The sequence below is a fragment of the Pseudomonas oryzae genome (assembly GCF_900104805.1).
Lineage (GTDB): Bacteria > Pseudomonadota > Gammaproteobacteria > Pseudomonadales > Pseudomonadaceae > Geopseudomonas > Geopseudomonas oryzae.
Map to the genome: position 1 here is coordinate 276360 of NZ_LT629751.1, position 226486 is coordinate 502845.

Genomic DNA, 226486 nt, shown 5'->3' on the forward strand with positions numbered 1-226486 from the left:
GGCGCTGATCGGCCTGCTCAGCACGGCGCTTGCCGAGACCCAGGGTTGCGATCTGGGCAGTGCGCTGCACCAGTTCCGCCGCGAGTACCCCGAGTTCAAGGACGTGGCCGTGGTGGCGGTGAACACCCCGGACTTCTCCGGCAGCTTCGAGAGCGGCTTCGCCGCCACGGTCAAGGCGATGGTCGAGACCCTGGTGCCGGAGCGCCGCGACCAGGTCGGCCTGCGCCCACGCCAGGTCAACGTGCTGTGCTCGGCGAGCCTGACCCCGGGCGACCTGGAGTTCGTCGCCGAGAGCATCGAGAGCTTCGGCCTGCGTCCGCTGCTGATCCCCGACCTGTCCGGCTCGCTGGACGGCCACCTCGACGATGCCGCCTTCAACCCGCTGACCACCGGCGGGCTGACCGTCGCCGAGCTGGCCACTGCGGGGCAGAGCATCGCCACCCTGGTGGTCGGGCAGAGCCTGGCCGCCGCAGCCGACGCGCTGGCCGCGCGCAGCGGGGTGCCGGAGCGGCGCTTCGGCCTGCTGCTCGGCCTCGACGCGGTCGATGAATGGCTGCTGGCGCTGGCCGAGATCAGCGGCAACCCGGTGCCCGAGCGCTGGCAGAAGCAGCGCCGCCAGCTGCAGGACGCCATGCTCGACAGCCACTTCATGCTCGGCGACGCGCGCATGGCCATCGCCGCCGACCCCGACCTGCTGCTTGGCTTCGACCGCCTGCTGCGCGGCATGGGTGCGCGCACCGTGGCTGCGGTGGTGCCGGCGCGGGCGCCGGCGCTGGCCGCCTCGCCGCTGGCCTGCGTGCAGGTCGGCGACCTCGAGGACCTCGAGCAGGCCGCGCGCGCCGGCGACGCCCAGCTGATCCTCGGCAACAGCCACGCGCTGGCCAGCGCCGAACGCCTCGGCGTGCCGCTGCTGCGCATGGGCTTCCCGCAGTACGACCTGCTCGGCGGCTTCCAGCGCTGCTGGTCCGGCTACCGGGCCACCGCCCAGGCGCTGTTCGACCTCGCCAACCTGCTGGTCGGCCTCCACCGGGGCATCGCTCCGTACCACTCGATCTACGCGCAGAAACCCGCCGGCGAACAGCCGCAATGGAGGCACTGAGCCATGGCCAGCCCGACCAGACAACTGCAGGTTCTCGACGGCGACGACGACGGCACCCTGCTCAGGGTGGCGTTCGCTTCCTCCGACCGCGAGACGGTCGACCAGCACTTCGGTTCGTCGCGTTTCTTCGCCATCTACGGCGTCAACCCCGAGCACGCCCAGCTGCTCAAGGTGATCGAGTTCGGCGACCTCGAGCAGGACGGCAACGAGGACAAGCTGGTCGGCAAGCTGGAGCTGCTCGACGGCTGCATCGCCGTGTACTGCCGCGCCTGCGGCGCCTCGGCGGTGCGCCAGCTGCTGGCCATCGGCGTGCATCCGGTCAAGGTCGCCGAGGCGGCGCGCATCGACGAGCTGCTCGCCAGCCTGCAGGCCGAGCTGCGCGAAGGCCCGTCGGCCTGGCTGGCCAAGGCCATCCAGCGCACGCGCGGCGCCGACCGGCAGCGCTTCGCGGCGATGGCCGCCGAGGCCTGGGACGAGTAGCGCCCTTCATTTTCTAGCGAGGAATGCCACATGTTCGAAGTCGAGGAATCCCCCGCGGTGGTGCAGGACGGCGATGCCGCCCTCAACCACCCGATCGTCAGGCAGATGGTGGTGCAGCTGCGCGCCATGGACAGCTACGGCACCTACGACACCTGGAGCGACGCCCGCGTGCTCGATCCGCTGGTGCTGACCAAGGAGCGGCGCAAGGCCATCCCGGTGGTCGGCGACCCGGACGAGACCACCATCTCGCGGATCAAGGCCTACTACAACGCCATCGCCCAGCTGGTCGAGGCGCGGACCGGCCTGCTCGCCGTGCCGGTGATCAACCTGACCCACGAGGGCTTCGGCCGCGCGCTGATCCTGGTCGGCAAGCTGGTCGCCCTCGACAAGACCCTGCGCGACGTCCACCGCTTCGGCTTCGACTCGCTCGAGGCGCTGGCCGGCGAGGCGCAGAAGCAGGTCGACAAGGCCGCGGCGCTGATCGACGCGCACCGCGTGGTCGCCGAGCTCTAAGGCGGGAGGCGCCGATGAACGAAGACGAGATCAAGACCCTGAAGAAGGAGGTCAGCCAGAAGAAGCGCATCGCCACCGACTGGGCTGCGCAGATCCACGACCTGGTCGAGGATCGCCTGCTGACCGACTACCAGACGCTGCCCGAGCTGGCCCGCCAGACCCACCAGGCCTGCCTGGACTGGGCCGAGGCCAAGGCCCGCCTGGAGGCGAGTGGCGCCGAGTGATCCGCTCGGCGCCACTGGGTTCGCCCGCACCGTGGTGCGGGCGGGCAGGGGCCACCCGCCCTCTGCCGGCGACCCGGGGCCGTGCCCGGCCCGAACCTTGCGCCGCCCTGTCGCGGCATCCGACGCGCCCGCCCACGCGGCGGCGCGGCCCCGACCTGGTGTCGGGTAGCTGAACCCTGAGCAGAGCGGACCCCGAGCCGCCATTCGACAACCGTAGGCCTGCGCCAGCGCAGCGGCTGGCGCGCAGGAGATGAACCATGGCTGAGGCAGTGATTACCGGGCTGACCCGGGGTGGCACGGCGTGGACGCCGCAATTCGTGACCGCGCTCGACGCGCAGAAGTGCATCGGTTGCGGTCGTTGCTACAAGGTCTGTCCGCGCGACGTGTTCACCCTGGCCGACCGCGCCGATGTGGTCGGCGAGGACGACGACCAGTTCGACGACGATGACGAGATGAAGGTGATGGTCATCCAGGACGGCATGGACTGCATCGGCTGCCAGGCCTGCGCCGCCGTGTGCCCCAAGCAGTGCCACAGCCACGCCGCCGCCGCGGCCTGAGGAGAGCGGATCATGGCCAAGCCCGAATTCCACATCTTCGTCTGCGCGCAGCGCCGTGCGGACGGCCATCCGCGCGGCAGCTGCGGCGCCAAGGGCGCCGAGGCGCTGTACAACGCCTTCGCCCAGGTGCTGATCCGCCACAACCTGAGCAATCGCATCGCGCTGACCAGCACTACCTGCCTCGGGCCGTGCCAGGCCGGCGCCAACGTGCTGATCTATCCGGGCTCGATCATGTACAGCTGGGTGGAGCCGCACGAGGCGGCGCTCATCGTCGAGCAGCACCTGCTCGGCGGCGAGCCCTACGCCGACAAGCTGACCCCCGCGGAAATCTGGTAAGCGCCATGGCCGAGGTGCTGCTGTTCGCTCCCGAGCGCGCCTTCTTCTCCGCCGACACGCCGCAGAAGCTGCGCTACCTGCTCAACCACGCGCTGTGCGCGGCGACTCCGGACGGCGTCGAGGCGCTGCTCCTCGAGGCGCGCCGGCGCTGGCCGCAGGAGGCCGACGCGCACGTCGCGTTGTACAAGTTCTACTTCGTCAGCCGCCGCTACGCCGAGGCCGAGGCCGCGGTGTGGCTGGCCCTGCACGAGGCCGCGCAGGCGGCCGGCTTCGTCCGCAACTACCGGCGCCTGCATGCCGGCAGCGCCGACTGGTCGCGGCGCCAGGGCGCCGAGCGGCTGTACCTGTTCAGCCTCAAGGCGCTCGGAGTGATCCGCTTGCGCCGCGGCCGGGTGGCGCAGGCGCAGCGCGTGCTGGAGAAGCTGCTCGAGCTCGATCCGGTCGACGAGATCGGCGGCGGCGCCTTCCTGCACATCGCCCGCGCGTTCGCCGAGGAGGCCGCCTGATGGATAGCGTCCTCGCGCAGCGTCTGCAGGAAGTCGAGCCGCTGCTGGCGGAGATCTGGCAGACGCTGGCCGCCTGCCTGGTCGCCGCCGGCGTCGAGCGGCCACTGGCGGTGGCCGGTACGCCCGGCAGCCACGCGGAGCTGCGCGTGGATCCGTTCGACCACAGCCAGGCGCTGTACGCCGAGTGGCGCGCGCCAGGCGGCGCCCTGCAGGGCAGCGTGCTGGTCAACGGCGACGGCCAGGCCTTCGCCGAGTTCGACGTGCTGCTCGCGCATCCGCGGCGGCGCGCCTGGGTGATCGAGGCGGTCACCGCCTGGGGCCGCGCCGGGGCGCTGAAGAGCGAGCTGCGCCTGCTGCCGGCGCTCGGCGCATGAACGCGGTCTACGACTGGCTGCTGGCCAGCGCCGCGGCCAACGCCCCGGTCGAGCGCCTGTGCCTCGGCCTCAACTGGACGGTGGCGCAGGTGGCCGGCAGTTGCGGCTTCGCCTTCAGCCCCCGCCAGGTGCCGCGCACCCTGAGCTGGGCCGGCACCCTGGCCGGGCGTCCTGCCGGCGAGCTGCGCTCATGGCTGCTGTCGTGGCACGCAGCCGAGGCGGCGGTCGGCCTCGCCGTGCTCAACGCCGCGGTCAATGGCGACTCCGCCTGCCTGCGCGCGGCGCAGCCCTTGGGGGGCGCGGCACCGGGCCACCTGCGCGTGTTCGCCCATTTCCGTCCGCAGCTGGACGGGCAGCGGGTGGCGGTGATCGGCCACTATCCGGGCCTGGCGACGCTCTGGCAGGACCTGCCCTACCAGTGCCTGGAACGCCAGCAGCAGGACGGCGATCTGCCCGATGCCGCCGCCGAGTTCGTCCTGCCGCAGGCCGACTGGGTGTTCGTCACCGCCAGCAGCCTGGCCAACAAGACCCTGCCGCGCCTGCTCGAGCTGTCGCGCCAGGCGCGGGTGGTGCTGATGGGGCCGAGCCTGCCGTGGCTGGAGGGCTGGCGCGAGTTCGGCGTCGACTACCTGGCCGGCGTGCGCGTGCTGGATGCGCCGGCGGCGCACCAGGTGGCCGCCGAGGGCGGCGGCACCCGCCTGTTCGCCGGGCCGGTGGAATACGCCCTGCTGGCGCTCGATGCATGATCGACCAGCAGCACGGCTACGGCCTGCCCTGGCGCATGCTGGTCTGCCACAAGCATCCGGTCGGCGCGCGCCTGCACTTCCTGATTCCGACTGACGGCGGCGTGGTGCTGCCCCAGGCGCTGCCGCGTCTGGCGGTGCTCGCCGGCGCAGCGGCCGCGGCGCCGGTGCAGAGCCATCCGGCCAGCGCCCTGCGCCAGCTGCAGCAGCTGCTCGGCATCGCCCGCGCCCTCGAACTGGTCGACGAGTTCGCCCTGCGCCTGGAGGTCCCAGGGCTGATCCTGCCGGTCTACCTGGCGGCGTTGCCCGGCTTCGAGCTGTGCCCGCCGCCACCGGGCACCCGCTGGATCGAGCTGCCACAGAGCATCGGCATGCCCTGGCTGGATCGCGAACTGCTGCGCCGGGTCTACGAGGTGCTGCTCGGCTAGCTGCGGCTGCGCGGCGGTCGGGCTTGCCGCAGGCGCGAGCGGGCTCGCGATCCCGGGACGAGCCGATCGATCGCGAGCCCGCTCGCTCCTACAGGCGCTCAGGCGCGCAGCAGGGCCTTGACCAGCTTGGCGGACAGTTGCTCCTCGCTGAACTGCGGCTCGTTCGGCGGATACAGCGCATCTTCGATGATGGTGAAGCCGGCCTCCCTGGCCAGGCCGATCATCTCGCGGACTTTTTCACAGGCTTTCAGCTTCTCGCCGAGGCTCGGGTCGGTCTTGGCCAGTTCCGAGAAGGCTTGGATTTCCTTGATGGACATGCTGCTCTCTCTATCACGGTTAGCGAAAGGCAAGGCCGGCGGGCCAGGGCAGCGGTAGTCGCCCTGCGAGCTTCCTGGATGCCGCGGACGGCGCCCAGGGGAGGGGGGAGGCCGCGCAGTGGGTGGCGCGCAACCGACTGGCCATGCCCCGCCGGGCCTTGGTCGGTTGTCCCGCTGCAACCCGAATGCCAGTGGTAATTCTTTTTGAATCAGTGGCTTATGGATTGCAGCTTGTCGCATTGGCGCCAATCGCACAGGCCGCGTTGCGATGATCGCGACAGCGCGCGCCGTACAGCGTGGCGACATAGAACTCCTCGTCGTCGTCGGCTGCGTGGCTCGTCGATGCGGTAGTGGTGGGCGTAGTAGCAGGCGATCCGCCTGGCGTCGTAGCCGAAGCAGCGCTCGGCGGCCAGTTCGGCATCGCGGTGTAACTCGAAACGCACCGGCTCCAGGACCATTTCCTGCCATTCGTCCGGCAGTCGTTCGCGCCGCCGCCGACGCATCGGGCCCTGCCGGCGTCTGGCGCAGGCCGCGCGGGCCCGACGTTTTGTCGCAAACACCACAATGCCGACTGCAGCGGTCTGTTTCATGACAGCCGCCAGTGCTGCGTTCCTTATTCAACTTATTGATTTAAAAGGTTTTTATTGCGAATTGGCGGGTGGCATCTGCCTTGCACCTTCTCCTGCAACGGTTGGTCAAGCAACCACACAGCCGAGGAGACACGCCGATGATCATCATGACCGACAGCGCCAAGAGCGCCGTGAACCGCTTCATCAGCAGCACCGGCAAGCCGGTCGCCGGCCTGCGCATCCGCGTCGAGGGCGGTGGCTGCTCCGGCCTCAAGTACAGCCTCAAGCTGGAGGAGAGCGGCGCCGAGGGTGACCTGAGCGTCGACTGCGACGGCATCACCCTGCTGTTCGACGAGACCAGCGCGCCGCTGCTCGACGGCGTGACCATGGATTTCGTCGAGAGCATGGAAGGCAGCGGCTTCACCTTCGTCAATCCGAACGCCAGCAGCAGCTGCAGCTGTGGCAAGTCCTTCGCCTGCTAAGCCATTCGAAGTCGCCGGCGACGACCGGCGATCCAGGAATCACCGGAGATCAGCCGTCATGTGGGATTACTCGGAAAAGGTCAAAGAACACTTCTACAACCCGAAGAACGCCGGCGCGGTGGCCGAGGCCAACGCCGTCGGCGACGTCGGCTCGCTGAGCTGCGGCGACGCCCTGCGGCTGACCCTCAAGGTCGACCCGGCCACCGACGTCATCCTCGACGCCGGCTTCCAGACCTTCGGCTGCGGCTCGGCCATCGCCTCGAGCTCGGCGCTGACCGAGATGATCAAGGGCCTGACCGTCGATCAGGCGCTGCAGATCAGCAACCAGGACATCGCCGACTTCCTCGACGGCCTGCCGCCGGAAAAGATGCACTGCTCGGTGATGGGCCGCGAGGCGCTGCAGGCCGCGGTGGCCAACTACCGGGGCGAGGCGCTGGAAGACGACCACGAGGAAGGCGCGCTGGTCTGCAAGTGCTTCGCCATCGACGAGGTGATGGTGCGCGAGACCATCCGCGCCAACCACCTGTCCAGCGTCGAGGACGTCACCAACTACACCAAGGCCGGTGGCGGCTGCTCGGCCTGCCACGAAGGCATCGAGCGGGTGCTCACCGAGGAGCTGGCGGCGCGCGGCGAGGTGTTCGTCGCCGCGCCGACCAAGGCCAAGGGCAAGGCCAAATCCGGCCTGGTCAACCTCAACGCCCCGGTCCCCGCGCCGGCTGCGCCCGCTCCGGCCGAGGCCGCGCCGGCGCCGAAGATGACCAACCTGCAGCGCATCCGCCGCATCGAGATGGTGCTGGAGTCGATCCGTCCGACCCTGCAGCGCGATCACGGCGACGTCGAGCTGCTCGAGGTCGACGGCAGGAACGTCTACGTCAAGCTGACCGGCGCCTGCACCGGTTGCCAGATGGCCAGCATGACCCTGTCCGGCATCCAGCAGCGGCTGATCGAGGAGCTCGGCGAGTTCGTCAAGGTGATCCCGGTCAGCGCCGCCGGCGCCGCCCACGCCCAGCTGGAGGTGTGACATGGCCGACGTCTATCTCGACAACAACGCCACCACCCGCGTCGACGACGAGGTGGTGCAGGCCATGCTGCCGTTCTTCACCGAGCAGTTCGGCAACCCCTCGTCGCTGCACAGCTTCGGCAATCAGGTCGGCATGGCGCTGAAGAAGGCCCGGCAGAGCGTGCAGAAGCTGCTCGGCGCCGAGCACGACTCGGAAATCGTCTTCACCTCCTGCGGCACCGAGGCCGACTCCACGGCGATCCTCTCGGCGCTCAAGGCGCAGCCCGAGCGCAAGACCATCATCACCACGGTGGTCGAGCACCCGGCGATCCTCAGCCTGTGCGACTACCTGGCCAGCGAGGGCTACACCGTGCACAAGCTGGCGGTGGACAAGAAGGGCCGCCTGGACCTCGACCACTACGCCAGCCTGCTCTCCGACGACGTGGCCATCGTCTCGGTGATGTGGGCCAACAACGAGACCGGCACGCTGTTCCCGGTGCTGGAGATGGCGCAGATGGCCGACGACGCCGGCATCATGTTCCACACCGACGCCGTGCAGGCGGTCGGCAAGGTGCCGATGAACCTGCAGGACAGCGCCATCCACATGCTCTCGGTGTCCGGCCACAAGCTGCACGCGCCCAAGGGCATCGGCGTGCTCTACCTGCGCCGCGGCACCCGCTTCCGTCCGCTGCTGCGCGGCGGCCACCAGGAGCGCGGGCGGCGTGCCGGCACCGAGAACGCCGCCTCGATCGTCGGCCTGGGTGTCGCCGCCGAGCGCGCGCTGGCCTTCATGGAGCACGAGAACACCGAGGTCAAGCGCCTGCGCGACAAGCTGGAAGCCGGCGTCCTCGCCGCCGTGCCCTACGCCTTCGTCACCGGCGACCCGGACAACCGCCTGCCCAACACCGCCAACATCGCCTTCGAGTACATCGAGGGCGAGGCGATCCTGCTGCTGCTCAACAAGGTCGGCATCGCCGCCTCCAGCGGCTCGGCCTGCACCTCGGGCTCGCTCGAACCCTCCCACGTGATGCGCGCCATGGACATTCCCTACACCGCCGCCCACGGCACGGTGCGCTTCTCGCTGTCGCGCTACACGACGGAGGAGGAGGTCGACCGGGTGATCGCCGCGGTGCCGCCGATCGTCGCCCAGCTGCGCAAGCTGTCGCCGTACTGGAGCGGCAACGGCCCGGTCGAAGCCGACCAGGCCTTCGCCCCGGTCTACGCCTGAACCGGCGCGGCTCCCCGCGGGCCGCGCCATCCCCCTCTTGGTCGGAGTCAGCCATGGCCAGCGTGATCATCGACGACACCACCCTGCGCGACGGCGAGCAGAGCGCCGGCGTGGCCTTCACTCCCGAGGAGAAGATCGCCATCGCCCGCGCGCTGGCCGAGCTGGGCGTGCCCGAGCTGGAGATCGGCATTCCCAGCATGGGCGAGGAGGAGCGCGAGGTGATGCGCGCCATCGCCGGCCTCGGCTTGCCGGCGCGCCTGCTGGCCTGGTGCCGGCTGTGCGATCTGGATCTGGCCGCCGCGCGGCACAGCGGGGTGGGCATGGTCGACCTGTCGCTGCCGGTCTCCGACCTGATGCTCCTGCACAAGCTCGGCCGCGACCGTAGTTGGGCGCTGGCCGAGGTGGCGCGCCTGGTCGGCGATGCGCGCCAGGCGGGCCTCGAGGTATGCCTGGGCTGCGAGGACGCCTCGCGCGCCGACCTGGACTTCGTGGTGCGCGTCGCCGCTGTGGCCCAGGCCGCCGGCGCGCGGCGGGTGCGCTTCGCCGACACCGTGGGGATCATGGAGCCGTTCGGCATGCTCGAACGCTTCCGCTTCCTGCGCGAGCGGGTCGACCTGGAGCTGGAAGTGCATGCCCACGACGACTTCGGCCTGGCCACCGCCAACACCATCGCCGCGGTGCTGGGCGGCGCCACTCATCTCAACACCACGGTCAACGGCCTCGGCGAGCGTGCCGGCAACGCCGCGCTGGAGGAGTGCGTGGTGGCGCTCAAGCACCTCTACGCCATCGACACCGGCATCGACACCCGCGGCATCCCGGCGATCTCCGCGCTGGTCGAGCAGGCCTCCGGACGCCAGGTGGCCTGGCAGAAGAGCGTGGTCGGCGCCGGGGTATTCACCCACGAGGCGGGCATCCACGTCGACGGCCTGCTCAAACACCGGCGCACCTACGAGGGCCTCAATCCCGACGTGCTCGGCCGCAGCCACAGCCTGGTGCTCGGCAAGCACTCCGGGGCGCACATGGTGCGCACCCGCTACCGCGAGCTGGGCATCGAGCTGGACGACTGGCAGTGCCAGGCGCTGCTCGGCCGCATCCGCGCCTTCTCCACCCATACCAAGCGCAGCCCGCAGGCCGCCGAGCTGGAGGATTTCTACCGCCAGCTCGACACGGCGCCCGGCGCTCTGGCCGCAGGAGCCCTGGCATGAGCCTGTTCAGCGAGTGGCGCGACGACATCCGCTGCGTGTTCCAGCGCGATCCTGCCGCGCGCACCACCTTCGAGGTGCTCACCACCTACCCGGGCGTGCACGCGATCATGCTCTACCGGCTGAGCAACCGCCTGTGGCGCTCCGGCTGGCGCTATCCGGCGCGCCTGCTGGCGTTCGTCGCCCGCCTGCTCAGCAACGTCGACATCCATCCCGGTGCCACCATCGGGCCGCGCTTCTTCATCGACCACGGCGCCTGCGTGGTGATCGGCGAGACCGCCGAGATCGGCCAGGACGTGACCCTCTACCACGGCGTCACCCTCGGCGGCACCAGCTGGCGCAAGGGCAAGCGCCATCCGACCCTGGGCGACGGCGTGCTGGTCGGCGCCGGGGCGAAGATCCTCGGCCCGATCACGGTCGGCAACCAGGCGCGGGTCGGCGCCAACTCGGTGGTGGTGCAGGACGTGCCGGAGGGCTGCACGGTGGTCGGCATCCCCGGCAAGGTGGTCAAGCTGCGCGAGGCCGGCCAGCTCAACCCCTACGGCTTCGACCTCGACCACCACCTGATCCCCGACCCGGTCGGCAAGGCGATCGCCTGCCTGCTGGAGCGCATCGACGGCCTGGAGAAACGCCTGGAGCAGGGCGGCCTGGTTGCCGCCGGCAGCCAGCAGCAGTTCTACCAGGGCTGCTCGCCGGACAACGCGATCTGCGAGAGCGACTGCGCCGGCGGCGCCGTCGCCATCGGCCGGCGTCGCCCGGCCGCCAGCCGCAGCGAATAGCCGGGGGGCGTGCCATGGATCTGCAGGATTTCAATGGCGAGGGGCTGTACTTCGACGATCCGGCCGACCCGCAGGTGGGCGCCTGGCTGGCCGCCGCCGCCGAGCAGTACGCCGAAGGCAGCGCCGAGCCGGCGCTGCTCGCCGCCCAGGCGCTGGCACCGGACGACCTCAGCGTGCTGGTCGGCCTCTACCGCTTCTACTACTACCAGCACCGCTACGCCGACGCGCTGGCCATCGCCGAGCGGGTGATGGCGGTGGTCGGTCCGCGCCTCGCTCTGCCGGCGCACTGGCGGCAGATCGATCAGACCGCCCTGGCCGCCGCCGCCGAGTGCGGCATCGGTCTGCTGCGCTTCCATCTGCTGGCGCTCAAGGGCGCCGGCTACCTGAGCCTGCGCCTGGGCCGCTTCGAGCAGGGCAAGGCGATGCTCGCCAAGGTGGTCGAGCTGGACGAAGGCAACCGCCTGGGCGCCCGCCTGCTGCTGGACGTGCTGGCCGAGCACGACGCCGAAATCATTCCCTTCCCCCTTGCGGCCACCGCGGAGACACGAGCATGAGCGTTCAACCCTATTCGCCGGATTCCGACCTGAGCCTCGACGAGTCGCTCGAGGAGCTGGTGTCGGCCGAGGACTTCCTCGAGTTCTTCGCCATCCCCTTCGAGCAGAAGGTCGTCCACGTCAACCGCCTGCACATCATGCAGCGCTACCACGACTATCTGGGCAAGGCGGGCGACCTCGAGACGCTGGCCGACGAGGCGCGCGCCGCCGTCTACCGCCAGCTGCTGGGGCGCGCCTACCAGGACTTCGTCGACTCCGACGCGCAGACCGAGAAGGTGTTCAAGGTGTTCCGCATGCACGAGCCGCAGACCACCTTCGTCCCGCTCGACCAGTTGCTGGGCTGACCCCGAGGAGAGCCGCCATGAGCCTGCCGCAGTTCGAGTACGGCGACGAGGTGCGGGTGATCCGCAACGTGCGCAACGACGGCACCTATCCGGGCATGGACACCGGCACCCTTCTGATCCGCCGCGGTTCGGTGGGCTGCGTGTACGACGTCGGCACCTACCTGCAGGACCAGCTGATCTACCGGGTGCACTTCCTCGACTCGGGGCGCACCGTCGGCTGTCGCGAGGAGGAGCTGATCCTCGCCAGCGAGCCGTGGACGCCGAGCCTGTTCGAGTTCCGCGACAACGTCATGGCCCTGCGCACCTTCGCGGTGCGCGGCGAGGTGGTGGTGGAGCAGGGCCAGGTCGGCAGCGTGATGCGGGTGCTGCGCGATCTGCCCGAGGGCGTGCAGTACCACGTGCACTTCGGCGACGGCCGGGTGCTGCAGATCCCCGAGCAGAGTTTGTGCCTGGCCGAATCCCCCCTGGCCAAGGATGTGGAGGTGAGCGATGAGCAGTGAACTGCAAGGCATGTCCGGCGACCACCGCTACTACCTGCTCAAGGTCGCCCACGAGCACTACGGCTGCGCGCCGGGCGAGCTCAACGCCGAGCAGCTGCAGCGCGCCACCGGCATCGTCAGCCGGCAGCGGCGCATCGAGGAAGCGGTGCTGCGCAGCCAGGAGGCGACCGGGGTGGTCATCCCGCCGATTCAGGTCGAGGAGGCGCTGGCGCAGATCGGCAGCCGCTACGAGGATGGCGCGGCACTGCGCCAGGCGCTGGCCAGCCACGGCCTCAGCGACGACGAGCTGCGCGTGCTGCTGGCCCGCGAGCTGAAGGTCGAGGCGATCCTCGAGCGGGTCGCCGCCAGCCTGCCGCTGCTCAGCGACACCGACCTCAGCCTGTACTACTTCAACCATCCCGAGCAGTTCGAGCGCCCGGCCTGCCGCGAAGCGCGGCACATCCTGATCACCATCAACCCGGACTTTCCGGAGAACACCCGCGCGGCCGCCCTGGCGCGCATCGAGGTGATCGCCAGGCGCCTGCGCCAGCGGCCCGAGCGCTTCGCCGAGGAGGCGCTCAAGCACTCGGAGTGCCCCACCGCGCTCAATGGCGGCCTGCTCGGCCAGGTCAGCGCCGGCGCCCTGTACCCGGCGCTGGAGGACCGTCTGTTCGCTCTGGCGGCGGGTGAGCTGAGCGCGGTGGTGGAGTCACCGATGGGCTTTCACCTGATCCGCTGCGAGAGCATCACGCCGGCGCGGCGCCTTTCCCTCGAAGAGGCCCTGCCGCGCCTGCGCGACAGGCTCCAGGCCCGGCAGCGCAAGGCCCATCAGCGCCAGTGGCTGGAGCGTCTGCTGCAACCCTTCGCCCCCGTGGAGAACCCGTCCCATGGCTGACACCGACAAACCCTGCTGCTCCTTCTGCGGTGCGGAAAAGAGCCCGAGCGTCCCGCTCATCGCCGGCAACGACGGGCGCATCTGCGAGGCCTGCGTCAACCTCGCCCATCAGGTGGTGAGCAGCTGGGGCCAGCGGCGCAAGCTGCAGCAGCTGGCGCCGCAGCTGCGTACCCCGGCCGAATACAAGCGCCACCTCGACGAGTCGGTGATCGGTCAGGAGGCGGCCAAGGAGACCCTTGCGGTCGCCGTGTACAACCACTACCTGCGCCTGCTCAACTGCGACCGCGAACCGATCTGCCAGCTCGGCGAGCAGGTCGAGCTGGAGAAGTCCAACATCCTCATGGCCGGACCGTCCGGCACCGGCAAGACCCTGCTGGTGCGCACCCTGGCGCGCATCCTCGGCGTGCCCTTCGCCTCGGCCGACGCCACCACCCTGACCCAGGCCGGCTACGTTGGCGACGACGTGGACAGCATCATCGCCCGCCTGCTCGAGGCGGCCGGCGGCGACGTGCAGCAGGCGCAGTGGGGCATCGTCTACATCGACGAGGTGGACAAGCTGGCCAAGCGCAGCGGCGGCGGCACGGCGGTGCGCGACATCTCCGGCGAGGGCGTGCAGCAGGCGTTGCTGAAGATGGTCGAGGGCACCGAGGTGCGCATCGCCAAGAGCGGCCGACGCAGCGAGCACGCCGAGGAGCAGGTGGTCGACACCCGCAACATCCTCTTCATCGCCGGCGGCGCCTTCCCCGGCCTCGAGGAGCTGGTGCGCAGCCGCCTGCAGCCGCGCAGCGGCGGCATCGGCTTCCACGCCCAGCCGCCGCGCCAGGCGAAGGCGTCGATCAACGAGCTGCTCGCTGCGCTGCTGCCCGACGATCTGCACGAGTTCGGCCTGATCCCCGAGTTCATCGGCCGCTTCCCGATCATCACCTTCCTTCAGGAGCTCGATCACGCCACCCTGCTGCGCATCCTCAGCGAGCCGCGCAACGCCCTGGTCAAGCAGTACAAGCAGCTGTTCGCCTACCAGGGCGTGACCCTGGAGATCGGCGACGCGGCGCTCAGCCATATCGCCGACCAGGCGCTGACGCGCAGGACCGGCGCGCGCGGCCTGCGCGCGGTGCTCGAGGCGGCGCTGCAGCAGACCATGTTCGACATGCCGTCCAGGCCGCTGCTGCGCGCCTGCAGTCTGGAGCTGCGCGACGACGGTGATGGGGCGCGCCTGGTTGTGCTGGAAACCTGCGCCGAGGACGGCGCCACGGCTCGCCCGGGCACCTGCGTCACGTCGGCGTCCGCCAGCGCCGAGGCGCCGCGTATCTCGGTCGACCTGTGAGTGTCGCGAAGCCGACAGGTTCGCGCGCTCGTCGTTGCGGGCCTGTCGGCTTTCGCACAAGGGCTTCCGGGTTGGATAAAAAGTCTTTCTGAATCAAATGCTTGAGATTTCATGCGGGAGGCGGACGGGTGGCCCGTTTCCTGCTCGGAGACAAGGGCCAGCCTGGCCCGCGCCGAGGCCGGCAGCCACGTAAACGGATTCCCAGAACGCAGTTAGAGGTGAGTTATGGCCAGGATTGGACTGTTCTTCGGCACCAACACCGGCAAGACCCGCAAGGTCGCCAAGATGATCAAGAAACGCTTCGACGACGACACCATGGCCGATGCGCTCAACGTCAACCGCGCCTCGGCCGAGGACCTGGCCCAGTACCAGTTCCTCATCATCGGCACCCCGACCCTGGGCGACGGCGAGCTGCCGGGGCTGTCGGCCGACTGTGAGAACGAGAGCTGGGAAGAGTTCCTGCCCAAGCTGCAGGAGGTCGACCTCACCGGCAAGACCGTGGCCATCTTCGGTCTCGGCGACCAGGTCGGCTATCCCGACGAGTACCTCGATGCCATGGGCATCCTCTACGACTTCATCGTCGAGCGCGGCGCCACCGTGGTCGGCGCCTGGCCGACCGAGGGCTACGAGTTCGAGGCCTCCGCGGCCGTGCGCGACGGCAAGTTCGTCGGCCTGGCCCTCGATCTGGACAACCAGAGCGGCCTGACCGAGGAGCGTCTGAACGTCTGGCTGAAGCTGATCGCTGCGGACTTCGACCTGCCGCTGTAACCACGCGTTCCCGGTCGTGCGCCATGCAGGGCATGACCGGGACACCGCCGGGTGGCGCCGGAGTGCCGGCAGCAGTCGGTGCCAGGCGTCTGGCCGAGGTGTGTGGGGCGTGCCGGTGGGGGAGCGGAAACGAAAAGACCCGCACGAGGCGGGTCTTTTCGTTGATCCTGCGGATGACTATCGGCCGGATCGGGAATTTGGTCGGAGCGACTGGATTCGAACCAGCGACCTTCTCGTCCCGAACGAGACGCGCTACCAAGCTGCGCTACGCTCCGTTTTCGTGGGCCGCATTATACAGAAAAAATCAGGCTGCACAAGGGCTTAGCAGAAACAGAAAAGCCCGCGCTGGGCGGGCTTTTCGATTCGATCCACCGACCTGTGTCGGTATCTCGGGAATTTGGTCGGAGCGACTGGATTCGAACCAGCGACCTTCTCGTCCCGAACGAGACGCGCTACCAAGCTGCGCTACGCTCCGTTTTCGTGGGGCGCATTCTACAGAAAAAATGAGAGAGCACAAGGGGTTAGCTGAACAAATATGAAAGTTTCGGCTGCCACAACGGTGGTCGCCCGCAGGCAGGTGCGTCCCGCCCCGTTGGTGTATAAAGCCGATCAGCGATTTTCATCCCGAACCCGGTCGTGGAGCCTCCGATGAGCAAGCATGCCGATAGCGTTTTCGTTCCTCTGAACATTGCCGTTCTCACCGTCAGCGACACTCGCAGCCTGGATACCGACACCTCCGGCGGCCTGCTGGTCGAGCGCCTGCAGACGGCGGGGCACAACCTGGCGGCGCGCGTGCTGCTCAAGGACGACCTCTACCGCATCCGCGCCCAGGTGGCGCAGTGGATCGCCGAGGACGAGGTGCAGGTGGTGCTGATCACCGGCGGCACCGGCTTCACCGGTCGCGACAGCACCCCGGAGGCGGTGGCCTGCCTGCTCGACAAGCAGGTGGATGGCTTCGGCGAGCTGTTCCGGCAGATCTCCTTCGACGACATCGGCACCTCGACCATCCAGTCGCGCGCACTCGCCGGTCTGGCCAACGGCACCCTGGTGTGCTGCCTGCCGGGCTCGACCAACGCCTGCCGCACCGGCTGGGACGGCATCCTCGCCAGCCAGCTGGATGCTCGCCATCGGCCGTGCAACTTCGTCGCCCATCTCAAGCAGGCGCCGGCCTGCGAGTCGCGCGGATGAGCGCGCTGCTGCCGCTGGAGCAGGCGCTCGAGCGCCTGCTGGCCCAGGCCGCGGCCGAGCCGCTGGTCGCGAGCGAGATGCTAGCCGCCGCCAGCGCCTCCGGCCGGGTGCTCGCCGCACCGCTGGTCAGTGGCCTCGACCTGCCGCCCTGGCCGAACAGCGCCATGGACGGCTACGCCCTGCGCCTGGCCGACTGGCAGGGCGAGCCGCTGGCGGTCAGCCAGCAGATATTCGCCGGTCAGGCGCCGCAGTCGCTGGCGCCGGGAACCTGCGCGCGCATCTTCACCGGCGCGCCGCTGCCGCAAGGCGCCGACACCGTGGAAATGCAGGAAAACGTCGAGGTGCTGGCCGATGGCCGGGTACGGTTTCGCGAGGCGCTGCGCGTCGGGCAGAACGTGCGCCCGCAGGGCCAGGAGATCCGCGCCGGCGAGACCCTGCTGGAGGCCGGGACCCTGCTCGGGCCGGCCGAGCTGGGGCTGGTCGCCTCGATCGGGGTGGCCAACGTCGAGGTGCGCCGTCGGCCACTGGTGGCGCTGCTGTCCACCGGTGACGAACTGGTCGAGCCGGGCCGAACGCTGGGCGCCGGGCAGATCTACAACAGCAACCGCGCGCTGCTTGCCGCCGCTCTCCAGCGCCTCGGCTGCGCGGTGCAGGACGCCGGTATCCTGCCTGACGATCTCGAGCGCACCCGCGAGCGATTGGCGGCGCTGGGCGACGCCGACCTGATCCTCTCCACCGGTGGGGTGTCGGTGGGCGAGGCGGACTGTCTCGGCCGGGTATTGCGCGAGGAGGGCGAGCTGACCCTGTGGAAGCTGGCGCTCAAGCCCGGCAAGCCGCTGACCTGCGGTCGCTACCGCGGCACGCCGCTGATCGGCCTGCCCGGCAATCCGGCGGCGAGCCTGGTGACCTTCGCCCTGCTGGTGCGCCCCTACCTGCTGCGTCGCCTGGGCGTGACGCGCCTCGAGCCGCTGCGCTTCGCCGTGCCGGCCGGTTTCGCCTGGCCGAAGGCCGGTGGCCGTCGCGAGTTCCTGCGCGCGCGCCTGGAGCAGGGCAGGGCGGTGCTCTACCCCAACCAGAGTTCCGGGGTGCTGCGCAGCGCCGCCTGGGCCGACGGTCTGGTCGAGGTGCGCGAGGGCACGACGCTGGCCGAGGGGGAGGCGGTCAACTTCATTCCCCTGGCGGGGCTTATCTGAGTTCGCCATGACCCCGGGCATGCCCTTGTCATCCGGCTTCGACTAGAGTCAGAGGCTGTTGGCCGGGCAGACCGGCGCCACAGTAGCAAGGAGTGTTGCGATGACCATGATGAAAGCCGCCGTCTTCGTAGAACCCGGGCGTATCGAGCTGGTCGACAAGCCGATCCCGCCGGTGGGCCCCAACGACGCACTGGTGCGCATCACCACCACCACCATCTGCGGCACCGACGTGCACATCCTCAAGGGCGAGTATCCGGTGGCCAAGGGGCTGACCGTCGGCCACGAGCCGGTGGGCATCATCGAGAAGCTCGGCAGCAACGTGCAGGGCTACCAGGAAGGCCAGCGGGTGATCGCCGGGGCGATCTGCCCGAGCTTCACCTCCTACGCCTGCCAGGACGGCTACCCGGCCCAGGACGGCGGTTGCTCCTGCCACGGCTACAAGCCGATGGGCGGCTGGCGCTTCGGCAACACCATCGACGGCACCCAGGCCGAGTACGTGCTGGTGCCCGACGCCCAGGCCAACCTGGCGCCGGTGCCGGACGGCCTCACCGACGAGCAGGTGCTGATGTGCCCGGATATCATGTCCACCGGCTTCGCCGGCGCCGAGGCGGCCAACATCAAGATCGGCGACGTGGTCGCGGTGTTCGCCCAAGGGCCGATCGGCCTGTGCGCCACCGCCGGCGCCAAGCTGCGCGGGGCGAGCCTGATCATCGCCGTGGACGGGGTCAACGAGCGCCTGGAGATCGCCCGCAAGCTGGGCGCCGACGTGACCCTTAACTTCCGCGAGGTGGACGTGGTCGAGGAGATCCTCAAGCTGACCGGCGGTCGCGGTGTGGACGCCTCGATCGAGGCGCTCGGCCTGCAGTCGACCTTCGAAAACGCCCTGCGCGTGCTCAAGCCGGGCGGCACCCTGTCCAGCCTGGGCGTGTATTCCAGCGACCTGACCATCCCGCTGGGCGCCTTCCACGCCGGCCTCGGCGACAACAAGATCGTCACCTCGCTGTGCCCGGGCGGCAAGGAGCGCATGCGCCGCCTGCTCAACGTGGTGGCTTCCGGGCGGGTCGACCTCGGTGCGCTGGTCACCCACGAGTACAAGCTCGAGCAGATCGTCGACGCCTACGACCTGTTCTCCCATCAGCGCGACGGCGTGCTCAAGGTGGCGATCAAGCCGTTCTGAAGCCCTTTGTCCGGCGCGCGGAGCCCGGCATTGCCGGGCTTCGTCGTTTCCGGGGGATGGCTGGAGCGGCGGGCGCCGCGGCTGCTACCATTTGGCCTTTGCACAACCGCTCAGTTCGAGAGTCCCATGACCACCGTCCGTACCCGCATCGCGCCGTCGCCCACCGGCGATCCGCACGTTGGCACCGCCTACATCGCCCTGTTCAACCTGTGCTTCGCCCGTCAGCACGGCGGCCAGTTCATCCTGCGCATCGAGGACACCGACCAGCTGCGCTCCAGCCGCGAGTCGGAGCAGCAGATCTTCGACGCCCTGCGCTGGCTGGGCATCGAGTGGGACGAGGGTCCGGACGTCGGCGGCCCGCACGGCCCGTACCGGCAGAGCGAGCGCGGCCACATCTACAAGCAGTACGCCGACGAGCTGGTGGACAAGGGCCACGCCTTCCACTGCTTCTGCAGCGCCGAGCGCCTCGATGCGGTGCGCGCCGAGCAGATGGCCAACAAGGAAACCCCGCGCTACGACGGTCACTGCATGCACCTCTCCAGGGACGAAGTGCAGCAGCGCCTGGCCGCCGGCGAGCCCAACGTGATCCGCATGAAGGTGCCGACGGAAGGCGTCTGCGTGGTGCCGGACCTGCTACGCGGCGACGTGGAGATCCCCTGGGATCGCATGGACATGCAGGTGCTGATGAAGACCGACGGTCTGCCCACCTACTTCCTCGCCAACGTGGTCGACGACTACCTGATGGGCATCACCCACGTGCTGCGCGGCGAGGAGTGGCTGCCGTCGGCGCCCAAGCTGATCAAGCTGTACGAGTACTTCGGCTGGGAGCAGCCCAAGCTGGTGTACATGCCGCTCTTGCGCAATCCGGACAAGTCCAAGCTGTCCAAGCGCAAGAATCCGACCTCGATCACCTTCTACCAGCGCATGGGCTTTTTGCCCGAGGCGATGCTCAACTACCTCGGCCGCATGGGCTGGTCGATGCCCGACGAGCGCGAGAAATTCTCGCTGGCCGAGATGATCGAGCACTTCGACGTCAGCCGCGTGTCGCTGGGCGGGCCGATCTTCGACATCGAGAAGCTGTCCTGGCTGAACGGCCAGTGGCTGCGCGAGCTGTCGGTCGAGCAGTTCGCCGCCGAGGTGCAGAAGTGGGCGCTCAACCCCGAGTACCTGATGAAGATCGCCCCGCACGCGCAGAGCCGCGTCGAGACCTTCAGTCAGCTGGCGCCGCTGGCCGGCTTCTTCTTCATGGGCGGGGTCAATCCCGATGCGAAGCTGTTCGAGCACAAGAAGCTGTCGCCCGAGCAGGTGCGCCAGGCGCTGCAGCTGATCCTCTGGAAGCTGGAAGCGCTGCGCCAGTGGAACAAGGACAACATCACCGCGATCATCCAGAAGGTCGCCGAGCACCTCGGCTACAAGCTGCGCGACCTGATGCCGCTGATCTTCCCGGCCATCAGCGGCCAGGCCAGCTCGGTATCGGTGCTCGACGCCATGGAGATCCTCGGTCCCGACCTGTCCCGGTTCCGCCTGCGCCAGGCCGTCGAGCTGCTCGGCGGCGTGTCGAAGAAGGAAACCAAGGAGTGGGAGAAGCTGCTGGCGGAGATCGTCTGAGGCGGTTGCAGTGGCGGGGCGCCCGCCACTGCATTCCCTAAGTGATTGTTCTGCCAACGAAAAAAAAACGGAAAAAAATGGCGAAGGTGTTGACGAGCTCTCCAAGGGCCTTTAACATTCGCCCCGCTTCACGACGAGCCAGGCTCGCAGGCGAAGCAACCACGAAAGTGGGGCTATAGCTCAGCTGGGAGAGCGCTTGCATGGCATGCAAGAGGTCGACGGTTCGATCCCGTCTAGCTCCACCAAATTTCCAGCGACACGCCAGGCGGTAACGGCGGGTTGCACGAAGGATTGCGTCCCCTTCGTCTAGTGGCCTAGGACACCGCCCTTTCACGGCGGTAACAGGGGTTCGAGTCCCCTAGGGGACGCCACTATTCCAGCGCACTGCCAAGGTGGTGCAGCTCAAGCGGTACTTGGGGCTATAGCTCAGCTGGGAGAGCGCTTGCATGGCATGCAAGAGGTCGACGGTTCGATCCCGTCTAGCTCCACCAATTTCCAGCGGTCCGCCAGCGGATCGTACGAAGGTTTACGTCCCCTTCGTCTAGTGGCCTAGGACACCGCCCTTTCACGGCGGTAACAGGGGTTCGAGTCCCCTAGGGGACGCCACTATTCCAGCGCACTGCCAAGGTGGTGCAGCTCAAGCGGTACTTGGGGCTATAGCTCAGCTGGGAGAGCGCTTGCATGGCATGCAAGAGGTCGACGGTTCGATCCCGTCTAGCTCCACCAATTCCCAGCGGTCCGCCAGCGGATCGTACGAAGGTTTACGTCCCCTTCGTCTAGTGGCCTAGGACACCGCCCTTTCACGGCGGTAACAGGGGTTCGAGTCCCCTAGGGGACGCCAATTTTCCCGTTCTGGGATCAAGAGGGTCATTCCGAGTTTTGAAATGGCCCTTTTTGTTTTTCCGCGCCGCCCCCTTCCTCTCCGATTCGCCATGCGCCGCTCTGGCTCGCGCATCGCGATGCTGCGACTGTCATCACACTGTCAATTGATCTGGGTACGTTGCCCGCACTTTTCATGCGGGATAAGCTGGCCAGAGCCGCCAAGCTGGCAGCCATTCTAATAACGATTACTACCTCGGGACGGACAGACAACATGACTTTCATGCCGTGGAGCAGCGAACTCGAAGTCGGTATTGAGCAGATCGACGAGCAACACCGCTGGCTGGTCAACCAGACCAACCAGCTGTACGACAGCCTGGCCAGTGACGCGACGGGGGCCGCAGAGGTCGGTGCGGTGCTGGAGGGGCTGATGGACTACACGGTCAACCACTTCATCGTCGAGGAGGAACTCTTCCAGCGCCTCGGCTATCCGGAAAGCGCTGCCCACAAGGCCCAGCACGACCAGTTCATCGCCCAGGTCATGAGCCTGCTGCAGCGCCACGAGGCCGGCGAGGTCTCCGGCAACGAAACCCTCTCCCTGCTCGCCGACTGGCTGGCGCACCACATCCTCAAGGTCGACAAGGCCTACGTGTCCTTCTTCCATCAGCATGGCGTGCACTGAGCCGTCCGGCTCTTGCACGGCGCGACGAATGCCGCATCATGGCCCTCATCCTTCTGGTGGGGCCAGCCATGAGTCTTCCCGTTCTTCACCGGTATCCTGACCGTGACACCTGCGCCGCCGAGCTGGCGCAGGTACTGGTCTCCCGTCTGGCTGCCCGGCGGAGCGCCGGACTTGCTCGTTTGCTCCTGCCCGGCGGACAGACTCCGCAACTCCTGCTGCAGAACTTGGCGCGACTGGACCTGGACTGGACGCAGGTCGAGGTGTCGCCCAGCGACGAGCGCTGGGTGGCGGCGGACGACCCGGCCAGCAACCTGCTTTTGCTGCGTCGGGCGCTGCCGCAGGCGCTACTGATCGATCCGCGTCAGGGAGCGACGCCGCAGCTGGCGGCGCAGGGCTGGGGAAAATCGTTGCGCGCCAGGCTGCCGCTCACCGCGGTGCTGCTGGGGATGGGCGAGGATGGCCACTTCGCTTCGCTGTTTCCCGGCATGCCGGGGCTCGCGGCGGCCCTGGCGGCCGAGGCCGTGCCCACCGCACTGGTAGGCGAGGCGCCAGTGGAGCCGCGGCTGCGCCTGACGCCGAACCTCGCGCTGCTGCTGCGCAGCGACTGGCTGGGGCTGCTGGTGTTCGGCGAGGCCAAGCGGGCGCTGCTCGAGGCGGTGTTGGCGGATCGGCCGGCAACCCGCCATCTGCCCGTGCATGCGCTGCTGCAACAGGCCGGCAATCGCCTGCAGATACACTGGGCGCCCTGATCGGGACGCCAACTGTTGCGCTCGGTTATTCGCGCTCCTGATAGACTGGCGGCTTGATGGGGCGGCCGTCCGCCGCAGGGCGTCGGCTGGGCCGGCGTGGCGGTGCGGCCGGCGGTGGTTCGATCCCGGACTGGGGGGAGTGAAGATGGTTCTGACGATGGATGATGTGCTCAAGCAAGCACGCCCGGTCCTGCCGGTGCTGGTGATCGAGGATGCCGGCCTCGCGGTCGACCTGGCCCGCGCGCTGTACGCGGGTGGCATCGAGGTGCTGGAGGTGACCCTGCGCACGCCGCGCGCGCTGGAGGCGCTGGCGGCGATCCGCCGCGAGCTGCCGCAGCTGCTGGTCGGCGCGGGGACGCTGATCCATGCGCCGCAGTTCGCCGAGGCGCGCGACGCCGGCGCGCAGTTCGCGGTCAGCCCGGGCTGCACCGAGCGGCTGGCCAACGCCGCCGAGGACGCCGGCCTGCCGTACCTGCCGGGGGTGATGACGCCCTCGGAAGTACTGTTCGCCATCGAGCGGGGCTATCGCTCGCTCAAGCTGTTCCCGGCCAACGGCGACGCCAGCGTGAAGATGCTCAAGAGCTTCAAGGAACCGTTCAACGGTATCCGCTTCTGTCCGACCGGCGGCATCAACCCGGACAACCTGCTGACCTTCCTGCGCCTGCCCAACGTCGCCTGCGTCGGCGGCACCTGGGTGGCGCCGAGCAGCCTGGTGCGCGCCCGCGCCTGGGACCAGATCACCCAGCTGGCCCACGAGGCCTGCACCCTGGCCGCCAGCGTGGAACGCGGCGCGTGAGCTGGCTGCGGCCGGCGCCCTTCGTTCTCGACATCGAGGTCGGCGCCGAGCACATCGACGAGTTCGCCCACGTCAACAACGTGGTGTACGTCGGCTGGCTGGAGCAGTGCGCCTGGGCGCACTCGCGCTCTCTGGGGCTGTCGCTGGACGACTATCGCCGCCTGGACCGCGGCATGCTGGTGGTGCGTCACGAGATCGACTATCTGGCTGCTGCCCGCGAGGGCGAGCGCCTGCAGCTGGGCACCTGGGTCGTCGAGAGCGACGGCCGGCTGAGCATTGCCCGGCAGTTCCAGCTGCGCCGTCCGGCCGACGGCGCCACCCTGCTGCGTGCGCGCACCCGTTTCGTCTGCGCCGAGCTGTCCAGCGGCAAGCCGCGGCGCATGCCGGTGGAGTTCGTCGAACGCTACGGGCGGGCGCTGGCGGCCGACTGAGCGCCTTTCGCCGGCGGCGGCTCGCCGCCCGGACGGCATCCCTTTACAATCCGCGCCCCGTTCATTCCCGCGAGAATCCCGCCGTGCAGATTGCCCTGGCGCCCATGCAGGGCCTGGTCGATGACATCCTCCGCGAACTGCTCACCGAGATCGGTGGCGTCGACTGGTGCGTCAGCGAGTTCGTGCGCATCTGCGACCGCCTGCTGCCGCTGTCCAGCTTCCGCAAGCTGGCTCCCGAGCTGGACCACGGCTGGCGTACCGCCAGCGGCACGCCGATGCGCCTGCAGTTGCTCGGCTCCGACCCCGTGTGCCTGGCCGACAACGCCGCCTATGCCGCGAGCCTCGGCGCGCCGGCGATCGACCTCAACTTCGGCTGCCCGGCCAAGACGGTGAACAAGTCGCGTGGCGGCGCGGTGTTGCTCAGGGAGCCGGAGCTGCTGCATGCGATCCTCTGCGAAGTGCGCCGCAGCGTGCCGGCCACGGTGCCGGTGACCGCCAAGATGCGCCTGGGCTACGACAGCCCGGCGCCGGCGCTGGACTGCGCCCGCGCGCTGGTCGAGGGCGGCGCGGAGATGCTGGTGGTGCATGCACGCACCAAGGTCGAGGGCTACCGCCCCCCGGCGCACTGGGAATGGGTGGCGCGGGTGCAGGAGGTGGTCGACGTTCCCGTCTACGCCAACGGCGAGATCTGGACGGTGGAGGACTGGCGGCGCTGCCGCGAGGTGAGCGGCGCAGCGAACATCATGCTCGGCCGTGGCCTGGTCTCGCGCCCCGACCTGGCCCGGCAGATCGCCGCCGCCGCAGCCGGCCGCGCGCCGGAGCCGCTCACCTGGGAGGAGTTCCAGCCGCTGCTGCGGCGCTTCTGGCGCATCCTCCGCCAGCGGCTGATCCCGCGCTCGGCGCCGGGCCGCCTCAAGCAGTGGCTGGCGATGCTGGCGCGCAGCTATCCCGAGGCGCAGGCGCTGTTCGACACGATCCGCCGCGAGGAGGACTGCGCGCGGCTGGATGTGCTGCTCGGTCTGCACGCCGAGGCGCTGGCGCGGCCGGAAGCCATCCCTGCGTAGGGTGGGTTAGGCTGTAGGCCGTAACCCACCGACCGAGCCACAGGCTCGGCACTTTGCCCATGCGCGACCTTACGGTCGCGACTGTGGGTTACGCCGCTGCGCGGCTAACCCACCCTACGCAACCTGCGCCTCGACCCCGGCCCGATCCAGCAGCTGCATGAACGCCCGTGCCGCGTTGGACAGGGTGCGCTCGGTGTGCACGATGTAGCCGAGCTGGCGGGTCAGCTGGATATCCTCCAGCGGCAGGCGCGTGACCTGCTCGTCGAGCATGGTGCGCGGCAGCACGCTCCAGGCGATGCCGATCGACACCAGCATCTTGATGGTCTCCAGGTAGTTGGTGCTCATGCTCACGTTGGGCCGCAGGCCGGCCTGCTCGAACAGGCGCTGGACGATGTGGTGGGTGAAGGTGTTCTCGCCGGGGAACACCGCCGCATGGCGCGCCACCTCGGCCAGGCTCACCGCGCCGCCGTGGGCCAGCGGGTGCTCGGGGGCGGCGACGAAGTCCAGCGGGTCATCCCACACCGGCACCGCGCGCACCGGCGCGGCAGTGTGCGGGGCGAGGGTGATCACCGCCAGCTCGGTGCGCCCGTGCAGCACTTCTTCATAGGCCACCTCCGAGTCGAGGAAGCGGATGTCCAGCGCCACCTGCGGATGGGTGCGGGTAAAGGCGCGCAGCAGGGGCGGCAGGCGATGCAGGCCGATATGGTGGCTGGTGGCCAGGGTCAGCCGGCCGCCGACCGCGCCGCTGAGGTTGCTCAGTGCGCGGCGGGTGTCGTCCAGCACGCCGAGCACCTGGCGGGCGCGCGGCAGCAGGGCGCGACCGGCCTCGGTCAGGCTGACCTCGCGGCCGATGCGGTCGAACAGTCGCACGTCGAGCTGCTGCTCCAGTGCGGCGATGCGCTTGCTGACCGCCGGCTGGGTGAGGTGCAGGCGCTCGCCGGCGGCCGAGAAGCTGCCGGTCTCGGCGATGGCGATGAAGGTGTCGAGGCTGGCCAGGTCCATGTTCGGATTCCGTCAGGTTATCCAAAGCATGAAAAATATGAATTTGCTTCATCGGTGGCAAGTCCCTAGGATCGACCGCACAAGCCCTGTGGGCATAGGGTGGCAGGCAGGTCTCGACCGCACTGCACATCCGCATACGCGAAACCACCGATGAGGAATACCCCGTGGCCGGCAAGACGCTTTACGACAAGCTCTGGGACATGCACCTGGTCAAGCAGCGCGACGATGGTTCGGCGCTGATCTACATCGACCGTCAGATCCTCCACGAAGTGACCTCGCCGCAGGCCTTCGAGGGCCTGCGCCTGGCCGGCCGCAAGCCGTGGCGCGTCGACGCCAATATCGCCACTCCGGACCACAACGTGCCGACCACCAAGGCCGAGCGCCAGGGCGGCCTGGAGTCGATCCACGACGAGGTGTCGCGCCTGCAGGTGCAGACCCTCGACGAGAACTGCGACGACTTCGGCATCCTCGAATTCAAGATGAACGACGTGCGCCAGGGCATCGTCCACGTGGTCGGCCCGGAGCAGGGCGCCACCCTGCCGGGCATGACCGTGGTCTGCGGCGACTCGCACACCTCCACCCATGGCGCCTTCGGCGCGCTGGCCCACGGCATCGGCACCTCCGAGGTCGAGCACGTGCTGGCGACCCAGTGCCTGGTGGCCAAGAAGATGAAGAACATGCTGGTGAACGTGGAGGGCAAGCTGCCCGCCGGCGTCACCGCCAAGGACATCGTGCTGGCGATCATCGGCAAGATCGGCACCGCCGGCGGCAACGGCCATGCCCTGGAGTTCGCCGGCAGCGCGATCCGCGACCTGTCGATGGAAGGCCGCATGACCATCTGCAACATGGCCATCGAGGCCGGCGCCCGCGTCGGTCTGGTCGCCGTCGACGAGAAGACCATTGCCTACGTCGAAGGCCGCACCTTCGCGCCCAAGGGCGCCGACTGGGATGCCGCCGTGGCACAGTGGAAGGGCCTGGTCTCCGACCCCGACGCGCACTTCGACACAGTGGTCGAACTCAAGGCCGAGGAGATCAAGCCGCAGGTCAGCTGGGGCACCTCGCCGGAAATGGTGCTGCCGGTCGATGCGACCGTGCCGAATCCGGCCAACGAGGCCGATCCGGTCAAGCGCGACTCCATCGTCCGCGCGCTCAAGTACATGGGCCTGACCGCCGACCAGCCGATCACCACCATCCAGCTGGACCGCGTGTTCATCGGCTCCTGCACCAACTCGCGCATCGAGGACCTGCGCGCCGCCGCCGAGGTGGCCAAGGGCCGCAAGGTCGCGTCGACCGTCAAGCAGGCGCTGGTGGTGCCGGGCTCCGGCCTGGTCAAGGCGCAGGCCGAGGCCGAGGGGCTGGACAAGATCTTCATCGAGGCTGGTTTCGAGTGGCGCGAGCCGGGCTGCTCCATGTGCCTGGCGATGAACCCGGACCGTCTGGAGAGCGGCGAGCACTGCGCTTCCACCTCCAACCGCAACTTCGAGGGCCGTCAGGGCGCCGGTGGCCGTACCCACCTGGTCAGCCCGGCCATGGCCGCCGCCGCCGCGGTGACCGGTCACTTCGTCGATGTGCGCGAGCTGCTGAACTGAGGATTGCCTGAATGAAAGCCTTTACCCAACACACCGGCCTGGTCTGCCCGCTGGATCGCGCCAACGTCGACACCGACCAGATCATTCCCAAGCAGTTCCTCAAGTCGATCAAGCGCACCGGCTTCGGCCCCAACCTGTTCGACGAGTGGCGCTACCTGGATGTCGGCCAGCCGAACCAGGATTGCAGCAAGCGTCCGGTCAACCAGGAGTTCGTGCTGAACTTCCCGCGCTACCAGGGCGCCAGCGTGCTGCTGGCCCGCGAGAACTTCGGCTGCGGCTCCTCCCGCGAGCACGCCCCGTGGGCGCTCGAGGAGTACGGCTTCCGCACCATCATCGCGCCGAGCTACGCCGACATCTTCTTCAACAACAGCTTCAAGAACGGCCTGCTGCCGATCATCCTGCCGGAAGCGGAAGTGGACGAGCTGTTCAAGCAGTGCGAGGCCAGTGAGGGCTACCAGCTGACCGTCGACCTGGCGGCGCAGACTGTGACCCGTCCGGACGGCAAGGTGCTGTCCTTCGACATCGACCCGTTCCGCAAGCACTGCCTGCTCAACGGCCTGGACGACATCGGCCTGACCCTGCAGGACGCCGATGCCATCAAGGCCTTCGAAGAGAAGCACCAGCAGGCCAGCCCCTGGCTGTTCGGCGCGATCAAGTAAGCGAGAGCCCATGTAGGGTGGAAAACCGCGCAGCGTTTTCCACCATGGATTCCGGTGGATAAGGCCGTTGGTCGTTATCCACCCTACAAGAGATATGAGGAAGGCAATGAGCAAGCAGATTCTGGTTTTCCCGGGTGATGGTATCGGTCCGGAGATCGTCGCCGAAGCGGTCAAGGTGCTGGAAGTCGCCAACGACAAGTACGGCCTGGGCTTCGAGCTGAGCTACGACGAGCTGGGCGGCGCTGCCTACGAGAAGTACGGCAGCCCGCTGGCCGACGAGACCCTGGAGCGCGCCCGCAAGGCCGACGCCATCCTGCTCGGCGCCGTCGGCGGCCCGCAGTGGGACAACCTCGACCGTCCGCTGCGCCCGGAGATGGGCCTGCTGAAGATCCGCTCGCAGCTGGGCCTGTTCGGCAACCTGCGTCCGGCGCTGCTCTACCCGCAGCTGGCCGGCGCCTCGACCCTCAAGCCCGAGGTGGTCGCCGGCCTGGACATCCTCATCGTCCGCGAGCTGACCGGCGGCATCTACTTCGGCAGCCCGCGCGAGAGCCGGGTGCTGGAGAACGGCGAGCGCATGGCGTTCGACACCCTGCCGTACAGCGAGAGCGAGATCCGCCGCATCGCCAAGGTCGGCTTCGACATGGCCATGCTGCGCAACAAGAAGCTGTGCTCGGTGGACAAGGCCAACGTGCTGGAGTCCAGCCGCCTGTGGCGCGCCGTGGTCGAGGAAGTCGCCAAGGACTATCCGGAGGTCGAGCTGTCGCACATGTACGTCGACAACGCCGCCATGCAGCTGGTCCGTGCGCCCAAGCAGTTCGACGTGATCGTCACCGACAACATGTTCGGCGACATCCTCTCCGACGAGGCCTCGATGCTCACCGGCTCGATCGGCATGCTGCCGTCGGCCTCGCTGGACGCCAACAACAAGGGCATGTACGAGCCGTGCCATGGCTCGGCGCCGGACATCGCCGGCAAGGGCATCGCCAACCCGCTGGCCACCATCCTCTCGGTGTCGATGATGCTGCGCTACAGCTTCGCCCAGGTCGAGGCGGCCAACGCCATCGAGCAGGCGGTCAGCAACGTGCTGGACCAGGGCCTGCGCACCGGCGACATCTGGTCGGAAGGCTGCCAGAAGGTCGGTACCCGCGAGATGGGCGATGCGGTAGTCGCCGCGCTGCGGAATCTGTAAGCTGTCCGGGAGCCGCCCCGTCGCGGGCGGCCCCACTTTTTCGAGAAAGGTGTAGTTGCGATGAAGCGTGTAGGTCTTGTCGGTTGGCGCGGTATGGTGGGTTCCGTGCTCATGCAGCGGATGCTGGAAGAGCGCGATTTCGACCTGATCGAGCCGGTGTTCTTCACCACCTCCAACGTGGGTGGCCAGGGTCCGTCGATCGGCAAGGACATTGCCCCGCTGAAGGATGCCTACAGCATCGACGAGCTGAAGACCCTCGACGTGATCCTCACCTGCCAGGGTGGCGACTACACCAGCGAAGTGTTCCCCAAGCTGCGCGAAGCCGGCTGGCAGGGCTACTGGATCGACGCGGCCTCCAGCCTGCGCATGAACGATGACTCGGTGATCGTCCTCGATCCGGTCAACCGCAAGGTCATCGACCAGTCGCTGGACAACGGGGTGAAGAACTACATCGGCGGCAACTGCACCGTCAGCCTGATGCTGATGGCTCTCGGCGGCCTGTACGAGGCCGGTCTGGTCGAGTGGATGAGCGCCATGACCTACCAGGCCGCTTCCGGCGCCGGCGCGCAGAACATGCGCGAGCTGATCAAGCAGATGGGCGTCATCCACAGCGCGGTGGCCGACGATCTGGCCAACCCGGCCAGCGCCATCCTCGACATCGACCGCAAGGTCGCCGAAACCCAGCGCAGCACCGAGTTCCCGGTCGACCACTTCGGCGTGCCGCTGGCCGGCAGCCTGATCCCGTGGATCGACAAGGAGCTGCCCAACGGCCAGAGCCGCGAGGAGTGGAAGGGCCAGGCCGAGACCAACAAGATCCTCGGTCGCAACAAGAGCCCGATCCCGGTCGACGGTCTGTGCGTGCGCATCGGCGCCATGCGCTGCCACAGCCAGGCGCTGACCATCAAGCTGAACAAGGACGTGCCGCTGGCCGACATCGAGGGCCTGATCAGCCAGCACAACCCCTGGGTCAAGCTGGTGCCGAACCAGCGCGAGATCAGCATGCGCGAATTGAGCCCGACCGCCGTCACCGGCACCCTGAGCGTCCCGGTCGGCCGCCTGCGCAAGCTCAACATGGGCTCGCAGTACCTCGGCGCCTTCACCGTCGGCGACCAGCTGCTGTGGGGTGCGGCCGAGCCGCTGCGGCGCATGCTGCGTATCCTGCTCGAGCGCTGAGCGCCAGGCGCCTTGGCGCCGGTTGCCGACTGAAAAAGACCCGCTTCGGCGGGTCTTTTGCTTCAGGTCAATCATCCGGGCAGCCAGTCGTCCGTTGCTCGCCGCGGCGCCTACCCAGCCGCGGCTTCGCTCGCTAAAGTGCCACACCTTTTGTTTGAGGTCGTCCATGAGTCAATCCTTCGATATTGCCGTCGTCGGTGCCACCGGGCTGGTCGGCGAAGCGCTGCTGATGGCGCTCGACGAGCGCGAATTTCCCGTCGGCAAGCTGTTCGCCCTGGCTGCCGGCGATGTCGCCGGCCAGGTGGCGGCGTTCCGCGAGCGCAATCTGCGCGTCCAGGCGGTGGACGGCTTCGACTTCGCCGCTGTCGCGTTGGTGTTCATCCTCGAGCCGCTGGCGCCGGCCCAGCTGGCGCGCATCGAGGCGGCCGGCTGCGCGCTGGTCGATCTGAGCGGCGCACTGCCCGCCGAGCGGGCGCCCTGTGTCGTCGCCGAGGTCAATCCGCAGCAGGTCGGAACGGCCCGCTGGTTGCGTAGCCCGCTGCCTGCCGTGGTAGCGCTGGCCAGCGTGCTGGCCACGTTGCGCCAGGTGCTCAGGCTGAAGCGCGTGACCGTGACCGCCTGTCTGGCCGTCTCCGGTCGCGGTCGCGAGGGTATCGAAGAGCTGGCCCGGCAGACCGCCCAGTTGCTCAATGCGCGTCCGCTGGAACCACAGCTGTTCGACCGGCAGATCGCCTTCAACCTGCTGGCACGCAGCAGTGCCGAGCAGGCCGATGGCCACGCTCGCGACGAGCGCCGCCTGGCCGGCGAGCTGGGCGAGGTGCTGGGCGAGCCGATGCTGCCGGTGGCGGCTACCTGCGTGCAGGCGCCGGTGTTCTTCGGCGACAGTCTGGCGGTCAGCCTGCTGTGTGAAGAGCCGGTCGATCTGCCGGTGGTGCTGCACTGCCTGGATGATGCACCGGAGCTCGAAAGGGTGGAGCAGGGCGACTATCCGACCGCAGTCGGCGACGCTCTCGGTCAGGACCTGGTGTACGTCGGAAGGGTGCGTCCGGGGCTGCTCGACCCGTGCGAACTCAATTTGTGGATTGCATCAGATAACGTGCGAAAAGGTTCGGCGCTCAATGCCGTCCGACTGGGCGAGTTGTTGCTTAAACCCCCCCTGTAAAAGATACTTGGCCGAAATTTTGTAGGCCTTCTCCATCCTGGCTGGGCATTTCCCGGGGCGGCTGCTGTGCGGCTCGGGCTGCCGGCAACGCCACCGACTCGCTTGGCGAGACACGAAGAAACAAGGGATTACACGTATGGTTCGGGTACGCAAACTGGTGCTAGCAATCGCCGCCGCTTCGGCGCTGTCCTCCGGCATGGCGCACGCGCTGGGGTTGGGTGATATCTCGCTGAAGTCCTCCCTGAACCAGCCGCTGGAAGCCGAGATCGAGCTGCTCGAAGTGCGTGATCTGGGCAACGGCGAGGTGATCCCTGCGCTGGCTCCGGCCGAGGAGTTCAGCAAGGTTGGCGTCGACCGCCCGTTCTTCCTCACCGATCTGAAATTCACGCCGGTGCTCAAGCCCAACGGCAAGAGCGTGATCCGCGTGACTTCGAGCAAGCCGGTGCGCGAGCCCTACCTGAACTTCCTGGTCGAGGTGCTGTGGCCCAATGGCCGCCTGCTGCGCGAATACACCGTGCTGCTCGATCCGCCGCTGTACTCGCCGCAGACGGTGGCCGCCGCCGCGCCGCGCCTGCCGGTAGCCGCCCCGGCGGCACCGCGCGCCGCTGCTCCGGCGCCGGTCCGTACCGCGCAGGCTCCGGTGCCGACCAGTGCGGCGCCGGCCGCGGTCGCCGCACCGACGCCGCGCCGCATCGAGGGCAGCGAGTATCGTACCGATCGCGACGATACCCTGTGGGAAGTGGCCAGTCGCGTGCGTCCGAGCAATGCCGTATCGGTCCACCAGACTATGCTGGCGATTCAGGACCTCAATCCGAATGCCTTCCTGGACGGCAATATCAACCGTCTGAAGAGCGGCCAGGTTCTGCGCTTGCCGAGCGAGGAGCAGATTCGTACCCGCAGCCAGACCGATGCCCTCGCCCAGGTCGCAGCACAGAACAGCGCCTGGCGCGAAGGTCGTGCCGTGCAGCCGGTCGCCGCTGCCCGCCAGCTCGACGCCACCCGGCGCAGCGAAGCTGGCATTGCGCCGGCTCAGACGGCAGCCGAGGACAACCTGCGTCTGGTCTCCGCCTCCAGCGGCAAGGCCACCGCTGGCAGCGACAACGGCGCCGCGGGCGGCAGCAAGGCGCTGGCCGACAAGCTGGCCGTCAATCAGGAAAGCCTGGCGACGGCACAGCGCGAAAATCAGGAACTCAAGGAACGCCTCACTGATCTGCAGAGTCAGTTGGACAAGCTGCAGCGCCTGATCGAGCTGAAGAACGAACAGCTCGCCAAACTGCAGGGCGGGCTGGCCGCCGATTCCGCAGTCCCCGCCACTGCCGCGGTGCCGGCCGAAAGCCAGGCGACCGAGTCCGCGGCTGCTCCTGCTCCGAGCGCCGTGCCGGTCGAGAGCAAGGCGGCCGAGGCGGCACCTGCCGACACCTCGGTGGCGGTATCCACTCCGGCTGCGGCGGCAGCGAGTGAGCAGAATGCCCAGCCGGCGGCAGCCCCGGTAGTCGCGCCGGCTCCGGTCGTCGAAGCGCCCAAGCCGGCCGCGCCGAAGCCGGCGGTGGTCAAGCCGGTGCCGGCCCCGGTCTATGAGCCCAGTCTGGTCGACGAAGTGATGGCCAATCCGCTGCTGCTGGCTGCGGGTGGCGGTGCGCTGGCCCTGCTGGCAGGGCTGGGGCTGATGATCAACTCGCGTCGCAAGTCGCTCAAGGCTGCCGAAGCCGATGATTCCGCCCGGGAGGCTGAGTTATTTCAGGATCTCGACCCGCACGCTCAGTCTGACCTGTCGCCGGCAGGTGCTCCGTCGCCGGCAGCCGAAGCGCCTAAGGCCAGCCCGCTGAAGTCCGATCCGCTGGCCGAGGCCGAGATGTATGTCACCTACGGCCGTTTCAGCCATGCCGCGGAGCTGCTGCGCAATGCGCTGAACGAAGAGCCGCAGCGTGCGGACCTGCGTCTGAAGCTGATGGAGGTCTGTGCCGAGATGGGCGACCGCGATGGTTTCGCCCGCCAGGAGGCTGAACTGGGCGAGATCGGTGGTGCCCAGCCGCAGATCGACCAGTTGCGTGCACGCTACCCGCACATGATCGCAGTCGCTGCAGCGGTGGCTGCAGGTGCCGCCATGGGGGGCGCTATCGACGCCCTCGATCTGGATCAGGTGCAGGAAGAAGTTGCCCAGGCTGCCACCCCGAGCGACGAGTTCGCCTTCGACGATCTGTCGCTGGACAGCCTCGAGCGGGAGACTGCCGCCCCGGTCGAAGCGCGGCAGGAAGCTGCACAAGTCGCCGAGAATGATGGTTTCGATCTGAGCCTGGATGATCTGGAGGCCGAACTGGAGCGCGAGCTGGCCGCCAATCGTGATACCTCCGAGGCTCTGCCCCTCGATGAGCTGACCCTGGATGGTTTTGGCGACGATTTCGCCAGCCTCGAGGTCGATGCTCAGCCGCTGGCCGCAAGCAGCGCGGACGAGTTGGACTTCGATCTGGAGCTGGATGCGTTGGCCGGCACTGCTGGTCAGTCGGCGGCGGATGATTTCTCCTTCGATCTGGATGCGCCGCAGCTGGAGGCCGAAGTCACTCCGCTGGCCACTGCGCCGGCTGAGGACGATCTGCTCGCCGAGCTGGATCAGCTGAGTCTGGATGCCCCGGATGCGGCGCTGTCCGGACAGGACGACGATTTCTCCTTCGATCTGGCCGACGTGGGTCTTGCCGCCGAGCCCGTCTCTGTGGCTCAGGCCGAGGCCGAACTCGCTGCTCTGCCGGAGCTGGATGAGCTGGAGCAGGAGCTGCAGGCCATGGGCGATGCCAGCGCCGCCGAACTGGATCTGGATGCGGCCTTCGACGAGTTCCTCGCCCAGGCGGATCTGGCCGAGCCGCAGGCGGACGAGCCTGGTTCGTCCCCTGTGGTGCAGGCGACTGCGGCGGTGGTCGAACTGCCCTCGCTCGACGAACCGGATGTCGAGGCTGCGCCGGTGCTGACCGGCAACGAGGACTTCAACTTCCTCGCCGACACCGACGAGACTGCCACCAAGCTCGACCTGGCGCGTGCCTACATCGACATGGGTGACGCCGAAGGTGCTCGTGACATCCTTGACGAGGTGCTCAAGGAAGGCAATGCCACCCAGCAGCAGGAAGCTCGTGAGATGATGGGGCGTATCGCCTGAGCATGATTGTCAGTGAAGTAGTGCCAGCGGCAGCCGAGGTGGCTGCCGTTGGCGTTTCCAGAATTGCCCTCGGCGTCGAGTACAAGGGCGCCCGCTATCGTGGCTGGCAGCGCCAGGAGACCGGGGTGCCTTCGGTGCAGGAAGCGCTGGAAAGGGCGCTGTCGAAGGTGGCCGCCGAACCCGTTTCGGTGATCTGTGCCGGGCGCACTGATGCGGCAGTCCACGCCAGCGGTCAGGTGGTTCATTTCGATACCCGAGTCGAGCGGCCGCTCAAGGCCTGGGTCATGGGGACCAATGCCAATCTGCCCGGCGACATCAGCGTGACCTGGGCGCAGCCGATGCCGGCGCATTTCCATGCGCGCTTCTCCGCGGTGGCTCGCCGCTATCGCTACGTGATCTACAACGATCCGGTGCGCCCGGCGCACCAGGCCGAGGAGATCACCTGGAATCACCGCCCGCTGGATGTGGCGCGCATGCGCGAGGCGGCCGCGGCGCTGGTCGGTACCCACGACTTCACCTCGTTCCGTGCCGTGCAGTGCCAGGCCAAGTCGCCGATCAAGACCATCCATCACCTCAGGGTGATCGAGCACGGTCGCTTCATCGTTCTCGATGTGCGGGCCAACGCCTTCCTGCATCACATGGTGCGCAACATCGCCGGCGTGCTGATGAGCATCGGCGCGGGCGAGCGCGAGCCGCAGTGGGTAGCGGAGATCCTCGCGGCCCGCGACCGGCGCAGCGGCGGGGTGACGGCGCACCCCTACGGTCTGTATCTGGTGCAGGTCGAGTATCCCGACGAGTTCGCCTTGCCGGCGCGCTATCTGGGGCCGCATTTCCTTTCGGCACTCGAGGAGTGAGCGCCGGTAGCGCGCGCCAGGCGGCGGGCTGACGGCGTTCCGGGCTTTTGTTACCATCGCGGCTTTGCCTGCAGGAGGGTCGATCGTTGCCTGTCGTTCGCAGCAAGATCTGCGGGATTACCCGTGTCGAGGATGCCCTGGTGGCGGCCGCAGCCGGCGCCGATGCCATCGGTCTGGTGTTCTACGCGCGGAGCCCGCGGGCGGTCAGCGTGCAGCAGGCGCGGGCGATAGTCGCGGCCCTGCCGCCCTTCGTTACTACCGTGGGGTTGTTCGTCGACGCCGCGCCTGGCGAGATCAACGAAATTCTCGACGCAGTGCCGCTGGATCTGCTGCAGTTCCACGGCGACGAGAGCGCCGCCGAGTGCTCGGGCTACCACCGTCCCTACATCAAGGCCCTGCGCGTGCGCCGGGGGGAGGACATCCGCGCGCGCTGTGCGGACTATCCGCAGGCGGCGGGTATCCTGCTGGACACCTTCGTGCCGGGCGTACCCGGCGGTACCGGCGAGGCGTTCGACTGGAGTCTGGTCCCCGAGGATCCGGGCTGCCCGATCATCCTGGCCGGTGGCCTGACCCCGGACAACGTCGCGGCGGCAATCCGCCAGGTGCGTCCGTGGGCGGTGGATGTCAGTGGCGGGGTCGAGGCGGGCAAGGGCATCAAGGATGCGGAGAAGGTGCGCGCCTTCGTCGGAGCGGTGCGCGCCTGCATGTGACGGTCGCCGTGGCGACGCCGTCCATACCTGATAGCGCGGCAAGGCTCGCCTTGCCGACCTGAGGTTTACGCGTGTGGCGCTTGGCGGCCGCACGCATCATGGCCGCCGGCGAGCGAGGCGGCCCAACGTGAATCTGCTCGTGGAGTCGTGCGGCTTTCGCCGCCCGACGCCGCGGGCCTACGGAGAACACAGCATGAGCAACTGGTTGGTAGACAAACTGATTCCCTCGATCATGCGTTCCGAGGTGAAGAAAAGTACTGTTCCAGAAGGACTCTGGCACAAGTGCCCGTCCTGCGACGCGGTGCTCTACCGCCCCGAGCTGGAAAAGACCCTGGATGTCTGCCCCAAGTGCGACCACCACATGCGCATCAACGCGCGCACTCGCCTGAACTTCTTCCTCGACGCCGAGGGTCGCGAGGAAATCGCAGCCGAGCTGGAGCCGGTCGATCGTCTGAAGTTCCGTGACAGCAAGAAGTACAAGGACCGCCTCGCGGCGGCGCAGAAGGATACCGGCGAGAAGGATGCCCTGGTGGCCATGAGCGGCACCCTGCAGGGGCTGAAAGTGGTGGCCTGCGCCTTCGAGTTCTCCTTCATGGGCGGCTCCATGGGCTCCATCGTCGGCGAGCGTTTCGTGCGTGCCGCCAACGTCGCCCTGGAAAAGCGTTGCCCGCTGATCTGCTTCTCCGCCTCCGGTGGCGCGCGGATGCAGGAAGCGCTGATCTCGCTGATGCAGATGGCCAAGACCTCGGCGGTGATCGCCCGTCTGCGCGAAGAGGGCATTCCCTTCGTCTCCGTGCTGACTGACCCGGTCTACGGTGGCGTGTCGGCCAGTCTGGCCATGCTGGGTGACGTCAATGTCGCCGAGCCCAAGGCGCTGATCGGCTTCGCCGGTCCGCGCGTGATCGAGCAGACCGTGCGCGAAAAACTGCCGGAAGGCTTCCAGCGCAGCGAGTTCCTCCTCGACCACGGCGCCATCGACATGATCATCCATCGTGCCGAACTGCGTCCGCGCCTTGCCCGCCTGCTGGCCCAGCTGACCCACCAGCCGACTCCGGTCGCGGCCAGCGCATGAGTCGCAGCCTCGCCGACTGGCTGAGTTACCTCGAGCAGCTCCATCCCGTGTCTATCGACATGGGGCTGGAGCGGGCGCGCCTGGTGCTGCAGCGCCTGGGGCTGGGTCGCCCGGCGCCGCGGGTGATCACGGTCACCGGCACCAACGGCAAGGGCTCGACCTGTGCCTTCCTCGCCTGCCTGCTGCGTGCCAGCGGGCTGCGGGTCGGCGTGTACAGCTCGCCGCACCTGCTGCGCTACAACGAGCGGGTGCAGTTGCCGGAGGGAGAGGCCAGCGACGAGGCGCTGTGCGAGGCTTTCGCTGCCGTCGAGGCGGCACGTGGCGAAACGTCGCTGACCTACTTCGAGATGGGCACCCTGGCGGCCTTCTGGCTGTTCGAGCGTGCGGCGCTGGACGCCGTGGTGCTCGAGGTCGGGCTGGGTGGTCGGCTGGATGCGGTGAACCTGATCGACGCCGACCTGGCGGTGGTCACCAGCATCGGCATCGATCATGTCGAGTGGTTGGGCGACAGCCGCGACAGCGTGGCCGTGGAGAAGGCCGGCATCTTCCGCGCCGGCAAGCCGGTCGTCTGTGGCGACCTGGATCCGCCGCCGGTGCTCCTCGAGCGGGCGCGCCAGCTCGGCTGCCCGCTGCGCCTGCGCGGGCGCGACTTCGATCTGGGGGTCACAACGCAGGGCTGGTACTGGCGCGGGGTGGATGGCGCCGGTCAGCCGCTGGAGCTGGGCGATCTGCCCTTGCTCGACCTGCCGATGGAGAATGCCGCCCTCGCCCTGCAGGCCTTCGTACTGCTTGATCTGCCGCTCGAGGCGCCCCGGGTGGCCGCCGCCCTGCGCCAGACACGGGTGACCGGTCGACTGGATCGGCGCCAACTGGCATCACAGGGGGGGGGCACGCTCGAGCTGCTGCTGGATGTCGGGCACAACCCCCATGCGGCCTGCTACCTGGCCGGTCGCCTGGCCCAGCGTCCGCCCCGGGCGCGGCGGCTGGCGGTGTTCGGTCTGCTGGCCGACAAGGATCTGGCCGGGGTGGTCGAGCCGCTGCTGGGCCTGATCGATCATTGGGCGGTGGCGCCGCTGCCGACGCCGCGCAGTCGTGGCGCGGAAGAGCTGCAGGCCGCGCTGCAGGCGCGGGGCGCCAGCGTCAGCGTCTGGCCGTCGGTGGCGACGGCGCTCGAGGCGCAGGCCGCCCAGGCCGGCGAGGGTGACGAGATTCTGGTGTTCGGCTCCTTCTACAGCGTGGCGGATGCCCTGCAGTGGCTGGAACTGCAGGTCCAGGGACCGGATGACCAAGGATAAGGAGTATCCCGCGATGGCCCTGCTGGATCGAAGACTCAAGCAACGCATCGTCGGTGCCGCCGTGCTGCTGGCCCTAGTGGTGGTGTTCCTGCCGATGCTGTTCCAGCGTCAGGACGAGCAGCGCCCGGTGCAGGTCGAGGCGCCGCCGATGCCGGCCATCCCGCCGGTGATGCCATTGCCGGCAGAACCGGTCGTAGTGCCCGAGCCGCAGGTGGCAGCCATGCCGGCCGAGTCGGCCGACTCGGCAGTCGAGGACGCAGCTCCGACCGTGGCCGGTGCGCCGTCCGATCAGCCTGCAGTCCAGGCACTGCAGCAGTCGCAGCCGACACCAGTCCAGGCCGCCGAGCCGCAGGCGACGCCTGTGGGGGCCGGTCGTCTGGATGTCGAAGGCCTGCCGCTCAGCTGGACTGTGCAGCTGGCCAGCCTGTCCAGTCGCGCGCGCGCCGAGGAGCTGCAGGGCCGCCTGCGCAAGCAGGGATACAACGCCTACATCCGCTCGGTGGAGGGCATGAGCCGGGTCTTCGTCGGGCCGCTGATCGAGCGTGGCGAGGCGGAGCGGGTCAGTGCGCAGATCGCCCGCCAGTACAAGCTCAGCCCGATCGTGGTGCGCTTCCAGCCCGAGAGCCGCTGAGCGCGGCGGGCTGACTCGCCACCCGGCACTCTGCTAGAATTCGCGTTCTATTTTCCGCAATTTGCCAGTGAGCAGGATTGTGTCATTCAACTGGGTCGACTGGGCCATCATTGCGCTGATCGCGGTTTCCGGGTTGATCAGCCTGACGCGCGGCTTCGTCCGCGAGGCGCTGTCGCTGCTGATCTGGATCGTGGCCGGGGCCGTGGCCTGGCTGTACGGCGGCGCCCTGGCGGCGCACCTGACGCCCTACATCGAGCTGCCTTCGGCGCGGGTGATCGCGGCCTGTGCGATCCTGTTCGTGCTGACCCTGATGGTCGGTGCCCTGCTGACCCATCTGCTCGGCATGCTGGTGCAGGCCACCGGGCTCAGCGGCACCGACCGGTTGCTCGGCATGATCTTCGGCGTGGCCCGGGGCGCGCTGCTGGTGGTGATTGCGGTCGGACTGCTCAGCCTGGCACCGGTGCAGCAGGATCCCTGGTGGCAGCAGTCGGTGCTGCTGCCCGATTTTTTGATGATCGCCGACTGGTCGAAGAACCTGGTGCTCGGGTTCTTCCAGCAGTCGTCTGCAGCCGCCGGCCTGCCAGGTCGCGTCGGCTTTCCGCTCTAGCCTGACTTTTTAGGGGTTGTGTCGCATGTGTGGCATCGTTGGTATCGTCGGTAAGTCGAACGTCAATCAGGCGCTGTACGACGCGCTTACCGTCCTTCAACACCGCGGCCAGGATGCTGCCGGCATCGTGACCAGCCACGAGGGGCGGCTGTTCCTGCGCAAGGACAACGGCCTGGTGCGCGACGTGTTCCACACTCGGCACATGCAGCGCCTGGTCGGCAACATCGGTATCGGCCACGTGCGCTACCCGACGGCAGGCAGCTCCAGCTCGGCCGAGGCGCAGCCGTTCTACGTCAACTCGCCGTACGGCATCACCCTGGCGCACAACGGCAACCTGACCAACGTCGAGCAGCTGTCGCGCGAGATCTACGAATCCGACCTGCGCCATATCAACACCAACTCCGACTCGGAAGTGCTGCTCAACGTGTTCGCCCACGAGCTGGCGGTGCGCAACAAGCTGCAGCCGAGCGCGGACGACATCTTCGCCGCGGTCGCCGGCGTGCATCAGCGCTGCCGCGGCGGTTATGCGGTGGTGGCGATGATCACTGGTTACGGCATCGTCGGTTTCCGTGATCCGCATGGCATCCGCCCGATCGTGTTCGGCCAGCGTCACACCGACGAAGGCGTCGAGTACATGATCGCTTCGGAAAGTGTGGCACTCGACGTGCTCGGCTTCACCCTGATCCGCGACCTGGCGCCGGGCGAGGCGATCTACATCACCCCCGAAGGCCAGCTGCTGACTCGCCAGTGTGCGGAGAATCCGCAGCTCACCCCGTGCATCTTCGAGCACGTCTACCTGGCCCGCCCGGATTCGATCATGGACGGCGTTTCGGTGTACAAAGCGCGTCTGCGCATGGGCGAGAAGCTGGCCGAGAAGATCCAGCGCGAGCGTCCCGGCCACGACATCGACGTGATCATCCCGATCCCCGACACCAGCCGCACCTCCGCGCTGGAGCTGGCGAACAAGCTGGGCGTCAAGTTCCGCGAAGGCTTCGTCAAGAATCGCTACATCGGCCGCACATTCATCATGCCCGGCCAGGCGGCACGCAAGAAGTCGGTGCGCCAGAAGCTCAACGCCATCGATCTGGAGTTCCGCGGCAAGAACGTGATGCTGGTCGACGACTCCATCGTCCGCGGCACCACCTGCAAGCAGATCATCCAGATGGCCCGCGAGGCCGGCGCGAAGAAGGTGTACTTCTGCTCCGCCGCCCCGGCGGTACGCTATCCCAACGTCTACGGCATCGACATGCCGAGCGCTCACGAGCTGATCGCCCACGGCCGCAGCACCGAAGAGGTGGCCGAGCTGATCGGCGCCGACTGGCTGGTCTACCAGGACCTCGACGACCTGAAGGACGCGGTCGGTGGCGGCAAGATCAAGATCGCCCAGTTCGACAGCGCGGTGTTCGACGGCAACTACGTCACCGGCGACGTCAACGAGGCCTACCTGAATCGCATCGAGCAGGCGCGCAACGACCTGGCCAAGGCCAAGCAGGGTGCCGCCAGCGCGATCATCGATCTGCACAACAACTGAGACGCAGGGAGCGGTATCGGCTGGCCGATACCGCTCTCCGCACAACCGGCGGCAGAGCCGGCCCGTCTGAAAGCCCGTTCCTGCCGCGCCGAGGAGAAGGCTTAAATGACGCAAGAATGGCAGGCCGGGCGACTGGACAGCGATCTGCAAGGCGCCGGGTTCGATACCCTGGCGGTACGCGCCGGGCAGCAGCGGACCCCGGAAGGCGAGCACGGCGAAGCCCTGTTCATGACCTCCAGCTACGTGTTCCGCAGCGCCGCCGACGCCGCTGCGCGCTTCGCCGGCGAGCAGCCCGGCAACGTCTATTCCCGTTACACCAACCCCACCGTGCGCACCTTCGAGGAGCGTATCGCCGCTCTGGAAGGCGCCGAGCAGGCGGTCGCCGCCGCCTCCGGCATGGGCGCGATCCTCGCCATGGTGATGAGCCTGTGCAGCGCCGGCGACCACGTGCTGGTCTCGCGCAGCGTGTTCGGCTCGACCATCAGTCTGTTCGACAAGTACTTCAAGCGCTTCGGCATCGAGGTGGACTACCCGCCGCTGGCCGACCTCGACGCCTGGGCGGTGGCCTGCAAGTCCAACACCCGGCTGTTCATCGTCGAGTCGCCGTCCAACCCGCTGGCCGAACTGGTCGACATCGCCGCGCTGGCCGAGGTGGCGCACCGGCATGGCGCGCTGCTGGCGGTGGACAACTGCTTCTGCACTCCGGTCCTGCAGCAGCCGCTCAAGCTCGGTGCCGACATCGTCATCCATTCGGCGACCAAGTACATCGACGGTCAGGGCCGCTGCCTGGGCGGCGTGGTTGCCGGCAGCAGCAAGCTGATGCAGGAGGTGGTCGGTTTCCTGCGTACCGCCGGGCCCACCCTCAGCCCGTTCAATGCTTGGCTGTTCCTCAAGGGTCTGGAAACCCTCAAGGTGCGCATGCTCGCCCACTGCGCCAGTGCTCAGGCGCTGGCCGAGTGGCTGGAGCAGCAGCCGCAGGTGGCGCGGGTCTACTACGCCGGCCTGCCCAGCCACCCGCAGCACGAGCTGGCCAGGCACCAGCAGAGTGGTTTCGGCGCGGTGGTCAGCTTCGAGGTCAAGGGTGGCAAGGCGGCTGCCTGGCGGGTGATCGACAACACCCGGATGATCTCGATCACCACCAATCTGGGCGACACCAAGACCACCATCGCCCATCCGGCCAGCACTTCCCATGGCCGCCTGACGCCCGAGGCGCGTGCCGCGGCGGGGATCAGCGACAGCCTGATCCGCGTGGCGGTCGGTCTGGAGGAGCTCGAAGACATCAAGGCCGATCTGGCTCGCGGTCTGGCGGCGCTCTGATGGCGTTGCGGGCGGATGGCATGCGTCCGGTGGCACTGGTCACCGGTGCTGCGCGCGGTATCGGCATGGGCATCGCTGCCTGGCTGATCGCCGAAGGCTGGCAGGTGGTGCTCGCCGATCTCGACCGGCGGCGCGGGACGCGGGTCGCCCAGGCGCTGGGCGACCAGGCCTGGTTCGTGCAGCTCGATGTTGCCGACGAGGCGCAGGTGGCGCTGCGGGTCGCCGAGGTGCTCGGCCAGTTCGGTCGCCTCGATGCGTTGGTGAGCAACGCCGCCCTGGCCCAGCCGCACAATCCGCCGCTGGAGGGTTTCGATCTGGCGGACTGGAATCGCATGCTGGCAGTCAACCTGACCGGCGCGATGCTTCTGGCCAAGCATTGCGCGCCCTACCTGCGCGCCAGCGGCGGGGCGATCGTCAACATCGCCTCGACCCGCGCCCATCAGTCGGAGCCCGATAGCGAAGCCTATGCGGCGAGCAAGGGCGGACTGCTGGCGCTGACCCATGCGCTGGCGCTCAGCCTCGCTCCTGAGGTGCGCGTCAACGCCGTCAGCCCCGGCTGGATCGACGCCCGCGACCCGTCCGAGCAGCGCGCCAACCCGTTGCGCGCCGTCGATCATGCCCAGCACCCCGCCGGAAGGGTGGGGACGGTGGAGGACGTCGCCGCCCAGGTCGCCTGGTTGCTGTCGCCGCAGGCCGGCTTCATCACCGGCCAGGAGTTCATCGTCGATGGCGGCATGACCCGGCGCATGATCTATCAGCCGTGAGTACCTCGGACAAACGGGAAAATGAAAAAAATCCTTGTGGGCTGTTGACTTAGCGTCGCGACCTGCGTAAAGTTCGCCCCCGTCGCAAGGCGAATGGCTGATTAGCTCAGCTGGGAGAGCACCTGCATCACACGCAGGGGGTCGGCGGTTCGATCCCGTCATCAGCCACCAAATCTTGCGAAACTTGAAGTATTCGGACGCAAGTCCGGCCGACGCGCAGCGGTAGTTCAGTCGGTTAGAATACCGGCCTGTCACGCCGGGGGTCGCGGGTTCGAGTCCCGTCCGCTGCGCCATATTTTCCGGATCTGCCCTTGAGCAGATTCGAGATCGCGGAAGCCACACCGCTCTTCGATCAGACGTTTTACAAAGTTGTACCGGACGCAAGTCCAGCCGACACGCAGCGGTAGTTCAGTCGGTTAGAATACCGGCCTGTCACGCCGGGGGTCGCGGGTTCGAGTCCCGTCCGCTGCGCCATACAGAAAGCCCCTCGAGAGCGATCTCGAGGGGCTTTTTACTTTATGCAACATTCATTTTTTCGTCATGCGGGATCTTTAGGCTGATACTCGAAGTCAGAAGACATCGAGAACATCAGACAAGCAAGAGGATTCACCATGGACGACTATCAGGAAGAGTTACTGGACCTGCGCGCTGCCGAGCGCGACCTGCCGGAGCCGGCGGACGACGCCACCGAGCTGTAATGCCAATCCGCCAGCGGCGGATCCCGTTTTCCCGAACAGCCCAATGTGCACAGCCATTGGGCTGTTTCATTTGTGTCTTCGCTACCCTGTGCAAGACGCCGCCATCGTTTCGGAGCGTCGATCGGCAGGCGTTCCCGGGCTTCCGTTGAGGGCTACCAGGTCACACTTCGACGGCTGCTGCCGGCTGGTGGCGGCGAGCCTGCCGGGAGCCTGCCAACCTCTTCACATTGCCTGGCAGGGGTTTTCTCCTAGACTCTGGCCTGGAAAAACTCGGCGACAGGCAGGGTGAGTGCGCCGGAAATTGGGACACCCGATTCCGCTTGCAGGAAGCGGGGGATTGGGTGCCTGTGCGAGGGACGAGAATGAGCCTGCAGAAAAAACCACAGATGGTAGAAGCCGTGATGTTCTTCAACGAGCGCGGCATCTGCAAGGAAATGCTCTATCCAGAGTTCGAAGCGCTGCTGGATGGAGTGGTCGACCTGCCGGAGTTCGCCGATCAGCAGATGCGTGCGGCCTTCGTGGTGATCAATCCGCGTCTGCTGGTCAAGGCGGCCGTGTTCTTCTATCTCGACTTCGGCGACAAGGGCGAGGCCGATCGCGGCTGGAACATCCCCTTGCGCCACCTGTCCGAGCGCAGTGGCAGTGGCCCGGATCTGGGCGCCGGTCCGGTGCGGCTGGCCTGTCGCAGCCAGTGCCCGGTGTCCTGGCACCAGATGCATCTGTGGGACCCCAACCTGTCGCCGGCGCAGAACGATCTGCTGCTGATTCGCGATGCCGTCAAGCGCAACAATCTCGGGGTGCTGGTCGAGGAGGATGCGCCGCAGGTGCCGGACTTCGGCAAGCTGAAGGTGGCATCCGAGCACAAGTGGTACATGCAGCCTGACGACCTCGAGCTGATCCGTTCAGAGGAGGCGCGCAAGGTCGAGCAGAACGAGCAGGAGGAGCGTGCCAAGGCTGCCCAACTGCTCAAGCAGCAGCGTCTGCGCATCACCAGCCTGACCCAGCAGCACGAGGAGGAACTGGCTCGCCTGCGTCTGCAGGGTGAGCAGCGCGAGCAGGAGCTTCAGCAGCGTCTGCAACAGCTGGAGCAGGCGCTGGCCACGCAGACCCAGCGCAACGATTCGCTCAAGGCGCGACTGACCGCGCAGGCCGAAAGTTTCCAGACGGCGCGCGAGGAGTTGAACCTGCAGCTGCAGGCCGCGCACGACGGGCGCAGCGAACTCGAGGGCCTGCGCGTCCAGTTCGAGCAGGAGGCCAGGGCGCGCATCAACGCGGCCGTGCTCGAGTATCAGGAGCGCCTGAGCCGGCAGGATGCCCAACTGGCGAGTCAGGCCCAGCAGGAGGCGCAACTGCGCGCCGAGTTGGGGCGTCTGGCCGAGGAGCGCGATCGCTTGGCCTGCGAGGGCGGTGGGCAGATCCTCGAGCAACTGGCTGAGCAGGGCGTGGTGTTCGTCGCCTATCATCCGGGAGCCGGCCACCTGACCATTCCCCTGCAGGACATCGCCGCCTATCGGCAGAGCCCCATGGCCTATGTCGCCGCCAAGTGCTTCGTCACCGAGGCGCAGTACCGTCAGTGGCTGGAGCACTACCAGCAGCCGAGTTGTGTCGCCACGCTGTCCAGCGGCAATCGCTGCGGCATGCCGATCGACCGGGTCGAGTCACCCAGCCGCTTCATCCTCGGCGAGTCGGACTGCTGCAGCCGTCACCGCGCCAGTGTCCGCCAGCGCACCAGCGGTGCCTGACGCGCCGGCCTGGCTGCCGTCCGCAGCGCTGCAGTCGGTTTCCTGCCGCTGGCTGCAACGGGCCGGTGTCGAGCTGGCACTGCTGCGCCTCGATCGGATCGATCCGCTGATCAGCGGCAACAAGTGGTACAAGCTCGCCCCCCATATCGCCGAGGCAAGGCGCCTTGAGGCGCCCGGGCTGATCAGCCTGGGCGGTGCCCACTCCAATCATCTGCATGCGCTGGCCGCTGCTGGCGCACGTTTCGGTTTCGCCACCGCCGGGCTGCTGCGTGGCCACGAAGTGGATACGCCGACCGTCCGTGACCTGCGCGCCTTCGGCATGCATCTGCACTGGCTGGGCTATGGCGGTTACCGCGAGCGGCACCGGGCGGATTTCTGGATGCCCTGGCGCGAGCGTTACCCGGGCTGGCTGCCGGTGGCCGAGGGTGGCCTCGGCCAGGCGGCGGTGCATTCCTGCGCCAGCCTGGTGGGGATGATCGAGCGCGGGCTGGCCGGACTGGGCTGGCCCGATTACCACCAGCTGTGGGCCGCCGTTGGCAGCGGTACCACCCTGGCCGGTCTGGTGCTCGGCGAGGCCGGTCGCCATCCGGTGGTCGGCGCCCTGGCGGTGCCGGCGGATCATGGCGTGGCGGCGCAGCTGGCGCGCCTGCTCACCGACTGCGGGCTGGCGGCGGATACCGGCTACCGCCTGCTGGATGCCAGCCGCGGCGGCTTCGCCCGTCTGGATGGCGAGCTGGCGCGTCTGCTCCTCGACTTCGAGGACGAGACCGGCGTACCGCTCGAGCCGTTGTACACCGGCAAGCTGCTGCTGGCATTGCGCGAGACGCTGGAGCGGGGCGAGATCGCCCCAGGCAGCCGCATCGTCGCCGTGCACAGCGGCGGCCTGCAGGGGCGGCGGGCGCTGCAGGCGCGGCTGCTGCAGCTGTATCGCGCGGGCTGAACTCAGCGCCCCAGCAGCGTCTGCGGCCAGTGGTCGTCGACCAGGAACACCCGGGCCACCTCCTGCCAGTCGTCGCGCCCGTAGGCAGCCAACTGCACCAGCATGCGCGGAGCGGCATCAGCGGGCAGTTCGTCGAGCCAGCTGGCGAAGCTGGCACTGCTCCAGCAGTCGCCGGCCGGGCAGCTCGCCGGCGCCAGCCAGCTCATGCGTTGCAGCGGTTGCCAGCATCCGGGATGGCTGGCCTGCCAGGCGGGCCAGTCGCTGCGCCGCAGCCACAGGCCTCGCAGGTGATCGTCGTCGGTTCCGACGGGGGCGGTGCAGCCCTCCGGCCACGGATAGAACAGGTAGCCGCCCAGCCACAGGCTGGCGCTGGCGCTGCGCGTGCTCAGCCGCCGCAGCGGCTCGCGGGCCGCGGGCAGGCGGGTCAGGCGCAGCTGGTGCTGCAGCAGACGCTCCAGCTTGAGGTCGAGGCGGTCGAGGCGTCCCGGGCCGAGCCAGTTGGCCGCCTGCAGGCCGTCGTTCTGGCTGGGACCGAGGTAGAACTTCACCGCCAGCTCGATGTGCTGCAGTCCCTCGTCGTCCTCCACCAGCAGGTCCAGCTCGCCGAGGGTGTGGCCATGCTCGCGGATCGTCAGGTTGGCGGCCAGCAGGCGGACGTCCGGCGCCGCATTCAGGGCGAACTGCCAGAGCTGTTCGTAGTAGCGGCCCAGGCGGTTGCCGCGGAGCGCCGACAGCTGCTCGAGCAGCGTCTGTGGCCCGCGGTCCAGCTCGTGCAGCCAGCGTTCCAGGCGCTTCGGGCTGGCCGCCCAGGCACTGGCGCGCAGCGGATGGCGTGGCCGCTCGCCGTCCACGTGCGCCAGCAGCGGCGGGCTGAGCAGGGTCCAGGCCAGGTCGCGCACCGCGGGGTGGCGCAGGCGACGGGGCAGGTCGACAAGATCGGCGAACGGGCTCATGCCAGCGAGCATAGCCGCTGCCGGGCGCGAGTGTCGCGGTTTGCCGCTGGCGCGGCGCATCCCCCATAATCGGGGTCTTCCGCAGTCGCAGCCGGCAGGATCTCCATGGAGCAATTCCGCAACATCGGCATCATCGGGCGCATGGGCAGCTCGCATGTGCTGGATACCATTCGTCGCCTGAAACGCTACCTGACCGAGCGTCACCTGCACGTGATCCTCGAGGAGACCATCGCCGAGATGCTGCCCGGCCACGGCATGCAGACCTGCTCGCGCAAGCTGATGGGCGAGATCTGCGACCTGGTCATCGTGGTCGGCGGTGACGGCAGCCTGCTCGGCGCGGCGCGCGCCATGGCCCGTCACGGCACCCCGGTGCTGGGCATCAACCGCGGCAGCCTGGGCTTTCTCACCGACATCCGCCCCGACGAGCTGGAGGTCAAGGTCGGCGAGGTGCTGGCCGGCCGCTACCTGATGGAGAGCCGCTTCCTGCTCGAGGCGCTGGTGCGCCGCGGCGAGGAGGCGATCGGCCAGAGCGACGCGCTCAACGACGTGGTGCTACACCCCGGCAAGTCGACGCGGATGATCGAGTTCGAGCTGTTCATCGACGGCCAGTTCGTCTGCAGCCAGAAGGCCGACGGCCTGATCGTTTCCACTCCCACCGGCTCCACCGCCTACGCACTGTCGGCCGGCGGCCCGATCATGCATCCCAAGCTGGACGCCATCGTCATCGTGCCGATGTACCCGCACACCCTGTCCAGCCGGCCGATCGTGGTCGACGGCAACAGCGAGCTGAAGGTCGTGGTGGCCAGCGACATGCAGATCTACCCGCTGGTCTCCTGCGACGGCCAGAACCACTTCACCTGCGCCCCCGGCGATACCCTGACCATCCGCAAGAAGGCGCAGAAGCTGCAGCTGATCCACCCGCTGGGACACAACTACTACGAGGTCTGCCGGACCAAGCTGGGCTGGGGCAGTCGCCTCGGCGGGGGGCACGACTAGTGCTGCTCGATCCGGCACGCGGCTACGACCTGATCGGCGACGTGCACGGCTGCGCGCGGGCCCTCGAACGCTTATTGTCCGGCCTCGGCTACAGCCGCCGGGACGGCGTCTGGCGCCACCGCGAGCGCATGGCGCTGTTCCTCGGCGACATCGTCGACCGCGGCCCGCACATCCGCGAGGCGCTGCACCTGGTGCACGACATGGTCGAGGCCGGCGAGGCGCTGTGCCTGATGGGCAACCACGAGTGGTACGCCCTGGGCTGGACCACCCCGGCGCTGCCCGGCAGCGGCCAGGAGTTCGCCCGCGAGCACAACCCGCGCCACGAGCGGCTGATCCGCGAGACCCTCGACCAGTTCGAGGGCCATCCGGGCGACTGGCACGACTTCCTCGCCTGGTTCTACCGCCTGCCGATGTTCGTCGACGCCGGGCGCTTCCGCATGGTGCACGCTTGCTGGGACGCCGGCCTGATCGCCCGTCTGCGCCGCGACTACCCCGACGGGCGCATCGACCGCACCTTCGTCCAGCAGGCCGGCCAGGCCGACAGCTTCGCCGCGCACTGCTGCCAGCGCCTGCTGCGCGGCATCGACATGCCGTTGCCGGCGGGACTGACGCTGACCAGCCACGACGGCTTCGTGCGCAACGTGTTCCGCACCAAGTTCTGGGCAGAGGCGCCGCAGACCTACGGTGACCTGGTGTTCCAGCCCGACGCGTTGCCCGACGAGGTGGCCAACCTGCCGCTGAGCAACCGGCAGAAGGCCGAACTGCTGCACTACGGCGCCGACGAGCCGATGCTGTTCGTCGGCCACTACTGGTGCCGCGGCACGCCGGCGCCGCTGCGCCCCAACCTGGCCTGTCTCGACTACAGCGCGGTGCGTCGCGGCAAACTGGTGGCCTACCGTCTGGATCAGGAAACCCGCCTCGATCCGGCCAAGTTCTGCTGGGTCGAGGTCAAGCGCATGGAGGCCGACTCGTGAGCCCGATCGCCGCCTTGCGCCTGCCGCTCGACGAGGATCTCGGCGCTTTCGTCGGTCTGTTGCAGCGCCTCGGTGTGCCGCACCGGGTCAGCGAGGAGTCCGGCGAGCTGGTGCTCTGGGTGCCGGACGAGAGGCTGGCCGAGCAGGTCCGTCAGCTCTACGGCCAGTATCCGGGCGGCATCACCGCCAGCGAGTTGCCGCCGTCGCCGGCCCAGGCGGCCGGCCGCACCGGCGAGGTGCTGGCGCGCCTGCGCAGCCTGCCGGTCACCGTGCTGGTGTTGCTGGCGACCTTCGCCGTGGCGCTGGCCAGCTGGTTCGGCGACAACCTGCAACTGGTCAGTTGGCTGACCTTCACCGATTTCCGCATCGAGGGCGACTACGCCTGGTTCCTGCCGCTGGGCGACAGCCTGGCCGCCGGTCAGTGGTGGCGGCTGATCACTCCGGTGCTGGTGCACTTCGGCGTGCTGCACCTGGCGATGAACAGCCTGTGGTTCTGGGAACTGGGGCGGCGCATCGAATGGCGCCAGGGCAGCCTGATGCTGCTGGCGCTGACCCTGCTGTTCGGCCTGGTGTCCAATTTCGCCCAGTACCTGTTCGGCGGGCCGGCGATCTTCGGCGGCCTGTCCGGCGTGCTCTACGGCCTGCTCGGCCACTGCTGGCTGTTCCAGCGCCTGGCGCCCAACCCCTGGTACCGTCTGCCGTCGGGGGTGATCGGCATGATGCTGGTCTGGCTGCTGGTCTGCCTGAGCGGCCTGGTCGACGCGCTCGGCCTCGGCCAGATCGCCAATGCCGCCCACGTCGGCGGGCTGCTGGCCGGCTGCGTCACCGGCGTGCTGGGCGGGCTGCTGGCGCGCCGGCGAGGCTGAATGAAATATCCGTAGGGTGGACAACGGCGCAGCCTTGTCCGCCGGGGCGCGCCAAACGGTGGCAAAGACCTGCGGTCGTTTTCCACCCTACTGCTATCCGGCCCCGCTAGAATCACTTCTTTTTCCCTGGAGGCTACCCATGACGTCCTTCGCCGAAATGATCGAGAACATCACCCCCGAGATCTACCAGAGCCTCAAGCTCGCCGTGGAGATCGGCAAGTGGCCGGACGGCCGCAAGCTGACCCAGGAGCAGAAGGAGCTCAGCCTGCAGGCGATGATCGCCTGGGAGATCAAGAACCTGCCCGAGGAAGAGCGCACCGGCTACATGGGCCCGCAGGAGTGCAAGTCGAAGTCCTTCGAAGTGCCGAACATCCTGTTCAAGAGCTCGGACACCCTGCACTGATGATCGAGCTCGGACGCGGCGCGCTGACCAAGATGGCGGTGCGCCTGGACAACCCGGTGCAGTACGCCCTGCGCCTGGACGACGCCGAGGTGGCGGTCAATCCGCTGCTCGGCAAGACCCTGCGCCTGGAGTTCCTCGGTGCCATCCACTGCAGCCACTGCGGCCGACGTACCAGGAAGAGCTACGCCCAGGGCTACTGCTATCCGTGCATGACCCGGCTGGCGCAGTGCGACAGCTGCATCGTCAGCCCGGAGAAGTGCCACTACGACGCCGGTACCTGCCGCGAGCCGAGCTGGGGCGAGCAGTTCTGCATGACCGACCACGTGGTCTACCTGGCCAACTCCTCCGGGGTGAAGGTCGGCATCACCCGCGCCACCCAGCTGCCGACCCGCTGGCTCGACCAGGGCGCCAGCCAGGCGCTGCCGATCCTGCGCGTGGCGACCCGCCAGCAGTCCGGACTGGTCGAGGACCTGTTGCGCAGCCAGGTGGCGGACAAGACCAACTGGCGCGCGCTGCTCAAGGGCGACGCCGCGCCGGTCGACCTGCCGGCGGTGCGCGAACAGTTGTTCGATACTTGTCGCGAAGGCCTCGAGGCCCTGCAGCAGCGCTTCGGCCTGCAGGCCATCCAGCCGCTGGCCGACGCGGAGGTGGTGACGATCCGCTACCCGGTCGAGGCCTACCCGAGCAAGATCGCCACCTTCGACCTGGACAAGAACCCGCTGGTCGAGGGCACCCTGCTCGGCATCAAGGGCCAGTACCTGATCCTCGACAGCGGGGTGATCAACATCCGCAAGTACACCGCGTACCAGCTGGCGGCCAGCTGCCAGCCTTGAGCCAGAGGCCGTCAGCAGGCACTCTTGGCTTCATCTCCCGAAGGCGCCGGGGTTGCCCGGCGCTGTCACCTTCCGCCTGCGGCGCCACGCCGTCGCGGGCTGCCAAGCCGAGGTTCCCATGCGCAGCGAGCAACCGAAGACCATCCATCTCAAGGACTACCGGGTTCCCGACTACCTGATCGACGAGACCCATCTGACCTTCGAGCTGTTCGAGGACCATACCCTGGTCCATGCGCAACTGATCATGCGCCGCAACCCCGAGGCCGGCGCCGGCCTGCCGCCGCTGGTGCTCGACGGCCAGCAGCTCGAGCTGCTCTCCCTGGCCATGGACGACGTGCCGCTCGGCGGCGCCGACTACCTGCTCACCGACAGCCACCTGACCCTGCAGCCCAAGCGCGGCGAGTTCGTCATCGACAGCAGCGTGCGCATCCACCCCGAGCGCAACACCGCGCTGGAGGGCCTGTACAAGTCCAGCGGGATGTTCTGCACCCAGTGCGAGGCCGAGGGCTTCCGCAAGATCACCTTCTACCTCGACCGCCCGGACGTGATGAGCCGGTTCACCACCACGCTCAGCGCCGACAAGCAGGCCTATCCGATCCTACTGTCCAACGGCAACCCGATCGCCAGCGGCGAGGAAGAGGGCGGCCGCCACTGGGCCACCTGGCAGGACCCGTTCAAGAAGCCCGCCTACCTGTTCGCCCTGGTCGCCGGGGATCTGTGGTGCATCGAGGACAGCTTCCGCACCATGAGCGGCCGCGACGTCGCCCTGCGCATCTACGTCGAGCCGGAGAACATCGGCAAGCTGCAGCACGCCATGGACAGCCTGAAGAAGTCGATGCAGTGGGACGAGGAGGTCTACGGTCGCGAGTACGATCTGGACATCTTCATGATCGTCGCGGTCAACGACTTCAACATGGGCGCCATGGAGAACAAGGGCCTCAACATCTTCAACTCCAGCTGCGTGCTGGCCCACCCGGAAACCGCCACCGACGCCGCCCACCAGCGCGTCGAGGCGGTGGTCGCCCACGAGTACTTCCACAACTGGTCGGGCAACCGCGTCACCTGCCGCGACTGGTTCCAGCTGTCGCTGAAGGAAGGCTTCACCGTGTTCCGCGACGCCGAGTTCTCCGCCGACATGAACTCGCGCACGGTCAAGCGCATCGAGGACGTCGCCTTCCTGCGCACCCACCAGTTCGCCGAGGACGCCGGCCCCATGGCCCACCCGGTGCGCCCGGACGCCTACATGGAGATCTCCAACTTCTACACCCTGACCATCTACGAGAAGGGCGCGGAAGTGCTGCGCATGATCCACACCCTGCTCGGCGCCGAGAAGTTCCGCCAGGGTTCCGACCTGTACTTCGCCCGCCACGACGGCCAGGCGGTGACCTGCGACGACTTCGTCAAGGCCATGGAGGACGCCAGCGGCCAGGATCTGGCCCAGTTCAAGCGCTGGTACACCCAGTCCGGCACCCCGCGCCTCGCCGTGCAGGACTGCTACGACGCCCACGCCAAGACCTACACCCTGACCTTCCAGCAGAGCTGCCCGGCCACCCCCGGCCAGGAACACAAGCAGCCCTTCGTCATCCCGGTGGCCATGGGCCTGCTCGACGCCCACGGCCACGAGCTGCCGCTGCGCCTCTCCGGCGAGGCCGAAGCCGGCGGCACCTCGCGCGTGCTGGCGGTGACCGAGGCCGAGCAGAGCTTCACCTTCGTCGACGTGCCGACCCAGCCGCTGCCCTCGCTGCTGCGCGGGTTCTCCGCGCCGGTCAAGCTGAGCTTCCCCTACGGCCGCGACCAGCTGATGTTCCTCATGCAGCACGATTCCGACGGCTTCAACCGCTGGGAAGCCGGCCAGCAGCTCGCCGTGCAGGTGCTGCAGGAGCTGGTCGGCCAGCAGCAGCGCAGCGAGCCGATGCACCTCGACCGCCGCCTGATCGAGGCGCTGCGCCACGTGCTGGCCGACCAGACGCTGGATGCGGCGATGGTCGCCGAGATGCTCGCCCTGCCGGCCGAGGCCTATCTCGCCGAACTCAGCGAGGTGGCCGACATCGACGCCATCCACATCGCCCGCGAGTTCACTCGCCGGGAAATCTCCCGCGAGCTGTTCGACCTGCTGTGGGCGCGCTACCAGGCCTGCCGCGAGGCCTCGCGCAGCACCCCGTATGCCGCCGACGCCACGCAGATCGCCCGCCGCAGCCTGCAGAACATCATCCTGTCCTACCTGATGCTGGCGCAGAGCGAGGAGGTCCTCGACGCCTGCGAGGAGCAGTTCGAGCACGCCGACAACATGACCGAGCGCCTCGCCGCGCTGGCCGTGCTGGTCAACTCGCCGTTCGACGCCGAGAAGGCCGGGGCGCTGGCCAAGTTCGCCGAGCACTTCAAGGACGACGCCCTGGTCATGGACCAGTGGTTCAGCGTGCAGGCCGGCTGCCCGCTGCCGGGCGGTCTGGAACGCGTGCAGGAGCTGATGCGCCACCCGGCCTTCACCCTGAAGAACCCCAACAAGGTGCGCGCGCTGATCGGCGCCTTCGCCAACCAGAACCACGTCAACTTCCACCGCATCGACGGCGCCGGCTACCGCTTCCTCGCCGACCAGGTGATCGCCCTCAACGCCCTCAACCCGCAGATCGCCGCCCGCCAGCTGACCCCGCTGACCCGCTGGCGCAAGTACGACAACGCCCGTCAGGCGCTGATGCGCACCGAGCTGGAGCGCATCCTGGCCAGCGGCGAGCTGTCCAGCGACGTGTTCGAGGTGCTGAGCAAGAGCCTGGCGTAAGCCGGGCAGACCCGAGGCCGCGTCGGCACCTGTTGCCGGCGCGGCCTCGGCGTTTCTGTCGTCCGCTCGGCGGCGACGTCTCAGTCGGGAGTCTCCGCCTCGACCAGCGCGGCCAGCTGGAGCAGCGACTCCTGCCAGCCGAGGTAGCACTCTTCGGAGGGAATGGCGTCGGGGATGCCTTCCTGCACGATGCTCAGCTCGGTGCCGCAGGACGCCGCACGCAGCTCGACCGTGGTGTGCATGGCGCCGGGCAGGCTTGGGTCGTCGAACTGGTCCGAGTAGCGCAGGCGCTGATGGGGCACCAGCTCGAGGTAGTCGCCGCCGAAGGCGTGCTCCTTGCCGGTGGTGAAGTTGCTGAACGACATCCGGTAGCTGCCGCCGACCCTGGCGTCGAGATGGTGGACCTTGCCGGTGAAGCCGCTGGGTGGCAGCCACTTGGCCAGGGCGTCGGCATCGAGGAAGGCGCGGTAGATGCGTTCGGGTGTCGCCCGCAGGACGCGGTGCAGTCGAATGGTGGAGGGCATGCTGACTTCTCCTCTCGCTGTCGGTAGCCGGGATGGGGGCCGGCGGGCTCCCGGACAGTTGAGGATAGTTCGCGCCCCCGGCGGGTCCCGGGGGCAGCGACCGGCGGCAGTGCGCCGCCGGTCCGGTGCGGCCTTCAGCCGCGGTAGTAGCGCTGCGGCACGAACGGGGTCCTGACCACCTGCATGGCCACGCGCTTGCCGCGCACCATGGCCCAGACCGCGCTGCCCAGTTCGGCGTGGGCGCTGGCGACGTAGCCCATGGCCAGCGGCGCGCCCAGGCTGGGGCCGAAGCCGCCGCTGCTCACCTTGCCGATCACGGCGCCCTCGGCGTCGACGATCTCCGCGCCCTCGCGCACCGGCACGCGCTCCTGCGGCAGCAGGCCGACGCGCTTGCTGGCCACGCCGTCCCGCTGCTGGGCGAAGATCTGCGCCGCGCCGGGGAAGCCGCCTTCGCGCGCACCGCCCACGCGGCGGGCCTTGGAGATCGCCCACTGCAGGCTGGCCTCGACCGGCGTGGTGGCGGTGCTCATGTCGTGGCCGTACAGGCACAGGCCGGCTTCCAGGCGCAGCGAGTCGCGCGCGCCGAGGCCGATCGGCTGGACTTCCGCCTCGCCGAGCAGGGCGCGGGCCAGGGTTTCGGCATGCTCGACCGCCACGGAGATCTCGAAGCCGTCCTCGCCGGTGTAGCCGGAGCGGCTGACGTAGCAGTCGACGCCGAGCAGGGCCACGCTGGCGAACTGCATGAAGGTCATCTGCGCCACCTGCGGCGCCAGGCGGGCGAGCACGTCCACCGCCTTCGGCCCCTGCAGGGCGAGCAGGGCGCGCGACTCGAACAGCGACTCGACGGCGCAGTCGGCGCCGAGATGCCGCTGCAGGTGGGCGAGGTCCTGCTCCTTGCAGGCGGCGTTGACCACCAGGAACAGGCAGTCGGGGGCGAGGCGGGCGACCATCAGGTCGTCGAGGATGCCGCCGTCGTCGGCGGTGAACAGCGCGTAGCGCTGCAGGCCCACCGGCAGGTCGAGGATGTCCACCGGCACCAGGCGCTCCAGCGCCGCGGCGGCCTGCGTACCGCGCAGGATGATCTGGCCCATGTGCGAGACGTCGAACAGGCCGGCCTGCTCGCGGCAGTGCAGGTGTTCCTTGAGTACGCCGAGCGGGTACTGCACCGGCATCTCGTAGCCGGCGAAGGGCACCATCTTGGCGCCGAGCTCTAGGTGCAGGGCGTGCAGCGGGGTACGGGCGAGGCTTGCGGTGGTCACGTGACGCTCTCCAGTGGGGTGCGCGCGGGCGCACCGGGGGGGAATGCCCGGCGCGGCGCCGGGACTGTCGGGGGAAGGATAGTCACAGGCCGGCGCGGCGCTGTGAAGAGGGCACGACGCGGCCGGTGGCGGTCGCGTCGCACGGATCAGCACTCGACGATGTTCACCGCCAGTCCGCCGCGCGCGGTTTCCTTGTACTTGCTGTGCATGTCCGCGCCGGTCTGGCGCATGGTGCGGATCACCTGGTCCAGCGACACGAAGTGGCGGCCGTCGCCGTGCAGGGCCAGGCGCGCGGCGTTGATCGCCTTCACCGCGCCCATGGTGTTGCGCTCGATGCACGGCACCTGCACCAGCCCACCGACCGGGTCGCAGGTGAGGCCGAGGTTGTGCTCCATGCCGATCTCCGCGGCGTTCTCCACCTGTGGCGGGCTGCCGCCGAGCGCCTCGCACAGCGCGCCGGCGGCCATCGAGCAGGCCACGCCGACCTCGCCCTGGCAGCCCACCTCGGCGCCGGAGATCGAGGCGTTCTCCTTGTAGAGCATGCCGATGGCCGCGGCGGTGAGCAGGAAGCGCTCGACGCCCTCGCTGCTGGCGCCGGGCACGAAGCGCCAGTAGTAGTGCAGCACCGCCGGGACGATGCCCGCAGCGCCGTTGGTGGGCGCGGTGACCACCCGGCCGCCGGCGGCGTTCTCCTCGTTGACCGCCAGGGCATAGAGGTCGACCCAGTCCAGTGCGCCGAGCGGATCGTCGGTCTCGGCGCGCGCCTCCAGGTGATGCAGCAGCCCGGGGGCGCGGCGGCGGATGCCGAGCCCGCCGGGCAGCTCGCCCTCGTTGCTGCAGCCGGCGGTCACGCAGTCCTGCATCACCTGCCAGATGCGCGCGAGGCCGGCATGGGTGTCCGCCTCCGGGCGCCAGGCCAGTTCGTTGGCCGCCATCAGCGCGCTGATCGACAGGTCGTGCGCGGCGCACTGGGCGAGCAGCTCGGCGGCGCTGTGGAACGGATAGGGCAGCTCGGGGCCGGGGGTGGCGCCGGCATCCTCGCCCGCCGCCACCACGAAGCCGCCGCCCACCGAGTAGTACTCGCCGCTGTGCAGCTGCAGGCCGGCGGAGTCGAAGGCGCGCAGGATCAGGCCGTTGGGATGGCGCGGCAGGGTACGGCGCAGGAACAGCAGATGCTCGCGCGCGCAGAAGCGGATCGGCCGCTCGCCGAGCAGCAGCAACTGGTCGTGGCGGCGGATCGCCGCCAGACGCTCGGCGATCCGCGCGGTATCCACCTGGTCGGGCTGCTCGCCCTCGAGGCCGAGCAGCACCGCGCTGTCGCTGGCGTGGCCGCGCCCGGTGGCGCCCAGCGAGCCGTACAGCTCCACCTTCACCGTGGCGGTGGCCGCCAGCAGGCCGTTATCGCGCAGCTCGTTGGCGAAGCGTGCGGCGGCGCGCATCGGCCCCACGGTATGCGAGCTGGACGGACCGATGCCGATCTTGAACAGGTCGAAAACGCTGAGGGACATGGCGAGGCCTCCGTGTTGCCTGACACTCTACCCCTTCACGGGCGTCCGTGCCGGCATGGCTCGGCCGTCTGTCGGAGGAGTCGCGTCGCCGGCGCCCGGCTCAGTCGCACTTCACCTCTTCCTTGAACTCGTCGTACTTGACGTCCTGCTTGATCCGGCAGCGGCCGTCGCGGAACTCGTCCTTCCACTCGCCGTGCCACCAGGCGCCGCGGCCGCCCTTGCACTTGATCTCGCGCTTGAATTCGTCGTCTTCGGACTCGAGCTTGACCCGGCAGGGGCCGTCCCAGAACTCTTCCTTGCGCTCGTCGCCCCAGTCGCGCCACCAGCGGCGGTCGTGGTCGGCGAGCGCGGCGTTGGCGGTGCAGAGCAGGCAGAGGCCGAGCAGGGCGGGGAAAGGCTTGGTCATGGCGGGTTCCAGGAGTCTGCAGGACAGGGCCGACGAGCGGCCTGTCCATCAGACAGCGGCAACGGCGAAAGTGCTGCAGGCGTTCAGGCGCGCGCGGCGACCGCCTCGCGGCTGGCCAGGCCCTGCGCCTTCATCAGCTCGGTGATGATCGGCACCGGCCCCATCAGGTGCTCGCGCATCAGCCGGCAGGCGCGCTCCTGGTCACGGGCGAGGATCGCCTCGATCAGCGTGGCGTGTTCGCGGCGCTTGGCCTCCAGCGCCTGCTCGGAGAACACCGTGTGCTGCAGCCACAGGTGGCGGTAGCGCTCGGCCTGGTCGAACAGGTAGGCGCGCACCTGCAGCAGCTGTGCCGAGCCACAGCCGGCGACGATGGCCGTGTGGAACGCCTTGTGACGGGCATCCCAGAGACTGAGCTGCTCCTCGGCGTTGCGCACCTCGACCACCTTGGTCAGGGTGTGGGCGCGGGCAAGGATTTCCGCCTCCCAGGCGTCGTCGCCGCGCTCGATGGCCAGGCCGAGCAGCATGGCCTCGAGGTTGGCGCGGGCGTCGTAAATATCGAACAGCTCATCCAGTGACATCGGCGCCACCCGGTAGCCGCGCTGGCTGATCGCCACCACCAGGCGCTCGGCCACCAGTTGCGACAAGGCTTCGCGCAGCGGGCCGACGCCCAGCCCGTAGCGGGCCTTCAGGCCACTCATCAGCAGCTTCTCACCGGGGCTGAACACGCCGCGAATGATGTCGCGCTTGAGCAGCTGATGCCCGCGGATCGCCAGATTCTCTTGGGAAACAAGGGTTTCCATGCTCGCCATCCTTCCTCGTGATGCCCGGCCATCATACCCAAAGGCGGGCGGAGTGGGCCTTTCGTCCGCACGTGTTGGAAATTTTTGACATCAGTAAAAAATGTCGATATTTTTCGAATACGCCGACAGTAAACAAAAACATCTCACTCATCCGTCGACCTGTCCAGGAGCGCCACCATGAGCACCGTCGTCCAACTCAAGCCCGCCGCCCAGCCGATCGAACCCCAGGGCTTCACCCTGGCGCCGTCCGCCATCTCGCCGCGCCTGCTGCAGCTGACCTTCCCGCGCAGCATCGTCGAGGCTTACCTCGCCGCGACCGCCGAGTACCCGGTGCAGGCGCTGGAGTACAAGTCGTTCCTGCGCTTCCGCTGCGCGCGACTGCTCGACGAGCTGTGTGCCCACACCCTGCAGCCGCTGCTGATCGAAACCCTGGCCGACCGCGACACCGGTGCCCTGCTGATCACCCCCGAGGGGCTGGATTCGGTCGAGCAGGCCGAGGACATGGTCAAGTTCACCACCGCCGTGGCCCACCTGTTCGGCCGCTCCAACTACGACGCCATGAGCGGGCAGTACTACGCGCGCTTCGTGGTGAAGAACGAGGACAACTCCGACAGCTACCTGCGCCAGGCCCACCGCGTGATGGAACTGCACACCGACGGCACCTTCGTCGAGCAGGACACCGACTACGTGCTGATGCTGAAGATCGACGAGCAGAACATGGAAGGCGGCAACTCGCTGCTGCTGCACCTGGACGACTGGGAGGGCCTGGAGCACTTCTACAGCCACCCGCTGGCTCGCCGCGAGATGCGCTGGAGCGCGCCGCCGAGCAAGAACGTGACCAAGGACATCTACCACGCGGTGTTCGATACCGACGTCGCCGGTCGCCCGATCATCAGCTACATCGACCAGTTCGTGCAGCCGAAGAACTTCGAGGAAGGCAACTGGCTTGCCGATCTCGGTGACTCCATCGAGAACAGCCCGGCCAAGCTGTCGGTGCGTGTGCCGGTAGGCAGCTTCCTGCTGATCAACAATCACTGCTGGCTGCACGGCCGCGACCGCTTCATCGCCCATCCGGGCCTGCGCCGTGAGCTGATGCGCCAGCGCGGCTACTTCACCCACAAGAAGGTGCTGCGCCAGCCGCGTCAGTAACACCTTCGCGCCCGTTCATGCTCTGCTAGGCGCCTGCAGGGCATGAACGGGCCTTGAGCCATTCGCTGGGGCGGAAACCTGCGTGCGTCGCCCCGCGTGCCCCATAACCATCACTCGACAAGGGCAGACAAGGTGTACGACTTCATCATCATCGGCGGCGGCATCATCGGCATGTCCACCGCCATGCAACTGCTCCGCGCCTACCCGGACTGCCGTATGCTGCTGCTGGAGAAGGAATCCGCTCCGGCGCGCCATCAGACCGGCCACAACAGCGGTGTGATCCACGCCGGCGTCTACTACACCCCCGGCAGCCTCAAGGCGCGCTTCTGCCTGGCCGGCAACCGCGCGACCAAGGAGTTCTGCACCGAGAACGGCATCCGCTTCGACGAGTGCGGCAAGCTCCTGGTCGCCACCAACGAGCTGGAGATGCAGCGCATGAAGGCGCTGTGGGAGCGTACCGCCGCCAACGGCCTGGAGCGCGAATGGCTGAGCGCCGAGCAGCTGCGCGAGCGCGAGCCGAACATCACCGGCATCGGCGGCATCTTCGTGCCGTCCAGCGGCATCGTCAGCTACGCCGAGGTCGCCGCGGCCATGGCCCGCGAGTTCCAGATGCGTGGCGGCGAGATCCGCTACGGCACCGAGGTGGTCGGTCTCGAGGAGCGCCCCACCGAGATGGTGGTGAAGACCTCCGCCGGCGAGTTCAGCAGCCGCTTCATGGTTTCCTGCTCGGGGCTGATGGCCGACCGCGTGGTGCGCATGCTCGGCCTCGACCCGGGCTTCAGCATCTGCCCGTTCCGCGGCGAGTACTACCTGCTGCCGGCCGAGCACAACCGCATCGTCAACCACCTGATCTACCCGATCCCCGACCCGTCCATGCCGTTCCTCGGCGTGCACCTGACGCGGATGATCGACGGCACCGTCACCGTCGGCCCCAACGCGGTGCTGGCGCTCAAGCGCGAGGGCTACCGCAAGCGCGACATCTCGCTGTCCGACACCTTCGCCATGCTCACCGACCCGGGCATCCTCAAGGTGCTGAAGAACAACCTGCGCCCCGGCCTGGTGGAGATGCGCAACTCGCTGTTCAAGCGCGGCTACCTGCAGGAAGTGCGCAAGTACTGCCCGAGCATCGAACTCAAGGACCTCAAGCCCTACCCGGCGGGCGTGCGCGCCCAGGCGGTATCCCGCGAGGGCAAGCTGATCGAGGACTTCCTGTTCCGCAACACGCGGCGCAGCGTCAACGTGTGCAACGCGCCGTCGCCGGCGGCCACCTCGGCCATCCCGATCGGTGCCTACATCATCGAGCAGATCGACGCCCAGCTCGCCGACCTGCCCGGGTTCAACAGGCAGCGCCAGACCGCCTGAGCCCCGAATGCCTTGCCCAACCCCCATGGAGCGTGCGTCATGAGCCAATCGCTGCAAGAGAAGGACATCCACTACCAGCTGCACCCCTACACCAACGCCCGCCTGCACCAGGAGCAGGGCCCGCTGATCATCGAGCGCGGCGAAGGCGTGTTCGTCTACGACGAACAGGGCAAGGACTACATCGAAGGCATGTCGGGGCTGTGGAGCGCTGCCCTGGGCTTCAGCAACCAGCGCCTGATCCGCGCCGCGCAGCAGCAGCTCGAGACCCTGCCGTTCTACCACCTGTTCAGCCACAAGGCGCACCGGCCGAGCATCGAATTGGCCGAGAAGCTGATCCAGGTGGCGCCGGTGCCGATGAGCAAGGTGTTCTTCACCAACTCCGGCTCCGAGGCCAACGACACCGTGGTCAAGCTGGTGTGGTACCGCAACCACGCCCTCGGCAGGCCGGAGAAGAAGAAGTTCATCGCCCGCACCAACGCCTACCACGGCATCACCGTGGCCAGCGCCAGCCTCACCGGCCTGCCGGCCAACCACCGCGGCTTCGGCCTGCCGCTGCCGGGCTTCCTGCACGTCGGCTGCCCGCACCACTACCGCTACGCCCTGCCGGGCGAGAGCGAGGAACAGTTCGCCGACCGCCTGGCCGCCGAGCTGGAGCAGCGCATCCTCGCCGAGGGCCCGGAAACCATCGCCGCCTTCATCGGCGAGCCGCTGATGGGCGCCGGCGGCGTCATCGTGCCGCCGCACACCTACTGGACCAAGGTCCAGCAGGTCTGCCGCAAGTACGACATCCTGGTGATCGCCGACGAGGTGATCTGCGGCTTCGGTCGTACTGGCAACATGTTCGGCAGCCAGACCTTCGGCATCCGCCCGGACATCATGGTGGTGTCCAAGCAGCTGTCCTCGTCCTACCAGCCGATCGCCGCGGTGCTGATCAACGACGCGGTGTACCAGCCGATCGAGGCGCAGAGCGGCGAGCTCGGCACCCTCGGCCACGGCTTCACCGCCAGCGGCCACCCGGTGGCCACCGCGGTGGCGCTGGAGAACCTGAAGGTCATCGAGGAGGACAACCTGGTTGCCCACGCCGCCGCCATGGGCGAGCGCATGCACGCCGCGCTACGCCGCTTCTCCGACCACCCGCTGGTTGGCGAGGTACGCGGCAGCGGCCTGATCGCCGCGGTCGAGCTGGTCGGCGACAAGGACAGCAAGGCGCCGTATCAGAGCACCGGCACCCTCGGCCGCTACCTGGCCGGCCGCGCCCAGCAGCACGGCCTGATCACCCGCGCCATGGGCGACGCCATCGCCTTCTGCCCGCCGCTGATCATCGACGAGCAGGAAATGGGCCTGCTGCTCGAGCGCTTCGAACGCGCGCTGGAGGACACGGCGCAGTGGGCGAAGTGAGCTGAACGGGAGGGCCGGCGCAAGCCGGCCCTCTTGCATCTGCGGACGCAGCCGAGCGGCAGGCGTCGACTCAGGCGCCTGTCCGCACCATGGAGCGCTACCCGAAAAGGAGGTCCCCTTGAACATCCAGGTCGTGCCGATCACGGCAGACAACACCGCCAGCGCGGTCGACGCCTTGCGCGAACTCTGGCCGCACTACGCGCCGGAGGACATGCTGCGGGTGATCGACCAGCAGCTGCGGCCCAACGGCTACCAGCTGGTCGGCATCTTCGCCGACGACTCCCCCGTGGCCGCCGCCGTGCTCGGCTACCGCATCCAGCACTCGCTTTGGCTGGGCCAGTCGCTGTACATCGTCGACATCGCCACCCTGCCGAAGTGGCGCGGGCGCGGTTTCGGCGACCGCCTGATGGCGTGGGCCGAAACCGAGGCCGCCCGCCTGGGCTGCAGCGCCGTGCACCTGGACTCCGGCGTCGGCCGGGAGAGGGCGGCGGCGCATCGGCTGTACATGCGCCATCACTACCAGATTGGCTGCCATCACTTCGTCAAGAGGCTTGGGGGTTAGTCGGCGCGCGGGTATCCCGGATTGGTCAGCGACAGAGGTGGCAAGGTGCCGTACCAGACGCCGAGCACCCCCGGTCGCTACCTGGCCGGCCGCGCCATGGGTGACGCCATCACCCTCTGTCCGCCGCTGATCATCGACAAACAGGAGATGAGCCTACGGCTCGAACGCTTCGAGCTCGCTGGAGGATATGCTGTAGGAGGGGCGGTGAGATGGTTTTAGTGAAAATATATCTGCTCTTTTGTAGGTATTATTGGAGTAGCTCTCGCACGAACTTTCCAAAATTTGAAAAGTTGACTGATGCTATTGCTAGTGGGCTTAAAACAACAATTGTGGTGTAGATTGGATGTTCCTTCATGGCCTCCAGAATTACCACGGGATGGGCACCGTGTCTATCCCACCAGCTTGATGCGGTTTTAAGGGTCTTGTCGTGAGTGCGCTCGAAGAAGTTTGCGAATAGATCTAGCTTTCTTAGCGTAGACTGGTGCATTTTTATGTATTCGGCGTTTACAAATGCTGCTGCCTCATCAGCGCCAGGAAGGGCATCTTGATCGCTTGCATTGTTGAGTTCAGCCAAAGCCATAATTCGTCCCTTGCGTCCCCTGGAGTCCTTGTGTGGCGCATAGTTGCGTCCGTACAAGGTTACAAGTTCTCTCGCTAAGTCTACTTTTTTGTCGTCTTGAAGTTCAAATGGCTTTCCACCAAGTACCCGATATCTATGCTCAAGGGCGTAAAAGCCAAAGTTTTCGTCGCGCATGTTCCAATGCAGGAATCGACAGTCCTTATGTTTTTCAAGGAATGCGAAGTATCCTTTCAGCATGGATTTTTCGAACTTATCAAGGTCGCTTGATATTTTTTCTAGTTGCTTGTTTAGTTCGGCTTCCTTATGGATTGACCATGACTTGGTCTGTCCGGATTTTAGATTTCTGATGGCTATGGATGTTACGCGCTTGGATTCTCCTGTTGCGTTCTCGTAGAAAGATTCGCAGGAGTAGTGGATTACATAGACACGGCTCGATTCCTGATAAAGGTCTTCGATTAATGCTCTGCTTTTCTTTCGGTCCTTGACCTTGTCAAGCTCAGCTCCCACTTCCTTCCCCTTAGCCAGCGAATGCAAGTATGGCGCTGAGTTTGCCGCTAAAGCTCTCCAGTTTCCAGTGTGGTACAGCGCTCCGCTTTGGTCGGTAGATGAGACTATGCAGCCATCTGTTCAATTAAGCCGTCGCTTCATACAAAAACCATGGCCCTCCCTGGCCGCAGTTTCCAATCGACCGCCGCCCTCACTCCCCCCGCCTCTGCAACCCCCCACGCACCTCCCGTGCAGTACAGCCGTACTGCTGGCGGAAGGCGCGGGTGAACTGGGCCTGGTCGTTGAAGCCCCAGCGGAACGCCAGTTCGCCGATCGACAGGTGACAGTGCGGATCGCGCAGCTGGCGGTGTACCGCCTCCAGGCGCTGCAGGCGAACCCACTCGCCGAGGGTGTAGGGCGTGGCGGCGAACAGCTTGTGCAGGTAGCGCAGCGACAGGCCGCAGGCCTCGGCGATCTGCGCCGGGGCTAGTTCGGGGTTGGCCAGGTGGCGCTCGATGTACTGCTCGACGCGCTGCAGGTGCACGGCGGCGAGGGTCGAGGTCTCGCTGTTGAGCACCCGCTCGTCCTGGCGCAGGGCCATCAGCAGGGTGGCCAGCGCCTGTTCCAGCAGCAGGTGGCGGGCGCTCGCGTCGCACTCGTCGAAGCGCGCCGCGCACAGGCCGAGCTGTTCGACGAAGATCCGCCCCAGGCCGCGGCGGGCGTCGAAGCAGAAGCGGGTGTAGCGTTCCGCGCCGCGCAGCTGGCCGTGCAGGGCGCGCTCGGGCAGCTTGAACACCCAGAGGTCGTTGTCGGCGGCGTATTGGAAGCGGTAGGGCGCATCGCCGCGCTCGACGATGAAGCCGCCCGGCTGGCAGCGCAGGGCGCGGCCGTCCTGTTCGAAGTGCACCTCGGTCTGCCGCGGCACGGTGACCAGGTAGCAGGCTTCCGGGTCCTGGCTGACCTGGGCCTTGCTGCGCGAGTAGGCGAGCTGGCTGGAGCGCAGGCGGGAGAGGGTGAGCGGCGTGCTGGGCGTGTCCCAGACGTGCAGGCTGCCCTGGAAGGTGGCGCCGGGAGCGAACTCCAGGCTGAGGGGGAAGTAGGTGGTGCCGATAGCTTCTGCCCAGCGGAGCTGGCGTTCCTGTTGCGGCCAGTAACGGGTTGAGAGCTGTTGAGCCATGGCCGGTCCTCACGATTATCGTTGTTATGAGGACAGTGCGGCAGGGAAATCCCTGCCGCACTGTTATTTCGCCATCATTGGCCGGGGTGACCGGGTGGTCAAGTCCTTGGGGTCACCCGGTAGGTGGCTGACGGGGTGAGCGTCGCCTGCCAGCCCGGCGGGATGACGATGTTGGTGGTGCTTTCCTCGATCACGCACGGACCCTGCACGGTCTGGCCGGCCTGCAGCTGGTTGCCGTCGTACACCGGGGTGGCCTGCCAGTCGCCGTCGGCGCTGAACAGCATCTTGCGCAGGCTGGACGGGGCGGCCTCGCCGACCTCGGCCGGCTGCGGCAGTTCCGGCAGCGGCGGGCGGGGCAGGCGGCCGATCACCGAGCACTCCAGGTTGACCAGCTCCACCGGGCTGCCCGGCTCGCTGTAGGAGTACAGCGCCTGGTGGCGGCGGTGGAAGGCGTCGCACAGCGCGGCGAGGCCCTGGTCGTCGAGCTGGCTGCTGGCCAGTTCCACGCTGCACTCGTGGATCTGCCCGAGGTAGCGCATCTCCAGAGTGTAGTGGCACTCGATGGTGTCGGCGGCGAAGCCGTCCTCGCGCAGGTTGCCCAGGCCCTTGTCGCGCAGCTCGGCCAGCGCCTGGTTGAGGCGCACGAGGTCGACGTGGCCGGCGTCCAGGCGCATCGGCAGGCTGGTCAGCTGGTCGTAGCGCATGTCGGAGAGGATCTGGCCGAAGGCGCACAGGCCGGAGGCGACCTTGGGGATCAGCACGGTGTGGATGCCGATCTCCTCGGCCAGGCGCACCACGTGCATGCCGGCCGCGCCGCCGGCGCCGATCAGGGCGAAGTCGCGCGGGTCGTGGCCACGCTCGATGGACACCCGGCGGATGCCGTTGACCATGTTCAGGTTGACCAGGGTGGTGATGCCGTAGGCGGCGCGTTCGATGCTGATGCCCAGCGGGTCGGCGATCTTGCTGCGGATGGCGTCCAGCGCCGCCTGGCGGTTGAGGCGGATGCTGCCGCTGAGCAGGGCGCCGTCGGGCAGGTAGCCGAGCACCAGGTTGGCGTCGGTCACCGTGGGCTCGGTGCCGCCCTTGCCGTAGCACACCGGGCCGGGCTTGGCGCCGGCGCTGCGCGGGCCGACCTGGAGCATGCCGAACTCGTCGAGGTGGGCGATCGAGCCGCCGCCGGCGCCGAGGGTTTCCACCTGGATCATCGGCACGCCGATGCGCTGGCGCAGGAAGTCGACGTCCTTGCTGAAGTTGGTGCGCCCGGCGTTGGTCAGGGTGATGTCGAACGAGGTGCCGCCCATGTCGACGGTGATCACGTTGTCGATGTCGAACGGCTTGGCCACCGACAGGCCGGCCTGCGGCGCCGAGGCCGGGCCGGAGTTGATCGCGTTGACCGCGCGCTCGCGCATCATGCCGCCCGGCGCCAGGCCGCCGTTGGACTGGAAGTAGCGCACTGGCTGCTGGGCGCCGAGTTCCTCGAACAGCGCGTCGATGCGCTCGACGTAGCGCGCCATCACCGGGCTCAGGTAGGCGTTGACCACGGTGGTCGAGGTGCGGGTGTACTCGCGGATCTGCGGGAACACCTCGACGCCGGTGCAGACGAACACCCCGGGCAGGGCGGCGCGCACCATCTCGGCGGCGCGCCGCTCGTGGGCCGGGTTGCGCACCGACCAGACGAAGGAGATCGCCACCGCCTCGACGCCCTCGGCGCGGAAATACTCGATGGCCTCGCGTACCGCGTCCTCGTCCAGCGGGCTGTACTCGCGGCCGTCGCTGAGGATGCGCCCGCCGATCGGGCGGCGCAGGTGGCGCGGCACCAGCATGTGCGCCGGCGGGTAGTGGGCGTCGTAGCGGTGGCCTTCCTCCTTGTGGCCGAGGCGGATCTCCAGGCTGTCCTCGTGGCCCTCGGTGCACAGCAGGCCGACCTTGACCCCGGTGCGCTCGATCAGCGCGTTGAGCGCCACGGTGGTGCCGTTGATGCACAGGTCGCAGTCGGCAATGATCTCGGCCGGCGAGCGGCCGGTGGCGTCGGCGATCTGCGCGAGACCCGCGCGGATCGCCAGGGTGCCGTCCTGCGGGGTGGACGGCGCCTTGAACAGCTGCACGCCGCCGTCGCGGTCGGCGAGGATGAAGTCGGTGAAGGTGCCGCCGGCGTCGATGCCCAGACGATATTGGTTACGCATGTCGATGTTCCTCAGCAGTGCTCAGTGGGGGGCGCGGGCGGCGCGGGTGGCGGCTTCGTCGAGATGGCCGGCGGCGTCGACGATCACCCCGTACTCCAGGCGGGCGCCCTCGGCGGAGACCAGGCCGTTGCGCAGGTCGTCGAGGACCGCGGCGACCGGGCGGCGCAGCGGATCGCCGTAGCCACCGCCACCGGGGTTGACGTTGATCACCCGCTCGCCGGGGCGCACGGTCAGCACTGGGTTCTGGATGTAGTGGGTTTCCTCGCCGTCGGCGCGGCGGTGGATCAGGCGGCCGAGCTTGGGTTCGATCAGCGCGTTGCGTGCCCCGGCGGCGCCGGCGGTGGCCAGCTGGCGACCCTCGCCAAAGCCGACCACGGTCATCTCGTGCTCCAGCGGTTCGATCTCCAGGCGGGTGCCGGAGCCGCCGCGCAGCTCGCCGGCGCCGCCGCTGTCGCTCATCAGGCTGTAGCGGTGGATGACGATCGGGTAGGAGTACTCGAGCAGCTCGATGTCGCCGCTCATCAGCGCGCCGAAGCAGCACAGCGGGCCGCAGGCGTGCCAGCCGTCCATCACCTTGTTGGCGCCGGCGCCGGAGATGACCGAGGCGAGCACCATGGTCACGTACTCGTCGCCCTCGCGGCGCGGGTCGTGGCCGGCGATGTTGATGCCGCTGGCGTGGCCCCAGGAGGCGGTGACGCGCTCGGGCGCGGCCTGCTCCAGCGCCTGGCGCACGGCGTCGGCCAGGGTTTCCATCGGCGTGGTGGTGCAGTTGACGTGCGGCGCCGGTTCCTCGGCGTTGCACAGGGTGCCCTTGGGCCCGAGGTCGACGCTGACGCAGCGGTACAGGCCCTCGTTGTAGGGCGGCGGCACCTGGGCGAACATCATCAGGCCGAGGTAGACGCCGGATACCGAGTTGCCCTCGTAGGAGTTGATGAAGTAGGGCACCTGCGGCGGGCTTTCGATGCGCACGTGGGCCTCGTCACCGCGGATCTCGACGTGGGCGGTGATCTCAAGCTCGCCGAGGCCGTGGCCGGAGTCCTCGAGGATCGCGGTGCCGCTGTAGTGGCCGTCCGGCACGTCGCGCAGCAGGGCGCGCATGTGGCGGTCGGCCATGTTCTTCAGCTCGGCGATGCAGGCGCGCACCTGCTCGACGCCGTACTTCTCGACCAGCTCCAGCAGGTGGCGCTCGCCCACGCAGCAGGCGCCGTACTGGGCGTTGAGGTCGCCCTCCTGGTAGGGGCGGGCGCGCATGTTGGTGAGCAGCAGGTTGAACACGTCCTCGCGGCGGCGGCCCTTCTCCCACAGCTTGACCGGCGGGATGCGCAGGCCCTCGGCGTAGATCTCCTTGGCGTCCGGGTTGTAGCCGGCCGGCACCGGGCCGCCGATGTCGGTGAGGTGGCCCTTGCACACGGTCCAGAACACCAGCTCGCCCTTGAAGAACACCGGCTTGTACATGCAGCAGTCGAGGATGTGGCTGCCCTTGTAGGCCGGGTCGTTGTGATAGATCACATCGCCTTCGGCGATGTCGCCGTCGAAGAACTCGGCCACGCACTTCATCGCCGGGATCAGCGAGCCCAGATGGATCGGGATGTCCTGGCCCTGCAGGATCATTTCCGGGAAGTGGTCGAACAGGGCGTTGGAGTAGTCGTGGGCCAGGTTGAACACGCTGGACCGGCCGGTCTTCTCCAGGGTCAGGGTCATCTCGCGCTGGGCCGTTTCCAGCGCCCCGCGCACGACCGCGAGGGTGATCGGATCTACTGTACTCATGGTTCACCACACATCATGTTGTTGTCGGAGAGGGGCGTCTCGCAAGGCGCCGCCCTGACCTACAAGCTACGCGGCGCGCGGCGGGCGGGCTTGTCGCGGGGTGCACCCTTTGTTGCGTCTGCGTGCACTCGGGGATGGCGCGTTGGAGCCGGCTGGCTGGCGCCCCCCGGGCGGCACAGGGAGGATCGCCGGCAGGCTGGCTCCTCCGGGGGAGGTCGGCGCCCACTACCGTGGCGCGGACGAAAAAAAGGCCAGCGCGAGGCTGGCCTGAACAGGGGACTAGGGGTTGGCGCTGCGGTGGATCAGAAGTAGTAGCCGACGTTGCTGTACACCTGGTTCTCCCAGCGGTCGCTGCCGCCGGCGCCGAGGCTCTGGGTGTAGCTGCCGCCGCCGATGTACGGGTCGTGCTTGCCGTGCAGCCATTCCAGGGCGATCCACAGCGGGCCGAAGGTGAACGAGCTGCCGGCGATGAAGCGCTGCGAGTCCTCGAAGCCGCTGGCGTCCTTGGTGAAGTGGCTGTAGTTGGCGTACAGCTTGACCCCGGAGAACCAGCCGTACTGGCCGGGCAGGGTGTAGCTGAGGTCGGCGACGTACAGGTTGCCCTTGGCGGCGACGTTGAAGGTGCCGTCGAAGCTGCCGAAGGACACCAGGTGGTCGCTGCCGGGGTTCTCTGGGCTCATCGACTGGCGCGCGGCGAGGAACTGCACGCCCCACGGGCCGTTCTGGCCGAGGTAGTGCACGGCGAAGGCGCGGCGGTCGCCGTCCTTGCCGGTGTCCTGGTTCTCCAGGGTCGAGGTCAGCCCTGACACGCCCACTTCCGAGGCCCAGTCGCCGAGCTGCAGGTTGCGCGCCAGGCGGGCGACCACGATGTTCTCCTCGTGGTTGTCGCTGCCGTCGACCACGTAGGCGTCGGCGCTGGCCACGCTGGTGCCGTAGGTGCGGCCGCCGCGGCTGGTGCCCTTGCCCTGTTCGGCGGGCATGCCGAACCAGGCGGCCTGCAGGTCCCAGTCGTCGTTCTTCTGGGTGTACTTGATGCCGATGTCCTGGGTGTCCTCCAGGCCGATCACGTTGCCCAGCGATAAGAAGAAGGTGCTGCCGAAGTAGGGCTGCAGGCCGAACGGAATCGGCATCAGGCCGGCCTGCACCTGGCGTTCGGCGTCGAGCTTGTAGCCCAGCCAGGCGTACTCGGCGAAGGAGATGTCGCCGATCTTGTCGGTGTAGTCGAACGGGCGGTGCTTGCCGTAGAAGCGGTACTTGGCCGCGCCGATCCAGCTGTCCGAGGTATAGGTGGCGGTGAGGAAGGCGGTGTCGAAGCCGAACTCGGCGATGTCGCGGTCGGGGTCGTAGTCCAGGCGGCCGCGGATCGCGCCGCCGAGGTCGAGGTTGTCGGTGACCTGCACGGCGGCGGCCGGCAGGGCAAAGGCGGTCAGCAGCGGCGCGGCCAGCAGCGGGCACAGCAGCAGGGAAGTGCGGCGGGTGAGCGGGTGACGCATCGGGTGTCTCCGGGTGTTGTCGTTGTTTTGCGGGCACACCGGAAGCGCACCGCCGGGAGGCGGCGCGTTCCGTGATGGGGAAGATAGGCAGGCGGGCGCCTGCCCCAGGCTCAGAGGCTGTCGGTGCCGGCCGACCAGGCGCGGCGGCGGCCGCTGGCCAGCAGGCGGTAGCCGGCGAAGGCGACGACGAAGGTGGCTGGCGCCGAGAAGGTCGCCAGGCTGGCGTCGCCGGCCTTGAGCAGGACGATGCCGGTCGCGGCGGCGGCGAACCAGGCGAGCAGGCCGCGGGCGTCGATGGCCGGCAGGCTGGCGTCGTCGGCCACGGGCACGCCGCGGGCGGCGAAGATGTGCGCCAGGGCGATGGCCACCCAGGCGACGATGAAGATGCTCTGCCAGGCCAGCGCCTGGAGGATGTAGCTGAACACGTCGAAGCGCATCAGCAGGTAGACAGTGAGGCCGGTGAGCGCCGCCCACACCACGTAGGGCACGCGACCGAGGCCGAGGCTGGCGCCCAGCGCCTGCAGGTTGGTGGCGCCGAGGAAGAAGTTGCCGGTGTTGATGCGCGTCTGGGTGACCCACACGAACAGCAGGCCCCAGAGGCCCATCAACTGGACGATCGACAGCACCACCGACACCTCGCTGACACCGCCCTCGGTGGGGATGGTGGCGGCGAGGAAGATCCCGGCCAGGCCGTTGAGCAGGAAGGCCACCGCGTAGAACGGCATGCCGAAGTTGACGCGCGCGTGGTAGTCGCTGTCCTCGGCGCGGCCGAAGCGGGCGTAGTCCCAGGTGTACATCATCAGCACCCAGACGCCCATGAAGTAGGTGAAGCAGTTCCACCAGCCGTACGCGGGCGCGCCGCCTTCCGGCGCCAGCTCCAGCCAGGCGGAGGAATAGCCGTACTGGTCCACCGCCATCAGCAGCGCCGCGACCAGGCCGAGCAGGTACAGCGGCAGCAGCACGCCGTTGAGCTTGTCCAGCCAGCGCATGGCGTGGCCGAAGATCAGCAGCACGCTGTACACCACCACGATCAGGTAGGCCTGCCCGAGGCTCACCGCGCCGGCGTAGTGGTTGAGCGCCACGGCCATCACCGAGCCCTCGAAGGCGGCGTAGTAGATGGCGGTGGCGCTGAACAGCAGGGTCGCCAGCGCGGCGCCGGCGCGGCCGAACAGATGGCGCGAGAACTGCGCCACCGACAGTCCGCAGGCGATGGCGTAGCGGCTGATCACCGCGTTGATCGCCCCGTAGCAGACCACCGACAGCAGCAGGCCGATGATCGCGTTGCGCGTGCCGAAGCCCATCGCCAGGGCGGCGCCGACCACCAGGTAGAACATCGCGCTGCAGATGCCCCACCAGGCCATGGTCAGCGAGCCGCGGCTGAGACGTTGATCGAGGGGCACCGCGCTATCGGTACCCGAATGCTGGTTTGCAGGTTTTCCGGCCATGACAGATCTCTTGTTGTTGTTGGAAGAAGCGAGAGGTCATGACAGTAGAAAAATCGGCGCGTCCGGGCTTGCCGCTGCGGGCCCGGGCTTTTGTCGCTGGGTGTACTGGAATGGCGCGGCATTTGCCGCGCGGGGTATGGCAAGTAGGGGCAACTGTGCGAATGACTGGTGTGAGGCTACAGCAAGCGTCTTTATTGCTTGCTACTTGGCTTGACCCCACCCCGTCGGCCCAGCCCGAAGCCGACGCGGTACAGGTCGGGCATGTCGATCCGGCCATCCTTCTTGCGCTCGAGCAGACCGAGGCGCTGCAGGTCTTCACAAATGCCGTCCCAGCCGCGTTCGGCATGCTGTGGTGGGAGGCGATCATCCAGCGAGGCAGAGGCCGGCCCGGACGGGAAGGCATCTTGCCAGCGCTCCAGAATCAGCTCGTAGTTGCAGGGCACAGTGAGACCTTTCAGGCATCCGAGGAAGGTCCTGATCCACGGAAACTCTTCGGCAAGTTCTTCGACCCGATTGTCCGATGCCTCTCGAATTCCACGCTTGATGCTTTCGTGGTGGATTGGCAGCTCTTCGGCCGAATAGCGCTGAACCGAATCTTCTACCGCCTGGCGGATGGCGGCCAGGAACGAGCGTGGTGAGGTCTGACCACGGCCATCGGCCAGATGACTGACGGACCAGATATAGGGCACGCCTCGACGAGGATCACGTCCCATCCATGGGCCGGCCAGTTTCTCGAATAGGGTGCGTTGCAGCGGTGTTTCCCGGCGTGCTTCATCGGGCAGTTGCCAGATGCCTTCACGTTGGCTCGGCTGGCAGCCCGCGACAGTCTGGAAAAGGGTGCGCAGCTGTTCACCCGCGCTATCGGGTGCATTGATCAGGCGCTGCCAGAGCAGACCATGCAGGTCGTGACGCTCCCAGTTCAGGGTGGCCCGGCTGGCCAGCAGTTTGGAGGCGTCCGCGAAGTTGGTCACATTGCGCTCCATCTGGTCTTCCCGCAGGAAGACCTTGGCATGCAGATGCGAAAAGGACTTCAGCCAGAGGGCGGCTTCCAGCAGGCCGCGCACGATTTCGTCCATGCTGCGCCAGTCGTTACTGGTGCGGTCCAGTGCATCGAATACAAACAGGGCATGGCGGTTCTCACCAGCGAATTTCTGGTTGGCCTGCACCATCAGCCGGGAAACGTCTTCCGGGTTCTGTTTCAGCCATTCGACTCGCGCCGGCCACCGGGAGGCCGGTAGCGGGTGGTCGAGCCGCTCGGCAAGCCAGTGCAGGATGACGGTGCGCCAGATGTCATAGGGTGCATGACCGGCCGTCCGTAGCTGGAAAAAGCTGTCGCGGTTCGGATGTCGGTCGATGTTCTCATTGAGCGAAAAGCCGATGCAAACCTCGGCCCGGTCCAGCTGGCGCACGCTGCTGCCGATCAGACTGCGCAGCCCGCTATCACCCAGCACTGCAGTCCAGAAGGACTTGCCGACTCCCCGCCCCCCGACCACCAGTGTCGACTCCAGATTGAGCGCCTTGATGTGTGCCGGAGGAATGTACAGGTTGCTGGCTGCCGGGGTTTCCCCGTAGTTGCTGGTTTCCAGCTGAGCTTCCAGCATTGCCTCTCGAAGGGCTTGGGCCTGGGTCATGCGTCTGTCCGGGTCTTTTGCTGAACGAATGCGGAAATGTACTGGATGAGTTCGGCAAAGACATGGTCGACCTGCCGCTGATCCAGACTGCCCATCCGCTCATGGAGTGATTGCAGGGCAAAAAAACCCCGATTCCAGCTGATCGGCAGGGGATAGTGCTGGCCGGTGATGTCGTCGACATCGAATGTCCAGCAATTCTCGCCTATCTCCCCTGCGGGGATTTCATCGTAGAGCGCTTCGAGAAACAGCTCGTGGCTGCGTTCGCGCAGGCCATCGAAGTACTCGGTGCGACGTTCGTCATCCGGCAGCATGGCGCCGACCACCTTCAGGCGCTCACGAATGGTCGGAGCGACATCGTACTGCTGCCAGTGCTCGAACAGGATGCGATAGCCTGTCCAGGTCTGCTCGCCGTCGATGGCAAACAGCAATACCAGGCCGGCTCCCAGATCGGTCACGCAGCTGGAGGCCACTTCGTCGATGCCTGCGCGCGAGTCGAGCAGGATCACGTCGGGACGATGGCTTTGCTCCAGCTCGGCAATCAGGCGAGACAGGCGTGTCGACCAGCCTTCGCGGTTGCCATCGGCGAACACCTTGGGCATCCATACCCGTCCGAGCTTGTTGATGTATTCCCCGGGATGGCTGCCGTGTGCGGGCACGACCCGAATTTCGCCATCATGGCTCAATGGGCTGATGCTGACCATTTCTCCCAAGATTGCCGCGCCATTATCGACCAGATCCTCGACCAGCCAGTCGGTGATGCCGAAGGCCGGTCGGTAGTCCTCCGGCAGCAGGGCCGAGGACAGGCCCGGCGATTCCAGGTCCAGGTCAAGCACCAGTACCCGCTTGCCGGCTTGCGCTAGTGACCAGGCTGTCGCCGCCAGTGCGGTCGAGCGGCCTACTCCTCCCTTGATGGAAAAGAACACGATGCGGGGAGCACCTGTGGACTTGGCGGATATGCGTGCCCAGTCGCCTTCGGTAGCCAGCCGGTCGACAACCCACACCTGCGGGAAATCGCGCAGGGAGAAGCTCGGGGCGTCGCTTCTGGCCTGCTGCAGATCATCTTCGAACAGGATTGCGCGCTCCACCGGCCAGGCATGTGGCCCGAGCCGTTCAGCCAGTTGCGCGCAGATGTCCTTCAGTGCCTGTATGGCTTGTGGATCGCTGCGGACCGTCTCCAGAGCGATCAACCGTACCCGGCCATTGAGATCACGGTTGATCAGCAATTCTCCGATGGTGTGCAGGTTGGGTGCGCTCTGCTGTAGAACAGCATGAATGGTGGTCAGAATCTGGTCGAAAGTGCTCATAGCAGCCCCTCACGTCTGGCCTTGCGAATCAGGTTGCAGACAAGCTCGGCGCCGGTCCGGTGATCGGTCACACGTGGCGTACTGAAACCCGCCTGGCTGGAATAGCGCTGCGAGGCATGCCAGTTGGAAAAGGGGTTGTCAGATGGCAGGGCATAGCCCGTGCCTTGGCGATGCCCTGTCCGATAGTCTTCATAGCGCATCCAGAGCTTATCGACATGCTGCTGATCCTTTCTGTCAGAAGGGAGACTCTTCTGAAAGTCATATTTCATGCCAAACGCGAGCATCAGTCTCTTCAGGCCACACTCGGCGCTCATACCATATAGATGATCGGCATTCGCCAGTCGCTGATTGGTCAGCAGCAGTTCGGCATCCTGCCAGTGACGTTCATGGGCATCGAGAAAGTCGACCTGCATGAAGGCTCCTTGATGGGGGCGGTACGCTCGGTGCAGCCGATTATGGCATGCGAGCCCTCAAGCGCTCAGCGCGGATACAGCGGCGGCAGCGAGCCCGGCTTGGGCGGGCGGGCGCTGTCGCTCTGCGGCGGGGGCGGCAGGCTGCCGATCGCCTGCCACAGCGCCTCGCCCTGCCAGGAGTGGCCGCTGGCGCTGTACAGCGCGCCGTTGAGTCCGTCGAGGGCGTCGGACAGCGGCACGTAACGGGCGGCCATGTCGGCCAGGGTTTCCGGCTGCTGGCGCGCCCAGGCGTCGAGCGCCTGGCGGGTGGCCTGCGGGTCGTTGCCCTGGCAGGCGCGCCGCAGGTCGTCCTGCAGGGTACGCGGGCTGGGGCCGCTGGCGGCGGCGCGGATCACCGCCGGCAGGCGCCGCGCGCGCCACCACAGGCCGAAGCCGAGCAGGCTGGTCAGGCTCAGCAGGGCGGTGGCCAGTTGCCAGGGCCACAGCAGCACCTCGCCCTCGTTCAGGTCGGCCGGCAGCACCGGCGCGGTCTCGACGATCAGGCTCGGGTTGTCCTCCACCTCCAGGCTGTGCGCCGGCAGGCGGCTGCGCACCAGGCGGTCCTCGACGGTGTTCCACCACACCACCTCCAGCGCCGGTAGCTCGATACGCCCGGCGGCGGTGGGTACCAGGGCGACGCTTTCCTCGCGGCTGCCGATCAGCCCCTGGGCGCCCTGCCGGTTGTGCAGGCGCGGCTGCTCGGGGTAGCTGCGCAGCCACTGTTCCTGTTCCGGCGCCTTCAGCACCGGCAGCTGCGCGCTGGCCAGGCCTTCGGCGCGCAGCAGGATGCTGCGGGTCAGCGAGTCGCCGACGCGCAGCGTGCCCTGCGCGGGGCTCCAGTGTTCGCTGAGGGTCAGCACCCGCGCCGGCAGCCAGGGGGCTTCGGCCGGGTAGTCGGCCGGCTTGGGCTTGACCCGCAGGATCAGCTCCGGCGACTGCACCTGCAGCGGCTTGCCGCTGCGCGGACCGAACGGCTGGGCGCCGCCGTCGCCGGTGTCGAGCGCGGTGGCGTCGAAGCGCAGGGCGGGAATGCGCAGCTCGCCGCTGTGCTGGGGGAACAGTGCGTAGCGGGTCTCGATCACGCCGTGGCGCACGCCGTCGAGCATCACCTCGTGGGTGCGCGGCGCGCCCAGCGCCTCGACCCGCGCGTCGCCCAACTCCAGCGGGCTGAGCCGGCTGTCGTCGTAGAGGGGCACCGAGTGGTAGACGCGCAGGGTGAGGATGGCCTGGGCCTGCACGTAGACGCTGTCGCTGTCCAGGCTGGCGTCGATGAACACCGGGGCCTGGCTGGCGGCCGTCACCGGCCGGGCTTCGCTGACCTCCAGTTCGATGGCGGCCGAGCGCGCGCTGCCGACCTGCAGCGGCGGGATCAGCAGACGGCCGGCGATCTTCGGCTGCAGGCCGATCACCAGGCGGCTGTCGAGGTCGCCCGGAGCCTTGCCCTCGTCGTGGTAGGTCAGCAGGCGGGTGTCGAGCACCTCGAACTGCGCCGCCAGCACGCTCAGGTCGGGGCGTCCGCTCGGCGCGGGGTCGTCGCTCTCCAGGTTGAGCTCGACGATCTCGCCGACCGCCAGTTCGCTGCGGTCGACCCAGGCGCGCAACTGCTCGGCCCGCGCCGGCTGGCCGAGCAGCAGGAGCGCGGCGGCGAGCAGCAGGGCGTGGACGGCGCGGCTACGGAGACAGTGGGTCGTGGCGGTCATCGGGGGCTTCCTGACGGCGTTGCTGCTCGTACCAGAACTTGCGGCGCAGCAGTTCGGCCGGATTGTCGGGGATCTGGCGCAGCCATTGCTCCAGGGCCTGGCGCTGCTCGCCCTGCTCGGGCGCTGCGCCAGCCTGGGCGGCGGCCTCTGGCGTCGGGCTGGAGGCGCCGGCCAGGCGTTCGTCGCGGGCGGCGCCGGCGCCGAACAGCGGTGCGCTGACGGCGCCGGGATTCGTCTCCGGCTCGGCTTGCCCTGCGGGCGGCGTCGCCGCCGAGGCGCCGGTCTGTGGCGCCGGGCTGCCTGCGCCGGCGTCCTGCTGGCCGTTTGCGCCGTTCTGCGCGGCGGCGGCGGCCGCGGCCTGGCGCTCCTGCAGCAAGCGCTGGACCAGCGCGCGGTTGCTCTGGGCCGCCTGCAGCCGCGGCGCCAGGCGCAGTGCCTCGGCGTAGGCGTCCAGCGCGCCTTCCAGTTCGCCGCCCCGGGCCAGGGCGTTGCCACGGTTGTAGTGGGCGGCGGCGTCGCCGCTCTGGGCGAAGGCGTCGGCGGCGGCGGCGTAGTCGCCGGCCTGATAGTGGGCGATGCCGCGCCACTGCGGATCGACGAAGCGCTGCGCGGCCGCGGCCGGCGCGCCGGCCTCGAGCAGGCGGCGGCCCTGCTGGTCGGCGCGCCACCAGAGGTCGGCGAACTCGAAGGCGTAGGCCGGCGGCGGCTGGACCAGCAGCAGGGCGAAGGCGAACAGCCAGCCGCGGCGGCCGGCGCAGGCGGCCAGCAGGAGCAGCGGCAGCAGCAGCCAGTGGCCCTGGTCGGCCCAGCCGGCGAGGGCCTGCAGCTGACCGGCCGCTTCGCGGCGCCCGCCGCGCTGGCCGAGCAGGCCGAGGCTGGCGAGGTCGCCGTCGTCCAGGCGCAGGTTGCTGTAGCCGCCGTCCAGGCTGGCGGCGAAGGCGGCCAGCTGTTCGCCGGCCAGGCGCGGCAGGACGATGCCGCCGTCGGCGTCGCGCAGGAAGCCGCCATCCTCGAGGCGCACCGGCGCGCCGGCCGGGGTGCCGACGCCGAGCAGCAGCAGCGGGTTGTCGCGCCGTGCCAGGATGCCGCGGATGCCGCTCTGCTCGGCGACGGAGAGGCCGCCGGTGAGCAGCAGCAGGCGGCCCTGGCCGTTGGCGCCCTGGTCGAGCAGGGCGAGGGCGCGCTGCACGGCGAGGTCGGCGCGCTGGCCGGGCTCGGGCATCAGCGCGGGGGTCAGCGCGGCGAGCAGGTTCTGCGCGGTGGCCAGATCGTTGGACAGCGGCACCAGCACGTGGGCGCTGCCGGCGTAGACGACGATGGCGGTCTGCGCCTCGCCGCGCGCGGCGAGCAGGTCGAGCAGCTTGCGCCGCGCCACCTCCAGGCGACTGGGCGCCAGGTCCTCGGCGAGCATCGCCGGGGTCAGTTCGAGGATCGCCACCAGCGGATCGCTGCGCCGCTGCGCCGGCTGCTCCAGGCGCTCCCAGCCGGGGCCGAGCAGGGCCAGCAGGGCGAGCAGCCAGGCCAGGCCGAGCAGCAGCCACGGCCGGCGGTTCTGCCGGCCGCGCCCGCCGCGCAGCAGCCAGGGCTGGAAGGCCGGCGGCAGCAGCACCTGCCAGCGACCGAGGCGCTGCTTGCGGTGCCACAGGCGCCACAGCAGCCAGGCGCCGAGCGGCAGCAGGAGCAGCCAGAGCGGGCGGGCCAGGTGCGGTAGCAGCTCGTTCATCGGCGCCTCCGCTGCAGGCGTTGCGGCCAGTTCGGCCACAGGTCGTGCATCACCAGCAGCAGGCTGAGCAGCACGGCGGCGCCCAGTGGCCAGGGATACAGCGGCGCGGCGCGGTACACGGTGGTCGGTGCCTGGGTGACCGGCTCGAGCTGGTCGAGGGTCCGCGCGATGGCGCGCAGCTCGTCCGGCGAGCGCGCGCGGAAGTATTCGCCGCCGGTGATCGCCGCCAGCTCGCGCAGCAGCGGCTCGTCGAGGTCGAGGCCGGGATTGAGGCCGTACAGGCCGATGGCGCCGGCCTGCTCGGCATCGGCGCCGATGCCGATGGTGTAGATGGTCACCTGCTCGCCGGCGGCCAGCCGCGCGGCGGTCAGCGGTGCCACCTCGCCGCCGGTGTTGGCGCCGTCGGTGACCAGGATCAGCACGCGGCTGTCGGCCGGCTGCAGGCGCAGGCGCTTGACCGCCAGGCCGATGGCGTCGCCGATGGCGGTGTTCTTGCCGGCGATGCCGACCACCGCCTCCTCCAGCCACTGGCGCACGCTGTGGCGGTCGAAGGTCAGCGGCGCCTGCAGGTAGGCCTGGCTGCCGAACAGGATCAGGCCGAGGCGGTCGCCGTTGCGTCCGGCGATGAACTCGCCGAGCAGTTGTTGCACCAGGGTCAGGCGGCTGACCGTTTCGCCCTGCCAGTACATGTCGCGATAGTCCATGGAGCCGGAGACATCCACCGCCAGCAGCAGGTCGCGGCCGCTGGTCGGCAGCGGCAGCGGTTCGCCCAGCCACTGCGGGCGGGCGCTGGCCAGCACCAGCAGCAGCCAGAGCAGGGCGAACGGCGCCTGGCGCCGCCAGCCGGGCAGCTTCGGCCGGGCGCGGCGGCCGGCGAGGCTTTCCAGCTCGTCGAGGAAGGTCACCTTGAGCGCCGCCTCGCCGCTGTCGGCAGGCGGCAGCAGCTGGCGCAGCAGCCAGGGCAGCGGCAGCAGGAGGAACACCCAGGGCCAGGCGAACTCAAGCATGCTTGCGGATCCAGGTTTCCACCGCCTGCTGCAGGCCGTCGATGGCCTTGTCGTCCAGGCGGCAGTCGGCGCGGTAGGCGCCTTCGACGAGGATCATCCAGCGGGTCAGGCCGGCGGCCGGGCAGCGGTTGTCGAGGAACGCCAGCCAGGCGCGCCCGCTCAGGGTATGGCTGTGGCTGTCCGGGTAGTGCGCGCGGCACAGACGCTTGAGCAGGCCGTTGAGCGCCTGCAGCCAGGGGCCGGCCGGCGCGCCCTGGTAGGGCCGCGGCAGGCGGTTGAGTTCGTCGAGCGCGGCCTGGCGCTGCGGGTCGAGGCCGGGCGGCGGCGCGGCCGGCTCGACCGGGCGGTGCCACCAGGCGCGCAGGCGTTCACGCAGCAGCCAGAACGCGGCGCCGGCGCCGAGCAGCAGGGCGGCGAGCAGCCACCAGCCGGGCGCTGGCGGCCAGAACGGCGGCGGCGGCGGCAGGATCGGCGGGGCCAGCTGGTCGAGCGGGTTCATGCCGGCGGCGTCCCGGAGGCGGCGGGCTGCTGCGGCTCGACCAGTTCGCGCAGCTGCTCGATCAGTTCGCGCTGGGTGGACAGCGGCAGCAGCAGCACGCCGAGCTTCTGCGCCAGGCGCTGCCAGCGCAGCACGCGCGCGGCGGCGCGTTCGCGCCAGGTCTGGCGCAGCTCGGCATCCGCGGTGTCCAGCTCCAGGCGCGCGTGGGCGTCGGCGAAGCGCAGCAGGCCGGCGGCCGGCAGGGCGTGGTCGAGCGGGTCGGACAGCGGCAGCAGGATCAGGTCGCAGTGGCGGGCGAGCAGGGCCAGCTGCTGCTCGGCGACGTCGCCGAGGGCGCGCTCGTCGCAGATCACCAGCACCAGGCTACCCGGGCGCAGCACCTCGCGGGCGCGGCGCAGCGCCTGGCCGAGGCCCTCGCCGGTGGCTTCCTCGGCCAGCGGCGCGCCGAGCGCCTGGTTGGCGCGCACCAGGCGGCCGAGCAGCTGCAGCAGGCTCTGCTTGCTGCGCCGCGGACGGATCTCGCTGCACTGGCTGCCGGTGAACACCAGGCCGCCGATGCGGTCGTTGTGCGCCAGCGCGGCCCAGCCGAACAGCGCGGCGGTCTGCGCGGCGAGCACCGACTTGAAGCACAGGCCGCTGCCGAAGAACAGCCGCGGACTCTGCTCGACCAGCAGGAACACCGGGCGCTCGCGCTCCTCGTGGAACAGCTTGGTGTGCGGCTCGCGGGTGCGCGCGGTGACCCGCCAGTCGATGTTGCGCACGTCGTCGCCGGCCTGGTAGACGCGCACCTGGTCGAAGTCGACGCCGCGGCCGCGCAGCTTGGAGTGGTGCAGGCCGATCAGCGGGCTGCGCCGGCCGGGGCGGGAGAACAGCTGCACCTCGCCCAGGCGATGGCGCATTTCCAGCAGTTCGGCGAGGCTGACCATCACCCCCGGCGGCAGCATGTCGGCTTGCATGGCGCGCCTCAGGCCACCGCGACCAGGTCGAGGATGCGCTGCACCACGCGGTCCTGGTCGATGCCGGCGGCTTCCGCCTCGAATGACAGGATGACGCGGTGGCGCAGCACGTCGAACAGTACCGCCTGGATGTCCTCGGGGCTGACGAAGTCGCGCCCGGCCAGCCAGGCGTGGGCGCGCGCGCAGCGGTCGAGGGCGATCGAACCGCGCGGGCTGGCGCCCCAGGCGATCCACTCGGCCAGCTCGGCGTCGAAGCGCGCCGGGTGGCGGGTGGCCATGATCAGTTGCACCAGGTACTCCTCCACCGCGTCGGCCATGTACAGGCCGAGGATCTCGCGGCGCGCGGCGAAGATCGCCTCCTGGCTGACCCGCTGCTCGGGTTGCGCCTCGCCGGTGATCGCCTCGCCGCGCGCCTGCTGGAGGATCTTGCGTTCGACACCGGCGTCCGGGTAGCCGATCTTCACGTGCATCAGGAAGCGGTCGAGCTGCGCCTCGGGCAGCGGGTAGGTGCCTTCCTGCTCGATGGGGTTCTGCGTGGCCATCACCAGGAACAGCGGCGGCAGGCTGTAGGTGCTGCGGCCGATGCTGACCTGGCGTTCGGCCATCGCCTCGAGCAGCGCCGACTGCACCTTGGCCGGGGCGCGGTTGATCTCGTCGGCCAGCACCAGGTTGTGGAAGATCGGCCCCTGCTGGAACTCGAAACTGGTGGTTTCCGGGCGGTAGATCTCGGTACCGGTGATGTCCGCCGGCAACAGGTCGGGGGTGAACTGGATGCGGTGGAACTCGGCCTCCAGGCCCGCCGCCAGGTCCTTGATCGCCTTGGTCTTGGCCAGGCCCGGCGCGCCCTCGACCAGCAGGTGGCCGTCGGCGAGCAGGGTGATCAGCAGGCGCTCGACCAGCCGTTCCTGGCCGAGGATCTGGCTGGAGAGGTACTGGCGCAGGGCGATCAGGGCGTCGCGATGGGGCATGTCGGGACTCGGGTGGGCGGTGGCCGGCAGGAAGCGCCGGATAGGACTCACACTTTAAAGCATCTGCCCCCGCCGCGACCAACGGCGACTGGTCGCAGGCGCCTCCGCCCAACGGCTGGGCCGGCGGCGATCGCCCTGCTAACGTGAGAGAAAGCCAGGCCAGGGGAGAGGAGCCATGGGTTTTTTCACCGCTGCGGATCGTGACGACTTCCATCGCCAGTTGCAGGAGGTGCTGGCCCGCCAGGTCGGTGCGGCGTCGCTCGACCAGGTGCTGCTGTTCGCCCGCCAGTTCTTCGCCATCGTCGGTGTCGACGAGCTGAGCGAGCGGCGTCTGGCCGATCTCGCCGGTTGCTGCCTGTCGGCCTGGAAGCTGCTCGAGCGCTTCGACCCGCAGGCGCCGCAGGTGGTGCTGTTCAGCCCCGACTACGAGCGCCACGGCTGGCAGTCGCCGCACACCGTGCTGCAGGTGCTGCACGCCGACATGCCGTTCCTGGTCGATTCGCTGCACATGGAGCTGCGCCGCCGCGGCCACACCGTGCACAGCCTGCAGAACTGCGTGCTGAGCCTGCGCCGCGGCGCAAGCGGCGAGCTGCTCGAGGTGCTCGAGCCGGGCGTGCGTGGCCCGGAAGTGCGCCGCGAGGCGCTGATCAGCCTGGAGATCGACCGCTGCGCCAGCGCCGGCGAGCAGCACATGCTGGCCAAGGCGCTGCACGAGGTGCTCGCCGACGTGCGCCTGGCGGTCGGCGACTTCGCGCCGATGCAGGCGCGCGTGCGCGCCCTGCTCGCCGAACTGCAGCCTTCCTGCGAGGCGGTGCACGAGCACGACTGCGCCGAGGTGGGCGCCTTCCTCGAATGGATGCTGGACAACCACTTCACCTTCCTTGGCTACGAGGAGTTCAGCGTCGAGAGCCGCGAGGACGGCAGCGGCCTGCTGGTCTACGACGAGCAGGCCCTGCTCGGCCTGTCGCGGCGCCTGCGCAGCGGGCTGCCCGAGGCGCAGCGCTGGGTGTCGGCGCAGGCACTGGCCTGGCTGCGCGCGCCCAGCCTGCTGTCGTTCGCCAAGGCCGACCAGCCGGCGCGGGTGCACCGCTCGGCCTACCCGGACTACGTGTCGCTGCGCCAGTTCGACGAAGGCGGGCGCCTGCTGCGCGAGTGCCGCTTCATCGGCCTGTACACCTCGCCGGTGTACACCGAGAGCATGCGCCACATTCCCTGCGTGCGTGGCAAGGTCGCCGAGGTGGAGCGCCGCGCCGGTTTCGAGGCCAGCGCCCACCTGGGCAAGAGCCTGGTCCAGGTGCTCGAGGTGCTGCCGCGCGACGACCTGTTCCAGACGCCGGTGGAGGAGCTGACCGCCACCGCGGTGGCCATCGTCCAGCTGCAGGAGCGCAACCGCCTGCGCCTGTTCCTGCGCCGCGACCCGTTCGGCCACTTCTGCTACTGCCTGGTCTACGTGCCGCGGGAGATCTACTCCACCGAGATCCGCCTGCGCATCGAACGGGTGCTGCGCCAGCGCCTGGGTGCCAGCGACTGCGAGTTCTGGACCTGGTTCTCCGAGTCGGTGCTGGCGCGGGTACAGTTCATCCTGCGCGTCGATCCGCACGAGGCGGTGCCGGTCGATCCGCGGAGCCTCGAACAGGAGGTCGTCCAGGCCTGCCGCAGCTGGCAGGACGACTGCGCCAGCCTGGTGGTGGAGAGCTTCGGCGAGGCGCAGGGCACCGACCTGCTGGCCAGTTTCGCCGGCGGCTTTCCGGCCAGCTACCGCGAGCGCTTCGAGCCGCACATGGCGGTGGTCGACCTGCGCCACCTGCTCGGCCTGTCGGCCGAGCAGCCGCTGGCGATGAGTTTCTACCAGCCGTCCCTCGATCACGAGGAGCGGTTGCACTGCAAGATCTACCATGCCGACGCGCCGCTGCCGCTGTCGGACATGCTGCCGATCCTCGAGAACCTCGGCCTGCGCGTGCTCGGCGAGTTTCCCTACCGCCTGCGCCGTCAGGACGGCCGCGAGTTCTGGATCCACGACTACACCTTCACCTACGCCGAGGGCATCAGCGTCGATCTGCAGCAGCTCAACGTCATTCTCCAGGATGCCTTCATCCACATCGTCCAGGGCGTCGCCGAGAACGACGGCTTCAACCGCCTGGTGCTCGGCGCCGGCCTGCCCTGGCGCGAGGTGGCGCTGCTGCGCGCCTACGGCCGCTACCTCAAGCAGATCCGCCTGGGCTTCGACCTCGGCTACATCGCCGCGACCCTGAACAACCACGCGGACATCGCCCGCGAGCTGGTGCGCCTGTTCAAGACCCGCTTCTACCTGGCGCGCAAGCTGGATGCCGAGCAGCTCCAGGACAAGCAGCAGCGCCTGGAGCAGGCCATCCTCGGCGCCCTGGAGCGGGTCCAGGTGCTCAACGAGGACCGCATCCTGCGCCGCTACCTGGAGCTGGTGCGCGCCACCCTGCGCAGCAACTTCTACCAGGCCGCCGAGGGCGGCGGGCTCAAGGACTACCTGAGCTTCAAGCTCGACCCGCAGCTGATCGGCGAGATGCCGCGGCCGGTGCCGCGCTACGAGATCTTCGTCTACTCGCCGCGGGTCGAGGGCGTGCACCTGCGCGGCGGCAAGGTGGCGCGCGGCGGCCTGCGCTGGTCGGATCGCGAGGAGGACTACCGCACCGAGGTGCTCGGCCTGGTCAAGGCGCAGCAGGTGAAGAACGCGGTGATCGTGCCGGTCGGCGCCAAGGGCGGCTTCGTGCCGCGCCGCCTGCCGCTGGGCGGCACGCGCGACGAGATCCAGGCCGAGGCGATCGCCTGCTACCGGATCTTCGTCAGCGGACTGCTCGACCTGACCGACAACCTGGTCGACGGCCAGCTGCTGCCGCCGCCGAACGTGGTGCGCCACGACGAGGACGATCCGTACCTGGTGGTGGCGGCGGACAAGGGCACCGCCACCTTCTCCGACATCGCCAACGCGCTGGCCGCCGACTACGGCTTCTGGCTGGACGACGCCTTCGCCTCCGGCGGTTCGGCCGGCTACGACCACAAGGGCATGGGCATCACCGCGCGCGGCGCCTGGGTCGGCGTGCAGCGCCACTTCCGCGAGCGCGGCATCGACGTGCAGCAGGACAGCATCAGCGTGGTCGGCATCGGCGATATGGCCGGCGACGTGTTCGGCAACGGCCTGCTGCGGTCGGACCGGCTGCTACTGATCGGCGCCTTCAACCACCTGCACATCTTCCTCGACCCCGACCCCGATCCGGCGGCCAGCTTCGCCGAGCGCCAGCGCCTGTTCGACCTGCCGCGCTCGACCTGGGCCGACTATGACGCCGCGCTGATTTCCGCAGGCGGCGGGGTCTACCCGCGCAGCGCCAAGAGCATTCCGCTCAGCCCGCAGATCCGCGAGCGCCTGGGCATCGACGCCGAGCAGCTGGCGCCCAACGAGCTGATCAGCGCGCTGCTGCGGGCACCGGTCGACCTGTTGTGGAACGGCGGCATCGGCACCTACGTGAAGTCCGTCCACGAGAGCCACACGGACGTCGGCGACAAGGCCAACGACGCCGTGCGGGTCAATGGCCGCGAGCTGCGCTGCAAGGTGGTGGGCGAGGGCGGCAACCTCGGCATGACCCAGCTCGGCCGCGTCGAGTACTGCCTGAACGGCGGCGCCTGCAACACCGATTTCATCGACAACGCCGGCGGGGTGACCTGCTCGGACCACGAGGTCAACATCAAGATCCTGCTCGGCGAGGTGGTGCGCGCCGGCGACCTGACCCTGCGCCAGCGCAACGAACTGCTGCGCGAGATGACCGAGGCGGTGGCGCAACTGGTGCTGAACATCAGCTACCGCCAGGTCCAGGCGCTGTCGCTGGCGCAGCGCTATGCCCGCGGTCGCCTCGGCGAATTCCGCCGGCTGATGATGGATCTGGAAAGTCGCGGGCGCCTGGACCGGGCGCTGGAGTTCCTCCCCGCCGACGAGGAGCTGAACGCCCGCGCCGTGCAGCACCTGGGGCTGACCCGCCCGGAACTGGCGCTGCTGCTGTCCTACAGCAAGTTCGACCTCAAGGAGGCGCTGCTGCACTCGAGCCTGGTCGACGATCCCTACCTGCTCGAGGAGCTGCATCGCGCCTTCCCGGCGCAGCTGGTCGAGCGCTTCCCGGCGGCGATGGAGCACCATCGCCTGCGCCGCGAGATCGTCAGCACGCGCATCGCCAACGACCTGGTCGACCACATGGGCATGACCTTCGTGCAGCGTCTCAACGAATCCACCGGGCTGTCGCCGGCGCACATCGCCGCCGGTTGGGTGGTGGTGCGCGATCTGTTCGAGCTGCCGTACTGGTGGCAGCAGATCGAGGCGCTGGATCATCGCATCGACCCCGAGCTGCAGCTCCGGCTGATGGAGGAGCTGATGCGCCTGGGCCGCCGCGCCACCCGCTGGCTGCTGCGCAACCGCCGCGGCGATCTCGACTTGGCGCGCGACGTCGCCCACTTCGCTCCCAGCGTCAGGGCGCTTTCCGAGAACATCGAGGAACTGCTAGAAGGACCGGTGCTGGAGGCCTGGCAGGCGCGTCGCGCGGAGCTGGAGGCGGGTGGGGTGCCGCCGGTGCTGGCGCGGCAGATGGCCAGCGGCGGCGATCTGTACACCCTGCTGCCGATCATCGAGGCCGCCGACGTCACCGGTCAGCCGCCGATGCGGGTAGCCGCCTGCTACTACGCCCTGTTCTCCGAGCTGGAGCTGGGCTGGTACCTGCAGCAGCTGCATGCGCTGCCGGTGGAGAACAACTGGCAGGCGCTGGCCCGCGAGTCGCTGCGCGACGAGCTGGATGCCCAGCAGCGGGCGCTGACCATCGCGGTGCTGCAGATGGCCGAGGGCCCAGTGGAGGTCGACGAGCGTCTGACCCGCTGGCTGAGCCTGAACCAGCCCCTGGTGGCGCGCTGGCGTCATCTGCTCGCCGAACTGCGCGCCAGCAGCGCCAGCGACTATGCGGTGTACGCGGTGGCCAACCGCGAATTGCAGGATCTGGCGCAGAGCGTGCTGCGGGTGGAGGGCGACGCCTGAGGCGCGCTTGAAATTATGCACGGCCGGTGAGAGATTCTGCACGGTCGAGCTGGCAGGATGGGTGGGGCGGGCGAGCCGCGTAGCGGCGTGACCCGCCAAGGATGCCGAAGGCGTCCCCTGGCCGGCCTGGCGGCCGGTTGGTGGGTTACGGACAACCCTACGGGGTGCAGGGCATCGATGCCGAAGAGTCGGGGGGAAGGAAACGATGAAGAGCCCGGAGGAGTTGCTGCAGTTCGCCGAGCGTCTGGCGGCGGTCGACGAGGTCGAGTGCGTGACGCCGGACCTCAACGGCATCCCGCGCGGCAAGACCATGACTGCCGAGGGCTTCCTGTCCGGGCGCCGCCTGCAACTGGCGCGCGGCGTGCTCCTGCAGTGCCTGATGGGCGGCTATCCGCCGGCCCGCTTCTACGGCAGCGACGATGGCGACGTGGCCCTGCGTGCCGATCCGCAGCAGATCCACATCCTGCCGTGGAGCGACACGCCGCGTGCGCTGGCGATCTGTGACGCCGTCGAGATCGACGGCCGGCCCTGTGCGCTGTCCACCCGCGGCCTGCTGCGCCAGGTGCTCGACGGCTATGCCGAGCTGGGGCTGCGTCCGGTGGTGGCCACCGAACTGGAGTTCTACGTCTTCGCGCCCAACCCCGACCCGCGCGACGGCTTCCTGCCGCCGGTGGGCAGCGACGGGCGCCGCGAGGTCGGCGCTTCGGCCTTCACGGTGTCCTCCGGCAACGGCCTGCGGCCGTTCTTCGCCGAGGTCTATCGCTGCATGGCGGCGCTCGGCCTGCCGCGCGACACCTTCATGCACGAGATGGGCACCAGCCAGTTCGAGATCAACTTCCCGCACGGCGACGCCCTGCGGCTGGCCGACCAGACCTTCCTGTTCAAGCATCTGCTGCGCGAGGTGGCGCTCCGCCACGGGCTGATCGCCGTGTGCATGGCCAAGCCGCTGGGCCAGGTGCCGGGCAGCTCCATGCACATCCACCAGAGCCTGGTCGACGAGCGCGGCCGCAATGTGTTCAGCGACGCCGACGGCGAGCCCAGCGCGGCCTTCGCCCATTTCATCGGCGGCCTGCAGGCCAGCCTCGCCGAGTTGACCCTGCTGCTGGCGCCCAACGTCAACTCCTACCACCGCCTGGCGCATCCCTACGCTTCGCCGAACAACGCCTGCTGGGCGCACGACAACCGTGCCGCCGGCCTGCGCATCCCGGCCAGCGGTCCGGAGGCACGGCGGGTGGAGAACCGTCTGCCGGGCGCCGACGCCAATCCCTACCTGGCGCTGGCGGTGAGCCTGGGCGCGGGCCTCTACGGCCTGTTGCGCGGCCTGCAGCCGAGCCTGCCGGCGCGCGGCGAGTTCGAGGTGCCGGATGCCCTGCGCCTGCCGACCAGCATGAACGAGGCGCTGCACCGTCTGCAGCGCAGCACCCTGGCCCGCGAGCTGTTCGGCGACGAGTTCATCGACGGCTACCTGGCGACCAAGAGTATCGAGCTGGCCGACTTCCTCGAGGAGATCACCCCATGGGAACGTCGCCAGCTGGCTTCGATCTGAATCTGTCGATCTAACACGAATTTCGCGGTGGCCTCGGCCGCCGCTCCCGGCGCGGCAAGTGTGCTTGCCGGTTGTCCCGGTCTGCTGGAGCCTGACCATGCCCCGTTCGATGTTCGCTTTTCCCTCGCTGTACACCGCGACCCTGCTGATGCTGCTGGGCTCGGGCCTGCTCAGCACCTACATTGCCCTGCGCCTGGCCGCCGATGGCGCGGCCAGCCAGGCCGGCTGGCTGATGGCCGCGCACTACGCTGGCCTGGTGCTCGGTGGCAAGTTCGGCCATCGGCTGATCAGCCGGGTCGGCCACGTGCGTGCCTACGTCGCCTCCGGCGGCGTGGTGACCGCGGCGGTGATCGGCCACGGCCTGCTCGACTGGATTCCGGCCTGGATGGTGCTGCGCTTCCTCATCGGCCTGGGCATGATGTGCCAGTACATGGTGGTGGAGAGCTGGCTCAACGAGAAGGCCGAGCCGCACAAGCGCGGTCGGGTGTTCTCGGTGTACATGGCCGCCTGCTACCTGGGCCTGACCCTCGGCCAGCTGGTGCTGACGGTGCGTCCGGGGCTCGGTCTCGAGCCGCTGCTGCTGGTGGCGCTGTGCTTCGCCCTGTGCCTGGTGCCGGTGGCTACCACCCGGCAGATCCACCCGGCGCCGCTCAAGCCGGCGCCGCTGGAGCCGCGCTTCTTCCTCAAGCGGGTGCCGCAGTCGATGACCACCGTGGCGGTGGCCGGCCTCACCTTGGGTGCCTTCTATGGTCTGGGGCCGATCTATGGTCAGGGCCTGGGCCTCAGCACCGAGCAGGTCGGCCTGTTCATGGGTACCTGCGTGTTCGCCGGCCTGGTGGTGCAGGCGCCGCTCGGCCGCCTGTCCGATCGCTTCGACCGCAGTCGGCTGATCCAGCTGATCTCCCTGGCGCTGGCGCTGACCTGCCTGCCGCTCGGCCTGCTCACCGACATGCCCCTGCCGGCGCTGCTGGGGCTCGGCTTCGTGGTCAGCCTGCTGCTGTTCTCCCTCTATCCGCTGGCGGTGGCGCTGTCCAACGCCCACATCGAGCAGGAACGTCGTGTCGCCCTGTCGGCGATGCTGCTGGTGGTGTTCGGCATCGGCGCCTGCGTGGGGCCGCTGATCGCCGGCGAGCTGATGAACTACGGTGGTCCCGGCCTGCTCTACCTGTTCGTCGCCGGTTGCGCGCTGATCCTGGTCTGGCGCGTGCGGCCGAGTCCGGCTGCACGGCGCGACCAGGTCGATCAGACCGAGCAGACGGAACCCGATCCGGTCGCCGTGCCCCTGGCGATGGCTGGCGCCTCCCTGTCCACTGCGCGGGATGCGCGCAGCGATGAACCGGGCCCGCCGGCGCCGGCCAGCGGTGATCTTGACGCCGGTGCCTCGACGGCGGAAGGCTCCGATTCCGCGGCGTCATCGGAGGAAAAACCGAAAGCCGCAGAGTAGAGCGCATTTATTACGGGAAGTGATGGCGTTTTGAAAATCGCGTCATAAAATTGACTGGTGTGGACGTTTTGGTTTTACTGCCAGCGCCGTGCCGGCGACAAGCTGTTGTCGCCGGCTGTCCAGTTACTTCATTCCTGCCCCGGGCCGACCATGTGGCGTGAATCGCGAATCCTCCTGATTGATGACAATCCGCAACGACGCCACGATCTGGTGGTGATCTTCGAGTTTCTTGGCGAGGCCTGCTCCAGTGGCACCAGCACCGAGGTGGTTGCCGGCCTGCCGGCCGAAGAGCTGGCCCAGCTGTCCTGCGTGCTGCTCGGCCAGGTCGACAGCAAGGGCGGGGTGCCGCGCCTGCTCAAGCAGCTGGGCGCGCCGGCAGCCAACCTGCCGCTGCTGCTGATCGGCGAGCAGAGCACCCTCGACTGGTCGGAAGACCTGCGCCGTCGCGTGCTGGCCCGCCTGGACATGCCGCCGAGCTACAACCAGCTGCTCGACTCGCTGCACCGGGCCCAGGTCTACCTGCAGGTCTACGACGTCGCCATCGAGCGCGGCCTGCAGCGCGAGTCCAACCTGTTCCGCAGTCTGGTCGGTACCAGCCGGGCGATCCTCCAGGTCCGCCAGCAGATGCAGCAGGTGGCCGGGACCGAGGTGGGGGTGCTGCTGCTCGGCGAGGCCGGTACCGGCAAGGAAGTGGTGGCGCGCAACCTGCACTACCATTCGGCGCGCCGCGAGTTCCCCTTCGTGCCGTTCAGCTGCACGGCGATCGATCCGGAGCTGCTGGACAGCGAGCTGTTCGGCTACGAGGAAGGCGCCTTTCCGGGCGCCATCGCCAGTCGCCGCGGCCGCCTCGAGCTGGCCAACGGCGGCACCCTGTACATCGACGAGGTGGCCGACCTGCCGGCGGAGCTGCAGGTGCGCCTGCTGCGCGTGCTGCAGGAAGGCAGCTTCAAGCGCCTGGGCAGCGACCAGGTACACCCGGTGGACGTGCGCCTGATCGCCGCCAGTCGTCACGATCTCGATCGGCGGGTGGCGGAAGGTAGCTTCCGCGACGATCTCTATTACCGCCTCAACCAGTTCTCCATCGAGCTGCCGCCGCTGCGCGAGCGGGTGGAGGACATTCCCCTGCTGCTCAACGAGCTGATCGCGCGCCTCGAACACGAGAAGCGCGGTTCGATCCGCTTCAGCTCGGCGGCGCTGATGTCGCTGTGCCGCCACGACTGGCGCGGTAACGTGCGCGAGCTGGCCAACCTGGTCGAGCGCCTGGCGATCATGCATCCCTACGGCGTGATCGGCGTCGGCGAGTTGCCGAAGAAGTTCCGTCACATCGAGGAGGAGGTGACCCTGGCCGGCAACGTCGTGGCCGAACAGGGCTCCAGCGTGCTGCCGCCGGGCGCCCTGCCGGGGCTGGATGTGCCGGCGCTGCTGCCGGTCGGTGGGCTCGATCTCAAGGATTACCTGAACAATCTCGAGCGCTCGCTGATCCAGCAGGCGCTGGACGACGCCGGCGGGGTGGTCGCCCGCGCCGCCGAGCGCCTGCGGGTGCGCCGTACCACTCTGGTGGAGAAGATGCGCAAGTACGGCATGGGCCGGCGCGATGACGACGAAGGAGATCTCGCGTGAACGGCGCGCCTGCGCAGAAGCGCGCGGCGCCGCAGGTGATCGCCATCGCCAGCGGCAAGGGTGGCGTCGGCAAGACCCAGGCGGCGATCAATCTGGCCTGGGCGCTGGCCGCGCGCGGGCGGCGGGTGATGCTGCTGGATGCCAGCTTCGCCCTGCCCAACGTCGACGTGGCTCTCGGTCTGACCCCGCGGCGCACCGTGCAGGATGTGCTGGCCGGGCGCTGCCGTCTGGTCGAGGCGCTGAGCCACGCCACGGCGGGCGTGCAGGTCATCGCCGGCTCCTCCGCGGCGGACTCGCCGTGCGAGCCGGGGATGCGCCAGCTGGCCGGTCTGGTCCAGGCCTTCACTGCCCTGCCGCAGGCCCCCGAGGTGCTGCTGATCGACTGCGCGCCGGGTATCGGCCCGGCGGTGACCACCCTGCTGCATGCCGCCAGCGAGGCGCTGCTGGTGGTCAACGATGAGCCGGCCGCGCAGGCCGATGCGCTGGCGCTGATCAGCCGGCTCAACCAGCGCTACGGCATGAGCCGTTTCCGTCTGCTGGCCAGCATGACCTTCGCCCAGCAGGAGGGCAGGGGGCTGCACGAGTCGTTGCTGCGCCTGACCGAGCCGCTCTCCGGCGTATCGCTCGACTATGTCGGCGCCATTCCCTTCGACGAGTCGCTGCGCCGCGCCGTGCAGCGCCAGCGTCCGCTGTTCGAGGTGTTCCCGCGCAGCCGCGCGGCCCAGGCCTACGCGGCGCTGGCCGAGAAGGTCGACGGCTGGGCGCTGCCCGGCTCGCCACGCGGGCACCTGGAGTTCTTCGTCGAGCAACTGATCGCGATGCAGACGGCGCCGCGCCGGGCGAAGGCCTGAGCCGGCCTGCGACAGCCTGCCGCATCTCCTCCTTAAGCTGGTCATAACCTGTCGAAAATACGATCTGCGGCGCTGTGGGGCGCATGTATAATGCGCCCCGACTCCATCCCGGCAGGTCCGGGTGTGTTTTCGATCGCTCTGCAGACGGGTAGCCATGCAGTGACCAGTCCCTTCCTCGAAGCCGTTGCGCTCGCCTGCGAGCGGGACCTGCGCATGCTGTTCGAGCGGCTCGACTTCGCGCTGCATCCCGGCGAAATGCTGCAGATCGCCGGCCCCAACGGCAGCGGCAAGACCAGCCTGCTGCGCCTGCTGGCCGGGCTGATGCAGCCGACCGAGGGGGAGATCCGTCTGGCCGGCAAGCCGCTGGCCGAGCAGCGCGGCGAGCTGACCCGCAACCTGCTGTGGATCGGCCATGTCGCCGGCATCAAGGGCCTGCTCAGCCCCGAGGAGAATCTCGCCTGGCTGTGCGCCCTGCACACCATGGAAACCCGCGACGCCATCTGGCAGGCGCTGGCCGCGGTCGGCCTGCGCGGCTTCGAGGACGTGCCCTGCCACACCCTGTCCGCCGGCCAGCAGCGCCGTGTCGCCCTGGCCCGCCTGTACCTCGATCCGCCGCCGCTGTGGGTGCTCGACGAACCCTTCACCGCCCTCGACAAGTACGCCGTGGCCCAGCTCGAGGAGCATCTGGCCGACCACTGCGAGCAGGGCGGCATGGTGGTGCTGACCACCCACCACACCCTGACGCGCAAGCCGGCCGGCTACCGCGAACTGGATCTGGCCCGCGCAGGAAGCGTCGCCGATGAGTAACGTGTTCACCCAGCTGCTGGTGCGCGAGGCGCGCCTGCTGTGCCGCCGCCCGGCCGAGCTGCTCAACCCGCTGGTGTTCTTCGGCATCGTGGTGGCGTTGTTCCCGCTGGCCGTCGGCCCGGAGAGCAAGCTGCTGGAAACCCTGTCGCCGGGCCTGGTGTGGGTCGCCGCGCTGCTCGCCGTGCTGCTGTCGCTGGACGGCCTGTTCCGCAGCGATTTCGAGGACGGCTCGCTGGAGCAGTGGGTCCTTTCGCCGCACCCGCTGCCCCTTCTGGTGCTGGCCAAGGTGCTGGCACACTGGCTGTTCTCCGGCCTGGCGCTGGTCCTCCTGGCGCCGCTCCTGGCGCTGATGCTCGGCCTGCCGGCGCGCTGCGTGCCGGTGCTGCTGCTTTCCCTGCTGCTCGGCACGCCGATCCTCAGTCTGCTCGGCGCGGTCGGCGCGGCGCTGACCGTCGGCCTCAAGCGCGGCGGCCTGCTGCTGGCGCTGCTGATCCTGCCGCTGTATATCCCGGTGCTGATCCTTGGCAGCGGCGCCCTGCAGTCGGCCCTGCAGGGATTGCCGGCGGCCGGCCACCTGTTGTGGCTGGCCAGCCTCACCGCCCTGGCGGTGACCCTGACTCCCTTCGCCATCGCCGCCGGCCTGAACATCAGCGTCGGCGAATGAAGTGAGGCATGGGCAAACCGATGAAAAGCGTCGCGCGCACAGCCGGGACCGGGCGGCAACGGGCGGGGGCGCGGCGTGTGCAGACAGTCATGAGCAGGCCGGGCCTGTTCCCAACGCAGTATCGGCAAGTGCAGCAGTTTTGAGGCGGTTTTCATGAATTGGACGTGGTTTCACAAGCTCGGCTCGCCCAAATGGTTCTACGACATCAGCGGCCGCTGGCTGCCCTGGCTGAGCGTGGCCGCGGCGCTGCTGCTCGCCGTCGGCACCGTGTGGGGGCTGGCCTTCGCGCCGCCGGACTACCAGCAGGGCAACAGCTTCCGCATCATCTACATCCACGTGCCGGCGGCGATCCTCGCCCAGTCCTGCTACATCATGCTGGCGGTGGCCGGGGTGGTCGGCCTGGTGTGGAAGATGAAGCTGGCCGACGTTGCGCTGCAGTGCGCCGCGCCGATCGGCGCCTGGATGACCTTCGTCGCCCTGCTCACCGGTGCGGTGTGGGGCAAGCCGACCTGGGGCGCCTGGTGGGTGTGGGACGCGCGGCTGACCTCGATGCTGATCCTGCTGTTCCTCTACTTCGGGGTGATCGCCCTCGGCCAGTCGATCAGCAACCGCGACAGCGCGGCCAAGGCCTGCGCCGTGCTGGCCATCGTCGGTGTGATCAACATCCCGATCATCAAGTACTCGGTGGAGTGGTGGAACACCCTGCACCAGCCGGCCACCTTCAAGATCACCGAGAAGCCGGCGATGCCGCCGGAGATGTGGATCCCGCTGCTGATCATGGTGCTCGGTTTCTACTGCTTCTTCGTCGTCAGCCTGCTGCTGCGCATGCGCCTCGAGGTGCTCAAGCGCGAATCGCGGGCCAGCTGGGTCAAAGCCGAAGTGGAGCGCAGCCTGTGAGTTTCGAGTCCTTCGCCGATTTCCTCGCCATGGGCAAGCATGGCCTGTACGTGTGGACCTCCTACGGCATCAGCCTGGCGGTCCTGGCCCTCAACGTCGCGCTGCCGATCCTGGCGCGCCGCCGTTACCTGCAAGACGAGGCGCGCCGTCTGCGCCGGGAGAGCAAGCAATGAACCCTGTCCGCAAGAAGCGTTTGTTCATCATCCTCGGCATCCTCGCCGGCGTCGGCGTGGCGGTAGGCCTGGCGCTCAGCGCCCTGCAGCAGAACATCAACCTGTTCTACACGCCGACCCAGATCGCCGCCGGCGAGGCGCCGCAGGACACCCGCATCCGCGCCGGCGGCATGGTCAAGGAGGGTTCGGTGAGCCGCTCCAACGACTCGCTGGACGTGCAGTTCGTGGTTACCGACTACGCCAAGGACGTGACCATCCAGTATCGCGGCATCCTCCCCGACCTGTTCCGCGAGGGACAGGGCATAGTCGCGCTCGGTCGCCTCAACGAGTCGGGCGTGCTGGTCGCCGACGAGGTGCTGGCCAAGCACGACGAGAACTACATGCCGCCGGAAGTGACCAAGGCGCTGCAGGACAGCGGCAAGCTGCCGGCCGGCATGCCGCCGGCGGCCATGGGCGGCGCGGAGGGCAAGCAATGATCCCCGAACTCGGACACCTGGCGCTGATCCTCGCCCTGTGCCTGGCGGTGGTGCAGGCCACCCTGCCGATGGTCGGCGCCTGGCGCGGCGACGCGCAGTGGATGGGCCTGGCCCGGCCGGCGGCCTGGGGCCAGTTCGCCTTCCTGCTGTTCTCCTTCCTGTGCCTGACCCAGGCCTTCCTGGTCGACGACTTCTCGGTGGCCTACGTGGCCAGCAACTCCAACAGCGCGCTGCCCTGGTACTACAAGTTCAGCGCGGTGTGGGGCGCCCACGAGGGCTCGCTGCTGCTGTGGGCGCTGATCCTCGGCAGCTGGACCTTCGCCGTGTCGGTGTTCTCCCGCCAGCTGCCGGAGGTGATGCTGGCCCGGGTGCTGGGTGTGATGGGCATGATCAGCGTCGGCTTCCTGCTGTTCCTGATCGTCACCTCGAACCCGTTCGAGCGCCTGCTGCCCAACGCGCCGAGCGACGGCCGCGACCTCAATCCGCTGCTGCAGGACTTCGGCCTGATCGTCCACCCGCCGATGCTGTACATGGGCTACGTCGGCTTCTCGGTGGTGTTCGCCTTCGCTATCGCCGCGCTGCTCGGCGGCCGCCTCGACGCCGCCTGGGCGCGCTGGTCGCGGCCGTGGACCATCGTCGCCTGGGCCTTCCTCAGCATCGGCATCGTGCTCGGCTCCTGGTGGGCCTACTACGAGCTGGGCTGGGGCGGCTGGTGGTTCTGGGACCCGGTGGAGAACGCCTCGTTCATGCCCTGGCTGGTCGGCACCGCGCTGCTGCACTCGCTGGCGGTGACCGAGAAGCGCGGCGTGTTCAAGAGCTGGACGGTGCTGCTGGCCATCGCCGCCTTCTCGCTGAGCCTGCTCGGCACCTTCCTGGTGCGTTCCGGCGTGCTGACCTCGGTGCACGCCTTCGCCGCCGACCCCGAGCGTGGCACCTTCATCCTGATCTTCCTGCTGTTCGTGGTGGGCAGCTCGCTGACCCTGTTCGCCCTGCGCGCGCCGGTGGTGAAGAGCGCCATCGGCTTCGGCCTGTGGTCGCGCGAGACCCTGCTGCTGGCCAACAACCTGATCCTGATCGTGGCCACCGCGATGATCCTGCTCGGCACCCTCTATCCGCTGGTGCTCGACGCTCTGTCCGGTGCCAAGCTGTCGGTCGGCCCGCCGTACTTCAACGCGCTGTTCCTGCCGCTGATGGCCATCCTCATGCTCGCCCTGGGCGTCGGCGTGCTGGTGCGCTGGAAGGACACCCCGCTCAACTGGCTGGGCGGCATGCTGCTGCCGGTACTGGTCGCCAGCGGCGTGCTCGGCGTGGCCGCCGCCTTCCTGCTCGGCGACTTCCACTGGGCGGTGCTGGCCGCCTGCCTGCTGGCCGCCTGGGTGGTGCTCGCCGGCCTGCGCGACCTGCTCGACAAGACCCGCCACAAGGGCCTGCTCAGGGGCATCGCCGGCCTGTCGCGCAGCTACTGGGGCATGCAGTTCGCCCACCTGGGCATCGCGGTGTGCGCCCTGGGCGTGGTGCTGTCCAGCCAATACAACGTCGAGCGCGACCTGCGCATGGCGCCGGGCGAGTCGGTCGAGGTTGGCGGCTATCGCTTCGTCTTCGACGGCGCCCAGCACCATGAGGGTCCCAACTACACCTCCGACCGCGCCACCGTGCACGTGATCGAGGACGGCGAGGAGATCGCCGTGCTGCATCCGGAGAAGCGCCTGTACACCGTGCAGCGCATGCCGATGACCGAGGCCGGTATCGATCCGGGCTTCACCCGCGACCTCTACGTGGCGCTCGGCGAGCCGCTGGAAGACGGCGCCTGGGCCGTGCGCCTGCACGTCAAACCGTTCGTGCGCTGGATCTGGCTGGGCGGCCTGCTGATGGCCCTCGGCGGCTTCCTCGCCGCGCTCGACCGTCGTTACCGGGTCAAGGTGACCACCAGGGCCCGCGAAGCCCTGGGCATGACTGGAGTCCAAGCATGAAACGCGCAATCCTGCTGTTGCCGCTGGTTGGCTTCCTGGTGCTGGCCGGTTTCCTCTACAAGGGCCTGTTCCTCGATCCGCGCGACATCGGCTCGACCATGATCGGCAAGCCGCTGCCCGAGTTCGTCCTGCCGTCGCTGGAAGAGCCGACGCGCAACCTGAGCGCCGCGGACTTCAAGGGCAAGCCGGCGCTGGTCAACGTCTGGGCGACCTGGTGCCCGACCTGCCGTGCCGAGCATGCGATGCTCAACCAGCTGGCCAGCCAGGGCGTGGTGGTCTACGGGGTCAACTACAAGGACAACGGCGACGCCGCGCGCAAGTGGCTGAACGATCTGGGCAACCCCTACCGCTTCAACGTCGAGGATCCGCAGGGCAGCCTGGGCATCAACCTCGGCGTCTACGGCGCGCCGGAGACCTTCCTGATCGACAAGGACGGCATCATCCGCCACAAGTACGTCGGCGCCATCGACGAGCGCGTGTGGCGCGAGCAGCTGGCCCCGCTGTACCAGCAACTGGTGGACGCGCGCTGATGAAACGACTGCTCTCCGCCGCCCTGCTGGGCCTGACCCTGTCGCTGGGCGCCCAGGCGGCCATCGACACCTACGAGTTCAAGGACGAGGCGGAGCGCGAGCGCTACCGCACCCTCACCGAGGAGCTGCGCTGCCCGAAGTGCCAGAACCAGAACATCGCCGACTCCGACGCGCCCATCGCCATGGACCTGCGCCGCGAGATCTACCGCATGCTCGACGAGGGCAAGAGCAACGAGGAGATCGTCGATTTCCTGGTGGCCCGCTACGGCGACTTCGTGCGCTACAACCCGCCGGTCGACGCGCGCACCTGGCTGCTGTGGTACGGGCCGTGGCTGCTGCTCGCCGGCGGCCTCGGCGTGCTGGCGCTGATCGTCCTGCGCCGCCGCCGCCCCGCCGCCACCGGCCAGGGGGGCGGTCTGTCCAGCGAGGAGCGTGCGCGCCTCGATCAACTGCTTAAGAACCCTTCCGACAAGAGCAAGGCTGACCAATGACCGCTTTCTGGCTCGCTGCCGCGGTGCTGCTGCTGGCAGCGCTCGCCTTCCTGCTGATTCCCCTGCTGCGCGGCCGTCGCGCCCAGGCTGAGGAAGACCGTACCGCCCTCAACGTGGCGCTCTATCAGGAGCGCATCGCCGAGCTGGAGGCGCAGTATCTCGCTGGCGCGCTCGATCAGGCGCAGCTGGACGGCGGCCGCGCTGAGGCCGCCCGCGAGCTGCTCGCCGACGCCGAGCAGGGCGAGGGTGTGCGGCGTTCGCTGGGGCGCTGGCTGCCGCTGGCGCTGGCCGTGTTGGTGCCGGCCGTCGGCTTCGGCCTGTACCTGCACTGGGGCGCCAGCGATGCCCTGCGCCTGCGCGAGCAGCTCGCCGTGGCGCCGAAGAATATGGACGAGGTGATCGCGCGCCTCGAGGAAACCGTGCGCCTGCAGCCGGACCAGGCCGAGGCCTGGTACTTCCTCGGCCGCAGCTACATGTCCCAGCAGCGCCCCAAGGATGCCGCGCCGGCCTTCGCCCGTGCCGCCGAGCTGGCCGGCCGCCAGCCGGAGCTGCTCGGCCAGTGGGCGCAGGCGCTGTACTTCGCCGAGGGCCAGAAGTTCACCGAGCAGGTGCGCACTCTCAGCGAGGAAGCGCTCAAGCTCGATCCGCAGGAGGTCACCACCCTCGGCCTGCTCGGCATCGCCGCCTTCGAGGAGCAGCGCTATGGCGACGCCATGGCCTACTGGCAGCGCTTGGTGGCGGTGCTCGAGCCCAACGATCCGTCGCGCCAGGCGATCGAGGGCGGCATCGAGCGGGCCCGCGAGCAGCTGGTCGCCCGCGGTGAGCCGGTGCCGGAGGCGCCGGTCGCGCCGGCGGCGGTCGAGCTCAAGGTCAGGGTCAGCCTGGCGCCGGAGCTGGCCGGCAAGGTGCAGCCGGACGACACCCTGTTCGTCTTCGCCCGCGCCGCCTCCGGCCCGCCGATGCCGCTGGCCGCCAAGCGCCTCAAGGTGTCCGACCTGCCGGTGGAGGTCAGCCTGTCCGATAGCGATGCGATGATGCCGCAGCTCAAGCTGTCCAGCTTCGCCGAGATCCAGCTGGTGGCGCGTATCTCCCGCGCCGGTAGCCCGATGCAGGGCGAGTGGATCGGCCAGAGCGGCGTGCTGAAGACCGCCGAGGCGGGCGAGCAGGTGCTGGTGATCGACCAGGCCGAAAAGCAGTGAGGGGCTAGGGTGGGTTGGCCGCATCGCGGCCTGACCCGCCGATGCCTGCCGGCTTGCAGCCAGCTGGTGGGTGACGGCCTGCGGCCTGACCCAGCCTACGGGGGCGGCGGGGGTCAATCGAGGTAGCCGCGCTCCTTCTGCCGCTTGCCGGTCGCGTATTCGTTGACCACCAGGGTGATGGCCAGGGCCACCACGAACAGTGCGCCGGCGGTGACGCTGAGCTTGAAGAACAGCTCGCCGCCGAGCGGCGCCCACCATAGCTGCACCAGCGCCAGGGCGACCCAGGCGACGAATATCAGCAGGCAGACTAGGGCGCCGATCTTCACTTGTCGCGCTCCATGATCACCAGATAGGACTCGCGGCTCCAGAACAGCAGCATGCGGCGGATGTCCTTTTCCATGGTGATCACCCGCCAGCCCTCGCGGGCATTGCGGTTGAGGAAGTCGCTGAACTTCTCCGGGTCGACCTTGGAGGAGCCGAGCAGCAGCGAGCCGAGCATGCCTTCCTGGTACAGCGTGACCTTGTATTCCTTCATGGGAGTTCCTTGTCGCAGGTGTAGCGGCAGCGCCTGTGCCGTCGCGCCATGATAGCCGGCCATGCCGAGCGGCTGACAAGCGCTTGTCCAGTCATCGACGAGGGTTGTGACGCGGGCATGGCGGGCCGATGGCAGTGAAGGCATCCTGCAACCACTTTCGCTGCGCGTGGTCATATGTATGACGCTGCTCACCGGTGGCGCGCATCCAGTCTCCATCCCCAGCGGTCCTTGCCGGCATCGTGGGGCGGGAGGCGCGGCGACGGTACGGGTTGCGGTTGCCGCTATTCAATGGTTCGAGCAGACCTGTTTCTGCTCCGGAGGCTAGCAATGAGGCGTTTCGCCGTTGGGATCCTGTTGGCACTGATCCTGCCGTTGACGGCCTGTACCGTTTACGACGGGGATTACGGGCACGGGCCCTACTATGGTCGCCCCTATCCGCCGCCTTCCCATGGCGACTGGCGCTGGGACGACGATCTGCGCGTCTATGTGAACGTCGGCTATCCGTACATCTACTATCACGACCACGTCTACTACCGCTGGTATGACAATCGCTGGACTTCGGGGCCGGGTTTCCGCGGACCGTGGCGGGTGATCGAGCATCGTCACGTGCCGGCGCGCCTGGGGCAGCGCTATTCCCCGCGCCCGCATTACGACTATCGCCGCGACCATGATCGCTACGACTATCGGCAGCCGCGTTATGACAACCGCGACCGTCATGACGACCGCGACCGTTATGACTATCGGGACAACCGCAGCCCGCGCGACTGGCAGAATCGTCGCGACATGGAGCGCGACTACCAGCAGCGCAGGGAGCGTCGCGTGGAGGGCTATGGCCAGCGTTTCGACGAGCCGCAGCTCCGCCAGTTGCAGCAGTTCCGCGGCCGCGAGCTGGAGCGGCAACCGCGGTCGCAGCCGCAGCGTCTGCAGGGTATCGACAGGCGTCAGGTCGAGCGCCAGTGGCAGCAGCAGCGTCAAGAGGGGCGCCAGGTCCAGGGCATGCCGCTCAATCGCCAGCAGCAGTTGCAGGGGCACGATCGGCGTCACGAGCAGCGTCCTGCGTATCGCGAGCATGGCCAGCGTGGTGTGGGTTCGCCCAGTCGCCAGGTGCGGGGCGGGCGTGAGGCCTCAGGCCAGGAGCACGGCGAGGGCCAGGGGCAGGGCGCGGGCGGCCCGCGCTGGGACAACCGCCGCTGAGCGACCTGTGAAGGTAGAAGCGCCGCGACGAGAGTTTTGTGTCCGGCGGCCTCAGTCGACGCCCCGGCGCTGGAACAGCGGGTTGCCACAGCGACAGCAGAAGCTCGCCCCGGCCTCGTGGCTCGGTTTGTCGCAGGTCGGGCAGCTGTGCTGCAGGCCGCCTTCGCCGGTACGCATGGCGTTGGCCAGTTCGGCGGTGAAGATGCCGGTGGGCACGGCGATGATCGAGTAGCCAGTGATCATGATCAGCGTGGCCAGCCCCTGGCCCAGCGGCGACTTGGGGGTGATGTCGCCGAAGCCGACGGTGGTCAGGGTGACCACCGCCCAGTAGATGCTCACCGGGATGCTGGTGAAGCCGTGCGCCGGCCCCTCGATCACGTACATCAGGGTGCCGAACACGGTGACCAGGGTGCTGACGCTGAGCAGGAACACGATGATCTTCTGCCGGCTGCCACGCAGCGCCACCAGCAGGAAGTTGGCCTGGCTCAGGTAGGGCGCCAGCTTGAGCACGCGGAACACCCGCAGCATGCGCAGGACGCGGACGATCAGCAGGTACTGGGCGTCGCCATAGGCGAGGGCGAGGATGCCGGGTAGAACGGCGAGCAGGTCGATCAGTCCGTAGAAGCTGAAGGCATAGCGCAGCGGCCGGGGCGAACAGTACAGGCGCAGCAGGTACTCGAGGGCGAACAGGCTGGTGAAGCTCCACTCGAGGAGGCTGAGCAGCCGGCCGTGCGCCTGGCTGACCGATGCCACGCTGTCCAGCATCACCACCAGCAGGCTGGCGAGGATGGTGACCAGCAGGAATTTGTCGAACAACAGACCCGCGCGGGTATCGTTCTGGAAGATGACCGTGTACAGGCGCTGGCGCAGGGCGTGCGGCGGAGTACTGGCGGGCATGGCGGCGTTCCTGGGCGGTGGGCGGGGCGGCGGAGCGACAGGGCAGGTCGAATCCCCGGCGCAGGCGACCGCTGCGGCGCGGCGATGGTTCGCGGCTGTCCGGCGGCCTGCCGACAGGCTAGCCGAAAATGCTCCAGGGGATGTGGTGAAGCGCGAGCAGGATTCCCAGGCAGAGCAGGAGCGACAGGATGCAGCCGATGATTTCGACCTGTTCCTCGCGCTGCGGACTTACGCGGGTGGCTTGTGATCTCATGGCGGGCCTCCTGGCGGGGCGTGAAGGCGTGTTCTGGGCTCCGTGGCGCTGTCATGCCAGCCTCGTGGGGGCCGGCATGGACAGATTGTGTGATCTTTTTAACAGTTTTTTTGTGATGCAGGCTTACAAAAGCTTGCGGAATTCCGGTTCTGTGCTACGCGCGTACCTGGAGGGGCAGCTCCAGGCGGTAGCCTCTGCCGCGTTCGGCCCGGATCGGGTTGCTGCAGGGATGCAAGGCCCTGATGCGGCTGCGCAGCCGCGAGATCATCACCTCGAGCTGGGCCTTGCCGTATATGTCGAGCGGTTTGCCGAGGCGTTCGAGCAACTGCCAGCTTTCCAGGAAGTTGCCCGGCGCCAGGGCCAGCGCGTAGAGCGCCTCGACCTCCTGGCGGCGCAGGTTGAGTGGGCCGTTGGGCGTGTGCAGCAGGCAGCTGGCCAGTTCGAGCACCGGGGCATCCCCGGGAGGACGGAGGTGGGCGTTCAGGCGGCGGACCAGCGCGTCCAGCGCGGCACACAGCTCGGCGGGGACGGTCGGCTTGCCGAGGCAGATGTCCGCACCATGCCGGTAGGCGGCGATCCGCTCGTCGGGACTGTCGTGCGTGCCGAGCATGACGAGGCCGATGACCGGGTGGATCCGCCGCAGACGCGCCCCAAGGCTGAGGGCGTCCTCACCAGTCAGGTGGCGATCGAGCAGCGCGATATCGAAGTGGGTGCCGGCAGGCTGTTCGTACAGCGCCTCGGCGGACTCTCCTGCGGCGACCGAGTAACCGTGCAGGGACAGCGCCGCGATGGCGGCCTCCCGCTGGGCAGAGTCATTGATGAGCACCAGCACGCGCGGCGGCGTGGCCGGCGATGCGGCAGGGGAATGCGTGATGACCAATCCGAACCTCCATTTTCATGACCAGGGCGCCACGGCCGCTCTGCAGTCGGTGTCAGGCGTCAGGGAGAGGGGGTGGGAGGGGCTGGCGCGTCTTCCGTGTCGGGGCTCCGTTGCCGGAGTCCGATGCCATGCCCGTGCAGGTGCGATGTCAAAGTAATGGTTTTGTCCAGCGCCGGGAAGCTCCCTGACGCCTCGGACAGCCCCTCCCGGGGAGGCCCGCAGGGTGCGCCGCGTCTGGGATTGCGACGTCAGCGCTGTGGTAGACTGCCGCGCCGCGCAACCCGTGACAGACGTTCGTCCATGACCCTGCAGTCCGCCGCCTCCCGTTGCCTGTCCGGCCGTCGCGCCCGGAGTGACGCACCATGCGCCTGAAATGCATCCGCCTGGCCGGCTTCAAGTCCTTCGTCGACCCGACCACGGTCAGCTTCCCGAGCAACATGGCGGCGGTGGTCGGCCCCAACGGCTGCGGCAAGTCCAACATCATCGACGCGGTGCGCTGGGTGATGGGCGAGAGTTCGGCGAAGAACCTGCGCGGCGAGTCGATGACCGACGTCATCTTCAACGGCTCCAACACCCGCAAGCCGGTCGGCCAGGCGTCGATCGAGCTGGTGTTCGACAACAGCGACGGCAGCCTGGTCGGCGAATACGCTGCCTGGAGCGAGATCTCCATCCGCCGCCGAGTCACCCGCGACGGGCAGAACACCTACTTCCTCAACGGCACCAAGTGCCGGCGCCGCGACATCACCGACATCTTCCTCGGCACCGGCCTCGGTCCGCGCAGCTACTCGATCATCGAGCAGGGGATGATCTCCAAGCTGATCGAGGCCAAGCCCGAGGATCTGCGCAACTACATCGAGGAAGCCGCCGGCATCTCCAAGTACAAGGAGCGCCGCCGCGAGACCGAGAACCGCATCCGTCGTACCCAGGAGAACCTCGAGCGCCTGGCCGACCTGCGCCAGGAGCTGGAGCGCCAGCTCGAACGCCTGCAGCGCCAGGCCCAGGCCGCCGAGAAGTACCAGCAGTACAAGGCCGAGGAGCGCCAGCTCAAGGCCGAGCTGGCCGCGCTGCGCTGGCTGGCGCTGGATGAGCAGGCCCGGGTGCGCCAGTCGGTGATCGGCGACCAGGAGGTGGCCATGGAGGCGCTGATCGCCGACCAGCGCAGCGCCGACGCCAGTATCGAGCGCCTGCGCGACGGTCACCACGAGCTGTCGGAAGCCTTCAACCAGGTGCAGGCGCGATTCTATTCGGTGGGCGGCGACATCGCGCGCATCGAGCAGAGCATCCAGCACGGCCAGCAGCGCCTGCGCCAGCTGCAGGACGACCTGCGCGAGGCCGAGCGTGCCCGCGCCGAGACCGAGTCGCACCTGGGCAGTGATCGCGCCCTGCTGGCCGCCCTGGCCGAGGAGCTGGCCATGCTCGAGCCCGAGCAGGAGCTGGCCCAGGCCGCCGCCGAGGAGGGCGCTTGCGCGCTGGAAGAGGCGGAAGCCGCCATGCACGCCTGGCAGGAGCAGTGGGACGCCTTCAACCAGCGCAGCGCCGAGCCGCGCCGCCAGGCCGAGGTGCAGCAGGCGCGCATCCAGCAGCTCGAGCAGAGCCTCGAACGCCTGGTCGAGCGCCAGCGCCGGCTGGAGGACGAGCGCCGCCAGCTGAGCGCCGATCCCGCCGATGCGCGCATGGAGGAGCTGTGCGAGCAGCTGGCCGCCGGCGAGCTGGAGCTGGAGGAGCTGCAGGCCGGCGACGAGCAACTGGGCGAGCGCCTGCAGCAGCTGCGCGAGCAGTTGCAGCACGGCGGGCGCGAGCAGCAGCAGGCGCAGGGCGAGCTGCAGCGCCTGAGCGGCCGCCTGGCCTCGCTGGAGGCGCTGCAGCAGGCGGCACTGGATCCCGGCGCGGGTGCGGCCGAGTGGCTGCGCGCCCAGCAGCTGCACCAGCGACCGCGCCTGGCCGAAGGCCTGCGCGTCGAGCCGGGCTGGGAGCTGGCGGTGGAAACCGTGCTCGGTGCCGACCTGCAGGCGGTGCTGCTCGACGACTTCGCCGGCCTGGCGCTGGACGGTTTCGCCCAGGGCGAGCTGCGCCTGGCCTGCGCCGCCGTCGCGGTGCGCGAGGCGGCTGCCGGCAGCCTGCTGGACAAGGTGCAGGCGCCGGTCGACCTGTCGCCCTGGCTCGCCCGGGTGCGCCCGGTCGAATCGCTCGACGCGGCGCTGGCGGCGCGTACCGCGCTGGCCGAGGGGGAAAGCCTGATCAGTCGCGACGGTTACTGGGTCGGCCGCCACTTCCTGCGCGTGCGCCGTGCCGGCGAGGCGGACAGCGGCCTGCTGGCGCGCGGCCAGGAGCTCGAGCGGCTGACCGCCGAGCGGGAGGCGGGCGAGGCCGCGCTGGCCGTGCTGGAGGAGCACGTGCAGCAGCTGCGCGACGCGCAGCAGGCGCAGGAGCGGGCCCGCGAGCAGCAGCGCCGGCTGATCCAGGAGGCCGGCCGGCGCCAGGCCGAACTCAAGGCGCAGTTGTCCGCCAGTCAGGCGCGTCACGAACAGCTGGCCCTGCGTCGGCGCCGGCTCGACGAGGAGCTGGCCGAACAAGCCGAGCAGCGCGCCCTGGAGGTGGAGCAGCTCGGCGAGGCGCGCCTGTACCTGCAGGATGCGCTGGACGCCATGGCCAGCGACACCGAGCAGCGCGAACAGTTGCTGACCCGCCGCGACAGCCTGCGCGAGCGGCTCGACCGCGCCCGTCAGGACGGTCGCCAGCACAAGGATCATGCCCACCAGCTGGCGGTACGCATCGGCGCGCTGCGCGCCCAGCACGACTCCACCCGCCAGGCCCTGGAGCGCCTGGAGCTGCAGGCGGCGCGGCTGGTCGAGCGTTGCGAGCAGCTCAGTCTCAACCTCGAGGAAGGCGACGAGCCCCTGCAGGAGCTGCGCATCAGGCTCGAGGAGCTGCTCGAACGACGCATGGCGGTCGACGAGGAAATGCGCCTGGCGCGCCTGGCGCTGGACGACGCCGACCGCGAACTGCGCGACGCCGAGAAGCGCCGCGGCAGCGCCGAGCAGCAGGCGCTGCTGCTGCGTGGCCAGCTCGAACAGCAGCGCCTCGACTGGCAGACCCTCAGCGTGCGGCGCAAGGCCCTCGAGGACCAGCTCGTCGAAGAGCGCTACGACCTGCCGACCCTGCTGGCCAACCTGCCCGAGGCGGCCGCCGAGCGCGAGTGGGAAAGCCTGCTCGAACAGCTCGCCGCGCGCATCCAGCGCCTGGGGCCGATCAACCTCGCCGCGATCGAGGAATACCAGCAGCAGTCCGAGCGCAAGCGCTACCTGGATGCGCAGAACGACGACCTGGTCGAGGCGCTGGACACCCTGGAAAACGTCATTCGCAAGATCGACAAGGAAACCCGCAACCGCTTCAAGGAAACCTTCGACCAGATCAACGGCGGTCTGCAGGCGCTGTTCCCGAAAGTATTCGGCGGTGGCCAGGCTTATCTGGAACTTACCGGCGAAGATCTGCTCGATACAGGAGTGGCGATCATGGCGCGCCCGCCGGGCAAGAAGAACAGCACCATCCATCTGCTGTCCGGCGGCGAAAAGGCGCTCACCGCGATTGCCTTGGTATTTGCGATCTTCCAGCTCAATCCGGCGCCATTCTGCATGCTCGACGAAGTGGATGCGCCGCTGGACGACGCCAACGTCGGCCGCTATGCCAGACTGGTCAAGGAGATGTCGGAAAAGGTGCAGTTCATTTACATCACCCACAACAAGATTGCCATGGAAATGGCCGATCAATTGATGGGGGTGACCATGCACGAGCCGGGATGTTCGCGTCTGGTGGCGGTCAATGTCGAGGAGGCGGTGGCTCTGGCCGAGGCCTGACGGCGGCGGAGAGGCTGTGTGGCGACGTGATTCCGCGCAGCGACCGGCGTATTGTCTAAGTTGTCGTGAAGATTGCCGCAAGGCTGTCAGGCGACGGACGGTGTATAGTTTCCGTCGGCATGTTAATTTATTGGGCTAATAATCACGCTGTGGAAGTAAGCAGGATCGCTGGCTGCTGGTGTGATTGAAAACAGTTGTTGTTTTGCCCGGATTCTGAGTAGGGGAATGCGTCTTTCATGGACATCGGTTTGCGCGAATGGCTGATCGTCATCGGTATCGTGGTGATCGGCGGAATTCTGTTCGACGGCTGGCGCCGCATGCGGGGTAGCAAGGGGCGCCTGAAGCTCAAGCTCGACCGCAATTCCGCCAATCAGTCGGACGAAGATGAGGACCAGAGCCTGCTGGGCCCCTCGCGTGTGGTGGCCAAGCATCAGGAGCCGTCGCTGGACGAGCACGACCTGCTCGATACCCCGCCGGCCCGCGGTCAGCGCGATGACGATCTGCCGCTGGTCGATGACCTGGCGCTCGACGAGCCGGCAGAGTCCGCCGAGCGTTTCAGCGCCGTGGATGACGAGCCGGAGCTGGCGCGCGGCAAGGAAAAGCCGCGCGACAAGAACGCCGACAAGGCCGAGAAGAAGTCCGCCGACAAGCCTGCCCCGACCAAGCCGGCGCGCGACCTGCCGCCGGTGGAAGAGGTGCTGGTGATCAACGTGGTCGCCCGCGACCCGGCCGGCTTCAAGGGCCCGGCCCTGTTGCAGAACATCCTGGAGAGCGGCCTGCGCTTCGGCGACATGGACATCTTCCATCGCCACGAGAGCATGGCCGGCAACGGCGAGGTGCTGTTCTCCATGGCCAACGCGCTCAAGCCGGGCACCTTCGACCTGGACGACATCGACAACTTCAGCACCCGTGCGGTGAGCTTCTTCCTCGGCCTGCCCGGTCCGCGCCATCCCAAGCAGGCCTTCGACCTGATGGTCGCCGCCGCGCGCAAGCTGTCCCACGAGCTGGACGGTGAGCTGAAGGACGAGCAGCGCAGCGTGATGACCGCGCAGACCATCGAGCACTATCGCCAGCGCATCGTCGAGTTCGAGCGCCGGTCGCTGATGAAGCGTTGATCTTCGAGTCTTGAGAAAGCAGTCCTCCGCCTGGCGGAGGGCTGCTTTTTTGTTTCAGGGAAACCACTCCATGAGCACTACCGCCGCCCAGCGCATCGAACGACTGCGCGCCGAACTCAACGAACACAACTACCGCTACTACGTGCTCGACCAACCGAGCATTCCGGATGCCGAGTACGATCGTCTGTTCAGCGAGCTCAGGGCCCTCGAGGACGAGCATCCCGAGCTGGTCAGCGTGGATTCGCCGACCCAGCGCGTCGGCGGCGCGGCGCTGGCCGAGTTCGGCCAGGTGCGCCACGAGATTCCCATGCTCAGCCTGGGCAACGCCTTCGCCGAGGATGACCTGCGCGACTTCGACCGCCGCGTGCGCGAGGGGCTCGGCGAGCTGCTGCCGTCCGGCGAGCTTTCCGGCGATCTGTTCGCCGGCGCCGCCGAGGTGGAGTACGCCTGCGAGCCCAAGCTCGACGGTCTGGCGGTCAGCCTGCGCTACGAGGACGGCGTGCTGGTGCGCGGTGCCACCCGCGGCGACGGCAGCACCGGCGAGGACATCAGCGCCAACGTGCGCACCGTGCGCAACATCCCGCTGCGTCTGCACGGCGCCGGCTGGCCGCGCGTGCTGGAGGTGCGCGGCGAGGTGTACATGTCCCGGGCCGGCTTCGAGGTGCTCAACGCGCGCGCCGTGGAAAGCGGCGGCAAGACCTTCGCCAACCCGCGCAACGCCGCCGCCGGCAGCCTGCGCCAGCTCGATCCGAAGGTCACCGCCAGTCGTCCGCTGGAGTTCTGCTGTTACGGCATCGGCCAGGTCGAGGGCGAGCTGCCCGACACCCAGGTCGGCATTCTCGCCGCGCTGAGGGAGTGGGGGCTGCCGATCAGTCGCGAGCTCAAGCTGGCGCGCGGCGTCGAGGAGGCGCTGGCCTACTACCGCACCATCGGTGAGCGGCGCGATGCGCTGGCCTACGAGATCGACGGGGTGGTGTTCAAGGTCAACCGTCTCGACTGGCAGCGCGAGCTGGGCTTCCGCGCCCGCGAGCCGCGCTGGGCGATCGCCCACAAGTTCCCCGCGCGCGAGGAGCTGACCGAGCTGCTCGACGTCGAATTCCAGGTCGGCCGCACCGGCGCGGTGACCCCGGTGGCGCGCCTGAAGCCCGTGCAGGTGGCCGGGGTGACGGTCTCCAACGCCACCCTGCACAACATGGACGAGGTGGCGCGCCTCGGCCTGATGATCGGCGACACGGTGATCATCCGTCGCGCCGGCGACGTGATCCCGCAGGTGATGCAGGTGGTGCTCGAGCGCCGCCCGGCGGATGCGCGGCCGGTCGAGATCCCGCACAGCTGTCCGGTATGCGGCTCGCAGGTCGAGCGCACCCAGCTGATCAAGCGCGGCAAGGGCAAGGCGCAGGTCAGCGAGGGTTCGATCTATCGCTGCGTCGGCCGCCTGAGCTGCCAGGCGCAGCTCAAGCAGGCGATCATCCATTTTGTCTCGCGGCGTGCCATGGACATCGACGGCCTGGGCGACAAGATCGTCGAGCAGCTGGTCGACGTCGGTCTGGTGCGCTCACCCGCCGATCTCTACACCCTGACCTTCGAGCAGGTGGTGGTGCTGGAAGGCTTCGCCGAGCTGTCCACCCGCAACCTGCTGGCCGCCATCGAGGCCAGCAGGCAGCCGAGCCTGGCGCGCTTCATCTATGCGCTGGGCATTCCCGACGTCGGCGAAGAGACCGCCAAGCTGCTGGCCCGTGCCCTGGGCTCGCTCAAGCGTATCGAGGTGGCGCTGCCCGAGGTGCTGACCTGGCTGCCGGACGTCGGTCTGGAAGTGGCCCACGAGATCCACAGCTTCTTCGAGGATGCCCACAACCGCACGGTGATCGCCCAGTTGCTCGAGCGCGGCGTCGCCCTGCAGGACGAGGGGGCGCTGCACGCCGAGTTCGCCGCCTGCGCGACCCTGGCCGAGCTGATCGACAAGCTGAACATTCCCGGCATCGCCGCCACCGGGGCGAAGAACCTCGCCGCCGCCGCGGGCGACAGCCTGGACGGGGTGATTGCCCTCAGTCAGGACTGGCTGAGCCTCAAGGCCGCCAAGGGGCTCAGCGAGAAGGCCCGCGAGGGCCTGCGCGCGTTCTTCGCCGAGGCGAGCAATGCCGAGCGGGCCCGCGCCATCGAGGCGCAGCTGCGCGAGTTCGGCATGCACTGGCAGAGCGAGCGCAAGGTGGTCGCCGGCCTGCCGCTGGCCGGGCAGACCTGGGTGCTCACCGGCACCCTGGAGGCGATGAGTCGCGACGAAGGCAAGGCGAAGCTCGAGGCGCTGGGCGCCAAGGTGGCCGGCTCGGTGTCGGCCAAGACCCACTGCGTGGTCGCCGGTCCCGGCGCCGGCTCCAAGCTGGCCAAGGCCGGCGAGCTGGGCATCCCAGTGCTCGACGAGGCGGCGTTCCTGGCGCGGCTGGCCGAGTTCGGCGGCTAGGGCGCGCCGTGCGCACCTGTGGCGTTGTGGTGCGCGCGGCGCACCCTGCGCCCGAGCGTTGGGGCGGAAGCGGTGCCGGCGATCACGGGCCGTGAGTAGGGTGCGCCATGTGCACCCTTGGTGTCGGGGCTTTGTCGTCGCATTGCTGCCAGCGCGCGCCGACTGGCGTATACTTTTGCGCTTTTCTCCAGTTCCGCCCGCGAGTGACGCCAGCCATGGAAATCAATCCGATCCTTAACGCCATCAAGGACCTGACCAGCCGCACCCAGTCTATTCGGGGGTATCTTTGACTACGATCAGAAGCATGACCGTCTGACCGAAGTCAATCGCGAGCTGGAAGACCCGAACGTCTGGAACAATCCGGAATACGCGCAGAATCTTGGCCGCGAGCGCGCGATGCTGGGGCAGATCGTCGAGACCCTCGATGAGTTGACCGGCGGCCTGGCCGATTGCGGCGACCTGCTGGACATGGCCGTCGAGGAAAACGACGAGGGCGCCGTGGCCGACGTCGAGGCCGAAGTGGCGCGCCTGCGCGAGATCCTCGAGAAGCTCGAGTTCCGCCGCATGTTCAGCGGCGAGATGGACGCCAGCAACTGCTACCTGGACATCCAGGCCGGCTCCGGCGGCACCGAGGCCCAGGACTGGGCCAACATCCTGCTGCGCATGTACCTGCGCTGGGCCGACAAGCACGGCTTCGATGCCGAGATCGTCGAACTGTCCGAGGGCGAAGTCGCCGGCATCAAGAGCGCCACCGTGCACGTGCGCGGCGAGTACGCCTTCGGCTGGCTGCGCACCGAGATCGGCGTGCATCGCCTGGTGCGCAAGAGTCCGTTCGACTCCGGCAACCGTCGGCATACCTCGTTCTCTGCGGTGTTCGCCTCGCCGGAGATCGACGACAACATCGAGATCGACATCAATCCGGCCGATCTGCGCACCGATACCTACCGCTCCTCCGGTGCCGGTGGCCAGCACGTCAACACCACCGACTCGGCGGTGCGCATCACCCACATCCCGACCAATACCGTGGTCAGCTGCCAGAACCAGCGCTCCCAGCACGCCAACCGCGACACCGCGATGAAAATGCTGCGCGCCAAGCTGTACGAGCTGGAGATGCAGAAGCGCCGCGAGGCCTCGCAGGCGCTGGAGGAGACCAAGTCGGACATCGGCTGGGGCCACCAGATCCGCTCCTACGTGCTCGACCAGTCGCGGATCAAGGATCTGCGCACCGGTGTCGAGCGCAGCGACTGCGACAAGGTGCTGGACGGCGACCTGGACGAGTACCTCGAAGCCAGCCTCAAGCAGGGCCTGTAATGCCCGGCGCCTCCGCCGTGGGCGGGGGCGCCTGATCCATCGCGCAAATCCCGGATGTGGCGCGAGCCACGCCAAATTTGGAAAGACGACCATGAGCGAACAACCGCTGAACGAGCACGCCATCCACGAGGAAGAGAACAAGCTGATCGCCCAGCGCAAGGAAAAGCTTGCCGCCGTACGCGAGAGCCAGGCGATTGCCTTCCCCAACGACTTCCGCCGCGACAATCTGGCCGGCGACCTGCAGAAGCAGTACGCCGAGGCCGGCAAGGAAGCGCTGGAGGCGCAGCAGATCAAGGTCAGCGTGGCCGGTCGCATCATGCTCAACCGCGGCGCCTTCATGGTCCTGCAGGACACCAGCGGGCGCATCCAGCTCTACGTCAACCGCAAGACCCTGTCGGCCGAGACCCTGGAAGCGATCAAGCACTGGGACCTGGGCGACATCGTCGGCGTCAGCGGCGTGCTGGCCCGCTCCGGCAAGGGCGACCTGTACGTGGACCTGAGCGATGCGCGCCTGCTGACCAAGTCGCTGCGTCCGCTGCCGGACAAGTTCCACGGCCTGACCGACACCGAGACCCGCTATCGCCAGCGCTACGTAGACCTGATCGTCAACGAGGAAGTGCGCGAGACCTTCCGCGTGCGCTCGCAGGTGATCGCCCACATCCGCCGCTTCCTCAACGAACGCGGCTTCCTCGAAGTGGAAACCCCGATGCTGCAGACCATCCCCGGTGGTGCCGCAGCCAAGCCGTTCGAGACCCATCACAACGCGCTGGACATGCCGATGTTCCTGCGCATCGCGCCGGAGCTGTACCTCAAGCGCTTGGTGGTCGGCGGTTTCGAGAAGGTCTTCGAGATCAACCGCAACTTCCGTAACGAGGGCGTGTCGACCCGGCACAATCCCGAGTTCACCATGCTCGAGTTCTACCACGCCTACGCCGACTACGAAGACAACATGGACCTCACCGAGGAACTGTTCCGTGAGCTGGCGCAGACGGTGCTCGGCACCACCGACGTGCCCTACGGCGACAAGGTGTTCCACTTCGGCGAGCCGTTCGCCCGCCTGTCGGTGTTCGACTCGATCCTCAAGTACAACCCGGAGATCAGCGCCGCCGACCTGCAGGACATCGACACCGCCCGCGCCATCGCCAAGAAGGCCGGCGCCAAGGTGCTCGGCTTCGAGGGCCTGGGCAAGCTGCAGGTGATGATTTTCGAGGAGCTGGTCGAGCACAAGCTGGAGCAGCCGACCTTCATCACCAAGTATCCGTTCGAAGTGTCGCCGCTGGCGCGCCGCAACGACGAGGATCCGAGCGTCACCGACCGCTTCGAGCTGTTCATCGGCGGCCGCGAGATCGCCAACGCCTACTCGGAGCTGAACGACGCCGAGGACCAGGCCGAGCGCTTCCACGCCCAGGTGCGCGACAAGGACGCCGGCGACGACGAGGCCATGCACTTCGACGCCGACTTCGTGCGCGCGCTCGAGTACGGCATGCCGCCGACCGCCGGCGAGGGCATCGGCATCGACCGTCTGGTCATGCTGCTGACCGATTCGCCGTCGATCCGTGACGTGATCCTGTTCCCGCACATGCGTGCCGAGCAATAAGATGCTGCCGTGAGAGCACGTTGAGTCGGATGCCGCCTGTCGTGGTCCAACCCCGTAGGGCGGCGTCCCCGTGCGTCTCGCTCCCCATCTTGGCCGTCGCTGCGGCAGCCGGTCCCTCGCTGGATACAAGGAGTGCTCCATGAACGCGGTGCGTGTGCTTGTTGTGCTGTCCTTCCTGCTGCTGGGCGGTTGCCTGGCCACCTTCAAGGAGCCGATCCCGGTCGGGGAAACGGCGCCGAAGCACCTGCTCGGCACCTGGGCCGGCATGGACGAGTGGGGCGAGGAGCGTTTTCTCGAGATCACCCGCAAGCCTGACGGCGGCTATCACGCGCAGGCCTGGCGCGAGCGTCTGGAGAACCGCGAGCAGGCGCGCGGCTACGACTTCACCGTGGCCCATCACGGCCGTCGCTGGTACCTCTCGGTCGAGGCCCCCAAGCGCCTGGGCGGCAATTTCGCCTTCGGCGGCTTCGAGCTGACCGACGATGACGAGCTGGTGCTCTACAGTCTGGATATCGAGCAGTTGCAGGAAGCGCTGGCCAGTCGCCAGCTCGAAGGGCAGACGATCGATACCGAGGAAGGCGACGGCGTGCTGATCGCCAGTGCGCTGCCCAAGGTCTACGGCTTCCTCGACGACCAGGCCAACAGCGATGTATTCAGCGAGGTCGCCCGCTTCGTGCGGGTCACCGAGTAACGGGGCAGGGCATGAGCCGCAGCAGCAAGGCGAGTAGCGAGTACCGGCAGACCATCCGCGCACTGTCCGACCGCTTGGTCGAGGCACAGACGCCGATCCGCGTGCTGGATGCGATCAAGTGGGACGAGCGCATCCGCGAAGGCTTCCTCAGGAGCCGCGGGCAGAAACTGCCGGCGGTGGATCGCGACTATTACCAGAACCGCCCGCTGTCGTTCGACCCCAACGACAAGAAGCTGCAGTTCCAGCAGATCGAGCGCGACATCACCCGCCAGCTCGGCCAGTTCAGCCCGGTCGGGCAGATCATGCGGCGGATGTGCAAGGAATACCGCATGGTGATCCGCATGCTCGAAGCACGCGGCACCCCGGATTTCGGACTGATCTCCCAGGAGCTGTACGGCTCGGCTTCCGACGCCTTCCATGCCGGCGACCCGACCCTGGCCGACCTCGGCGTGATGTTCTCCACCTATCTGGACAACATCGCCGACCGCAGCGACCTCAAGGACGAACCCAAGACCCTCAACGCCAGCCAGGCGGTGGAGCTGCTGCAGAGCCGCCTCAACGGCGTGTTCGGCGACGACGAGGCGGTGGTGCGGGTGTTCGAGTCCGACGGCATCCTCGCCGACGCGGCGGCCGGTGCCGACTACATCAAGATCCGCGCCGACGCCATGTTCAACCAGCGCGACATCCGCGCCTTGGAGGTACACGAGGGGCTGGTGCACGTCGGCACCACCCTCAACGGCCTCAACCAGCCGGTGTGCACCTTCCTGGCCAAGGGGCCGCCGTCGTCGACCATCACCCAGGAAGGCCTGGCCATCCTCATGGAGGTGATCGCCTTCACCTCCTACCCGACCCGGCTGCGCAAGCTGACCAATCGCACCCGCGCCATCCACATGGCGGAGGAGGGCGCGGACTTCCTGCAGATCTACCAGTTCTACCGCGACCAGGGCTACAGCCAGGAAGACAGCTACTCCAACGCCATCCGCGTGTTCCGTGGCTCGACCCCGGACGGCCTGCCGTTCACCAAGGACCTGTCCTACCTCAAGGGTTTCATCCTGATCTACAACTACATCCAGCTCGCGGTGCGCAAGGGCAAGCTGGAGCAGATCCCGCTGCTGTTCTGCGGCAAGGCGACCCTGGAGGACATGCGCACCCTGCGCCAGCTGGTGGACGAGGGCGTGGTGGTGCCGCCCAAGTACCTGCCGCCGCAGTTCAGCGACCTCAACGCGCTGTCGGCGTGGATGTGCTTCTCCAACTTCCTCAACCACCTGAGCCTGGATCGCGTCGAGTCCGACTACGCCAACATCCTGTGACGGCCCGTCCGTTCCGTTCTTCTTCCCGACCTGTTCCGGAAATTTCCGCATGAGCGAGCGCAATCCCATCCCCCTGATCCTCACCGCCATCGGCAGCGTCGCCGCCACCGTCGCCGTGCTCGGCTTCTATGGCTACCTGCACATCGCCAAGCCCGAGGACGCCCTGCTGTTGAGCGACTACACCATGCTCAAGACCATTCCCGGCGAGGACTACAAGCTGTCGCTGAAGCCGGCCGACCAGGTCGCCCAGTGCATCGACGGCGTGCTGGTGCTGTTCGACGTCAACCAGAAGGGGCTGACCGGCGTGCTGGTGGACAGCAAGAAGCGCGCGGTGCGCTGCATGGGCCAGGAAACGCCGCAGGCCGAAGCGCCGCCGGCGCAATAGTCCGCCGCCGGCGGTGCTGGTCTATCCTTGCCGGAACAGCGCTGAGTGGAGGAACCGGGCAGTGATCGTCTGCAAGCGGGTCTATCAACCGGCGGCGCCCGCGGATGGCTACCGCGTCCTGGTCGATCGCCTGTGGCCGCGCGGCTGCCGCAAGGACGAGCTGCCGCTGGACGCCTGGCTGCGCGAGCTGGGGCCCTCGGATGGCGTGCGCCGCGCCTTCGCCCACGAGCCGGCGCGCTTCGCCGAGTTCCGTGAGGCCTACCGCGGCGAGCTGGCAGCCGCTGCGCTGCTCTGGCGGCCGCTGCTGGAGCCGGCGCGGCAGGGGACTCTGACCCTGCTGTATGCTGCGCACGACGAGCAGTTCAACAATGCCCGGGTGCTCGCCGAGTTCCTCGCCGAGCAACTGGCCGACGCCGCGCCTTGCGCGGCTGAACCGGAAGCGTCCCGATGAAGACTCCGGCCACTCTGCTGCGTGGCTGCAGCGTCCTGCTGGGGGCGTTGCTGCTCGGTACGGCGGTCGCCGCGCCGCTGTCGAGTGCGCACGGCCCGCTGGAGCTGCGCGAGGTCGTCGGTGGTCTCGAGCACCCCTGGTCCCTGGCCTTCCTGCCGGACGGCCAGGGCATGCTGGTCACCGAACGGCCGGGGCGACTGCGCCGGGTAACGGCCGAGGGGCGCCTGTCGGCGCCGCTGGCCGGCGTGCCGGCGGTCTATGCGGTCGGTCAGGGGGGCTTGCTGGACATCGCCCTGTCGCCTCGCTTCGCCAGCGATCGACTGGTCTACCTGAGCTACGCCGAGCAGGGCGTCGACGGCCTGGCCGGCACCGCGGTCGGCCGCGGCCGGCTGTCCGTCGATCTCGGCGCGCTGGAGGATTTCCAGGTGATCTTCCGTCAGCAGCCCAAGCTGTCCAGTGGCATCCACTTCGGCTCGCGGCTGGTGTTCGATGGTGCCGGCTACCTGTTCGTCACCCTTGGCGAGAACAACGAGCGACCCACCGCCCAGCAGCTCGACAAGCTGCAGGGCAAGGTGGTGCGCCTGCATGCCGACGGCAGCATCCCGGCGGACAACCCCTTCGTCGGCAAGGCCGGTGCGCGCGGGGAGATCTGGTCCTACGGTCACCGCAATCCACAGGGCGCGGCGCTCAATCCATGGAGCGGCCGGCTGTGGATCCACGAGCACGGCCCGCGTGGCGGCGACGAGATCAACATTCCCCAACCCGGACGCAACTACGGCTGGCCGCGGGCGACCCATGGGGTGAACTACAGCTTCCTGCCGATTCCCGAGGCCGAGGGCCGGCGGGTGGCCGGGACCGAACCGCCGCACCATGTCTGGGCGAAATCGCCGGCCATCAGCGGCATGGCCTTCTACGACGCAGCGCGCTTTCCGGCCTGGCAGCACAGCCTGTTCATCGGCGCGTTGGCCGCCCAGGCGCTGATCCGCCTGAGCCTGGAGGGCGACAAGGTGGTCGGCGAGGAGCGCCTGCTGGAGGCGTTGGATACCCGCTTCCGCGACGTGCGGGTGGGGCCGGATGGCTGGCTTTACCTGCTCACCGATGAGCGCGACGGCAAATTGCTGCGTGTCGGTCTGGAGGCCCCTAGGTCATTGGGCTGGCGGTGATTCGGGTGGTTGGCCGCCCGGTGGGAAATCGCTGCGCGAGTTTCCCACCCTACGATGACCCTGGCGTAGGGGGGGGGGTAGGCCTTTGGCCGTAACCCACCAACCAGCCTGTCAAGGCCGGCCTTAGGGGCAGAGATGCGCTGCCTCAGAAGCGTTCGTTGGCGCCGAGGTAGCGCCACTGGCCCGGCTGCAGTTTGGCCATCGCCAGCCGGCCGACGCGAATGCGGCGGATGCCATGCACCTGCAGGCCGACGGCCTTGCACATGTGGGCGATCTGTCCGGGCTGCGGGGCCTTGAGGGCGAAGCGCAGGCGCGTCTCGCTCTGCCAGCTGACCTTGCACGGTGTCAGTGGTCGGCCCCGGTAGCTCATGCCGAACTGCAGCTGCTTGAGTTGCTCCGGCTCGAGCGTGCCGGCCACTTCGACGATGTATTCCTGCTCGATCTTGCTGAAATCATCAGTCAGCTTGCGGATCACGCCCCAGTTCTGGGTGAGCACCAGCAGGCCGGAGGCGGCGGTCTCCAGCGCCAGGGGGGCGTTCAGCCGCTGCAGGTGGCGCTGCAGCAGGCGCATGCCCGAGGCATCGTCCGCGCTGCGACTGGCTTCGCCGAGCAGTGCGAGCGCCTGTTCGACGCTCACCCCGGCCGGCTTGTGCAGCAGCAGGGTGGCTGGCGGCTGGGTTTCCGCGCGGGCGCCGGGGAGCAGGGCGATGGCCTGGTCCAGCACCTTGAACTGCGGCGCCTCGACCACCTGGCCGTCGACCGTGACCCAGCCGCCCTCGATGTACAGCTCGGCCTCGCGGCGCGAGCAGGGCAGCAGTTCAGCGAGACGCTTGGACAGGCGGACGGGTTCGCGCATGGGCTGCCTACTTCTTGCCGATGGTGATGTGGCGCGAGCTGCCGTAGGTCTGGCCGCTGACCCCGCGGGGAATCTGCTGCACTTCGCCACCGGCCTTGAGGAAGGCGGCCATCTGCTCTTCGAGCTCGCGACGGGCTTCGGCGGAGGGAACGGCGACCACCTTCTGCTTCGATGCGCCTGGTTTGCTTTGCATGATGATTCTCCTGCCGAAAGGCAAAAAGGGCCGGACATCATACAGGAAACGGCGCTCATTTTTTGTCCTGTCGGACGAAATGAAGCCGTTTTCTGCAGAAATCTGCCGGCGAACGTTCGGGAAGTCGCCTCGTGCTACGCGGCTCAGCGCGCCGCGGCCAGCAGGCGATAGCTGTTCAGGCGGTCGGTGAAGCTGTGGGTGACGGTGACCAGCCCCAGCTCGTCGAGCTGGTAGTCGCAGGCGAAGGCATGGAACTGTTCCCAGCACTGCTCCGCAGTGCCGACCACCATGGCATCGCGCGTGGCGTCCAGCTCGGCCTGCTCGGAAGGGCTCAACTGGCGCCGGCGCTGGTCGACTTCCGCGGGGCTGAGCAGCAGCTCGCGGGAGCCGCGGCCGGCCATCATCTTGCGCCAGGCGGCCGTGCCGGCGATGTGCCTGGCCTGTTCCTCCGTTTCGCCGCAGATCACCGCCAGTGCCAGCATGCGCGCCGGCTTGTGCTGGTGGCCGGCCTGGGCGAAGTGGCGCTCGTAGTTGGCGAAGATCGCCGGCGAGCAGGCCTCGGGAGCGATGAAGCGCGCCACCGCCAGGCCCATGCCCAGGTAGCCGGCCAGCGACGAACTGCCGCCGCCGGAGCCGAGCATCCACAGTTGCGGCGTCGGACCTTCGTCCGGCAGGCAGTGCAGGCGGCTGTAGACATGCCGCTCGGGATACTCGTTGCGCAGGAAGGCACACAGCTCGGCGGCCTGCTGAGGAAAGGTGTCTTCTTCCAGCTGCTCGTAGGGGGCGGCCAGCGCTGCCGAGGCCAGCGGCGTGCCGCCGGGGGCGCGGCCGATGCCGAGATCGATGCGCTCGGGGAACAGGCTGGCGAGCATGCGGAACACCTCGGCCACCTTGTACGGGCTGTAGTGGCTGAGCATCACGCCGCCGCTGCCGATGCGCATGTTGCGCGTCACGCTGGCCACTCGGGCGATCATGATCTCCGGGCAGGGATTGGCGAAGTGGATGCTGTTGTGGTGTTCGGCCAGCCAGTAGCGGTAGTAGCCCAGTTCGTCACAGGCGCGGGCCAGCTCGACCGAGCTGTTGGGCGCCGCGCGGGACGGTCGATCGCCGTGGACGGGCGTCTGGTCGACGACGGTGAGCTTCAGCGACATGGCGGGTCTCCTGGCAGGGGCGAGAGGGCGCGCAGTATAGCCCTGAAAAGCAAAAGCCCCGCACGAGGCGGGGCTTTTGCGAGGCGGGAAGCCGGATCAGATGATCTGGACTTCGTCAGCCTGCAGACCTTTCTGGCCCTGGACGACCAGGAAGGAGACAGCCTGGCCTTCCTTCAGGGTCTTGAAGCCGTCGGCCTTGATGGCACGGAAGTGAACGAATACGTCAGGACCGCTCTGGGGGGTGATGAAGCCGAAGCCTTTCTCATCGTTGAACCACTTGACGGTGCCGGTTTGACGGTTGGACATGTTTGTCTCCTTGGACGGTGTAGACTACGGCGCCGGAACTGCCCGGAGCCGGAACTGAGTGCAAGGAGCCAGTAAAACCGAGGTTTGTAGGATCAAGCTCTGAATCAGTCGATTACGATGACACTGCAACACAGTGCGAGCACCCTACGCGGTAATTTCTGCCGGTGCAAATCCTTTCTGCAGGTCGGGCCATCATCTTTTGGCGAATGGTGTTTCGCCAGCGCCCCAGCAGTCCCCGCTCCGCGGCATGTTTTCCTTTTGAATCAATACCTTGTGTGTGGTCTTGAGGGCTGTCCCGGGTATGCCGGCACCCGTCGGAAAAAACCGCCGAAATTGCCGTCGCCGCACCCCGGGCCGGCCCCTGTCGCCAGGCGATCTCGGCTAGAATGCCGGCCCTGGCAATCAAGGTAAGCGACATGGCACAGATCGGGCGGTTCAACTCTCTCCAAGTGGTCAAGCACACCGACTTCGGTCTGTACCTGGATGGCGGCCCGGATGGCGAGATCCTCCTGCCCCGGCGCTACGTGCCCAAGGGCGGGGCGTGCGAGGTCGGTGACCGGCTGAACGTGTTCGTCTATCTGGACAGCGAAGACCGCATCATCGCCACCACCCAGAAGCCCAGGGTGGAAGTCGGTGGCTTCGCCAGCCTGAAAGTGGTGGCGATCGACCGCGTCGGCCTGTTCCTCGACTGGGGCCTGCCCAAGGACCTGTTCCTGCCGCACTCGGAGGAGAAGCGCCCGCTGCAGGTCGGCGACTACTGCGTGGTGCATGTCTACCTCGACCCGCGCACCCGGCGCATCACCGCCACCGCGCGGCTGGACCGCTATCTCGACAACACCCAGCCGCGCTACCAGCCCGGGCAGGCCGTGGACCTGCTGGTGGTCGAGCGCACCGACCTCGGCTTCAAGGCCATCGTCGAAGGCAAGCACTGGGGGCTGATCCACAAGAACGAACTGTTCAAGTTCCTCCGCCCGGGCATGCGCGAGACCGGCTACATCCGCGAGGTCCGTCCCGACGGCAAGATCAGCCTGAGCCTGCAGCCGCTTGGCCGCGCCGGCGCCGACAACCTGAGCGAGCAGATCCTCGCCGCGCTGCGCGATGCCGGCGGCAGTCTGGCGCTCGGCGACAAGAGCCCGCCGGAGGAGATCGCCCGGCTGTTCGGTGTCAGCAAGGGCAACTTCAAGAAGGCGATCGGCGGCCTCTACAAGCAGGGGCTGATCACCATCCTCGACGATCGCATCGAGCTGCGCTGAGCCCATTCACCGGCGCTCGCCCCACAGTTCCGCGAGTCGCGCATCGCGGCCGCAGGTGGTGCGGTAGAAGCGGTAGCGCAGCGGATTCTTCCGGTAGTAGTTCTGGTGGTACTCCTCGGCCGGATAGAAGGTGGTCGCCGGCAGAATCTCGGTGACCACCGGCCGCTCGAAGCGCCCGGAGTTCAGCAGCGCCGTCTTGGAGGCTTCGGCCAGACGCTGCTGCTCGGCGTCGGCATAGAAGATCGCGCTGCGGTACTGCGAGCCGATGTCGCAGAACTGCCCGGTGGCGGTCAGCGGATCGATGTTCGGCCAGTAGGCCTCCAGCAGCCTGGCGTAGCTGGTCCGGGTCGGATCGAAACTCACCAGTACCGCCTCCAGATGCCCGGTGCCGCCGGCCGAGACCTGTTCGTAGCTGGGGTTGGCGAGGCTGCCGCCGGTGTAGCCCGAAGTGGTCGACAGCACGCCCGGCACCTTGTCGAAATCGGCCTCCATGCACCAGAAGCAGCCGCCGGCGAAGATCGCCGTGGCGGTGGGCTGGTCGGCGGCATGCACTGGCAGGCCCGCCTGGTTGGCGGCGGCGAGCAGCAGGGCCAGACACCAGCCTGGCAAGCGGGCATGTGGCAGAGCGCGGCAGGCGAGGGCGTGCATGTTCAGCTCCTCAGGTCGGGAAGGCGGTCGCTGCGCGGGATGAAGCGCAGCGCCAGGCCGTTGTTGCACCAGCGCTCGCCGCGCGGCGGCGGGCCGTCGTCGAACACGTGGCCCTGGTGGCCGCCGCAGCGCGCGCAGTGGTACTCGGTGCGCGGCCAGATCAGCTTGAAGTCGCGCCTGAGCCCCACATGGCCGGCGAGCGGCTGGGTGAAGCTCGGCCAACCCGTGCCGCTGTCGTACTTGTCCTGGCTGTCGAACAGCGGCAGGTAGCAGGCGGCGCAGATGTAGGTGCCGTCGCGCCGCTCCTTGTCCAGCGGGCTGCTGCCGGCCGGCTCGGTATCCTCCTCGAACAGCACGCGCCATGCCGCTGGCGCCAGCAGGGGGCGCCATTGCTCCGCCGGCTTGTCGAGCGGCGCCACGTTTGGCTCTCCGGCCTGCGGGGCGGCACGCGCGCCATCCGCCAGCAGGGGCCAGACCGGCAGCAAGCCCAGGGCGTACAGTAGCGAGCGTCGATTCATGGCGACTGCCCTCGGTGGAATGCCTGTTCAAATTTTAGACAGCTCGGCGGCGGGCGTTGCCACTAGCGGTATGGGGGCTGCCGCGCGGGCGGAGGCAGGCGATGGGCGGTCATGCCGCCACGGTGCATGGTCGGGCGAAGGAGGGTGCCGTGAATTGTGCAAGCTCGCCATCGGTGTGGCCCATGTACGCGCTGCAGGGGCTGATCCTGATTTTTTTGTTTTTATAAAATTCAATAAAAACAATAATTTATGAATTTTTATTGTGATGTTAACGATTTTTCGGGCTGGCGGATTGCCCGGGGATGAGTCGTGGCGATTCCATGAAAAATGCAATCTTGTCTATGAAAGGTGCATTCTGTCGCACTCTGCCCCGTCCCATAATGGCTCCCAGATTGCTGCGGCGGCCAAGCGTGCCGCCTGCCGATCGACCAGACTGAACAGATCCTGGTAGTTGGACCGCCCCACGTGCAGGCGGTTACAGAACGCAGAATAAGTATCCATCGGGTAGACAGACAGCCATGAAAAGAGCGAACCCCCTCCTCGACAAGCTGCAAACCATCCTGCCGGCCATCGCTGCCAATGCCGCCCGGGCGGAGCTCGAGCGCAAGGTGCCGGAAGAGAACATCGCTCTGCTGAAGAGCATCGGCATGCACCGTGCCTTCCAGCCGAAGGCCTACGGTGGTCTGGAGATCTCCCTGCCCGAGTTCACCGATTGCGTGGCCGCGCTGGCCGGCGCCTGCGGCGGCACCGCCTGGGCCTTCAGCCTGCTGTGCACCCACAGCCACCAGTTGGCCATGTTCCCCAAGCAGCTGCAGGACGAGGTGTGGGGCGACAACCCGGACGCCACCGCCAGCAGCAGCATCGCGCCGTTCAGCACCATCGAGGAAACCGAGGGCGGCGTGCTGCTCAGCGGCGAGATGGGCTGGAGCAGCGGCTGCGACCACGCGGAGTGGGCCATCGTCGGCATGCGCCGCAAGAATGCCGAAGGCGAGCTGGTGTACAGCTTCGGCGTGCTGCCGCGCAGCGACTACGAAATCCGTGACGACTGGTTCTCCGTCGGCATGCGCAGCAGCGGCTCGAAGACCCTGGTGATCAAGAACGCCTTCATCCCCAACCACCGCATCCAGGCGGCCAAGGACATGATGGAAGGCAAGTCCGCCGGCTTCGGTCTGTATCCGGACAGCAAGATCTTCTACACCCCGTATCGTCCGTACTTCGCCTGTGGCTTCGCCGCCATCAGCCTGGGCATCGCCGAGCGCATGCTGGTCGCCTTCAAGGAGAAGCAGAAGAACCGCGTGCGTGCCTACACCGGCGCCAACGTCGGTGCCGCTACTCCGGCGCTGATGCGCCTGGCCGAGTCGACCCACCAGGTCGCCGCCGCCCGCGCCTTCCTTGAGAAGACCTGGGAAGAGCACGCCGAATACGGCGAGCGCCACCAGTACCCGAGCCGCGAGACCCTGGCCTACTGGCGTACCAACCAGGCCTACGCGGTGAAGATGTGCATCGCCGCCGTCGACCGCCTGTTCGAGGCCGCCGGTGCCACCAGCTGGTTCGAGAACAGCGAGATCCAGCGCCTGTTCCGCGACTCGCACATGACCGGCGCGCACGCCTACACCGACTACGACGTCTGCGCGCAGATCCTCGGCCGCGAGCTGATGGGCCTGGAGCCGGATCCGACCATGGTGTAAGCCGTACTGCAGTGCGAAAAAGGGGGATCGCCGTGAGGCGATCCCCCTTTTTCGTTGTGCCGCGGCGGCAGGCCCTCAGTCGAGGCGGGTGAAGGTGACGGTGCCGACGCCCTCGACCTGCTGCACCAGGGTCGCGCCGCCATTCTCGACACGTGCATGCAGCAGGGCGGCGCCGCGCGGGTCGCGGGCGGTCAGGTAGCCGTCCCTGTGCTCCCAGGCGGCGACCGGCAGCCGATTGTCGCCCTCGCGGATGTACTTCTCGTTCAGCTCCACCGTGGCGCTGCGCACCTTGACCCCGGCCGCCTCGGTGGTCATGGCGTAGGTGCCTTCGATGCGGCTGTCGGCGAGGGCGGTGCCGGTCAGGGCGGTGAGGAGGAGGGCGAGAGGAGCGAGGCGGGAAATCTTCATGGCTTACCTTCCTTGATGATGACGTATCACGCGGTTCCCGGCGCCGTCAGGCGCTCTGCCCACCGCAGCGGGGGCGAGCCGTAGCCGATCGCGCCTCGGTGGCAGCGGCGGGGTGCGAGTCCAGCTTAAGCGTCCTGCTGGCCGAATTTGTTGACCTTTTCATGAATAAATTCAGCAAAATGATGAATTTTTCATGACGAAAGCGCTTCGGGCGAAAAAGCCCCGCCGGCGGCGGGGCTGCGGTCGTGTGAACCGGTTCAGGCCGGCGCGGAGGTCTCGCGGTTGCGGATCATCTCGGCGATGCCCTGCAGCGGGCGCTTGAGCATGGCCTTCACCTCGTCGCTGGCGCCGACCTGCTCCAGGGCCTTGTCCATGCACAGCAGCCACTGGTCGCGCTCGCGCGGGCCGATGGCGAACGGCCGGTGCGGGCCGGTCATGCAGATCGAGCCGTACTTCTGCGCATACAGGTGCGGCCCGCCGAGCCAGCCGGACATGTACTCGAACAGCTTCTGGCGTATCCCCGAGAGATCGGCGCCATGCATGCGGCGGATGTCGGCCGCCTCCGGCAGTTCATCCATGCACTGGTAGAAGGCATCGCACAGACGGCGCACGCCGTCCTCGCCGCCCAGCAGCTGGTAGGGGGTCTGATTCATTGTTGTGGCTCCGCCGGGGTGGGAAAAGCGAATGTTGCCGGAGCGAAGGCGGGCAGGGATTGATGCAGGGCAGGGATGGGGCGGCAATTCGGATCGCTAGGCACTGCTGGCGCAGTTGGACGCGGCGCATGCGCCCTGAGAGGTCGCGCGTTGGCGGATGCATCCATGGCGCGGCGCCCTGCCAGTATTCTGCGCTGACGGGATAACGACGCAACTCCAGGGCGCGCCGGTGGGCGGTGCGCTTCCTTGGCAAGGTGTGGGGCTACCAGCCGTCGCTGGCGGCGATGCGCGAGCCGATGCAGGTGTTCGCCTGGGATCACGGCATCATCACCGACGACCTGGTGCGCATGCGCTATGAGGCGAGCATCCGCGACGACGTGCAGACCCGCTTCGCCCAGCTATTCCCGGCGCCGCGCCAGCAGGGCATCGAGATGCTCGCGGTGGACGAGGCCGCGCTGCGCCAGCTGCCGCAGCCGACCCTGATCATCCACGGCCGTGACGACCAGGTGATCCCGCTGGAGGCTTCCGAGCGGCTGCTCCGCCTGATCCCCCACGCCCAGCTGCACGTGTTCGGCGAGTGTGGCCACTGGGTGCAGATCGAGAAGGCCGCCGACTTCAGCCGACTGCTCATCGACTTCCTGTGCGCGGCGCGCGAGGAGAACCAGGCATGAACAAGGAAACCATCCGCGGACGCTGGAACATCCTGTCCTGGGAACAGCTCTACGACGACGGCCGCGTGGTCCATCCGATGGGCACCGACCTGGAGGGCTTCATCGAGTACGGCCCCTACGGCATGTTCTGCGTGATCGCCAGGAAGGATCGCGAAGTTTTCACCACCGGCGGCCAGTGGTCGGCCAGCGATGCGGAGAAGGCCGCCGCCTACGGCAGCTACCTGACCTACGCCGGGCCCTACGAGGTCGAGGGCGACACCGTCCGCCACCATGTGCGCCACAGCCTGTTCCCCAACTGGGAGGGCGGCTCGCAGAAGCGCGTCGCGGTGCTGGACGGCGGCGTGCTGTCGCTCACCGCGCGCCTGGAGGAGGGCACCGCGGAGGCGCGCACCGCCAAGCTGGTATGGACCCGCGCGCTGCCGGCCGGGGCCTGAGGGGAATCGCAGGCAATAAAAAAGCGCGCGTCCCGTGAGGGGCGCGCGCTTTGTCGCTTCCGGACTGGGGCGTCGGGTCCGGAGCTGGTCGACTCACCTGCAGGCGGGGCGCAGCAGTCGATAGAGCTGTGCAAGCCCATGCCAGCCCAACCAGGCCAGGGCCACCCCCGCGAGGTTGGCGGCGATGTCCAGTTCGCTGAACTGGCGTGCCGGCTGCAGGTATTTCTGCAGCCACTCCAGGAAGGGCGCGAGGGCCAGCAGCGTGCTCCACAGCAGCCAGCCCGGCAGCCGCTGGAAGGCCAGCCGGCTGGTCAGCGACAGGGCGCCGAAGGCCAACAGATGCAGAGCCTTGTCCGACTGCTCGAACAGCTCCGGCGGTGATTCCGGACGGAACATGCCGTACAGGAACACCGCCAGGCAGGCCAGGAAAGGCAGTGCCCTCAAGCCTTGTCACCGCCGATCTGGGTCAGCAACTCGGCGGTCTTGGCCTGCATCAGCGCGTCGTCGCCGCGGCTTTCCACGTTCAGGCGAATCACCGGCTCGGTGTTGGAAGCGCGCAGGTTGAAGCGCCAGTCGGCGAAGCTCACGCTGAGGCCGTCGGTGTAGTCCACTTCGGCGGTATCGGTGCGGTACAGCGACTCGATGCGCTTGAGCACCGCCGGCGCTTCGGCGACCTTGAGGTTGATCTCGCCGGAGGAGGGGAAGGCGGCGATACGCTCGCCGACCAGCGCGGACAGCGACTGGCCACGGCTGCACATCAGCTCGGCCACCAGCAGCCACGGGATCATGCCGCTGTCGCAGTAGGCGAAGTCGCGGAAGTAGTGGTGCGCGCTCATCTCACCGCCGTAGATGGCATCCACTTCGCGCATCTTCTGCTTGATGAAGGCATGCCCGGCCTTGCACTGCACCGCTTCGCCGCCGCTCTGCTCGACGATGGCCAGGGTGTTCCAGGTCAGGCGCGGGTCGTGGATGATCCGCGCGCCCGCCTCCTTGCGCAGGAAGGCCTCGGCCAGCAGGCCGACGATGTAGTAGCCCTCGATGAAGCCGCCCTTCTCGTCGAACAGGAAGCAGCGGTCGAAGTCGCCGTCCCAGGCGATGCCCAGGTCGGCGCCGTGGGCCAGCACAGCGTCGCGGGTCGCCGCGCGGTTGTCTTCCAGCATCGGGTTGGGGATGCCGTTGGGGAAGCTGCAATCCGGCTCGTGGTTGACCTTGATGAACTCGAAGGGCACGCCGCGTGCCTTGAGCGCCGTCTCGATGGCATCCAGCACCGGGCCGGCGGCACCGTTGCCGGCGTTGACCACCAGCTTCAGCGGCCTGAGCGCGGCGGTATCGATGTAGGACAGCAGGTGCTCGACGTAGGCGGCGCGGTTGGACACCTCACGCAGTTCGCCAGGCAGCGCCGCCGGAGCGGCGAATTCGGCCTTCTCGGCCATCAGGCGGATGTCTTCCAGGCCGGTGTCGCGGCTGATCGGCTGCGAGCCCTCGCGCACCAGCTTGAAGCCGTTGTAGTCGATCGGGTTGTGCGAGGCGGTCACCTCGATGCCGCCGTCGGCGCCCAGGTTCCAGGTGGCGAAGTACACCTCTTCGGTGCCGGTCATGCCGAGGTCCAGCACGGTCACGCCGGCCTCCTGCAGGCCGCGGGCCAGCGCGGCCTTGAGCGCCGGAGAGGTCTCGCGTACGTCGCCGCCGAGCACCACGGTCTTCGGTTTCAGCCACTCGGCGTAGGCGCGGGCGATGCGGTAGGCGATGTCTTCGTTCAGCTCGCGGCCGAGCTGGCCGCGGATGTCATAGGCTTTGAAGCAGGTCAGGGTGGTCATCGATCATTCACCGGCGGCGTCCGGCCGCATGGGTTGGGTGTTGCTTGGTTGCGGATATTGCCGTCCCGGACGGATTGGCCGCGGCGGCGAAACTGCTTGGTGCAGCAAGAGCAATGTGGTTGGTGCTGCGGGGCTGGCTGGCGGGCCGCGCCTGGCGATACAGGGTGCGGAGTATAGCTGCAGGCCGTGTCAGGAGGCTCCTCAGTTACGTTGGATGGGGCGGGCGACGTTCTGTACCCAAGTCGGGTTGGTGAGTGCGGAGCGCTTCCTTATACTGGCGCGCCTTTCCGAATGACGGACCAGCCGCCAGCGTGGCGGCCCTGCCTTGCATGGAAACCACCCCCATGTCGCACAGATCCAGCCGCCTCGAGCGGTTTCTCGTTGTCGCTGCCCTGCTGCTGCTCGTCTGGCTGCCGTTGCCGCTGGGCAGCAACCGCGAGTGGGCCGTTGGCCTGTTCATCGCGCTGACCGGCCTGCTGGCCGGACTATGGACGCTTGACCAGTTCCGCTGCCGACGCCCAGCTGGACCGGCCGTGAAGGCGGCTGTGCCCTTGCTTGGCCTGCTGCTGGGCGCCCAGGGCTGGGTTGCCGCTCAGTGGCTATTCGGTCTGACGGCGGACAGTGGCGCGACCCTGCAGTACCTGTTACTGGGGATCGCCTACAGCCTGCTGTTCCTGCTGGTCATAGCGCTGTTCCACACACGGCAGCGGCTGAACCTGCTGCTCGCCACCCTGGTCATCAGCGGCACCCTGCAGGCCTTCCATGGCGCGTTCATGACCCTGTCCGGCGTCGAGTGGCTGCTGGCCACGCCGAAGACTTCCTATATCGGCGACGCCACCGGCACCTTCGTCAACCGCAACCACCTTGCCGGCTACCTGGAGCTGACCCTTGCCTGCGGCATCGGCCTGCTCATGGCCCTGCGCGATACCCGACCGTTCCGCTGGCTGCACCTGCTGGAGATGCTCATGGGCGCCAAGGCCCGCCTGCGTCTCGGTCTGGTGGTCATGGTCATCGCCCTGGTGATGACCCACTCGCGCGGCGGCAACGCGGCCTTCTTCACCGCGCTGATGATCGTCGGCGGCATCTTCGTCCTGCGCGACAAGGACAACCGCCTGCGCAACGGCCTGATTCTCGCCAGCATCCTGCTCATCGACCTGCTGGTGATCAGCCAGTACTTCGGGCTCGAGCGCCTCAAGGACCGCGTACTCAACACCCGGCTGAACGACGTGGTGGTGGAGGGCCAGGTCATCGAGCGACAGAACATCGACCGCGACGAAGTGTTCGTCTACGCCCTGCCGCTGGCGCAGGAGCGGCCGCTGACCGGGCAGGGTGCCGGCAGCTTCGAGGCGGTGTTCCCGAAGTACCCGGGCGCGGATATCCGCAGCCATTTCGATCACGCGCACAACGACTACCTGCAGTTCTTCATCGAGTTCGGCCTGCTCGGCTGTCTGCCGCTGCTGGCCTTCGTCCTGCTGGCGCTGTGGCGTGCCCTGCAGGCGCTATGGCGGCGCGACTCGCTGTATCGCAGCGGCGTCGGTTTCGGTGCCGCCATCGGCATCCTCGCCCTGGCCATCCACTCGTTCACCGATTTCAACCTGCAGATCCCGGCCAACGCCGCGACCCTGGTGGTGCTCTGCGCCATCGCGGTGCTGGCCAATGGCCACAGCAAGCCGCGCAGGCAAAGAATCGGCTGAGTAGCGACCTCGCCCGCAAGCGCCGGCTCATCGGCCGGCGCTTGCGGGCGAGGCGACAGTCTGCAATCGATTACAGGCCCTTGAGGTACAGGTTGTCGAAGCAGTAGTTGGTCGCCTCGACGTAGCCCTCGGCGCTGCCGCAGTCGAAGCGCTGGCCCTTGAAGCGGTAGGCCAGCACGCAACCGCTCTGCGCCTGCTTCATCAGTGCATCGGTGATCTGAATCTCGCCACCCTTGCCCGGCTCGGTATCGGCAATCAGGTCGAAGATGTCCGGAGTGAGGATGTAGCGACCGATGATCGCCAGGTTGGACGGCGCGTCCTCCGGCCTGGGCTTCTCGACCATGGTATTCACCCGGTAGATGTCGTCGCGGATCATCTCGCCTGCGATCACGCCGTACTTGTGGGTCTGATCGCGCGGCACTTCCTGGATGGCGACGATCGAGCAGCGGAACTGCTTGTACAGCTTGACCATCTGCTCCAGCACGCCGTCGCCACCGAGGTTCAGGCACAGGTCGTCGGCCAGCACCACGGCGAAGGGTTCGTCGCCGATCAGCGGGCGACCGCAGAGGATCGCGTGGCCCAGGCCCTTCATTTCCACCTGCCGGGTATAGGAAAAGGTGCACTGATCGATCAGTTCGCGCGTGCCGGCCAGGTATTTCTCCTTGTCGGTACCACGGATCTGGTGCTCCAGCTCGTAGCTGATGTCGAAGTGATCCTCCAGGGCGCGTTTGCCGCGGCCGGTGACGATGGCCATGTGCTGTAGGCCGGCAGCGCGTGCTTCTTCGACCGCGTACTGGATCAGCGGCTTGTTCACCACCGGCAGCATTTCCTTGGGCATGGCCTTGGTGGCGGGGAGGAAGCGGGTGCCGTAGCCGGCGGCGGGGAACAGGCATTTGCGGATCATGAATTCATCCTTGGTTTGGAAAAGGTGAAATGCCCCTGATCAGTGGGCTGCGGAGCCGGAGTGGAGCAGATTCAGGGCGTTTTCGAGGATGTGGAAGATTGCTCCGTACCTACGGACTATGGGAGCGGCGCCCTCGCCGCGAAAGCGGGCCGGTGGCCCGCCAGGCTTTACTCCCCATACCCCCGCGGATTCCCCGACTGCCAGCGCCAGGCGTCGGTCATCATCGCCTGCAGGCCGCGCTCGGCCTTCCAGCCCAGCTCGCGTTCGGCCTTGGCCGGATCGGCCCAGCATTCGGCGATATCGCCGGAGCGGCGTGGGGCGATGCGGTAGGGCACCGGGCGGCCGGAGGCACGCTCGAAGGCGCGGACCATCTCCAGCACGCTGTGGCCGTTGCCGGTACCGAGGTTCCACACGTGCACGCCGCTCTGCGCCGAGATCGCCCGCAGCGCCTTGAGGTGGCCGTCGGCCAGGTCGACCACGTGGATGTAGTCGCGCACGCCGGTGCCGTCGCATGTCGGGTAGTCGTCGCCGAATACCGCCAGCTCCGCGAGCTTGCCGATGGCCACCTGGGCGACGTAGGGCAGCAGGTTGTTGGGGATGCCGTTGGGATCCTCGCCGATCAACCCGCTCTCGTGGGCGCCGACCGGATTGAAGTAGCGCAGTACGGCGATGCTCCAGCGCGGCTCGGACAATGCCATGTCGCGCAGGATCTCCTCGACCATCAGCTTGGAGCGACCGTAGGGATTGGTCGGCGTGCCGGTGGGGAAGTCCTCGCGGATCGGCATCTGCGCCGGCTAGCCATACACCGTGGCCGACGAGCTGAACACCAGGCGGAACACGCCGGCGCGGGCCATCGCCTGGCACAGGGTCACGCTGCCGGCGACGTTGTTCTCGTAGTAGGCCAGCGGCTCGCGCACGCTCTCGCCCACCGCCTTGAGACCGGCGAAGTGCAGCACCGCGCCGATGCGGTGCGCGCGGAACAGACCGTCGAGCAGTTAGGCATCGCGAATGTCGCCCTCGACGAACAGCGGCGCCCGGCCGCAGATGCGCTCGACGCGGTGCAGCGATTCCGCCGAGCTATTGCACAGGTTGCCCAGCACCACCATCTCGAAGCCCGCCTCGAGCAGGACCAGGGTGGTGTGCGAGCCGATATAGCCGGCGCCGCCGGTTACCAGGATTTTTTCGGTCACGGAGGAGATATCCATTCAGAAGCGTAACGTCTTGTGTAGGGGCGTATTCATGCGCCAACGCCGCTCCGTCGGGCGAATGAATTCGCCCCTGCAGGGAGCGGGCATTGCAGCCTCAGGCTCGCCCATACTTGTCTTCGAAGCGCACAATGTCATCTTCGCCCAGGTACGAGCCGGACTGCACCTCGATCAGCTCCAACGGGATCACGCCGGGGTTCTCCAGGGCGTGGATCTGGCCGATGGGGATGTAGGTCGACTGGTTCTCGGTGACCAGGTAGGTCTTGTCGCCGTTGGTGACCTTGGCCGTGCCGCTGACCACGATCCAGTGCTCGGCGCGGTGGTGGTGCATCTGCACCGACAGCTTGGCACCGGGCTGCACGGTGATGCGCTTGACCTGGTAGCGGTGGCCGTTGTCGATGGAGTCGTACATGCCCCACGGGCGGTAGACCTCGCGGTGATTGACGTGTTCCTGGCGGTCGTCGGCCTTGATCCGCTCGACGATTTTCTTCACGTCCTGCACCTTGTCCTTGTGCGCCACCAGCACGGCATCCTTGGTCTCGACGATCACCAGATCCTCGAGGCCCACGGTCGCCACCAGACGGCTGTCGGCGTGCACGTAGGTGTTGCGGGTGGCCTGGCCGAGCACGTCGCCCTTGAACACGTTGCCTTCGGCATCCTTGGCGCTGACGTCCCACAGCGCCGACCAGGAGCCGATGTCGCTCCAGCCGGCGTCCAGCGGCACCATGGCCGCGTCGTCGGTCTTCTCCATCACCGCGTAGTCGATGGAGTCCTCCGGGCAGGCGGCGAAGGCGGCGGCGTCCACACGGGTGAAGTGCATGTCCTGCTTGCCGCCGGCCAGCGCCGCGCGGCAGGCGGCGAGGATCGCCGGCTGGAAGCGCTCGAGCTCCTCCAGGTAGCGGCGGGTGCGGAACAGGAACATGCCGCTGTTCCAGAAGTAGTTGCCGCTGGCCAGGTAGTCGCGCGCGGTGGCGAGATCCGGCTTCTCGACGAAGCGGCTGACCGCGAAGCCGCCGTCGCCGAGCGCCTGGCCCTTCTCGATGTAGCCGTAGCCGGTTTCCGGATGGCTGGGGACGATGCCGAAAGTCACCAGCTTGCCGTCGGCGGCCAGCGGTAGCGCGGCGCGGATGCTGGCGTGGAAGGCCGGCACGTCCTGGATCAGATGATCGGCGGCCAGCACCAGCAGCAGCGGATCGCCCGCCTCCTCGATCGCCTGCAGCGCCGCCAGGGCGATGGCCGGCGCAGTGTTGCGGCCGACCGGCTCGAGCAGGATGGTCGCCCCTTCCATGCCCAGCTGGCGCAACTGCTCGGCGGCGAGGAAGCGGTGTTGCTCGTTGCAGATCAGCCGCGGCAGGCCGACCGCGAGGCCGTCCAGGCGCTGGATGGTCGCCTGCAGCATGGATAGCTGCGCGTCGGCCAGCGGCAGGAACTGCTTGGGATTGAGCTGGCGCGACAGCGGCCACAGGCGCGAGCCGGAGCCACCGGCCATGATGACGGGGAAAAGCATGTTCATAGTCCTTTGAAAATGTTGGTCAGCCCAGGGCCGCCAGATAGGCGCGCGAGTTGTCGTGCACTTCGGCACTGGCCTGCATCTCGGCCTGCGGCCACCAGCGATAGCGGTCGTGCTGCTCGGCCGGTGGCGCCAGGGGCACGCCGGCGGGCAGGCGCAGGTGGTAGCCGAGCACCACGTAATGGGTATCGGGGTTGGCGCCGGCCGCGCCGAACACGCTATCGGCGTAGAAGTGCTCGTACACGTCGAGCAGGCGCGCCTGGCCGCGCTCAAAGGCCAGCCCCAGCTCGCCCCAGGTCAGGCGGCGGAAGGCGGAATCCAGGCTTTCGTTCTTGCGGATGCGCCCGCCGGGTACGAACCAGAAGCCCTGCGCCGGACGATTCAGGCGCTGGCCGAGAAGGATTTCCCCGGCGGCGTTCTCCACCACCAGATCGATGGACACCAGCGGTGTGGATGCCACCACGGTGCGGAAGGTTGCGTCAGTCAGCCACATGCTTCAGACCTCGACCAGGAAACGGCCCAGGATGCGCTCCTTGTCGAGGAACTCGCGGGCATACTCGGTGGCGATGGTATTGGGCATCGGCATGGCCAGGGTTTGCTCGATACCGGCGAGCAGGGCATCTACCGACTCCGGTTCGATCAGCGTGGCGATGCCCGGATACTCGCCGCACAGCAGCCCCAGGCTGGTGTCGGGATCGGCGGTGATCAGCGCGTTGCCGCCCACCGCGAGAATGTTGGTCAGCTTGGACGGCAGCACGGCGTCGGCAGCGCCACGCTTCTGGATCACCAGATGGCAATCGGCCGAAGCCAGCAGCAGCGGAAGATCCTCATAGGGCTGCAGGGGAGCGAACACTACGTTGCTCAGTCCCTTGCTCGCCACCATATCGACCAGTCTGGACTTGCCGGCCCCCTCACCGACGATCAGGAACACCATGTCGCTGCGCGACTGCAGGCGCTCGGCGGCCGCGATCACGGTTTCCATGCCCTGCTTCTCGCCGATGTTGCCCGAATAGAGCAGCACCCGCTTGCCCGGCTCGACGCCGAGGCGCTCGAGCAGGGCAGGGGAGTAGGGCACGTTCTGGAAGCGCGCGGTTTCCGACCAGTTGGGGAAGAAGCGCAGCGCCTGTTTGCTCACCCCCTTGTGGCGGGCGCGCTGCAGCATACCGCTGGAAATGGTCGACACCCGGTCGAAGGCGCGCAGGATCGTCCGTTCGGCAGCGAAGGCGAAGCGCTTGAGCACCCCGCCCTTGGCGATGCCGAGGCCGAACAGCGCATCGACCTCGTAGTCCTGGATGTGCAGCACCGACTTGGCGCCGGTCAGCTTGGCCAGCAGCAGTACCTGCGGTGCGCAGAACAGGGTCGGCACCACCAGGATGACCAGCTCCGGCCTCCAGCGCACCTGGCCGAGCACCGCCAGCGACGAGGACAGCGAAAAGCTGGCCAGATGCAGCATGCGCTTGAGCGCGCTGGGCTTGGCAGGGACATACAACGGGCAGCGGGTCACCGTCACCCCGTCCTCCCGGCGCGTGTCATAGCGCAGGGAAGAGAAGCCCTTCCGGACCTTCCAGTCCGGGTAGTAGGGCGGCGCAGTGACCACCCGCACCTCATGCCCCTGGGCCGCCAGCCAGCGGGCCATTTCGCCGCTGTACTTGCCGATGCCGGTCAGCTCGGGGCTGTAGTTGATGCCGTACACCAGGATCTTCATTCAGTGCGTCCGTGCTTGTTCCACGTTCTCGACATACCAGCGATAGGCATCGCGCAGGCCGTCCTCCAGGCCGATGCTGGCCTGCCAGCCCAGCGCCCTGAGGCGCGACACGTCCATCAGCTTGCGCGGCGTGCCGTCCGGCTTGCTCGCATCGAAGCTCAGTCGGCCGGTGAAGCCGGTGACCCTGGCGATGGTTTCCGCCAGCTCGCGGATGGTGCAGTCCACCCCGGTACCGACGTTGATGTGCGAGAGCATCGGCTGGGTGTTGTCGCGGTAGGTGGCGTCGTCCAGTTCCATCACGTGCACGCTGGCGGCGGCCATGTCGTCCACATGCAGGAATTCGCGCATCGGCGTGCCGCTGCCCCAGATCACCACCTCCTCGTCGCCGCGCTGCACCGCCTCGTGGAAGCGGCGCAGCAGCGCCGGGATCACGTGGCTGTTCTCCGGGTGGAAGTTGTCGTGCGGGCCGTAGAGGTTGGTCGGCATCACGCTGCGGTAGTCGCGACCGTGCTGGCGGTTGTAGCTCTCGCACAGCTTGATGCCGGCGATCTTGGCGATGGCGTAGGGCTCGTTGGTCGGCTCGAGGATGCCGGTGAGCAGCGCCGCTTCCTGCATCGGCTGCTGCGCATGCTTGGGGTAGATGCACGAGGAACCGAGGAACAGCAGCTTCTGCACACCGCTCACGTGGGCGGCGTGCACGATGTTGGCCTCGATCATCAGGTTCTCGTAGATGAAGTCGGCCGGGTAGCTGTTGTTGGCGTGGATGCCGCCCACCTTGGCCGCCGCGAGATAGACCTGGTCGATCTTGTTGGCCTGGAAGTAGGCCTGCACCGCCGCCTGGTCGAGCAGGTTCAGCTCGTCGCGGCCGGCGGTGAGGATGTTGGCGTAGCCCAGTGCCTTGAGACGGCGGACGATGGCCGAGCCGACCATGCCGCGATGGCCGGCGACGAAGACGCTCTGGTTGAGATCGCGGGCCACGCTCAGTTCTCCACCGACACCGGCACGTCGTGGCCGTGCTGCTTGAGCAGGGCGTGACGCTGGGCGACTTTCAGATCCTCGCGGACCATCTCGGCGCACATTTCCTGCACGGTGATTTCCGGCACCCAGCCGAGCTTCTGCTTGGCCTTGCTCGGGTCGCCCAGCAGGGTTTCCACCTCGGCCGGACGGAAGTAGCGCGGATCGACGCGCACGATCACGTCGCCCACCTTGAGCGCCGGGGCCTTGTCGCCGTCGATGCGCTCGACGACGGCCATTTCGTCCACGCCCTGGCCCTCGAAGCGCAGGGTGATGCCCAGCTCGGCCGCCGACCAGGTGATGAACTCGCGCACCGAGTACTGCACGCCGGTGGCGATCACGAAGTCTTCCGGCTGCTCCTGCTGCAGCATCATCCACTGCATGCGCACGTAGTCCTTGGCGTGGCCCCAGTCGCGCAGCGCATCCATGTTGCCCATGTACAGGCACTGCTCGAGGCCCTGGGCGATGTTGGCCAGGCCACGGGTGATCTTGCGGGTCACGAAGGTTTCGCCACGGCGCGGCGACTCGTGGTTGAACAGGATGCCGTTGCAGGCATACATGCCGTAGGCCTCGCGGTAGTTCACGGTGATCCAGTAGGCGTACAGCTTGGCCACCGCGTAGGGCGAGCGCGGATAGAAGGGGGTGGTTTCCTTCTGCGGGATCTCCTGCACCAGGCCGTACAGCTCGGAGGTGGAGGCCTGGTAGAAGCGGGTCTTCTTCTCCAGGCCCAGCAGGCGGATGGCCTCGAGGATGCGCAGGGTACCCATGGCATCGACGTCGGCGGTGTATTCGGGCGACTCGAAGCTTACCGCCACGTGCGACTGGGCGCCGAGGTTGTATACCTCGTCCGGCTGCACCTGCTGGATGATGCGGGTGAGGTTGGAGGAGTCGGAGAGGTCGCCGTAGTGCAGGACGAAGTTGCGGTTATCGACGTGCGGGTCCTGGTAGATGTGGTCCACGCGCTGGGTGTTGAAGGAGGAAGCGCGGCGCTTGATGCCATGCACTTCATAGCCCTTTTCCAGCAGGAACTCTGCGAGATAGGAGCCGTCCTGGCCAGTGATGCCGGTGATAAGGGCGCGTTTTTTCATTGCCTAATTCCTTGTTTCTGGTTTGGACTAAGTGCACTAAATGCGGCTTAAGGTTGGTTGTTGTGTGTTATTTCTTGTGGTTGTTCAGAAGAAGATAGGTGAAAAGCTCAAAAAGCTGTTTGCTCGCGAGACACAGGCTGCGAGTGTCTGGAAAAAAAGCGAAGCATAGGACGTTCTACCCACAAGTGTAAAATAATTCCTGATAGTACACATGAAATGGCAGAGAATAGGTAGGTAATCAGGGCTCCATAGAAGCCTGATAATCCGAAAGCAATGGCTAGCTTGCAGATTAAACTGATTAGAGGGAAGTGGAGAAGGTATATACTGTAAGATGCGTCCCCGATAGTCTTGGGCAGGAAGCCTGTTGCAATTCGAGCCCCCCCGTCTTCTAGTTTCACTAATCCATAAATAATCAGGCAGCTGGTAAGGCCATAGCCCACGAACTCAAAGGTGTTTTCGTACTTTTCTGATATCGGAAAAGCCACCTCATAGAGACCAAAAGCAATGAAGGCTATAATTCCAGTTGCAGCAGATCCCACAGGAGGAAACAACATTTTTTTCGAGCGACAGAGAAGCGCTACTCCAACTCCCAGAAAGAAGTAGGAAACGTGTAGGCTGCCGATGAACGACCATGGGAATGATTTTCCGAAGACGGCTGCACTCACAATCACTACCAGTGCCGCTACCGCAAGTGAGCGACTCAGAATTGCCATCAGCACCAGAAAGTAGAAAGCCATCTCATACTGAAGGCTCCAGGCCACAATTATGACTGGAGCGCCAGTCCCTCCAACCACATCCGGATCTAGTGGCATAAGGCTCAATGCCTTGAGGATCAGCAATGGGTCAGATGGTATTGTCTCCCGCAGGGATGGAACCCAAAGGGCTGAGAGATACACTGCTAGAAAAACAAACCAGTAAATGGGATAGATTCGAACTAAACGCTTGCGGATGTACTCTAGGGCGCGGGAAGGTTTGGTCATGTCCGCATAGTGAACATGTGTGATTATGAAGCCGCTCAGGACAAAAAAGAACTCAACCCCCGAGTCTCCAAAGCGGAACGGAACTGCGAAAGCTTGGATGCCGAAGTATTTGTCAAGAGCTATCGTTGCACCCAAGTGGTAGAAAACAACCAGAAGAGCTGCTGCCGCTCGGCAGGCTTGTAAGGATTTATACATGATTTACTAGTGGTTGCTTTTGGGGTTTTCCCCTTTAAATTAACTAAGGGGGTGTTTTGTTTTTTCTAGGGTTGGTGTTTTTATTAGTTTGTCAGCTTCAGTCCGGTTAATCGCTCAAGAATCTGCACGCGCTCCGTGTTGGAGGTGGCACCTTTAAGGGCATGCTCGAACTCCATGATCTTGGCGCCAACCAGAAAACGGTACCAGTAGCCTTGCAGGAAGTGGTAAACGAGGCCCGAGCGGCCATCGAGGAAGCCGAGCTGGAAGATGTAGCGCCATAGGAAGTACAGCAGCGCACTCAGCGTAAATGGAATGCGGTTGTAGATCTTTTCCTTGATGAACCGCTTGAGTGCCGCCTGACCGGAGGCACTGGCGGTGGTGAGTCCTTTTTCCTTGGCAAACAGACCGTAGCGCTGGTTAAGTACTTCAATGGCCTCACGGGTAGCGTACTTGTTGTGCTTGTCCGTAAAGTAGGTGATGTCGTTCAGGTTATGATCTGCAAAGCCGCCCTTAAGGATGACTGTACGGCCGCCTTTGACCACCACATGCTCGTCCATCCAGCGGTCCTCTACACGGCCATGGCCGCGCCGCCACAGACGAAGCATCAGCAGCGGGTAGCGTCCGCCATGGCGCACCCAGCGATCCATGAAAATATGTTTTCGATTTAGGTTAACGCCCACTACATCAGTTGGCAGAGCCGGCAACTGGGTACTGATGGTGACAGCCAGATCCGGTTCGATGATTTCATCTGCATCAAGACGGAGAATCCAGTCGCCCGTGATGGGCGCATTTTCCAGGGCCCAGTTGAACTGCGCAGACTGGTTCACGAATGGATTCTGCAGGACGAGCGCACCACACCGCTCGGCAATTGCCACGGTGTCATCTTTGGAGAAAGAGTCCACTATGATGATCTGTGAGGCTAAGAGCTGCACGGAGCGTATGGCCCGCTCCAAATGCATGGCTTCGTTGTAGGTCAGGATGATGACCGTGACGCTGCTCATGCGATATTCCTGTTTCTTTCGCCAATCTTCCGGGCCGGATGCCCGGCGTACACTGTCCAAGGTTCGGTAATGCTTTTGCTCACGACGGAACGTGCTCCGACTACAACGCCTTCGGCCACATTGACCCCCAGAGATACAAAGGCTTCTGCGCAGATCCACGCATGTGCGCCAATCACAATTGGTTTCGCAAACAGCTGAAAGTTAGGGCTATTGTAATCGTGCGAGCCACCACACAGATGTGCACCTTGCGAAATCACGGCGCACTCGCCAACAATAATCCGGTCCATGCAGTACAGCGTGGCACCATCACCAATGCCCACATAGTCGCCCAGATCGAGATTCCAGGGCGCCCATATCCTTACACCCGGGTAGACATGCACGCCTTTACCGAGTTTGGCACCGAAAATTTTCAGCAGGAACGCCCGCCAGCTATGCAGTGGCCGCGGACTCGGTTTGAAAAGTAACAGCCATACAATTCCCCAAAGTTGTCGCTTTGCGCGGTGCGAAAGCGAAAAAGAGGCCTCGGTATGTGGATTGTTTCCCTGAATAATCAATGCTGATGCTCTTTAATGATATTGATAAGGCGCTCTGCACTTCGATGGATGTGGAATTTCTCAGAAAAGCAGGATTTTGCTTTCTGTTGCATGGTGATTCGATCCTCAGTGGAGAGTGACAGCCATTTGTTAAGGTTGCTCAATGTCCCCCTTAGAGAGTCATCGTCTACGAAACCTGATTGTGTGGCTTCTACCTCGCGCCAGATATTCACCTTGTTGCTGATTAGAACAGGCTTTCCGCAGGCTAAAGCTTCAGCAACCACAATTCCAAAGTTTTCTTGATGCGATGGTAGACAGAAAACATCAGAAGCATAGTAGGCTCCCCATTTTTCTGAATCTCGCAACATGCCGGGCCACGTAACTCTGCTTGCTATCCCGAGACGTTTGGCCTGTGCGGTTAATGTCGCTTTCCAGCCTGTTTGGTCAGGGCCAGCCATAATAAGGTGTAATGATTTGTCATTTTTGGCTGTTTGTGCGAAAGCTTCAATTAACAAGTCACAGCCTTTCTTTTCATGTATCCGGCTAAGAAAAAGAATTAATCTCTTGTTTTTTAGTTCTGGAAACTTATCTAGAAACGCCGATGACAGTCCTTCATCTATGGGGGGGGCGTCTGTTCCATATGAAGAGACTGCTTCTTTGGCGCTATATAGCCAGAAAGACTCGCGTGCTAGTCGACGTTCTTCTTCACAGGTGAAAATTACTGCCTTTGCGTCGCGCAGTGTTCGATACTCGGCCCATGGCCAGTACAGCCATTTCTTTAGGTGCTTGAGAGGATAGGTTTTTTTGAACCATGGGTCTAACATGCCATGTGTGAATACAAAATAAGGAGTTTCTGTGCCTGCTAAGACGCTGTGTGCAGCTCTACCATGGTATTGCCAAAGGCCATCAATGATGACGGCATCATAGTTATTTTTGTTTTTATTTAACCATTCCTTTAGTTTTGGTGTGTAAGCGTAGTTTCCCGCTCCGGGGCCAAGGGCATGTATTTTGGGGAGAGTAGGGTCTGAATGCCAAATGCTGCCAGGCTTATCACAGCATGCGATTTCTGCTTCAACTCCAAGTGCAGGGTATGCCCGGCATAACTGTTTGATTCCTTCGACTGTTCCACCTGCTTCTGGGTTTGTGGTGGGGATCAGATGCAATATTCTCAATGGTGATTTTCCTGCAGAATTGCAACCATTTTGTTTCCAAGTGATGGCGTGTTTAATTGCATGTACTGGGAAAAAGCCAGTGTGCTCATTGACAAATACTCCTCAGTCGGCATATCCCAGATTTTCTCCAGTGCCGTCGCAATACCCTCAGCCTTCAGATCCCGGGAGAAGATCACACCATTCACACCATCTTGCACATAGGAAGGTTCAGGCCCCATGTGGGCGGGCATGTCACCGTGCACTAATGGCGGCAGTCGCAGCGCAAAGTAATGCACCACACTCAGTCCGGCATTACCCGGATAACAGCCCACCCGGCAGTCGCGGCTGATTTCCAGAATCCGGGCATCGTCATAGACCGCCCCATGAAAAATCACCCAGGAATGATCGAAGCGAGCACGGTACTCGGCCTCCAGTTCGCCACTTCCTACGACATGTAGCACGGCATCCGGATGCCTGGTTCGCACACGAGCTACTGCATCTATCAGTTGCTCCAGGTGGCATTCTTCGCGAAGGCGGCCGACAAAGAGTACCCCTTGCTCTGTACCCGTTTTCTGTATGTCGGCTGCATCGACCGAAAAGCGGATCGCGTTATCGGCAACCGCCAGCTTTTCCGGAGGGCATCCCGCAGCAAGCATGGTTTGATGGGAAAGCTCCGTGTAGCAGACATAACGATGAGAAAGTCTAGCGGCAGTTCGATACAGCCAGGCAATCAGGCCGCCAATGTGGCGCTTTGAATACAGACCCTGCCCGTGCGAGAACACCTTTACTCCATTGCGGCGTGCCCAAAATAACAGCCACCAGTAGGTCAGGTCGCGAATATTGGCACAGGCCAACACCAGTTCCGGCTTTTCCTGGCGCAGGGTTACACGAACATTGTGTTGCCAAAGGAGGCGGCCGCCTAGCAATGGCTTCATCGGCGCTTCAATGACTTTCGCGCTCTCCGAAGCAATAGTACGGAAACCGCTGTTCGCAGCTGAATTTCCACACAGTATGGTTAGTGAGAAATTCCGTGAAAGTTTCTCCACCAGTTCGGCGCGGTAACTGGCCAGCAATGGCTGGATGTAAAGTGCGGACCTTTTTTTTGCGGACATTCAGGAGCTTTTCCTTAATTTGGCATAGTAGGCTACGACAATGGCCATTAAACTGCCCATAAAGAATGCTGCTGATCTTGTGCCAAGAGGGAATCCAGTGAAACCCGTTGAGAATATCGCTATAAGGGCCGTGCTGGCCATGATTGGGATACGTTTTTTGTCGCGGGATTCTTTTCTGTGTTTATGTACTATGACGAGGGCCGCAAAGCAGCAAAAAACAAAAAACATATTCATTCCTAAGCCGAATATGAGGCCTGACGAGTATAGGGTGTAAATCCAGAGTGAGTGGCCCCCGTTCCAGTATCCTTGAACAACTCCTTTTTCTCCAAATATATCTCTTATGAAATCGGCGTAGTGGCCCGAGTAGTCATACGGAGCCCCAATTCCGCAGCCTAAAGCCATGTTCAGGCCTGAGGAGAAAAGGCAGGTCATCTGATTGTGATACTCTGCGAGTCGGCTGGCAGTGGTGATGTCAAAACCAAAATATGATGAACTCCCCAGTATTCGGTTTGCCCACATGCTGATTAGTTCGCTGCCAGTACCCCCGGCAAAATACATGAGGAAAAGCAGTGACAGTGAGATAAAGGATATGATTAATGACTTTCTAGTGAACTCTATTTGACTCTTCGAGTATCCGTAAGTTATCGGGATAATGACAGCGGCTATGGTCAATAGATACGATCTGGTCTGGGAGGCTAGGATGATAAGTAATAGCATCGCCAGGACTGTCAGGCTTGTCAGTTTTCTAAATCCCTCATAGTACATGGCAAAGAAGATGGCTAAGGTAAACGGGAGAAGAGGCGATATGATCCTGTATCGGAGTCCCGAGAGGCCGCCCCCAAAAAAGGTTACGCCGTAAAAAACTTGCCAGACACATGATATTAGCGATGCAATGGCAATTACAGGTAAGAAGTATCCGGCGACGGCATTGACACCGTGTCTGCGACACAAAGCGCCAAAAAAAACGAAGCTACCTACCATGATTACATATGGTGCGCCTACAATTATGTAATTTTGAAAGTTATAGTTGTGAATTATTGCGGTGAGTGGTGAAGAGATTATGAATACAAGTAATAACAATCCTGAGATCTGGATTAATTTTGAAGGGTGGATTGGTTTTTTTGATAGATATGGTATGGCTCCAATACATATAAGGCTCAGTGAAATCAAATATGAAATTCTCTGGTAAATTCCACCCTCTTCAATTCCCTTGAAGTCAAAAGCCATTAGCAAGGCGGTTGAAAGCAGAATCCAGCGAACCCATTGGGGGAGTATTGATGGATCTCGTGAGCGAAATCTTGCTTTCAATTCAATGCTCAAGTTGTGCCTCTGTCAGGTCAAGATATTCAGTTGCTGTTCTGTTGATGTCGAAGTCGGAGATATTTCTTGGCAAGTAAATTGGTTCTTTAAAAGCCGAAAGAATGCTGCGCTCCCAGTCCGCTACGCTTTCTCGTGGTATGCACTGCACACCCTTCATTTTTGAAAACTGGGCAAGCGTAGGAATGTCGCTTGCTATCACCGGAGTGCCGGTTGCTAATGCCTCCAGCATCGCAAGGCCTTGTGACTCCGCACTCGACGGCATTACATAAACATCTGCGCGCGCCAGAAGATCGAATATGTCTTGGCGAGGCCCGAGAAACTCCACGTGTAATTGTAGTCCGAGGTTTGCAGTTAATAACTTTAGTTTCTCGTGATATTCTTTGTCCTCGATCAAGCCGGCCAGCCACAATCTGGCTTGTGGCTGCTGCTTGACCACTTCGGCCATGGCCTGGATACTTATGTGCTGCCCTTTGAGCGGAAGCACCCGCCCCACTTGAAGGACGATTCCGCTTTTCTCTGTCCGCTTGCGTCGGTGGGCAGCTGCTGCCTGAGCGCCGGTGAAGTCAAGACCATTGCGGATCACTCGAACAGGCACTGGAAAAACTGCACGGTAATTATCTGCACCCGGTTCAGAAACAGCAATCGTGTTCCTGCTCAAGTGACAGAGCAGGTGCTCAGCAAGGCGATGGGGGCCTACCGCCGGATAGTTATCGGTGGCATGCAGTACAGGCACAACGCGACGCTGGAGCAGATCGGCCAGCCGGGCGTACATGGCTGGAATCACCGAGTGGGCAAATACCACATCCGGCTTGAACTCTATCAAGAGCTTCCGGATGTGCGGCAGGCGTTGCAAGTGTGAAGGGGCTTGATGCGGTAGCTGTACATGGACGCCTGCATGTTGCAGGCGTTCCAATTGCGGAAGAAAGCTTTCCTCCGATGGGTTGATGGCAGAGAAGGCGACATCGTGGCCCATGTTTTTTTGTGCAATGCACAGGTCGCGAACCAGAATCTCCGCTCCGGAAAACCGGGGGGTCAAAACCAGATGCATAACTCTCATTTCAGTTGCCTCAGCAGCCTGCTAAAACGTACTGCAAACAATCCCAGCGCTACACTGGCCCCCACCCACCACAATGCTGGAGCCCACAGCGTAAGCAGCGGGCAGCCGGCCAGCAGAGTCCAAAATCCCCATTGTGCTCGCAGAATCTGCAAGACAGTCTCTACGTATAGAAGTGCCCCAGTCAGAATCAATAGCACTGCTACCCATACAGCTGCGCTGGAGGCCACTGCTACGCCGGTTATGCCCTTTGCCCGCAGTAGGTACAGCAGTGCCAACAGCGCCAGCAGCTGCACCAGTGCGGCGCCGGTCACGATCCAAGCCTTGCCTTCGGCTTTTACAAACGGCACTAGTACGGCTGTCAGCAGGCCGCCATACATGCCGCCCACCAGAAGCCCGAATACCGGGGCAGCAGCTCTCCAGCTTTCACCCAGCAGAAGCACAAACAATGGCTCTGCCAGTGCGTTCAGAGTCAGCACGGCCGCCATACCACCAGCCGCCATCAATGCGAGCAATGCCAGCGTCAGCTCCACTGCGCGTTGGTGATCGGAGCGCATTTGCTCCGAGAGCTTGGGAAACAGGTACTGCGAAAGCATGATCCCGATATCCGCCACTCCCAGCTGCGCAAAGCGTTGTGCCATCTGGTAGGTGCCTAATCCGCTTACGCCAACAATTTTTGCCACCATGAACTTGTCGGTCTGGTTGAGCAGGAAATTCAGGATGTTGTTCATCCAGATCCATTTTCCAAAGGCAGCAAATTCGGAGGCTTCCCGCGACAGTGACGGGCGGGGTGGTGGCGCAAATACTCGGTATGAGGCAAGCCAGCGCACTCCCTCTGTCACCGCCATGGTCACGAACACAGCCAATACACTCTGCGTCACCCAGGCCACCAGAATGCCCAGCACGGCATCGATCAACACAAAGCTGGAATTGAATAGACCAACGCGGCGCATCTGCATGTTGCGCAGTGCAAGCGTAAGCGACAGGTTCACCGAGCCACGCAAGAGCAGGAGCACACCGACTAGCGCGAGGATTGGGAAGGCTTCCGGTATGGAAAAGAGCTGTGCCGCAGGCCAGGCCAGGAGCGCCAGACCAGTGCCAAGCAGGACGGCCCGTAGCAGCTGCCAGCCCCAGACAGCGCTGAGCTGTGCCTGCGTCAGTGCTTCACGCCGCTGCACCAGCGCTTGCATCAGTCCCAGCTCGCTGAGTGCTTCTGCCACAGCCATTGCCAGCAGGCCCACGCCGATGAGCCCGACGCCCTCTGGCCCGAGTACGCGTGCCAGCACCAGAAACTTGAGCGCCACCGCAATCCGGCCGGCACCGTGCTGCACAAACACCCAAAACGGGCCGGATGAGGAGAACAGGCGTGAGACGAGAGAGAGCTTCTGCATCAGGCGATTGCCTGTATCAGTCGAGCTGCAAAGTCGCGGCCAGGGAGCGGGGTCAGTCCTGATGCCTGGTTGGCAGTTGCCGGCAAGGCGCTCAGAGCGTTGGCGACGGCTTCCTTGTCTGAAACTTGTACGCTTACCCCCAGATCGTTGGTACGGGTGAACCAGCCAATCAGTCCTTCATCACAGCTGATTACAGGACGCTCGAAGGCCAATGCCTGCCACAGCACGCCACTGGAGCCAAGATGGCCGCGATATCCGAGCCATACAGCGTCGCAGGCGCTGAACAGCAGACTTTCTTCGTCTTCGGTGATGAAGCGGTCAATTAGGTTCAGACGGCCCTGCTGAATTGCCTGCTGCCAGGCTTCACCAGCCAGCCAGTTGCGGATCTCCGGAGCCTGGCGGCCGGCCACGACTACGGTCGGTTGTTGCTCCAGCGGCAGCGAGGCTTGTGCCTCCAGAAGTTCTCGCACACCTTTGCGCCAATCGACTGCCCCGTAGAGCAGTACCACCGGACGCGTGGTGTCCAGCCCCAGAGTGCTGCGCGCCTGTTCACGCGACACTGCGGGCACATTGATATCGGCAGGGTCCTGTAGGTACAGGACGCGGCTGTTGGGCTGACGTGCAGTTACGTATTCGGCGAGACAGGGGTCAATCACGCACAGCTTGCCAACGGCGTGGGAGTTTGCCAGACGAAAGAACAGCAGCTCCTTGATGCGCGTTAGCAGCCCGGGCTTGTTTTCTGACAGGCCTATCTCATAGCAATGAAAGGCCGGACGCATGGAAATTGCCGACCAGGGGCACTTTCCGAATGGTCTTGAATTTATTGCCAAGGCATACAGGCAGATATCGGCAAAGGGCAGCAGCACATGGTCGATAGTGGTCTGAGAATTTACTTTCCGGAAAATGGCCTGCAGTTTTTTCCAGTAATAAGTTTCGCGCTGAATCAGTTCGATCAGTCCACCGCCATTTTTAGCGCCGCTGAAGTCATCGAAATGCAAGGCCAGACGATCAGCATGGCGGGCTCGCAGACTGACCAGTGTCGCGTTGTCACAGAAGCGATGATCTGTGGCGATAGTTACCTGCCAGTCACTGTCGCAGGCCGCTGACGCAATCCAGTCCAGGTAGCGAAAGTGGTGCCCGCTCAATTGAGGCTCAATGATCAGAAGCCGTTTCATGTCTATTCTCAGTGTGTATTAGTCGCTGCCAAATAAGTCGCGTGTGTAGACCTTCTCTACTACGTCCTGCAGGCTATCGGCTTGCCGGTTGGCCACGATCACATCACTGATACGCTTGAATTCTTCCAGATCTCGAACGACGCGCGAATTGAAGAACCTGTCTTCCTTCAATACGGGCTCATAGATCACCACATCGACCCCCTTGGCCTTGAGGCGCTTCATCACACCCTGGATGGCCGAGGCACGGAAGTTGTCAGAGCCGGACTTCATCACCAGCCGGTAGATGCCGACCACCTTGGGATTGCGCTTGAGAATGGATTCGGCGATGAAGTCCTTGCGCGTGGTATTGGCATCGACGATGGCGCGGATCAGGGTGCTGGGTACGTCAGCATAGTTGGCCAGCAGCTGCTTGGTGTCCTTGGGCAGGCAGTAGCCACCGTAGCCGAAGCTGGGATTGTTGTAGTGCATGCCGATACGCGGGTCGAGGCCTACGCCTTCGATGATCTGCCGGGTGTCCAGGTCGTGGGTTTCGGCGTAGCTGTCCAGTTCGTTGAAGTAGGCCACGCGCATCGCCAGGTAGGTGTTGGCGAACAGCTTGATAGCTTCGGCTTCGGTGCTGTCGGTGAACAGGGTGGGAATGTCCGGCTTGAGGGCGCCCTGTTGCAGCAGGCGGGCGAAGGTTTCCGCGCGCTCGGAGCGCTCGCCGACGATGATCCGCGACGGGTACAGGTTGTCGTGCAGCGCCTTGCCTTCGCGGAGGAACTCCGGGGAGAAGAGGATATTGGCGGTGTTGTACTTCTCGCCCACGCACTTGGTATAGCCGACCGGTACTGTGGACTTGATCACCATGACCGCATTGGGGTTGATCGCCAGCACATCCTCGATCACTGCTTCAACGCTAAGGGTATTGAAGAAGTTGGTTACCGGATCGTAGTCGGTGGGGGTGGCGATGATCACGTAGTCGGCATCGCGGTAGGCCTCTTCCTTGTCGAGAGTCGCCCGGAGGTCGAGAGGCTTCTCGGCGAGGTAGCGTTCGATTTCGCTGTCCTCGATAGGCGACTGGCGATCATTGATCAGGTCTACCTTTGCCGAGACGATATCAAGGGCGATGACCTTGTTGTGTTGAGCGAGGAGTATGGCGTTGGATAGACCGACATATCCGGTGCCGGCGATGGTGATGTTCATGACAGTCCTTTGAGAGCTTCCGGTGCTGGGGCGGGTCGCGAGCAAGCTCGCTCCTACAGGGCAAGCACGTTGTCTGGGAGTCAGTAGATGTCTTTGGACAGCAGGGTGAACGGCGTCTTGATCAGGATCTTCAGATCCAGCCACACCGACCAGTTGTTGATGTAGGCAAGGTCGAGTTCGACGCGCTGCTGCATCTTGTCCAGGGTTTCGGTTTCGCCACGGCAGCCGCTGACCTGCGCCAGGCCAGTGATGCCGGGCTTGATGCGGTGGCGGGCCATATAGGCGTCGATCTTGCCGGTGTAGTAGTCGTTATGCGCGACGGCGTGCGGGCGTGGGCCGACCAGGGACATGCTGCCCTGCAGCACGTTGATGAACTGCGGCAGCTCGTCGATGGAGGTGCGACGGATGAAGCGGCCGATGGGGGTGATGCGATCGTCGTTGCGGGTGGCCTGTTTCACGTCCTGGTCGTCGTGCATGCGCATGGAGCGGAACTTCCACACCTCGATGACCTGGCCGTTCCAGCCGTGGCGCTGCTGCTTGAAGATGACCGGGCCGGGCGAGGAGCGCTTGACCAGGATGGCGATGGTCAGCATCAGCGGACTGAGGGCGAGCAGCGCCAGCAGGGCGAGGACGCGATCCATCACGGCCTTGGTGAAGGCGGCGGTAGGATAGGCGGTCAGCGGGCTTTCGTTGAGGTGGATGGCCGGCAGGCCGCCGATATCGCTGACCGAGTGGTTGAGCAGCATCATGCTCGCCAGGTCGGGGATCCACACCACGTCGACGCTGGCGTCGAGCAGGTCGATGTACAGGCCTTCGATCTGCTCGGCTTCGGCCAGCGGCAGGGCGATATACAGGCGACGGATGCCGTATTCGGCGATCAGTGCACGCAGGTGTTCGAGCCCGCCGAGGATCGGGTAGAGGCTGTTGCTGGGCAGTTCGGCGCTGTCGGATGCGACCAGGCCCACCACCGGCTCATGCTGGTGACGGACAAGTTTGTCGGCGAGCTCAAGGGCGAGGTCGCCGGTGCCGATAATCAGCGATGTGCGTTCGCTCTGGAGCTGGCGATGGTAGCGGCGGGAGAAGTGCTGCAGTGGCAGGTAGCTGGCGGCCTGTGCCGTGAAGGCGAGGATCGCCCAGGTGAGTGCGACTTCGCGGGAGAACAGTTCGCTGGTCTTGGTGACGAAGGCGACCACGGTGAGGCAGGCGAGCAGCAGCAACCAGCCACACAACAGGCGGGCGAGGCCGGTCAGATAGCCGTGTTGCTTGTGATAGACGCGCAGAAGCGAGTAGGCCGGTACCGATGCGAGTATGGCGATCACCGCGAGGATCCGGTACTGGGTATCCAGGGTGCCGGTCTTGTAGACGGCCAGGGCGCAGAGCAGCAGGGTGGTCAGGCCGATGGCCACCAGCCACTGGCCCCAGAAGGTCAGGCCGCGGCCACCGGGGAGGATGCTGTCGGAGGTTCGTGTCACGTGCTGTGCCTTGCCGTTGAATAGGGTGTCGTGGCGCCAGGGTGCGGAGCTGGATTCCTGATGCTGTCTGGATGCACTGGCAGAAAGACGCCGGCTGTGAGGCTGGAGTGAAGAGACTCTCCGTAGTGATCCGGCTTGAGCTGTCCGGGGCGCTGTCGAGTGGTTTGGCATCATCCTGAGCCTGCGTGGTTGTTGGCGTTGTCGGAAGGCTGTTGCCGAGGTCGGCAGCGGCCTCGCCTGGGCCTTGGGATAACTCTGTTTATGTCGACTGCTGGCGCTTCCGCGAAGGCGACGCGCGGCTATCAGCGGCTGATCGCCCGTGAATGACGGCTTTGCAGTTTTCCGGCGTGATCTACTGGCAGATGCCCTGTTTCTTCCGGATTCGCTCGTCGAGGTGCTCGCACAGCGCTTCGCTCATGCCGGCGTGCGCAGCGACTTCAGATAGGTAGCGGGCTTCGTTGCCGCTGTATTGCACGACCCTGTCGGCGGCTGCGAGGGTGGCGCTGCGTTGTCCGGCGTCGAGGCTCGGCCAGGCGAGCAGGCCGATCTCGGCGAGGGTGCGGTTGATCTCGATGCGGTTGGGGCCGAGGTTGTTGGCTTGTTGCAGGGCGTGAGCGAACTCGTTGTCCAGTTCGAGGAGATGGAGCTTGGCGTAGGCCAGGGCAGCCCAGGCGTAAGGCCACTCGGGGCGGGCCTGGGTCGATGCCCGGAAGGCTTCGAGGGCTGCGCGTCGGGAAGCTTGGGCCTGGGCTGCGCCGAAAGGGGCGCGGAACTGCTGCCATTGCCAGACACGGCCGAGGCGTTCGAGGTATTCGCCGTTGTTGCCTGGGTAGAGTCGCACGGCGCGTTGGGCGGCGTCGTGGGCGATCTGCCAGGCCTTGGCGGTGGGTTCGCTGCGCTTGTTCGTCCAGTCGTCGAGGAAGGCTTGGGCCTGGTAGCTGGCGATGCCGGCGAGCAGCATGCAGGCCCCCGCGGCGATGAGTGGCAGGCTGAGTACTGCGGCCAGTAGCGGCAGCAGACGAATGGTGAACGAGTCCGCACTTTGCGAATCGGCAAGCAAGCGCGTGCTGCGCCGACGTTTCGAGTGGGCGATGGCTGTGGTCATTGCTGGGGAGTGTCCGGCTGGGGTGCCGCTTACGCAGGCGGGTGGCTTCTCAGGTGAAGTGTGCCCGGGCGATTTGCCACGGGTTGTCCTTGACCAGGCGTTCGGCCCGGTTGTCGCCGACGATGCGGGCGGTGTGTTCCATGCCTTCCCTGAGGTGGGGGGGGCGGTGCTGGGTGTTATGGGCGTCGCTGGCGAGGATCGTGACCAGATCCTGCTCCAGCAGGGTGTGGGCGACGTCCTGGGCTGTGGGGCCGAAGTGACCGGCTACCGAGCTGGCGGTGACCTGCAGCAGGCAGCCCTGGGCGATGAACGGCTTGAGTTTGCTAGGGGTGCGCATGATGCCCTTGTTGCGTTCCGGGTGGGCGATCATCGGGATGACATTGCGTTGCAGCAGCCACTGGGTCAGGCGTTCTGCTCCGAAGGGAATCTCGCCATGGGGGAACTCGAGCAGCAGGACTTTCTTGTCCTGCCACTGGCCGAGCATGGGCAGTGCACCTTCGACGAGGGCGGTCATCAGCTCCATGCCGAAACGTACTTCGGCGGCCCAGCTGACTTTCAGGTCGATGCCGGCCTGGGCGAGTCCTTCGTTGAAGATGCGATGGGCGGCCTGGATGCTCCGACGGTCGTTGTCGTAGCGGCCGGGATGGATGTGCGGGGTGCAGACCAGGTGGGTGATGCCGTCCTGGACGGCGATGCGCGCCAGCTGCAGGGCAGTTGCCAGATCGGGGGCGCCGTCGTCGATGCCGGGAAGCAGGTGGTTGTGCAGGTCGATCATGAGATACGGATCTTCAGGCGTTGCCGCTGGGAGGCCGGATTACGCTGTGTGGAGGACGTTCCATCGAGCGCGATGCTGGAAAAGACCTGCGGTCGTTTTACGCTCTGCCGATGGATATTGTGCTGGATCGCAATTGAGCTGCCTCCTGCGCTGCCGCTGCCCGGAGGCTGCTGGTGAAAAACGCCGTGTGGTTTTCCACTCTGTGCAAGAGGCAATTCATTTGTGATTCGGTGCGCCCTCCCGCTCTCCACCAGGGAGAGGGGAGGGGGCTTGCTTTCACGCTTTCTGGGCGTCGCTGCTGTAACCGTAGTAGTCGTAGTAGCCGCCGTAGCTGTAGCCGTACTTCTGGGCTTTCTTGATGTCCACCTGGTTGAGCACCACGCCGGTAACCGGCGCGTTGCTTTGCAGCAACTGGCCGACGCCTTTCTGTACCAGCGGGATCGCCGTGGCTTCGGACTTGACCACGTAGAGCAGCGCGTTGGCGTGTGTGGCCAGCACGGCCGCATCGCTGACCGCCTGGGTCGGCGGGGAGTCGATGACCACGCGGTCGTAACGGCTGCGCAGGAACTCCAGGACCTTCTCGAAGCGCGGCGAGGACAGCAGTTCCAGCGGGTTCGGCGGCACGGCGCCGGCGCTGAGCATGTCGATGCCGTCGACTTGCTTGATGCACTCCTCGAGCTTGGCGGTGCCGGCGATCAGGTTGGCGAGGCCGGGGGTGCCGACCGGGAAGTCGAAGTTCTTCGCCAGGGTCGGGCGGCGCATGTCGGCGTCGATCAGCAGCACCTTTTCCATCTGGCCGAGGGCCATCGCCAGGTTGGCGGACACGGTGCTCTTGCCCTCGCCCGGAATGGAGGAGGTGATCACCAGGACCTTGTGCGGTTCTTCCATGTTGGACAGCACCACGCCGGTACGGATGGTGCGGATCGACTCGCAGAAGCTCTTGTCCTTGTTGTCGCTGAACAGGTGGGCGACAGCCGAGCGATCCTTGTTCTTGACCAGCGGCAGGATGCCGAGGACCGGCAGATTGAGCTTGTTCTCGACTTCCTCGGTACCCTTGAAGGTGTTGTTCAGCGCTTCCAGCAGCAGGGTCAGGCCGGCGCCGGCGAACAGGGCGAGCAGGGCGGCGATGGCGACGATCAGGGGTTTCTTCGGCTTGACCGGAATGGCCGGCACGATGGCCTTGTCGACCACGCGGGCATTGGCGGTTTCCAGGTCGGAGGTGGCGGCCGTTTCCTTCAGGCGGCTGAGGAAGGTGTCGTACAGGGCGCGGTTGGTTTCCACTTCGCGCTGCAGCTCGCGCAGCTTGAATTCCTTGCGCGAGATGTCCTGGATCTGCGCCTTGTTGGCTTCCACGGAGGCGCGCAGCGAGCCCTCGTTGGCCACGGCCATCTGGTAGTTGCGCTCGATACTGGCGACAACCTGCTCGACCTGGCCGCGCAGGCTGGCGGAGGCGGCGGCCAGCTCGGTGCGGGCGGCCTCCATGGTCGGGTGACGTTGACCGTAGCGCTTGGACAGCTCCTCGACCTTGGCCTTGGCCTTGGCTTCGTTGGCCTTGAACTGCTGGATCAGCGGGTCGCCCAGCACTGCCGGGATGCTGGCCAGGCGTTCCCAGCCGGCGCCGCGGCTGCCTTGCACCTGGCGGTACAGGCTTTCCGCTTCCGCACGCTGGCGGCGGGCATCGATCATGCGGTCGCTGGTTGCCGACAGTTCGGCGGCGCTGATGGTGGATACGCCGTCGACGTCGACCAGGTTTTCCTTCTCGCGGAAGGCCTGCAGCTTGTCCTCGGCTTCCTTCAGCTTGACGCGCAGTTCGCTCAGGCGGGTATTCATCCAGTTGGTGGCGGTCATGGACATTTCCATGCTCGCTTCCATCTGGCTTTCGATGAAGCCGTTGGCCAGCGCGTTGGCGGCCTTGGCGGCCAGGCGCGGATCAGCCATTTCCACTTCGACGCTCACCAGTTGGCTCTTGCCCTGCGGGACGATATAGATGCGTCCCATGAAGGCCTTGGTGACGCTGTCGAGGATCTGCGCTTCGGTCGGGTCGACGCCTTCCTCGAGGTCCTCGGGCAGGGTGGCGGGGATGGCCTTGCCGATGTTGAAGCCGGCCAGCAGGCCGCCGATGTCGATCAGCGGCTCGGGCTGCTGGCGCGGGTCGAACTCGGGGTGGGTGGTCAGGTTGAGCTGCTTGACCACGCGCTCGGCGAGGGCGCGAGACTTGAGCAGTTCGAACTGGGTTTGCAGGTATTCGTTGCTGTCCCCTTCCAGGCCGTAGACCTGTTCGATGGACACCACGTTGGCTTCCTTCTTCTCGATCAGCAAGGTGGCGCCGGCGCGGTAGATGGGGGTGATGCTGAGGACCGCCAGCACGGTGACCATGACCACCACCAGCACCAGGGCGAGGATGCTCCACTTGCGGCGCCAGAGGGTCTGCCACAGTTGCAGCAGGTCGATCTCGTCGTTGTCGTCGTCAGCCTGTCGCGTGGCGATCAGGTTGCGCTCGTTGATCTGGGCGTTGCTTTCCATTCTTAGAAGAAACCCTGGTCAATGGTAATGGTGTCGCCAGGCATCACTTGGGTATCGAGCGTCGCCGGCTGCGGCGTGCGGTCCGGATCCTGGTCGCGGATGATGGTGATGCGACCTACCGAGGCGCGCTCGGTCAGGCCACCGGCCAGGGCCACGGCGCGGCGCAGGGTGAGGCCCGGTTGGAAGCGGTAACCGCCGGGTTCCTTCACTTCTCCGCTGATGAAGAATTCGCGGTACTTGAGGACGCTGACGGTGACGCGCGGGTCGACCAGGTAGTCGCCCTTGAGTTGTTCGGTGAGGTACTGCTCGATCTCGGCTGCGGTCTTGCCCTTGGCACGCACTTCGCCGAGGAACGGGTAGGAGAAGATCCCGGCATCGTTGAGGCGAATTTCCTCGAGGCTGAGATCCGGCTCGCCGAAGACGTTGATGCGGATGACGTCGCCCGAGGCCAGCTTGTAGGTGGAGTTGCCTTCGGCCAGCACGGCGCTGCTGTTGAGCAGCAACAGGCCGAGGATCAGGCGGAAGAAATAGCGGATGACCATGTGGCTCGGTTTCTCTTGTGGGGGCGGGTAGTGCACGGGGGGGCGCCACCCCCCCGCATGGTCGCTGCGACCCGATGGGTTACAGGCTGGCGTTGATGGTCAACGCATAGATGTTGCGCTCGTAGCTTTCGTTGGCTGCGTCGGAGTCGTTCTCGGCGTACTTGTAGCCGATGCCGACGTCCAGCCAGCGACGCATCTCGTAGGTCAGACCGATACCGAAGATGTCGGCGTTGTCTTCACGCTGGATGTCTTGGTAGTCCTGGTCGCGACGGGTGTAGCTGACGTTGGAGGTCAGACGCTCGGCCCAGTCGTGATCCCAGCTCAGGGTGGTGGTCTGGGTCTTGATGGTCGATGCGCCGCTGTCGCCTTCGTCGAAGCCCTGGCGGGTGTTCAGGTTGAAGCGCGAGTAGGTACGCGGTTCCCAGGCGACGCCGACTTCCCACATGCCCCCGGACTTCTCGCCGATGCTGGAGTCGTCGAAGTCCTTCTTCTCGCGACCGAGCTTGACGGTACCGGTGGTCTTGGCGGTGGCCTCCCAGGTGGCACCGGCCAGCAGGCCCATGTTCTCGCTGTTCAGGCGGTCGTTGCTGACGTAGTTGTAGTCGGTGTGACGGCCTTCCAGCAGGAGCTTGGTCTTCGGCGCGACGCGGTAGTAGAAGGTGCTGCGCAGCGCGGTGGTGTCGCGCTCCTTGTCGGCGTTGAGGTGGTCGCTGTTGGTGTAGCGCATCTCCTCGTAGTTGGCGCCGAAGTCGATCTGCGCGCGGGCGCTCTCGGCACCGTAGGTGTACACGCCACCAAGGTTCTTGGTGTTGTACATGTCGTTCTCGACCTTCTGATCGAGACCGGCGGTTTCCTCGACGTCGTGGTAGCCGGCGTTCAGCTTCAGACGGTTGCGTGCGTCGAACTCCAGACCGAGATCACCGGTCAGGTGATGGTCGGTGTTGTTGTCCTTGTGGCTCGAGTGGAAGGTGTCGCTGACGGCGCTGTAGCTCACCTTGTAGGCGCTCTTGCGGCCTTCCGCGCCGAGGGTGAAGGTCGGCGCGATGGTGGTGATCCAGCTCGACTCTTCGTCGTTTTCCACTTCGCGGAAGTTGTCGTCGTAGCTTTCGCTGACCTTCAGGGTGGGCGTGAAGTTCAGGCCGTCGGCCAGCTTGATGCTCTGCGGCTCGAGCGCCCAGGCGTTGGCGCAGACGACGCCGGAGATGGCGGCGGCCAGCAGGCTGATGTGCAGTTTGTTGCTCATTGAACAGGGAATCCTTGCCGGTAGTGGCGGAGCTGATTTTCGCGATGGCGACCATACTGGCCGCCATCGGTGTTCGTCGTCCGTGCTACGGATCAGTTCGGGCTGGCAGTGCCGCCGCCGCCGCCGCTACCGCTCGGGGTGCTGGAGGTCGGGGTGGTCGGGCCGCTGGTGGTGCCGCCGGCGCCGCCGCTGGTGGTGCTGCCGGTGGCCGAAGCGACGGCGGTGCTGACTGCTGCTGCCACGCCCGGAACGGTCGAGGCCTGGGCGGCGCTGGTAGCCGCGGAGCTCACGCTGGCCTTGGCATCGGCCGGGGCGGCCTGCACGGCGGCGGTTGCCACGGCCGCGGCGACAGCGGCGCTCGGAGCTGCGCTGACGGCGGCGCTGGCAATGGCGGCGGCAGCCTGCGGAGCGGCCTGGATGGCGGCGGTCACGATGGCGGCAGCGGCTTCCGGAGTGGCGGCTGCAGCGACCAGCGCAGCAATGGCGGCAGCCAGCTCCTGGTCGTTCTGGGCGGCGGCGATGGCCTGGGCCTGTTCGGCGGTCACGACACCGGCAGCCACCATGGCGTCGGCGGTCTTCTGGTCGGCCATGGCCTGGCCGGAGGCCAGGGCCAGGGCGATGGAAAACGCGGTCAGGGTTTTGCGCATGTTTAACGTCCTCGTTATTTGCAGCAGTGGGCCTTGCCGAGGCAAGGAGTGAATCTTTCTTGTGTTGGTGAATCTGATGCCAAGCCTGAGCGGAGCTGAGTGGCTGGCTGGTGGCAAGATGGAGCTGGATCTTGCGAGGTGGCCTTCTGGACGGCTGCAAGAAGCCTTCTCCGACGCGCCATCGAATGACTGCCGGGCCGGGGTTCGTGGGAAGGCTACTGGTCGGTGATGCCTTTCAGGTCGGTGTGAATCGTCACTGCTCGTGCTTTCTGTCGATATCGTTCGGCCAGGGCACTGGCCAGTCTTTTTCTGGCCTCCTGCTCGCCGTGCACAAGACGGATCTCGCTCGGCCAGTGGCGCATGCGCGCGACGAAATTGACCAGACCTTTCTGGTCGGCATGGGCGGAGTAACCACCGATGCTTTCGATCCCGGCACGAATGTCGAACCGCTCGCCATCCAGATCGACGTAGCCGCCGCGCGGGCCGTACTGCTGGATGATCTGTCCGGGAGTTCCCTTGGCCTGATAGCCGACGAACAGGACGTTGTGCCGTTTGTCGCCAAGCATGGCCTTCAGGTAGTCGACGATGCGACCGCCGCTGCACATGCCGCTTGCGGCGATGACGATGGCGGGGCGCCCGCTCTGTGCCAGGTGACGCACCATGGCGAGGTGATCGCCATGGCTGTCTATCGTCAGCAGATTGCCGAACTTGAGCGGGTTGCGCCCCCGGCGCAGGCGTTGCAGAGCCTCTTTGTCCCAGAAGTCCTGTAGTTGTCCGTAGACCTCGGTGAAGCGACTGGCCAGAGGCGAGTCGAGGATGATCGGCAGGGCAGGCCAGTTGATCGCGCCGCTTGCTGCACTGACAGATGCCTTCTCTGCCTCGTCAGTTGCCGGAAGTGTGAACTTCATCCTCTGGGTGATGTCTTCCAGTTCGTAGAGCAATTCCTGCGTTCGGCCTATGCTGAAGGCCGGAATCAGCACCGTGCCGTTGTCGGCCAGTGCCTTCTCGATCACTTTCTGCAGCCGCTGGCGGCGGTCGCCCCTTGGCTCATGGATGCGATCGCCGTAGGTGCTTTCCAGTACCAGGGTGTCAGCTCTCCAGGGTGACTTGGGGGCTGGGAGCAGGGGGGTATGTGGTCCACCGAGGTCGCCAGAGAAAACGATACGCTTCTTCTTGCCACTCGCGTGGTAGTGCAGGTCGCATTCGACATAGGCCGAACCGAGGATGTGGCCGGCGCGCTGCAGGCGGATGCGGGCAGAAAGTTGCGGATTCTCGACTATGCTGAACCAGGTGTTGTACGGCAGTGCGATGGTGCGCATCTCGATCAGGTTGAGATAACGCTCAAGCAGCTTGGCGTCGCGACTCACGTTCAGGCGAAAGGCGTCTTCCAGCACAAGAGGGAGCAGTCGGGCCGAAGGCTCGCTGCACAGTATGGGGCCCTTGAATCCCGCAGCGAGCAGCTGTGGTAGGCGCCCAATGTGGTCGACGTGAACGTGTGTTGCGATCAACGCACGGATATTGCCGGTATCGAAGTCGATTTGCGGTTTGTCGTTGCTACTCAGGCCGTCAACGGAGGTTTCCGCACCTTGGAACAGGCCGCAGTCGATCAGCAGGTTGTGTTGCTCGTCGAGCTGCAGTTGGTGGCAGGAACCGGTCACGCCGTTCGCGGCGCCATGGTGTGCGACTTTTGGATAGGGCATGTGGTTAGTCCATTAACGATGCGCCATCTTGACGTGCAATCAGGCACGCTACCGCCCCAGGGTTTGTCCGTCATTCCCTGAGAACGAATCTTCCATGCAGCGAATGCCTGGCGCGCGAATGCTGTGCGTCAGGCATGCCGTTTGTCATTTGTGCCGTGAGGGGGCGTCTGAGATGCACCCTGCTCCTTGGGTTGTTGCTTATCCTTTTGATTGTGACGGTTTTTTCAATCGACTGTCTGTAAGCATTTTTCCCTATTCGATTTTGCGAATGCTTGATAGTGGAACTCGGACTTTCTGGTCGCGCTGCAATATCTTCATCAGTATTACCACTCTCTCATTACCATCCATGGACAGGAAAATGGCTTCCAGCTCGGCGAAGGGGCCTTGATCGATGCGTACCTTGTCACCGGATTCGAGGAACTGATCGGGAGGGGTGGCGCTGCAGCGCCGCTGTAACTGGCTGACGAGGTTGGCGTCGATAGGTGTCGGCTGGTTACCGAAGGTCACCAGGCGGCTGACGCCGCGGGTGGAGCGCAGGGGAGCCCAGTTGTCGAGCCGGCTGAGCTGGATGAACAGGTAGCCGGGAAACAGTGACTCCTTGACCATTTGCCGCTTGCCGCGCGCGATCTTTTCGCAGGTATGCATGGGGCGGTAACAGGCATAGCCCTGGCGCACGAGGTTCTCCTCGGCGCGCTCGTCCTGACGAGGTTTGCACTGGATCAGATACCAGTCCGATTCGCCGTGCTGTGCATTGGGCTGGGTAAGAGATTCGCTCATGCGAAAGTGCTGCATCCTGGCTGGGCCGCGGACAGGGCTGTGATGGCTGATGTTCGTCGCCATCACTTACCGTGACCAATTCAACCGCCGGATTGTGCCATGCTTCCCGCCTTACACAAATATTTCAGTCCACCTTTGTGCTGGTTAACCAGACCAAAGGCCGGCTGAGTTGTCGCCCCTTCTCGGTAGGGCAGTCACTGTATGGTGGCGGAGTGCTGGAGCCGGCGCTGTCCTATGAGCGTCACAGCCTCGCGCAGCGCCTGGATCTTCAGCGGCTTGGTCAGGTAGCAGACGATGCCGAGCTCGCTGACCTGGGCCTGGTCTTCCGGCAGGGCGCCGGCGCTGATGACGATGACCGGCAGGTCGCGGGTGCGCGGGTGTCTGCGCAGGCTGCGCAGCAGGCTGTCGCCTTGCAGGCCGGGCAGGTCGATGTCGAGCAGCAGCAGTTCCGGCGGGTTCTCGGTGATCCAGTGCAGGGCCTCGAGGCCGTTCTCCATGATCTCGACGTCGGCCAGGTCGGCGAGGGCCTTCTGCACCAGTCGCTGGCTGGCGTGGTTGTCCTCGACGTACAGGGTGCGCAGCAGGGGAACGCCATGCGGCTTTTCGGCGCGTTCGCCGTGGATGTCCTTCTGCAGCGTCGGGCTGAACGGCAGTTCGATCCAGAAGGTGCTGCCGATGCCGGGCTCGCTGGTGAAGTCGAGCTTGCCGTGCATCAGTTCGGCCAGTTCGCGGCTGAGGACCAGGCCGATGCCGGTGCCCTTGATGGTGCTGTTTTCGTGGCCGAGGCGCTGGAACGGCTTGAACAGCAGCGGGCGCTTGTCCTCGCTGATGCCGTGGCCGGTATCTTCGACGATCAGGCGCAGGCTGCCGGGGGTGATCTTGTAGCTGAGCGACAGGTGGCCGTTGGGGCGGTTGTACTTCACCGCGTTGCTCAGCAGGTTGAGCAGGATCTGCCGCAGTCGGCGGGCTTCGGCGCGGACCAGCAGGCTGCCCTCGGGCAAGTGGCTTTCCAGGTGCAGATTGTGTTCGCTGGCCTGCGGGCGGATCAGCTCGATGCATTCGCTCATGATCTGCCGGGCGTCGACGATCTCCATCGTCAGGTTGGTCTTCTGCGCCTCGATGTAGGCTAGGTCGAGGATGTCGTCGACCAGCAGGCACAGGTGGTTGCTGGCGGTGAGGATTTCGCCGGTGTACTGGCTGAGGCTGCTTTCCTCCGGGCGGTCGGCCAGTTCCAGCTGGATCATCTGGGCGAAGCCCTGCACGGCGTTGAGCGGAGTACGCAGCTCGTGGCTCATGCTGGACAGGAAGCGCGTCTTGGCGATGTTGGCGGCCTGGGCCTGCTGGCTGGCCTGGCTGAGGGCTTCCTGGGTGGCCTTGAGGGCGTCGATGTCGACGTGGGTGCCGGCCAGGCGCCGGATGAAGCCGTCGGCCTCGGTATCCACGGCGCGGCCACGGCTGAGCAGCCAGTGGTAGACACCGAGAGAGTCGGCCAGGCGGTACTCGATGGTGTAGTTCTCGCTCGGCGACTGCTCGGGGTGTTCGAGGCAGGTGATTGCCTGCTCGAGGTCGTCGGGGTGGATGCGGGAATAGAAGGTATCCAGGTCCATCTGCGGGCCGTTGAGGCCGAAGCGCTCGATCAGGCGGCCCTCGATGCGGATGGTGCGCTGCTCCAGGTCGATCTCCCAGACACTCTCGGTGGTCGAGTCGAGCACCAGGCCGAGTTGCTTCTGGGCTTGCAGGCGGGTGGCTTCGCTGTGCGCCAGTTGCTGACCCATGGCGGTGGTGGCGCTGGCCATCTGGTCGAACTCGGCGATTGTCGACTCGGTGCGCTTGGGCATCCACTGGCCCTGACCGATTTGCGCCAGCATCCAGGTGATGCCGTCGATCGGCTGCTGCAGGTGGTGGCTGAGTTGGCGCGAGCGCAGCCACATGGCGGCGAAGAACAGCAGGTAGAAGATCACCAGGCCGGCGATCAGCAGGTAGCCGATCTGCTGGTAGCGCGAGGCGAGGGCGTTGGTCTTGCTGAATACCTCGGCCTCGTCGACCACGGTGATGAGCTTCCAGCCGGTTTCCGGAATGGTCGCCCAGGCGGCGAGCTTGCGCTGGCCGCCCAGATCGAGGGATTGCACGCCGGTGGCGCTGAGGCTGATGGCTTCGGCAAGGCCGCTGGTGTCCTGGCGCTTGCTGAGGTTGAAGTCGGCGGGCTTGAAGATTTCCTTGCGGATGGCTTCGTCGTAGGAGTGGTTGGTCAGCTCGCTGAGGCGCAGGTCCTGTTCGCCCTGGGGCGGCAGGGCCATGATGTTCTGCTCGGCGCTGACCAGCATGGCGTAGCCGTTCCAGGCCACCTGCAGGCCGGCGATTTCCTTGAGGATGTTGTCGACGGTGATGTCCAGGCCGGCCACCCCTTCAAGGAAGTCGCCGCGATAGACCGGGGCCAGCGCCGACATCATCCAGCCGTGGCCGGCGGGGTCGACGTAGATGTCGGTCCACACCACCTTGCGCAGCGGGTTGTGGCGGGCGTCGGCGAGGTAATAGAAGTTGTAGTTGGGGATCACCATGTCGTGCGGATACTGGTCCGGGGTGTGGAACCAGGGGTAGATCCGGTTGTAGCTGTCCCAGGTGTTGAAGTAGAGCGAGGCGACCAGTTTGTTGGCGTCCTTGAGGCTCTTCATCAACGGGTCGAGCTGGGCCAGGCGCAATACCCGGTCCATGTCCTGCTGGTTGGCCGGGGTGCTGTTGGCGTAGAAGGAGGCGGCGCGGCCGTCGTCGGTCTTGGTGTAGAGCACGCCGTCGTCGGTGCGGGCGTGGCGTTCGCGCTCGAAGCTGTCGTCGAGGTAGGTTTTCTGTTGCAGGACGTTGCCGATCTGTTCGCTGTAGACGCCGGTGAGCTTGGCGATGGCGTTCAGGCGCTCGCTGACCAGATGCGCTTCCTGCTGGGCGGCACCCTTGAGGTCGGTGAGCGCGGTCTCGCGCAGGTGTTCGATCTGTGCTTCGCGAATCGAGCTGTTGGTGAGCAGGTAGGCGGCGATCAGTACGGTTTCCACCAGAACCAGCGGGATCAGGGCGCTCTGCACGAAGGCGCGCCACATCCAGCTGCGGAGGGTGGTTTTCGGGGTTTCCTGCATACCTGTGCGCCCTTGGGGTTGATCGCGCTGGGTGGGCCAGCCTGTGGATTCGGCAGTTTAGGGATGATGCTCGCCAACGGCGTTGGCTGGGTCCGCGGATGATAATGGAAAGCCCCCGATTTGTGACGAGTTTTGCAAAATTGAGTCCGGCCGGGCTGGGGGCTTTCGACCTTGTCGAGCGAGCCCGGCCTGCTGGTGCATTCCCGCGCAGGCCGGAGCCCGTATGCCTTGTGGCGGTGGGGGCTCGTCTGTGCCGGAGCGACGGCGGGTGGTCTTGTCTGGGGTTGCCTAAGTATCTGTCAGGCAAAGTTTTTGCCTGGCGGGTTGTAAGTTGCGTGCGACTCGCTACAATGGCGCGGCCCGCTACCACGGCGGGTACGTTATGGTGGCCCTGTCGGTCCCCCCGCAATGATTAGCCGTCAACCTGGTCAGGCCCGGAAGGGAGCAGCCATAGCGGTGACATCGTGTGCCGGGGTGTGGCTGGCGGGGCCATCTCCATTTCTGGCGGGCGAAAACCTTGCCGGCCGCTTCTGCTCATGGTCTGCGGGGCGGCTCGCACGGGGCCATCTCTTGAGCGACGTCCCGTCCAGTCCCCTCGAGCGGGTGCAATTTGCCCCACGCTTCGCTAGCATGACGCCCCACGCTCAATTGCCCGCAGCGAAAGATTCGATGAGTTACCAGGTCCTCGCCCGCAAGTGGCGTCCGCGCTCGTTCCGTGAAATGGTCGGCCAGACCCATGTGCTCAAGGCCCTGATCAATGCGCTGGACAATCAGCGCCTGCACCACGCCTATCTGTTCACCGGCACCCGCGGGGTGGGCAAGACCACCATCGCGCGCATCCTGGCCAAGTGCCTGAACTGCGAGCAGGGCGTCAGTTCGACACCCTGCGGCCAGTGCTCGGTGTGTCGGGAGATCGACGAAGGCCGTTTCGTCGACCTGATCGAGGTGGACGCGGCGAGCCGCACCAAGGTCGAGGATACCCGCGAGCTGCTCGACAACGTGCAGTACGCGCCGACCCGTGGCCGCTACAAGGTCTACCTGATCGACGAAGTGCACATGCTGTCCACGCACTCGTTCAACGCGCTGCTGAAGACCCTCGAAGAGCCGCCGCCGCACGTCAAGTTCCTGCTCGCCACCACCGATCCGCAGAAGCTGCCGGTCACCATCCTCTCACGCTGCCTGCAGTTCTCGCTGAAGAACATGCCGCCCGAGCGCGTGGTGGAGCACCTGACCCACGTCCTCACCGCCGAGCAGATCCCTTTCGAGGCGGATGCCCTGTGGCTGCTGGGGCGTGCCGCCGATGGCTCGATGCGCGACGCCATGAGCCTTACCGACCAGGCGATTGCCTTCGGCGAGGGCAAGGTGCTGGCTGCCGACGTGCGCGCCATGCTCGGCACCCTCGACCATGGTCAGGTCTACGGCGTGCTGCAGGCCTTGCTGGCCGGTGATGCCCGCGCCTTGCTTGAGGCGGTGCGCCAGTTGGCCGAGCAGGGGCCGGACTGGGCTGGCGTGCTGGCCGAGATGCTCAACGTGCTGCATCGCGTGGCCATCGCCCAGGTGCTGCCGGAGGCGGTGGACAATGGCCAGGGCGATCGCGAGCGGGTACTCGGGCTGGCAGGAGCGCTGCCGGCCGAGGATGTGCAGTTCTATTACCAGATGGGCCTGATCGGTCGCCGCGATCTGCCGCTGGCGCCCGATCCGCGCAGCGGTTTCGAGATGGTGCTGCTGCGCATGCTGGCGTTCCGTCCGGCCGATGCGGCCAGGGCGCCGGATACGCCGCTAAAGACCTCGGGGATCAGTGAGGCCACGACTGATTCCGCGACGGCACCGGTGGCTGGGGCTGCCGTCGCTGCGCCTGTGCCGCCCCCGGCGTCGTTGCCTGCCGAGCCGGTCGATGTGCCTTGGGATGTCGCGCCGCAAGATCGGCCACGCCCCGAGGAGCGCATGGCTGTCGCCGCACAGGAGCCGTCCGCGCCGGTTCCGCCTCCTCCCGCGCCGGAGTTGCAACCGCAGGCGCTTGCCGCACCGGTAGCGTCTGCGGCGCCACCGGCGCATGAGCCTCCTCCGGCGAGGGGCGTCGGGGCAGCCGTACCCGCACCGGCGCCGCAGCCGCGTACGGATGCTGCTGCGCCCACGGCTGTGCCGCCGACAGTAATGGAGGAGAGCGCCGCCGAAGAGGCCGACGACGACTACGACTCGGTGGATGTGGACGCATACGCCTATCTGGAGAACATGCAGCCGGTCGACGACCGCGAGCCGGTTCAGCAGGCGCGCGAGGAAGAGCCACTGCCAGCCTCCCGCCCGGCCACCGGCCTGGCCGCCGAGTGGCTGGAGCTGTTCCCCAGGCTGGGACTGGCCGGGATGACGGCCAGCATCGCCGCCAACTGCTCGCTGGTGGCGGTGGATGGCGATCGCTGGCACCTGCACCTGGATCCCGGGCAGAGCGCGCTGTTCAACGCCGGTCAGCAGCGCCGCCTGACCGATGCGCTGAGCAGCTATCATGGTCGTCCGTTGACTCTGCAGATCGATATCGTCCGGCCCGAGCAGGAAACCCCTGCCCAGGCCGCCGCCCGTCAGCGCGCCGAGCGTCAGCGCGCGGCCGAGGCATCGATTCACGCCGACCCGCTGGTTCGGCAGATGATGGAGCAGTTCGCCGCGGTGATCCGCGACGGCACAATCGTACCCCTGGACAATTGAGGTGATCCCCATGATGAAAGGTGGCATGGCCGCGCTGATGAAGCAGGCGCAGCAGATGCAGGAAAAGATGCAGAAGATGCAGGAAGAGCTGGCCAACGCCGAAGTGACCGGCCAGTCCGGTGCCGGCCTGGTCAGCGTGGTGATGACCGGTCGTCACGACGTCAAGCGCGTCACCCTGGACGACAGCCTGATGCAGGAAGACAAGGAAGTGCTGGAGGACCTGATCGCCGCGGCGGTGAACGATGCCGTGCGCAAGATCGAGCAGAACAATCAGGACAAGATGGCCGGCATGACCGCGGGCATGCAGCTGCCGCCCGGCTTCAAGATGCCGTTCTGAGCCTGATTTCCCCTGGTGCGCCCGGCACACCCTGCGTGACCGCACCATCGCAGGGTGCGCTGTGCGCACCCTGCATTGCGACGGTAATTCCCATGAGTTTCAGCCCCCTGATCCGCCAACTGATCGACGCCCTGCGCATTCTCCCCGGCGTCGGCCAGAAGACCGCCCAGCGCATGGCCCTGCAGTTGCTCGAGCGGGATCGCAGCGGTGGCCTGCGCCTGGCCCAGGCGCTGACGCGGGCGATGGAAGGGGTCGGCTATTGCCGGCAATGTCGTACCCTTAGCGAGGACGAGCTGTGTCTGCAGTGCAGCGATCCGCGCCGCGACGATAGTCTGCTCTGCGTCGTGGAGGGGCCGCTGGATGTGTTCGCCATCGAGCAGACCGGCTATCGCGGGCGCTATTTCGTGCTCAAGGGACATCTGTCGCCGCTGGATGGCCTGGGGCCGGAAGCCATCGGCATTCCCGAGCTGGAAGCGCGGATCGGGCAGGGGCGCTTCAGCGAAGTGATCCTGGCGACCAACCCCACGGTGGAGGGCGAGGCGACCGCTCACTACATCGCCCAGCTGCTGGCTCCGCGTGGTCTCAGGCTGTCGCGCATCGCCCATGGCGTACCGCTCGGCGGCGAGCTGGAGCTGGTCGACGGCGGTACCCTGGCGCACGCCATGGCCGGGCGCAGGCAGTTCGAGCTCTGACCCCGTACAAATGAGAACGCCCGCCCCGGTCTCCCGGCGCGGGCGTTTTTCATGCCAGGCAGGCTTGCTGTCAGCCTTCCAGCCGGCCGCCGGCCAGGCCGCAGAGCTCGACCGAGTCGAGGATCTGCACTTCCTTGCCGTCGGCCTGCAGCAGGCCATTCTGCTGGAAGCGGGTGAACACGCGGGACACGGTTTCCACCGCCAGCCCCAGGTAGTTGCCGATCTCGCTCCGCGACATGGCCAGGCGGAACTGGTTGGCGGAGTAGCCGCGGGCGCGGAAGCGCGCCGACAGGTTGACCAGGAAGGTGGCGATCCGCTCGTCGGCGGTCTTCTTCGACAGCAGCAGCATCATCTGCTGGTCGTCGCGGATTTCCCGGCTCATCAGGCGCATCAGCTGGCGGCGCAGCTGGGGCAGCTGGACCGACAGCTCGTCGAGCTTCTCGTAGGGAATCTCGCACAGCGAGGTGGTTTCCAGCGCCTGGGCGGAGACCGGATAGGCCTCTGCGTCCATGCCGGACATGCCAACCAGTTCGCTGGGCAGGTGGAAACCGGTGATCTGCTCCTCGCCATTGTCGGTGACGCTGAAGGTCTTCAGCGCGCCGGTGCGTACGGCGAATACCGAGGTGAAGCTGTCACCCTGACGGAACAGGAACTCGCCCTTCTTCAGCGGCCTGCCGCGCTTGACGATGTTGTCGAGCGCGTTGATGTCTTCCATGGTCAGGGACAGCGGCAGGCAAAGAGGGGAGAGGCTGCATTCCTTGCAGTGCGCCTGTGGCAGGTTGCGCACCTTGATGTTGTCTTGGCCGGCGGTCATGTCGAACAGCTACCTAAAGCGAGGTTTGAGCGCAAGGTTACCGCAGCATGCCGGCGGCTGCCAGTGCAGGACCATGAACATCGACTTCAGATGACTCGCGAGAAACGTTGGGTATTCAGCAGCGGCAGGTAGCGGTCGAACAGCATGCAGACCGAGCGTACCAGCAGACGACCGGCTGCGGTGATGTCGATGCCCCGCTCGTCGAGGCGGATCAGGCCATCGCGGGCGAAGTTCTCCAGCTCCGGCCAGACTTCGTTGAAGTAGCCGTGGAAGTCGATGTTGAAGCGCTCTTCGATCTCGGCGAAATCCAGCTTGAAATGGCAGATCAGCTGCTGGATCACGGCGCGGCGGATGCGGTCGTCACCGTCGCAGTGCAGGCCGCGACGGGTGGCCAGCTGGTTGCTGTCCAGGCTGCTCTGGTAGTTGTTGATGTCGCTGGTGTTCTGGCAGTACAGGTCGCCGATCTGGCTGATCGAGGAGACTCCCAGGCCGATCAGGTCGCAATAGCCGTGGGTGGTGTAGCCCTGGAAATTGCGCTGCAGGGTGCCTTCTTCCTGGGCGATGGCCAGTTCGTCGTCCGGCAGGGCGAAATGGTCCATGCCGATGTAGCGATAGCCGGCGGCGGACAGCTGCTCGATGGTGCGCTGCAGCATCTCCAGTTTCTCGCCGGGACTCGGCAGGTCCTCGGCATTGATCCGGCGCTGCGGCGGGAAGCGATCCGGCAGGTGGGCGTAGTTGAACACCGACAGGCGGTCCGGCTGCATGGCGATGACTTCGTCCACGGTGCGGGCGAAGGACTTGGCATTCTGCAGCGGCAGCCCGTAGATCAGGTCGATGTTGATCGAGCGGAACTGCAGGGTGTGCGCCGCCTCGATGATCGAGCGGGTTTCCTCCGGGCTCTGCATGCGGTTGACCGCGCGCTGTACGGCGGGGTCGAAGTCCTGCACGCCGAGGCTGACCCGATTGAAGCCGATGTCGCGGAGCAGGCCCATGGTGGTCCAGTCCGCCTCGCGCGGGTCGATCTCGATGCTGTAGTCGCCGGTGTCGTCGTCCAGCAGATGGAAGTGCTGGCGCAGGCCCGCCATCAGCTGGCGCAGTTCGTCATGGCTGAGGAAGGTCGGCGTGCCGCCGCCGAAGTGCAGCTGCTCGACTTCCTGGCTGCGGTCGAGATGGCGGCTGACCAGTTCCACTTCGTGCAGCAGGCGCTGCAGATAGGGGGCGCTGCGTCCGCGATCCTTGGTGATGACCTTGTTGCAGGCGCAGTAGTAGCAGATGTGGGCGCAGAAGGGCAGGTGCACGTACAGCGACAGCGGTCGCTTGGCCTGGGCGCTGCCACGCAGGGCCTGGATCAGGTCGAAGGGGCTGACACCGTCGTGAAACTGAACGGCGGTAGGGTAGGAGGTATAACGCGGCCCGGCCACATCGTAGCGGCGAATCAGATCGGTATCCCAACGAATGGCGTCGAGCATGCGGGGTAGCCCTGCAAATTAAGACTTATGGCCAAGTCTAGGAGCGGGCGCGAAGTGGGGTGTTGACCTGTATCAAGCGCTCTAGTGAGCGTGCTGAGCGTTGGCGTGAGCGGCGGAATGGCCCATCAGCCAGGCCTGATGCGGACCCGGCAGAGTCCACAGGCCGAACAGGATGACCAGCAGACCACCAGCGATGCGCACGCCGCGGCGGCGCAGCAGGACGGTCAGGCGCTCGGCGGCCAGGCCGGTGGCGAGCAGCACCGGCAGGGTGCCGAGACCGAAGGCAAGCATCAGCAGAGCGCTGTCGAGCGCATCGCCCTGGCTGGCGGCCCACAGCAGGGTGCTGTAGACCAGGCCGCAGGGCAGCCAGCCCCACAGGGCCCCGAGCAGCAGGGCGCGCGGAGCATTGCGTACCGGCAGCAGGCGGCGGGCCAGGGGCTCGATCTGCTTCCACAGCAGGCGGCCGGCGCCTTCGATGCGGGTCAGCCCGCTCCACCAGCCGGCCAGATAGAGGCCCATGACGATCAGCAGCAGGCCGGCGATGACCCGCAGGACGGTCGCCGCCGGGCCGCTGGCCAGCGCCCAGCCGGCAAGGCCGAGCAGCAGGCCGGCCATGCCGTAGGAGGCGATGCGGCCGACGTTGTAGGCCAGCAGCAGGTGCAGGCGGCGCTGGCGCTGCTCGGCGGGGATGGCCAGGGTCAGTGCCCCCATCAGGCCGCCGCACATGCCGATGCAGTGACCACCGCCCAGCAGTCCGAGGATCAGGGCCGAAACCAGCAGGGGCAACAGGTCAGCCACGCGGCGGTTTCCGGTCTGTGGGGTGGTCGCTATCGGTGGCCGATTTGGCGCTGGCCTCGTCGATGCCGGCCTGATGGTTGGGGTCTTCGTCGTCGAACAGGATGCTGTGCGCCGGGCTGTCGAGGTCATCGTACTGGCCGTTGTCGACGGCCCAGAAGAACATCCAGATGGCCAGGGCGACCAGCACGACGGCGACCGGGATCAGCAGGTAGAGGGCGGACATGGTGACCTCCGGGTCAGGTACGGCTGGTGGTGGCCAGGCTTTCGGGGGCATGGCCGATGGCGGCAGCCACCGGCTGGCTGCTGCCTCTGACCCGGCTCAGGCGCAGGGCGTTGACCACCACCACCAGTGAGCTGGCGGACATGCCGATCGCTGCCCAGCCGGGGGTGATCCAGCCGAGCGCGGCGAAGGGCAGCACCAGGCCATTGTACAGGCAGGCCCAGGTCAGGTTCTCGACGATGATGCGGCGAGTGCGTCGGGCCACTTGCAAGGCCTGCACCAGGCTGTCCAGGCGGTTGGACAGCAGCACCGCATCGGCGCTGGTCTTGGCCAGGTCGGTGGCGCTGCCCATGGCCACGCTGATATCGGCGCCGGCCAGCACCGGGACGTCGTTGACGCCGTCACCGAGCATCAGCACGCGGTGGCCCTGCCGGTGCAGGTCGCGCAGCACGGCCAGCTTGTCGTCGGGCGTCAGGCCGCCGCGGGCATCAGCGATGCCCAGTTCGACGGCGACGCTGGCGACCATCGGCGAACTGTCGCCGGACAGCAGCAGTACCTGCCAGCCGCGGCTGTGGGCGGCCTCGATCAGCGTGCGGGCGTCGCCGCGCAGGCGGTCGTCGAGACAGAACCAGGCCAGGGGGCCCCGTTCGTCGCCGAGCAGCAGCCACTGGCCGGCCTCCTGCGGCATGCGTGGGGCCGGCTGCCCCGCGAGCTGACTGACGAAATTCGCCTCGCCGATGCGCAGGCGGCGGCCCTCGACGAGGCCTTCGAGGCCCCTTCCGGGTTCGCTGTGCACCGCTTCGGCGGCCTGCGGAGCACGGCCGAAGGCGCGGGCGATCGGGTGTTCGGAGCGGTTTTCCAGGGCAGCGGCGAGGCTCAGGCAGGCCCGGCTGTCCAGCTCGCGCAGCACGCGGACTTCGCGCAGGGTCAGGCGGCCTTCGGTGAGGGTGCCGGTCTTGTCGACGATCAGGGTGTCGATCTGGTTGAGGCTTTCCAGCACATGGCCGCGGGTCACCAGCAGGCCGAGCTGGTGCAGACTGCCGGTGGCGGTGGTCAGCGCGGTCGGGGTGGCCAGCGACAGGGCGCAGGGGCAGGTGGCGACCAGCAGGGCGAGGACGATCCAGAACGCCCGTTCGCTGTCGATCTGCCACCAGATCAGGCCGACGGCCGCGGCGACCAGCAGCACGGTGATCAGGAACCATTGCGCCACGCGATCGGCGAGCTGGGCCAGGCGCGGCTTGTCGGCCTGGGCGCGCTCGAGCAGGCGGACGATGGCGGACAGGCGGGTGTCGTCGCCGAGGGCTTCGACCTGCAGGGTCAGCGGCCCCTCGATGTTGAGGGTGCCGCCGGTGACGCGTTGCCCGGCACTGCGCGGCTGCGGCAGGTATTCGCCGGTGAGCAGCGACTCGTCGATGCTCGACTGGCCGGCGAGGATCAGCGCGTCGGCCGGGATCACCGCACCCGGCGGCACCAGTACGCGATCGCCGACCCGCAGCTCGCTGAGCAGGATGCGCTGGCTGTGCTCCTGCTCATCCAGGCGCAGGCAGGACGCCGGCAACAGGTTGACCAGCTGGGCGGTCACCTGGGCGGTACGCTCGCGGGCGCGTCGCTCCAGGTAGCGGCCGGCGAGCAGGAACAGGGCGAACATGCCCACGGCATCGAAATACAGTTCACCCTCGCCGGTGACGGTCGACCACAGGCCGGCGACGTAGGCGCCGCCGATGGCCAGCGACACCGAGACGTCCATGGTCAGGTGGCGGGTGCGCAGGTCGCGCAGCGCGCCGCGGAAGAACTGTCCGCAGCAGTAGAAGACGATGGGCGTGGTCAGCAGCAGGCTGGTCCAGCGCAGGATGCCGTCGAAGCTGGCGCTGAGATCCAGGTTGAACTCCGGCCAGGTGGCCATGGCGGCCATCATCACCTGCATCCACAGCAGGCCGGCGACGCCGAGCTGGCGCAGGGCCAGGCGGTTCTCGCGGTGCATCTGCTCGGCGGCGGCATCGGCCTGGTAGGGGTGTGCGGCGTAGCCGATCCGACGCAGCTCGGCGAGCAGCTGGCTGAGCGGCAAATTGCTGTCGTCCCAGCGCACCTGCAGGCGGTGGTTGGACAGGTTGAGGCTGGCCTGGCTGACGCCCGGCAGCTTCTTCAGATGATGCTCGATCAGCCAGCCGCAGGCCGCGCAGCTGATGCCCTCGATCAGCAGGCAGGTCTCGGCCTCCTGGCCGCTGTGCTGCACCAGCCCCTCCTGCACGTCGGCGCGGTCGTACAGCGCCAGCTCGTCGGCGAGGGCCTTGGGCAGGGCTTCGGGGTTGGCCGCGGTTTCGCTGCGGTGACGGTAGTAGCTTTCCAGGCCGCCGGCGACGATGGCTTCGGCCACCGCCTGGCAGCCGGGGCAGCACATGGCACGCGCTTCGCCGAGCACGTGCGCCTGATAGGGGCTGCCGTCGGGAACCGGCAGCCCGCAGTGGAAGCAGGGCAGGGGAGCGCTCATGGGCGGCGTCAGGGCGCCAGGGCGATCGGCTTACGATCTTCCAGGACGAACTCGTCGAACAGGCGCCAGTCCTTGCCTCCTTCCTGGCCGAGCAGCTCGACGAAGCGGCGACCGTTCACGGCGTCCTGCATCTGGCCACGGTACAGGCCGCTCTCGCCGCCGACCGGCTGGAGGATGACGCGGCGGTCGCGCTCCGGCTGGGTCGGCGAGATCAGGTTGAGCACCAGCTGCGCCGGCCGGCTGATGCCGGTCAGGCGCAGCTCGGCAGTGCCGCTCTGCTCGTCTAGGGTCAGGCTGGCCTGCATGCCGAGCTGCTTGGCCAGCTTCTCGCGCTCGAGCGACTGGTTGATGCCCTTGCCGACGTCGTAGTAGTTGTCGGCCACCAGGGTATCGGCAGTGCGCACCGATACGATCACCAGGCCTATACCGAGGACGACGGCGAAGGCCAGGATGGCGATGATGAACCAGGCCCAGAACTGCTTGTACCAGCGACTGGTGATCTCGGGCTGCTGCATGCTCTCTCTCTACTGTCAGCGGACGCGCGGGCCGATGAAGCGGCTTTCGGCATCGAAGGTCTTGCCGGGGATGTCGGCGGCTTGGATTGTAAAGAGAATCTCGTTGGTACTGGAAGGCAGCCGTTCCGGATCGATGGACAGCTCGATCGGCACCGAGACCACCTCGCCGGCAGCCGCCTTCACTTCGCGGCTGCCTTCGAGGGTCAGCCCCTCGAGACCCTGCACGTCGATGGTGTAGACGTGTGCGCGCTGGTCCTTGTTCATGATCCGCAGGGTGTAGACGTTCTCGATGCGGCCCTGCTCGTTCTCGCGGTACAGCACGCGGTCCTTGAGCACGTCGAGCTCGGCCAGCGGGCGCATCACCAGGGCGGTACCGAAGGCCCCCATCATCACCAGCAGGGCGATGGCGTAGCCGATCAGGCGCGGACGGACGATGTGGGTCTTGTTGCCGCTCAGGTTGTGCTCGGTGGTGTAGCCGACCAGGCCGCGCGGATAGCCCATCTTGTCCATGATGCTGTCGCAGGCGTCGACGCAGGCGGCGCAGCCGATACAGGCGATCTGCAGGCCGTTGCGGATGTCGATGCCGGTCGGGCAGACGTGCACGCACATCTTGCAGTCGATGCAGTCGCCGAGGCCCTGGGCCTTGTAGTCGGCGTCCTTCTTGCGCGGGCCGCGCTTCTCGCCACGGTTGGCGTCGTAGGAAACGATCAGGGTGTCCTTGTCGAACATCACGCTCTGGAAGCGCGAGTAGGGGCACATGTGGATGCACACCTGCTCGCGCAGCCAGCCGGCATTGCCGTAGGTGGCCAGGGTGAAGAAGCCCACCCAGAACAGCGCCCAGCCCTCGAGGTTGAAGGTGACCAGGTCGACCACCAGTTGGCGGATCGGGGTGAAGTAGCCGACGAAGGTCAGCGCGGTGAGCAGGGCCACGCCCAGCCAGATGGCGTGCTTGGCGCTCTTGCGCAGGAACTTCGCGGCGCTCATCGGCTGCTTGTCGAGCTTCATGCGCTGGTTGCGATCACCCTCGGTGACCTTCTCGGCCCACATGAAGACCCAGGTCCACACGCTCTGTGGGCAGGTATAACCGCACCAGACGCGGCCGGCGAACACGGTGATGAAGAACAGGCCGAAGGCGCAGATGATCAGCAGCCAGGACAGCAGCATGAAGTCCTGCGGCCAGAAGGTGGCGCCGAAGATGTAGAACTTGCGCTCCGGCAGGTTCCACCAGACAGCCTGACGGTCGCCCCAGTTCAGCCAGGCAGTGCCGAAGAACATCAGGAACAGGAAGGCGCCACTGATCAGGCGGATATTGCGGAACAGGCCGGTGAAAGCCTTGGTGTAGATCATCTCGCGCTTGGCGTAGAGATCGACGCTTTCGCCTTTCTTGACAGGGGAGTTTGGGGTCACGTCCTGAACGGGAATCTTGTCGCTCATCGGGCTCTACCACGGCTGGAGAAGTAGGTGGTCCCTCTGGTACATGGCCAGCGGGATCGATTCACTTCCCACAAATGGTACGCCTAATGGCGGCGCTCCGCATGCGACGGGTGGTCGCGGAATACCTGGGGGGGTATTTTGTGGGCATGCCTGTTGCCAGGGGGGCGGAAAGCAAGACGCCGCTTTCCGGTGACCGGAAAGCGGCGTCTGGTTCAACAGCAATCGCTTACTGCTGCGGAGCTTTCTGCGACAGGCTGTAGACGTAGGCGGCCAGCAGGTGGACCTTGTCGTTGCCGAGCAGCTCGTTCTGGGCCGGCATCTGGCCCTGGCGACCGAGGCGGATGGTCTGCTGCAGCTGCGGCAGGCTGGAGCCATAGATCCAGCCGGCGCTGGCGGTCAGGTCCGGAGCGCCCATGGCCGGAGTGCCCTTGCCTTCGGCGCCGTGGCAGGCGACGCAGTTGGTGGCGAAGATCTTCTGGCCGGCGGCGACGTCGGCGCCATGGCCTTCCGGCAGCTTGAGGCCAGCCAGCTCGCCACGCACGTACGCGGCGACGTTCTTCACGCCAGCTTCGCCGAGGACTTCGCCCCAGGCCGGCATCATGCCGTGACGACCGCCGAGAATGGTGGTCTTGATGATGTCGGCCTCGCCGCCCCAGCGCCAGTGGCTGTCGGTCAGATTCGGGAAGCCGTAGCTGCCCTTGGCGTCCGAACCGTGGCACACGGAGCAGTTGGAGGCGAACAGACGGGCACCCATCTTCAGGGCCTGCTCGTCCTTGGCCACGTCGACTACCGGCATGGCAGCGTACTTGGCGAACAGCGGGCCGTATTGCTCGTCGGCGCGGGCCATTTCCTTCTTCCACTGGTTGACGCCGGTCCAGCCTTCCTCGTAACCCGGCAGGACGCCTTTCCAGTTACCCAGGCCCGGATAGAGCACCAGGTAGCCGAGGGCGAACACCACGGTGCCGACGAACAGCATGAACCACCACTTGGGCAGCGGGTTGTCATACTCCTCGATGCCGTCGAACGAGTGGCCCACGGTCTGATCGGTGGTGTCCTGACGCTGGCCCTTGCGGGTCGCGAACAGGAGCCAGGTCAGCGCCACTATGGTGCCGAGGCTGAGTATGGTGACGTACCAATTCCAGAAACTGGTCATTCGTGCTTACTCCTAGAAGCTTCTTCTTCACGCTTTTCGGACTTGGGCTCGTCGGCAAAGGGCAGGTTGGCCGCTTCGTCGAAGCTCTTCTTGCGCCTGCTGCTGAAGGCCCAGAGCAGCAGGCCAACGAAGGCGATCAGTACGAGGGCGGTGCCCAATCCACGCAGAGTCCCGATATCCATGGCGCGTTACCGTTTGTTCTTGATGCTGGTGCCGAGGACCTGCAGGTAGGCGACCAGGGCATCCATTTCGGTCTTGCCCTTGACGGCGTCGCGGGCCCCTTCGATGTCAGCATCGGTGTACGGCACGCCCAGGGTGCGCATGGCTTCCAGCTTGGCGGCGGTGTCCTTGCCGGTCAGCTTGTTCTCCACCAGCCAGGGGTAGGAGGGCATCTTCGACTCGGGTACGACGTTGCGCGGGTTGTACAGGTGGGCGCGGTGCCAGTCGTCGGAGTAGCGGCCGCCGACGCGGGCCAGATCCGGGCCGGTACGCTTGGAGCCCCACAGGAAGGGGTGGTCCCAGACGCTCTCGCCGGCGACGGAGTAGTGACCGTAGCGCTCGGTTTCGGCACGGAACGGACGCACCATCTGCGAGTGGCAGCTCACGCAGCCTTCCTTGATGTAGACGTCGCGGCCTTCCAGCTGCAGGGCGGTGTAGGGCTTCATGCCCTCGACCGGCTCGTTGACCACGTCCTGGAAGAACAGCGGCACGATCTGGGTCAGGCCGCCGATACTGACGGCGATCACCATCAGCAGGGTCATCAGACCGATGTTCTTCTCGACAATGTCATGATTCTTCATCAGTGGGCTCCTTGAACCACGAACTTCTCGGCGGCGGCCATTTCATCAGCCTTGGCCACGCGAACGGTGCGCCAGGTGTTGTAGGTCATCAGCAGCATGCCGGTGAGGAAGAAGGCGCCGCCGATCATGCGCACGATGAAGCCCGGGTGACTGGCTTCCAGCGCTTCGACGAAGGAGTAGGTCAGGGTGCCGTCCTCGTTGACCGCGCGCCACATCAGGCCCTGGGTGATGCCGTTGACCCACATCGAGGCGATGTACAGCACGGTGCCGATGGTGGCCAGCCAGAAGTGCGCGTTGATCAGGGCGATGCTGTGCATTTCCTTGCGGCCGAAGACCTTCGGCAGCAGGTGATACAGCGAACCGATGGACACCATGGCGACCCAGCCGAGGGCGCCGGCGTGCACGTGGCCGATGGTCCAGTCGGTGTAGTGGGAGAGGGCGTTAACGGTCTTGATGGCCATCATCGGGCCTTCGAAGGTGGACATGCCGTAGAAGGCGAGGGAGACCACCAGGAAGCGCAGGATCGGGTCATGGCGCAGTTTGTGCCAGGCACCGGAGAGGGTCATCATGCCGTTGATCATGCCACCCCAGGACGGAGCGAGCAGGATGACGGACATCACCATGCCGAGGGACTGGGCCCAGTCCGGCAGTGCGGTGTAGTGCAGGTGGTGCGGACCGGCCCAGATGTACAGGGTGATCAGCGCCCAGAAGTGCACGATGGACAGGCGGTAGGAGTAGACCGGACGCTCGGCCTGCTTGGGCACGAAGTAGTACATCATGCCGAGGAAGCCGGTGGTGAGGAAGAAGCCCACGGCGTTGTGGCCGTACCACCACTGCACCATGGCGTCGGTGGCGCCGCTGTACAGCGAGTAGGACTTGAACAGGGTAACCGGGATCTCCATGTTGTTGACGATGTGCAGCATCGCCGTCACCAGGATGAAGGCGCCGAAGAACCAGTTGCCGACGTAGATGTGCTTGGTCTGACGCTTGAGGATGGTCCCGAAGAACACCACCGCGTAGGAAACCCAGACGATCGCCAGCAGGATGTCGATCGGCCACTCCAGCTCGGCGTACTCCTTGGAGGAGGTGAAGCCCTGCGGCAGGGTGATCACGGCCAGCACGATCACGGCTTGCCAACCCCAGAAGGTGAAGGCGGCGAGGGTGTCACTGAACAGGCGAGCCTGGTTGGTGCGCTGCACAACGTAGTAGGAGGTGGCGAACAGGGCGCAACCGCCGAACGCGAAGATCACCGCGTTGGTGTGCAGGGGGCGCAGGCGACCGAAGCTGGTCCATGGCAGGTCGAAGTTCAGGCTCGGCCATACCAATTGGGCGGCGATCAATACACCTAGACCCATCCCAATGACCCCCCAGATCACCGTCATGACGGCGAACTGGCGGACCACCTTATAGTTATAAGCAGTCGGGCTGATTGCTGTACTCATTTCAGGGGTTCCACGGTTATGGACTTTCGGGACAAAAAAACGGCGGCAAGTATGGAGAAAGGAGGTGGCCATTGCAACGCAAGCGCTTGTCAGTCAAGGGCTTGCCGCGAACGATGGCGGGCTCTTCGCAGACCTGCAGGCGTTGTCGGTTGGGCGCGGAACGGAGTCTCGAAAGACGCCGCAAGGAGTGATGTCGCATTGTTTTTGTAACCGCGTGCGACTGGGTGGAGAGCTTAGTCCTGGCGGCGATGACTGTGAAGAAAACTTCGGGATAGGTGCGACACTAGGTCGCATAAAAGGAAGGGGAGTTCGGCGGGAGAAAAGAGGGGCCGCATTGCGCGGCCCCTCCTCGAGGTTTACTGCTGTTGCGGGGCTTTCTGCGACAGGCTGTAAACGTAGGCGGCCAGCAGATGCACCTTGTCGTTGCCGAGGTAGGGCTCCTGGGCCGGCATCTGGCCCTGACGGCCATTGCGGATGGTCTGTTGCAGCTGGGTCAGGCTCGAGCCATAGATCCAGCCCGTGCTGGCGGTCAGGTTCGGAGCGCCCATGGCCGGGACGCCCTTGCCTTCCGGACCATGGCAGGCGACGCAGTTGCTGGCGAAGATCTGCTTGCCGGCGGCGACATCGCCTTCGGCGCCTTCCGGCAGCTTGAGGCCGGCCAGTTCGCTGCGCACGTAGGCGGCGACGTTCTTCACGCCTTCCTCGCCGATGACCGCGCCCCAGGCCGGCATCATGCCGTGACGACCGGCAAGGATGGTGGCCTTGATGGTGTCGGCCTCGCCGCCCCAGCGCCAGTGGCTGTCGGTCAGGTTGGGGAAGCCGTAGCTGCCCTTGGCGTCCGAACCGTGGCACACGGAGCAGTAGGAAGCGAACATGCGCGAACCCATCTTCAGCGCCTGCTCGTCCTTGGCCACCTCGGCCACCGGCATGGCGGCGTACTTGGCGAACAGCGGACCGTACTCGGCGTCGGCGCGGTCCATCTCGCGCTGCCACTGGGCGACCTGGGTCCAGCCATTCTCGTAGCCCGGCAGAACACCCTTCCAGTTACCCAGGCCCGGGTAGAGCACCAGGTACAGGGCGCCGAAGATCAGGGTGCCGAGGAACAGCAGGAACCACCAGCGCGGCAGCGGGTTGTCGTACTCCTCGATGCCGTCGAACGAGTGACCCATGGTCTGGTCGGTGGTGTCCGGGCGCTGGCCCTTGCGGGTCGCGAAGATCAGCCACCACAGCACCACCAGGGTGCCGATGGTGAGGATGCTGACGTAGATACTCCAAAAGCCTGTCATGGATGATTACTCCTGGCTGAGGCCGCGCATCAGCGCTTGTTCTTGATGCTGGTGCCGAGGACCTGCAGGTAGGCGACCAAGGCATCCATTTCGGTCTTGCCCTTGACTGCGTCGCGGGCCCCTTCGATGTCAGCATCGGTGTACGGCACGCCCAGGGTGCGCATGGCCTGCAGCTTGGCGGCGGTGTCCGCGCCGGTCAGCTTGTTCTCCACCAGCCAGGGGTAGGAGGGCATCTTCGACTCGGGCACGACGTTGCGCGGGTTGTACAGGTGGGCGCGGTGCCAGTCGTCGGAGTAGCGGCCGCCGACGCGGGCCAGATCCGGACCGGTACGCTTGGAGCCCCACAGGAAGGGGTGGTCCCAGACGCTCTCGCCGGCGACGGAGTAGTGACCGTAGCGCTCGGTTTCGGCACGGAACGGACGCACCATCTGCGAGTGGCAGCTCACGCAGCCTTCCTTGATGTAGACGTCGCGGCCTTCCAGCTGCAGGGCGGTGTAGGGCTTCATGCCCTCGACCGGCTCGTTGACCACGTCCTGGAAGAACAGCGGCACGATCTGGGTCAGGCCGCCGATGCTGACGGCGAGCACCATCAGCAGGGTCATCAGGCCAATGTTCTTCTCGATGATTTCGTGCTTGTTCATCAGTGGGCTCCTTGAACCACGAACTGCTCGGCGGCGGCCATTTCCTCAGCCTTGGCCACGCGAACGGTGCGCCACACGTTGTAGGCCATCAGCAGCATGCCGACCACGAAGAAGGCGCCGCCGATCATGCGCACGATGAAGCCCGGGTGGCTGGCTTCCAGCGCTTCGACGAAGGAGTAGGTCAGGGTGCCGTCCTCGTTGACCGCGCGCCACATCAGGCCCTGGGTGATGCCGTTGACCCACATCGAGGCGATGTACAGCACGGTGCCGATGGTGGCCAGCCAGAAGTGCGAGTTGATCAGGGCGATGCTGTGCATCTCCTTGCGACCGAACACCTTCGGGATCAGGTGGTACAGTGAACCGATGGACACCATGGCGACCCAGCCGAGGGCGCCGGCGTGCACGTGACCGATGGTCCAGTCGGTGTAGTGGGAGAGGGCGTTGACGGTCTTGATGGCCATCATCGGGCCTTCGAAGGTGGACATGCCGTAGAAGGCGAGGGAGACCACCAGGAAGCGCAGGATCGGGTCATGGCGCAGTTTGTGCCAGGCACCGGAGAGGGTCATCATGCCGTTGATCATGCCACCCCAGGACGGAGCGAGCAGGATGACGGACATCACCATGCCGAGGGACTGGGCCCAGTCCGGCAGTGCGGTGTAGTGCAGGTGGTGCGGACCGGCCCAGATGTACAGGGTGATCAGCGCCCAGAAGTGCACGATGGACAGGCGGTAGGAGTAGACCGGACGCTCGGCCTGCTTGGGCACGAAGTAGTACATCATGCCGAGGAAGCCGGTGGTGAGGAAGAAGCCCACGGCGTTGTGGCCGTACCACCACTGCACCATGGCGTCGGTGGCGCCGCTGTACAGCGAGTAGGACTTGAGCAGGCCGACCGGCAGTTCCAGGTTGTTGACGATGTGCAGCATCGCCGTCACCAGGATGAAGGCGCCGAAGAACCAGTTGCCGACGTAGATGTGCTTGGTCTTGCGCTGCATCACGGTGCCGAAGAACACCACGGCGTAGGCGACCCAGACCACGGCGATCAGGATGTCGATCGGCCACTCCAGCTCGGCGTACTCCTTGGAGGAGGTGAAGCCCAGCGGCAGGGTAATGGCGGCGAGCACGATCACCAGTTGCCAGCCCCAGAACACGAAGCTGGCCAGCGGACCACCGAACAGGCGGGTCTGGCAGGTACGTTGTACCGAGTAGAAGGAGGTGGCGAACAGGGCGCAACCGCCGAACGCGAAGATCACCGCGTTGGTGTGCAGCGGTCGCAGGCGACCGAAGCTGGTAAAGGGCAGGTCGAAGTTCAGGCCTGGCCAGACCAGTTGCGCGGCGATGAATACGCCAGCCGCCATGCCGACGATCCCCCAGATCACCGTCATGACGGCGAACTGGCGGACCACCTTATAGTTATAAGCAGTCCTTGAGTTTTCTGTGCTCATTTTCGAGGTTCCACGACTAATGGGCTTGATCGGAAAAAGATCAGCCTCAGCATGGATAAACTGCTTCGGATAGATGTTGATACAAATCAACGCCCTAGGGCGCGTGGGGATATTTGCGTGAGTTTTTCCGAACTTCTTTGGTCGGGGCCTGTCGCCGTGCAGCCTTGCGGCCTGATTCTGGCCCACGGTGCCGGGGCACCGATGGACAGCCCGTTCATGAGCGAGATGGCCGGGCGTCTGGGCGAACTCGGCGTGCGGGTGGTGCGTTTCGAATTCCCCTACATGGCCTCCCGGCGCCGCGATGGCGGCAAGCGCCCGCCCAGTCCGCAGACGCAACTGCTCGACTGCTGGCGCGAGGTCTGGCGCGAGGTGAACGCGCGCGAACCGGGGAGGTGGGCCATCGGTGGCAAGTCGATGGGGGGGCGCATGGCCAGCCTGCTGGCCGACGAGCTGGACGCCCCGGCGCTGGTCTGCCTCGGCTATCCCTTCCATGCCGCCGGCAAGCCGGAGAAGACCCGGGTCGAACATCTGGCTGCGTTGCGCACGCCGACCCTGATCGTGCAGGGTGAGCGCGACGCGCTGGGCTGCCGTGCGGAGGTGGCCGGCTACGCGCTGTCACCAGCCATCCGCATGCTCTGGCTCGAGGCCGCCGATCACGATCTGAAGCCGCTCAGGGTTTCCGGTTTCAGTCATGCGCAGCATCTGCAGCGCACCGCTGAAGCTGTCGCCGGCTTTCTCGGCGAGGCGGTTTGCGCATCCGCCTAGAGCGAGCGGAGCCCGCGGACTTTCTCGCACGCTGGGCGCGGGGAGCGCTCAGCCCGCGAGCAGTTGCCTGAGCACATACTGCAGGATGCCGCCGGCCTTGAAGTACTCGATCTCGATGGCGGTGTCGATGCGGCACAGCACGGCGAAGCGCTCCTCGGTGCCGTCGGCGCGCAGCAGTTCGACGATCAGCTTCTGCCGCGGGCCGAGGCCGCCGGCCAGGCCGCGGACGGTGAGCCGCTCGCTGCCGTTGAGCGCCAGGCTCTGGCGGTTCTGCCCGGGCATGAATTGCAGCGGCAGGACGCCCATGCCGACCAGGTTGGAGCGGTGGATGCGCTCGAAGCTCTCGGCGAGCACCGCCTTCACCCCCAGCAGCTTGGTGCCCTTGGCCGCCCAGTCGCGCGAGGAGCCGGTGCCGTACTCCTGGCCGGCGATCACCACCAGCGGCACCGCGTCGGCCTGGTAGCGCATCGCCGCATCGTAGATCGACAGCTTGTCGCCGGATGGCTGGTGCAGGGTGTTGCCGCCTTCCTCGCCGCCGAGCATCTCGTTGCGGATGCGAATGTTGGCGAAGGTGCCGCGCATCATCACCTCATGGTTGCCGCGCCGTGCGCCGTAGGAGTTGAAGTCGGCCGGTGTCACGCCAAGCGACTGCAGGTAGAGGCCCGCCGGCGAACTGGGCTTGATGCTGCCGGCCGGGGAGATGTGGTCGGTGGTGATGGAGTCGCCGAACAGGGCGAGAATGCGCGCATCCTCGATGTCGGTCAGGGCGGCCGGCGGCTGGTCGATATCCGCGAAGAACGGCGCTCGCTTGATGTAGGTGGAAGCGGCATCCCAGGGATAGGTGGCGCCGCCGCTGACGGCGATCGTGCGCCAGGCCTCGTCGCCGCTGAACACGTCGGCGTACTGGCGGCGGAACATGGCGCCGTCCACCGCGCCGACTGCCGCCGCCACCTCGTCGTTGCTCGGCCAGATGTCCTTCAGATACACCGGCTGGCCGTCATTGCCGGTTCCCAGCGGCTCGCGGGTGAGGTCGATGCGCGTGGTGCCGGCCAGGGCGAAGGCCACCACCAGGGGCGGCGAAGCCAGCCAGTTGGCCTTGACCTGGGGATGCACGCGCCCCTCGAAGTTGCGGTTGCCGGACAGCACCGAGCTGACGATCAGGTCGTTTGCGTTCACGCAGTCGGCGATGGGCGGCGGTAGCGGTCCTGAATTGCCGATGCAGGTGGTGCAGCCATAGCCGACCAGGTTGAAGCCGAGCTGGTCGAGGTATGGGGTGAGCCCGGCCTTGGCCAGGTAGTCGGTGACCACCTTGGAGCCCGGCGCCAGCGACGACTTGACCCACGGCCGCCTGGCCAGGCCGCGCTCCACGGCTTTTTTCGCCAGCAGTCCGGCGGCCATCAGCACGCTGGGGTTGGAGGTGTTGGTGCAGGAGGTGATGGCGGCGATCACCACGTCGCCGTGGTGCAGCCCGTAGGGCTCGCCGGCGACCGGGAAGGCCGTGTCCAGTTCGCTCTTGCGTCCGTCCAGTTCGAGCAACAGGTCGAACTGGCTGTGGATGTCCTCGAGGGCGACGCGGTCCTGCGGACGCTTGGGGCCGGCCAGCGAGGGCTGCACGCTGGCGAGGTCCAGGGGCAGGCTGTCGGTGAACACCGGCTCGTCGCCGGGGGCGCGCCACAGGCCCTGGGCCTTGCAGTAGGCCTCGACCAGGGCGATGCGTGCGGGATCGCGGCCGGACAGGCGCAGGTAGTCGAGAGTGATCGTGTCGACCGGGAAGAAGCCGCAGGTGGCGCCGTATTCCGGGGCCATGTTGGCGATGGTGGCGCGGTCGGCCAGCGGCAGGTGGTCGAGCCCCGGACCGTAGAATTCGACGAACTTGCCCACCACGCCGCGCTTGCGCAGCAGTTCGGTGACGGTCAGCACCAGGTCGGTGGCGGTGACGCCCTCGCGCAGCTTGCCGGACAGGCGCACGCCGATCACCTCGGGGATCAGCATCGACATCGGCTGGCCGAGCATCACCGCCTCGGCCTCGATGCCGCCGACGCCCCAGCCGAGCACGCCGAGGCCGTTGATCATGGTGGTGTGCGAATCGGTGCCGACCAGGGTGTCGGGGTAGGCGAGCAGGGTGCCGTCCTCATCGCGGCTCCACACCACCTGGCCCAGGTACTCGAGGTTGACCTGATGGCAGATGCCGGTGCCCGGTGGCACCACGCGAAAGTTGGCGAAGGCCTGCTGGCCCCAGCGCAGGAAGGCGTAGCGCTCGTGGTTGCGCTGCATCTCGATGGCGACGTTGTCGGCGAAGGCGCTCGGATCGGCGAAGCGGTCGACCATCACCGAGTGGTCGATCACCAGATCCACCGGTGCCAGCGGATTGATCTTCAGTGGATCGCCGCCGGCGTCGACCATCGCGTCGCGCATGGCCGCCAGGTCGACCACCCCGGGCACGCCGGTGAAGTCCTGCATCAGCACCCGTGCCGGGCTGAACTGGATCTCCCGTTCCGAGCCGCGCTTCTTCAGCCATTCGACCAGCGCGCGACAGTCGTCGGCGGTCACCCGGTGGCCGTCCTCGCAGCGCAGCAGGTTCTCCAGCAGCACCTTGAGCGAGACCGGCAGCTGGCGGATGTCGCCGAGCTGGCGGCCGGCTTCGGCCAGGCTGAAGTACTGGTAGGTTAGGCCGTTCACCTGCAGTTCGCGACGGCACTGGAAACTGTCCGGGTGGGGCATGACGCATCCTCCGACAGGGGCGGCGGCGACAGGCCGACGCAGGAGTCGATATTCAAGCTTAGTCGCTTGGTTGGCCGCCGCGGCGCTTTGCGCGACAATGCCGGCCTGACACGCGGAGTTACCCATGTCCCAGCAACCCGACGCCATTCTCGACGCCACCGGCCTCAACTGCCCCGAGCCGGTGATGATGCTGCACAACAAGGTGCGCGATCTGCCGGCCGGCGGCCTGCTCAAGGTGATCGCCACCGACCCCTCGACCCGCCGCGACATCCCCAAGTTCTGCATGTTCCTCGGTCACGAACTGCTGGAGCAGCAGGAAGAGGCCGGCACCTACCTGTACTGGATTCGCAAGAAGGCGGATTGAGCCGGCGAAAGCATCAAGGGCGCCAGAGGCGCCCTTGATGCTTCATGGCCAGGCCTCAGCATTTCCCCTTGGGATGGGTGCACACCCCACCACTGCCACCTGAACCGCCGCTGTCGCTGCTGACACTGCCGCTGACGCTGCGCTTGCCTGCTTTCAGGTTGAGGGTGGTGCTGACCGAGGTGCTGCCGTTGCTGTCCGTCGCCGTCTGGGTCACGGTGTAGCTCCCGGTCGCCGGATAGGTATGGCTGGGATTGCTGCCCGAACCATCGGCCGTGCCGTCGCCCCACACCCAGCGATAGCTGAGCGTGCCTGCGCCACTGCCCGAGGCAGTGAAGTTGCAGGCCAGACCGATGCAGTCGTAGCGGAACGCCGCGACCGGTGCCGTGCCGCCGCCCGTCGTGACGTCGTTGCGCAGCGCGGCCGCCAGATCGAGCCGTCCGTTGGCGGTCCAGCTCAGCAGGTTCTGGGCGTTGGCGCCGACCTTGGCTGCGTTCTGCTCCAGACGCAGGCGCACCGCCTGGTTGCAGGGCATGCCGGCATAGCTGCACGTCGCCGCGGCCCGGGAGGTCCCGGCCGGCAGACGGGCGTAGAGGTCGTCCCAGACCAGCGCGGCAGCGCCGGCGACCAGCGGTGCGGCCATCGAGGTGCCGCTCCACCAGTCCACACAGCTGTCGTTGTCGGCGGCGAGATTGCAGTTGGCGCTCGGCAGGATGCCGATGATGTCCTGACCGGGGGCTGCCAGGGATACCCAGTGGTCGGTCGAACGGCTGTAGGTCGAGAAGCTGACGCGATCGTCCTCATGGTCGGCGGCGGCGACCGAGATCACCGTCGACCGGCCCTGGTCGTCCGTGCAGGCGGCGGGGTAGGTGCGACTGGTGTCGCCGTTGTTGCCGGCGGCGGCGACCACCAGCACGCCCCGGTCGCGGGCGAGCGCGATGGCCTCGCACTCGGCGCTGGAGGCGTCGGTCTGGGTGATATTTCCGGCGCTGTCGATGAGGTCGCTGGCGTAGCTCATGGTGATCACCTGGTACTGGCTGCGCACCAGGTTGCCGTTGACGGACTGATCGGTGGAGGCTCTGAGGATCGCCTCGCTCGACCCGGAAACCGGGCACAGCCCCACCTCGTAGAGAAAGAAGCCGTCGGTCACCAGCTCCAGGTAGCAGACCTTGAAGATGCCGGCGCCGGTATGCCAGCCGACGCCCGCCACGCCCTCGGCGTTGTCGGTGTTGGCCACCGCTTCGCCGGCGACGAAGGTGCCATGGCCGTAGTTGTCGCAGGCCGGCTCGCCGGCGGGGCAGGTGTCGTTGGCCTTGGCGCCGACCACATCGACCTGTTCCAGACACTTGCCACGCAGATCGGGCACGTTGCAGTCGGCACCGCTGTCCAGCACGGCGATCTTCGGCCGGTCGTAGGAGGTCGGATCGCCGACCTGTCCCCGGCGCAGATCCCAGGCCTGCGGGGCGTTGATGTCGGCGTTCGGCGTGCCGCTGGTGACATCGAGGAACGCGCCGAAGATCGTCTGGTTGACGAACGTGTGGTTCTGCCCCGTGTTGTCCAGGTACCACTGCTCCGCGAAGTAGTTGGCGCCGCCTGCAGGGGTAGGCCCGGGTTCCTCGCGCGGCATCACCAGCAGCCGGTAATAGTCCGGTTCGGCATACAGCACGTTGGGGTTGCGCCGGTAGACCGCGATGCTGTCCTCGACCATGCCGACGGGCACCTGCATCACCTGCACGTCGATCTCGGGCAGGCTGCGCAGCGGCACGGCGTGCGCGTTGCGATGCTCGGCGCTTATCTCGGCGGCCGCGGTGCCGGGCCTGAACTTGACCAGCACGCGGTCGGGAGCGTAGCGGGGAATGTCGAGCTGGCCGAGGTCCGCTGGCGTGGCGGCGAAGAGGCTGCTGCTGGTTGCCAGCAGCAGCGCCAGCAGGCCGGTCATGAAGCGAAGGGGCTGCACGAGACGCCCTCCCGTATACGGTGTGGGTCGGGCCCGTTACAACGGCTTAGGGAGCTGTTCAGCTCCCGGTAAACCAGCGGGAACGCCTTCAGGTATAGGTGAGGCCGCTGCGGCCTGCGTAATGCTGGCGCAGTGCTGTCAGCTCGAGCTGACAGCCGGTTGCGTGGCGCGTGTCAGGCGCTGGCCAGGCGGGCGGCGCGGATATGCCGCCGGGCGCTGCGCTGCAGGCGCACGCCGAGCAGCACGGCGGCGCAGGTCAGGCCGACCACCAGGCCCTGCCACAGACCGGCCGGGCCGCTGGGCGGGCCGAACAGCGTGCTGAGGCCCAGACCGTAGCCGATCGGCAGACCGATGCCCCAGTAGGCCAGCAGGGTGATCAGCATGGTCGCCCGGGTGTCCTGGTAGCCGCGCAACGCGCCGGCGGCGGTGACCTGGATGGCGTCGGAGAACTGGAACAGTGCCGAGTACACCATCAGCGCGCTGGCGATGGTCAGCACTTCGACATCCGGCGTGTAGAGACGCGCGATGTCCGTGCGCAGCAGCAGGATCAGGCTGGCCGAGCAGCAGGCGTAGGCCAGCGCGCTGGCCATCGCCACCCCGGCGGAGAAGCGCGCATCGCGCGGCGCGCCGCGGCCGAGGGCCTGGCCGACCCGCACCGTGGCGGCCATCGCCAGCGAGTAGGGGATCATGAACACCATCGAGGAGAAGTTCAGGGCGATCTGGTGGCCGGCCACCACGCTGGCGCCCAGGCTGCCGATCAGCAGGGCGATCACCGAGAAGATGCTGGCCTCGGCGAAGATGGCCACGCCGATCGGCAGACCGACGGCGAGCAGGTCGCGGATCACCGGCCAGCGCGGTGCCTCCAGGCGTTCGAACAGCCGGCTGGACCTGTATAGCGGCGCCCAGTGCACCCACAGCAGCATGGCGCCGAACATGAACCACATCACCAACGCGGTGGCCCAGCCGCAGCCGACCCCGCCCAGCGCCGGCAGGCCGAACTTGCCGTAGATCAGCACATAGTTGGCGGGAATGTTCAGCAGCAGGCCGAGCAGGCCGATCACCATGCTCGGCCGGGTGCTGCCCAGGCCGTCGCTGAAGCCGCGCAGCACCTGATACAGCGCCAGCGCCGGGAAGCCGAGGGCCACCGCGCGCAGATAGCCCATGGCGACCTCGCCCAGGGATTGCTCCACTCGCATCATTTGCAGCACCGGCTTGGCCGAGAGCAGCAGGACCATGGCGATCAGGCCGATGGCCAGACCCAGCCACAGGGCCTGGCGCACCAGCGGGCCGATCAGCGCATAGCTGCCGGCGCCGACCTTGCGCGCCACCTTGGCGGTGGTGGCCAGCAGGATGCCGTTCATCAGCAGCAGCACCGGGATCCACACCGAATTGCCCAGCGCCACCGCCGCCAGGTCGCGGGCGCTGACCCGGCCGGCCATCAGGGTGTCGACGAAGCCCATGGCGGTATTGGCGAGCTGGGCGACGATGATCGGGCCGGCGAGGGCGAGCAGGGCCCGGACTTCGCGCAGGCAGCGGTGCAGGCGGGAGGGGGCGGGTGAAGCGGGCAGGGCGGACATCGAAGAACCTCGACAGACAGCCGGGCAGTCTACGCCGTGCACCGAAGTGGTGCCAGCATTGGGCCGCACCGCGCCCGCCGATCGGGTAAAGTGGCGGCAATTCCCGACTTTCCGACGGACACTCCCATGCGCCTGCTGGCCGACGAAAACATCCCGCTGCTCGATCCCTTCTTCGCTTCCTTCGGCGAGATTCGCCGTCAGGCCGGCCGCGCCATCGATCGCGCCGCGGTGATGGACGCCGACGCGCTGCTGGTGCGTTCGGTGACCCGCGTCGACCGCGCGCTGCTGGAGGGCAGCGCGGTGAAGTTCGTCGGCACCTGCACCATCGGCACCGACCACCTGGATCTCGACTGGTTCGCCGAGGCCGGCATCGCCTGGTCCAGCGCGCCGGGCTGCAACGCGCGCGGGGTGGTCGACTACGTGCTGGGCGCGCTGTTCGCCCTCGCCGAGCGGCGCGGCGCCGATCTGGCGCAGCGTACCTACGGCGTGGTCGGCGCCGGCCAGGTCGGCGGTAGGCTGGTGGAGGTGTTGCGTGGCCTGGGCTGGAACGTGCTGGTCTGCGACCCGCCGCGTCAGGCGCGCGAGGGTGGCGATTTCGTCAGCCTCGCGGAGATCCTCGCGCGCTGCGACGCGATCAGCCTGCACACCCCGCTGACCCGCGAGGGTGCCGACGCCACCTGGCATCTGCTCGACGCCGAGCGCCTGCGCAGCCTGAAGCCCGGCTGCTGGCTGATCAACGCCAGCCGTGGTGCGGTGATCGACAATGCCGCGCTCAAGGCGCACCTGCTGGGCGGCGCCGATCTCGAGGTGGTGCTGGATGTCTGGGAGGGCGAGCCGCAGGCCGATCCGCAACTGGCCGCGCTCTGTCTGCTGGCCACCCCGCATATCGCCGGCTACAGCCTGGACGGCAAGCTGCGCGGCACCGAGCAGATCTACCGGGCGTTCTGCGCCTGGCAGGGCGTGGCGCCGACGGTCAGCCTGGCGCAGTTGCTGCCGCCGACCTGGCTGAGCGAGCTGAGCCTGCACGAGCAGGCCGATCCGGCCTGGGCGCTGGCCACCGTGTGCCGCGCGGTGTACGACCCGCGTGGCGACGATGCTGCCTTCCGTCGCAGTCTGCAGGGCGATGCCGAGGCGCGCCGCGCCGGCTTCGACGCGCTGCGCAAGCACTATCCGCCGCGCCGCGAGTTGCCCGGACTGGCGGTGCGCCTGCCGGCCGCTGCGCAGCCGCTGCGCCGCCAGTTGGCGGCGCTGGGGGTCACGCTGCGCTGATCAGAAGAACAGGCGGCGCAGGCGCGATTCCTTCTCCAGCTGGCGACAGGCCTGCAGGATCATCTGCTCGGTGATGGGGATTTCCCGGCCCTGGGCGTCGATGATCGCGCCGAGGTGGCTATGGCGCAGCTGCTGGGCGGTGCGGTTGAGTTGCGGCTGTTGCGGTTCCTGACGCATGGTGACCTCTCCTTTGCTGTCTGTGCAGGCAGTCTAGAGCGGCCGGATGAAGCGGCGATGACAGTCGCCAGGCGTGAAAAAGCCCGGCCGTTGGCTGCGGCCGGGCTCTCGAGGGCGGCGAATCAGTCCTTGGCGATCAGGTTGCCGGCGTGCAGGCCGCACTCCTTGTGGGTCGCCTCCTCCCACCACCAGCGCCCTTCGCGTTCGTGCTGGTTGGGCAGCACCGGACGGGTGCAGGGCTCGCAGCCGATGCTGATGTAGCCTTGCTCGTGCAGCGGGTTGTAGGGGATCTCCAGCATGCGGATGTAGCCCCAGACTTCCTCGCTGCTCATGTTGGCCAGCGGGTTGAACTTGTACAGCGGCTTGTCGGCGCTGGAGAAGGCGCTATCCAGTTCCAGCGCGGCGACCTTGCTGCGGGTGCCGGGGCTCTGGTCGCGGCGCTGGCCGGTGGCCCAGGCGCTGACGGTGGCCAGCTTGCGCTTGAGCGGCTCGATCTTGCGGATGCCGCAGCATTCGCCGTGGCCGTCCTTGTAGAAGCTGAACAGGCCCTTCTCGCGCACCAGCGGCTCGAGCAGGCGCGGATCCGGCGACAGCACCTCGATGGCGATGCCGTAATGCTCGCGCACCTGCTCGATGAAGCGGTAGGTCTGCGCGTGCAGACGGCCGGTATCCAGGCTGAACACCCTGACGTTCTTGTTCAGCTTCCAGGCCATGTCCACCAGCACCACATCCTCGGCGCCGCTGAAGGAGATCCACAGGTCGTCGCCGAAGTGCTCGAAGGCAAGCTTGAGCACCTCCTGCGGAGATTTGTCGGCGTAGGCGGCCGCCAGGGCGGCAACATCGAGGGTCTGGCTCATCGGGCAATTCCGCTTCTTCTAGTAGGGTGAAAGCTGCGGTCATGGTAGCAGCTCGGTGTTTATGCGTAGAAATAACCAAATAACGCTGTATGCCTGCCAAAAGGGAATATGTGTCGGCGTGCCTGCCCCGGCGTTCATTTGCGCTTGCAGGGGCGAGCCGACGCGTGCCGCGTTGCGCCGGCGCGGCCAAGTCGCTAGAGTGCCGCCTCCTTTCTTGGCCGAATAATTGAGGAGTGCCCTGTGGAAATCGCCTGCCTTGATCTCGAGGGCGTACTGGTCCCGGAAATCTGGATCGCCTTCGCCGAAAAAACCGGAATCGACGCGCTCAAGGCGACCACCCGCGACATTCCCGACTACGACGTGCTGATGAAGCAGCGCATGCGCATCCTCGACGAGCACGGCCTCAAGCTGCGCGACATCCAGGAAGTGATCGCCACCCTCAAGCCGCTGGACGGCGCGGTGGAGTTCGTCGACTGGCTGCGCGAGCGCTTCCAGGTGGTGATCCTCTCCGACACCTTCTACGAGTTCTCCCAGCCGCTGATGCGTCAGCTCGGCTTCCCGACCCTGCTGTGCCACCGCCTGATCACCGACGAGACCGACCGCGTGGTGGACTACCAGCTGCGCCAGAAGGATCCCAAGCGCCAGTCGGTGATCGCCCTGAAGAGCCTGTACTACCGGGTGATCGCCGCCGGCGACTCGTACAACGACACCACCATGCTCTCCGAGGCGCACGCCGGCATCCTGTTCCACGCCCCGGACAACGTGATCCGCGAGTTCCCGCAGTTCCCGGCGGTGCACACCTACGAAGACCTCAAGCGCGAGTTCCTCAAGGCGTCCAGCCGCGAGCTCAGCCTGTAAGCGCTGACTGATGTGAAAGCGAGGCCCGCCATAGTGCGGGCCTCGTCGTTTCTGGCGGACGGGAGTAAAGGGCGGCGGCAGACGTAGAAGTGGAGCCCGTGCCTCTCCGGGAGAGGGCTCCGCCAGACGGCTTAGCGGAAGGCCAGATCCCTGAGTGCCAGGGTGATTTGGGGGAAGACGATCAGCAGCGCTGACATCAGTAGCAGGATGGCGAAGAAGGGCAGGCTGCCGCGGATCACCTCGAAGTAGGGGCGCTTGAAGATGGCGATCGCGGTGAAGATGTCGCAGCCGAACGGTGGCGTCGCCGAACCGATGGCCGCCTGCAGGGTGATGATGGTGCCAACCAGCACCGGGTCCAGGCCGGAGGCCTTGATCGCCGGGGTGAAGATCGGCACGAGGATCAGCATCACCACGATCGGGTCAACGAACATGCAGCCGATGAAGAAGGCTACCGAAATGATGATCAGCAGTTCGGTTGGCGAGGCGCTCATCAGGCCGATGCCTGCGAGGATCTGTTGGGGAATCTGCGCGAAGGAGATGACCCAGGAGAACGCGGAGCCTGCAGCGACCAGGATGAAGACCACGGCAGTGATCAGTCCGGTGGACAGTGCGATGGAACCCAGTTCCTTCAGATGCAGGCGACGGAATATCACGACTTCGAGCACCAGCGCGTAGAGCACTGAAATCGAAGCGGCTTCAGTCGGGCTGAATGCCCCGGAATAGATGCCGCCGATGCAGATGACCGGCAGCAGCATGGGCAGGATGGCGCGGCGGCACAGGCGCAGCCGCTCGCTCCACGGCATGGCCGGAGCCTGCGGAATCCCTTCGCGACGCGCGTAGAAGTAGCAGTAGGCCGAGAGCAGCAGCATCAGTACCAGGCCGGGGCCGATGCCGGCGATGAACAGCTCGGCCACCGAGGTTCCCGACACCACGCCGTAGATGATCATGCCGATGCTCGGTGGGATCAGCAGGGCGATGTCGGAGGCATTGATGATCAGAGCGAGCACGAAGCTGTCCTTGTAGCCCTGCTGCAGCATCTTGGGCCGCATGATGCTGCCAACGCCGACCACGGTGGCCTGGGTGGAACCGGAGACCGCGCCGAACAGGGCGCAGCTCACCGCCGTGGTGATGGCCATGCCTCCGCGCATGTGGCCGACGAAGGCCATGGCGACATCGAGCAGACGGTTGGCGGTGGCGCCGCGGGTGATGATGTCGGCGGCGAGAATGAACATCGGCACGGCGACCAGGGCGGCCGGGCGGATGCCGGCGATCATCTGCTGGATGATGAATTCCGGTCCCATGTTGAAAAAGGCGACGAAGCCGATCCCGGCCGCGGCCAGCAGGGTGGTCATCATCGGGAAGCCCAGCAGCAGGAGGCTGAGCATCACGATCAGCAGTACGGTTGTCATGTCCATGGCGGCGGGCTCAGGCTTGGGGCGGGAGAGAGGTGTGGGGGTTGCAGCGCGACGCGTCGATGCAGCCACTCAGCACCATGAGCTGCAGACCGGCATGGCGCAGGAACTGCAGGCCGGTCAGGCCAAGGCCCAGGGGAATCACTATGTAGATGTAATGGAGGGGGAGTTGCAGGGCCGATGAGGCGCGACCGATCCGGGCCGCGCTCTGGACGTAGCCGATCGATGCCCAGGTCAGCCAGAGGATCAGGCCGGCGGTGAGCAGGTTGATCAGCAGCAGGGCCAGGGCTGCGCTGCGCCCGCGCAAATGTTCGATGCAGGCGCTCATGCTGATGTGGCGGGCATGGCGGGCGGCGAAGCTGCAGCCAACGAAGGTGATGAAGATGACGAGGAACTGGTTGAGCTCCTCGGAGAAGTACAGGCTTTGGTTGAACAGGTAGCGCCCGAAGACGTTGCCGATCGAGTTCAGGGCCATCAACAGGACCGAGGCAGCCAGGATGCAGGCCTCCAGTTTGTCCAGCACCCAGTCCAGTTTTCGCAAGTAAACCATGGGGACCTCCAGCCGCCAGGCAAGGCGGCAGTTGTTTTTGTTGTACGTCTCCGACCTTATCCCTGGCTAAAAATCACGTCAATTTTTGCTTGTCATGATTCTTTCTGAATTGATCCGATATTGTTGTGGTTTTTGCTGCGCCCTCAGAACACGAAGTGCAGTGGCGCCGGCGAGGTATCCAGCAGTTCCCTGAGGGTGCGCAGCCCCACCTGCAGGCGTGAGCGGCTCTGTTCGGCTCCCAGGGTGATGCGTACGTGGCGGTTGTCCTGATTGGGGCCGGGCAGGAAGGGCTCGGCCGGATGGATCATCACGCCTTCCTGGCGGGCGTAGCGAACGAACTTCTCGGCCTGCCAGTGCTCGGGCAGCTCGGCCCAGATGAGCATGCCGTTGGGGTGGGCCTTGTACCGGCAGGGGCCGAGCAGCTCGCGAGCCATCTGCTGGCGCGCGGCGAACTCCTGTTGCTGGTAGGCGATCATCTGGTCGAGCGTGCCGTCCTGCATCCACCAACTGGCGATCTCGAAGGGCATCAGGGTGGCCATCCAGGTGGTACTGCGCAGGCGGCCGACGGCTTGGTGCACCAGGTTGGGCGGGGTGATCAGATACCCGGCGCGCATGCCCGGCAGGGTCACCTTGGTCAGGCTGGTGGCATAGAAGCTGCGATTGGGCAGCAGGGCAGAAAGTGGCGCGGAGCGGTTCGGCTCCAGCGCGCCATAGACATCGTCCTCGATCACCAGCAGGTCGTGCCGCTCGACCACTTCGGCAATCGCCTGGCGGCGTGCAGGGCCCATGGTGTCGCTGGTCGGGTTGTTCATCGTCGGCGTGCAGAACAGCACCCTTGCGCCGCCTTGCCGGCAGGCGGCGTCCAGGGCCTCCGGCAGCAGTCCTTGCTCGTCGGTATCGACACCCTTGAGCTTGAAGTGCAGGGTCTGCGCCAGGGCCATCGGCAGCATGCCTGTTTCCCGCTCGCACAGCACGGTTTCGCCAGGCTTGACCACCGTGGCCATGGCTATGGTCAGGGCGTGAGCCGCACCGTTGCAGAACAGCATGTGGTCTGGATTGGCTGGCATTTTCTGCTGCTGGCCCAGCCAGTCGCAGACCACCTCGCGATGCCGGCTCAGGCCCTCGGTGGGATGGAACGAGGTGATGAAGTCCTCGCGTCCCTCGCGTGCCAGGCGCTCGAGTGACTCGCGGTAGAGGCGCACATGACGAGGCGTGCACACCGGATGGGCGGTGGAAAGGTCGATGCCACGATGCGGGTTGTCCTGCTCGTCGGTGGACAGATAGTCCGCCTCGCTGTTCAGGGTGCGGCTGCGCACGAAGGTGCCGTTGCCGACCTGGGCGTAGATCACGCCCTCCTTCTCGGCATGGGCGTAGGCGTTACTCACCGTCTGTACGCTCACGCCCAGTTGTTCGGCCAGTTCGCGATGAGTGGGCAGGCGGCTGCCGGGTTGCAGTGCGCCGCTGTTGATGGCTTCGGTCAGTGCGTTGCCGATGGCGAGGTACTTGGGCTGCCCATTGCGGATGAAGGGCTTCAGGTCAATTGTCATGGTTCAATATTTTCCTTGACGGCAATTTGTACTGGTATGAATACTGCGAACCAGGCCGGATTGACTTGTCTTTTCGAAAATCATTCTAGCCCATCTCAGTACAATGCAGTGAACAAAATGTCCATTCCGAGATGTAGTCATGAATGAAACGACTCTGAGCTTCAGTCGGGAGGAGTACGCCCAACGCCTCGCCAAGGTGCGCCGCGCCATGGTCGAGCGTGGTCTGGACGTCCTCATCGTGCACGACCCGTCCAACATGGCCTGGCTCACCGGCTATGACGGCTGGTCCTTCTACACCCCGCAGTGCGTGGTGGTCGGTCAGTCGGGCAATCCGCTGTGGTATGGCCGTGGCATCGATGCCAATGGCGCGCGCCGCACGGTCTATCTGCCCGAGGAGGATATCGCCTCCTACAGCGACCGATATGTCATGAATCCGCCGCATCACGCGCTCGATTACCTCTGCGAGGAAGTTCTGCCCGGTCGCGGCTGGACGCAGGGCACGATCGGCGTGGAGATGGACAACTACTACTACAGCGCCACTTCGCACCAGGCGCTGCTGCGCGGCCTGCCCGAGGCTCGCCTGGTCGACGCCACCGGCCTGGTCAACTGGTGCCGGGCGGTCAAGTCGCCGACCGAGGTGGAGTACATGCGCGTCGCTGCGCGCATCGTCGAGAACATGCATCGCGCGATCATCGAAATGGTCGAGCCGGGCCTGCCCAAGAACGTTCTGGTAGGCGAGATCTACCGGGTGGCCTGCGAGGGGCACGACGGCAAGTTCGGCGACTACCCGGCCATCGTGCCGATGCTGCCCTCCGGTAAGGATGCCTCGGCGCCGCATCTGACCTGGGACGACCGTCCGTTCCGCAAGGGCGAGGGTACCTTCTTCGAGATTGCCGGTTGCCACAAGCGCTACCACTGCCCGCTGTCGCGCACGCTGTACCTGGGCGAGCCGCCGGCGGCATTCCGCAGGGCCGAAGAGGCGATCAATGCCGGTCTTGAGGCCGGCCTGGCGGTGGCCAAGCCCGGCAACACCTGCGGCGATATCGCCCGCGAACTCAACAGCACCCTGCGCCGCTACGGCTACGACCGCGGCGACAATCGCTGCGGCTACCCGATCGGTCTGAGCTATCCGCCGGACTGGGGCGAGCGCACCATGAGTCTGCGTGAAAGCGACCAGACGGTGCTCAAGCCGGGGATGACCTTCCACTTCATGCCGGGACTCTGGCTGGACGACTGGGGGCTGGAAACCACGGAGAGCATCCTGATCACCGAGACGGGCGTGGAAACCCTCTGCAACTTCCCGCGACAACTGTTCGTCAAGCCCTGAGTGGAGTGTGCGATGACTACATCCAACAAGGCAGGTCTGGCGGCGCTGGGAGGCGCCGCTCTGCCGGCCACGACCATCAGCGCGACCGTCGACTTCGAACGTGACGGCGTCCAGCACGGCTTCCTCAAGCTGCCGTACTCCCACGACCAGTCCGCCTGGGGCTGCATCATGCTGCCGGTCACCGTGGTGAAGAATGGCAGCGGGCCGACGGCCCTGCTGACTGGCGGCAACCACGGCGACGAATACGAAGGCATCACCGCGCTGCTCAAGCTGGCCGCCGAGCTGCGCGCCGAGGACGTGCAGGGCAGGGTGATCATCGTTCCGGCGATGAACTTCCCGGCGGCGCGCAACGGCAGCCGTACTTCGCCGATCGACAAGGGCAATCTCAATCGCGCCTTCCCCGGCCACCCGCATGGCAGCATCACCGAGCGTATCGCGGACTATTTCCAGCGCTATCTGGTACCGATGTGCGACTACGCTCTGGATATCCACTCCGGCGGCAAGACACTGGACTTCGTGCCCTTCGCGGCGGCTCATCGCCTGCCGGATGCCGCCCAGGAGGCGCGCTGCATCGAGGGCGCCCGCCTGTTCGGGGCACCAGCCTGCATGGTGCTGTTCGAGCTGGATGCCGCCTCGCTGTACGACACGGCGGTCGAGGCTCAGGGCAAGGTGTTCGTGACCACGGAGCTGCGCGGCGGTGGCACCACCACGCCGGAAACCATGGCGATCGCCGATCGCGGCGTGCGCAATTTCCTGCGCTTCGCCGGCATCATCGAGGGTGAGCCGGAGCTGCCGGACGAGGCGCCGCTACAGCTCGACATGCCGGATGCCAGCTGCTATGTGCAGAGCATCCACGAGGGCATTCTCGAGCTGACCTGCAGTCTCGGTCAGCGGATCAGGCGCGGCGATCTGGTCGCCCGAGTGCATACCCTCGAGCGCACCGGGGTGCCGCCGGCCGAGTATCGTGCCGAGCGGGACGGCGTGCTGGTCGCCCGGCGCTTCCCCGCGCTGGTCGCCATCGGCGATACGGTGGCTGTAATTGCCGATGTGCTCTGACGCGCCAGGATCGTACCCCCTTCGCGTATCCGAAAAACATAACAACTATGGAGACACCACGATGAGCAAGATCGTTAGTCGCTTCAAGCGCGCGGCGCTGGTCGCCGGGATGGGGCTGGCGCTGCTGGGGCAGGCCGGCCTGGCTGCGGCGGAGGAGTGGAAGTTCGCTCTGGAGGAGGTCAGCGGCAGCGTGCAGGACGCCTATGCACAGAAGTTCAAGCAACTGATCGAGGAGAAGAGTGGTGGCGACGTCAAGGTCACTGTCTATCCCTATGGCGCGCTCGGCGAGTCCGAGGATCTGACCGAACTGGTCGCCAACGGCGTGCTGCAGTTCGCCCATGGCTCTACCGGTATCCTCGGCTCCACGGTGCCGGAAATGCAGCTGTTCACGGTGCCCTACCTGCTTTCCCAGGATAACCGTGTCAACCAGCAGGTGCTGTCTTCCAGTCCGACCATCTATGGCCCGCTGGCCGACAAGCTCAAGCAGCGCAACCTGCGGCTGATGAGCATGTACCCGGAAGGGGAAATGGTCTGGACCACCAACAAGGAGATCCGCAAGCCCGCCGATTTCGCCAACTTCAAGATGCGGGTGATGGCTTCGCCGATGCTGGTCGAGACCTACAAGGCATTCGGCGCAGTTCCGACTCCGCTGCCCTACTCGGAAGTCTATGGCGCTCTGCAGCTGAAGATGATCGACGGCCAGGAGAACCCGGTCTTCGCCATCGAGGAGATGAAGTTCTACGAGGTGACGGACGTACTGACCTGGCCGGGCCACCAGCAGTTCACGGTCGGCGTGCTGTCCAGTGAGTCCTGGTACCAGGGCTTGCCTGAGGCCCGCCGCAAGCTGATCGACGAAACCATCGCCGAACTGTCGCCCTATATCTTCGACGTCCAGGCCAGCTACAGCGACGAGCGTCTGGCCAAGATCCAGCAGACCAAGCCGGGTATCCGCCTGGTCAGGCTCTCGGCCGAAGAGCAGGAGGCGTTCCGCAAGGCCAGCCAGCCGCTGCGTGACACCCTCACCAAGCTGGCCGGCCAGGAAACCCGTGCGATGCTCGACCAGATCGAGAAGGAAATTGCCGCACTGGAAAAGCGCTGAGTGGGATGACGGGGTGGCGCGCAACCAGTCGCCGCCCTAGAGCTCGAACCGATCCTGACTTTGGCCGGCGATGCAGTTCGCCGGCCTTTTTTTCATCTGGCGCGGCCCTGTCCGCGCAGGAGTTGCAACATGCGCCTGGACAGTTACGACCTGAAGATTCTGCGCATCCTCCAGCAGAATGGCCGCATCACCAAATCCAGCCTGGCTGAGGCGATCAACCTGTCGGTCAGTCCCTGCTGGGAGCGCGTCAAGCGCCTCGAAGAGGCTGGCATCATCCGCGGTTATGGCGCCTGGATCGACACCGAGGTGCTGCTCAAGCGGGTAGCCGTCCTGGTGGAGGTCACCCTCAAGCAGCACAATCGCGAAGCCTTCGTCCGCTTTGAAAGGGCCATGGAGGCCTGTGCCGAGGTCACCGAGTGCTACGCCACCGGTGGTGGTGTCGACTACGTCATCAAGGTCATGACCCGCGACATCGATCAGTACCAGCGGCTTGTGGACCAGTGGCTGATGGCCGACCTGGGCATCGAGCGCTACTTCACCTACATCGTCACCAAGACGATCAAGCAGAGTGAGCCCCCCCTGGAAGTCGAGCCGGCCGGACCTGCCGAAAAAAGCGTCTGAGGTCCCCGAGACAACAGAAAAAAGCGCTTTCTGCGTGCTGGTGAAGAGAAAACATCACCTCACCCGCCCCCCTAAAGTAGAGCCGTCAACAAGAACAATCGGTTGCCCCCCGTGAAGCAACCGGTCCGCTCAGGGGAGCTGCACACATGAACAATCTCAACGATCCGCGCCTGTTTCGCCAGCTGGCGTACGTCAACGGCAAGTGGGTGGCCGGCAACGATGGCCGCGATGAAGCGGTCAGCAATCCGGCCAGCGAAGCGATCCTCGGCCGCTGCACGCTGCTCGACGAAGGGCAAGTAGGTGGCGCCATCGATGCGGCCGAAGCGGCCTTCCCGGCCTGGCGCGCTCTGTCGGTGGACGCTCGTGGCGCCATCCTGCACCGCTGGCACGATCTGCTGCTGGCCAACAAGGAAGACCTGGCGAGGCTGATGACCCTCGAGCAGGGCAAGCCGCTCGACGAGGCTCGCGGCGAGATCGACTACGCCGCCTCCTTCATCCGCTGGTTCGCCGAGGAGGCCCGCCGCGCCTACGGTGAGACCATCCCCAGCCACATCCGCAACGCCCAGCTTGGCAGCGTTCGTGAGCCGATCGGTGTCGCCGCGCTGATCACGCCGTGGAACTTCCCCTGCGCGATGATCACCCGCAAGGCCGCCGCGGCCCTGGCCGTCGGCTGCACAGTGCTGGTCAAGCCGGCCGGCGAGACGCCGTTCTCGGCGCTGGCGCTGGCCGAACTGGCCGAGCGCGCCGGTTTCCCGGCCGGGGTGTTCAACGTCATCACCGGCGAGCCGGAGATGGTCTCCCGGGTGCTCTGCGCCAGCGACAAGGTCAAGGCGCTGTCCTTCACCGGCTCGACCCGCGTCGGTCGTCTGCTGCTCGAGCAGGCTGCGCCCACCGTTAAGAAGTGCTCCATGGAGCTGGGTGGCAATGCGCCCTTCATCGTGCTGCCGGACATGGATGTGGAGCAGGCCGCGCAGGCGGCTATCGACGCCAAGTTCCAGACCACCGGCCAGGACTGCCTGGCGGCCAACCGCATCTTCGTGCACAGCTCGCTCTACGAGCCGTTCCTCGAGGCGTTCGCCCGCCGCATGGGCGAGCTGACCGTGGGTGACGGCCTGGAGCGTGGCGTGAACCAGGGCCCGCTGATCAATGCCAGGGCGGTGGCCAAGGCCCGCGAGCTGGTCGAGGACGCCGTGACCAAGGGTGCCCGCCTGCTGGTCGGCGACCAGAGCCAGGCGCCGGGCGCCAACTTCTTCATGCCGACCCTGCTGGCCGACGTGACCTCCGAGATGCGCGTATACCGCGAGGAGAACTTCGCGCCGGTCGCCGGAGTGCTGGCCTGGAGCGACCTCGAGGAGCTGATCGCGCAGGCCAACGACACCGAGTATGGACTGGCCGCCTACGTCTACGGCTACGACATCCGCCTGGTGTGGAAGCTGTTGCGCGGCCTGGAGTACGGCATGGTCAGCGTCAACTCGGTGAAGATGACCGGCCCGCCGGTGCCCTTCGGTGGCGTCAAGCAGTCCGGCCTCGGTCGCGAAGGCTCGCGTCACGGTCTCGATGAATACAGCCAGATCAAGTACTACTGCCTGGGTGGCCTGCCCAGCGTCAGCGGCAGCTGATTTCCGTACAGCTGCGCCAAACCTATCCGCACCACTTGCAACGAGGGCAATGCCATGACCATCGACACCCAGAAGATCATCGAGATCGACCGCCAGAACGTCTTCCACCCGTCCACCCACCTCAAGCAGCACGCCCACGGCGAGAGCCCGGCCCGCATCATCACCGGCGCCAAGGGCATCCGCATCGAGGACTCGCAGGGCAACCAGCTGATCGACGGTTTTGCCGGCCTGTACTGCGTGAACATCGGCTACGGCCGTACCGAGATGGCCGAGGCGATCTACGAGCAGGCCAAGCAGCTGGCCTACTACCACACCTACGTGGGCCACACCACCGAGGGGCTGGCCATGCTCTCGGAGCGCATCGTCAAGCTCGCCGGCCAGGGCATGAGCAAGGTCTACTACGGCATGTCCGGCTCGGACGCCAACGAGACCCAGGTCAAGCTGGTCTGGTACTACAACAACATTCTCGGCCGCACGGAGAAGAAGAAGATCATCTCCCGCGACCGTGGCTACCACGGCTCCAGCGTGGCCTCCGGCTCGCTGACCGGCCTGCCGCTGTTCCATGCCCACTTCGACCTGCCGCTGCCGCGCATCAAGCACACCATCGCGCCCAGCTACTACCGTCGCCCCGAGGAGGGCATGAGCGAGCTGGAGTTCTCCCGCTACTGCGCCGCCAAGCTGGAGGAAATGATCCTCGCCGAAGGGCCGGATACCGTGGCTGCGATGATCGGCGAGCCGGTGCTCGGTACCGGCGGCATCGTGCCGCCGCCGCAGGGCTACTGGGCGGAAATCCGCAAGGTGCTGGACAAGTACGACATCCTGCTGATTGCCGACGAGGTGGTCTGTGGCTTCGGCCGCCTGGGCGCGGACTTCGGCTCGCAGTACTACGACATGAAGCCGGATCTGATCACCGTCGCCAAGGGTCTGACCTCGGCCTACCAGCCGCTGTCCGGGGTGATCGTCGGCGAGCGCGTCTGGCAGGTACTGGAGCAGGGCACCGAGCAGTTCGGCGCCATCGGTCATGGCTACACCTACTCGGGTCACCCGGTCGGTGTCGCTGCGGCGCTCACCAACCTGGACATCATCCAGCGCGAGAACCTCACCGGCAATGCGCGTGACACCGGCGCCTACCTGCAGCAGCGCATGCAGGAGACCTTCGCCAACCATCCGCTGGTCGGCGAGGTGCGGGGCATCGGCCTGCTGGCTGCCCTGGAGTTCTCCAGCGACCGCGCCAAGCGTCAGCACTTCGACCCCAGCCTGAAGGTCGGCCCGCAGATCTCCGCGGCCTGCCTGGAGGAGGGGCTGATTGCCCGCGCCATGCCGCACGGCGACATCCTCGGCTTCGCACCGCCGCTGGTGGTGACCCGTGACGAGGTGGACGACATCGTCGCTCGCGCCGAACGTGCCGTGAATCGGGTTACCGACAAGCTGATCAGCAGCGGCGCCTGGCAGGCCAAGTAAGCCAGCGTCAGGGGGGACGGAGCCGATCGGGTTTCCGGCCCCCTGGCGATCGACCGATCGGGGGATTGGCATGCAACAACAAGAACTGACCCTGCAGGACATCTTTCGGGCTCGCCAGCGCATCGCCGGGCAGGCCCTGCGTACTCCGCTGGTGCGCTCGGAGTCCCTGTCGCGGCGCTTCGGCTGCGAGGCGTGGCTGAAGCTGGACAACCTGCAGCCGACCGGCTCCTTCAAGCTGCGTGGCGCGCTCAATGCGCTGCTCGGCCTGGACGAGGAGCAGCGGGCGCGTGGCGTGGTGACCATGTCGACCGGCAATTTCGGTCGCGCGCTGGCCTGGGCCGGCCGGCGCATCGGCATCCCGGTCACCGTGTGCATCTCGCACCTGGTGCCGGACAACAAGGTGCAGGCGCTGCGTGACAGCGGCGCCACCCTGGTGATCTGCGGCGAGTCCCAGGATCAGGCCGATGTCGAGGCCCGGAGGCTGAGCCGTGAGCAGGGACTGGCCTACATTCCGCCGTTCGACCACCCGTTGGTGATCGCCGGTCAGGGCACCTGCGCGCTGGAGATCCTCGAGGAGCAGCCGGACATCGATCTGGTTTTCGTCGGCCTGTCCGGCGGCGGTCTGGTTGCAGGCATCGGTCTGGCGGTCAAGAGCATCAATCCTGCGGCCGAAGTCATCGGCGTGAGCATGGCCCACGGGGCTGCCATGCTCGAAAGTCTGGCTGCCGGCCGTCCGGTGCAGGTGCCTGAGGTGCCGACCCTGGCCGACAGCCTGGGCGGCGGCATCGGTCTGGACAACGCCTGGACCTTCGACATGACCCGGCGCTACATGGATCGCGGCTACAAGGTCGACGAGGCACACATCGGCCGAGCGATGCTGCACTTGCTGCGCGAGGAAAAACTGCTGGTGGAGGGCGCTGCCGCCGTCGGCGTGGCTGCCGTCGAACAGCATCGCCTGGACCTGCGGGGGCGTCGCGTGGCCTTCGTGATCAGCGGCCAGAACCTGTCCACCGCCACCTTTACCGAGGCTTGCCGCCTCGCTGGAGAGTCCCTGTGAAAATCTACGATCGTCAGCAGATTGCCGAGAAGGTCGGGCTGGATCACGCCGCCCTCGAGGTGGTGGAGGCCGGCTTCGCCGCTCTGGGGCGTGGCGAGGTGGTGATGCCGCCGATCCTCAGCATGAACATCGCCGAGAGCAACGGCGAGGTGGACGTCAAGACCGCCCACATCCAGGGCTGGCAGCGCTTCGCCATCAAGATCAGCCCCGGCTTCTTCGACAACCCCAGGCTTGGCCTGCCCAGCCTCAACGGTCTGATGCTGCTGTTCTCGGCGAAGACCGGACTGGTCGACTCGGTGCTGTTCGACGAAGGCTACCTGACCGATATCCGCACCGCCCTGGCCGGAGCCATCGCCGCCAAGCATCTGGCGCGCGAGGACGCGCGCCGCGTGGCGGTGATCGGCGCGGGCCTGCAGGCCGAGCTGCAGGTGGCGGCGCTGCGCCTGGTACGTGATATCGAGGAGGTGCATGTGCATGCCCGCGACAGTGCCAAGGCCGAAGCCTATGCCCGGCGCATGGGCGAGGTCCATGGCCTGCCCGTGGTCGTCCATGACAGTGCCGCCAGTGCATGCGCCCGGGCCGACATCGTGGTCACCACCACGCCGTCGCGTACTCCGGTGCTCCAGTGGAGCGACCTGCCCCAGGGCATCCATGTGACCGCCATGGGCTCGGACAACCCGCACAAGAACGAACTGGAGCCGACCATCCTGACCAGCGCCGACGTCGTCGCGGTGGACCGCCTCAGCCAGTCCCGCGCGCTGGGCGAGCTACACCATGCGCCGGCACTGCAGCGCGAGGTATTCGAGCTGGGCACCCTGATCGCCGAAGGTCGGCGTCTGCGCACCAGCGCGGAACAGATCACGGTTTGCGACCTGACCGGCACCGGGGTGCAGGACACGGCGATCGCCAACTATGCGGCAAGCCGGCTCGAGGCTGACGGACAATGAGCGCCGTCGCCGAAGATTTCGAGGCCTGGCAGCGGGTATTCCGGCACGACCCCGTAGCTGGAGGGCGGCCGCTGCGCCTGGGGCTGATCCAACTGGCCAGCGACTTCACCCTCGAGAACGAGTGGCGCCAGCTGCTGGGCGATGGTCTGGAACTGTACAGCACCCGCACGCCGTGCAGCCCCACTGTGGCTCCTGAGCAGCTGCGCGGCCTGGCGGACGGCCTGGCCAGTTCGGCCGGATTGCTGGTGCCGGGGCTGGAGCTGGATGTGCTGGCCTTCGGCTGCACCTCCGGGAGCATGCTGATCGGCGAGGACGAGGTGGCGCGCCTGCTGCGCAGTGCTCGCCCCGGTATTGCCGTGAGCAATCCGTGGACCGCGGTGAAGGCGGCCCTGCGCCACCTGGGCGCACGGCGGATCGCTGTGCTCACCCCCTACATCGCTGCGGTCAACCAGCCGCTGTGCGCGGGTCTGGAGGAGGCCGGTTTCGCCGTGGCTTGCTGCGGCACCTTTGCCGTACTCGAGGATGCGGCGATCCCCGGGATAGGCACGGACGATATCGTGGCCGCCGCTCGCGTGCTGCTGGCCATGGAGCAGGTGGATGCGCTGTTTCTCGCCTGCACCAACCTGAGGACCCTCGACGTGCTCGAGGAGCTGGAAGCCGAGCTGCAGATTCCGGTGGTATCCAGCAACCAGGCGATGTTCTGGCATGCGCTCCGGTGCGTCGGCTTCGCGCGCCCGGTACCCGGTTTCGGCAGACTCCTGGCGGAGCAGGCGCCCGTGGGTGGAGTGGAGAGTTGATCATGGATGCGAGAAGCAAGGGGCTGCTGCTCACGGCAACCGGTGTGCTGTTGCTGTCTCCCGATGCACTGGTGCAACGCTGGCTGAATCTTGAGGCGATGGCCCTGCTGGCCTGGCGTGGCCTGCTGATGGGAGCGGGGCTGGCGCTGCTGCTGGTCTGGCGCTACCGCGGTGGTTTCCTGGCGCAGCTCAGGGCTTGCGGCTCCACGGGGCTGTGGTGCGGACTGTGCTATGCCAGCAGCACCCTGTGCTTCCTGGCGGCGATGCAGAAGGTTGGCGCCGCTGTCACCCTGCTGCTGTTCAGCGTTTCCTCGGCGTTCGCCGCCCTGCTGGCCTGGTGTTGCCTAGGCGAACGTTTGCCCCGGCAAACGCTGCTGTCGATTGGGGTGTGCATGGTCGGCGTGCTGCTGATCGTCGGTGACGACCTGCAGGGCGCCAGCCTGGCCGGCTGCCTGCTGGCGTTGCTGGCGGCTCTGCTGCTAGCGGGCAACCTGACGCTGGCCAGAAGCCGTCCGGCCGTCGACATGAGTCCGGGCCTGATGCTGGGAGCCTTCATGGCTGCGGCCTTCTCCTGGGGTGGAGGTGAGCCAGCCAGCCTGGATGGGCAGCAGTGGCTGGTCCTGCTGGTGATGGCGGGCTTGTTGCTGCCGCTGGGCTTCATGCTGGTCCAGCTGGGGCCGCAGAGCATAAGCCCGGCCGAGGTTGGCTTGCTGATCCTGCTCGAGGCTGTCCTGGGCCCGCTGTGGGTCTGGTGGTTGCTGGACGAGGCACCGAGTACGGGCGTCCTGCTTGGCGGGGCCATAGTGCTGGGCGGGCTGGCACTCAATGTCTGGCTACCACAGCGAGTGAAAAGTCCCGTACTCGCGGCGCAGGAATAGCTGTCATGCCCGCACGATGCACCATGACGATTGGACCTGCTAGCTGCCGATGTCAGCCGTATGCAGTAAGGGAGCGTTGCCTGCCATCTGATGTCGCCATGCCAGTCGCAACCTGGCCTCCAGCGCGAGCATGTGCTGCTGCTTGATGCTGACTCTGTGGCGCTGCATCTCGCCCCATATGCTCTGCCAGCCGCCCAGCTCGGCCTCCTCCAGCTGGGCGGCCTGGCGGAACTGGCGATCGAAGTGCTCGCGGCTGCCGCTGGCCCGCAGCGCCTCGTCCAGCTCCGGCAGCAGCAGCGCATCGGCGCGCGGCAGGCTGGCGGCGATGGCCAGGCCGGCCGGGTCGTAGTCGGCGAAGACCACCACCGGCGTGGCCGCCGGCAGCCGTTCCAGCAACTGGCGGGCACCGCGGGCCAGGCCGCGATGGCCGCGGTAGACGACCAGGCTGCCGGCCAGTTCGGGCGGTGCCGGGTAGTCCTCCCAGTCGTCGAAGCTGTCGAGGTTCTCGATCAGCAGCACCCGGGCGATGGCGGCGGCGTCCAGGCGCTGCAGCGCCACGCGCAGGCTGAGGCCGCGGGCGAGGGCTGGCAGCGGCGCGGGCAGAGTACCCTTGACCAGCACGAAATCGTCGTCGGGGCGGCGCCGGGCGATCTTCTCGTCGACCGCGTGGGCGGCCACCTCGCGGCGGCTGCCGTCCGGCACGCCCGCCAGCGGATCGAAGCCCCACGCGTCCCGCGCCAGGCGCTGCAGCAGGCGGCGCGTTTCGGCGTCGAAGTGCAGCCATTTGCCCATGGGGCGGCCCAGCTCGAAGTGGGCGTGCAGCTGCTGCCAGGTGCGGTTGAACTCCACCCGCTCCAGACGCTCGCGCAGCAGGCGGTGCACGGCGTTGTGGTGGCTGCGGCTCAGGCCAGCCACAGCGACAGATCCCGCACGATGAAGTTGCCGGAAAACACCGGGTGCGGTTCGCCGTCGGGGTCGAGCTGGAAGCAGGCGCGCTGTTCGTCGGGTAGCGCCTCGTAGCCGCCGATCACCTGGTACAGCCAGGTCTCCGGATCCCAGGGCAGCTCGCGCTCGCGCCACCAAGTCAGCGCCGACACCGGCTGGCCGCTCTCGATCACCGCGCACAGGTACTCCTGCACGGCGAGCTGGATCGGGTTGGGCTGCACCTCGAAGCTCTCCACCTCGCCCAGGGTCAGCTCGCCGGCCTCGGCCGGCGGCGTGGCCGGGCGTTCCTCGCGCTGGGCGCGGATCTGCGCGGCGAGGGCGAGCAGCTCGGCTTCCTGGCCGCTGTCGTGGAGGTTCGCCGCCGCCGGGGCGATCAGCGCCTCGGCGAGGTTGAGCAGCTGCGGCATCTCGGGCCGCGCGGTGTGGCTGCCCGGGCGGTAGTCGGACTGCTGTTCGGCGTGCAGCAGCCAGCCGCGCAGCAGGCGGGTGCGGCCCTGGATCTTGCGGAAGCGGCCGAGCAGTTCGAGCAGGCGGCCCTGCACCACGCCGAGTTCCTGGCAGCAGTCGCTGACCTGGCGCTGCAGGCGGGTGACCAGCAGGCGGCGCAGCTCGCGCAGTTCGCCGGCGGTTTCCGCCAGTTCGCTGAAGTCGATCAGTTCGAGGCCGGCCAGCAGCTCGCTGACCTGGGCCTGGGCCAGCTCGTTCTCGCGGATCTTGGCGCCCAGGCTGCCGACGTAGCCGAACTCGTTGTTGATCCGCCCCCACAGCACCCGCACGCTGTGGCCGAGGCCCTCGCAGAAGCTGTAGACGTGCTCGCGCAGGTCGGCCAGGTAGGCGTCGGCGGCGGCGAAGTCGCCCTGGTGGCGCGCCTCCTTGTAGTGGGCGGCGAGGGTCTTGAAGGTGGCCAGGGTGCTGCCGGTGTTGGCGTCGATCTGTCGATTGCGGTCGTCCCTGAGCGCCTCCTCGAGCAGCGCGCGCACCACCCGGCGCAGGTGCAGGTCGGCGCCCGGCTCCGGGCGATAGAGCACGCGGTCCTTGACCAGGCGCTCCTGCACGCCGGGCTCGAGGGCGTCGTCGCCGACCGCGCCGGCCAGGTAGGCGTCCATGATGGTCTCGGCGTGGCGGCCCAGCTGGCGCAGGAAGCGCACGCCGGCCTGGTGCAGGTTGCCGCTCACAGCAGGCTCCCCTGGCTGGCCAGCTCGGCGCGCTCCTCGAGCGAGAGGCCTTCGGCCTCGTCGATGAAACGGATCACCTCGTACAGGTAGTCCAGCTTGCCGGTGCCGAGGTAGATCTGCTTCTCCGGGTTGGGGCGCAACAGGTAGCCGAGTTCGCACAGGCGCTTGAACACCTGCTTGATCTGCGCATCGACGCTGGCGCTGGTCGAGCCGAACAGCCGGTAGTGGCTGATGCGCGCCAGCTGCTCGCGGAATGCCGGGGTGTCCTCGACGATGCTCTGCAGCTCGTTGAGGCGGATCGGACTGCCCTCGGTGAGCGGCGCATCCTGGGCGCCGGCTTCCTGGACCAGCAGCAGCCACTCGACCAGCGGCGTGAGGGCATTGCACACGTCGCGGAACTGCTGGCCGACCACCCGCCGCTCGGCCTCGCCGAGCTGGCGATACGCGCAGTAGAACACCTCGGCCTCGCTGCCGGCGCCGACCGCGGCCACGCTGCGGTTGAGGGTGGCCAGGTAGTCGTCGACCTGCTCGCGGTTGGCCGGATTCTTCAAAAAGCGCCAGCCTTCCTCGTCGCTGGTGCGGCAGATGAAGGCGCCCTGCAGCAGGCGCTCGATGACCTTGCCCTTATTCGACAGCATCAGACGGTCTCCTCGCTCAGGCGGGTTTTCAGGCGTTCGCCGATCACGTCCAGACGCGGCTTGACCACCTGCAGCCGGCGGCTCTGCTTGTCGACGATGTAGCGGTTCTTGAACAGCGCCAGCACCTCGGAGTCCGGGTTGGGGAAGGCGCCGAGGATGCGGATGGCGTTGCTGGCGCAGGCGTCGAAGATCTTCTTCACGTTGCTGTGGTGCAGGGTGCCCAGCTCGTCGATCGGCCAGTGGATGGTCGCCGGGGCGCGGCCGCGCAGCAGGCGGGTGAAGGCGAGCAGGAACTTGCAGAGGATCAGGTAGGCCATGCCGTGGCTGGACGACTCGTTGAGCTGGCGGTCGGTGCGGATCACCAGGTCGCTGTTGCCCTCGCGCAGGCGCAGCTCGATCTCCAAGAGGCCGGCGATACCGCTGGTCAGCGCCGAGCGGCCGAGCACCTCGAGGGCGCGGCGCATGCTGCCGGTGTAGTCCTCGCCGGGCAGCTCACTGAAGCCGCTGTCCTCCCATTCGCGGTAGGCGGCGACGAAGGCGCGCAGCTCCGGCCAGAACTCCAGTTCGGTGATCTTCGAGCGGATGGTCACCGCCGAGTTGGACACGCCGTCGAGGAACAGTTCCTCGCCGACCTCGCGGGTGATCCGCGCGCTCTGGCTGGCGATGCGCTGATCGATGTCGGCGAGCACGGCGAAGTAGTCGAACAGGTCCTTGCCGAAGATCCGCCCCTGCTCGCGCAGTGCGGTGATGCTCTGCGGCACCAGCACGTTGAGCAGCTGGGCCAGCGCCGGCACCAGGCGGCGGTAGTCGAGGGTCGGCACGCCGCGCTCGCTGACCAGGCTGCATTCCTCGCGGCTGCGCTCCCAGGTCTCGGTCAGGCTGGAGCCGGCCTTGCCGGCGATCAGGCTGTCGAAGCGCTCGACGTGCTGCTTGATGGCGGCGAGCAGGTTCTCGCGGCCGTGCAGCAGTTCCTGGGCCAGGCGCAGGCGCTCGTCCAGCTCGCCGGCCGGCGTCTGGCCGTCGCGCGGCAGCTTGAGCTCGCCGAGGCGCTTGAGCAGGGCCTTGAGGCTGTCCAGTTGCTCGACGACCTGGCCCTGGGCCTGCAGGGCCTGGCGGCGCTGCTGTTCGAGCGCGTCGCGGCGGCTCTTGAAGGTCTGGGTGGCGGTGTCCAGGCGCAGCTTGAGGTCGGTGGCCTCGCGCTTGCGCTCGACCAGGTCCTCCTGCAGCTGCGGCTTGCGCTTGAGCCAGGTGACCGCGTACCACTCATCAAAGCGGTGCACCTCGGCGCGGCGCGCCTCGGTCTCGCGGATGCGCTGCTCGCGCTCGCGGATGCCGCTCTTCAGCTGGATCAGCTGCGCCTCGTCGACGCCGCGCGACTTCAGTTCGTTGCGGTACCAGCTTTCGCAGGCGGCCAGCTCGGCCTTGCCCTGGGCGCGCTGCTCCTCCAGCTGGCCGCGCAGCTGGGCCAGGCGCTGTTCCAGGTCGCCGATCACCTGCTGCCAGTGCGCGCTGGTGTCCAGGCGCGCCTCGCGGTGCTGGCTGTCCAGCTCCTCCAGCAGGCTGGCGTGCTCCAGCTTGAGCTGGGCGAGGGCGGTGTCCAGGTCGGCGAGCTGCTGGCGCGCGGCCTGGCGGCGCTCGGCGAGGGCGGCGTCGAGGCGTTCCTTGAGCGCGGCGCGCTCCTCCTTGAGGCGCTGGCGGTTGTCCTTGGCGGTCTGCAGGGCGGTACGCGCCACCACCAGGCGGGTGTTCAGCTCCTCCAGCGCGGCGCCGTGCTCGCCCAGCTGGCTTTCCACCTGCTCCTGCTGGTTGCGGGCGTCCTGCAGGTTGTCGCCGGCCAGCTGCACGCGGTGGCGCAACTCCGCCTCGCCTGCGGCGTGCTCCGGGGTGGCCAGCGCGGCGAGGTCGAGCTGCACGCCGTACAGGCTGTCAGCCGGCGCCGCGCTGAGGGCCGGCTTGAGGTCGTTGCGCTGTAGCAGACTGGGCTCGATGACCTTGCCGAGGCTCTGCTCCCAGCCCGGCTGCTCGCGGCGCAGGAATTCCAGCAGGCTGTGCTGGCCGGGGTAGAGCAGACGCTCGGCGTCGTCCAGCTCGCGCTGGCGTTCGCCGACCCGGCGGCTGGCCTGGGCGAGCTGCTGGGCGGCTTCCTCGCGCTGGCGCAGCAGCAGGCGCTCCTGCTGCTGCAAGGCGTCGAGTTGCTGGGCGGCGCCGTCGCGCTGCTCGTCGGCCTCCTCCAGGCGGCGGTCGAAGACCTCCAGGCCGAGCGCCTCCTCCTCGCTGTAGGCGAAGCTGGCGATCAACTGCTCCTGGCGGCTCTTCTCCAGCTCGAGGGCGTGGCGGCGCTCGCGGCTGGCGCTTTCCGCCTCCTGGCGGCGGTTGGCGAAGGCGCGGTCGAGCTGGGCGAGGGCCTCGTGCCTGTGCTGGTTGCGCTCGGCCAGTTCGTCGCGCACCCGGCCTTCCTGCTCGTGCAGGCGGTCGAGGGCTTCCTGCTGGCGCTCCTGGACGATCTGCTTGCGCTCCAGGTAGGCGTTCTGCACGTCGGCGTGCTGCTCGGTGAGCAGGCGCAGGCGCTCCTTGTGGTTGTCCAGTTCCAGGCGCCAGCCGTCGAGCTTCTCGAGGTCGGCCTTGGCCTGGTCGATGTCGGCGTCGAGGTACTGCTGGTACTGCTCCTCGATGTGCTGCAGCTGGGTTTCCGCACTCTCGATGCGCGCCTGGACCTGCGACAGCTCGAGGCTGAGGGCGTCGCGCTGGTCCCTCCAGTCGTCTTCCAGCAGCTTGAGTTCGAAGCCGCTCTGCTCGAGGGCGAGGCGCAGCTGCTCCTGGCGGGCGAACAGCAGCGGCTGGTCGGTCTGGAAGGCCTGCAGCAGGCCGGCCAGGCGCGCCTCGTTGCCCTGCAGCTCTGCGAAGTCGTGCTCCAGGCGGGCGAACTGCGGGCGCAGGGCGGCGAAGCCCTGGATCAGCTGGCTGTCGCGGATCCAGTCCTCGACCTTCTGCGGGCTGAGGCCGGTGGTCGGCGGCGCCACGCCGTCCTCCTCGAGGATGGCGGCGACCATCGACTTGACCGTCTCCATCTTGCCCTCGCGCGAGTGCACGGCGCGCACCAGCTTCTCGATGTGGCGCAGGCTGTGCTCGCCGGCGCACAGCGAGAACTGCCGGGCCAACTGGCGCAGTTCGCCGCGCTGGCTGTCGGCGGCGAGCAGGCTGCGGTCGTTCTGGATGATCGCGCGGTACTGGCGGGTGTTCAGCTGGTTGCTGACCGCCACCCCGCTCTGGCGGAAGTGGCGGCCCAGCTCGGCCATGCTGCGGCAGACCACGACATCGCCCTGGCGGCTGCGGATGTAGTCGTCCAGCTCGAAGCCCTTGTGCGCCAGGCGGTAGTCGACGCCGCGGCCGTCGCTGCTGGCGGCGAGAATGGTCTGGCAGGCCTCGCCGTCCATGCGCTGGTATTCGTAGACGATGAAGCTCTGCTCGGTCGGCAGGTACCAGCGTTCGAAGCTGTCGCGGGTGGCCGGCACCACGCGGCTCGGGTATTCGCCGTAGAACACCGGCACCAGGCGCTGCAGGGTGGTCTTGCCGGAGGCGTTGGTGCCGCAGATGTTGGTGTGGTCGTCCACGACCAGCTCGACCACGCCCGCGAGGTGGGTGTTGATCAGGATGATGCGATTGAGGCTGGGCATGTAGATCCTCTGAATTGCAGGAAGACGCGGCAGGCCGCGTGCAACAGGCGCGCAGTGTAGGCGAGGCGCCGGAGACTGTCCGGCGCGTGCGTCACCGTTCCGTGCGGCCGGCCAGGTGTGGCCGACCAGGTGCGGCCGGCCGGGTCAGTCGAAGGTGGCGTTCAGCGTGTCCAGCAGCACCCGCACCTTGGTGAGGGATTCCTGGTACTCGGCCTGCCAGTCGGAGTCCATGACGATGCCGCCGCCGCCCCAGCAGCTGGCGCGGCCATTGCGCACCAGCACGGTGCGGATGCAGATCGAGCTGTCCATCTCGCCGCGGCAGTCGACATACAGCAGCGAGCCGCAGTAGATGGCGCGGCGGGTCGGCTCCAGCTCGTCGATGATCTGCATGGCGCGGATCTTCGGCGCGCCGGTGATCGAGCCGCCGGGGAAACTGCCGGCCAGCAGGTCGAAGGCGTCGAGGCCCGCGGCCAGTTCGCCGGTCACGCTGCTCACCAGGTGGTGGACATTGGGATAGCTTTCCAGGGCGAAGAGTTCCGGCACGCGCACCGAGCCGATGCGGCAGCTGCGGCCGAGGTCGTTGCGCAGCAGGTCGACGATCATCAGGTTCTCGGCGCGGTCCTTGCGGCTGCCCTGCAGTTCCTCGGCGAAGGCCTGGTCCTCGCCGGTGCTGCGTCCGCGCGGGCGGGTGCCCTTGATCGGCCGGGTCTCCACCTGGCCGTGGTGCACGCGGATGAAGCGCTCCGGCGACAGGCTGAGGATGGCGCCGCCATCGACGGCGAGGTAGCCGGCGAACGGCGTCGGGCAGGCCTCGCGCAGCGCGCCATAGGCGTGCCACGGATCGCCCTCGCAGGCAGCCTGGAAGCGCTGGGCGAAGTTGACCTGGTAGCAGTCGCCGGCGCGGATGTAGTCCTGGATCCGCTCGATGGCGGCGCGGTACTGGCCGATGTCGAGATCGGCGGTGAACGGCCGGGTCAGGCGGAACGGTTCGCTGACGGTCGCCGGCGGTTCGTCGTCGAACAGGGCGATCAGCTCCTCGCGGCGCGACTGCGGCAGGGACGGATGGAACACCAGTTGCGAGGTCTGCTGCTGGTGGTCGCTGACCAGGGCCCAGGCATACACGCCGAAGGTGGCATCCGGCAGCTGCAGGTCCGCCGTGGCCAGCTCCGGCAGGCGCTCCAGGCGCCGGCCGAAGTCGTAGGCGAGATAGCCGAGCAGGCCGCCGGTGAACGGCAGCTCGATGCCCTCCGGGGCCTCGGCGCGGCCCAGTTGCGCCAGCGCCGTCCGGCAACGGGCGAAGAAGGCGCGGCCGTCCTCGCCGGCCTCGGGCTGCAGGCGCTGCTGTGGCCAGGCGCTGAACAGGTCGAAGCGGCTGCGGTCGGCGCGCGGCCGGCCGCCATCCAGCAGGCAGGCGCCGGGCGCTTGGTGCAGCCGGGCGAAACGCACGCGTGGGTCGGGATGATAGGGCAGGGGATGGAGGCTGCAGCTGGGCATGACATGGCTCGGAGGAACGCAGGGTGGAATCTTAACGCAGATGGCCAGTTACGCGCGTCATGCCTGAGTGCGGGGTGTTCGAAGGGGGGCGCTGCCGATCGGCAGGAGCGCCTGCAGCCATCGCCAGGAGGGATCGTTCCCGGGTGGAACCGAGGGCTGCCCGGGAGGGGGCAGCCCCGGGGACTCAGGCGATCTGGGTTTCCGGGTTGAAGTCGCTGTAGCCGACGAGGACCACTTCGAGGGTCTCGACCTGCTGGCCACTCTTGTAGGCGAAGCTGATCAGGGTGTCCTGCACCTGGTCATTCAGGTAGTCGTAGCTCGACATGCCCTGATACGTCATGTTCTTGGCCACGCTCAGCTGATCGTTGGCATCGAAGCCATTGATCACGTACTGCTTGTTGATGGCGGTAAGGCCGTGGTTGATGACGAACTTGTCCTGCGGGTCCAGGAGGTTGTCTCCGTCCGTCACCGGCGCGTCGGGCAGGGTCGGTTCATCCGCGCCATGGATGGCCACGCGAATGGTCTCGCTGGCCGTGCCGTCCAGGGAGGTGACGGTCAGTTCATCGTAGGCGACATCGCCACTGTTCAGCGCCTGGGCCAGCGCGTTGTCCAGTGCATAGGTCCACTGGCCGCTTTCACTGTCGAGGGTGAAGACGCCGTAGGCGCCTTTCAGGGCGTCCGCGTCTACGCTGGCGAGCCTGTTCTCGCCGCGGTCCACGTCGGCCACGCTCAGGGTGCCACCGGCGACCAGCACGTCGCCATCTTCGTTCAGGCTTGCGGAATTGCTGCCGGAGATGCTGGCGGCGTCGTTCTCGCCCACGATTTCCAGGGTCACGGTTGCGGTGCTCAGGGCACCGTTGGCCATGCGCACGGTGTAGCTGAAGGTTTCGGTCAGCAGATCGCCGGCCGGCAGCGACTGCACGTTGTCGTTGGCATAGACCAGTTGGCCGTCAACGATGGCGACGGTTGCGCCGCTGGGCAGTTGTGCGCTGTAGGCAACCGGGAACTGAGCGCTGCTGCTGCCCGACTCCTGGGCGACCGAGTACAGCTTGGCTGCCCCCGGATCATTGGCCAGCACATTCAGTGCGTACAGGCCGTTGCCTTCGCTCAGATTGAAAATGTCGTCTTTTGCGGCGCCGGTCAGAGTGGCGACTTTGGTGGTGGTTTTGGCGGCCATGCGCGATTCCCCGATTGTCCTGATTGTCGATCCGAGTTCAGTTCAAACGGCAACCCGGCCATCTCAGGGAGATCCGTGGCTTTCCGGCCCCGCATCGCTACGGGTGAGGCTTTTCAAGATGTCAAAATAACATCATTCAGGCGTTTCAATACACCTGGCGACGATATTTTTTGACAGTTTGCGGGAATTCTGGCGTCAAGTTTTGCGCATGCTGATGTTTTGCTGGCGCCAAGGTGCGCGGAGGGGCGCCCCCATCCGAGGCCTCGAAAGTCCGTTTCCCCGCGCCGGAGCACAGGCGAGACCGCTCGGCAGCCTGCTCGCTGGGCGCGTGGCGGCTGTATTGCAGGAGGATCTGCAGCGGGAGGGGCGGTGGCGAAGGAGGGGGGAGGCAAGAGCAACCGCTGCCCGGCGAGGGTGGGCAGCGGTGCCAGGTCACGCCTTGCGGCGGAATGATGACGGGATTACAGCTCGACCGGTTTCACGTGGCCGAACAGCTCCTGGGAGAAGCGCACGCGCTGCTCGGGGGTTTCCTGAATGCCCTTGGCCTTGAGTTCCTCGATGCGCGCCTCGACGGCCTGCAGGCGGTGGGTCAGGCCGCAGTCGTTGGCGATCTGGATGTTGAGGCCGGGACGGGCGTTGAGCTCGAGGATCAGCGGGCCCTTGTCGACGTCGAGCACCATGTCCACGCCGATGTAGCCGAGGCCGCACAGCTCGTAGCAGCCGGCGGCCAGCTTCATGAAGCCGTCCCAGTTGGGCAGCTGCACGCCATCCACCGCGTTGGCGGTGTCCGGGTGCTTGGCGATCCGGTTGTTCAGCCAGGTGCCGCGCAGGGTGAGGCCGGTGGCCAGGTCGACACCGACGCCGATGGCGCCCTGGTGCAGGTTGGCCTTGCCGTTGGACTGGCGGGTCGGCAGGCGCAGCATGGCCATCACCGGGTAGCCCATCAGCACGATGATGCGGATGTCCGGCACGCCCTCGTAGCTGATGCTCTTAAAGATCGGGTCCGGGGTCACCCGGTATTCGATCAGCACGCGGTCGCGGCCGCCGCCCAGCGAGTAGAGGCCGGAGAGGATGCTGGACAGCTGCTGCTCGATGTCCGAGTGGCTGACGATCTTGCCGGAGACGGTCTTGAAACGACCTTCGAAGCGGTCGGCGATCACCAGGATGCCGTCGCCGCCGGCGCCCTGCGCCGGCTTGATCACGAAGTCGTTGTGCTCGGCGACGATCTCGTCGAACTTCTCGATCTCCTTCTCGGTGGAGATGATCCCATACAGCTCCGGCACGTGGATGCCGGCGGCGATCGCGCGCTCCTTGGTGAGGATCTTGTCGTCCACCACCGGGTACAGACTGCGCTTGTTGTACTTCAGCACGTAGTCCGCGTTGCGCCGGTTGATGCCCATGATGCCCTTGGCACTCAGGGCCTTCCAGGTTTTGATCAGGCCGAACATGGCGTCAGTCCTTGAGGAAGGCTTTGAAGCGGAACAGCTCGGTCAGGCGGTAGCCGCGGTAGCGACCCATCGCCAGCATGAAACCCACCAGGATCAGCAGCACGGCCGGGAAGGTGAACACGAAGTAGGTCAGCTCCGGGATGCTCATCAGCAGGTGCGCCAGGGTGGCGGCGATCAGGGTGCCGACCGCGACCTTGAAGGCATGGCTGCCGCCGCGCTCTTCCCAGGTGATCGACAGGCGCTCGATGGTCATGGTCAGGATCACCATCGGGAACAGCGCCACCGACAGGCCGCGCTCGAGGCCGAGCTTGTGGCTGAACAGGCTGATCACCGCGATTAGCACCACCACGAAGGTCAGCACCACCGACAGGCGCGGCAGCATCTGCAGCTTGAGGTGCTCGAGGTAGGAGCGCAACGACAGGCCCAGCGCGGTGATGATAGTGAACAGCACGATGCCGAAGCCCAGCTGGGTCTCGCGGAAGGCGAGGGCGATCAGCACCGGGGTGAAGGTGCCGAGGGTCTGCAGGCCGCCGAGGTTGCGCAGGATGAGGATCACCAGCACGCCGATCGGGATCATGATCATGATCTGGTAGGTCTGCTGGGTCTGCAGCGGCAGGCCGTACAGCGAGTACTCGAGGAAGCCGGCGTCGGCGGATTCGTCGGACTGCTTGGCCAGGCGGATGGCGTTCAGTTCGCTGGTGTTGAGGGTGAAGCTGACCTGGGCCTGCTTGCCGCCGTCGACGTTGAGCAGTTCGCGGTCGCCAAGCCACCAGATCAGGCGGTCGCGCGGCAGGCCCTGCTGGCCGTTGTCCGGATTGAAGTACAGCCAGTTCTGGCCGTTGAAGCTGCGCAGCCACAGCTCCGGGCTCTGCGCCTGGTTTTCGACCAGGCGGATGGTGTGGACCTTCTCCAGCGGCACGTGGGCGATGGACAGCAGCAGGTCGATGATGCGGGCGCGGTTGGCGACCGAGGTGTCGCCGGCGAGCAGCAGCTTGACGTTGTCGTCATTGAGGTTGTTGACGCGTTTGATGGTCTCGCTGATGAAGGTCTCGACGTCGGCCGAGTGCTGGCGGATGGGTGCCAGCAGGGCTTCGGCGGCGATCTGCTCGGGGCCGGCGATCGGCAGGCTCTCGCGGTAGATCGGGCCTTCTTCCTTGGGCTTGTCCTTGGTGTAACGCTGGGTCAGCACCATGCGGTAGTAGAGGGTCTGCGGGCCCTCGGCGCGGCGCGCCGACCAGGTCACCCGGCGGTTGCCGTCGACGTTGTTGACGCTGACGCCGTAGTTGTTGGAGATGAAGCTCTCGTTGAGGCTGACGAAGTCCTGGCCGAGCGGCGGCACGAACATCTGTACCTTGACCGGCGTGCGCGGATTGGCCTGGAAGTCGACCTTGGCGTCGATGTTCCAGACGTTGTCCGTTTCCGCCTCGGTGACCGGAATGCCGAGAACGAAAATCTGGTAGGCGGTGATCGCCACGCCCAGGCTCACCAGTATGGCGATGAGGACTTTCAGGTGCAGTGTGAGGGAGCGCATCAGGGTTACTCGTCCGAGAGTGCAACGTTGGCGCAGCCGGGCTTGCCGGCGGCGTATTTGAGGCTGGGGTCGACCAGGGCGTCGAAGCGCTTGAGCGCCTCGGAGCCGATCAGTAGCGGGTATTGGAACGCACTGCGGTCGGTCAGGTTCACTTCGATGGTGCGTAGCGTGTTGCCCATGCAGACATCCAGCTCGATCACCGGCCTTGCCGTGTAGGTCTTGCCTTCGTCGGGATCGAAGTCGCCGTGGCGTCGCTTGATCTTGCTGATGCGCGCCAGGGGTTTCTCGATCGGTTCGGTGCCTTCGGCGTCGGTGCCGAGGTTGAAGCGGACCCAGGTTTCGCCCTGGCGCTTGAAGCGCTTGATGTTGTGCGCGCTGAGCGAGGCGGTCTTGGCGCCGGTATCGAGCTTGGCCGGCACGACGCTGCCCAGCTCTTGCAGGCGGACATATTCGTTGAGGCCATAGACGGTTTTTTCGGCAGCGAGGCCTGTACCGCAGGGCATCAGCAGGCTGAGGAGCAGGACAGTGGGTTTGAGTCTCATGGGTCCCGGGTGATGAGCCGTGGAGAAGCTGAAGAAGTGGGCGGCAGCGGGCCTGGATCGCGGGCGCGCTGGCGCTTGAGCGGCGCGCATTCTAGCACGCGGTCAATAGCCCGGCGACAACGCTCGTGGTGCCGGGCAGTCGTGTGACCGTGCTTTTTGCGGGTATAGGCAAGAACTGTGACGGGGGCACGTCGCTATAAGCAGATTGTCGACAATCGTCTAAGGGTGTTTGACATGTCTGAGGGTTTGCCCTAGTTTTTTCTCACTGCCACTGCTCAAGTGTCGACAATCATGTCTGAAGTGCTGGAAGAAAGCCTGGTCGCCGACGACGAGTCCGCCACCCTCTCCGATCACGTGTTCCGGCGGATCCAGGCCGCCATCGTGCGCGGCGAGATCGCCCCGGGCAGCAAGATCTCCGAGCCGGAGTTGGCGCGCGCCTACGGCATCAGCCGTGGCCCGCTGCGCGAAGCCATCCGCCGTCTGGAAGGGCAGCGCCTGCTGGTGCGCGTGCCGCATGCCGGGGCGCGTGTGGTGTCGCTGACGCCCGTCGAGCTGCTCGAACTGTACGAAATCCGCGAGTCGCTGGAGGGCATGGCCTGTCGCCTGGCCGCCGAGCGCATGAGCGAGGCGGAGATCGACGAGCTGCGCCGGGTGCTGGATACCCACGAGCGCGACGAGGCGTTCAAGGCCGGACGCGGCTACTACCAGCAGGAAGGCGACTTCGACTTCCACTACCGGATCATCCAGGGCAGCGGCAACCGCACCCTCAGCAACCTGCTGTGCAACGAGCTGTACCAGCTGGTGCGCATGTACCGCATCCAGTTCTCCGCCACGCCGAACCGGCCGCACCAGGCCTTCGCCGAGCACCACCGCATTCTCGATGCCATCGCCGACCGTGACGGTGAACTGGCCGAGCTGCTGATGCGCCGCCATATCGCGGCATCCAAGCGCAACGTCGAGCGTCACTATCGCGACGCTTTCAACCAGAACGCCAAGTAACGAGGTTTGCCATGACCCAGAAGACTCCCGGCCAGAAGTTCCGCGACGCCGTCGCCAGCGAGAATCCGCTGCAGATCGTCGGTGCCATCACTGCCTACGCGGGACGCATGGCCGAAGCCACCGGCTTCAAGGCGCTGTACATCTCCGGTGGCGGCGTGGCTGCCAACTCGCTGGGCATTCCCGACCTGGGCATCAGCACCATGGAAGACGTGCTGACCGACGCCCGTCGCCTGACCGACGCCACCACCCTGCCGGTGCTGGTCGACATCGATACCGGCTGGGGCGGCGCCTTCAACATCGCGCGCACCATACGCTCGTTCGAGAAGGTCGGCGTGGCCGCCGTGCACATCGAGGATCAGGTCGGCACCAAGCGCTGCGGCCACCGTCCGGGCAAGGAAGTGGTGAGCACCGAGGAGATGGTCGACCGCATCAAGGCCGCCGTCGACGCCCGCCAGGACGACAGCTTCGTGATCATGGCGCGTACCGACGCCCTGGCCGGCGAGGGCCTGCAGGCCGCCATCGACCGCGCCTGCGCCTACGTCGAGGCCGGTGCCGACATGATCTTCCCCGAGGCGATGACCGAGCTGCCGATGTACAAGCAGTTCCGCACCGCGGTGAACGTGCCGATCCTCGCCAACATCACCGAGTTCGGCCACACCCCGCTGTTCACCTGCGACGAGCTGGCCTCGGTCGACGTGGACATGGTGCTGTACTGCTGCGGCGCCTACCGCGCGATGAACGCCGCCGCGCTGAAGGTCTACCAGGCGATCCGCGAGCAGGGCACCCAGAAGAACGTGGTCGAGATCATGCAGACCCGTGCCGATCTGTACAAATATCTCGGCTACCACGCCTACGAGGACAAGCTCGACGAGCTGTTCGCCCAGAAGAAGCAGGAAAAGATCCAACCGCGGGAATGCTAACTAAAGCAGCATGGAAGGATTCGAGTCTCCCGTTTGAGACTCCTGTTGTTGGTTGCTGTATCCGTCTAAAAATTCAATAAGAGGAACAACGCAATGGCTGAAGCAAAAGTACTGAGTGGCGCTGGTCTGCGCGGTCAGATCGCCGGACAGACTGCCCTGTCCACCGTCGGCAAGGAAGGTGCCGGCCTGACCTACCGCGGCTACGACGTGCGCGAGCTGGCCAAGGACTGCCTGTTCGAGGAAGTCGCCTACCTGCTGTTCTACGGCGAGCTGCCCACCCAGGCCCAGCTGGACGCCTACCTGAGCCAGCTGCAGACCCAGCGCGACCTGCCGCAGGCGCTCAAGGAAGTGCTCGAGCGCATTCCGGCCAGCGCCCACCCGATGGACGTGATGCGTACCGGCTGCTCCATGCTCGGCAACCTGGAGCCGGAGGAGAGCTTCGCGCAGCAGCTGGAGAAGGCCAACCGCCTGATGGCGGCCTTCCCGGCGATCATGTGCTACTGGTACCGCTTCAGCCACGAAGGCGTGCGCATCGAGTGCACCTCGGATGCCCCGGATCTGGGCAGCCACTTCCTGACCCTGCTGCACGGCAAGGCCCCGAGCGAGCTGCACCGCAAGGTGATGAACGTGTCGCTGATCCTCTACGCGGAGCACGAGTTCAACGCCTCGACCTTCACCGCGCGCGTCTGCGCCTCGACCCTGTCCGACCTGTTCTCCTGCATCACCGGCGCCATCGGCTCGCTGCGCGGTCCGCTGCACGGCGGCGCCAACGAGGCGGCGATGGAGATGATCGAGAAGTTCGCCACCCCGGAAGAGGCCACCGAAGGCACTCTGGCCATGCTGGCGCGCAAGGACAAGATCATGGGCTTCGGTCACGCCATCTACAGCGTTTCCGACCCGCGCAACGAGGTGATCAAGGGCTGGTCCAAGCTGCTGGCCGAGGAAGTCGGTGACACCGTGCTGTTCCCGGTTTCCGAGGCCATCGACAAGGTCATGTGGGAGCAGAAGAAGCTGTTCCCCAACGCCGACTTCTACCATGCGTCCGCCTACAACTTCATGGGCATCCCGACCAAGCTGTTCACCCCGATCTTCGTCTGCTCGCGGGTCACCGGCTGGGCCTCCCATGTGTTCGAGCAGCGCTCCAACAACCGCATCATCCGCCCGAGCGCCGAGTACATCGGCGTCGAGCCGCGCGCCGTGCCGCCGCTGGCGCAGCGCTGATCTGGAACGGGGGAGTCCCTACGAGGGGCTCCCCTGCCGGTTCCACAAACGATCGTTAACCGATTGAGTCTCCGCCCCATGAATACTGAATATCGCAAGCAACTGGCCGGTACCGCCCTGGACTATTTCGACACCCGCGCGGCCGTCGAGGCGATCCAGCCCGGTGCCTACGACAAGCTGCCGTACACCTCGCGTGTGCTGGCCGAGCAACTGGTGCGCCGCTGCGAGCCGGCCATGCTGACCGACTCGCTGAAGCAGATCATCGAGCGCAAGCGTGATCTGGACTTCCCGTGGTATCCGGCCCGTGTGGTCTGCCACGACATCCTCGGTCAGACCGCACTGGTCGACCTGGCTGGTCTGCGCGATGCGATTGCCGAACAGGGCGGCGACCCCTCCAAGGTCAACCCGGTGGTGCCGACCCAGCTGATCGTCGACCACTCGCTGGCCGTGGAGGCCCCCGGCTTCGACCCGGACGCCTTCGAGAAGAACCGCGCCATCGAAGACCGCCGTAACGAAGACCGTTTCCACTTCATCGAGTGGACCAAGACCGCGTTCAAGAACGTCGATGTGATCCCGGCCGGCAACGGCATCATGCACCAGATCAACCTGGAGAAGATGTCGCCTGTGATCCAGGCCCGCGGCGGTGTGGCCTTCCCGGACACCTGCGTGGGTACCGACTCGCACACCCCGCACGTCGATGCCCTCGGCGTGATCGCCATCGGTGTCGGCGGCCTGGAAGCCGAGACCGTGATGCTCGGCCATCCGTCGATGATGCGCCTGCCCGACATCGTCGGCGTCAAGCTTACCGGCAAGCGTCAGCCGGGCATCACCGCCACCGACATCGTCCTGGCGCTGACCGAGTTCCTGCGCAAGGAGCGCGTGGTGGGTGCCTACGTCGAGTTCTTCGGCGAGGGTGCCGACAGCCTGTCGATCGGCGACCGCGCCACCATCTCCAACATGTGCCCGGAATACGGCGCCACCGCGGCGATGTTCTACATCGACCAGCAGACCATCGACTACCTCAAGCTGACCGGTCGCGAGCCGGAGCAGGTGGCGCTGGTCGAGCAGTACGCCAAGGAAACCGGCCTGTGGGCTTCGGCTTTGGAAGGTGCCGAGTACGAGCGCGTGCTCGAGTTCGACCTGTCCAGCGTGGTGCGCAACATGGCCGGCCCGTCCAACCCGCACAAGCGTCTGCCGACTTCCGCCCTGCACGAGCGCGGCATCGCCGACGAGGCCAAGCTGGCCGCAGCCCGCGCCGAGGAAGCCGAAGGCCTGCTGCCGGATGGCGCGGTGATCATCGCCGCCATCACCAGCTGCACCAACACCTCCAACCCGCGCAACGTGGTCGCCGCCGGTCTGCTGGCGAAGAAGGCCAACGAGCTGGGCCTGGTGCGCAAGCCGTGGGTCAAGACCTCCTTCGCCCCGGGCTCCAAGGTCGCCAAGCTGTACCTGGAAGAAGCCGGCCTGCTGACCGAGCTGGAAAAGCTGGGCTTCGGCATCGTCGCCTACGCCTGCACCACCTGCAACGGCATGTCCGGTGCGCTGGATCCGGTGATCCAGCAGGAAATCATCGACCGCGACCTGTACGCCACCGCCGTGCTGTCCGGCAACCGCAACTTCGACGGCCGTATCCACCCGTACGCCAAGCAGGCCTTCCTGGCCTCGCCGCCGCTGGTAGTCGCCTACGCCATCGCCGGTACCGTGCGTTTCGATATCGAGCAGGACGTGCTGGGTACCGACAGTCAAGGCAACCCGATCACCCTGAAGGACCTGTGGCCGTCCGACGAGGAAATCGACGCTATCGTCGCTGCCTCGGTGAAGCCGGAGCAGTTCAAGCAGATCTACATCCCGATGTTCGATCTGGGCACCGTGGAAGAGGCCAAGTCGCCGCTGTACGACTGGCGTCCGATGTCCACCTACATCCGCCGTCCGCCGTACTGGGAAGGCGCGCTGGCCGGCGAGCGTACCCTCAAGGGCATGCGCCCGCTGGCGATCCTGCCGGACAACATCACCACCGATCACCTGTCGCCGTCCAACGCCATCCTGCCGGACTCGGCCGCCGGCGAGTACCTGGCCAAGATGGGCCTGCCGGAGGAGGACTTCAACTCCTACGCCACCCACCGCGGCGACCACCTGACTGCCCAGCGTGCCACCTTCGCCAACCCGCAGCTGGTCAACGAGATGTGCGTGGTCGACGGCAAGGTGCAGAAGGGTTCGCTGGCGCGTGTCGAGCCGGAAGGCCAGGTCATGCGCATGTGGGAAGCCATCGAAACCTACATGAACCGCAAGCAGAACCTGATCATCGTCGCCGGTGCCGACTACGGTCAGGGTTCCTCGCGTGACTGGGCTGCCAAGGGTGTGCGCCTGGCCGGCGTGGAAGTGATCGTCGCCGAAGGCTTCGAGCGCATCCACCGTACCAACCTGGTCGGCATGGGCGTGCTGCCGGTCGAGTTCAAGCCGGGCACCACCCGCCTGACCCTGCAGCTCGACGGTACCGAGACCTACGACATCGAAGGCGCACTGTCGCCGCGCTGCGACCTGACCCTGGTCATCCATCGCAAGAACGGCGAAGTGACCAAGGTGCCGGTGACCTGCCGCCTCGACACCGCCGCCGAAGTCAGCGTGTACCAGGCCGGTGGCGTGCTGCAGCGCTTCGCCAAGGACTTCCTCGGTCAGGCCTGATCGGGCGTGCCGGCCCGGACCGCGTGAGGCGCCCGGGTCGGCAGTCCGCGCATTTCCATATCCGCGCTGCCGTCCGGCGGCGCGGTCTCATGAGGACGAGATTCCCATGGCTCACCAACCCCAGATCAAGATTCCCGCCACCTACATCCGCGGCGGCACCAGCAAGGGCGTGTTCTTCCGCCTGCAGGATCTGCCCGAGCGCTGCCAGGTGCCGGGCGAGGCCCGCGACCAGCTGCTACTGCGGGTGATCGGCAGCCCCGACCCGTACGGCCAGCAGATCGACGGCATGGGCGGCGCGACCTCCAGCACCTCCAAGACCGTGATCGTCGCCAAGAGCGAGCAGCCGGAGCATGACGTCGACTACCTGTTCGGTCAGGTGGCGATCAACAAGGCGTTCGTCGACTGGTCCGGCAACTGCGGCAACCTGACCGCGGCGGTCGGCGCCTTCGCGATTTCCGGCGGCCTGGTGGATCCGGCTCGGATTCCCGACAACGGCATCTGCACCGTGCGCATCTGGCAGAAGAACATCGGCAAGACCATCATCGCCCACGTGCCGATCACCAACGGTGAGGTGCAGGAAACCGGCGACTTCGAGCTGGACGGCGTGACCTTCCCGGCCGCCGAGGTGGTCATCGAGTTCATGGATCCGGCCGACGGCGAAGGCTCGATGTTCCCTACCGGCAACGTGGTGGACGACCTGGAGGTGCCGGGCGTCGGCACCTTCAAGGCCACCATGATCAACTCCGGCATCCCGACCATCTTCGTCAACGCCGCCGACATCGGCTACACCGGCACCGAGTTGCAGAAGGACATCAACTCCGACGCCGAGGCGCTGGCCCGCTTCGAGACCATGCGTGCCTACGGCGCGCTGAAGATGGGCCTGATTGCCGACATCGCCGAAGCCGCGGCCCGCCAGCACACGCCGAAGATCGCCTTCGTCGCCCCGGCCACCGACTACGTGGCTTCCAGCGGCAAGACCGTGGCCGCCGGCGACATCGACTGCTGCGTGCGCGCGCTGTCGATGGGCAAGCTGCACCACGCCATGATGGGCACCGCGTCGGTGGCCATCGCCACCGCCGCGGCGGTGCCGGGCACCCTGGTCAACCTGGCCGCCGGTGGCGGCCAGCGCGAGGCGGTCACCTTCGGTCATCCGTCCGGCACCCTGCGCGTCGGTGCCGCGGCCGAGATCGTGGGCGGCGAGTGGACCGCGACCAAGGCGGTGATGAGCCGCAGCGCCCGTGTCCTG

206 protein-coding genes, 11 tRNA genes, 1 other RNA gene, 1 pseudogene and 1 riboswitch (2 of these 220 only partly in view) are annotated in these 226486 nt (G+C 66.6%); of the genes and pseudogenes, 120 read left to right on the forward strand and 99 right to left on the reverse strand.

The genetic code is table 11. The annotated features are described in order from the left end of the window. From nifN to BLT78_RS01400, 10 genes are all read left to right on the forward strand, one after another. Positions 1–1099, forward strand: the 3' portion of a protein-coding gene (nifN, locus tag BLT78_RS01355; RefSeq protein WP_090347264.1) for a nitrogenase iron-molybdenum cofactor biosynthesis protein NifN. The gene continues 278 nt to the left of window position 1, outside the view; only the last 1099 of its 1377 coding nucleotides appear in the window; its start codon lies beyond the left edge, outside the window; its stop codon occupies positions 1097–1099. Positions 1100–1102: 3 nt separating this feature from the next. Next, entirely contained in the window at positions 1103–1579 is a 477-nt protein-coding gene (locus tag BLT78_RS01360; RefSeq protein ID WP_090347265.1) for a NifB/NifX family molybdenum-iron cluster-binding protein, read from the forward strand. Positions 1580–1609: 30 nt separating this feature from the next. After that, complete coding sequence (locus BLT78_RS01365; RefSeq protein ID WP_090347266.1) at positions 1610–2092, forward strand: NifX-associated nitrogen fixation protein; 483 nt, start codon at positions 1610–1612, stop codon at positions 2090–2092. Between the two features lie 14 nt (positions 2093–2106). Beyond that, the gene (locus BLT78_RS01370) at positions 2107–2316 is read left to right on the forward strand and encodes a CCE_0567 family metalloprotein (RefSeq protein ID WP_090347267.1); all 210 of its coding nucleotides are present in this window, start codon (positions 2107–2109) and stop codon (positions 2314–2316) included. Between the two features lie 257 nt (positions 2317–2573). After that, positions 2574–2873, forward strand: a complete 300-nt coding sequence (fdxB, locus tag BLT78_RS01375) for a ferredoxin III, nif-specific (protein WP_090347268.1) — start codon at positions 2574–2576, stop codon at positions 2871–2873. 12 nt (positions 2874–2885) lie between these two features. Next, positions 2886–3209 (forward strand): 2Fe-2S ferredoxin, encoded by a 324-nt coding sequence (locus tag BLT78_RS01380; protein ID WP_090347269.1) that lies wholly within the window; start codon positions 2886–2888, stop codon positions 3207–3209. Between the two features lie 5 nt (positions 3210–3214). Then, a complete protein-coding gene (locus tag BLT78_RS01385; protein ID WP_090347270.1) occupies positions 3215–3715 on the forward strand; it encodes a hypothetical protein in 501 nt (166 codons plus the stop codon). Further along, complete coding sequence (locus BLT78_RS01390) at positions 3715–4089, forward strand: hypothetical protein (RefSeq protein ID WP_231975670.1); 375 nt, start codon at positions 3715–3717, stop codon at positions 4087–4089. Before BLT78_RS01385 ends, BLT78_RS01390 begins: the two co-directional genes overlap by 1 nt. Beyond that, positions 4086–4835, forward strand: coding sequence for a DUF364 domain-containing protein (locus BLT78_RS01395; RefSeq protein ID WP_090347271.1), 750 nt, complete (start codon positions 4086–4088; stop codon positions 4833–4835). The genes BLT78_RS01390 and BLT78_RS01395 overlap by 4 nt, the downstream gene beginning before the upstream one ends. Further along, on the forward strand, positions 4832–5260 hold the full coding sequence (locus BLT78_RS01400; RefSeq protein ID WP_231975671.1) for a hypothetical protein: 429 nt from the start codon (positions 4832–4834) through the stop codon (positions 5258–5260). Before BLT78_RS01395 ends, BLT78_RS01400 begins: the two co-directional genes overlap by 4 nt. Positions 5261–5358: 98 nt before the next feature. On the opposite strand, the gene BLT78_RS01405 is transcribed toward BLT78_RS01400, so the two are convergent. Together BLT78_RS01405 and BLT78_RS21225 are read right to left on the reverse strand one after the other, a co-directional pair. Further along, on the reverse strand, positions 5359–5577 hold the full coding sequence (locus BLT78_RS01405; protein WP_090347272.1) for a Nif11-like leader peptide family natural product precursor: 219 nt from the start codon (positions 5575–5577) through the stop codon (positions 5359–5361). Positions 5578–5786: 209 nt separating this feature from the next. Further along, entirely contained in the window at positions 5787–6167 is a 381-nt protein-coding gene (locus BLT78_RS21225) for a hypothetical protein (RefSeq protein WP_157719456.1), read from the reverse strand. A 137-nt stretch (positions 6168–6304) separates the two neighbouring features. Between BLT78_RS21225 and BLT78_RS01410 the strand changes: the two genes are divergently transcribed. The 11 genes from BLT78_RS01410 (at position 6305) to BLT78_RS01460 (ending at position 15201) form a co-directional block, all read left to right on the forward strand. After that, positions 6305–6628, forward strand: coding sequence for a HesB/IscA family protein (locus BLT78_RS01410; protein WP_090347273.1), 324 nt, complete (start codon positions 6305–6307; stop codon positions 6626–6628). A gap of 58 nt (positions 6629–6686) precedes the next feature. Then, complete coding sequence (gene nifU, locus BLT78_RS01415) at positions 6687–7649, forward strand: Fe-S cluster assembly protein NifU (protein WP_090347274.1); 963 nt, start codon at positions 6687–6689, stop codon at positions 7647–7649. Between the two features lies 1 nt (position 7650). Next, positions 7651–8856 (forward strand): cysteine desulfurase NifS, encoded by a 1206-nt coding sequence (nifS, locus tag BLT78_RS01420; RefSeq protein WP_090347275.1) that lies wholly within the window; start codon positions 7651–7653, stop codon positions 8854–8856. Between the two features lie 53 nt (positions 8857–8909). Next, positions 8910–10061: a homocitrate synthase gene (nifV, locus tag BLT78_RS01425; protein WP_090347276.1), complete on the forward strand. Its 1152-nt coding sequence runs from the start codon at positions 8910–8912 to the stop codon at positions 10059–10061. Further along, positions 10058–10837, forward strand: coding sequence for a serine O-acetyltransferase (gene cysE, locus BLT78_RS01430; RefSeq protein WP_090347277.1), 780 nt, complete (start codon positions 10058–10060; stop codon positions 10835–10837). The genes nifV and cysE overlap by 4 nt, the downstream gene beginning before the upstream one ends. Positions 10838–10851: 14 nt before the next feature. Next, positions 10852–11391: a hypothetical protein gene (locus BLT78_RS01435; RefSeq protein ID WP_090347278.1), complete on the forward strand. Its 540-nt coding sequence runs from the start codon at positions 10852–10854 to the stop codon at positions 11389–11391. Then, on the forward strand, positions 11388–11735 hold the full coding sequence (nifW, locus tag BLT78_RS01440; protein ID WP_090347279.1) for a nitrogenase-stabilizing/protective protein NifW: 348 nt from the start codon (positions 11388–11390) through the stop codon (positions 11733–11735). Before BLT78_RS01435 ends, nifW begins: the two co-directional genes overlap by 4 nt. Before the next feature lie 17 nt (positions 11736–11752). After that, a complete protein-coding gene (locus BLT78_RS01445; RefSeq protein WP_090347280.1) occupies positions 11753–12235 on the forward strand; it encodes a nitrogen fixation protein NifZ in 483 nt (160 codons plus the stop codon). Further along, positions 12225–13109, forward strand: coding sequence for a nitrogen fixation protein NifM (gene nifM / locus BLT78_RS01450; protein ID WP_090347281.1), 885 nt, complete (start codon positions 12225–12227; stop codon positions 13107–13109). The genes BLT78_RS01445 and nifM overlap by 11 nt, the downstream gene beginning before the upstream one ends. Then, positions 13102–14433, forward strand: a complete 1332-nt coding sequence (clpX, locus tag BLT78_RS01455) for an ATP-dependent Clp protease ATP-binding subunit ClpX (protein ID WP_090347282.1) — start codon at positions 13102–13104, stop codon at positions 14431–14433. Before nifM ends, clpX begins: the two co-directional genes overlap by 8 nt. A 225-nt stretch (positions 14434–14658) precedes the next feature. Further along, positions 14659–15201 (forward strand): flavodoxin, encoded by a 543-nt coding sequence (locus BLT78_RS01460; protein WP_090347283.1) that lies wholly within the window; start codon positions 14659–14661, stop codon positions 15199–15201. A gap of 198 nt (positions 15202–15399) precedes the next feature. Here BLT78_RS01460 and BLT78_RS01465 read toward each other — a convergent pair. Together BLT78_RS01465 and BLT78_RS01470 are read right to left on the reverse strand one after the other, a co-directional pair. Beyond that, positions 15400–15476: transfer RNA gene (locus BLT78_RS01465), tRNA-Pro, on the reverse strand. A 123-nt stretch (positions 15477–15599) separates the two neighbouring features. Further along, positions 15600–15676, reverse strand: a tRNA-Pro gene (locus BLT78_RS01470). Between the two features lie 173 nt (positions 15677–15849). On the opposite strand from BLT78_RS01470, the gene moaB reads away from it, so the two are divergent. The 15 genes from moaB to BLT78_RS01545 all read left to right on the forward strand — a co-directional run bounded on the left by moaB (position 15850) and on the right by BLT78_RS01545 (position 24908). Then, positions 15850–16389, forward strand: coding sequence for a molybdenum cofactor biosynthesis protein B (gene moaB / locus BLT78_RS01475; RefSeq protein WP_090347284.1), 540 nt, complete (start codon positions 15850–15852; stop codon positions 16387–16389). Next, a complete protein-coding gene (locus BLT78_RS01480) occupies positions 16386–17582 on the forward strand; it encodes a molybdopterin molybdotransferase MoeA (protein WP_090347285.1) in 1197 nt (398 codons plus the stop codon). The genes moaB and BLT78_RS01480 overlap by 4 nt, the downstream gene beginning before the upstream one ends. A 100-nt stretch (positions 17583–17682) precedes the next feature. Then, a complete protein-coding gene (locus tag BLT78_RS01485; protein WP_090347286.1) occupies positions 17683–18759 on the forward strand; it encodes an NAD(P)-dependent alcohol dehydrogenase in 1077 nt (358 codons plus the stop codon). 126 nt (positions 18760–18885) lie between these two features. Further along, positions 18886–20367, forward strand: coding sequence for a glutamate--tRNA ligase (gene gltX, locus BLT78_RS01490; RefSeq protein WP_090347287.1), 1482 nt, complete (start codon positions 18886–18888; stop codon positions 20365–20367). A gap of 169 nt (positions 20368–20536) precedes the next feature. Next, positions 20537–20612 (forward strand) — tRNA-Ala (locus BLT78_RS01495). A gap of 50 nt (positions 20613–20662) precedes the next feature. Then, positions 20663–20738, forward strand: a tRNA-Glu gene (locus tag BLT78_RS01500). Between the two features lie 44 nt (positions 20739–20782). Continuing rightward, positions 20783–20858: transfer RNA gene (locus BLT78_RS01505), tRNA-Ala, on the forward strand. Positions 20859–20897: 39 nt separating this feature from the next. Beyond that, positions 20898–20973: transfer RNA gene (locus tag BLT78_RS01510), tRNA-Glu, on the forward strand. A 44-nt stretch (positions 20974–21017) separates the two neighbouring features. Further along, a tRNA-Ala gene (locus tag BLT78_RS01515) sits at positions 21018–21093 on the forward strand. A gap of 39 nt (positions 21094–21132) precedes the next feature. Then, positions 21133–21208: transfer RNA gene (locus tag BLT78_RS01520), tRNA-Glu, on the forward strand. A gap of 252 nt (positions 21209–21460) precedes the next feature. Continuing rightward, positions 21461–21868, forward strand: a complete 408-nt coding sequence (locus BLT78_RS01525; RefSeq protein ID WP_090347288.1) for a bacteriohemerythrin — start codon at positions 21461–21463, stop codon at positions 21866–21868. A gap of 38 nt (positions 21869–21906) precedes the next feature. After that, the gene (locus BLT78_RS01530) at positions 21907–22617 is read left to right on the forward strand and encodes a 6-phosphogluconolactonase (protein WP_090347289.1); all 711 of its coding nucleotides are present in this window, start codon (positions 21907–21909) and stop codon (positions 22615–22617) included. A 145-nt stretch (positions 22618–22762) separates the two neighbouring features. Further along, positions 22763–23413 (forward strand): bifunctional 4-hydroxy-2-oxoglutarate aldolase/2-dehydro-3-deoxy-phosphogluconate aldolase, encoded by a 651-nt coding sequence (locus BLT78_RS01535; protein ID WP_090347290.1) that lies wholly within the window; start codon positions 22763–22765, stop codon positions 23411–23413. Continuing rightward, positions 23410–23844: an acyl-CoA thioesterase gene (locus BLT78_RS01540; RefSeq protein ID WP_090347291.1), complete on the forward strand. Its 435-nt coding sequence runs from the start codon at positions 23410–23412 to the stop codon at positions 23842–23844. The genes BLT78_RS01535 and BLT78_RS01540 overlap by 4 nt, the downstream gene beginning before the upstream one ends. Positions 23845–23927: 83 nt before the next feature. Continuing rightward, a complete protein-coding gene (locus tag BLT78_RS01545; protein ID WP_090347292.1) occupies positions 23928–24908 on the forward strand; it encodes a tRNA dihydrouridine synthase in 981 nt (326 codons plus the stop codon). A 114-nt stretch (positions 24909–25022) separates the two neighbouring features. Here the strand turns inward: BLT78_RS01545 and BLT78_RS01550 are convergent, their stop codons facing one another. Then, positions 25023–25910, reverse strand: a complete 888-nt coding sequence (locus BLT78_RS01550; protein ID WP_090347293.1) for a LysR family transcriptional regulator — start codon at positions 25908–25910, stop codon at positions 25023–25025. 164 nt (positions 25911–26074) lie between these two features. On the opposite strand from BLT78_RS01550, the gene leuC reads away from it, so the two are divergent. The 20 genes from leuC (at position 26075) to BLT78_RS01645 (ending at position 46988) form a co-directional block, all read left to right on the forward strand. After that, entirely contained in the window at positions 26075–27499 is a 1425-nt protein-coding gene (gene leuC, locus BLT78_RS01555) for a 3-isopropylmalate dehydratase large subunit (RefSeq protein ID WP_090347294.1), read from the forward strand. 11 nt (positions 27500–27510) lie between these two features. Beyond that, the gene (gene leuD / locus BLT78_RS01560) at positions 27511–28158 is read left to right on the forward strand and encodes a 3-isopropylmalate dehydratase small subunit (protein ID WP_090347295.1); all 648 of its coding nucleotides are present in this window, start codon (positions 27511–27513) and stop codon (positions 28156–28158) included. A gap of 106 nt (positions 28159–28264) precedes the next feature. Continuing rightward, positions 28265–29347, forward strand: coding sequence for a 3-isopropylmalate dehydrogenase (gene leuB / locus BLT78_RS01565; protein ID WP_090347296.1), 1083 nt, complete (start codon positions 28265–28267; stop codon positions 29345–29347). 60 nt (positions 29348–29407) lie between these two features. Then, positions 29408–30520, forward strand: a complete 1113-nt coding sequence (gene asd / locus BLT78_RS01570; protein ID WP_090347297.1) for an aspartate-semialdehyde dehydrogenase — start codon at positions 29408–29410, stop codon at positions 30518–30520. Positions 30521–30686: 166 nt separating this feature from the next. Beyond that, a complete protein-coding gene (locus tag BLT78_RS01575; protein ID WP_090347298.1) occupies positions 30687–31682 on the forward strand; it encodes an aspartate-semialdehyde dehydrogenase in 996 nt (331 codons plus the stop codon). 136 nt (positions 31683–31818) lie between these two features. Beyond that, a complete protein-coding gene (locus tag BLT78_RS01580; RefSeq protein ID WP_090347299.1) occupies positions 31819–34827 on the forward strand; it encodes a FimV/HubP family polar landmark protein in 3009 nt (1002 codons plus the stop codon). Between the two features lie 2 nt (positions 34828–34829). Further along, a complete protein-coding gene (truA, locus tag BLT78_RS01585; protein ID WP_090347300.1) occupies positions 34830–35681 on the forward strand; it encodes a tRNA pseudouridine(38-40) synthase TruA in 852 nt (283 codons plus the stop codon). Positions 35682–35767: 86 nt separating this feature from the next. After that, entirely contained in the window at positions 35768–36391 is a 624-nt protein-coding gene (locus tag BLT78_RS01590; protein ID WP_090347301.1) for a phosphoribosylanthranilate isomerase, read from the forward strand. 193 nt (positions 36392–36584) lie between these two features. Continuing rightward, the gene (gene accD / locus BLT78_RS01595) at positions 36585–37463 is read left to right on the forward strand and encodes an acetyl-CoA carboxylase, carboxyltransferase subunit beta (protein ID WP_090347302.1); all 879 of its coding nucleotides are present in this window, start codon (positions 36585–36587) and stop codon (positions 37461–37463) included. After that, the gene (gene folC, locus BLT78_RS01600) at positions 37460–38758 is read left to right on the forward strand and encodes a bifunctional tetrahydrofolate synthase/dihydrofolate synthase (RefSeq protein ID WP_090347303.1); all 1299 of its coding nucleotides are present in this window, start codon (positions 37460–37462) and stop codon (positions 38756–38758) included. The genes accD and folC overlap by 4 nt, the downstream gene beginning before the upstream one ends. Before the next feature lie 13 nt (positions 38759–38771). Beyond that, on the forward strand, positions 38772–39389 hold the full coding sequence (locus BLT78_RS01605; RefSeq protein WP_090347304.1) for an SPOR domain-containing protein: 618 nt from the start codon (positions 38772–38774) through the stop codon (positions 39387–39389). Between the two features lie 79 nt (positions 39390–39468). Beyond that, the gene (locus BLT78_RS01610) at positions 39469–39996 is read left to right on the forward strand and encodes a CvpA family protein (RefSeq protein ID WP_090347305.1); all 528 of its coding nucleotides are present in this window, start codon (positions 39469–39471) and stop codon (positions 39994–39996) included. Positions 39997–40021: 25 nt separating this feature from the next. Then, complete coding sequence (gene purF / locus BLT78_RS01615; RefSeq protein ID WP_090347306.1) at positions 40022–41527, forward strand: amidophosphoribosyltransferase; 1506 nt, start codon at positions 40022–40024, stop codon at positions 41525–41527. 105 nt (positions 41528–41632) lie between these two features. Next, a complete protein-coding gene (locus BLT78_RS01620; RefSeq protein WP_090347307.1) occupies positions 41633–42844 on the forward strand; it encodes an O-succinylhomoserine sulfhydrylase in 1212 nt (403 codons plus the stop codon). After that, positions 42844–43608 carry an SDR family oxidoreductase gene (locus BLT78_RS01625; protein WP_090347308.1) on the forward strand — a complete coding sequence of 255 codons (765 nt, stop codon included), beginning with the start codon at positions 42844–42846 and terminating at the stop codon, positions 43606–43608. The genes BLT78_RS01620 and BLT78_RS01625 overlap by 1 nt, the downstream gene beginning before the upstream one ends. A gap of 95 nt (positions 43609–43703) precedes the next feature. Further along, positions 43704–43779: transfer RNA gene (locus BLT78_RS01630), tRNA-Val, on the forward strand. Positions 43780–43824: 45 nt separating this feature from the next. Then, positions 43825–43901 (forward strand) — tRNA-Asp (locus BLT78_RS01635). Between the two features lie 104 nt (positions 43902–44005). Beyond that, a tRNA-Asp gene (locus BLT78_RS01640) sits at positions 44006–44082 on the forward strand. A gap of 586 nt (positions 44083–44668) precedes the next feature. Beyond that, positions 44669–46048 carry a chromosome partitioning protein ParA gene (locus BLT78_RS21615; RefSeq protein WP_231975673.1) on the forward strand — a complete coding sequence of 460 codons (1380 nt, stop codon included), beginning with the start codon at positions 44669–44671 and terminating at the stop codon, positions 46046–46048. A 28-nt stretch (positions 46049–46076) separates the two neighbouring features. Next, positions 46077–46988, forward strand: a complete 912-nt coding sequence (locus BLT78_RS01645; protein WP_408003101.1) for a 1-aminocyclopropane-1-carboxylate deaminase/D-cysteine desulfhydrase — start codon at positions 46077–46079, stop codon at positions 46986–46988. 2 nt (positions 46989–46990) lie between these two features. On the opposite strand, the gene BLT78_RS01650 is transcribed toward BLT78_RS01645, so the two are convergent. Continuing rightward, positions 46991–47953, reverse strand: a complete 963-nt coding sequence (locus tag BLT78_RS01650; RefSeq protein WP_231975675.1) for a DUF1853 family protein — start codon at positions 47951–47953, stop codon at positions 46991–46993. A gap of 93 nt (positions 47954–48046) precedes the next feature. Between BLT78_RS01650 and BLT78_RS01655 the strand changes: the two genes are divergently transcribed. The 6 genes from BLT78_RS01655 (at position 48047) to pepN (ending at position 54789) form a co-directional block, all read left to right on the forward strand. After that, entirely contained in the window at positions 48047–48937 is an 891-nt protein-coding gene (locus tag BLT78_RS01655; protein WP_090347310.1) for an NAD(+) kinase, read from the forward strand. 2 nt (positions 48938–48939) lie between these two features. After that, positions 48940–49911, forward strand: a complete 972-nt coding sequence (locus BLT78_RS01660) for a metallophosphoesterase (protein WP_090352084.1) — start codon at positions 48940–48942, stop codon at positions 49909–49911. After that, positions 49908–50777: a rhomboid family intramembrane serine protease gene (locus BLT78_RS01665; protein ID WP_090347311.1), complete on the forward strand. Its 870-nt coding sequence runs from the start codon at positions 49908–49910 to the stop codon at positions 50775–50777. Before BLT78_RS01660 ends, BLT78_RS01665 begins: the two co-directional genes overlap by 4 nt. Positions 50778–50916: 139 nt before the next feature. Beyond that, positions 50917–51180 carry a YeaC family protein gene (locus tag BLT78_RS01670; RefSeq protein WP_090347312.1) on the forward strand — a complete coding sequence of 88 codons (264 nt, stop codon included), beginning with the start codon at positions 50917–50919 and terminating at the stop codon, positions 51178–51180. Next, positions 51180–52013 carry a DUF2797 domain-containing protein gene (locus BLT78_RS01675; protein WP_090347313.1) on the forward strand — a complete coding sequence of 278 codons (834 nt, stop codon included), beginning with the start codon at positions 51180–51182 and terminating at the stop codon, positions 52011–52013. The genes BLT78_RS01670 and BLT78_RS01675 overlap by 1 nt, the downstream gene beginning before the upstream one ends. A gap of 118 nt (positions 52014–52131) precedes the next feature. Further along, complete coding sequence (gene pepN, locus BLT78_RS01680; RefSeq protein ID WP_090352086.1) at positions 52132–54789, forward strand: aminopeptidase N; 2658 nt, start codon at positions 52132–52134, stop codon at positions 54787–54789. An 80-nt stretch (positions 54790–54869) separates the two neighbouring features. Here pepN and BLT78_RS01685 read toward each other — a convergent pair whose 3' ends face one another. The 5 genes from BLT78_RS01685 to csiR form a co-directional block, all read right to left on the reverse strand. Next, positions 54870–55313: an SRPBCC family protein gene (locus BLT78_RS01685; RefSeq protein WP_090347314.1), complete on the reverse strand. Its 444-nt coding sequence runs from the start codon at positions 55311–55313 to the stop codon at positions 54870–54872. 134 nt (positions 55314–55447) lie between these two features. Then, the gene (gcvT, locus tag BLT78_RS01690; protein ID WP_090347315.1) at positions 55448–56572 is read right to left on the reverse strand and encodes a glycine cleavage system aminomethyltransferase GcvT; all 1125 of its coding nucleotides are present in this window, start codon (positions 56570–56572) and stop codon (positions 55448–55450) included. Between the two features lie 146 nt (positions 56573–56718). Then, a complete protein-coding gene (locus BLT78_RS01695; RefSeq protein ID WP_090347316.1) occupies positions 56719–58080 on the reverse strand; it encodes an L-serine ammonia-lyase in 1362 nt (453 codons plus the stop codon). Positions 58081–58180: 100 nt separating this feature from the next. After that, the gene (locus BLT78_RS01700; protein WP_090347317.1) at positions 58181–58486 is read right to left on the reverse strand and encodes a hypothetical protein; all 306 of its coding nucleotides are present in this window, start codon (positions 58484–58486) and stop codon (positions 58181–58183) included. 83 nt (positions 58487–58569) lie between these two features. Beyond that, positions 58570–59286 carry a DNA-binding transcriptional regulator CsiR gene (gene csiR / locus BLT78_RS01705; RefSeq protein ID WP_090347318.1) on the reverse strand — a complete coding sequence of 239 codons (717 nt, stop codon included), beginning with the start codon at positions 59284–59286 and terminating at the stop codon, positions 58570–58572. Positions 59287–59463: 177 nt separating this feature from the next. On the opposite strand from csiR, the gene glaH reads away from it, so the two are divergent. The 4 genes from glaH (at position 59464) to BLT78_RS01725 (ending at position 63757) form a co-directional block, all read left to right on the forward strand. Beyond that, the gene (gene glaH, locus BLT78_RS01710) at positions 59464–60435 is read left to right on the forward strand and encodes a glutarate dioxygenase GlaH (protein ID WP_090347319.1); all 972 of its coding nucleotides are present in this window, start codon (positions 59464–59466) and stop codon (positions 60433–60435) included. Between the two features lie 132 nt (positions 60436–60567). Next, positions 60568–61797, forward strand: coding sequence for an L-2-hydroxyglutarate oxidase (gene lhgO, locus BLT78_RS01715; protein ID WP_090347320.1), 1230 nt, complete (start codon positions 60568–60570; stop codon positions 61795–61797). Between the two features lie 39 nt (positions 61798–61836). Beyond that, positions 61837–63195, forward strand: a complete 1359-nt coding sequence (locus tag BLT78_RS01720) for an aspartate aminotransferase family protein (RefSeq protein ID WP_090347321.1) — start codon at positions 61837–61839, stop codon at positions 63193–63195. A gap of 118 nt (positions 63196–63313) precedes the next feature. Beyond that, complete coding sequence (locus tag BLT78_RS01725; RefSeq protein ID WP_090347322.1) at positions 63314–63757, forward strand: GNAT family N-acetyltransferase; 444 nt, start codon at positions 63314–63316, stop codon at positions 63755–63757. Between the two features lie 247 nt (positions 63758–64004). Here the strand turns inward: BLT78_RS01725 and BLT78_RS01735 are convergent, their stop codons facing one another. The 15 genes from BLT78_RS01735 to BLT78_RS01805 all read right to left on the reverse strand — a co-directional run bounded on the left by BLT78_RS01735 (position 64005) and on the right by BLT78_RS01805 (position 83128). Next, positions 64005–64844, reverse strand: a complete 840-nt coding sequence (locus tag BLT78_RS01735; protein ID WP_090352088.1) for a hypothetical protein — start codon at positions 64842–64844, stop codon at positions 64005–64007. 190 nt (positions 64845–65034) lie between these two features. Continuing rightward, positions 65035–66000 carry an AraC-like ligand-binding domain-containing protein gene (locus BLT78_RS01740; RefSeq protein ID WP_090347324.1) on the reverse strand — a complete coding sequence of 322 codons (966 nt, stop codon included), beginning with the start codon at positions 65998–66000 and terminating at the stop codon, positions 65035–65037. A 98-nt stretch (positions 66001–66098) separates the two neighbouring features. Further along, a complete protein-coding gene (gene capA / locus BLT78_RS01745) occupies positions 66099–68183 on the reverse strand; it encodes a caprolactamase subunit alpha (protein WP_090347325.1) in 2085 nt (694 codons plus the stop codon). 21 nt (positions 68184–68204) lie between these two features. Beyond that, complete coding sequence (capB, locus tag BLT78_RS01750; protein ID WP_090347326.1) at positions 68205–69950, reverse strand: caprolactamase subunit beta; 1746 nt, start codon at positions 69948–69950, stop codon at positions 68205–68207. 302 nt (positions 69951–70252) lie between these two features. Beyond that, positions 70253–71443: a porin gene (locus tag BLT78_RS01755; protein ID WP_090347327.1), complete on the reverse strand. Its 1191-nt coding sequence runs from the start codon at positions 71441–71443 to the stop codon at positions 70253–70255. Between the two features lie 110 nt (positions 71444–71553). Then, on the reverse strand, positions 71554–72843 hold the full coding sequence (locus tag BLT78_RS01760) for a purine-cytosine permease family protein (protein WP_231975676.1): 1290 nt from the start codon (positions 72841–72843) through the stop codon (positions 71554–71556). Positions 72844–73079: 236 nt separating this feature from the next. Further along, positions 73080–74519, reverse strand: coding sequence for a hypothetical protein (locus BLT78_RS01765; protein ID WP_090347329.1), 1440 nt, complete (start codon positions 74517–74519; stop codon positions 73080–73082). After that, positions 74516–75823, reverse strand: coding sequence for a ParA family protein (locus BLT78_RS01770; protein WP_090347330.1), 1308 nt, complete (start codon positions 75821–75823; stop codon positions 74516–74518). Before BLT78_RS01770 ends, BLT78_RS01765 begins: the two co-directional genes overlap by 4 nt. Continuing rightward, positions 75820–76236, reverse strand: coding sequence for an SAM-dependent methyltransferase (locus BLT78_RS01775; RefSeq protein WP_090347331.1), 417 nt, complete (start codon positions 76234–76236; stop codon positions 75820–75822). Before BLT78_RS01775 ends, BLT78_RS01770 begins: the two co-directional genes overlap by 4 nt. Before the next feature lie 65 nt (positions 76237–76301). Then, positions 76302–77975, reverse strand: a complete 1674-nt coding sequence (locus BLT78_RS01780; RefSeq protein ID WP_090347332.1) for a BatD family protein — start codon at positions 77973–77975, stop codon at positions 76302–76304. Further along, positions 77947–79698 (reverse strand): VWA domain-containing protein, encoded by a 1752-nt coding sequence (locus BLT78_RS01785; RefSeq protein WP_090347333.1) that lies wholly within the window; start codon positions 79696–79698, stop codon positions 77947–77949. Before BLT78_RS01785 ends, BLT78_RS01780 begins: the two co-directional genes overlap by 29 nt. Next, the gene (locus BLT78_RS01790; RefSeq protein ID WP_090347334.1) at positions 79695–80705 is read right to left on the reverse strand and encodes a vWA domain-containing protein; all 1011 of its coding nucleotides are present in this window, start codon (positions 80703–80705) and stop codon (positions 79695–79697) included. The genes BLT78_RS01785 and BLT78_RS01790 overlap by 4 nt, the downstream gene beginning before the upstream one ends. Then, a complete protein-coding gene (locus tag BLT78_RS01795) occupies positions 80698–81204 on the reverse strand; it encodes a DUF4381 domain-containing protein (protein ID WP_090347335.1) in 507 nt (168 codons plus the stop codon). The genes BLT78_RS01790 and BLT78_RS01795 overlap by 8 nt, the downstream gene beginning before the upstream one ends. Continuing rightward, on the reverse strand, positions 81201–82160 hold the full coding sequence (locus BLT78_RS01800) for a DUF58 domain-containing protein (RefSeq protein WP_090347336.1): 960 nt from the start codon (positions 82158–82160) through the stop codon (positions 81201–81203). The genes BLT78_RS01795 and BLT78_RS01800 overlap by 4 nt, the downstream gene beginning before the upstream one ends. Positions 82161–82168: 8 nt before the next feature. Then, complete coding sequence (locus BLT78_RS01805; protein WP_090347337.1) at positions 82169–83128, reverse strand: AAA family ATPase; 960 nt, start codon at positions 83126–83128, stop codon at positions 82169–82171. 175 nt (positions 83129–83303) lie between these two features. Between BLT78_RS01805 and BLT78_RS01810 the strand changes: the two genes are divergently transcribed. From BLT78_RS01810 to ccmI, 14 genes are all read left to right on the forward strand, one after another. Then, positions 83304–88169 carry an NAD-glutamate dehydrogenase gene (locus tag BLT78_RS01810; RefSeq protein ID WP_090347338.1) on the forward strand — a complete coding sequence of 1622 codons (4866 nt, stop codon included), beginning with the start codon at positions 83304–83306 and terminating at the stop codon, positions 88167–88169. A gap of 205 nt (positions 88170–88374) precedes the next feature. Beyond that, complete coding sequence (locus BLT78_RS01815) at positions 88375–89715, forward strand: glutamine synthetase family protein (RefSeq protein WP_090347339.1); 1341 nt, start codon at positions 88375–88377, stop codon at positions 89713–89715. A gap of 97 nt (positions 89716–89812) precedes the next feature. Beyond that, on the forward strand, positions 89813–91159 hold the full coding sequence (locus BLT78_RS01820) for an MFS transporter (RefSeq protein WP_090347340.1): 1347 nt from the start codon (positions 89813–89815) through the stop codon (positions 91157–91159). Between the two features lie 150 nt (positions 91160–91309). Further along, a complete protein-coding gene (locus BLT78_RS01825) occupies positions 91310–92779 on the forward strand; it encodes a sigma-54-dependent transcriptional regulator (protein ID WP_090347341.1) in 1470 nt (489 codons plus the stop codon). Beyond that, complete coding sequence (locus tag BLT78_RS01830; protein ID WP_090347342.1) at positions 92776–93630, forward strand: P-loop NTPase; 855 nt, start codon at positions 92776–92778, stop codon at positions 93628–93630. The genes BLT78_RS01825 and BLT78_RS01830 overlap by 4 nt, the downstream gene beginning before the upstream one ends. 159 nt (positions 93631–93789) lie before the next feature. Then, the gene (ccmA, locus tag BLT78_RS01835) at positions 93790–94437 is read left to right on the forward strand and encodes a cytochrome c biogenesis heme-transporting ATPase CcmA (protein ID WP_269458064.1); all 648 of its coding nucleotides are present in this window, start codon (positions 93790–93792) and stop codon (positions 94435–94437) included. Then, positions 94430–95101: a heme exporter protein CcmB gene (ccmB, locus tag BLT78_RS01840; protein ID WP_090347344.1), complete on the forward strand. Its 672-nt coding sequence runs from the start codon at positions 94430–94432 to the stop codon at positions 95099–95101. Before ccmA ends, ccmB begins: the two co-directional genes overlap by 8 nt. 153 nt (positions 95102–95254) lie before the next feature. Further along, positions 95255–95998, forward strand: a complete 744-nt coding sequence (locus tag BLT78_RS01845) for a heme ABC transporter permease (protein ID WP_090347345.1) — start codon at positions 95255–95257, stop codon at positions 95996–95998. Beyond that, a complete protein-coding gene (gene ccmD / locus BLT78_RS01850; protein ID WP_090347346.1) occupies positions 95995–96171 on the forward strand; it encodes a heme exporter protein CcmD in 177 nt (58 codons plus the stop codon). The genes BLT78_RS01845 and ccmD overlap by 4 nt, the downstream gene beginning before the upstream one ends. Then, positions 96168–96647 carry a cytochrome c maturation protein CcmE gene (gene ccmE / locus BLT78_RS01855; protein ID WP_090347347.1) on the forward strand — a complete coding sequence of 160 codons (480 nt, stop codon included), beginning with the start codon at positions 96168–96170 and terminating at the stop codon, positions 96645–96647. Before ccmD ends, ccmE begins: the two co-directional genes overlap by 4 nt. After that, positions 96644–98617 carry a heme lyase CcmF/NrfE family subunit gene (locus tag BLT78_RS01860; protein WP_090347348.1) on the forward strand — a complete coding sequence of 658 codons (1974 nt, stop codon included), beginning with the start codon at positions 96644–96646 and terminating at the stop codon, positions 98615–98617. Before ccmE ends, BLT78_RS01860 begins: the two co-directional genes overlap by 4 nt. Next, on the forward strand, positions 98614–99147 hold the full coding sequence (locus tag BLT78_RS01865) for a DsbE family thiol:disulfide interchange protein (protein WP_090347349.1): 534 nt from the start codon (positions 98614–98616) through the stop codon (positions 99145–99147). Before BLT78_RS01860 ends, BLT78_RS01865 begins: the two co-directional genes overlap by 4 nt. Further along, positions 99147–99638: a cytochrome c-type biogenesis protein gene (locus BLT78_RS01870; RefSeq protein WP_090347350.1), complete on the forward strand. Its 492-nt coding sequence runs from the start codon at positions 99147–99149 to the stop codon at positions 99636–99638. Before BLT78_RS01865 ends, BLT78_RS01870 begins: the two co-directional genes overlap by 1 nt. Next, positions 99635–100837, forward strand: a complete 1203-nt coding sequence (gene ccmI, locus BLT78_RS01875; protein WP_090347351.1) for a c-type cytochrome biogenesis protein CcmI — start codon at positions 99635–99637, stop codon at positions 100835–100837. The genes BLT78_RS01870 and ccmI overlap by 4 nt, the downstream gene beginning before the upstream one ends. A gap of 113 nt (positions 100838–100950) precedes the next feature. On the opposite strand, the gene BLT78_RS01880 is transcribed toward ccmI, so the two are convergent. Together BLT78_RS01880 and BLT78_RS01885 are read right to left on the reverse strand one after the other, a co-directional pair. Beyond that, positions 100951–101163, reverse strand: coding sequence for a hypothetical protein (locus BLT78_RS01880; protein ID WP_090347352.1), 213 nt, complete (start codon positions 101161–101163; stop codon positions 100951–100953). Continuing rightward, the gene (locus BLT78_RS01885; RefSeq protein ID WP_090347353.1) at positions 101160–101372 is read right to left on the reverse strand and encodes a DUF4177 domain-containing protein; all 213 of its coding nucleotides are present in this window, start codon (positions 101370–101372) and stop codon (positions 101160–101162) included. Before BLT78_RS01885 ends, BLT78_RS01880 begins: the two co-directional genes overlap by 4 nt. 327 nt (positions 101373–101699) lie before the next feature. Between BLT78_RS01885 and BLT78_RS01890 the strand changes: the two genes are divergently transcribed. Further along, positions 101700–102566 (forward strand): hypothetical protein, encoded by an 867-nt coding sequence (locus BLT78_RS01890; RefSeq protein WP_090347354.1) that lies wholly within the window; start codon positions 101700–101702, stop codon positions 102564–102566. A 51-nt stretch (positions 102567–102617) separates the two neighbouring features. On the opposite strand, the gene BLT78_RS01895 is transcribed toward BLT78_RS01890, so the two are convergent. The 3 genes from BLT78_RS01895 to BLT78_RS01900 form a co-directional block, all read right to left on the reverse strand. Next, on the reverse strand, positions 102618–103463 hold the full coding sequence (locus tag BLT78_RS01895) for an ion transporter (protein ID WP_090347355.1): 846 nt from the start codon (positions 103461–103463) through the stop codon (positions 102618–102620). Between the two features lie 118 nt (positions 103464–103581). Next, positions 103582–103716, reverse strand: a complete 135-nt coding sequence (locus BLT78_RS21790) for a hypothetical protein (protein ID WP_269458065.1) — start codon at positions 103714–103716, stop codon at positions 103582–103584. Between the two features lie 154 nt (positions 103717–103870). Continuing rightward, positions 103871–104596, reverse strand: coding sequence for a response regulator transcription factor (locus BLT78_RS01900; protein ID WP_090347356.1), 726 nt, complete (start codon positions 104594–104596; stop codon positions 103871–103873). A 362-nt stretch (positions 104597–104958) separates the two neighbouring features. Here BLT78_RS01900 and smc point away from each other — a divergent pair, with 362 nt between their 5' ends. The 10 genes from smc to BLT78_RS01950 all read left to right on the forward strand — a co-directional run bounded on the left by smc (position 104959) and on the right by BLT78_RS01950 (position 118931). Beyond that, positions 104959–108450, forward strand: a complete 3492-nt coding sequence (gene smc, locus BLT78_RS01905) for a chromosome segregation protein SMC (protein WP_090347357.1) — start codon at positions 104959–104961, stop codon at positions 108448–108450. A 236-nt stretch (positions 108451–108686) separates the two neighbouring features. Further along, positions 108687–109565 carry a cell division protein ZipA gene (zipA, locus tag BLT78_RS01910; protein WP_090347358.1) on the forward strand — a complete coding sequence of 293 codons (879 nt, stop codon included), beginning with the start codon at positions 108687–108689 and terminating at the stop codon, positions 109563–109565. 70 nt (positions 109566–109635) lie between these two features. Beyond that, positions 109636–112023 carry an NAD-dependent DNA ligase LigA gene (ligA, locus tag BLT78_RS01915; RefSeq protein ID WP_090347359.1) on the forward strand — a complete coding sequence of 796 codons (2388 nt, stop codon included), beginning with the start codon at positions 109636–109638 and terminating at the stop codon, positions 112021–112023. Between the two features lie 215 nt (positions 112024–112238). Further along, a protein-coding gene (gene prfB, locus BLT78_RS01920) for a peptide chain release factor 2 (RefSeq protein ID WP_157719457.1) occupies positions 112239–113334 on the forward strand; the annotation gives its coding sequence in 2 pieces (ribosomal slippage) (positions 112239–112310 and positions 112312–113334; 1095 coding nt in all). Between the two features lie 91 nt (positions 113335–113425). After that, positions 113426–114931 (forward strand): lysine--tRNA ligase, encoded by a 1506-nt coding sequence (lysS, locus tag BLT78_RS01925; protein WP_090347360.1) that lies wholly within the window; start codon positions 113426–113428, stop codon positions 114929–114931. Between the two features lie 139 nt (positions 114932–115070). Continuing rightward, positions 115071–115622 (forward strand): hypothetical protein, encoded by a 552-nt coding sequence (locus BLT78_RS01930; RefSeq protein ID WP_090347361.1) that lies wholly within the window; start codon positions 115071–115073, stop codon positions 115620–115622. An 11-nt stretch (positions 115623–115633) separates the two neighbouring features. Then, on the forward strand, positions 115634–116932 hold the full coding sequence (locus tag BLT78_RS01935; RefSeq protein ID WP_090347362.1) for a flavohemoglobin expression-modulating QEGLA motif protein: 1299 nt from the start codon (positions 115634–115636) through the stop codon (positions 116930–116932). Positions 116933–116981: 49 nt separating this feature from the next. Continuing rightward, positions 116982–117317: a hypothetical protein gene (locus tag BLT78_RS01940; RefSeq protein ID WP_090347363.1), complete on the forward strand. Its 336-nt coding sequence runs from the start codon at positions 116982–116984 to the stop codon at positions 117315–117317. Positions 117318–117378: 61 nt separating this feature from the next. Continuing rightward, positions 117379–117768, forward strand: a complete 390-nt coding sequence (locus tag BLT78_RS01945) for a DUF488 domain-containing protein (RefSeq protein WP_090347364.1) — start codon at positions 117379–117381, stop codon at positions 117766–117768. Then, positions 117765–118931 carry a PQQ-dependent sugar dehydrogenase gene (locus BLT78_RS01950; protein ID WP_090347365.1) on the forward strand — a complete coding sequence of 389 codons (1167 nt, stop codon included), beginning with the start codon at positions 117765–117767 and terminating at the stop codon, positions 118929–118931. The genes BLT78_RS01945 and BLT78_RS01950 overlap by 4 nt, the downstream gene beginning before the upstream one ends. Positions 118932–119076: 145 nt before the next feature. On the opposite strand, the gene BLT78_RS01955 is transcribed toward BLT78_RS01950, so the two are convergent. The 4 genes from BLT78_RS01955 to BLT78_RS01970 all read right to left on the reverse strand — a co-directional run bounded on the left by BLT78_RS01955 (position 119077) and on the right by BLT78_RS01970 (position 121437). Then, positions 119077–119787 carry an rRNA pseudouridine synthase gene (locus BLT78_RS01955; RefSeq protein WP_090347366.1) on the reverse strand — a complete coding sequence of 237 codons (711 nt, stop codon included), beginning with the start codon at positions 119785–119787 and terminating at the stop codon, positions 119077–119079. 7 nt (positions 119788–119794) lie between these two features. Next, positions 119795–119980 (reverse strand): hypothetical protein, encoded by a 186-nt coding sequence (locus BLT78_RS01960; RefSeq protein WP_090347367.1) that lies wholly within the window; start codon positions 119978–119980, stop codon positions 119795–119797. A gap of 143 nt (positions 119981–120123) precedes the next feature. Further along, complete coding sequence (locus tag BLT78_RS01965) at positions 120124–121131, reverse strand: MsnO8 family LLM class oxidoreductase (RefSeq protein ID WP_090347368.1); 1008 nt, start codon at positions 121129–121131, stop codon at positions 120124–120126. A gap of 96 nt (positions 121132–121227) precedes the next feature. Next, complete coding sequence (locus tag BLT78_RS01970) at positions 121228–121437, reverse strand: cold-shock protein (protein ID WP_090347369.1); 210 nt, start codon at positions 121435–121437, stop codon at positions 121228–121230. A 416-nt stretch (positions 121438–121853) separates the two neighbouring features. Here BLT78_RS01970 and BLT78_RS01975 point away from each other — a divergent pair, with 416 nt between their 5' ends. Further along, entirely contained in the window at positions 121854–122690 is an 837-nt protein-coding gene (locus tag BLT78_RS01975; protein ID WP_090347370.1) for a CvfB family protein, read from the forward strand. 6 nt (positions 122691–122696) lie between these two features. On the opposite strand, the gene msrA is transcribed toward BLT78_RS01975, so the two are convergent. Further along, on the reverse strand, positions 122697–123338 hold the full coding sequence (gene msrA, locus BLT78_RS01980) for a peptide-methionine (S)-S-oxide reductase MsrA (protein ID WP_090347371.1): 642 nt from the start codon (positions 123336–123338) through the stop codon (positions 122697–122699). Between the two features lie 2 nt (positions 123339–123340). Then, the gene (gene msrB / locus BLT78_RS01985) at positions 123341–123856 is read right to left on the reverse strand and encodes a peptide-methionine (R)-S-oxide reductase MsrB (RefSeq protein ID WP_090347372.1); all 516 of its coding nucleotides are present in this window, start codon (positions 123854–123856) and stop codon (positions 123341–123343) included. Here msrB and BLT78_RS21230 point away from each other — a divergent pair. Together BLT78_RS21230 and BLT78_RS01990 are read left to right on the forward strand one after the other, a co-directional pair. Beyond that, positions 123855–124109 (forward strand): hypothetical protein, encoded by a 255-nt coding sequence (locus tag BLT78_RS21230; RefSeq protein WP_157719458.1) that lies wholly within the window; start codon positions 123855–123857, stop codon positions 124107–124109. The genes msrB and BLT78_RS21230 overlap by 2 nt on opposite strands. A 265-nt stretch (positions 124110–124374) precedes the next feature. Continuing rightward, complete coding sequence (locus tag BLT78_RS01990) at positions 124375–125544, forward strand: p-hydroxyphenylacetate 3-hydroxylase oxygenase component (RefSeq protein WP_090347373.1); 1170 nt, start codon at positions 124375–124377, stop codon at positions 125542–125544. Positions 125545–125619: 75 nt separating this feature from the next. On the opposite strand, the gene BLT78_RS01995 is transcribed toward BLT78_RS01990, so the two are convergent. Next, positions 125620–125952, reverse strand: a complete 333-nt coding sequence (locus BLT78_RS01995) for a hypothetical protein (protein WP_090347374.1) — start codon at positions 125950–125952, stop codon at positions 125620–125622. Positions 125953–126209: 257 nt separating this feature from the next. Then, positions 126210–126605, reverse strand: coding sequence for a group II truncated hemoglobin (locus BLT78_RS02000; protein ID WP_090347375.1), 396 nt, complete (start codon positions 126603–126605; stop codon positions 126210–126212). 236 nt (positions 126606–126841) lie between these two features. On the opposite strand from BLT78_RS02000, the gene BLT78_RS02005 reads away from it, so the two are divergent. Both BLT78_RS02005 and BLT78_RS02010 read left to right on the forward strand, forming a co-directional pair. Further along, the gene (locus BLT78_RS02005; RefSeq protein ID WP_231975677.1) at positions 126842–127276 is read left to right on the forward strand and encodes an alpha/beta fold hydrolase; all 435 of its coding nucleotides are present in this window, start codon (positions 126842–126844) and stop codon (positions 127274–127276) included. Continuing rightward, positions 127273–127710, forward strand: coding sequence for a lipocalin-like domain-containing protein (locus tag BLT78_RS02010; RefSeq protein ID WP_090347376.1), 438 nt, complete (start codon positions 127273–127275; stop codon positions 127708–127710). The genes BLT78_RS02005 and BLT78_RS02010 overlap by 4 nt, the downstream gene beginning before the upstream one ends. Before the next feature lie 93 nt (positions 127711–127803). Here BLT78_RS02010 and BLT78_RS02015 read toward each other — a convergent pair whose 3' ends face one another. Both BLT78_RS02015 and BLT78_RS02020 read right to left on the reverse strand, forming a co-directional pair. Then, positions 127804–128154, reverse strand: coding sequence for a VanZ family protein (locus tag BLT78_RS02015; protein ID WP_090347377.1), 351 nt, complete (start codon positions 128152–128154; stop codon positions 127804–127806). Then, positions 128151–129527 carry a phosphohexomutase domain-containing protein gene (locus BLT78_RS02020; protein ID WP_090347378.1) on the reverse strand — a complete coding sequence of 459 codons (1377 nt, stop codon included), beginning with the start codon at positions 129525–129527 and terminating at the stop codon, positions 128151–128153. The genes BLT78_RS02015 and BLT78_RS02020 overlap by 4 nt, the downstream gene beginning before the upstream one ends. Before the next feature lie 344 nt (positions 129528–129871). On the opposite strand from BLT78_RS02020, the gene BLT78_RS02025 reads away from it, so the two are divergent. Beyond that, positions 129872–131221 carry an O-antigen ligase family protein gene (locus tag BLT78_RS02025; protein ID WP_090347379.1) on the forward strand — a complete coding sequence of 450 codons (1350 nt, stop codon included), beginning with the start codon at positions 129872–129874 and terminating at the stop codon, positions 131219–131221. A 70-nt stretch (positions 131222–131291) separates the two neighbouring features. Here BLT78_RS02025 and galU read toward each other — a convergent pair whose 3' ends face one another. From galU to BLT78_RS02155, 27 genes and pseudogenes are all read right to left on the reverse strand, one after another. Beyond that, positions 131292–132125, reverse strand: a complete 834-nt coding sequence (galU, locus tag BLT78_RS02030) for a UTP--glucose-1-phosphate uridylyltransferase GalU (RefSeq protein WP_090347380.1) — start codon at positions 132123–132125, stop codon at positions 131292–131294. Positions 132126–132292: 167 nt separating this feature from the next. Further along, positions 132293–133330 (reverse strand): annotated as a pseudogene (gene galE, locus BLT78_RS02035) (UDP-glucose 4-epimerase GalE). A gap of 97 nt (positions 133331–133427) precedes the next feature. After that, positions 133428–134837 carry a mannose-1-phosphate guanylyltransferase/mannose-6-phosphate isomerase gene (locus tag BLT78_RS02040; RefSeq protein ID WP_090347381.1) on the reverse strand — a complete coding sequence of 470 codons (1410 nt, stop codon included), beginning with the start codon at positions 134835–134837 and terminating at the stop codon, positions 133428–133430. Between the two features lie 25 nt (positions 134838–134862). Continuing rightward, complete coding sequence (locus tag BLT78_RS02045; RefSeq protein ID WP_090347382.1) at positions 134863–135333, reverse strand: GDP-mannose mannosyl hydrolase; 471 nt, start codon at positions 135331–135333, stop codon at positions 134863–134865. Positions 135334–135336: 3 nt separating this feature from the next. After that, complete coding sequence (locus BLT78_RS02050) at positions 135337–136545, reverse strand: glycosyltransferase WbuB (protein WP_090347383.1); 1209 nt, start codon at positions 136543–136545, stop codon at positions 135337–135339. Then, on the reverse strand, positions 136546–137523 hold the full coding sequence (gene fcl / locus BLT78_RS02055) for a GDP-L-fucose synthase (protein ID WP_090347384.1): 978 nt from the start codon (positions 137521–137523) through the stop codon (positions 136546–136548). It abuts the gene before it with no gap. Positions 137524–137525: 2 nt separating this feature from the next. Continuing rightward, entirely contained in the window at positions 137526–138647 is a 1122-nt protein-coding gene (gene gmd / locus BLT78_RS02060) for a GDP-mannose 4,6-dehydratase (protein WP_090347385.1), read from the reverse strand. Between the two features lie 107 nt (positions 138648–138754). Beyond that, a complete protein-coding gene (locus BLT78_RS02065) occupies positions 138755–139822 on the reverse strand; it encodes an acyltransferase family protein (RefSeq protein ID WP_090347386.1) in 1068 nt (355 codons plus the stop codon). Positions 139823–139905: 83 nt separating this feature from the next. Beyond that, complete coding sequence (locus tag BLT78_RS02070) at positions 139906–140823, reverse strand: glycosyltransferase family 2 protein (RefSeq protein WP_090347387.1); 918 nt, start codon at positions 140821–140823, stop codon at positions 139906–139908. Continuing rightward, the gene (locus BLT78_RS02075; protein ID WP_090347388.1) at positions 140820–141377 is read right to left on the reverse strand and encodes an LbetaH domain-containing protein; all 558 of its coding nucleotides are present in this window, start codon (positions 141375–141377) and stop codon (positions 140820–140822) included. The genes BLT78_RS02070 and BLT78_RS02075 overlap by 4 nt, the downstream gene beginning before the upstream one ends. After that, positions 141374–142519, reverse strand: coding sequence for a glycosyltransferase (locus tag BLT78_RS02080; RefSeq protein WP_231975678.1), 1146 nt, complete (start codon positions 142517–142519; stop codon positions 141374–141376). Before BLT78_RS02080 ends, BLT78_RS02075 begins: the two co-directional genes overlap by 4 nt. Before the next feature lie 5 nt (positions 142520–142524). Continuing rightward, positions 142525–143619 carry a glycosyltransferase gene (locus tag BLT78_RS02085; RefSeq protein WP_090347390.1) on the reverse strand — a complete coding sequence of 365 codons (1095 nt, stop codon included), beginning with the start codon at positions 143617–143619 and terminating at the stop codon, positions 142525–142527. Next, complete coding sequence (locus tag BLT78_RS21235; RefSeq protein WP_157719459.1) at positions 143620–144939, reverse strand: hypothetical protein; 1320 nt, start codon at positions 144937–144939, stop codon at positions 143620–143622. Then, positions 144929–145996, reverse strand: coding sequence for a glycosyltransferase (locus BLT78_RS02090; protein WP_090347391.1), 1068 nt, complete (start codon positions 145994–145996; stop codon positions 144929–144931). Before BLT78_RS02090 ends, BLT78_RS21235 begins: the two co-directional genes overlap by 11 nt. Further along, a complete protein-coding gene (locus BLT78_RS02095) occupies positions 145993–147384 on the reverse strand; it encodes an oligosaccharide flippase family protein (RefSeq protein ID WP_090347392.1) in 1392 nt (463 codons plus the stop codon). The genes BLT78_RS02090 and BLT78_RS02095 overlap by 4 nt, the downstream gene beginning before the upstream one ends. Beyond that, on the reverse strand, positions 147384–148559 hold the full coding sequence (locus BLT78_RS02100; RefSeq protein ID WP_090347393.1) for a glycosyltransferase: 1176 nt from the start codon (positions 148557–148559) through the stop codon (positions 147384–147386). The genes BLT78_RS02095 and BLT78_RS02100 overlap by 1 nt, the downstream gene beginning before the upstream one ends. Before the next feature lie 18 nt (positions 148560–148577). Continuing rightward, positions 148578–149744: a nucleotide sugar dehydrogenase gene (locus tag BLT78_RS02105; protein WP_090347394.1), complete on the reverse strand. Its 1167-nt coding sequence runs from the start codon at positions 149742–149744 to the stop codon at positions 148578–148580. Positions 149745–149824: 80 nt separating this feature from the next. Further along, on the reverse strand, positions 149825–151216 hold the full coding sequence (locus BLT78_RS02110) for an undecaprenyl-phosphate glucose phosphotransferase (RefSeq protein WP_231975679.1): 1392 nt from the start codon (positions 151214–151216) through the stop codon (positions 149825–149827). A gap of 352 nt (positions 151217–151568) precedes the next feature. Then, a complete protein-coding gene (locus BLT78_RS02115) occupies positions 151569–152321 on the reverse strand; it encodes a hypothetical protein (RefSeq protein WP_090347396.1) in 753 nt (250 codons plus the stop codon). A 49-nt stretch (positions 152322–152370) separates the two neighbouring features. Then, entirely contained in the window at positions 152371–153096 is a 726-nt protein-coding gene (locus BLT78_RS02120; protein ID WP_090347397.1) for a tyrosine-protein phosphatase, read from the reverse strand. A gap of 276 nt (positions 153097–153372) precedes the next feature. Next, positions 153373–155619: a GumC family protein gene (locus BLT78_RS02125; RefSeq protein WP_090347398.1), complete on the reverse strand. Its 2247-nt coding sequence runs from the start codon at positions 155617–155619 to the stop codon at positions 153373–153375. A 2-nt stretch (positions 155620–155621) separates the two neighbouring features. Next, positions 155622–156161 (reverse strand): polysaccharide biosynthesis/export family protein, encoded by a 540-nt coding sequence (locus tag BLT78_RS02130; RefSeq protein ID WP_090347399.1) that lies wholly within the window; start codon positions 156159–156161, stop codon positions 155622–155624. A gap of 79 nt (positions 156162–156240) precedes the next feature. Continuing rightward, positions 156241–157404: an outer membrane beta-barrel protein gene (locus BLT78_RS02135; protein ID WP_172830758.1), complete on the reverse strand. Its 1164-nt coding sequence runs from the start codon at positions 157402–157404 to the stop codon at positions 156241–156243. A 92-nt stretch (positions 157405–157496) separates the two neighbouring features. Further along, the gene (locus BLT78_RS02140; protein ID WP_090347400.1) at positions 157497–158051 is read right to left on the reverse strand and encodes a hypothetical protein; all 555 of its coding nucleotides are present in this window, start codon (positions 158049–158051) and stop codon (positions 157497–157499) included. 215 nt (positions 158052–158266) lie between these two features. Then, positions 158267–159751 carry an MBL fold metallo-hydrolase gene (locus BLT78_RS02145; RefSeq protein WP_090347401.1) on the reverse strand — a complete coding sequence of 495 codons (1485 nt, stop codon included), beginning with the start codon at positions 159749–159751 and terminating at the stop codon, positions 158267–158269. A 252-nt stretch (positions 159752–160003) separates the two neighbouring features. Then, the gene (gene rfaH, locus BLT78_RS02150; protein ID WP_090347402.1) at positions 160004–160528 is read right to left on the reverse strand and encodes a transcription/translation regulatory transformer protein RfaH; all 525 of its coding nucleotides are present in this window, start codon (positions 160526–160528) and stop codon (positions 160004–160006) included. A 194-nt stretch (positions 160529–160722) separates the two neighbouring features. Next, positions 160723–163653, reverse strand: a complete 2931-nt coding sequence (locus BLT78_RS02155) for an ATP-binding protein (protein ID WP_090347403.1) — start codon at positions 163651–163653, stop codon at positions 160723–160725. Between the two features lie 392 nt (positions 163654–164045). Between BLT78_RS02155 and ffs the strand changes: the two genes are divergently transcribed. The 4 genes from ffs (at position 164046) to recR (ending at position 167379) form a co-directional block, all read left to right on the forward strand. After that, positions 164046–164142: signal recognition particle sRNA small type (gene ffs, locus BLT78_RS02160), an RNA gene on the forward strand. Positions 164143–164322: 180 nt separating this feature from the next. Next, positions 164323–166350, forward strand: a complete 2028-nt coding sequence (gene dnaX / locus BLT78_RS02165) for a DNA polymerase III subunit gamma/tau (RefSeq protein ID WP_090347404.1) — start codon at positions 164323–164325, stop codon at positions 166348–166350. A 10-nt stretch (positions 166351–166360) separates the two neighbouring features. Beyond that, positions 166361–166687, forward strand: a complete 327-nt coding sequence (locus BLT78_RS02170; RefSeq protein WP_090347405.1) for a YbaB/EbfC family nucleoid-associated protein — start codon at positions 166361–166363, stop codon at positions 166685–166687. Between the two features lie 92 nt (positions 166688–166779). Next, on the forward strand, positions 166780–167379 hold the full coding sequence (gene recR / locus BLT78_RS02175) for a recombination mediator RecR (RefSeq protein ID WP_090347406.1): 600 nt from the start codon (positions 166780–166782) through the stop codon (positions 167377–167379). A gap of 70 nt (positions 167380–167449) precedes the next feature. Here recR and fnr read toward each other — a convergent pair whose 3' ends face one another. From fnr to ccoN (BLT78_RS02245), 14 genes are all read right to left on the reverse strand, one after another. Next, a complete protein-coding gene (fnr, locus tag BLT78_RS02180; RefSeq protein ID WP_090347407.1) occupies positions 167450–168193 on the reverse strand; it encodes a fumarate/nitrate reduction transcriptional regulator Fnr in 744 nt (247 codons plus the stop codon). 86 nt (positions 168194–168279) lie between these two features. Next, the gene (gene hemN / locus BLT78_RS02185) at positions 168280–169662 is read right to left on the reverse strand and encodes an oxygen-independent coproporphyrinogen III oxidase (protein ID WP_090347408.1); all 1383 of its coding nucleotides are present in this window, start codon (positions 169660–169662) and stop codon (positions 168280–168282) included. Between the two features lie 81 nt (positions 169663–169743). Next, on the reverse strand, positions 169744–170460 hold the full coding sequence (locus tag BLT78_RS02190) for a sulfite exporter TauE/SafE family protein (RefSeq protein WP_090347409.1): 717 nt from the start codon (positions 170458–170460) through the stop codon (positions 169744–169746). Further along, a complete protein-coding gene (ccoS, locus tag BLT78_RS02195) occupies positions 170453–170683 on the reverse strand; it encodes a cbb3-type cytochrome oxidase assembly protein CcoS (RefSeq protein WP_090347410.1) in 231 nt (76 codons plus the stop codon). The genes BLT78_RS02190 and ccoS overlap by 8 nt, the downstream gene beginning before the upstream one ends. Before the next feature lie 13 nt (positions 170684–170696). Then, positions 170697–173168 (reverse strand): heavy metal translocating P-type ATPase, encoded by a 2472-nt coding sequence (locus tag BLT78_RS02200; RefSeq protein ID WP_090347411.1) that lies wholly within the window; start codon positions 173166–173168, stop codon positions 170697–170699. 8 nt (positions 173169–173176) lie between these two features. Beyond that, complete coding sequence (locus tag BLT78_RS02205) at positions 173177–173683, reverse strand: FixH family protein (protein ID WP_090347412.1); 507 nt, start codon at positions 173681–173683, stop codon at positions 173177–173179. A 15-nt stretch (positions 173684–173698) separates the two neighbouring features. Then, complete coding sequence (gene ccoG, locus BLT78_RS02210) at positions 173699–175117, reverse strand: cytochrome c oxidase accessory protein CcoG (protein WP_090347413.1); 1419 nt, start codon at positions 175115–175117, stop codon at positions 173699–173701. A gap of 226 nt (positions 175118–175343) precedes the next feature. Further along, a complete protein-coding gene (gene ccoP / locus BLT78_RS02215) occupies positions 175344–176270 on the reverse strand; it encodes a cytochrome-c oxidase, cbb3-type subunit III (RefSeq protein WP_090347414.1) in 927 nt (308 codons plus the stop codon). After that, positions 176267–176452: a cbb3-type cytochrome oxidase subunit 3 gene (locus BLT78_RS02220; protein ID WP_090347415.1), complete on the reverse strand. Its 186-nt coding sequence runs from the start codon at positions 176450–176452 to the stop codon at positions 176267–176269. Before BLT78_RS02220 ends, ccoP (BLT78_RS02215) begins: the two co-directional genes overlap by 4 nt. 6 nt (positions 176453–176458) lie before the next feature. After that, positions 176459–177070, reverse strand: coding sequence for a cytochrome-c oxidase, cbb3-type subunit II (gene ccoO, locus BLT78_RS02225; RefSeq protein ID WP_090347416.1), 612 nt, complete (start codon positions 177068–177070; stop codon positions 176459–176461). Beyond that, positions 177070–178512, reverse strand: a complete 1443-nt coding sequence (ccoN, locus tag BLT78_RS02230; protein ID WP_090347417.1) for a cytochrome-c oxidase, cbb3-type subunit I — start codon at positions 178510–178512, stop codon at positions 177070–177072. The genes ccoO (BLT78_RS02225) and ccoN (BLT78_RS02230) overlap by 1 nt, the downstream gene beginning before the upstream one ends. Before the next feature lie 356 nt (positions 178513–178868). Next, positions 178869–179798 (reverse strand): cytochrome-c oxidase, cbb3-type subunit III, encoded by a 930-nt coding sequence (gene ccoP / locus BLT78_RS02235; RefSeq protein ID WP_090347418.1) that lies wholly within the window; start codon positions 179796–179798, stop codon positions 178869–178871. 29 nt (positions 179799–179827) lie between these two features. Beyond that, a complete protein-coding gene (gene ccoO / locus BLT78_RS02240; RefSeq protein ID WP_090347419.1) occupies positions 179828–180439 on the reverse strand; it encodes a cytochrome-c oxidase, cbb3-type subunit II in 612 nt (203 codons plus the stop codon). After that, complete coding sequence (gene ccoN / locus BLT78_RS02245) at positions 180439–181881, reverse strand: cytochrome-c oxidase, cbb3-type subunit I (RefSeq protein WP_090347420.1); 1443 nt, start codon at positions 181879–181881, stop codon at positions 180439–180441. Before ccoN (BLT78_RS02245) ends, ccoO (BLT78_RS02240) begins: the two co-directional genes overlap by 1 nt. 51 nt (positions 181882–181932) lie before the next feature. Here ccoN (BLT78_RS02245) and BLT78_RS02250 point away from each other — a divergent pair, with 51 nt between their 5' ends. Continuing rightward, on the forward strand, positions 181933–182646 hold the full coding sequence (locus BLT78_RS02250; protein ID WP_090347421.1) for an alpha/beta family hydrolase: 714 nt from the start codon (positions 181933–181935) through the stop codon (positions 182644–182646). Between the two features lie 48 nt (positions 182647–182694). On the opposite strand, the gene acnA is transcribed toward BLT78_RS02250, so the two are convergent. Further along, complete coding sequence (gene acnA / locus BLT78_RS02255) at positions 182695–185367, reverse strand: aconitate hydratase AcnA (protein ID WP_090347422.1); 2673 nt, start codon at positions 185365–185367, stop codon at positions 182695–182697. A gap of 124 nt (positions 185368–185491) precedes the next feature. Between acnA and tusA the strand changes: the two genes are divergently transcribed. Continuing rightward, entirely contained in the window at positions 185492–185731 is a 240-nt protein-coding gene (gene tusA, locus BLT78_RS02260) for a sulfurtransferase TusA (RefSeq protein WP_090347423.1), read from the forward strand. Between the two features lie 55 nt (positions 185732–185786). Here the strand turns inward: tusA and BLT78_RS02265 are convergent, their stop codons facing one another. Continuing rightward, complete coding sequence (locus BLT78_RS02265; RefSeq protein ID WP_157719460.1) at positions 185787–187685, reverse strand: S8 family serine peptidase; 1899 nt, start codon at positions 187683–187685, stop codon at positions 185787–185789. A gap of 173 nt (positions 187686–187858) precedes the next feature. Further along, positions 187859–189262: an MATE family efflux transporter gene (locus tag BLT78_RS02270; protein ID WP_090347425.1), complete on the reverse strand. Its 1404-nt coding sequence runs from the start codon at positions 189260–189262 to the stop codon at positions 187859–187861. Between the two features lie 126 nt (positions 189263–189388). Here BLT78_RS02270 and pdxB point away from each other — a divergent pair, with 126 nt between their 5' ends. Further along, positions 189389–190531, forward strand: a complete 1143-nt coding sequence (gene pdxB, locus BLT78_RS02275) for a 4-phosphoerythronate dehydrogenase PdxB (RefSeq protein ID WP_090347426.1) — start codon at positions 189389–189391, stop codon at positions 190529–190531. Here pdxB and BLT78_RS21510 read toward each other — a convergent pair whose 3' ends face one another. Together BLT78_RS21510 and BLT78_RS02280 are read right to left on the reverse strand one after the other, a co-directional pair. After that, positions 190532–190708: a PA1571 family protein gene (locus BLT78_RS21510; RefSeq protein ID WP_172830759.1), complete on the reverse strand. Its 177-nt coding sequence runs from the start codon at positions 190706–190708 to the stop codon at positions 190532–190534. It abuts the gene before it with no gap. A 122-nt stretch (positions 190709–190830) separates the two neighbouring features. Further along, positions 190831–191565: a phosphoadenylyl-sulfate reductase gene (locus BLT78_RS02280; RefSeq protein WP_090347427.1), complete on the reverse strand. Its 735-nt coding sequence runs from the start codon at positions 191563–191565 to the stop codon at positions 190831–190833. A gap of 240 nt (positions 191566–191805) precedes the next feature. Between BLT78_RS02280 and thrH the strand changes: the two genes are divergently transcribed. Then, positions 191806–192423, forward strand: a complete 618-nt coding sequence (thrH, locus tag BLT78_RS02285) for a bifunctional phosphoserine phosphatase/homoserine phosphotransferase ThrH (protein WP_090347428.1) — start codon at positions 191806–191808, stop codon at positions 192421–192423. Between the two features lie 131 nt (positions 192424–192554). Here the strand turns inward: thrH and BLT78_RS02290 are convergent, their stop codons facing one another. From BLT78_RS02290 to ehuR, 3 genes are all read right to left on the reverse strand, one after another. Beyond that, positions 192555–193832 (reverse strand): TRAP transporter large permease, encoded by a 1278-nt coding sequence (locus tag BLT78_RS02290; RefSeq protein WP_090352092.1) that lies wholly within the window; start codon positions 193830–193832, stop codon positions 192555–192557. A gap of 16 nt (positions 193833–193848) precedes the next feature. Then, positions 193849–194385, reverse strand: coding sequence for a TRAP transporter small permease (locus BLT78_RS02295; protein WP_090347429.1), 537 nt, complete (start codon positions 194383–194385; stop codon positions 193849–193851). A 143-nt stretch (positions 194386–194528) separates the two neighbouring features. Next, a complete protein-coding gene (gene ehuR, locus BLT78_RS02300) occupies positions 194529–195932 on the reverse strand; it encodes a MocR-like ectoine utilization transcription factor EhuR (protein ID WP_090347430.1) in 1404 nt (467 codons plus the stop codon). A gap of 139 nt (positions 195933–196071) precedes the next feature. Between ehuR and doeA the strand changes: the two genes are divergently transcribed. The 10 genes from doeA (at position 196072) to BLT78_RS02350 (ending at position 206794) form a co-directional block, all read left to right on the forward strand. Further along, positions 196072–197259 (forward strand): ectoine hydrolase DoeA, encoded by a 1188-nt coding sequence (gene doeA, locus BLT78_RS02305; protein ID WP_090347431.1) that lies wholly within the window; start codon positions 196072–196074, stop codon positions 197257–197259. A 12-nt stretch (positions 197260–197271) separates the two neighbouring features. Beyond that, on the forward strand, positions 197272–198315 hold the full coding sequence (gene doeB, locus BLT78_RS02310; protein ID WP_090347432.1) for a N(2)-acetyl-L-2,4-diaminobutanoate deacetylase DoeB: 1044 nt from the start codon (positions 197272–197274) through the stop codon (positions 198313–198315). Between the two features lie 61 nt (positions 198316–198376). Then, on the forward strand, positions 198377–199414 hold the full coding sequence (locus BLT78_RS02315) for a TRAP transporter substrate-binding protein (protein WP_090347433.1): 1038 nt from the start codon (positions 198377–198379) through the stop codon (positions 199412–199414). 129 nt (positions 199415–199543) lie between these two features. Further along, complete coding sequence (locus BLT78_RS02320) at positions 199544–200035, forward strand: Lrp/AsnC family transcriptional regulator (protein ID WP_090347434.1); 492 nt, start codon at positions 199544–199546, stop codon at positions 200033–200035. A gap of 146 nt (positions 200036–200181) precedes the next feature. Then, the gene (locus tag BLT78_RS02325; RefSeq protein ID WP_090347435.1) at positions 200182–201654 is read left to right on the forward strand and encodes an NAD-dependent succinate-semialdehyde dehydrogenase; all 1473 of its coding nucleotides are present in this window, start codon (positions 200182–200184) and stop codon (positions 201652–201654) included. A gap of 54 nt (positions 201655–201708) precedes the next feature. Continuing rightward, positions 201709–203115, forward strand: coding sequence for an aspartate aminotransferase family protein (locus BLT78_RS02330; RefSeq protein ID WP_090347436.1), 1407 nt, complete (start codon positions 201709–201711; stop codon positions 203113–203115). Positions 203116–203185: 70 nt separating this feature from the next. Next, entirely contained in the window at positions 203186–204172 is a 987-nt protein-coding gene (eutB, locus tag BLT78_RS02335; RefSeq protein WP_090347437.1) for a hydroxyectoine utilization dehydratase EutB, read from the forward strand. Beyond that, positions 204169–205119, forward strand: coding sequence for a cyclodeaminase (locus tag BLT78_RS02340; RefSeq protein ID WP_090347438.1), 951 nt, complete (start codon positions 204169–204171; stop codon positions 205117–205119). Before eutB ends, BLT78_RS02340 begins: the two co-directional genes overlap by 4 nt. After that, positions 205116–205916: a maleate cis-trans isomerase family protein gene (locus BLT78_RS02345; RefSeq protein ID WP_090347439.1), complete on the forward strand. Its 801-nt coding sequence runs from the start codon at positions 205116–205118 to the stop codon at positions 205914–205916. The genes BLT78_RS02340 and BLT78_RS02345 overlap by 4 nt, the downstream gene beginning before the upstream one ends. 2 nt (positions 205917–205918) lie before the next feature. Next, complete coding sequence (locus BLT78_RS02350; RefSeq protein ID WP_090347440.1) at positions 205919–206794, forward strand: DMT family transporter; 876 nt, start codon at positions 205919–205921, stop codon at positions 206792–206794. 39 nt (positions 206795–206833) lie between these two features. On the opposite strand, the gene BLT78_RS02355 is transcribed toward BLT78_RS02350, so the two are convergent. The 9 genes from BLT78_RS02355 to rloA all read right to left on the reverse strand — a co-directional run bounded on the left by BLT78_RS02355 (position 206834) and on the right by rloA (position 219418). Further along, positions 206834–207709 carry a DUF7281 domain-containing protein gene (locus tag BLT78_RS02355; RefSeq protein ID WP_090347441.1) on the reverse strand — a complete coding sequence of 292 codons (876 nt, stop codon included), beginning with the start codon at positions 207707–207709 and terminating at the stop codon, positions 206834–206836. Then, positions 207697–208914: a phosphoenolpyruvate carboxylase gene (locus BLT78_RS02360; protein ID WP_090347442.1), complete on the reverse strand. Its 1218-nt coding sequence runs from the start codon at positions 208912–208914 to the stop codon at positions 207697–207699. Before BLT78_RS02360 ends, BLT78_RS02355 begins: the two co-directional genes overlap by 13 nt. Continuing rightward, positions 208911–209552 (reverse strand): hypothetical protein, encoded by a 642-nt coding sequence (locus BLT78_RS02365; protein ID WP_090347443.1) that lies wholly within the window; start codon positions 209550–209552, stop codon positions 208911–208913. Before BLT78_RS02365 ends, BLT78_RS02360 begins: the two co-directional genes overlap by 4 nt. Further along, positions 209552–213226: an ATP-binding protein gene (locus tag BLT78_RS02370; protein WP_090347444.1), complete on the reverse strand. Its 3675-nt coding sequence runs from the start codon at positions 213224–213226 to the stop codon at positions 209552–209554. Before BLT78_RS02370 ends, BLT78_RS02365 begins: the two co-directional genes overlap by 1 nt. Positions 213227–213370: 144 nt before the next feature. Beyond that, complete coding sequence (pabB, locus tag BLT78_RS02375; protein ID WP_090347445.1) at positions 213371–214720, reverse strand: aminodeoxychorismate synthase component I; 1350 nt, start codon at positions 214718–214720, stop codon at positions 213371–213373. 184 nt (positions 214721–214904) lie between these two features. Further along, positions 214905–215897 (reverse strand): VCBS domain-containing protein, encoded by a 993-nt coding sequence (locus tag BLT78_RS02380; protein ID WP_090347446.1) that lies wholly within the window; start codon positions 215895–215897, stop codon positions 214905–214907. Between the two features lie 45 nt (positions 215898–215942). After that, a riboswitch (cyclic di-GMP riboswitch) is annotated at positions 215943–216017 on the reverse strand. A gap of 341 nt (positions 216018–216358) precedes the next feature. Further along, entirely contained in the window at positions 216359–217345 is a 987-nt protein-coding gene (locus BLT78_RS02385) for an alpha-L-glutamate ligase-like protein (protein ID WP_090347447.1), read from the reverse strand. Between the two features lie 4 nt (positions 217346–217349). Continuing rightward, positions 217350–218876 (reverse strand): osmotic stress tolerance membrane protein RloB, encoded by a 1527-nt coding sequence (gene rloB / locus BLT78_RS02390; protein ID WP_090347448.1) that lies wholly within the window; start codon positions 218874–218876, stop codon positions 217350–217352. A 5-nt stretch (positions 218877–218881) separates the two neighbouring features. After that, on the reverse strand, positions 218882–219418 hold the full coding sequence (gene rloA, locus BLT78_RS02395; RefSeq protein ID WP_090347449.1) for a retropepsin-like aspartic peptidase RloA: 537 nt from the start codon (positions 219416–219418) through the stop codon (positions 218882–218884). A gap of 291 nt (positions 219419–219709) precedes the next feature. On the opposite strand from rloA, the gene BLT78_RS02400 reads away from it, so the two are divergent. From BLT78_RS02400 to prpF, 5 genes are all read left to right on the forward strand, one after another. Continuing rightward, on the forward strand, positions 219710–220417 hold the full coding sequence (locus BLT78_RS02400) for a GntR family transcriptional regulator (protein ID WP_090347450.1): 708 nt from the start codon (positions 219710–219712) through the stop codon (positions 220415–220417). 11 nt (positions 220418–220428) lie between these two features. Next, complete coding sequence (prpB, locus tag BLT78_RS02405) at positions 220429–221337, forward strand: methylisocitrate lyase (protein ID WP_090347451.1); 909 nt, start codon at positions 220429–220431, stop codon at positions 221335–221337. A gap of 93 nt (positions 221338–221430) precedes the next feature. Next, the gene (prpC, locus tag BLT78_RS02410; RefSeq protein ID WP_090347452.1) at positions 221431–222558 is read left to right on the forward strand and encodes a bifunctional 2-methylcitrate synthase/citrate synthase; all 1128 of its coding nucleotides are present in this window, start codon (positions 221431–221433) and stop codon (positions 222556–222558) included. A 78-nt stretch (positions 222559–222636) separates the two neighbouring features. After that, complete coding sequence (acnD, locus tag BLT78_RS02415; protein WP_090347453.1) at positions 222637–225240, forward strand: Fe/S-dependent 2-methylisocitrate dehydratase AcnD; 2604 nt, start codon at positions 222637–222639, stop codon at positions 225238–225240. A 106-nt stretch (positions 225241–225346) separates the two neighbouring features. After that, on the forward strand, positions 225347–226486 hold the 5' portion of the coding sequence (gene prpF / locus BLT78_RS02420) for a 2-methylaconitate cis-trans isomerase PrpF (RefSeq protein ID WP_090347454.1). The gene runs 39 nt beyond the window's last position; 1140 of the gene's 1179 nt are visible here — the first part of the coding sequence; its start codon is at positions 225347–225349; its stop codon lies off the right edge, out of view.

Bases quoted from the DNA above. Each gene is read 5' to 3' on its own strand.
- BLT78_RS01360 (WP_090347265.1), top strand. From the start codon at position 1,103: ATGGCCAGCCCGACCAGACAACTGCAGGTTCTCGACGGCGACGACGAC.
- BLT78_RS01365 (WP_090347266.1), top strand. From the start codon at position 1,610: ATGTTCGAAGTCGAGGAATCCCCCGCGGTGGTGCAGGACGGCGATGCC.
- BLT78_RS01370 (WP_090347267.1), top strand. From the start codon at position 2,107: ATGAACGAAGACGAGATCAAGACCCTGAAGAAGGAGGTCAGCCAGAAG.
- fdxB (WP_090347268.1), top strand. From the start codon at position 2,574: ATGGCTGAGGCAGTGATTACCGGGCTGACCCGGGGTGGCACGGCGTGG.
- BLT78_RS01380 (WP_090347269.1), top strand. From the start codon at position 2,886: ATGGCCAAGCCCGAATTCCACATCTTCGTCTGCGCGCAGCGCCGTGCG.
- BLT78_RS01385 (WP_090347270.1), top strand. From the start codon at position 3,215: ATGGCCGAGGTGCTGCTGTTCGCTCCCGAGCGCGCCTTCTTCTCCGCC.
- BLT78_RS01390 (WP_231975670.1), top strand. From the start codon at position 3,715: ATGGATAGCGTCCTCGCGCAGCGTCTGCAGGAAGTCGAGCCGCTGCTG.
- BLT78_RS01395 (WP_090347271.1), top strand. From the start codon at position 4,086: ATGAACGCGGTCTACGACTGGCTGCTGGCCAGCGCCGCGGCCAACGCC.
- BLT78_RS01400 (WP_231975671.1), top strand. From the start codon at position 4,832: ATGATCGACCAGCAGCACGGCTACGGCCTGCCCTGGCGCATGCTGGTC.
- BLT78_RS01405 (WP_090347272.1), bottom strand. From the start codon at position 5,577: ATGTCCATCAAGGAAATCCAAGCCTTCTCGGAACTGGCCAAGACCGAC.
- BLT78_RS21225 (WP_157719456.1), bottom strand. From the start codon at position 6,167: ATGAAACAGACCGCTGCAGTCGGCATTGTGGTGTTTGCGACAAAACGT.
- BLT78_RS01410 (WP_090347273.1), top strand. From the start codon at position 6,305: ATGATCATCATGACCGACAGCGCCAAGAGCGCCGTGAACCGCTTCATC.
- nifU (WP_090347274.1), top strand. From the start codon at position 6,687: ATGTGGGATTACTCGGAAAAGGTCAAAGAACACTTCTACAACCCGAAG.
- nifS (WP_090347275.1), top strand. From the start codon at position 7,651: ATGGCCGACGTCTATCTCGACAACAACGCCACCACCCGCGTCGACGAC.
- nifV (WP_090347276.1), top strand. From the start codon at position 8,910: ATGGCCAGCGTGATCATCGACGACACCACCCTGCGCGACGGCGAGCAG.
- cysE (WP_090347277.1), top strand. From the start codon at position 10,058: ATGAGCCTGTTCAGCGAGTGGCGCGACGACATCCGCTGCGTGTTCCAG.
- BLT78_RS01435 (WP_090347278.1), top strand. From the start codon at position 10,852: ATGGATCTGCAGGATTTCAATGGCGAGGGGCTGTACTTCGACGATCCG.
- nifW (WP_090347279.1), top strand. From the start codon at position 11,388: ATGAGCGTTCAACCCTATTCGCCGGATTCCGACCTGAGCCTCGACGAG.
- BLT78_RS01445 (WP_090347280.1), top strand. From the start codon at position 11,753: ATGAGCCTGCCGCAGTTCGAGTACGGCGACGAGGTGCGGGTGATCCGC.
- nifM (WP_090347281.1), top strand. From the start codon at position 12,225: ATGAGCAGTGAACTGCAAGGCATGTCCGGCGACCACCGCTACTACCTG.
- clpX (WP_090347282.1), top strand. From the start codon at position 13,102: ATGGCTGACACCGACAAACCCTGCTGCTCCTTCTGCGGTGCGGAAAAG.
- BLT78_RS01460 (WP_090347283.1), top strand. From the start codon at position 14,659: ATGGCCAGGATTGGACTGTTCTTCGGCACCAACACCGGCAAGACCCGC.
- moaB (WP_090347284.1), top strand. From the start codon at position 15,850: ATGAGCAAGCATGCCGATAGCGTTTTCGTTCCTCTGAACATTGCCGTT.
- BLT78_RS01480 (WP_090347285.1), top strand. From the start codon at position 16,386: ATGAGCGCGCTGCTGCCGCTGGAGCAGGCGCTCGAGCGCCTGCTGGCC.
- BLT78_RS01485 (WP_090347286.1), top strand. From the start codon at position 17,683: ATGACCATGATGAAAGCCGCCGTCTTCGTAGAACCCGGGCGTATCGAG.
- gltX (WP_090347287.1), top strand. From the start codon at position 18,886: ATGACCACCGTCCGTACCCGCATCGCGCCGTCGCCCACCGGCGATCCG.
- BLT78_RS01525 (WP_090347288.1), top strand. From the start codon at position 21,461: ATGACTTTCATGCCGTGGAGCAGCGAACTCGAAGTCGGTATTGAGCAG.
- BLT78_RS01530 (WP_090347289.1), top strand. From the start codon at position 21,907: ATGGCCCTCATCCTTCTGGTGGGGCCAGCCATGAGTCTTCCCGTTCTT.
- BLT78_RS01535 (WP_090347290.1), top strand. From the start codon at position 22,763: ATGGTTCTGACGATGGATGATGTGCTCAAGCAAGCACGCCCGGTCCTG.
- BLT78_RS01550 (WP_090347293.1), bottom strand. From the start codon at position 25,910: ATGGACCTGGCCAGCCTCGACACCTTCATCGCCATCGCCGAGACCGGC.
- leuD (WP_090347295.1), top strand. From the start codon at position 27,511: ATGAAAGCCTTTACCCAACACACCGGCCTGGTCTGCCCGCTGGATCGC.
- leuB (WP_090347296.1), top strand. From the start codon at position 28,265: ATGAGCAAGCAGATTCTGGTTTTCCCGGGTGATGGTATCGGTCCGGAG.
- asd (WP_090347297.1), top strand. From the start codon at position 29,408: ATGAAGCGTGTAGGTCTTGTCGGTTGGCGCGGTATGGTGGGTTCCGTG.
- BLT78_RS01575 (WP_090347298.1), top strand. From the start codon at position 30,687: ATGAGTCAATCCTTCGATATTGCCGTCGTCGGTGCCACCGGGCTGGTC.
- BLT78_RS01580 (WP_090347299.1), top strand. From the start codon at position 31,819: ATGGTTCGGGTACGCAAACTGGTGCTAGCAATCGCCGCCGCTTCGGCG.
- truA (WP_090347300.1), top strand. From the start codon at position 34,830: ATGATTGTCAGTGAAGTAGTGCCAGCGGCAGCCGAGGTGGCTGCCGTT.
- accD (WP_090347302.1), top strand. From the start codon at position 36,585: ATGAGCAACTGGTTGGTAGACAAACTGATTCCCTCGATCATGCGTTCC.
- folC (WP_090347303.1), top strand. From the start codon at position 37,460: ATGAGTCGCAGCCTCGCCGACTGGCTGAGTTACCTCGAGCAGCTCCAT.
- BLT78_RS01605 (WP_090347304.1), top strand. From the start codon at position 38,772: ATGGCCCTGCTGGATCGAAGACTCAAGCAACGCATCGTCGGTGCCGCC.
- purF (WP_090347306.1), top strand. From the start codon at position 40,022: ATGTGTGGCATCGTTGGTATCGTCGGTAAGTCGAACGTCAATCAGGCG.
- BLT78_RS01620 (WP_090347307.1), top strand. From the start codon at position 41,633: ATGACGCAAGAATGGCAGGCCGGGCGACTGGACAGCGATCTGCAAGGC.
- BLT78_RS01625 (WP_090347308.1), top strand. From the start codon at position 42,844: ATGGCGTTGCGGGCGGATGGCATGCGTCCGGTGGCACTGGTCACCGGT.
- BLT78_RS21615 (WP_231975673.1), top strand. From the start codon at position 44,669: ATGAGCCTGCAGAAAAAACCACAGATGGTAGAAGCCGTGATGTTCTTC.
- BLT78_RS01650 (WP_231975675.1), bottom strand. From the start codon at position 47,953: ATGCTCGCTGGCATGAGCCCGTTCGCCGATCTTGTCGACCTGCCCCGT.
- BLT78_RS01655 (WP_090347310.1), top strand. From the start codon at position 48,047: ATGGAGCAATTCCGCAACATCGGCATCATCGGGCGCATGGGCAGCTCG.
- BLT78_RS01670 (WP_090347312.1), top strand. From the start codon at position 50,917: ATGACGTCCTTCGCCGAAATGATCGAGAACATCACCCCCGAGATCTAC.
- BLT78_RS01675 (WP_090347313.1), top strand. From the start codon at position 51,180: ATGATCGAGCTCGGACGCGGCGCGCTGACCAAGATGGCGGTGCGCCTG.
- pepN (WP_090352086.1), top strand. From the start codon at position 52,132: ATGCGCAGCGAGCAACCGAAGACCATCCATCTCAAGGACTACCGGGTT.
- BLT78_RS01685 (WP_090347314.1), bottom strand. From the start codon at position 55,313: ATGCCCTCCACCATTCGACTGCACCGCGTCCTGCGGGCGACACCCGAA.
- BLT78_RS01695 (WP_090347316.1), bottom strand. From the start codon at position 58,080: ATGTCCCTCAGCGTTTTCGACCTGTTCAAGATCGGCATCGGTCCGTCC.
- BLT78_RS01700 (WP_090347317.1), bottom strand. From the start codon at position 58,486: ATGACCAAGCCTTTCCCCGCCCTGCTCGGCCTCTGCCTGCTCTGCACC.
- csiR (WP_090347318.1), bottom strand. From the start codon at position 59,286: ATGGAAACCCTTGTTTCCCAAGAGAATCTGGCGATCCGCGGGCATCAG.
- glaH (WP_090347319.1), top strand. From the start codon at position 59,464: ATGAGCACCGTCGTCCAACTCAAGCCCGCCGCCCAGCCGATCGAACCC.
- BLT78_RS01720 (WP_090347321.1), top strand. From the start codon at position 61,837: ATGAGCCAATCGCTGCAAGAGAAGGACATCCACTACCAGCTGCACCCC.
- BLT78_RS01740 (WP_090347324.1), bottom strand. From the start codon at position 66,000: ATGGCTCAACAGCTCTCAACCCGTTACTGGCCGCAACAGGAACGCCAG.
- capA (WP_090347325.1), bottom strand. From the start codon at position 68,183: ATGCGTAACCAATATCGTCTGGGCATCGACGCCGGCGGCACCTTCACC.
- capB (WP_090347326.1), bottom strand. From the start codon at position 69,950: ATGAGTACAGTAGATCCGATCACCCTCGCGGTCGTGCGCGGGGCGCTG.
- BLT78_RS01755 (WP_090347327.1), bottom strand. From the start codon at position 71,443: ATGCGTCACCCGCTCACCCGCCGCACTTCCCTGCTGCTGTGCCCGCTG.
- BLT78_RS01765 (WP_090347329.1), bottom strand. From the start codon at position 74,519: ATGACCCAGGCCCAAGCCCTTCGAGAGGCAATGCTGGAAGCTCAGCTG.
- BLT78_RS01770 (WP_090347330.1), bottom strand. From the start codon at position 75,823: ATGAGCACTTTCGACCAGATTCTGACCACCATTCATGCTGTTCTACAG.
- BLT78_RS01775 (WP_090347331.1), bottom strand. From the start codon at position 76,236: ATGCAGGTCGACTTTCTCGATGCCCATGAACGTCACTGGCAGGATGCC.
- BLT78_RS01780 (WP_090347332.1), bottom strand. From the start codon at position 77,975: ATGACCGCCACGACCCACTGTCTCCGTAGCCGCGCCGTCCACGCCCTG.
- BLT78_RS01785 (WP_090347333.1), bottom strand. From the start codon at position 79,698: ATGAACGAGCTGCTACCGCACCTGGCCCGCCCGCTCTGGCTGCTCCTG.
- BLT78_RS01790 (WP_090347334.1), bottom strand. From the start codon at position 80,705: ATGCTTGAGTTCGCCTGGCCCTGGGTGTTCCTCCTGCTGCCGCTGCCC.
- BLT78_RS01795 (WP_090347335.1), bottom strand. From the start codon at position 81,204: ATGAACCCGCTCGACCAGCTGGCCCCGCCGATCCTGCCGCCGCCGCCG.
- BLT78_RS01800 (WP_090347336.1), bottom strand. From the start codon at position 82,160: ATGCAAGCCGACATGCTGCCGCCGGGGGTGATGGTCAGCCTCGCCGAA.
- BLT78_RS01805 (WP_090347337.1), bottom strand. From the start codon at position 83,128: ATGCCCCATCGCGACGCCCTGATCGCCCTGCGCCAGTACCTCTCCAGC.
- BLT78_RS01810 (WP_090347338.1), top strand. From the start codon at position 83,304: ATGGGTTTTTTCACCGCTGCGGATCGTGACGACTTCCATCGCCAGTTG.
- BLT78_RS01815 (WP_090347339.1), top strand. From the start codon at position 88,375: ATGAAGAGCCCGGAGGAGTTGCTGCAGTTCGCCGAGCGTCTGGCGGCG.
- BLT78_RS01820 (WP_090347340.1), top strand. From the start codon at position 89,813: ATGCCCCGTTCGATGTTCGCTTTTCCCTCGCTGTACACCGCGACCCTG.
- BLT78_RS01825 (WP_090347341.1), top strand. From the start codon at position 91,310: ATGTGGCGTGAATCGCGAATCCTCCTGATTGATGACAATCCGCAACGA.
- ccmB (WP_090347344.1), top strand. From the start codon at position 94,430: ATGAGTAACGTGTTCACCCAGCTGCTGGTGCGCGAGGCGCGCCTGCTG.
- BLT78_RS01845 (WP_090347345.1), top strand. From the start codon at position 95,255: ATGAATTGGACGTGGTTTCACAAGCTCGGCTCGCCCAAATGGTTCTAC.
- ccmE (WP_090347347.1), top strand. From the start codon at position 96,168: ATGAACCCTGTCCGCAAGAAGCGTTTGTTCATCATCCTCGGCATCCTC.
- BLT78_RS01860 (WP_090347348.1), top strand. From the start codon at position 96,644: ATGATCCCCGAACTCGGACACCTGGCGCTGATCCTCGCCCTGTGCCTG.
- BLT78_RS01865 (WP_090347349.1), top strand. From the start codon at position 98,614: ATGAAACGCGCAATCCTGCTGTTGCCGCTGGTTGGCTTCCTGGTGCTG.
- BLT78_RS01870 (WP_090347350.1), top strand. From the start codon at position 99,147: ATGAAACGACTGCTCTCCGCCGCCCTGCTGGGCCTGACCCTGTCGCTG.
- ccmI (WP_090347351.1), top strand. From the start codon at position 99,635: ATGACCGCTTTCTGGCTCGCTGCCGCGGTGCTGCTGCTGGCAGCGCTC.
- BLT78_RS01885 (WP_090347353.1), bottom strand. From the start codon at position 101,372: ATGAAGGAATACAAGGTCACGCTGTACCAGGAAGGCATGCTCGGCTCG.
- BLT78_RS01890 (WP_090347354.1), top strand. From the start codon at position 101,700: ATGAGGCGTTTCGCCGTTGGGATCCTGTTGGCACTGATCCTGCCGTTG.
- BLT78_RS01895 (WP_090347355.1), bottom strand. From the start codon at position 103,463: ATGCCCGCCAGTACTCCGCCGCACGCCCTGCGCCAGCGCCTGTACACG.
- BLT78_RS21790 (WP_269458065.1), bottom strand. From the start codon at position 103,716: ATGAGATCACAAGCCACCCGCGTAAGTCCGCAGCGCGAGGAACAGGTC.
- smc (WP_090347357.1), top strand. From the start codon at position 104,959: ATGCGCCTGAAATGCATCCGCCTGGCCGGCTTCAAGTCCTTCGTCGAC.
- zipA (WP_090347358.1), top strand. From the start codon at position 108,687: ATGGACATCGGTTTGCGCGAATGGCTGATCGTCATCGGTATCGTGGTG.
- ligA (WP_090347359.1), top strand. From the start codon at position 109,636: ATGAGCACTACCGCCGCCCAGCGCATCGAACGACTGCGCGCCGAACTC.
- lysS (WP_090347360.1), top strand. From the start codon at position 113,426: ATGAGCGAACAACCGCTGAACGAGCACGCCATCCACGAGGAAGAGAAC.
- BLT78_RS01930 (WP_090347361.1), top strand. From the start codon at position 115,071: ATGAACGCGGTGCGTGTGCTTGTTGTGCTGTCCTTCCTGCTGCTGGGC.
- BLT78_RS01935 (WP_090347362.1), top strand. From the start codon at position 115,634: ATGAGCCGCAGCAGCAAGGCGAGTAGCGAGTACCGGCAGACCATCCGC.
- BLT78_RS01940 (WP_090347363.1), top strand. From the start codon at position 116,982: ATGAGCGAGCGCAATCCCATCCCCCTGATCCTCACCGCCATCGGCAGC.
- BLT78_RS01950 (WP_090347365.1), top strand. From the start codon at position 117,765: ATGAAGACTCCGGCCACTCTGCTGCGTGGCTGCAGCGTCCTGCTGGGG.
- BLT78_RS01955 (WP_090347366.1), bottom strand. From the start codon at position 119,787: ATGCGCGAACCCGTCCGCCTGTCCAAGCGTCTCGCTGAACTGCTGCCC.
- BLT78_RS01960 (WP_090347367.1), bottom strand. From the start codon at position 119,980: ATGCAAAGCAAACCAGGCGCATCGAAGCAGAAGGTGGTCGCCGTTCCC.
- BLT78_RS01965 (WP_090347368.1), bottom strand. From the start codon at position 121,131: ATGTCGCTGAAGCTCACCGTCGTCGACCAGACGCCCGTCCACGGCGAT.
- BLT78_RS01970 (WP_090347369.1), bottom strand. From the start codon at position 121,437: ATGTCCAACCGTCAAACCGGCACCGTCAAGTGGTTCAACGATGAGAAA.
- BLT78_RS01975 (WP_090347370.1), top strand. From the start codon at position 121,854: ATGGCACAGATCGGGCGGTTCAACTCTCTCCAAGTGGTCAAGCACACC.
- msrA (WP_090347371.1), bottom strand. From the start codon at position 123,338: ATGCACGCCCTCGCCTGCCGCGCTCTGCCACATGCCCGCTTGCCAGGC.
- BLT78_RS21230 (WP_157719458.1), top strand. From the start codon at position 123,855: ATGGCGACTGCCCTCGGTGGAATGCCTGTTCAAATTTTAGACAGCTCG.
- msrB (WP_090347372.1), bottom strand. From the start codon at position 123,856: ATGAATCGACGCTCGCTACTGTACGCCCTGGGCTTGCTGCCGGTCTGG.
- BLT78_RS01990 (WP_090347373.1), top strand. From the start codon at position 124,375: ATGAAAAGAGCGAACCCCCTCCTCGACAAGCTGCAAACCATCCTGCCG.
- BLT78_RS01995 (WP_090347374.1), bottom strand. From the start codon at position 125,952: ATGAAGATTTCCCGCCTCGCTCCTCTCGCCCTCCTCCTCACCGCCCTG.
- BLT78_RS02000 (WP_090347375.1), bottom strand. From the start codon at position 126,605: ATGAATCAGACCCCCTACCAGCTGCTGGGCGGCGAGGACGGCGTGCGC.
- BLT78_RS02010 (WP_090347376.1), top strand. From the start codon at position 127,273: ATGAACAAGGAAACCATCCGCGGACGCTGGAACATCCTGTCCTGGGAA.
- BLT78_RS02020 (WP_090347378.1), bottom strand. From the start codon at position 129,527: ATGACCACCCTGACCTGCTTCAAAGCCTATGACATCCGCGGCCAGCTC.
- BLT78_RS02025 (WP_090347379.1), top strand. From the start codon at position 129,872: ATGTCGCACAGATCCAGCCGCCTCGAGCGGTTTCTCGTTGTCGCTGCC.
- galU (WP_090347380.1), bottom strand. From the start codon at position 132,125: ATGATCCGCAAATGCCTGTTCCCCGCCGCCGGCTACGGCACCCGCTTC.
- BLT78_RS02040 (WP_090347381.1), bottom strand. From the start codon at position 134,837: ATGCTTTTCCCCGTCATCATGGCCGGTGGCTCCGGCTCGCGCCTGTGG.
- BLT78_RS02045 (WP_090347382.1), bottom strand. From the start codon at position 135,333: ATGTGGCTGACTGACGCAACCTTCCGCACCGTGGTGGCATCCACACCG.
- BLT78_RS02050 (WP_090347383.1), bottom strand. From the start codon at position 136,545: ATGAAGATCCTGGTGTACGGCATCAACTACAGCCCCGAGCTGACCGGC.
- gmd (WP_090347385.1), bottom strand. From the start codon at position 138,647: ATGAAAAAACGCGCCCTTATCACCGGCATCACTGGCCAGGACGGCTCC.
- BLT78_RS02065 (WP_090347386.1), bottom strand. From the start codon at position 139,822: ATGTATAAATCCTTACAAGCCTGCCGAGCGGCAGCAGCTCTTCTGGTT.
- BLT78_RS02070 (WP_090347387.1), bottom strand. From the start codon at position 140,823: ATGAGCAGCGTCACGGTCATCATCCTGACCTACAACGAAGCCATGCAT.
- BLT78_RS02085 (WP_090347390.1), bottom strand. From the start codon at position 143,619: ATGTCCGCAAAAAAAAGGTCCGCACTTTACATCCAGCCATTGCTGGCC.
- BLT78_RS02090 (WP_090347391.1), bottom strand. From the start codon at position 145,996: ATGAGAGTTATGCATCTGGTTTTGACCCCCCGGTTTTCCGGAGCGGAG.
- BLT78_RS02095 (WP_090347392.1), bottom strand. From the start codon at position 147,384: ATGCAGAAGCTCTCTCTCGTCTCACGCCTGTTCTCCTCATCCGGCCCG.
- BLT78_RS02100 (WP_090347393.1), bottom strand. From the start codon at position 148,559: ATGAAACGGCTTCTGATCATTGAGCCTCAATTGAGCGGGCACCACTTT.
- BLT78_RS02105 (WP_090347394.1), bottom strand. From the start codon at position 149,744: ATGAACATCACCATCGCCGGCACCGGATATGTCGGTCTATCCAACGCC.
- BLT78_RS02115 (WP_090347396.1), bottom strand. From the start codon at position 152,321: ATGACCACAGCCATCGCCCACTCGAAACGTCGGCGCAGCACGCGCTTG.
- BLT78_RS02120 (WP_090347397.1), bottom strand. From the start codon at position 153,096: ATGATCGACCTGCACAACCACCTGCTTCCCGGCATCGACGACGGCGCC.
- BLT78_RS02125 (WP_090347398.1), bottom strand. From the start codon at position 155,619: ATGGAAAGCAACGCCCAGATCAACGAGCGCAACCTGATCGCCACGCGA.
- BLT78_RS02130 (WP_090347399.1), bottom strand. From the start codon at position 156,161: ATGGTCATCCGCTATTTCTTCCGCCTGATCCTCGGCCTGTTGCTGCTC.
- BLT78_RS02135 (WP_172830758.1), bottom strand. From the start codon at position 157,404: ATGAGCAACAAACTGCACATCAGCCTGCTGGCCGCCGCCATCTCCGGC.
- BLT78_RS02140 (WP_090347400.1), bottom strand. From the start codon at position 158,051: ATGCGCAAAACCCTGACCGCGTTTTCCATCGCCCTGGCCCTGGCCTCC.
- BLT78_RS02145 (WP_090347401.1), bottom strand. From the start codon at position 159,751: ATGCCCTATCCAAAAGTCGCACACCATGGCGCCGCGAACGGCGTGACC.
- rfaH (WP_090347402.1), bottom strand. From the start codon at position 160,528: ATGAGCGAATCTCTTACCCAGCCCAATGCACAGCACGGCGAATCGGAC.
- BLT78_RS02155 (WP_090347403.1), bottom strand. From the start codon at position 163,653: ATGCAGGAAACCCCGAAAACCACCCTCCGCAGCTGGATGTGGCGCGCC.
- dnaX (WP_090347404.1), top strand. From the start codon at position 164,323: ATGAGTTACCAGGTCCTCGCCCGCAAGTGGCGTCCGCGCTCGTTCCGT.
- BLT78_RS02170 (WP_090347405.1), top strand. From the start codon at position 166,361: ATGATGAAAGGTGGCATGGCCGCGCTGATGAAGCAGGCGCAGCAGATG.
- recR (WP_090347406.1), top strand. From the start codon at position 166,780: ATGAGTTTCAGCCCCCTGATCCGCCAACTGATCGACGCCCTGCGCATT.
- fnr (WP_090347407.1), bottom strand. From the start codon at position 168,193: ATGACCGCCGGCCAAGACAACATCAAGGTGCGCAACCTGCCACAGGCG.
- hemN (WP_090347408.1), bottom strand. From the start codon at position 169,662: ATGCTCGACGCCATTCGTTGGGATACCGATCTGATTCGCCGCTACGAT.
- ccoS (WP_090347410.1), bottom strand. From the start codon at position 170,683: ATGTCCGCCCTCTACCTGCTGATCCCGGTCGCCGTCGTGCTGGTCGCC.
- BLT78_RS02200 (WP_090347411.1), bottom strand. From the start codon at position 173,168: ATGAGCGCTCCCCTGCCCTGCTTCCACTGCGGGCTGCCGGTTCCCGAC.
- BLT78_RS02205 (WP_090347412.1), bottom strand. From the start codon at position 173,683: ATGCAGCAGCCCGAGATCACCAGTCGCTGGTACAAGCAGTTCTGGGCC.
- ccoG (WP_090347413.1), bottom strand. From the start codon at position 175,117: ATGAGCGACAAGATTCCCGTTCAGGACGTGACCCCAAACTCCCCTGTC.
- ccoP (WP_090347414.1), bottom strand. From the start codon at position 176,270: ATGACCAGTTTCTGGAATTGGTACGTCACCATACTCAGCCTCGGCACC.
- BLT78_RS02220 (WP_090347415.1), bottom strand. From the start codon at position 176,452: ATGGATATCGGGACTCTGCGTGGATTGGGCACCGCCCTCGTACTGATC.
- ccoO (WP_090347416.1), bottom strand. From the start codon at position 177,070: ATGAAGAATCATGACATTGTCGAGAAGAACATCGGTCTGATGACCCTG.
- ccoN (WP_090347417.1), bottom strand. From the start codon at position 178,512: ATGAGTACAGCAATCAGCCCGACTGCTTATAACTATAAGGTGGTCCGC.
- ccoP (WP_090347418.1), bottom strand. From the start codon at position 179,798: ATGACAGGCTTTTGGAGTATCTACGTCAGCATCCTCACCATCGGCACC.
- ccoO (WP_090347419.1), bottom strand. From the start codon at position 180,439: ATGAACAAGCACGAAATCATCGAGAAGAACATTGGCCTGATGACCCTG.
- ccoN (WP_090347420.1), bottom strand. From the start codon at position 181,881: ATGAGCACAGAAAACTCAAGGACTGCTTATAACTATAAGGTGGTCCGC.
- BLT78_RS02250 (WP_090347421.1), top strand. From the start codon at position 181,933: ATGGATAAACTGCTTCGGATAGATGTTGATACAAATCAACGCCCTAGG.
- acnA (WP_090347422.1), bottom strand. From the start codon at position 185,367: ATGCCCCACCCGGACAGTTTCCAGTGCCGTCGCGAACTGCAGGTGAAC.
- tusA (WP_090347423.1), top strand. From the start codon at position 185,492: ATGTCCCAGCAACCCGACGCCATTCTCGACGCCACCGGCCTCAACTGC.
- BLT78_RS02270 (WP_090347425.1), bottom strand. From the start codon at position 189,262: ATGTCCGCCCTGCCCGCTTCACCCGCCCCCTCCCGCCTGCACCGCTGC.
- pdxB (WP_090347426.1), top strand. From the start codon at position 189,389: ATGCGCCTGCTGGCCGACGAAAACATCCCGCTGCTCGATCCCTTCTTC.
- BLT78_RS21510 (WP_172830759.1), bottom strand. From the start codon at position 190,708: ATGCGTCAGGAACCGCAACAGCCGCAACTCAACCGCACCGCCCAGCAG.
- BLT78_RS02280 (WP_090347427.1), bottom strand. From the start codon at position 191,565: ATGAGCCAGACCCTCGATGTTGCCGCCCTGGCGGCCGCCTACGCCGAC.
- BLT78_RS02290 (WP_090352092.1), bottom strand. From the start codon at position 193,832: ATGACAACCGTACTGCTGATCGTGATGCTCAGCCTCCTGCTGCTGGGC.
- BLT78_RS02295 (WP_090347429.1), bottom strand. From the start codon at position 194,385: ATGGTTTACTTGCGAAAACTGGACTGGGTGCTGGACAAACTGGAGGCC.
- ehuR (WP_090347430.1), bottom strand. From the start codon at position 195,932: ATGACAATTGACCTGAAGCCCTTCATCCGCAATGGGCAGCCCAAGTAC.
- doeA (WP_090347431.1), top strand. From the start codon at position 196,072: ATGAATGAAACGACTCTGAGCTTCAGTCGGGAGGAGTACGCCCAACGC.
- doeB (WP_090347432.1), top strand. From the start codon at position 197,272: ATGACTACATCCAACAAGGCAGGTCTGGCGGCGCTGGGAGGCGCCGCT.
- BLT78_RS02315 (WP_090347433.1), top strand. From the start codon at position 198,377: ATGAGCAAGATCGTTAGTCGCTTCAAGCGCGCGGCGCTGGTCGCCGGG.
- BLT78_RS02320 (WP_090347434.1), top strand. From the start codon at position 199,544: ATGCGCCTGGACAGTTACGACCTGAAGATTCTGCGCATCCTCCAGCAG.
- BLT78_RS02325 (WP_090347435.1), top strand. From the start codon at position 200,182: ATGAACAATCTCAACGATCCGCGCCTGTTTCGCCAGCTGGCGTACGTC.
- BLT78_RS02330 (WP_090347436.1), top strand. From the start codon at position 201,709: ATGACCATCGACACCCAGAAGATCATCGAGATCGACCGCCAGAACGTC.
- eutB (WP_090347437.1), top strand. From the start codon at position 203,186: ATGCAACAACAAGAACTGACCCTGCAGGACATCTTTCGGGCTCGCCAG.
- BLT78_RS02345 (WP_090347439.1), top strand. From the start codon at position 205,116: ATGAGCGCCGTCGCCGAAGATTTCGAGGCCTGGCAGCGGGTATTCCGG.
- BLT78_RS02350 (WP_090347440.1), top strand. From the start codon at position 205,919: ATGGATGCGAGAAGCAAGGGGCTGCTGCTCACGGCAACCGGTGTGCTG.
- BLT78_RS02365 (WP_090347443.1), bottom strand. From the start codon at position 209,552: ATGCTGTCGAATAAGGGCAAGGTCATCGAGCGCCTGCTGCAGGGCGCC.
- BLT78_RS02370 (WP_090347444.1), bottom strand. From the start codon at position 213,226: ATGCCCAGCCTCAATCGCATCATCCTGATCAACACCCACCTCGCGGGC.
- pabB (WP_090347445.1), bottom strand. From the start codon at position 214,720: ATGCCCAGCTGCAGCCTCCATCCCCTGCCCTATCATCCCGACCCACGC.
- BLT78_RS02380 (WP_090347446.1), bottom strand. From the start codon at position 215,897: ATGGCCGCCAAAACCACCACCAAAGTCGCCACTCTGACCGGCGCCGCA.
- BLT78_RS02385 (WP_090347447.1), bottom strand. From the start codon at position 217,345: ATGTTCGGCCTGATCAAAACCTGGAAGGCCCTGAGTGCCAAGGGCATC.
- rloB (WP_090347448.1), bottom strand. From the start codon at position 218,876: ATGCGCTCCCTCACACTGCACCTGAAAGTCCTCATCGCCATACTGGTG.
- rloA (WP_090347449.1), bottom strand. From the start codon at position 219,418: ATGAGACTCAAACCCACTGTCCTGCTCCTCAGCCTGCTGATGCCCTGC.
- BLT78_RS02400 (WP_090347450.1), top strand. From the start codon at position 219,710: ATGTCTGAAGTGCTGGAAGAAAGCCTGGTCGCCGACGACGAGTCCGCC.
- prpB (WP_090347451.1), top strand. From the start codon at position 220,429: ATGACCCAGAAGACTCCCGGCCAGAAGTTCCGCGACGCCGTCGCCAGC.
- prpC (WP_090347452.1), top strand. From the start codon at position 221,431: ATGGCTGAAGCAAAAGTACTGAGTGGCGCTGGTCTGCGCGGTCAGATC.
- acnD (WP_090347453.1), top strand. From the start codon at position 222,637: ATGAATACTGAATATCGCAAGCAACTGGCCGGTACCGCCCTGGACTAT.